Annotated in this window: 185 protein-coding genes, 4 tRNA genes and 2 pseudogenes (1 of these 191 running past the window's edge); 95 read left to right on the plus strand and 96 right to left on the minus strand. The window is 67.4% G+C overall.

The window, feature by feature from the left end:
* Both MAY35_RS08625 and MAY35_RS08630 read right to left on the minus strand, forming a co-directional pair.
* On the minus strand, positions 1 to 241 hold the start of the coding sequence (locus tag MAY35_RS08625) for a TMEM165/GDT1 family protein (RefSeq protein WP_238420738.1). It extends 452 nt beyond the left edge of the window; only the first 241 of its 693 coding nucleotides appear in the window; the start codon lies at positions 239 to 241; its stop codon lies off the left edge, out of view.
* Positions 242 to 380: 139 nt separating this feature from the next.
* Positions 381 to 902: a peptidase gene (locus tag MAY35_RS08630; RefSeq protein ID WP_238420740.1), complete on the minus strand. Its 522-nt coding sequence runs from the start codon at positions 900 to 902 to the stop codon at positions 381 to 383.
* Between the two features lie 236 nt (positions 903 to 1,138).
* On the opposite strand from MAY35_RS08630, the gene MAY35_RS08635 reads away from it, so the two are divergent.
* Positions 1,139 to 3,259 carry an ABC transporter ATP-binding protein gene (locus tag MAY35_RS08635; RefSeq protein ID WP_238421034.1) on the plus strand — a complete coding sequence of 707 codons (2,121 nt, stop codon included), beginning with the start codon at positions 1,139 to 1,141 and terminating at the stop codon, positions 3,257 to 3,259.
* Entirely contained in the window at positions 3,256 to 4,008 is a 753-nt protein-coding gene (locus MAY35_RS08640; protein ID WP_238420742.1) for an energy-coupling factor transporter transmembrane protein EcfT, read from the plus strand. The genes MAY35_RS08635 and MAY35_RS08640 overlap by 4 nt, the downstream gene beginning before the upstream one ends.
* Positions 4,009 to 4,090: 82 nt before the next feature.
* Here MAY35_RS08640 and MAY35_RS08645 read toward each other — a convergent pair whose 3' ends face one another.
* Positions 4,091 to 4,720: a superoxide dismutase gene (locus tag MAY35_RS08645; protein WP_238420744.1), complete on the minus strand. Its 630-nt coding sequence runs from the start codon at positions 4,718 to 4,720 to the stop codon at positions 4,091 to 4,093.
* Positions 4,721 to 4,912: 192 nt separating this feature from the next.
* The gene (locus MAY35_RS08650) at positions 4,913 to 5,065 is read right to left on the minus strand and encodes a hypothetical protein (RefSeq protein ID WP_238420746.1); all 153 of its coding nucleotides are present in this window, start codon (positions 5,063 to 5,065) and stop codon (positions 4,913 to 4,915) included.
* 198 nt (positions 5,066 to 5,263) lie between these two features.
* On the opposite strand from MAY35_RS08650, the gene msrA reads away from it, so the two are divergent.
* Positions 5,264 to 5,977 (plus strand): peptide-methionine (S)-S-oxide reductase MsrA, encoded by a 714-nt coding sequence (gene msrA / locus MAY35_RS08655; protein WP_238420748.1) that lies wholly within the window; start codon positions 5,264 to 5,266, stop codon positions 5,975 to 5,977.
* 51 nt (positions 5,978 to 6,028) lie between these two features.
* The gene (locus tag MAY35_RS08660) at positions 6,029 to 7,102 is read left to right on the plus strand and encodes a winged helix DNA-binding domain-containing protein (RefSeq protein ID WP_238420751.1); all 1,074 of its coding nucleotides are present in this window, start codon (positions 6,029 to 6,031) and stop codon (positions 7,100 to 7,102) included.
* 14 nt (positions 7,103 to 7,116) lie between these two features.
* On the opposite strand, the gene MAY35_RS08665 is transcribed toward MAY35_RS08660, so the two are convergent.
* Complete coding sequence (locus tag MAY35_RS08665; protein WP_238420753.1) at positions 7,117 to 7,863, minus strand: VOC family protein; 747 nt, start codon at positions 7,861 to 7,863, stop codon at positions 7,117 to 7,119.
* Positions 7,864 to 7,959: 96 nt separating this feature from the next.
* Here MAY35_RS08665 and MAY35_RS08670 point away from each other — a divergent pair, with 96 nt between their 5' ends.
* From MAY35_RS08670 to MAY35_RS08690, 5 genes are all read left to right on the plus strand, one after another.
* Entirely contained in the window at positions 7,960 to 8,823 is an 864-nt protein-coding gene (locus tag MAY35_RS08670) for a S49 family peptidase (protein WP_238420755.1), read from the plus strand.
* A 397-nt stretch (positions 8,824 to 9,220) separates the two neighbouring features.
* Entirely contained in the window at positions 9,221 to 9,571 is a 351-nt protein-coding gene (locus MAY35_RS08675) for a rhodanese-like domain-containing protein (RefSeq protein WP_238421036.1), read from the plus strand.
* Positions 9,572 to 9,657: 86 nt separating this feature from the next.
* Positions 9,658 to 10,593, plus strand: coding sequence for a DUF4328 domain-containing protein (locus MAY35_RS08680; protein ID WP_238420757.1), 936 nt, complete (start codon positions 9,658 to 9,660; stop codon positions 10,591 to 10,593).
* Complete coding sequence (locus tag MAY35_RS08685) at positions 10,590 to 11,399, plus strand: glycerophosphodiester phosphodiesterase family protein (protein ID WP_238420759.1); 810 nt, start codon at positions 10,590 to 10,592, stop codon at positions 11,397 to 11,399. The genes MAY35_RS08680 and MAY35_RS08685 overlap by 4 nt, the downstream gene beginning before the upstream one ends.
* Before the next feature lie 69 nt (positions 11,400 to 11,468).
* Entirely contained in the window at positions 11,469 to 12,392 is a 924-nt protein-coding gene (locus MAY35_RS08690; RefSeq protein ID WP_238420761.1) for a DUF5926 family protein, read from the plus strand.
* Positions 12,393 to 12,555: 163 nt separating this feature from the next.
* Here the strand turns inward: MAY35_RS08690 and MAY35_RS08695 are convergent, their stop codons facing one another.
* Positions 12,556 to 13,092 carry a ferritin gene (locus MAY35_RS08695; protein WP_238420763.1) on the minus strand — a complete coding sequence of 179 codons (537 nt, stop codon included), beginning with the start codon at positions 13,090 to 13,092 and terminating at the stop codon, positions 12,556 to 12,558.
* 85 nt (positions 13,093 to 13,177) lie between these two features.
* A complete protein-coding gene (locus MAY35_RS08700; protein ID WP_245403847.1) occupies positions 13,178 to 14,104 on the minus strand; it encodes an LCP family protein in 927 nt (308 codons plus the stop codon).
* Between the two features lie 574 nt (positions 14,105 to 14,678).
* Between MAY35_RS08700 and MAY35_RS08705 the strand changes: the two genes are divergently transcribed.
* Positions 14,679 to 16,037 (plus strand): APC family permease, encoded by a 1,359-nt coding sequence (locus tag MAY35_RS08705; RefSeq protein WP_238420765.1) that lies wholly within the window; start codon positions 14,679 to 14,681, stop codon positions 16,035 to 16,037.
* Between the two features lie 88 nt (positions 16,038 to 16,125).
* On the opposite strand, the gene MAY35_RS08710 is transcribed toward MAY35_RS08705, so the two are convergent.
* The 4 genes from MAY35_RS08710 to MAY35_RS08725 form a co-directional block, all read right to left on the minus strand.
* Positions 16,126 to 16,731 carry a cold-shock protein gene (locus MAY35_RS08710; RefSeq protein WP_238420767.1) on the minus strand — a complete coding sequence of 202 codons (606 nt, stop codon included), beginning with the start codon at positions 16,729 to 16,731 and terminating at the stop codon, positions 16,126 to 16,128.
* A gap of 234 nt (positions 16,732 to 16,965) precedes the next feature.
* On the minus strand, positions 16,966 to 18,210 hold the full coding sequence (locus MAY35_RS08715) for an oxygenase MpaB family protein (protein WP_238420769.1): 1,245 nt from the start codon (positions 18,208 to 18,210) through the stop codon (positions 16,966 to 16,968).
* 220 nt (positions 18,211 to 18,430) lie between these two features.
* Positions 18,431 to 19,228: a CPBP family intramembrane glutamic endopeptidase gene (locus MAY35_RS08720; RefSeq protein ID WP_238420771.1), complete on the minus strand. Its 798-nt coding sequence runs from the start codon at positions 19,226 to 19,228 to the stop codon at positions 18,431 to 18,433.
* A 75-nt stretch (positions 19,229 to 19,303) separates the two neighbouring features.
* The gene (locus MAY35_RS08725) at positions 19,304 to 20,056 is read right to left on the minus strand and encodes a DUF2470 domain-containing protein (RefSeq protein ID WP_238420773.1); all 753 of its coding nucleotides are present in this window, start codon (positions 20,054 to 20,056) and stop codon (positions 19,304 to 19,306) included.
* Positions 20,057 to 20,201: 145 nt separating this feature from the next.
* Here MAY35_RS08725 and pheA point away from each other — a divergent pair, with 145 nt between their 5' ends.
* Both pheA and MAY35_RS08735 read left to right on the plus strand, forming a co-directional pair.
* Positions 20,202 to 21,173 (plus strand): prephenate dehydratase, encoded by a 972-nt coding sequence (gene pheA, locus MAY35_RS08730; RefSeq protein WP_238420775.1) that lies wholly within the window; start codon positions 20,202 to 20,204, stop codon positions 21,171 to 21,173.
* Positions 21,173 to 21,832 (plus strand): histidine phosphatase family protein, encoded by a 660-nt coding sequence (locus MAY35_RS08735; RefSeq protein ID WP_238420777.1) that lies wholly within the window; start codon positions 21,173 to 21,175, stop codon positions 21,830 to 21,832. The genes pheA and MAY35_RS08735 overlap by 1 nt, the downstream gene beginning before the upstream one ends.
* 14 nt (positions 21,833 to 21,846) lie before the next feature.
* Here the strand turns inward: MAY35_RS08735 and MAY35_RS08740 are convergent, their stop codons facing one another.
* From MAY35_RS08740 to MAY35_RS08755, 4 genes are all read right to left on the minus strand, one after another.
* A complete protein-coding gene (locus MAY35_RS08740) occupies positions 21,847 to 22,347 on the minus strand; it encodes a hemerythrin domain-containing protein (protein ID WP_238420779.1) in 501 nt (166 codons plus the stop codon).
* Between the two features lie 131 nt (positions 22,348 to 22,478).
* Positions 22,479 to 22,829 carry a metallopeptidase family protein gene (locus tag MAY35_RS08745; protein ID WP_238420781.1) on the minus strand — a complete coding sequence of 117 codons (351 nt, stop codon included), beginning with the start codon at positions 22,827 to 22,829 and terminating at the stop codon, positions 22,479 to 22,481.
* 4 nt (positions 22,830 to 22,833) lie between these two features.
* On the minus strand, positions 22,834 to 24,042 hold the full coding sequence (locus MAY35_RS08750) for a septum formation family protein (RefSeq protein WP_238420783.1): 1,209 nt from the start codon (positions 24,040 to 24,042) through the stop codon (positions 22,834 to 22,836).
* A gap of 53 nt (positions 24,043 to 24,095) precedes the next feature.
* Complete coding sequence (locus MAY35_RS08755) at positions 24,096 to 24,821, minus strand: PaaX family transcriptional regulator C-terminal domain-containing protein (protein WP_238421040.1); 726 nt, start codon at positions 24,819 to 24,821, stop codon at positions 24,096 to 24,098.
* Between the two features lie 141 nt (positions 24,822 to 24,962).
* Here MAY35_RS08755 and MAY35_RS08760 point away from each other — a divergent pair, with 141 nt between their 5' ends.
* Together MAY35_RS08760 and MAY35_RS08765 are read left to right on the plus strand one after the other, a co-directional pair.
* Complete coding sequence (locus MAY35_RS08760) at positions 24,963 to 26,612, plus strand: acyl-CoA dehydrogenase family protein (RefSeq protein WP_238420785.1); 1,650 nt, start codon at positions 24,963 to 24,965, stop codon at positions 26,610 to 26,612.
* Positions 26,605 to 27,657 carry a crotonase/enoyl-CoA hydratase family protein gene (locus MAY35_RS08765; RefSeq protein ID WP_238420787.1) on the plus strand — a complete coding sequence of 351 codons (1,053 nt, stop codon included), beginning with the start codon at positions 26,605 to 26,607 and terminating at the stop codon, positions 27,655 to 27,657. The genes MAY35_RS08760 and MAY35_RS08765 overlap by 8 nt, the downstream gene beginning before the upstream one ends.
* 20 nt (positions 27,658 to 27,677) lie before the next feature.
* On the opposite strand, the gene MAY35_RS08770 is transcribed toward MAY35_RS08765, so the two are convergent.
* Positions 27,678 to 28,649 carry a cation diffusion facilitator family transporter gene (locus tag MAY35_RS08770; RefSeq protein ID WP_238420789.1) on the minus strand — a complete coding sequence of 324 codons (972 nt, stop codon included), beginning with the start codon at positions 28,647 to 28,649 and terminating at the stop codon, positions 27,678 to 27,680.
* Between the two features lie 63 nt (positions 28,650 to 28,712).
* Here MAY35_RS08770 and MAY35_RS08775 point away from each other — a divergent pair, with 63 nt between their 5' ends.
* The 4 genes from MAY35_RS08775 (at position 28,713) to MAY35_RS08790 (ending at position 31,893) form a co-directional block, all read left to right on the plus strand.
* A complete protein-coding gene (locus MAY35_RS08775; RefSeq protein ID WP_238420792.1) occupies positions 28,713 to 29,138 on the plus strand; it encodes an ankyrin repeat domain-containing protein in 426 nt (141 codons plus the stop codon).
* Between the two features lie 66 nt (positions 29,139 to 29,204).
* Positions 29,205 to 30,464, plus strand: a complete 1,260-nt coding sequence (gene serS / locus MAY35_RS08780) for a serine--tRNA ligase (protein ID WP_238420794.1) — start codon at positions 29,205 to 29,207, stop codon at positions 30,462 to 30,464.
* 14 nt (positions 30,465 to 30,478) lie between these two features.
* Complete coding sequence (locus tag MAY35_RS08785; RefSeq protein ID WP_238420796.1) at positions 30,479 to 31,414, plus strand: EamA/RhaT family transporter; 936 nt, start codon at positions 30,479 to 30,481, stop codon at positions 31,412 to 31,414.
* A gap of 92 nt (positions 31,415 to 31,506) precedes the next feature.
* Positions 31,507 to 31,893: a DUF6544 family protein gene (locus MAY35_RS08790; protein WP_238420798.1), complete on the plus strand. Its 387-nt coding sequence runs from the start codon at positions 31,507 to 31,509 to the stop codon at positions 31,891 to 31,893.
* A 118-nt stretch (positions 31,894 to 32,011) separates the two neighbouring features.
* Here the strand turns inward: MAY35_RS08790 and MAY35_RS08795 are convergent, their stop codons facing one another.
* Positions 32,012 to 32,587, minus strand: coding sequence for a TetR/AcrR family transcriptional regulator (locus tag MAY35_RS08795; RefSeq protein ID WP_238420799.1), 576 nt, complete (start codon positions 32,585 to 32,587; stop codon positions 32,012 to 32,014).
* 74 nt (positions 32,588 to 32,661) lie between these two features.
* Between MAY35_RS08795 and MAY35_RS08800 the strand changes: the two genes are divergently transcribed.
* Positions 32,662 to 33,087: a VOC family protein gene (locus tag MAY35_RS08800; RefSeq protein WP_238420801.1), complete on the plus strand. Its 426-nt coding sequence runs from the start codon at positions 32,662 to 32,664 to the stop codon at positions 33,085 to 33,087.
* 37 nt (positions 33,088 to 33,124) lie between these two features.
* Here MAY35_RS08800 and MAY35_RS08805 read toward each other — a convergent pair whose 3' ends face one another.
* Complete coding sequence (locus tag MAY35_RS08805; protein WP_238421042.1) at positions 33,125 to 34,642, minus strand: HNH endonuclease signature motif containing protein; 1,518 nt, start codon at positions 34,640 to 34,642, stop codon at positions 33,125 to 33,127.
* A 229-nt stretch (positions 34,643 to 34,871) separates the two neighbouring features.
* Between MAY35_RS08805 and MAY35_RS08810 the strand changes: the two genes are divergently transcribed.
* From MAY35_RS08810 to MAY35_RS08820, 3 genes are all read left to right on the plus strand, one after another.
* Entirely contained in the window at positions 34,872 to 35,756 is an 885-nt protein-coding gene (locus MAY35_RS08810) for a hypothetical protein (RefSeq protein WP_238420803.1), read from the plus strand.
* Positions 35,757 to 35,824: 68 nt separating this feature from the next.
* Complete coding sequence (locus MAY35_RS08815; protein WP_238420805.1) at positions 35,825 to 37,078, plus strand: lipase family protein; 1,254 nt, start codon at positions 35,825 to 35,827, stop codon at positions 37,076 to 37,078.
* Between the two features lie 31 nt (positions 37,079 to 37,109).
* Positions 37,110 to 37,616 carry a GNAT family N-acetyltransferase gene (locus tag MAY35_RS08820; protein WP_238420807.1) on the plus strand — a complete coding sequence of 169 codons (507 nt, stop codon included), beginning with the start codon at positions 37,110 to 37,112 and terminating at the stop codon, positions 37,614 to 37,616.
* 84 nt (positions 37,617 to 37,700) lie between these two features.
* Here MAY35_RS08820 and MAY35_RS08825 read toward each other — a convergent pair whose 3' ends face one another.
* The 5 genes from MAY35_RS08825 to MAY35_RS08845 form a co-directional block, all read right to left on the minus strand.
* On the minus strand, positions 37,701 to 37,913 hold the full coding sequence (locus MAY35_RS08825; protein ID WP_238420809.1) for a hypothetical protein: 213 nt from the start codon (positions 37,911 to 37,913) through the stop codon (positions 37,701 to 37,703).
* A gap of 278 nt (positions 37,914 to 38,191) precedes the next feature.
* Positions 38,192 to 39,619, minus strand: coding sequence for a lipase family protein (locus tag MAY35_RS08830; protein WP_238420811.1), 1,428 nt, complete (start codon positions 39,617 to 39,619; stop codon positions 38,192 to 38,194).
* An 89-nt stretch (positions 39,620 to 39,708) separates the two neighbouring features.
* Positions 39,709 to 40,323, minus strand: a complete 615-nt coding sequence (locus MAY35_RS08835; protein WP_238420813.1) for a TetR/AcrR family transcriptional regulator — start codon at positions 40,321 to 40,323, stop codon at positions 39,709 to 39,711.
* Between the two features lie 19 nt (positions 40,324 to 40,342).
* A complete protein-coding gene (locus MAY35_RS08840; protein ID WP_238420815.1) occupies positions 40,343 to 41,947 on the minus strand; it encodes a Rieske 2Fe-2S domain-containing protein in 1,605 nt (534 codons plus the stop codon).
* Between the two features lie 156 nt (positions 41,948 to 42,103).
* Positions 42,104 to 42,847, minus strand: a complete 744-nt coding sequence (locus tag MAY35_RS08845) for a nuclear transport factor 2 family protein (RefSeq protein ID WP_238420817.1) — start codon at positions 42,845 to 42,847, stop codon at positions 42,104 to 42,106.
* Positions 42,848 to 42,916: 69 nt separating this feature from the next.
* On the opposite strand from MAY35_RS08845, the gene MAY35_RS08850 reads away from it, so the two are divergent.
* From MAY35_RS08850 to MAY35_RS08865, 4 genes are all read left to right on the plus strand, one after another.
* On the plus strand, positions 42,917 to 43,531 hold the full coding sequence (locus tag MAY35_RS08850) for a TetR/AcrR family transcriptional regulator (protein ID WP_238420819.1): 615 nt from the start codon (positions 42,917 to 42,919) through the stop codon (positions 43,529 to 43,531).
* Between the two features lie 10 nt (positions 43,532 to 43,541).
* Complete coding sequence (locus tag MAY35_RS08855; protein ID WP_238420821.1) at positions 43,542 to 44,312, plus strand: 1-acyl-sn-glycerol-3-phosphate acyltransferase; 771 nt, start codon at positions 43,542 to 43,544, stop codon at positions 44,310 to 44,312.
* A gap of 71 nt (positions 44,313 to 44,383) precedes the next feature.
* Positions 44,384 to 45,220, plus strand: coding sequence for a 1-acyl-sn-glycerol-3-phosphate acyltransferase (locus MAY35_RS08860; RefSeq protein ID WP_238420823.1), 837 nt, complete (start codon positions 44,384 to 44,386; stop codon positions 45,218 to 45,220).
* Positions 45,217 to 46,056 (plus strand): HAD family hydrolase, encoded by an 840-nt coding sequence (locus tag MAY35_RS08865; RefSeq protein ID WP_238420825.1) that lies wholly within the window; start codon positions 45,217 to 45,219, stop codon positions 46,054 to 46,056. The genes MAY35_RS08860 and MAY35_RS08865 overlap by 4 nt, the downstream gene beginning before the upstream one ends.
* Positions 46,057 to 46,155: 99 nt before the next feature.
* Here MAY35_RS08865 and MAY35_RS08870 read toward each other — a convergent pair whose 3' ends face one another.
* On the minus strand, positions 46,156 to 47,916 hold the full coding sequence (locus MAY35_RS08870) for an N-acetylmuramoyl-L-alanine amidase (RefSeq protein WP_238420828.1): 1,761 nt from the start codon (positions 47,914 to 47,916) through the stop codon (positions 46,156 to 46,158).
* Between the two features lie 508 nt (positions 47,917 to 48,424).
* Here MAY35_RS08870 and MAY35_RS08875 point away from each other — a divergent pair.
* The gene (locus tag MAY35_RS08875; RefSeq protein WP_238420830.1) at positions 48,425 to 50,008 is read left to right on the plus strand and encodes a SpoIID/LytB domain-containing protein; all 1,584 of its coding nucleotides are present in this window, start codon (positions 48,425 to 48,427) and stop codon (positions 50,006 to 50,008) included.
* A gap of 4 nt (positions 50,009 to 50,012) precedes the next feature.
* Here the strand turns inward: MAY35_RS08875 and MAY35_RS08880 are convergent, their stop codons facing one another.
* The 5 genes from MAY35_RS08880 to MAY35_RS08900 form a co-directional block, all read right to left on the minus strand.
* On the minus strand, positions 50,013 to 50,696 hold the full coding sequence (locus MAY35_RS08880; RefSeq protein WP_238420832.1) for a GAF and ANTAR domain-containing protein: 684 nt from the start codon (positions 50,694 to 50,696) through the stop codon (positions 50,013 to 50,015).
* Positions 50,697 to 50,786: 90 nt separating this feature from the next.
* Positions 50,787 to 51,446, minus strand: coding sequence for a class I SAM-dependent methyltransferase (locus MAY35_RS08885; protein WP_238420835.1), 660 nt, complete (start codon positions 51,444 to 51,446; stop codon positions 50,787 to 50,789).
* A 105-nt stretch (positions 51,447 to 51,551) separates the two neighbouring features.
* Entirely contained in the window at positions 51,552 to 52,334 is a 783-nt protein-coding gene (locus MAY35_RS08890; RefSeq protein ID WP_238420837.1) for a PIG-L deacetylase family protein, read from the minus strand.
* Positions 52,331 to 53,281 (minus strand): acyl-CoA dehydrogenase family protein, encoded by a 951-nt coding sequence (locus MAY35_RS08895; RefSeq protein ID WP_238420839.1) that lies wholly within the window; start codon positions 53,279 to 53,281, stop codon positions 52,331 to 52,333. The genes MAY35_RS08890 and MAY35_RS08895 overlap by 4 nt, the downstream gene beginning before the upstream one ends.
* The gene (locus tag MAY35_RS08900; RefSeq protein WP_238420841.1) at positions 53,278 to 54,081 is read right to left on the minus strand and encodes a glycosyltransferase family 2 protein; all 804 of its coding nucleotides are present in this window, start codon (positions 54,079 to 54,081) and stop codon (positions 53,278 to 53,280) included. The genes MAY35_RS08895 and MAY35_RS08900 overlap by 4 nt, the downstream gene beginning before the upstream one ends.
* Before the next feature lie 135 nt (positions 54,082 to 54,216).
* Between MAY35_RS08900 and glf the strand changes: the two genes are divergently transcribed.
* The 13 genes from glf to MAY35_RS08965 all read left to right on the plus strand — a co-directional run bounded on the left by glf (position 54,217) and on the right by MAY35_RS08965 (position 76,617).
* Complete coding sequence (gene glf, locus MAY35_RS08905) at positions 54,217 to 55,425, plus strand: UDP-galactopyranose mutase (protein WP_238420843.1); 1,209 nt, start codon at positions 54,217 to 54,219, stop codon at positions 55,423 to 55,425.
* The gene (locus MAY35_RS08910) at positions 55,426 to 57,369 is read left to right on the plus strand and encodes a glycosyltransferase (RefSeq protein WP_238420845.1); all 1,944 of its coding nucleotides are present in this window, start codon (positions 55,426 to 55,428) and stop codon (positions 57,367 to 57,369) included.
* A complete protein-coding gene (locus MAY35_RS08915) occupies positions 57,350 to 58,108 on the plus strand; it encodes a phosphatase PAP2 family protein (RefSeq protein ID WP_238420847.1) in 759 nt (252 codons plus the stop codon). Before MAY35_RS08910 ends, MAY35_RS08915 begins: the two co-directional genes overlap by 20 nt.
* On the plus strand, positions 58,105 to 59,025 hold the full coding sequence (locus MAY35_RS08920; RefSeq protein ID WP_238420849.1) for a decaprenyl-phosphate phosphoribosyltransferase: 921 nt from the start codon (positions 58,105 to 58,107) through the stop codon (positions 59,023 to 59,025). Before MAY35_RS08915 ends, MAY35_RS08920 begins: the two co-directional genes overlap by 4 nt.
* Positions 59,012 to 61,099: a flagellar motor control protein ZomB gene (gene zomB, locus MAY35_RS08925; RefSeq protein ID WP_238420851.1), complete on the plus strand. Its 2,088-nt coding sequence runs from the start codon at positions 59,012 to 59,014 to the stop codon at positions 61,097 to 61,099. Before MAY35_RS08920 ends, zomB begins: the two co-directional genes overlap by 14 nt.
* Positions 61,100 to 61,471: 372 nt before the next feature.
* A complete protein-coding gene (locus MAY35_RS08930) occupies positions 61,472 to 62,461 on the plus strand; it encodes an alpha/beta hydrolase family protein (protein ID WP_238420853.1) in 990 nt (329 codons plus the stop codon).
* Positions 62,462 to 62,858: 397 nt separating this feature from the next.
* On the plus strand, positions 62,859 to 64,382 hold the full coding sequence (locus tag MAY35_RS08935; RefSeq protein WP_374237934.1) for an alpha/beta hydrolase-fold protein: 1,524 nt from the start codon (positions 62,859 to 62,861) through the stop codon (positions 64,380 to 64,382).
* A 296-nt stretch (positions 64,383 to 64,678) separates the two neighbouring features.
* A complete protein-coding gene (locus MAY35_RS08940; RefSeq protein WP_238420856.1) occupies positions 64,679 to 65,215 on the plus strand; it encodes a DUF732 domain-containing protein in 537 nt (178 codons plus the stop codon).
* A 1-nt stretch (position 65,216) separates the two neighbouring features.
* Positions 65,217 to 66,230 carry a cutinase family protein gene (locus MAY35_RS08945; RefSeq protein WP_238420858.1) on the plus strand — a complete coding sequence of 338 codons (1,014 nt, stop codon included), beginning with the start codon at positions 65,217 to 65,219 and terminating at the stop codon, positions 66,228 to 66,230.
* Positions 66,231 to 66,449: 219 nt separating this feature from the next.
* Positions 66,450 to 67,460: an LLM class F420-dependent oxidoreductase gene (locus tag MAY35_RS08950; protein ID WP_238420860.1), complete on the plus strand. Its 1,011-nt coding sequence runs from the start codon at positions 66,450 to 66,452 to the stop codon at positions 67,458 to 67,460.
* Positions 67,461 to 67,720: 260 nt separating this feature from the next.
* On the plus strand, positions 67,721 to 69,622 hold the full coding sequence (gene fadD32, locus MAY35_RS08955) for a long-chain-fatty-acid--AMP ligase FadD32 (RefSeq protein ID WP_238420861.1): 1,902 nt from the start codon (positions 67,721 to 67,723) through the stop codon (positions 69,620 to 69,622).
* A gap of 117 nt (positions 69,623 to 69,739) precedes the next feature.
* Positions 69,740 to 75,055, plus strand: a complete 5,316-nt coding sequence (pks13, locus tag MAY35_RS08960) for a polyketide synthase Pks13 (protein WP_238420864.1) — start codon at positions 69,740 to 69,742, stop codon at positions 75,053 to 75,055.
* Positions 75,056 to 75,066: 11 nt separating this feature from the next.
* Entirely contained in the window at positions 75,067 to 76,617 is a 1,551-nt protein-coding gene (locus MAY35_RS08965) for an acyl-CoA carboxylase subunit beta (RefSeq protein ID WP_238420866.1), read from the plus strand.
* A gap of 103 nt (positions 76,618 to 76,720) precedes the next feature.
* Here the strand turns inward: MAY35_RS08965 and MAY35_RS08970 are convergent, their stop codons facing one another.
* The 7 genes from MAY35_RS08970 to MAY35_RS09000 form a co-directional block, all read right to left on the minus strand.
* The gene (locus tag MAY35_RS08970; protein WP_374237935.1) at positions 76,721 to 80,098 is read right to left on the minus strand and encodes an arabinosyltransferase domain-containing protein; all 3,378 of its coding nucleotides are present in this window, start codon (positions 80,096 to 80,098) and stop codon (positions 76,721 to 76,723) included.
* A complete protein-coding gene (locus MAY35_RS08975) occupies positions 80,091 to 83,477 on the minus strand; it encodes an arabinosyltransferase domain-containing protein (RefSeq protein ID WP_238420868.1) in 3,387 nt (1,128 codons plus the stop codon). Before MAY35_RS08975 ends, MAY35_RS08970 begins: the two co-directional genes overlap by 8 nt.
* A 110-nt stretch (positions 83,478 to 83,587) precedes the next feature.
* Entirely contained in the window at positions 83,588 to 84,796 is a 1,209-nt protein-coding gene (locus tag MAY35_RS08980) for a DICT sensory domain-containing protein (protein WP_238420870.1), read from the minus strand.
* Between the two features lie 343 nt (positions 84,797 to 85,139).
* Complete coding sequence (locus MAY35_RS08985) at positions 85,140 to 85,679, minus strand: Dps family protein (protein WP_004018737.1); 540 nt, start codon at positions 85,677 to 85,679, stop codon at positions 85,140 to 85,142.
* A gap of 177 nt (positions 85,680 to 85,856) precedes the next feature.
* A complete protein-coding gene (locus MAY35_RS08990) occupies positions 85,857 to 89,216 on the minus strand; it encodes an arabinosyltransferase domain-containing protein (RefSeq protein ID WP_238420872.1) in 3,360 nt (1,119 codons plus the stop codon).
* The gene (locus MAY35_RS08995; protein WP_238420874.1) at positions 89,209 to 92,574 is read right to left on the minus strand and encodes an arabinosyltransferase domain-containing protein; all 3,366 of its coding nucleotides are present in this window, start codon (positions 92,572 to 92,574) and stop codon (positions 89,209 to 89,211) included. The genes MAY35_RS08990 and MAY35_RS08995 overlap by 8 nt, the downstream gene beginning before the upstream one ends.
* 65 nt (positions 92,575 to 92,639) lie before the next feature.
* Positions 92,640 to 96,011, minus strand: a complete 3,372-nt coding sequence (locus MAY35_RS09000; protein WP_238420875.1) for an arabinosyltransferase domain-containing protein — start codon at positions 96,009 to 96,011, stop codon at positions 92,640 to 92,642.
* Positions 96,012 to 96,145: 134 nt separating this feature from the next.
* Here MAY35_RS09000 and aroQ point away from each other — a divergent pair, with 134 nt between their 5' ends.
* The gene (gene aroQ / locus MAY35_RS09005; RefSeq protein WP_238420877.1) at positions 96,146 to 96,604 is read left to right on the plus strand and encodes a type II 3-dehydroquinate dehydratase; all 459 of its coding nucleotides are present in this window, start codon (positions 96,146 to 96,148) and stop codon (positions 96,602 to 96,604) included.
* A 163-nt stretch (positions 96,605 to 96,767) separates the two neighbouring features.
* Here aroQ and MAY35_RS09010 read toward each other — a convergent pair whose 3' ends face one another.
* Positions 96,768 to 97,340, minus strand: a complete 573-nt coding sequence (locus MAY35_RS09010; protein ID WP_238420879.1) for a TetR/AcrR family transcriptional regulator — start codon at positions 97,338 to 97,340, stop codon at positions 96,768 to 96,770.
* A gap of 141 nt (positions 97,341 to 97,481) precedes the next feature.
* Here MAY35_RS09010 and MAY35_RS09015 point away from each other — a divergent pair, with 141 nt between their 5' ends.
* The 3 genes from MAY35_RS09015 (at position 97,482) to MAY35_RS09025 (ending at position 99,291) form a co-directional block, all read left to right on the plus strand.
* Complete coding sequence (locus MAY35_RS09015) at positions 97,482 to 98,378, plus strand: oxygenase MpaB family protein (RefSeq protein WP_238421049.1); 897 nt, start codon at positions 97,482 to 97,484, stop codon at positions 98,376 to 98,378.
* Positions 98,379 to 98,498: 120 nt separating this feature from the next.
* Positions 98,499 to 98,981, plus strand: a complete 483-nt coding sequence (locus MAY35_RS09020) for an SRPBCC domain-containing protein (RefSeq protein WP_238420881.1) — start codon at positions 98,499 to 98,501, stop codon at positions 98,979 to 98,981.
* Positions 98,974 to 99,291: a metalloregulator ArsR/SmtB family transcription factor gene (locus MAY35_RS09025; protein WP_238420884.1), complete on the plus strand. Its 318-nt coding sequence runs from the start codon at positions 98,974 to 98,976 to the stop codon at positions 99,289 to 99,291. The genes MAY35_RS09020 and MAY35_RS09025 overlap by 8 nt, the downstream gene beginning before the upstream one ends.
* A 244-nt stretch (positions 99,292 to 99,535) precedes the next feature.
* On the opposite strand, the gene MAY35_RS09030 is transcribed toward MAY35_RS09025, so the two are convergent.
* Entirely contained in the window at positions 99,536 to 102,112 is a 2,577-nt protein-coding gene (locus tag MAY35_RS09030; RefSeq protein ID WP_374237936.1) for an AMP-binding protein, read from the minus strand.
* Positions 102,113 to 102,353: 241 nt separating this feature from the next.
* Between MAY35_RS09030 and MAY35_RS09035 the strand changes: the two genes are divergently transcribed.
* On the plus strand, positions 102,354 to 103,034 hold the full coding sequence (locus MAY35_RS09035) for a nitroreductase (RefSeq protein WP_238420888.1): 681 nt from the start codon (positions 102,354 to 102,356) through the stop codon (positions 103,032 to 103,034).
* A 25-nt stretch (positions 103,035 to 103,059) separates the two neighbouring features.
* Here the strand turns inward: MAY35_RS09035 and MAY35_RS09040 are convergent, their stop codons facing one another.
* The 4 genes from MAY35_RS09040 to MAY35_RS09055 all read right to left on the minus strand — a co-directional run bounded on the left by MAY35_RS09040 (position 103,060) and on the right by MAY35_RS09055 (position 108,115).
* Positions 103,060 to 103,839, minus strand: a complete 780-nt coding sequence (locus tag MAY35_RS09040) for an MBL fold metallo-hydrolase (protein WP_238420890.1) — start codon at positions 103,837 to 103,839, stop codon at positions 103,060 to 103,062.
* A gap of 5 nt (positions 103,840 to 103,844) precedes the next feature.
* A complete protein-coding gene (locus MAY35_RS09045) occupies positions 103,845 to 105,851 on the minus strand; it encodes a galactan 5-O-arabinofuranosyltransferase (protein ID WP_281063117.1) in 2,007 nt (668 codons plus the stop codon).
* Between the two features lie 12 nt (positions 105,852 to 105,863).
* Positions 105,864 to 106,625, minus strand: a complete 762-nt coding sequence (locus MAY35_RS09050) for a decaprenylphospho-beta-D-erythro-pentofuranosid-2-ulose 2-reductase (protein WP_238420892.1) — start codon at positions 106,623 to 106,625, stop codon at positions 105,864 to 105,866.
* A 65-nt stretch (positions 106,626 to 106,690) separates the two neighbouring features.
* Positions 106,691 to 108,115, minus strand: coding sequence for an FAD-binding oxidoreductase (locus tag MAY35_RS09055; RefSeq protein ID WP_238420895.1), 1,425 nt, complete (start codon positions 108,113 to 108,115; stop codon positions 106,691 to 106,693).
* A gap of 152 nt (positions 108,116 to 108,267) precedes the next feature.
* On the opposite strand from MAY35_RS09055, the gene MAY35_RS09060 reads away from it, so the two are divergent.
* The gene (locus MAY35_RS09060) at positions 108,268 to 109,191 is read left to right on the plus strand and encodes a diiron oxygenase (RefSeq protein ID WP_238420897.1); all 924 of its coding nucleotides are present in this window, start codon (positions 108,268 to 108,270) and stop codon (positions 109,189 to 109,191) included.
* Between the two features lie 16 nt (positions 109,192 to 109,207).
* Here the strand turns inward: MAY35_RS09060 and eutC are convergent, their stop codons facing one another.
* The 4 genes from eutC to MAY35_RS09080 form a co-directional block, all read right to left on the minus strand.
* Positions 109,208 to 110,008: an ethanolamine ammonia-lyase subunit EutC gene (eutC, locus tag MAY35_RS09065; protein WP_238420898.1), complete on the minus strand. Its 801-nt coding sequence runs from the start codon at positions 110,006 to 110,008 to the stop codon at positions 109,208 to 109,210.
* Positions 110,005 to 111,414 (minus strand): ethanolamine ammonia-lyase subunit EutB, encoded by a 1,410-nt coding sequence (locus MAY35_RS09070; protein ID WP_238420900.1) that lies wholly within the window; start codon positions 111,412 to 111,414, stop codon positions 110,005 to 110,007. Before MAY35_RS09070 ends, eutC begins: the two co-directional genes overlap by 4 nt.
* On the minus strand, positions 111,411 to 112,853 hold the full coding sequence (gene eat, locus MAY35_RS09075) for an ethanolamine permease (protein WP_238420902.1): 1,443 nt from the start codon (positions 112,851 to 112,853) through the stop codon (positions 111,411 to 111,413). The genes MAY35_RS09070 and eat overlap by 4 nt, the downstream gene beginning before the upstream one ends.
* 223 nt (positions 112,854 to 113,076) lie before the next feature.
* On the minus strand, positions 113,077 to 113,703 hold the full coding sequence (locus tag MAY35_RS09080) for a TetR/AcrR family transcriptional regulator (RefSeq protein WP_238420905.1): 627 nt from the start codon (positions 113,701 to 113,703) through the stop codon (positions 113,077 to 113,079).
* 187 nt (positions 113,704 to 113,890) lie between these two features.
* On the opposite strand from MAY35_RS09080, the gene MAY35_RS09085 reads away from it, so the two are divergent.
* The 5 genes from MAY35_RS09085 to MAY35_RS23365 are packed head-to-tail and all read left to right on the plus strand — an operon-like array spanning position 113,891 to position 118,652.
* Complete coding sequence (locus MAY35_RS09085; protein WP_238420907.1) at positions 113,891 to 114,811, plus strand: ABC transporter substrate-binding protein; 921 nt, start codon at positions 113,891 to 113,893, stop codon at positions 114,809 to 114,811.
* On the plus strand, positions 114,811 to 115,872 hold the full coding sequence (locus tag MAY35_RS09090) for an iron ABC transporter permease (protein ID WP_238420909.1): 1,062 nt from the start codon (positions 114,811 to 114,813) through the stop codon (positions 115,870 to 115,872). Before MAY35_RS09085 ends, MAY35_RS09090 begins: the two co-directional genes overlap by 1 nt.
* Positions 115,869 to 116,924: an iron chelate uptake ABC transporter family permease subunit gene (locus tag MAY35_RS09095; RefSeq protein ID WP_238420911.1), complete on the plus strand. Its 1,056-nt coding sequence runs from the start codon at positions 115,869 to 115,871 to the stop codon at positions 116,922 to 116,924. The genes MAY35_RS09090 and MAY35_RS09095 overlap by 4 nt, the downstream gene beginning before the upstream one ends.
* A gap of 40 nt (positions 116,925 to 116,964) precedes the next feature.
* On the plus strand, positions 116,965 to 117,789 hold the full coding sequence (locus tag MAY35_RS09100; RefSeq protein WP_238421053.1) for an ABC transporter ATP-binding protein: 825 nt from the start codon (positions 116,965 to 116,967) through the stop codon (positions 117,787 to 117,789).
* Positions 117,790 to 117,836: 47 nt separating this feature from the next.
* Positions 117,837 to 118,652, plus strand: coding sequence for a siderophore-interacting protein (locus tag MAY35_RS23365; RefSeq protein WP_238420913.1), 816 nt, complete (start codon positions 117,837 to 117,839; stop codon positions 118,650 to 118,652).
* A 42-nt stretch (positions 118,653 to 118,694) separates the two neighbouring features.
* Here MAY35_RS23365 and MAY35_RS09110 read toward each other — a convergent pair whose 3' ends face one another.
* From MAY35_RS09110 to MAY35_RS09120, 3 genes are all read right to left on the minus strand, one after another.
* Positions 118,695 to 119,255 carry a peroxidase-related enzyme gene (locus MAY35_RS09110; protein WP_238420915.1) on the minus strand — a complete coding sequence of 187 codons (561 nt, stop codon included), beginning with the start codon at positions 119,253 to 119,255 and terminating at the stop codon, positions 118,695 to 118,697.
* A 214-nt stretch (positions 119,256 to 119,469) separates the two neighbouring features.
* Positions 119,470 to 119,883, minus strand: a complete 414-nt coding sequence (locus MAY35_RS09115; protein ID WP_238420918.1) for a DUF5313 domain-containing protein — start codon at positions 119,881 to 119,883, stop codon at positions 119,470 to 119,472.
* Between the two features lie 166 nt (positions 119,884 to 120,049).
* Positions 120,050 to 120,547 carry a MarR family winged helix-turn-helix transcriptional regulator gene (locus tag MAY35_RS09120; protein WP_238420920.1) on the minus strand — a complete coding sequence of 166 codons (498 nt, stop codon included), beginning with the start codon at positions 120,545 to 120,547 and terminating at the stop codon, positions 120,050 to 120,052.
* Positions 120,548 to 120,757: 210 nt separating this feature from the next.
* Here MAY35_RS09120 and MAY35_RS09125 point away from each other — a divergent pair, with 210 nt between their 5' ends.
* The 5 genes and pseudogenes from MAY35_RS09125 (at position 120,758) to MAY35_RS09145 (ending at position 125,769) form a co-directional block, all read left to right on the plus strand.
* Positions 120,758 to 121,198 (plus strand): MmpS family transport accessory protein, encoded by a 441-nt coding sequence (locus tag MAY35_RS09125; protein ID WP_238420922.1) that lies wholly within the window; start codon positions 120,758 to 120,760, stop codon positions 121,196 to 121,198.
* Between the two features lie 108 nt (positions 121,199 to 121,306).
* Positions 121,307 to 124,175, plus strand: a pseudogene (locus MAY35_RS09130) (RND family transporter).
* Positions 124,176 to 124,212: 37 nt separating this feature from the next.
* Complete coding sequence (locus tag MAY35_RS09135; protein WP_238420924.1) at positions 124,213 to 124,446, plus strand: hypothetical protein; 234 nt, start codon at positions 124,213 to 124,215, stop codon at positions 124,444 to 124,446.
* A gap of 83 nt (positions 124,447 to 124,529) precedes the next feature.
* Positions 124,530 to 124,847, plus strand: coding sequence for a PIN domain-containing protein (locus tag MAY35_RS09140; RefSeq protein WP_238420926.1), 318 nt, complete (start codon positions 124,530 to 124,532; stop codon positions 124,845 to 124,847).
* 22 nt (positions 124,848 to 124,869) lie between these two features.
* Entirely contained in the window at positions 124,870 to 125,769 is a 900-nt protein-coding gene (locus MAY35_RS09145; protein WP_238420928.1) for an arginase family protein, read from the plus strand.
* 101 nt (positions 125,770 to 125,870) lie between these two features.
* Here MAY35_RS09145 and MAY35_RS09150 read toward each other — a convergent pair whose 3' ends face one another.
* Both MAY35_RS09150 and MAY35_RS09155 read right to left on the minus strand, forming a co-directional pair.
* On the minus strand, positions 125,871 to 126,935 hold the full coding sequence (locus MAY35_RS09150) for an LLM class flavin-dependent oxidoreductase (RefSeq protein WP_238420930.1): 1,065 nt from the start codon (positions 126,933 to 126,935) through the stop codon (positions 125,871 to 125,873).
* 1 nt (position 126,936) lies between these two features.
* On the minus strand, positions 126,937 to 128,235 hold the full coding sequence (locus tag MAY35_RS09155) for an O-acetylhomoserine aminocarboxypropyltransferase/cysteine synthase family protein (protein WP_238420932.1): 1,299 nt from the start codon (positions 128,233 to 128,235) through the stop codon (positions 126,937 to 126,939).
* Between the two features lie 173 nt (positions 128,236 to 128,408).
* On the opposite strand from MAY35_RS09155, the gene MAY35_RS09160 reads away from it, so the two are divergent.
* The 9 genes from MAY35_RS09160 (at position 128,409) to MAY35_RS09200 (ending at position 138,442) form a co-directional block, all read left to right on the plus strand.
* Positions 128,409 to 129,107, plus strand: coding sequence for an alpha/beta hydrolase (locus MAY35_RS09160; RefSeq protein WP_238420934.1), 699 nt, complete (start codon positions 128,409 to 128,411; stop codon positions 129,105 to 129,107).
* A gap of 47 nt (positions 129,108 to 129,154) precedes the next feature.
* Positions 129,155 to 130,519 carry an aminotransferase class I/II-fold pyridoxal phosphate-dependent enzyme gene (locus MAY35_RS09165; protein WP_238420936.1) on the plus strand — a complete coding sequence of 455 codons (1,365 nt, stop codon included), beginning with the start codon at positions 129,155 to 129,157 and terminating at the stop codon, positions 130,517 to 130,519.
* A 145-nt stretch (positions 130,520 to 130,664) separates the two neighbouring features.
* Positions 130,665 to 132,053: an LLM class flavin-dependent oxidoreductase gene (locus MAY35_RS09170; protein ID WP_238420938.1), complete on the plus strand. Its 1,389-nt coding sequence runs from the start codon at positions 130,665 to 130,667 to the stop codon at positions 132,051 to 132,053.
* Between the two features lie 57 nt (positions 132,054 to 132,110).
* Positions 132,111 to 133,649 carry an ABC transporter substrate-binding protein gene (locus MAY35_RS09175; RefSeq protein WP_238420940.1) on the plus strand — a complete coding sequence of 513 codons (1,539 nt, stop codon included), beginning with the start codon at positions 132,111 to 132,113 and terminating at the stop codon, positions 133,647 to 133,649.
* A gap of 52 nt (positions 133,650 to 133,701) precedes the next feature.
* On the plus strand, positions 133,702 to 134,739 hold the full coding sequence (locus MAY35_RS09180; protein WP_238420942.1) for an LLM class flavin-dependent oxidoreductase: 1,038 nt from the start codon (positions 133,702 to 133,704) through the stop codon (positions 134,737 to 134,739).
* Between the two features lie 22 nt (positions 134,740 to 134,761).
* Complete coding sequence (locus MAY35_RS09185) at positions 134,762 to 135,817, plus strand: ABC transporter permease (protein ID WP_238420944.1); 1,056 nt, start codon at positions 134,762 to 134,764, stop codon at positions 135,815 to 135,817.
* A 42-nt stretch (positions 135,818 to 135,859) separates the two neighbouring features.
* Entirely contained in the window at positions 135,860 to 136,699 is an 840-nt protein-coding gene (locus MAY35_RS09190; protein ID WP_238420946.1) for an ABC transporter permease, read from the plus strand.
* 5 nt (positions 136,700 to 136,704) lie between these two features.
* The gene (locus tag MAY35_RS09195; protein WP_238420948.1) at positions 136,705 to 137,592 is read left to right on the plus strand and encodes an ABC transporter ATP-binding protein; all 888 of its coding nucleotides are present in this window, start codon (positions 136,705 to 136,707) and stop codon (positions 137,590 to 137,592) included.
* Positions 137,585 to 138,442: an ABC transporter ATP-binding protein gene (locus MAY35_RS09200; RefSeq protein WP_238420950.1), complete on the plus strand. Its 858-nt coding sequence runs from the start codon at positions 137,585 to 137,587 to the stop codon at positions 138,440 to 138,442. The genes MAY35_RS09195 and MAY35_RS09200 overlap by 8 nt, the downstream gene beginning before the upstream one ends.
* Here MAY35_RS09200 and MAY35_RS09205 read toward each other — a convergent pair.
* Positions 138,439 to 140,013 (minus strand): NAD(P)/FAD-dependent oxidoreductase, encoded by a 1,575-nt coding sequence (locus MAY35_RS09205; protein ID WP_238420952.1) that lies wholly within the window; start codon positions 140,011 to 140,013, stop codon positions 138,439 to 138,441. The genes MAY35_RS09200 and MAY35_RS09205 overlap by 4 nt on opposite strands.
* A gap of 61 nt (positions 140,014 to 140,074) precedes the next feature.
* On the opposite strand from MAY35_RS09205, the gene MAY35_RS09210 reads away from it, so the two are divergent.
* The gene (locus MAY35_RS09210) at positions 140,075 to 140,905 is read left to right on the plus strand and encodes an aldo/keto reductase (RefSeq protein WP_238420954.1); all 831 of its coding nucleotides are present in this window, start codon (positions 140,075 to 140,077) and stop codon (positions 140,903 to 140,905) included.
* A 153-nt stretch (positions 140,906 to 141,058) separates the two neighbouring features.
* On the opposite strand, the gene MAY35_RS09215 is transcribed toward MAY35_RS09210, so the two are convergent.
* The 5 genes from MAY35_RS09215 to MAY35_RS09235 all read right to left on the minus strand — a co-directional run bounded on the left by MAY35_RS09215 (position 141,059) and on the right by MAY35_RS09235 (position 147,995).
* On the minus strand, positions 141,059 to 141,571 hold the full coding sequence (locus MAY35_RS09215) for a GtrA family protein (RefSeq protein WP_238420957.1): 513 nt from the start codon (positions 141,569 to 141,571) through the stop codon (positions 141,059 to 141,061).
* 228 nt (positions 141,572 to 141,799) lie between these two features.
* On the minus strand, positions 141,800 to 144,427 hold the full coding sequence (locus tag MAY35_RS09220) for a dipeptide ABC transporter ATP-binding protein (protein WP_238420959.1): 2,628 nt from the start codon (positions 144,425 to 144,427) through the stop codon (positions 141,800 to 141,802).
* Positions 144,424 to 145,389, minus strand: a complete 966-nt coding sequence (locus tag MAY35_RS09225; protein ID WP_004021820.1) for an ABC transporter permease — start codon at positions 145,387 to 145,389, stop codon at positions 144,424 to 144,426. Before MAY35_RS09225 ends, MAY35_RS09220 begins: the two co-directional genes overlap by 4 nt.
* A 1-nt stretch (position 145,390) precedes the next feature.
* Complete coding sequence (locus tag MAY35_RS09230) at positions 145,391 to 146,965, minus strand: ABC transporter substrate-binding protein (RefSeq protein WP_238420961.1); 1,575 nt, start codon at positions 146,963 to 146,965, stop codon at positions 145,391 to 145,393.
* A gap of 151 nt (positions 146,966 to 147,116) precedes the next feature.
* Positions 147,117 to 147,995, minus strand: coding sequence for a TIGR03619 family F420-dependent LLM class oxidoreductase (locus MAY35_RS09235; protein WP_238420963.1), 879 nt, complete (start codon positions 147,993 to 147,995; stop codon positions 147,117 to 147,119).
* Positions 147,996 to 148,138: 143 nt separating this feature from the next.
* On the opposite strand from MAY35_RS09235, the gene MAY35_RS09240 reads away from it, so the two are divergent.
* Together MAY35_RS09240 and MAY35_RS09245 are read left to right on the plus strand one after the other, a co-directional pair.
* Positions 148,139 to 148,777 carry a TetR/AcrR family transcriptional regulator gene (locus MAY35_RS09240; RefSeq protein WP_281063118.1) on the plus strand — a complete coding sequence of 213 codons (639 nt, stop codon included), beginning with the start codon at positions 148,139 to 148,141 and terminating at the stop codon, positions 148,775 to 148,777.
* 2 nt (positions 148,778 to 148,779) lie between these two features.
* Positions 148,780 to 150,033 carry a glycosyltransferase gene (locus tag MAY35_RS09245; protein WP_238420968.1) on the plus strand — a complete coding sequence of 418 codons (1,254 nt, stop codon included), beginning with the start codon at positions 148,780 to 148,782 and terminating at the stop codon, positions 150,031 to 150,033.
* On the opposite strand, the gene MAY35_RS09250 is transcribed toward MAY35_RS09245, so the two are convergent.
* Positions 150,030 to 150,503 carry a helix-turn-helix domain-containing protein gene (locus tag MAY35_RS09250; RefSeq protein WP_238420970.1) on the minus strand — a complete coding sequence of 158 codons (474 nt, stop codon included), beginning with the start codon at positions 150,501 to 150,503 and terminating at the stop codon, positions 150,030 to 150,032. The genes MAY35_RS09245 and MAY35_RS09250 overlap by 4 nt on opposite strands.
* 54 nt (positions 150,504 to 150,557) lie before the next feature.
* On the opposite strand from MAY35_RS09250, the gene MAY35_RS09255 reads away from it, so the two are divergent.
* Together MAY35_RS09255 and MAY35_RS09260 are read left to right on the plus strand one after the other, a co-directional pair.
* Complete coding sequence (locus MAY35_RS09255; RefSeq protein ID WP_238421055.1) at positions 150,558 to 151,385, plus strand: acyl-CoA thioesterase II; 828 nt, start codon at positions 150,558 to 150,560, stop codon at positions 151,383 to 151,385.
* Complete coding sequence (locus MAY35_RS09260) at positions 151,382 to 152,788, plus strand: DHA2 family efflux MFS transporter permease subunit (protein WP_238420972.1); 1,407 nt, start codon at positions 151,382 to 151,384, stop codon at positions 152,786 to 152,788. The genes MAY35_RS09255 and MAY35_RS09260 overlap by 4 nt, the downstream gene beginning before the upstream one ends.
* A gap of 233 nt (positions 152,789 to 153,021) precedes the next feature.
* Here the strand turns inward: MAY35_RS09260 and MAY35_RS09265 are convergent, their stop codons facing one another.
* The 4 genes from MAY35_RS09265 to MAY35_RS09280 all read right to left on the minus strand — a co-directional run bounded on the left by MAY35_RS09265 (position 153,022) and on the right by MAY35_RS09280 (position 156,337).
* Positions 153,022 to 153,942, minus strand: coding sequence for a glycosyltransferase (locus MAY35_RS09265; RefSeq protein WP_238420975.1), 921 nt, complete (start codon positions 153,940 to 153,942; stop codon positions 153,022 to 153,024).
* On the minus strand, positions 153,939 to 154,778 hold the full coding sequence (locus MAY35_RS09270; RefSeq protein WP_238420977.1) for an ABC transporter ATP-binding protein: 840 nt from the start codon (positions 154,776 to 154,778) through the stop codon (positions 153,939 to 153,941). The genes MAY35_RS09265 and MAY35_RS09270 overlap by 4 nt, the downstream gene beginning before the upstream one ends.
* Positions 154,779 to 154,791: 13 nt before the next feature.
* Positions 154,792 to 155,655, minus strand: coding sequence for an ABC transporter permease (locus MAY35_RS09275; protein ID WP_238420979.1), 864 nt, complete (start codon positions 155,653 to 155,655; stop codon positions 154,792 to 154,794).
* A gap of 127 nt (positions 155,656 to 155,782) precedes the next feature.
* Positions 155,783 to 156,337, minus strand: coding sequence for a bacterial proteasome activator family protein (locus MAY35_RS09280; protein WP_238420980.1), 555 nt, complete (start codon positions 156,335 to 156,337; stop codon positions 155,783 to 155,785).
* Between the two features lie 60 nt (positions 156,338 to 156,397).
* Between MAY35_RS09280 and MAY35_RS09285 the strand changes: the two genes are divergently transcribed.
* Complete coding sequence (locus tag MAY35_RS09285; RefSeq protein ID WP_238420981.1) at positions 156,398 to 157,594, plus strand: cysteine desulfurase-like protein; 1,197 nt, start codon at positions 156,398 to 156,400, stop codon at positions 157,592 to 157,594.
* A gap of 119 nt (positions 157,595 to 157,713) precedes the next feature.
* On the plus strand, positions 157,714 to 158,166 hold the full coding sequence (locus tag MAY35_RS09290) for a MarR family winged helix-turn-helix transcriptional regulator (RefSeq protein WP_238420982.1): 453 nt from the start codon (positions 157,714 to 157,716) through the stop codon (positions 158,164 to 158,166).
* A gap of 6 nt (positions 158,167 to 158,172) precedes the next feature.
* On the opposite strand, the gene MAY35_RS09295 is transcribed toward MAY35_RS09290, so the two are convergent.
* On the minus strand, positions 158,173 to 159,144 hold the full coding sequence (locus MAY35_RS09295) for an NAD(P)H-quinone oxidoreductase (RefSeq protein WP_238420983.1): 972 nt from the start codon (positions 159,142 to 159,144) through the stop codon (positions 158,173 to 158,175).
* A 77-nt stretch (positions 159,145 to 159,221) separates the two neighbouring features.
* Between MAY35_RS09295 and MAY35_RS09300 the strand changes: the two genes are divergently transcribed.
* Together MAY35_RS09300 and MAY35_RS09305 are read left to right on the plus strand one after the other, a co-directional pair.
* A tRNA-Ser gene (locus MAY35_RS09300) sits at positions 159,222 to 159,309 on the plus strand.
* Between the two features lie 103 nt (positions 159,310 to 159,412).
* Positions 159,413 to 160,285 (plus strand): exodeoxyribonuclease III, encoded by an 873-nt coding sequence (locus tag MAY35_RS09305; RefSeq protein WP_238420984.1) that lies wholly within the window; start codon positions 159,413 to 159,415, stop codon positions 160,283 to 160,285.
* A gap of 152 nt (positions 160,286 to 160,437) precedes the next feature.
* Here MAY35_RS09305 and MAY35_RS09310 read toward each other — a convergent pair whose 3' ends face one another.
* From MAY35_RS09310 to MAY35_RS09320, 3 genes are all read right to left on the minus strand, one after another.
* A complete protein-coding gene (locus tag MAY35_RS09310; RefSeq protein WP_238420985.1) occupies positions 160,438 to 161,238 on the minus strand; it encodes an ABC transporter permease subunit in 801 nt (266 codons plus the stop codon).
* The gene (locus MAY35_RS09315) at positions 161,235 to 162,188 is read right to left on the minus strand and encodes an ABC transporter ATP-binding protein (protein WP_238420986.1); all 954 of its coding nucleotides are present in this window, start codon (positions 162,186 to 162,188) and stop codon (positions 161,235 to 161,237) included. Before MAY35_RS09315 ends, MAY35_RS09310 begins: the two co-directional genes overlap by 4 nt.
* Before the next feature lie 122 nt (positions 162,189 to 162,310).
* Positions 162,311 to 163,399: a magnesium transporter CorA family protein gene (locus tag MAY35_RS09320; protein WP_238420987.1), complete on the minus strand. Its 1,089-nt coding sequence runs from the start codon at positions 163,397 to 163,399 to the stop codon at positions 162,311 to 162,313.
* A gap of 152 nt (positions 163,400 to 163,551) precedes the next feature.
* On the opposite strand from MAY35_RS09320, the gene MAY35_RS09325 reads away from it, so the two are divergent.
* A complete protein-coding gene (locus MAY35_RS09325) occupies positions 163,552 to 164,805 on the plus strand; it encodes a hypothetical protein (RefSeq protein ID WP_238420988.1) in 1,254 nt (417 codons plus the stop codon).
* Here the strand turns inward: MAY35_RS09325 and MAY35_RS09330 are convergent.
* Positions 164,779 to 165,234 carry a thioesterase family protein gene (locus tag MAY35_RS09330; RefSeq protein WP_238420989.1) on the minus strand — a complete coding sequence of 152 codons (456 nt, stop codon included), beginning with the start codon at positions 165,232 to 165,234 and terminating at the stop codon, positions 164,779 to 164,781. The genes MAY35_RS09325 and MAY35_RS09330 overlap by 27 nt on opposite strands.
* A 291-nt stretch (positions 165,235 to 165,525) precedes the next feature.
* On the opposite strand from MAY35_RS09330, the gene MAY35_RS09335 reads away from it, so the two are divergent.
* Positions 165,526 to 166,503 carry an alpha/beta hydrolase family protein gene (locus tag MAY35_RS09335; RefSeq protein WP_238420990.1) on the plus strand — a complete coding sequence of 326 codons (978 nt, stop codon included), beginning with the start codon at positions 165,526 to 165,528 and terminating at the stop codon, positions 166,501 to 166,503.
* Positions 166,504 to 166,517: 14 nt separating this feature from the next.
* Here MAY35_RS09335 and hisC read toward each other — a convergent pair whose 3' ends face one another.
* A complete protein-coding gene (gene hisC / locus MAY35_RS09340) occupies positions 166,518 to 167,585 on the minus strand; it encodes a histidinol-phosphate transaminase (RefSeq protein WP_238420991.1) in 1,068 nt (355 codons plus the stop codon).
* A gap of 118 nt (positions 167,586 to 167,703) precedes the next feature.
* Here hisC and MAY35_RS09345 point away from each other — a divergent pair.
* Both MAY35_RS09345 and MAY35_RS09350 read left to right on the plus strand, forming a co-directional pair.
* Positions 167,704 to 167,795 (plus strand) — tRNA-Ser (locus MAY35_RS09345).
* A gap of 55 nt (positions 167,796 to 167,850) precedes the next feature.
* Positions 167,851 to 167,923: transfer RNA gene (locus MAY35_RS09350), tRNA-Arg, on the plus strand.
* A 69-nt stretch (positions 167,924 to 167,992) separates the two neighbouring features.
* On the opposite strand, the gene helR is transcribed toward MAY35_RS09350, so the two are convergent.
* The gene (helR, locus tag MAY35_RS09355; RefSeq protein WP_238420992.1) at positions 167,993 to 170,194 is read right to left on the minus strand and encodes an RNA polymerase recycling motor ATPase HelR; all 2,202 of its coding nucleotides are present in this window, start codon (positions 170,192 to 170,194) and stop codon (positions 167,993 to 167,995) included.
* 639 nt (positions 170,195 to 170,833) lie between these two features.
* Between helR and MAY35_RS09360 the strand changes: the two genes are divergently transcribed.
* Both MAY35_RS09360 and MAY35_RS09365 read left to right on the plus strand, forming a co-directional pair.
* A complete protein-coding gene (locus tag MAY35_RS09360; RefSeq protein ID WP_238420993.1) occupies positions 170,834 to 171,628 on the plus strand; it encodes a hypothetical protein in 795 nt (264 codons plus the stop codon).
* Positions 171,629 to 171,788: 160 nt separating this feature from the next.
* Entirely contained in the window at positions 171,789 to 172,343 is a 555-nt protein-coding gene (locus MAY35_RS09365; RefSeq protein WP_238421057.1) for a putative glycolipid-binding domain-containing protein, read from the plus strand.
* Positions 172,344 to 172,354: 11 nt separating this feature from the next.
* Here the strand turns inward: MAY35_RS09365 and MAY35_RS09370 are convergent, their stop codons facing one another.
* Positions 172,355 to 173,329 carry a prephenate dehydrogenase gene (locus MAY35_RS09370; protein WP_238420994.1) on the minus strand — a complete coding sequence of 325 codons (975 nt, stop codon included), beginning with the start codon at positions 173,327 to 173,329 and terminating at the stop codon, positions 172,355 to 172,357.
* A gap of 78 nt (positions 173,330 to 173,407) precedes the next feature.
* Here MAY35_RS09370 and MAY35_RS09375 point away from each other — a divergent pair, with 78 nt between their 5' ends.
* The 6 genes from MAY35_RS09375 to MAY35_RS09400 all read left to right on the plus strand — a co-directional run bounded on the left by MAY35_RS09375 (position 173,408) and on the right by MAY35_RS09400 (position 176,515).
* Positions 173,408 to 173,950, plus strand: a complete 543-nt coding sequence (locus MAY35_RS09375; protein WP_238420995.1) for a tRNA adenosine deaminase-associated protein — start codon at positions 173,408 to 173,410, stop codon at positions 173,948 to 173,950.
* Positions 173,951 to 173,973: 23 nt separating this feature from the next.
* Positions 173,974 to 174,438 carry a nucleoside deaminase gene (locus tag MAY35_RS09380; protein ID WP_238420996.1) on the plus strand — a complete coding sequence of 155 codons (465 nt, stop codon included), beginning with the start codon at positions 173,974 to 173,976 and terminating at the stop codon, positions 174,436 to 174,438.
* Positions 174,439 to 174,561: 123 nt separating this feature from the next.
* Entirely contained in the window at positions 174,562 to 174,831 is a 270-nt protein-coding gene (locus tag MAY35_RS09385) for a hypothetical protein (RefSeq protein WP_238420997.1), read from the plus strand.
* A 151-nt stretch (positions 174,832 to 174,982) separates the two neighbouring features.
* On the plus strand, positions 174,983 to 175,192 hold the full coding sequence (locus MAY35_RS09390) for a CsbD family protein (protein WP_238420998.1): 210 nt from the start codon (positions 174,983 to 174,985) through the stop codon (positions 175,190 to 175,192).
* Between the two features lie 77 nt (positions 175,193 to 175,269).
* Positions 175,270 to 175,360: transfer RNA gene (locus MAY35_RS09395), tRNA-Ser, on the plus strand.
* Positions 175,361 to 175,873: 513 nt separating this feature from the next.
* Entirely contained in the window at positions 175,874 to 176,515 is a 642-nt protein-coding gene (locus MAY35_RS09400) for a DUF3558 family protein (RefSeq protein WP_238420999.1), read from the plus strand.
* Positions 176,516 to 177,113: 598 nt separating this feature from the next.
* On the opposite strand, the gene MAY35_RS09405 is transcribed toward MAY35_RS09400, so the two are convergent.
* Positions 177,114 to 177,788, minus strand: a complete 675-nt coding sequence (locus MAY35_RS09405) for an MspA family porin (protein ID WP_238421000.1) — start codon at positions 177,786 to 177,788, stop codon at positions 177,114 to 177,116.
* A 61-nt stretch (positions 177,789 to 177,849) separates the two neighbouring features.
* The gene (locus MAY35_RS09410; protein ID WP_238421001.1) at positions 177,850 to 178,518 is read right to left on the minus strand and encodes an MspA family porin; all 669 of its coding nucleotides are present in this window, start codon (positions 178,516 to 178,518) and stop codon (positions 177,850 to 177,852) included.
* A 288-nt stretch (positions 178,519 to 178,806) separates the two neighbouring features.
* Here MAY35_RS09410 and MAY35_RS09415 point away from each other — a divergent pair, with 288 nt between their 5' ends.
* Positions 178,807 to 179,607, plus strand: coding sequence for an AMP-binding protein (locus tag MAY35_RS09415; protein WP_238421002.1), 801 nt, complete (start codon positions 178,807 to 178,809; stop codon positions 179,605 to 179,607).
* On the opposite strand, the gene MAY35_RS09420 is transcribed toward MAY35_RS09415, so the two are convergent.
* On the minus strand, positions 179,512 to 181,017 hold the full coding sequence (locus MAY35_RS09420; RefSeq protein WP_238421003.1) for a sigma factor-like helix-turn-helix DNA-binding protein: 1,506 nt from the start codon (positions 181,015 to 181,017) through the stop codon (positions 179,512 to 179,514). The two genes, MAY35_RS09415 and MAY35_RS09420, sit on opposite strands and share 96 nt — an antisense overlap.
* A 244-nt stretch (positions 181,018 to 181,261) precedes the next feature.
* Between MAY35_RS09420 and MAY35_RS09425 the strand changes: the two genes are divergently transcribed.
* From MAY35_RS09425 to MAY35_RS09440, 4 genes are all read left to right on the plus strand, one after another.
* Positions 181,262 to 182,755: a class I adenylate-forming enzyme family protein gene (locus MAY35_RS09425; protein ID WP_238421004.1), complete on the plus strand. Its 1,494-nt coding sequence runs from the start codon at positions 181,262 to 181,264 to the stop codon at positions 182,753 to 182,755.
* 149 nt (positions 182,756 to 182,904) lie between these two features.
* Positions 182,905 to 184,767: a DUF3556 domain-containing protein gene (locus MAY35_RS09430; RefSeq protein ID WP_238421005.1), complete on the plus strand. Its 1,863-nt coding sequence runs from the start codon at positions 182,905 to 182,907 to the stop codon at positions 184,765 to 184,767.
* The gene (locus MAY35_RS09435) at positions 184,764 to 186,185 is read left to right on the plus strand and encodes an NAD(P)/FAD-dependent oxidoreductase (protein WP_238421006.1); all 1,422 of its coding nucleotides are present in this window, start codon (positions 184,764 to 184,766) and stop codon (positions 186,183 to 186,185) included. The genes MAY35_RS09430 and MAY35_RS09435 overlap by 4 nt, the downstream gene beginning before the upstream one ends.
* Entirely contained in the window at positions 186,182 to 187,489 is a 1,308-nt protein-coding gene (locus tag MAY35_RS09440; RefSeq protein WP_238421007.1) for a CdaR family transcriptional regulator, read from the plus strand. Before MAY35_RS09435 ends, MAY35_RS09440 begins: the two co-directional genes overlap by 4 nt.
* A 38-nt stretch (positions 187,490 to 187,527) precedes the next feature.
* On the opposite strand, the gene MAY35_RS09445 is transcribed toward MAY35_RS09440, so the two are convergent.
* From MAY35_RS09445 to MAY35_RS09455, 3 genes are all read right to left on the minus strand, one after another.
* Entirely contained in the window at positions 187,528 to 189,264 is a 1,737-nt protein-coding gene (locus MAY35_RS09445; RefSeq protein WP_238421008.1) for a SulP family inorganic anion transporter, read from the minus strand.
* Positions 189,265 to 189,307: 43 nt separating this feature from the next.
* The gene (locus MAY35_RS09450) at positions 189,308 to 189,787 is read right to left on the minus strand and encodes a hypothetical protein (protein ID WP_238421009.1); all 480 of its coding nucleotides are present in this window, start codon (positions 189,785 to 189,787) and stop codon (positions 189,308 to 189,310) included.
* Positions 189,788 to 189,888: 101 nt separating this feature from the next.
* A complete protein-coding gene (locus tag MAY35_RS09455; protein ID WP_238421010.1) occupies positions 189,889 to 190,464 on the minus strand; it encodes a TetR/AcrR family transcriptional regulator in 576 nt (191 codons plus the stop codon).
* Positions 190,465 to 190,500: 36 nt separating this feature from the next.
* On the opposite strand from MAY35_RS09455, the gene MAY35_RS09460 reads away from it, so the two are divergent.
* Complete coding sequence (locus MAY35_RS09460) at positions 190,501 to 191,460, plus strand: DMT family transporter (RefSeq protein ID WP_238421011.1); 960 nt, start codon at positions 190,501 to 190,503, stop codon at positions 191,458 to 191,460.
* 41 nt (positions 191,461 to 191,501) lie between these two features.
* Here the strand turns inward: MAY35_RS09460 and MAY35_RS09465 are convergent, their stop codons facing one another.
* Entirely contained in the window at positions 191,502 to 193,268 is a 1,767-nt protein-coding gene (locus MAY35_RS09465) for a DUF3556 domain-containing protein (protein ID WP_238421012.1), read from the minus strand.
* Positions 193,269 to 193,329: 61 nt separating this feature from the next.
* Positions 193,330 to 194,301: a hypothetical protein gene (locus MAY35_RS09470; protein ID WP_238421013.1), complete on the minus strand. Its 972-nt coding sequence runs from the start codon at positions 194,299 to 194,301 to the stop codon at positions 193,330 to 193,332.
* Between the two features lie 126 nt (positions 194,302 to 194,427).
* Here MAY35_RS09470 and MAY35_RS09475 point away from each other — a divergent pair, with 126 nt between their 5' ends.
* Positions 194,428 to 195,348, plus strand: coding sequence for a hypothetical protein (locus MAY35_RS09475; RefSeq protein WP_238421014.1), 921 nt, complete (start codon positions 194,428 to 194,430; stop codon positions 195,346 to 195,348).
* 24 nt (positions 195,349 to 195,372) lie between these two features.
* Here the strand turns inward: MAY35_RS09475 and MAY35_RS09480 are convergent, their stop codons facing one another.
* From MAY35_RS09480 to MAY35_RS09500, 4 genes are all read right to left on the minus strand, one after another.
* Positions 195,373 to 196,098: a GNAT family N-acetyltransferase gene (locus MAY35_RS09480; RefSeq protein ID WP_238421015.1), complete on the minus strand. Its 726-nt coding sequence runs from the start codon at positions 196,096 to 196,098 to the stop codon at positions 195,373 to 195,375.
* A gap of 27 nt (positions 196,099 to 196,125) precedes the next feature.
* On the minus strand, positions 196,126 to 196,548 hold the full coding sequence (locus MAY35_RS09485; RefSeq protein ID WP_238421016.1) for a DUF3761 domain-containing protein: 423 nt from the start codon (positions 196,546 to 196,548) through the stop codon (positions 196,126 to 196,128).
* Positions 196,549 to 196,676: 128 nt separating this feature from the next.
* Positions 196,677 to 197,195, minus strand: a complete 519-nt coding sequence (locus tag MAY35_RS09490) for an OsmC family protein (RefSeq protein WP_238421017.1) — start codon at positions 197,193 to 197,195, stop codon at positions 196,677 to 196,679.
* Positions 197,196 to 198,887: 1,692 nt separating this feature from the next.
* Positions 198,888 to 199,112 carry an amphi-Trp domain-containing protein gene (locus MAY35_RS09500; protein WP_238421018.1) on the minus strand — a complete coding sequence of 75 codons (225 nt, stop codon included), beginning with the start codon at positions 199,110 to 199,112 and terminating at the stop codon, positions 198,888 to 198,890.
* A 123-nt stretch (positions 199,113 to 199,235) separates the two neighbouring features.
* On the opposite strand from MAY35_RS09500, the gene MAY35_RS09505 reads away from it, so the two are divergent.
* The gene (locus MAY35_RS09505) at positions 199,236 to 200,834 is read left to right on the plus strand and encodes an alkaline phosphatase (RefSeq protein WP_238421019.1); all 1,599 of its coding nucleotides are present in this window, start codon (positions 199,236 to 199,238) and stop codon (positions 200,832 to 200,834) included.
* Positions 200,835 to 200,898: 64 nt separating this feature from the next.
* Here MAY35_RS09505 and MAY35_RS09510 read toward each other — a convergent pair whose 3' ends face one another.
* From MAY35_RS09510 to MAY35_RS09530, 5 genes are all read right to left on the minus strand, one after another.
* Positions 200,899 to 202,671 (minus strand): penicillin-binding transpeptidase domain-containing protein, encoded by a 1,773-nt coding sequence (locus tag MAY35_RS09510; RefSeq protein WP_238421020.1) that lies wholly within the window; start codon positions 202,669 to 202,671, stop codon positions 200,899 to 200,901.
* An 81-nt stretch (positions 202,672 to 202,752) separates the two neighbouring features.
* Positions 202,753 to 203,697 (minus strand): serine hydrolase, encoded by a 945-nt coding sequence (locus tag MAY35_RS09515; RefSeq protein ID WP_238421021.1) that lies wholly within the window; start codon positions 203,695 to 203,697, stop codon positions 202,753 to 202,755.
* The gene (locus tag MAY35_RS09520; RefSeq protein WP_238421022.1) at positions 203,694 to 204,572 is read right to left on the minus strand and encodes a LysR family transcriptional regulator; all 879 of its coding nucleotides are present in this window, start codon (positions 204,570 to 204,572) and stop codon (positions 203,694 to 203,696) included. The genes MAY35_RS09515 and MAY35_RS09520 overlap by 4 nt, the downstream gene beginning before the upstream one ends.
* Before the next feature lie 56 nt (positions 204,573 to 204,628).
* Complete coding sequence (locus tag MAY35_RS09525; RefSeq protein ID WP_238421023.1) at positions 204,629 to 204,916, minus strand: hypothetical protein; 288 nt, start codon at positions 204,914 to 204,916, stop codon at positions 204,629 to 204,631.
* Positions 204,917 to 204,925: 9 nt separating this feature from the next.
* Positions 204,926 to 205,465 carry an LpqN/LpqT family lipoprotein gene (locus tag MAY35_RS09530; protein ID WP_238421024.1) on the minus strand — a complete coding sequence of 180 codons (540 nt, stop codon included), beginning with the start codon at positions 205,463 to 205,465 and terminating at the stop codon, positions 204,926 to 204,928.
* A 290-nt stretch (positions 205,466 to 205,755) separates the two neighbouring features.
* Here MAY35_RS09530 and MAY35_RS09535 point away from each other — a divergent pair.
* Positions 205,756 to 207,005, plus strand: a pseudogene (locus MAY35_RS09535) (DUF222 domain-containing protein).
* Between the two features lie 150 nt (positions 207,006 to 207,155).
* Here the strand turns inward: MAY35_RS09535 and nuoN are convergent.
* The 9 genes from nuoN to nuoF form a co-directional block, all read right to left on the minus strand.
* Positions 207,156 to 208,916: an NADH-quinone oxidoreductase subunit NuoN gene (gene nuoN, locus MAY35_RS09540; protein ID WP_238421025.1), complete on the minus strand. Its 1,761-nt coding sequence runs from the start codon at positions 208,914 to 208,916 to the stop codon at positions 207,156 to 207,158.
* Positions 208,913 to 210,538, minus strand: coding sequence for an NADH-quinone oxidoreductase subunit M (locus tag MAY35_RS09545; RefSeq protein ID WP_238421026.1), 1,626 nt, complete (start codon positions 210,536 to 210,538; stop codon positions 208,913 to 208,915). The genes nuoN and MAY35_RS09545 overlap by 4 nt, the downstream gene beginning before the upstream one ends.
* A complete protein-coding gene (gene nuoL, locus MAY35_RS09550) occupies positions 210,535 to 212,448 on the minus strand; it encodes an NADH-quinone oxidoreductase subunit L (protein WP_238421027.1) in 1,914 nt (637 codons plus the stop codon). The genes MAY35_RS09545 and nuoL overlap by 4 nt, the downstream gene beginning before the upstream one ends.
* A 10-nt stretch (positions 212,449 to 212,458) precedes the next feature.
* The gene (nuoK, locus tag MAY35_RS09555; RefSeq protein ID WP_074852089.1) at positions 212,459 to 212,758 is read right to left on the minus strand and encodes an NADH-quinone oxidoreductase subunit NuoK; all 300 of its coding nucleotides are present in this window, start codon (positions 212,756 to 212,758) and stop codon (positions 212,459 to 212,461) included.
* Entirely contained in the window at positions 212,755 to 213,546 is a 792-nt protein-coding gene (locus MAY35_RS09560; protein WP_238421028.1) for an NADH-quinone oxidoreductase subunit J, read from the minus strand. The genes nuoK and MAY35_RS09560 overlap by 4 nt, the downstream gene beginning before the upstream one ends.
* Positions 213,543 to 214,112 (minus strand): NADH-quinone oxidoreductase subunit NuoI, encoded by a 570-nt coding sequence (gene nuoI, locus MAY35_RS09565; protein WP_238421029.1) that lies wholly within the window; start codon positions 214,110 to 214,112, stop codon positions 213,543 to 213,545. The genes MAY35_RS09560 and nuoI overlap by 4 nt, the downstream gene beginning before the upstream one ends.
* Positions 214,105 to 215,412 (minus strand): NADH-quinone oxidoreductase subunit NuoH, encoded by a 1,308-nt coding sequence (nuoH, locus tag MAY35_RS09570; RefSeq protein WP_238421030.1) that lies wholly within the window; start codon positions 215,410 to 215,412, stop codon positions 214,105 to 214,107. The genes nuoI and nuoH overlap by 8 nt, the downstream gene beginning before the upstream one ends.
* Entirely contained in the window at positions 215,409 to 217,811 is a 2,403-nt protein-coding gene (locus tag MAY35_RS09575) for an NADH-quinone oxidoreductase subunit G (protein WP_238421031.1), read from the minus strand. The genes nuoH and MAY35_RS09575 overlap by 4 nt, the downstream gene beginning before the upstream one ends.
* Positions 217,808 to 219,106: NADH-quinone oxidoreductase subunit NuoF (gene nuoF, locus MAY35_RS09580; protein ID WP_238421032.1), on the minus strand; the 1,299-nt coding region annotated here is incomplete at its 5' end. The genes nuoF and MAY35_RS09575, both read right to left, overlap by 4 nt.

The following is a 219,106-nucleotide window of genomic DNA, read 5'->3' on the forward strand; positions in this document are numbered from 1 at the left end:
GCCCGAAGACCAGCATCGCGAGGCCACCGAGGATCGAGAGCAACGCGGTGGGTATCGACATCCCGAGAAAGTGGCCGAAGAAGACCGATACGGCGTGGACGGCGGTCGTGGCCACGGTGATCGCGAGGAGAACGACCCACCACCGGTAGCGCAGCGCATAGGTCATCGCCATCAACTGCGACTTGTCGCCGAGTTCGGCGACGAAGATGACGCCGAAGCTGAGCAGGAGGGCGGTGAACACGATCGCCAGGTTAGTGAGACCTAACCCCGAAGTTCAACTCCGGGCAGACCCGTATCTTCGCAGGTAGGGAGGGCAAATCAGATTGTTCGGGTACCCGTATCAGAACTGTTCGGGCGGCCGTGGAGGGCCGTCGCAGCTCCTATGCGACGAGGAGCATGGCGAGGACCGCGGTGTCGGGATCGGCATTCGGGTCTATGCCCACCTGGTTGCGGAGGTTCACCACGGTGCCGTCGGCCTCCGCCTCGGCCCATCCCGCGCGGTGTTCCAGTCCCAGCTCGGGCAGGCCGGGCAACAGGACACAGCCCGATGCCACCTGCGAGCACTCGGGCAACGACGGCCGGGTCTGTGACGGCGGGTGCAGCATCACGAGCGCCGGCGGATTGTTGAGGAACCGCCCGGCCTCGACGAAGCTGTCGTCGACGACGTTGCCGATCGCGACCATCATCCCCACGGTGTCGGCGTCGCTGCGCTCGGGCCGTTCCTCGACCACGCCGAAGATCGTCGTCGTCGGCAGGATTCCGGGGCGGCAGGCGATCCGTACCGAGCCGACGAGCGTCTGTGTCCATTCGAGAGTCGACTCGGGCCACCGACCCGAGATGAGGATTCCGTTCAGCGTGCCGTCGTGCTGGAACGGGGTGAGGCCGATCGGGACCGACTGCATGTTGCCCTCCTCCGATCCGGGTGGGGGACCTGCGGTTTCGCGAACAGGCCCGAAGCCCGACCCGGTGAGAAAAGAATCCACCCGGCACGTGACGCCGACAACTCGAATCACCGTGTTGTGATGGTTCTTTAACATGCGAACGACCGACGACGGCGTCGAGCGTGGGCTGGGGGAGTCGAGTCGGGCGGCACACCAGGCACACTGGACCGGTGAAGAACTCGCCCGCGCTGCGGCCCATGGAGTTCGCGTCCGTCGCGATCTTCGGCGGCCTGACCGTCGCCGCGGTGGTCATCGCGTCGGTCATCCCGCTCGCCCAGGCGGCCGGATTGCTGGCACCGGTCCCGCTCGCACTCATCGCCGCCCGGACGCGACCCCGCGCTCTCGTCACCGCCACGGTCGCGACCACCGCCGTCGCGTTCGCCATGGCCGGGACCGGCGCGATGGCGACCGTCCTGGGTTCGGCCCTGGTCGGCGGTCTCGTCGGGGACATCAAGCGTCGCGGCCGGGGAGCGGGCGCTCTCGTGATCGCCACCCTCGTCGCGTCCCCGCTGATCGGCGGCATCTCGGTTCTGGTGCTGCTCGTACTGGTCCCGTTGCGCACGCTCACGATCGAGGCGATGACCAACTCCATCCACGGCGTCGCGAAGTGGTTTCACGGTTGGGGCCCGACCGGTGGGATCGCCGACGCGCTCGACGCGATGGGCCGCAGCATCGCCTCGCACTGGTGGGTGTGGGTCTGGGTCTCGGGCACCGTCGGCACCGTGATCTCGCTGCTGGCGGCCTGGTGGATCCTCGGGTCGGTGATCGCCCGACTGCGCGATGTACCGAGCGAGGACACCCTCGACGCGCAACGCCCGGGCGGCGCCGACGACTTCGCTCCCGCGGCTGGAGATGCGGTGGCGCCGCTGCCCCTGGTGGCCGAAGGCATCGGCTTCGCCTACTCGGCGGGGGCGCGGCCCGTGCTCCACGACATCGACCTGCGGATCGACCGCGGCGAGTTCGTCGCGGTGGTCGGGGCCAACGGTTCGGGCAAGTCGACGCTCGCCAAGATCCTCGCCGGGCGCGCTCCGACGACCGGCTCGGTGCACCGGCCCGGCCTTCCGGGACTCGGGGTCCACGGAGGCACCGCACTGGTCCTGCAGCGTCCCGAGATCCAGATGCTGGGTTCCCGGGTCGCGGATGACGTCGTGTGGGGACTCCCGCCGGGCGTCGACGTCGATGTGGATGCACTCCTCGACGAGGTCGGCCTGGCGGGCCTGGGTGACCGGGAGACCACCGATCTCTCGGGTGGCCAGCAACAGCGGTTGGCGATCGCGGGAGCGCTGGCCCGGGAGCCGCAGCTGCTGATCGCCGACGAGGTGACGTCGATGGTCGATCCGGACGGGCGTGGCCAGTTGCTCGCCCTCCTCGCCGCTCTGCCGGCCCGACGCGGGATCGCCGTCGTACTCATCACCCACCGCGGCAGCGAGGCCGCAGCGGCCGACCGTGTCATCCATCTCGACGCCGGCCGACTCGTCCCCCATCCCCCCGAATGGATGCCGGGCCCGTCCGCCGAACTCGACGGTGCCGGCGACCCGCGGGCATCGAGTCCTGCGAACGGCAGGGCGGAGACCGCGGGGATCGGCGGTCCACTGCTCGTGCTCGATCAGGTCGGTTACGCCCATCTACCGGGGTCGCCCTGGGAGGTCGTTGCTCTCGAGGGCATCTCGCTGACCGTGTACCGCGGTGAGGGACTGCTGATCGTCGGTGGGAACGGGTCGGGCAAGACGACGCTGGCGTGGATCATGGCGGGACTCCTGCGACCCGGGACCGGAACGTGTCACCTGTTGGGGGTGTCCGGAAAGATCACTCCGGCAGCAGGATTCGACGCCGGTGAACCTGTGACCGACCATGTCGGCGCCGTCGGACTGGGATTCCAGCACGCGCGCCTGCAGTTGCAGAAGGTCACCGTCGCCGACGAGATCATGGCGGCCGGCGGCGAAAAGGTCGGTACCGCCGAGGTGGCGCGCGTGCTCGAACTCGTGGGGCTGCCGCGCCAGATGGCCGCCACCAAGGTCGACGCGCTGTCCGGCGGGCAGATGCGGCGGGTCGTGCTCGCCGGTCTCATCGCCCGCAACCCCGACATGCTCGTCCTCGACGAACCGCTGGCCGGTCTCGACCCGCCCGCCCGCGACGAGATCGTCGCACTGCTGGCCCGACTCCGTGCCGGCGGCATGACCATCGTGATCATCTCGCACGACTTCGAATCCCTGGATTCGGTGTGCACCAGGCGCGTCCGCCTGGTGGACGGTCGGTTGCTGCCGGATTCGCATCAGCCGATCGACGAGGCTCCGAGATGGGAAGGGGGCGTCCGATGACGATGCGCACCGTTCCGCTCCGGCAGGTGCCGGGCGACTCGTTCGTGCACCGGCTCTGGGCCGGAACCAAACTGGTGATCGTGCTGATACTCGGCATCATGACCTGGGTGCTGCCGTCCTGGCCGGCCCTGGGCATGGTTGCCGCGGTGGTGGTGCTGACCGCGCTGCTCGCCGGAATCCCGTTGGGCGCCATCCCACGTCCGCCGTGGTGGTTCTGGGGACTGATCGGGATCGGTGTCGCGGTCAATGTCTCGTTCGCCGGCCTGCCCGGCGCGTTGGTGTTCCTGCGTGCGATCACACTGGCACTGGTCCTGGTCGCGAGTTCGATCCTCGTCATCTGGACGACGCCCATGGCCGACGTGGCCCCGGCGCTGGCGCGGCTGATGCGCCCGCTGCGGTGGCTGCGTCTGCCCGTCGACGAGTGGGCGGTGGCGATCGCCTTGTGCCTCAGGGGTCTTCCGCTCCTGATCGAAGAACTCCGCATGTTGCGGGCGGCCCACCGCCTGCGTCCCACGGCCCGGGGTCGCAGCGATCATCCGTCGGCCGAGATGGGGATCATGGATCTCATCACCGCGGCGATGTCGTCGGCATTACGACGCAGCGCGGAGATGTCCGAGGCGATCACCGCGCGCGGCGGAACCGGACGACTGACCGCCCGCCCCGCCGGACCCGGACGCGCGGATGCCCTGGCGCTCGTCGTGATCGTGCTGGCATGCGCGGTGGCGATCGTGGTGACCCTGGTGCTCTGAGGACGCGTCGAGACATCGAGACAACGAACGGCGCCGGTCACTCGAAAGTGACCGGCGCCGTTGGCTGTTCGGTGACGTCCGCTCAGGCGGGGACGACCAGGCCGCTGCCCTGGCTCTTCGCGCGGGCGAGACGCTCGCCGGCGTCGGCCCAGTTCACGACGTTCCACCAGGCCTTGACGTAGTCCGGCTTGACGTTCTGGTAGTCGAGGTAGAAGGCGTGCTCCCACATGTCCAGCATCACGACCGGGATGATCGCGGCCGGGATGTTCCCGCTCTGGTCGGTGAGCTGCAGGATGACCAGCTTGCCGCCGATCGTGTCGTAGCCCAGGATCGCCCAGCCCGAACCCTGCAGAGTGGTTGCGGCAGCGGTGAAGTGGGCCTTGAACTTGTCGAAGCCACCGAACTGCTCGGTGATGGCGGCCGCTAGGTCGCCGTCGGGCTCGCCGCCACCGTTGGGCGACAGGTTCTTCCAGAAGATGGAGTGGTTGGTGTGACCACCCAGGTGGAACGACAGGGTTGCGGAGAGTCCGTAGACCTTGCCGGCGATGCTGTCGTCGTCGCGGGCTGCGGCCAGCTTCTCCAGGGTGTCGTTGGCGCCCTTGACGTAGGTGGCGTGGTGCTTGCTGTGGTGGAGCTCCATGATCCTGCCGGAGATGTGCGGTTCCAGTGCCGCGTAGTCGTAATCGAGATCCGGCAAGGTGTATTCAGCCACGATGTTCCTCTCTGAGGTGCTGCTCGTTTTCCCTGTCCACGCGCGGAACCGGCTGCTGTGCCGGGCCGCGCGGATACTTCCACCCTTCCGCAGAGCATGGGTGATTGCAACAATCCGGACGCAGAAAACATCAAGTGCGGTTGAGATATCGAAGCGGCACAAGGGGTCGCGCGCGGAGGACGGCGCGGGGCTTCAGATCAGTGTGAGCGCAAGGATGACGACGAGCAGGGCGAAGATGCTCACCGCGATGGTGCGACAGCTTTTCGCCACGTCGTAGTTGACGCGCGGGGCGGTGCGGGACGGCTGCAGGGCCCCGCGCAGGTCTCCGGTCGCGTGCGTCGCCATCGTCGCCTCTCGTTGCCGGTCAGGACCCACCCCGTCTTCGGACCCTACCGTCGTTCGCAACGTAGTGACCGGTATCACACCAGCCGGGATGTGACCGCCATCATAAACAGACTGGAACGATTGACTCAACTCGTGTCAGACCACCACCCGGGATTCGACGCCGGTCTCGGCGCGGGGTGACGCGCGTAGACTCGGCTCATGTCTTGGCTCGACCAGCTCTTCTCCGGCAGCTCGCGCAAGCAGGAACTCATCGCAGCCGACGCGGCACTACCCGGCCGGCCCGGCGAGATCACGATCCCCGGCACGCACCTGGTGCTGGGCACGCCCATGCGCGGACGGCCGGAGGCCGACGGGTCGTACGCCGACGGGGGTATCGGGCGGTTCGAGGACGGTCTCGCGGCCGTCATCCTGGCCGGCGGTTGCTTCTGGGGCATCGAGGAGATCTTCTGGCAGGTCCCCGGTGTGCACACCACCGCCGTCGGATACGCGGGTGGGTTCACGCCGAACCCGACCTACGAGGAGACGTGCACCGCCCGTACCGGACACACGGAATCGACGCTCGTCGTATTTGATCCCGCCGTCATCGACCTCGAAGGCATCCTCAAGATCTTCTGGGAGTCGCACGACCCGACGCAGGAGATGCGTCAGGGCAACGACATCGGCACCCAGTACCGATCGGCTGTGTACACGCTGTCCGACGACGATGCCGCGGTGGTACGCCAAACGGCTGCGACGTTCCAGACCGCGCTCGATGCGGCTGGGCAGGGCGCGATCGCCACCGAGATCGCGCCACTCGCCGAAGCCGGGGACGGCCGGTTCTACTACGCCGAAGACCACCACCAGCAGTACCTCGCCAAGCATCCACACGGATATCGCTGCCACGCCGCGACCGGCGTCGGTTATCCCGGCTGACGTGACCTCGCCGACGCTGCGCGCGGGACGCGGGCGACGCCGGGTGTCGCCGTGAGCGAGGCGATCACGCTCCGACAGTGGAACCGGACACTCCTCCAACGGCAGCACCTTCTCGCCCGGGTCGACGAGGACGCCATCGAGGTGCTCGACCGCTGCGTCGGGATGCAGTCGCAGGACCCGCGGGCGGCGTTCTTCGGGTTATGGTCGCGGATAGCGGATTTCGAGCCCGCGGAGCTCGATGAGTTGATGATCGATCGCGAGGTCGTGCGCATCGCACTCCTTCGTTCCACGGTGTTCCTCCTCGACGCCGAGGACGCGCGCTGGATTCGCCCGCTGGCGGGGCCGATCTTGCAGCGCGAACTCGACCAGGCATACATACCTCGGCTGACGTCGGCCGATCCGTCGCGAGTGCTCGACGACGCCGCCGGCCTCCTCGCGGGCCGCGAGGTCACCGGCGCTCAGCTCGGAAAGGAACTGGCCGTACGACATCCCGGGGAGAACCCGTCCACCCTGACCGGCATCGCGCGATGTGGGTTGCCGCTGGTCCAGGTGCCGCCGCGAGGTCTGTGGCGAGGCCACGGCAGCCCCACCTACCGTCTCTTCGACGAGTGGGTCGGGCCGGGTGAACCCGCTGTGGTCGACGACGACGCGCGTGCGGATCTGATCCGGTTGTATCTCCGGGGATTCGGGCCGACGACTGTCAAGGCCATCCAGATGTGGTCCGGGCTCACCCGGTTGCGGCCGCTCGTCGAGAAGATGGAGGCCGACTGGGAGCTCGTGCGATTGACCGGCCCCCACGGAGAGGTGCTCTTCGACCTCGACGGATTGCCGGTCGCCGACCCCGATCTCCCGGCACCGGTACGTCTGGTCGCTCCGTTCGACCATGTGATCGGTGCGCAGGCCGACCGAATCCGCGTGGCCGAACCGGAGATGTATCGGCGCACCGTGACCCCGAACGGCAGGTCGCCCGGATTCGTGTTCATCGATGGGTTCCTCAGTGGTACCTGGCATCTGGGGGACGACGAGGCGCCCCGGGTGGAATTCCTGCGTCCCGTGAGCGACGCCGAGCGTCGAGAGGTCGACGCGGAGGTCGAGCGTCTACGCGACTTCCTGGCGTGCACCTGATCGGTGCGCGGCCCTCAGTCGCCGGTGCGCGGATTGCGTGCGGTGATGCAGTAGAGCATGCCGACCGGGTCGGCCATGACCGTCCAGTGCGGGAAGTGCTCGACCACCGTCGCACCCCACCCCTCGTGGCGCGCGACCTCGTCGGCCACCGAGTTGGTGGCGAGATCGAGGTGGGCTCGGGCGGGCTCGTCGTCGACGCCATCCTGCTTGCGCTGCAAGAGGATTCCGAGGGTCACCGACGGGTCGCGGCGCAGGCCGACCAGCTCGGGATGTCCACGTTGCGTCGCCGGAGTGTCGAGTAGCTCGGTCCAGAAGGCGACTTCGGCGTCGAAGGCGCGGTGCGGGACGTCGATGCACAACTGGTCCACGATGCTGATCGCACCGCCGGGGAACCGGATGGGTCGTGAGCGCCCTGATTCGCCGGTCCAGGGGACGAGGCAGAAGACGAAACCGGCCGGCGAGGCGAGTGTGAGGTGGGTGCCGGCATCGCGGACCGATGTCGCCCCCAGCGCCAGCGCCTCGGCAGCTGCGACGCCCGGGTCGGGGGTGTGGATGTCGAGGTGAATCCCGCCGGGCCCGTCGGCGATGCGCTGGACGCGGAGATGCGCGTCGCCGTTGAAGGGTTCGAGTGAGGCGAACTCCCGGTGGTCCCCGCGCGGCGGGGACACGGTGCTGCCCGCGATCGCACGCCAGAAGGTCACCTCGCTACCGAAGACGTCGGCGGGGAAATCGAGGAATGCGCTGAGCCACCTCACCTGCACCCGGCAGAGTCTACGGTGCGCGAACGGCTCGAAGGTCCACCGCGCGACACCGATCGCCCGAAACCGACGGTCGGTGTGCGTCGTTAGACTCGGTGAATGACTGCAGGAGTGCTGGGTGCGATGGGCAAGAAGTTCGCGAGATCGCGTGCCGAGCAGGTTGCGGTGGTCCGTCTCGACGGCCCGATCGGCATGGCCGGGATGGGCAGGCCCGGGGTCAACACCGAGTCCGTCGAACCCGTTCTGAAAAAGGCCTTCGCCACCGAACGGCTCCGTGCCGTCGTCGTCGTCATCAATTCGCCGGGCGGTTCCCCCGCGCAGTCCGAGTACATCGCCGAACGCATCCGACAGCTCTCCGCCGAGAAGGGGGTGCCGGTCCTCGCCTTCTGCGAGGACGTCGCGGCCTCCGGGGGCTACTGGATCGCCTGCGCCGCCGACGAGATCTTCGCGGCGCACACCTCGATAGTCGGGTCCATCGGAGTCGTGTCGTCGGGGTTCGGCTTCTCGGCGGTGCTCGATCGGTTCGGTGTTCAGCGGCGGCTCTACGCGACCGGGGACAACAAGGCTCGTCTGGACACGTTCTCGCCCGAACAGCCCGGAGACGTCGAATGGCTGAAGGGGCTGCAGGGGGAGTTGCACGAGGCGTTCATCGCGTGGGTGCGCCAGCGCCGCGGGAAGAAGCTCGTCGCGAGTGACGAGGACCTCTTCAACGGCGACGTGTGGATCGGGCGCCGGGCAGCCGAACTCGGGATCGTCGACGGCATCGGCGTGATGCGCTCGGTGGTGGCCGAGAGGTATCCGGACGCCGAGATCACCATCGTGGACACCCCGAGGCCGCTGCTGATGCGGCTGGTCGGCAATCAGACGTCGGTGGCGGGAGTCGCGGAGAGCGTCACGTCGGGCGTGCTGACCGCACTCGATCACGCGCCGGCCATGCGAACCGCGCTTCTCCACCGTCGCTGAGCCCGTTAGCAGACCTGTTTCGGGAGTTTCCCCAAGGGGTTTGTCCCCACGTTATCCACAGATGTTCTTCTGTGAAGTGGAACTACACGGGATTCGGACGACTGCACTGTCGTGAATTATTTACGCGCACATCGGGCCAAACCCGTGACGGCTGTCACATCGTTCGGGCCACTGGCCAGCGTTTTTCCACAATTCCACAGTCTCATCCCCAACTTGACGGTCAGATCCCGTGCGTCGGACATTTGTCCAGCGCGGGCATGTGGATAAGTTTATGTAGACCGACATAGCGGAGCTGACGGGGTTGTCCACATCCCGCCCGTGAGCGGCGCCGCATGGTGCGTCGTGCACACGCGCCACCGCACCGGCCCATGTCTGTGCCACCATGGAAATCGTGACCATGGGCGACATCACGCAGGTGCCGGTGACCGATCTGCCGAACGACTTCACCGGGAAGACCGATGCGGTCATGCTCGACGTCCGCGAAGACGACGAATGGGCGGCCGGGCACATCCGCGGCGCCGTCCACATCCCCCTCGCGGAGGTCCCGGGCCGGATCGACGAACTCGATCCAGACCGCGACCTGTACGTGGTGTGCCACTCGAGCGGCCGGTCGATGCGCGTCCTGCAGTACTTGTCGAACGTCGGTTACGACGGGATCTGCGTACGCGGCGGGATGCTGGCCTGGCAGGAGCACGGAAAGCCCGTCGAGTACGGCTCGTCGGGGCCCGAGGGCGACGCCCCGCGATGATCGACCTGTGTCCGCGGTGCCGCATCCAGGCGCCGCATCGTCCCGGACGCGAGCGCTGCCCCCGATGCGGTGGCCCGCTCAGCGTCGTGGACGACACCGGCCGGACGTCGGCCGCGCAGGTGGGTCAGGTACCGGCGCACGGCCCGGGACGCCCACGGCCGACACCGCCCCCCGGACGCGGTGCGGCTCCGGCACATACCGGCGGGCTCTACCGCAGCCGTGACGTGCGGTGGATCGCGCGGCGTCCACCCGAGGCGATACCCGCCCGACGCGGCTCCGCGGGCTACCGGGGGCCCCGTCTCATCCCGAGATACGTGTACATACCCGCCTGGGGACTCCACGACGAACCGTCCGACCCGGCGGAGGCGCACCGGCAGCTCGACGCGTCCCGCGCCCGCCTGGTGCTCGCGTTGATGGTCGTCGGCACCGCACTCGCGGTGTCGGCGGCGGTGCATCTCGTCCGCTACATCCTGCTCGTCGTCAACAGGGACGCTCCGCTGCCCGAGTGGCTGATCGTGGCCTCGGATTGGCTGACGATCTTCTCCGGGGTCGTCGCGTTCCTCGGATTCGTCCTGGCCACTTGGGCGTTCATGCGCTGGGTGCTGGATCTGCGTGCCGACACCTACGAGTCGGCCGGGCTGATCGACCCGCGCCGACCAGGGTGGGTCGCGGCACTCGCGGGGGTTCCCGTTGTCAACCTCATCGGCGCGCCCTTGGTGCTGAAAGAGGTCGCCGCTGCTCGGGACGGCGGTGCCGACAACGCACTCGTGGACAGGCGGCTCCGCAAGCTGTGGGTTGCATGGCTCCTGGTGAATCTGACCGCCGCACTCGCCATCGTGGCCCGGCTCGTCGCCTGGCGGTCCGAGTCGTTGCAGACCGGAGCGAACGCCCTGACCATGGTCATCGTGAGCGCGGCGGTCTCCGCCGCATTCGCGTTCTGGATGGCACGCCGGATACGGATGTTGTTCGATGCCGCTGCGGCGGTCCCGGTCCCGACGAGACGGTGGGTGGCAGTCGGATGAGCGCAGGCGCGAACACGGGCGCGGCCGAGAAGGTCTCGCGATCGGGTAAGCCCGCGGTGGTCGCGCACCGAGGGGCCTCGGGCGACTGCCCCGAACACACTCTCGCGGCCTACGAACTCGCCCTCGCCCAGGGGGCGGACGGACTCGAGTGCGACGTACGGCTCACCGCCGACCACGAACTCGTGTGCGTTCACGACCGGACCATCGACCGCACATCGGACGGCACGGGCATCGTCAGCGAGATGACGCTCGACCAGCTGCGCGAACTCGACTTCGGCAGCTGGCACGCCGCCGGCGGACCGGCGTCGATCCTCACGCTGCGCGAACTGCTGACGCTGACCCTGGACTGGCGTCGGCCGGTCCGCTTGTTCATCGAGACCAAACACCCGGTGCGCTTCGGCAGCCTCGTCGAGCAGAAGCTCCTCGAGATCCTGCACGAGTTCGGGGTGGCCACCCCGCCGTCGGCCGATCACAGTCGTGCAGTGGTCATCTCGTTCTCGTCCGCGGGGGTGTGGCGGATTCGGCGCCACGCTCCGATGCTGCCGACCATCCTGCTCGGGGACACCGCGCGCGTCCTCGGTGGCGGTGCGGCGACGGCGGTCGGGGCCACGGGCATCGGGCCCTCGGTGATGACGCTGCGCCAGTACCCGGATCTCGTGGACCGCGCGGCGGCGGCCGGTCGTGTCACCTACTGCTGGACGGTCGACGAACTCGTCGACGTGCAACTCTGCGCAGACCTCGGCGTCCGATGGGTCGCCACCAACCACCCGGCCAAGGTGCGCGACTGGCTGGTCACCGTCGACTGACCCTCGACCGACCGCTTCCCACCCGCACGACCTGTCAGCTGCCCCGTGCCCACATGAGAGAGTGGATGAATGGGCAAGAAGAGCAAGCGGGGTAGCGGACCACGTCCGGGAAGCAATCGAGCCGAGCGGGTGGCCGCACGCAAGGCGCGTCAGGCCGCGGCCCTCGCGCCGCCACCACGCCCCTTCGCGGGACTGGCGTCCGAGTGCGACTTCGTCGCATTGCGCACTTTCGTCGCCTCGGCGACCGCGCGGCTGGAACTCGCCGAGCCCGCCGATAGTCGGAACGAGGTCTCGATCGTCACCATCCTCCCCGGGGCGGTGCCGGCACTGGCACGCGAAGCCGATGGCGCCACAGAGGGTTTCGTGGGATTGCAGACGGACCCCGACCGCTCGGCACTCACCGTCGAGCTGGCGGCGGCCGTCGCGTGGGCCGCGCACGCCGACGCGGGCAGCGAGTTCGATCTCGACTCCGCCGACGAGGCCCCCACTCTCGACGAAGTGCTGAATACCGATGCGACGCTGGACATCACGGTGCACCAGGACTTCGGTTGGTGGTTCGTGGAGGGCACCGACGTGCCGCCGGAGATCGCCGCGATGTTCGAGCGCGCCAACGAGTCGGTGTTGCCGACGGCGCGGCTCGTCGTCGACAGCGGAGCCGGGGCGCCCTGGTGGGTCGATGCGGGAGAACGTGCTCACCTGCGATGGATCCGACCCGAACCCGAGGACGACCTCATGTCGGCGATGGCGCGTCTGCATGCCGCGGGTCGGCTGACGATGGGTGAGGGGTCACGGTTCGCCGGATCGTTCCGCACTCATGGCCTGCTGGTCCCCGTGTTCGATCTCGACAACGAGATGCACCACGAGGAGTGGTACGCCGGTCTCAATCAGCTTGATCAGTACCTCGGCGAGGCGCTCGCGGACACCTCGCCCCTGACCATCGACCAGCGGAGCTCGCGCGACGGCATCCGTGGCCGCCAGGTCACGCTGCGCTGATCATCAATTTCCTGAGGTGGGAGGAGTGCGCGACCACTACGCCCCCTGAGGTGCGAGGAGCGAAAGCGACGAGCCTCGAAGGGCAGGGCGAGATCGTACTCGCCGGCCCTTCGAGGCTCGCTTCGCTCGCACCTCAGGGTGCGGAGTACGACAGTGGCTACCGTCAGATGTTGCCGCCGGCGGCCGGGGGAGCGGTGGCGTCAGAGGTCTTGTCGCCGTTGAACTCCCGTTCGACGAAGTTCTCCAGGTCGAACAGGTTGCCGTTGCAACGCTCGGCGATCGTCTGCAGCGTCGTCATCGTGGCGACCTCTTCGACCTGCTCCTTGAGGAACCACTGCACGAACTGCTCGCCGAGGTAGTCGCCGGTGTCGCGGGCCGACTTTGCGAGGTCTACGACCTGCTGCGTGACCGTCTTCTCTTGTGCCAGAGCGAGATCGATCGGTGCGCGGTAGCTCTCGAACCGATTGTTCGGCGCCGGGATGCCCGGGATCTCGACCTCCATGTCGCGGTCGAGGAAGTACTGCACGATCATCATCGCGTGATTGCGCTCCTCGACTGCCTGGCGGTAGAAGAGCTTTGCCAGCTGCGGCATGTCGTTGTTGTCGAAATAGGTGGCGACCGCGATGTACTGCTGCGAGGCGTAGAACTCGTTGCTGATCTGGTCGTGCAGGAGCTGATGGAACTTGGTGTGTTCGGTCATGCGCCCCATCGTAGGGATCAAAAATGGCCTGTACCAGCAAGTTCAGGCTTACTAAGGCAAGTCTCGCCTGCGTTTGGCAACCCTTCTACGGCTTGCCCCCGGCGTCGACGAGGAGGCCGTCGGGAATCGGTTGACCAGCGCGGAGGAGGGCGAAGAACTCTTCGGTCTGCTCGTTGACCGGCAGCGCCAGACCCTCGTCGGTGAACGTGCTCTCACCGGCGGGCGTCGTCGTGGTGATGGGGTCACGCAGGGCGAACATGAGGGACGCCAGATTCCAGATGTGATCTCGCTCATCGACGGTGAGGGCGTCGATCGCGCCGCCGATGAAACCGAAGAGGCGGAACGGGTTCAGCAGCACCGTCGGACTGGTTGCGCGAGACACCAGCGCGGCGAGGAACTTTCGCTGATTGATGACGCGCTCGAGGTCCGCGCGCGGGAAGGCGCGCGTCCGCACGAGTCCGAGGGCCTCCCGGCCGTTGAGGCGATGGCAGCCCTTGGCCAGCCGCAGGCCCGCCTTGGGGTCGTTGAGCGGCTGGTCGATGCACATGTCGACGCCGCCCACCGAGTCGACCAGGGTGTCGAATCCGCCGAACCCGATCTCGGCGTAGTGGTCGATACGTATGCCGGTGAGATTCTCGACCGTCCGCACCAGGAGTGCGGGCCCGCCGATGCTGAACGACGCGTTGATCTTCAGGCTGCCCTGTCCGGGGACCTCGACATAGAGGTCGCGCGGGATACTCACCACGACGGCTCTGCCACCGCCCGGCGGATTGTGGACGAGCATGATCGTGTCCGTTCGCGAGCCGTCGGCGTCTCCGGTGGCCAGATCGCGACGCTGTTCGTCGGTCAGGTCCGACCGTGAATCCGTGCCGACGATCAGCCAGTTGGTCCCGGGAGTGTCCGACGGGCGTCCCGCATAGGCGGGTAGCGCGTCGATGCGGTCGAGTTTCGAGTCGTAATAGAAGAGCAGCCCGATGCTTCCGAGGACGACGACGAGCAGCAGGATCATCATGATCTTTCCGACACGCACCGCGCGGCCGCCCTTGGGCCTCGGCCGGCGAGGCGATCGCGGCGGTCGCGTGGGTCGCGGCGGCGCGGACGGTGGCCCTGGTGGACGGCCCTGATCGCGCCGATCGTTCCGCACCGGCCCGCGGGACCGGTCGCCCGCCGGGATCGGTTCGGGTTTCTGAGTGGGTGCGTAACCCCCGGCGGCACCGGCACCGGCACCGGCCGCCGGGTTCGGTCGTGGGCCGGGCGCGCCCTGCTGGGGTCCTCGTCCGGGGACCGGGCCGCGTGCGGGGATCCGCGGCATCGCCTGGGGGTGGGGGGACGGTCCGCCCGCGGCCGGCGGCGGTCGGTGGCCGGCTGCTCCGGGTACCTGTCCCGGGCGCGGTGGTGGGCCCGCAGGGCGCCCGGGCGGCATCGGCGGGCCGGGGCGAGGACGCCGGATCATCGGCGGGTCCTGCTCGTTCATCCCATCAAATGTACGCATGGGAGGTCGTCCCGGACGTCGGCCGGAGGGATGTGCCGAGGATCGCGCGGCCGGCCAGGTCTCGTTTTCGGTCGAACGGGGTACAGAAGGCGCCATGACCGACAAGCAGGTCGCCGAGACGGGCGACACCGCGGACGACCGCGAGACCACTCCGCTGCGCCGTGCCATCACCGGCAAATTGCTCTTCCTGTTCATCCTCGGTGATGTCCTCGGCGCCGGGATCTACGCGCTGGTGGGAGAGGTGGCCGGCGAGGTCGGCGGTGCGATCTGGGTTCCGCTGGCCCTTGCCCTGGCGATGGCCATGCTGACCGCGGCGTCATACGCCGAGCTCGTCACGAAGTATCCGCGGGCCGGAGGTGCCGCGGTGTTCGCACGACGGGCGTACGGCCATCCGCTGGTCTCGTTCCTCGTCGGCTTCTGCATGCTGGCCGCCGGGGTGACGAGCGCAGCTGGCCTGGCCCTCGCCTTCGCGGGGGACTATCTGCAGGTCTTCCTCGACGTGCCGACGACGCTGGCCGCCCTCGTGTTCCTCGTCGTGATCGCAGCACTCAACGCGCGCGGGATCACCGAGTCCCTGCGCGCCAACGTGGTGATGACCGTGGTGGAGGTCTCGGGCCTCGTGCTGATCATCGTCCTGGCCGGGATCGTGCTCGGACGCGGCGACGGCGAGCCGCATCGTGTCATCGAGTTCACCGAGGACACCACCCCGGCCCTCGCGGTGCTGGGCGCCGCGCTGCTCGCCTACTACTCGTTCGTCGGCTTCGAGACCTCGGCCAACATGGCCGAGGAGGTCCGCGACGTCCGACGCGTCTACCCGAAGGCGCTGTTCGGCGCGCTGCTCACCGCCGGTGTCGTCTACGTACTGGTGGGGCTCGCGGTGTCCGTGGTGGCGCCGCCGGAGCGTCTCGTCGAGTCGTCGGGTCCGCTCCTCGAGGTGGTCTCGATCGCCGACGTCGGGGTTCCGGACAAGCTGTTCTCGCTCATCGCGCTGATCGCCGTCGCCAACGGAGCCCTCCTCACGATGATCATGGCGTCGCGGTTGACCTTCGGGATGTCGCGCGAGGGACTGTTGCCGGCGACCCTCGGCCGCGTGCTGCCCGGTCGGCAGACCCCGTGGGCGGCCATCCTCGCGACCACCGCGGTCGCCATGGTGCTGTCGGCGACCGGGACCGTCGCCGCGCTCGCCGAGACCGTCGTGCTGCTGTTGTTGTTCGTGTTCATCAGCACCAACGTCGCTGTGCTGGTTCTGCGTCGGGACCGCACGGACACCGACCACTTCCGGGCCCCGACCATCGTGCCGGTGCTCGCGGTCGGCACGTGCATCGTCCTCATGACCCAGCAGAGCGCGACCACATGGCTGCGCGCCGGCATCCTCATCGCCGTCGGGCTGGCCCTTTACCTGCTGGCGCGCGCCACCGGTTCGGGCGGCAAGACGGCGCCCCGCGAGGACTGATCGGGGACCACGATCCGGTTGCGGTTGTTCCCGGTATCCGGGAACAACCGCAACGCGATCGGCAGGCGCCTCGACGACACCCGGCGGCTCATCGAGCCCGTATGTTGTTGGCGCGGAACGGGTATCCATCCTGGCCCGGGGCCTCGTACTGGAACTCGACGGGTTGCCCGTGAGCGAGCGTGCGATAACCGGCGCCGACGATCGCACTGAAGTGCGCCCACGCGCCGCCGGGGGTGGCCTCGGAGTCGAGCACGCCCCAGCCCTCCTCGTCGCGCCAGAACCGCACGGTGCCAGAGGTGTTGGGCCGCAGTGAGGTCTCCGGTGGCGTCACGTCCGCATCGTCGACGATCGTTTCCTCGATGGTCGTGAGCCCATCGGGGCCGGGTGAGCCGACACTGTGCCAGAGCGCACCCCGGTAGGCCCCCCGCGGCATCGCCGGCGCGGACGACTGGGATGGCCACACCGCCAAAGCGACGTAACGGCAGCCCTTCTCGCGCGGAGAGGCGATCGCGTGGTCGAATTCGACGGCGGTTCCCGGACGTAACCCCGGCCGGAACATCCCGTCCAGGTCGACAACGGCGCGCAACCGGACGACGGAGGACTCCACGTAGACCGTTCCCGACAGCGTCGATGACTCGATGACGCCCCAGCCTGCGTCGTGGTGCCATTCGCGGATCGTCCCGGTGTCGGTCATCGCACCACCGTAGGTGGAGGGAGCATTCCACGAAACCGAATATCCACGGCGCGGACCGGAATTTGCGCGACGGGGCCGGATTGCGGCGGGTGGAATGCGGTCGCACGCGACTTGATTCCGTCCGTGCGACCTCGATCGAAGTCGCGTCGACGAACCGAAGTCGCGTGCGACCTCAATTCGGGGGGCGGAGGCAGTGAGCGGGGGGCTCGGGAGTCGAGGGTGGGTCCGCGACCCTCAGCGCTCCGCGAGCGACCCGATCTCCGGTGCGTCCGGACCGAAGTGGCGGTACAGCGCGCGACGGCGGGCACGAGCGCCCATCCATTCGAGGTAGCGGGGACCTGCAGGGGTGCGTGCGATCAGTTGGTAGGTGATCGCGTTGCGAGCCCAGGCGAGACCGAAAGCCCAAGGGAGAGTGGGTCGTAGGCCGAGATCGCGCATGCCGCGAACGCCCAGGAATCCCTGCAGCATGCTGAGCAGTCGCGCGCGGGTGTAGTGGGCCGACAGTCCGGGCAGCCGGCGGTAGTGCAGTTTCCGCTGCGCGTCGACGATGGCGGTGGTCAGTGCGGCGCCGGCGTCGGTGACGTCGTGCTGGGCGAGCAGGACCGCGTAACTCAGCTGATGCTGGTCGCGTTCGGCGTCGAAGAGCCAGTCCTCGTCGACGCCGATGAGCCATCCGACGTACTTCCAGAGATGCATGAGGGCACGCGATTCGTCGCGGCTGACGGGAACGCCGAGAGCTCGGACTCCCATCATGAGGGCGCCGCTGAAGAGGTTCAGGGTCGCGGCGAGGTCGGACTGGTTGATCGGCAGGCCCCACTGCTCGACGTCCCAGCGGCCGTTGTGCTCGTAGCGTTCGTTGACCAGCGCATGCATGAGGCGGACATGTACGGTGAGCCGCCAACCCTCGCCGGTCCGGTGCATCCCGCCCGGTTCGCCGACGGCGATCGCCCAGGTCTGTGTCTCGCCGAGGCGCCGGATCACCGTGTTGCCGGTCAGGCCGCCGGTCGCCACGAGCAGGTCCGCAGGTCCGCCGAACCGGTAGCCGCCGATGAGCGACAGCTGGAGGAGGACGTCGTTGGCGTTCTGCCCGAAGCGGCGATAGACGGCGGCACCCCGCTCGCACAGTTCGGGGTCGACCCAGTCGGGAGTGTCCTCGACCATCGCGAAGAATTCACGCAGCACCGCGGGTGCGTCCGCCGGCATGTCCCCGGACAGTGCGCTCTCGAACTGCCGCATGGTGACCCGACCCGCGGAGTCGCGGGGCAGGCGCATCGCACGCACGAGAGCGGCGGCCGGCTCGTCACGCGTGAGGTAGCGGCGTCCGAGATCGGCGAGCTCGGCTTCGGACGGCTCGCGGAGCCGGTTGTAGACCTTCAACATCTTGCCGATCCGGCGGCCGCGAGCCTCGGCGGCGCGGTGTCGCCGGGGGACTGGCGGATGGTCGGCCCGAGCCCGGCCGGTGTGCGCATCGACGGTCATGAGACGAATCTATCGAATCATCTCACGGTGTCAACGGGTTGGACTGGGTGCACGGTCGACGGGAAAGGGCGCACGGTCGACGGGAACCAGCGCACGGTCGACGGGAACCAGCGCACGGTCGACGGAAATTGACGCACGCTCGACGGGAAAGGGCGCACGGTCGACGGAAATTGACGCACGGTCGACGGAAAGGACGCACGGTCGACGGGTGCGTGGCCGCTCAGCCGACCCAGGACAGATGGTCGCGCAGCAGCGCGTACCCGATGAAGGCGACGACGTCGATCACCGCATGGGCGACCACGAGCGGCCAGGCACGGCCGGTGACCTGGTAATACCGTCCGTAGACGACGCCCATGACCAGGTTGCCGACCCCGGCCCCGAACCCCTGGTAGAGGTGATACCCGCCGCGCAGGATCGCGCTCGACGCCAGTGCCTTGCCGTCGGACACGCCCAGTTGCCGCAGGCGCGTGATGAAGTACGCGACGACGACGATCTCCTCGGCGGCGGCGTTGCCGATCGCAATGAGGATCAAGACCGGCCACTCCCACCACGTGTCGGCCTGGCTCGGCACGAGGCTCGCGTTGAGACCCAGGGCCCGCGCCACCGCGACGAGCACCAGACCGGGAAGTCCGATGATCGCCGCGAGGACCAGTCCGGCGGGGATGTCGCGGCGCGGTGTCCAGCGACCGAGCCCGACCTTGCGCAATCCGAGTCCGCTCCGCCACAGGAGGTAGACGCCGAGCGATGCGATCGCGAACAGCCGGAGCCCGGACATCACCTGCCGAATCGCGTCGATGAGGTCGAGATCCGAGCGACTGGGGTTGAGCGCGACGGTCTGCTGCCCGATCCCGCCCGCGAGTTCGGCCTCGAGGAGCGCGAGCGCCGCCGACAGCGCGGAGAAGGCGAACGTCAGGACCCCGACGATGATCAGTTCGACGACGATGCCTCGTCGTTCGATGCGGTCGGTCACGACCGGGATGCCGTGGGGCGGCGGTTTCAGGTACTCGCGCAGGGCCATGCGGGCCAGCCTAGGACCCCGCGATCGGTAGCGATAATGCGCAGATGACGCGCATTGTCGCTACGAAATCCCCGGTCAGTCGGGCATCGAGTTGAGGAACGGGCAACCCGCCAGATTGCGAAGTGCGCGCGACAGTTCGAAGACGTCGGAGACCGGCCGCGCGAACGGCAGGCGGACGTCGGAGTCGCCCTCGAGGCCTTCGATGCGGAACCGGATGCCGAAGCGGTCGAGACCCAGCGGTCGAACCCGGCCGCGACGAAGGTTCTCGGGCAGCTTGCGCACGAGTTGGCCGACGATGTCGGCGTGATCGGAGTCGAGGTGCTCGAGCCAACTGCCCTCGTGTTCCCAGAACGGGTCGGGATCGGCGTCGGCGAGTTCGGTGGCCGAGACCGATGCCGCGCCGTCGGACGACGCGATGACCGCGGTGTCGACCTGCAGCCGCAGCATCGACGCACCGTGACCGATGTCGAGAAGGCCGTCGTCGGGATGTTCGGCGGCGATCTCGATGGCGAGGTCGCGCTCGAGGTCCCGCGGGACCGCGTGCAGCGTGCCGTTCAGCCAGATCACCGAACGGACGCGTTCCCGCAGGTCGATGGGCGCCCAGTCGGTCACCTCGAGCATCGCCGGGACTCCCTCGGCGTCGTCGACGGCCCGCATGGCGTCTCCGGAGGTGGGCACGAGCACGAAGGCCTGCGACTCGAAGAGATGGACGACGTCGACCGGTGTCGCGTCGGCACCTTCGACGGCCAGGATCGCGGACCCGACCCGACGACATGCCGTCTGGATCATCTCGGCATCCGTCGGGCGGTCGGTCGTCGTTTTCGTCATGACTGTCTCTCCGGTCGGCGTCACGGGGACGCGTGCTGTTGAAAGGTAACCCTAACCTAAATTCTCTGGGTGCAGGCGTCAACGGGGAAAGTGTGGGCGCGCAACCGCCCATCCGAGGCCGTGCAGCGATGTCCACTAGGCTCGGGTGGTGCCTGTGATCGCGTACTTCGGACCCCCCGGAACCTTCACCGAGATGGCACTCGATGCGATCCTCGACGCGCACGATCCGACTCACGGCGGCCCAGACCTGTCGGGGACCGTCGACCGGGTCCCCGCACAGAGTCCCGCCGCGACCATCGAGATGATCCGAAGAGGCGAAGCCGACTTCGGGTGCGTGCCGATCGAGAGTTCGCTGGAGGGTTCGGTTCCCGCGACCATGGACGCGCTCGTACCCCCCGCTGCGGACGGGCCCGCCGGTCGGGTGCAGGCATTCGCCGAGACGGTTCTCGACATCTCGTTCACCATCGCCGCGGCCGAACCCGTCGAAGCCGCCGACGTCCGCACGATCGCCGCCTACCCGGTCGCCTCGGCCCAGGTGCGGCAACGGGTCGGTGAACTCTTCCCGAACGCCCGGTTCGTCACCTCGGGTTCCAATGCCGCAGCAGCGCAAGATGTTGCGGCCGGGAAGGCCGACGCGGCGGTCACCACCGGGCTCGCGGCCAGATTGTCCGAACTCGTCGTCCTCGCCGACGGCGTCACCGACGCCCGGGATGCGACCACGCGGTTCCTCCTGGTGGGCCGGCCCGGAATCCCGACGCCGAGTACCGGCGCCGACCGGACCTCGGTCATCCTCGATCTGTCCAACGAACCGGGTAGCCTGATGGCGGCGATGAACGAGTTCGCCTCACGCGGAATCGATCTCACCAGGATCGAGTCCCGCCCGCAGCGCGACGAGGCGCAAGGTCGCAGCATCGCGGGCCGGTACCGGTTCTTCCTCGACGCCGTCGGCCACATCGACGACGCCGCGGTCGCCGAAGCCCTTGCCGCACTGCATCGTCGATGCGAGCGGGTGGTGTTCCTCGGGTCGTGGCCCGCGGTGCGGACCACCGGAGCGGCTCCACCCGATCACACCGAATCCCTTGTCTGGGTCGAGTCGATGCGTCGAGGAGGTATCTGATGGCACGCCTGCACCTGGTCCGCCACGGCGAGACCACCGCCAACGTGATGCGTAGGCTCGACACCGCCCTGCCCGGCGCCGCACTGACCGATTTCGGTGCGCGCCAAGGTGTTCGATTCGGACTCGAGCACGCCCTCGAACAACCCGCTGTGCTGCTCAGCTCACGCGCCCTCCGGGCCCGGCAGACGGCCGAATTGATCGGCTCGGTCTGGGACGTCGAGACCGCCGCGGTCGACGGCGTGCACGAGGTCCAGGCCGGGGACCTCGAGGATCACACCGACCGTGAATCCTACGAGGTGTTCCACGGCATCATGCAGCGCTGGCACGACGGCGACCTCGACGCTCGTATCCCCGGCGGCGAATCGCTGGCGATGGTCTACGACCGTTACCTGCCGACGGTCGAGGATCTCGCCGACATGTATCTGACCGGGCCGGACCAGCGAGATGTCTACCTGGTGAGCCACGGCGCGGCCATTCGGCTGATCGCGGCGCGGTTGTCCGGCATCGACTCCCGCTTCGCGGCCGCCACCCACCTCGGCAACACCGGTTCCATCGAACTCGAATACGCAGACGGAGTGTGGGTGTGCCGGAGGTGGGGGGCGAAGTCGGCGCCGTTCGAGGTCGTCGACGAGCCGTTGGTCGACGAGCCGATGGGTTGAGGTCGGAGGCGCGGTCACTTGATGATCGCGTCGACCGTCTTCTTCAACGCCGAAGGTTGCGACGGGCGGCGGGGCGCCTTCTCCCTACGACGCAGCATCTCCTCACCGATCGCCTGAAGTTCCTTGCGGCCGAGCGCTTCCCGCACCTTGGGGAACCACTCGTCCTCTTCTTCTTCGATATGGTGTTCGACGTTCTCGATCAGGACCGTGGTCTTGGCGTCGAAGCGCTCGGCATCCGGGCTGAGTGCGGCGAGTTCGACGACGAGGACGTCGGCAACATGGTGCTCCTCGTACGACTCGAGGATGTCGTCCTCGAGGTCCGGGACGCGTTTGCGGATCTCCGGGTACATCACCTCGTTCTCGATGTAGGTGTGCACCGTCAGGGCCTCGATGATCTTGTCGACGATCTTGCCCTTGGTCTTGGTGGCGTTGGGTCCCTGCGACTTGAAGTCGCGGAACAGTTTGCGGATCTCCTTGTGGTCGTCCCTGAGGATGACGATGGCGTCTGAGGACATGGACGTACTCCTGAGATAGAGGGGCTGCTCGATCTGCACTCCCTCATACCGCGTTCGGGTCCCGCTCAAACATCGGGCGACGGCGCCGACATCCACCCTTCGGCGAGCCGGGCGACCCGCTGACGTGCGGCTCAGCCCCAACCGTTGGCGTGCAGCCAGTCGTCGTCGATGCCGAAGTGGTGCGCGATCTCGTGGACGACGGTGACCGCGACCTCGTGCACGACCTCGTCGCGGGAATGGCACATCGCGAGGAGCGGGGTGCGGTAGATGGTGATGGTGTCGGGCAGGTAGCCACCGTAGTCGTGGTCGCGCATCGTCAGTGCGACACCGTGATACAGCCCGAGGATCTGCGGCTCGTCGGGATTGAACGGCTCGACCAGGATCACCACGTTGTCGATGGCGTCGGTCAGTTCCGACGGGATGGTGTCCAGCGCGTCGGAGACCAGCCCGTCGAACTCGTCGTCGGACATCGTCACGGCCATCGGGTCAGCCCGCCGGCGCCGGGACCTCGTCGGGGTTCGGCGCGATCCCCGGCGGCAACGGAACGGGAGTCGGGAGCGCGCGGCCGGGCGGTGCCTCCGGCGGCGCCACCGGGGCTCGACCGTTGATCAGCAACGCCCCACCCTTGGCGTCCCCGACGATGGTCGCGAAACCGCGGCGTTTGTCGGGAAGGCCCAGATAGCAGACGACCTTTCGGCTGCCCGCGAGCCAGCTGGGTTCGCTCAGCACCGACCACTGGACGTTGAGGGTGGTGGCGTCGAGGGCCTTCTTGCCGCCGACGAAACGTTCGGCCTGCACGGGGCAGATCGAGCCGAGGTAGTTGTTCTGGGCACCGGTGGCGGGCCACGGCTTGTTCGACATCCGGTCGCCGAAGCGGGCCGACATGTCGACGATGCCGGTCGTCTGGAACGCATGCGGCTCAGCGCAGTTCACTGCGAAACCGGTGGGGGCGCGGGTCTCGGGGTCGATGCCGACACACGTGCCCTCGGGCCAGACGAACGACTGGTTCTGATCGGCGACGCGGCCGGAGAACTGCGCGGGCTGCCCGTCGGCGCCGTTCTCCTGGACACCGCAGCGCAATTGCCGCGCGCCCTTGTCCCATTGCGCCTGTGAGGGGTACATCATGCCGACCGCGAAGCGTCCCTGCGGGTCGAGACGGCCCTGGAGATACTGGTCGACGATGACGGGGCACTGCTCGTCGCGGATCGTCGCGAATCGCTCCGCACCGGGCCACGGCGCGTCCTCACCGAACTCGGCGCCCGGGACCAGAGCGGTGTCCACGCCGCCGGCCACCTCGAACCGGTGCTTCTGCTCGCAACCGACCTTCAGGGGCTGACCCGGGTTGCCGGCCGGCCAGTCCAGGCAGTCGCCGGACACCGATTTGGTGAAGGCGTTGTCGGTGAGACGCTCGCCCTCGCCGATGTCACTGCCGCCGACGCTGCCGCTGTCGTCGAAGACGCCCATCGCAAAAGCGATACCGCCTGCGACGAGGGCTCCGACGACGATCGCGGCGAGGACCACGTACACCGGGTTGCGGACCGGGCGCCCGGGCCGCCGGCGTGTTGCCGACGCGGAGTCGTCGAGTGTCGCCGACGCGGAGTCGTCTGGCGTCGTCGCGGCCGGTGACCACTGGTCGTCGGCTGCGTGGCCGTCCGTTGGGTCGGGGCGAGTTGGGTCGGGGTCGGGCGCGTTCATCGGGATCCATCATGCCTGGCCGGGTCGGCCGGGCACAGTCCCCGGTTGCGTCGTCACGCCGGTTCGGAGGCGAGCAGGCGCGCGGCGAGTCCGGTGAGTTCTGCCCGGAACTCCTCGTACCCGGCTCGCAGGCGGTCGCCCGGCCACCCCGGCGGCAGGAGGTCGGCCGGCAGGAGCGGGTCGCGGAGGATGTGGCGTACCACGGCCGCCGCGACCTCGAAACGGTCGGCGACGGTGGGCGCGGCAGCCAGCGCCAGGAGCAACTCCTCGGCCGATTCGGCCCACGACGCCGGTGCGAACAGGCGGCCGACGAGCTCCGCGGGCGGTTCGTCGGGGACGGCGCGAAACATGCTCAGGCGTCGTCGTGTCCCGGGTGCAAAGTCGACGTCCAGGTTCGCCGGCCGGGACCAGACGCCCTCCCTGAGCTCGCCGAACCTGGCGCGGAGGAGCGCGTCGCGGAGCCCCGCCCGGTCGGACGAGGTATCCGAACCCACGGTGACGACGGCGAGATCCCACCGACCGTCCCAGTCGCGCGTGGCCGGGTGCAGGGCGTCGTCTTGTCGGCGCTGCCGTTCGACGAGGCGCGGTGACAGGCGGTAGAGGTCGTCGGCACGTTCGAGGTCGCCCGCCGCCACGAGTCGGGTGAGCGCCACCCGGACCGTGGATTGGCGAACGCCGAGTTCGGTGGTCAGCGCCAGGATCCGCCGCACCGGGGCCTCGGGCCGGTCCATCCCCAACAGGCCGCTGAGGATGACCGATCGCGCCGTCAGTCGGGGGATGTCCACGGGTGCGCCGGCCACCCTCCGATGCTAGCCAGGGTTCCGGGGCGCCGGCGACGACGACGGGTATTACACAATGCAAGCGAATGATGAAGAAGTGTAATACCGTGACGAGGACACCCCACCGGAGAAAGGCCCGGCATGCCCACACACGCCGTCACCAATCAGGTCCCGGAACTCGTCGACCACGACGTGGCCGACCATCCCGCGATCACCGAAGCCGTGCACCGGGCGGGTGCCGACCACATGCTCGAGGAGTTGCACCGGATCGGCCGACTGGCCGGCGGCGCGGAGGCGATGCGATGGGGCGACCTCGCCGAAGCCCATCCGCCGGAGCTCCGAACGCACGACCGATACGGGAACCGCATCGACGAGGTCGAGTACGACGCGGCCTATCACCACCTGATGCGAACGGGCATGGGCTTCGGGCTGGGCGGCGCCGCATGGGCGGACCCGAGTCCCACCGCGCATTTCGAACGAGCCGCGAAGTCGAGCGTGTGGGGGCAGGTCGATGCCGGGCACGGCTGCCCGTTGTCGATGACCTACGGTGTCGTCCCCGCACTGCGGGCGAACCCGGAGATCGCGAAGTCCTATGAGCCGCTGCTGATCTCGTCGGTCTACGATCCGGGTTTGCGGGCGCCGCTCTCGAAGGCGGGTCTGACGGCAGGCATGTCCATGACCGAGAAACAGGGTGGTTCCGACGTTCGCGCGAATGCGACGACAGCGGTTCCGCAGCGGGACGGAACGTACCGGATCACCGGGCACAAGTGGTTCACCTCGGCGCCCATGAGCGATGTCTTCCTCGTCCTGGCCCAGGCTCCCGGTGGCCTGTCCTGCTTCTTCGTCCCCCGGGTCCTGCCCGACGGGAGCCGGAACACCTTCCTGCTCCAGCGACTGAAAGCAAAGCTGGGCAACCACTCCAACGCCAGCAGCGAGGTGGAGTACGACGACACCGTGGCGTGGCTCGTGGGTGACGAAGGACGCGGCGTGCCGACGATCATCGAGATGGTCAACATGACCCGCCTCGACTGCACGCTCGGATCCGCGACGAGCATGCGCGCCGGGGTGGCCCAGGCGGCCCACCACGCGAGCCATCGAACCGCGTTCGGCGCGACACTCGTCGATCAACCCCTGATGCGCAACGTTCTCGCCGACCTGGCGGTCGAATCCGAAGGCGCGACGATGGTCGCGCTGTGGCTTGCCGAGCTCACGGACAAGGCCGCGGCGGGCGATGACCGAGCCGACTCGCTGCGACGGATCGCGTTGGCGATCAGCAAGTATCACGTGTGCAAGCGGGCCCCCGCCCACGCCGCCGAGGCGCTGGAGTGCCTGGGCGGCAACGGATACGTGGAGGAGTCCCGTATGCCGCGGTTGTATCGAGAAGCGCCGCTCATGTCGATCTGGGAGGGTTCGGGCAACGTCGCGGCGCTGGATGTGTTGCGCGCCATGGCCAGACAGCCGGAGACACTGACGGTCCTCCTCGACGAGATCGAACATGCGGCGGGCGCCGATCGGCGCTTCGATTCCGCGGTGTCCGACCTGCGACGCGGCCTCGCCGACCTGGAGGACTTGCAGTACCGCGCCCGTCGGGTGGTCGGCTCGATGGCGCAGCTGCTACAGGCCTCGCTGCTGGTGCGACACGGCCACCCGGCGGTCGCCGACGCGTTCGTCGCCGGTCGGCTGGGCAACGATCGGAACGATGTCTACGGCACCCTGCCCCGCGGTGTGGACACCGCGGCGATCATCGAACGCGCGACTCCGAAGACGGCGGAGGCGCACGCGCATGGGTGAGCCGGAGCCCGGGCCGGGGACCCGTCCGGCGCAATGGCGCGACGATCTTCGCCGCGGCGACGATTCGCTGTTCGACGGACGCTCGGCGACCGGGCCCGACGTCGACTACCGGACCCTCACCTATGAGGTCACCGGACGGATCGCCCGCATCACGTTCAACCGTCCCGATCAGGGCAACGCGATCACGGTCGACACACCCGTCGAACTGGCCCACGCGGTGGAACGGGCGGATCTCGACCCCGACGTCCACGTGATGGTCGTGTCCGGCCGCGGCAAGGGTTTCTGCGGCGGATACGACCTGTCGATCTTCGCCGAGAACGGGGGCGATCCGTCGACGGCCGTCGACTCCCCGACGGGCACCGTCCCCGGCTCACGAACCGGCACCGTTCTCGATCCGGTGGTCCAGGCGCGCAACCACGATCCAGCAGGCACGTGGGACCCGATGGTCGACTACGCGATGATGAGCAGGTTCAACCGCGGCTTCTCGTCCCTGCTCCACGCCGACAAACCGACCGTGGCCAAGCTGCACGGGTTCGCCGTGGCCGGTGGCACCGACATCGCGCTGTATGCCGACCAGATCATCTGCGCCGACGACACCAAGATCGGTTACCCGCCGACGCGGGTGTGGGGCATCCCCGCGGCCGGGATGTGGGCGCACCGGCTCGGCGATCAACGGGCGAAACGCCTTCTGTTCACCGGAGATTGCCTCTCCGGAAGGCAGGCTCACGAGTGGGGCCTCGCCGTCGACGCGCCGCCCGCGGAGGAACTCGACGAGCGGACCGAGGAGCTGCTCGAACGGATCTCCCGCGTTCCGGTCAACCAACTCATGATGGCCAAGCTCGCGATGAACAGTGCCCTCTTCGCTCAGGGCGTGGCCAATTCGGGCATGATCAGCACCGTCTTCGACGGCATCTCGCGACACACGCGGGAGGGTTACGCCTTCCAGCAGCGCGCCGCGACAGTCGGGTTCCGTGAGGCGGTGCGCGAACGCGACGAGATCAACGGCGACTGGAAGCGGGGACGATCCGAACCCCTCGACGGGTGACGTCCGGTGATCGCAGACGGCTAGCGGGATTCGGGCACGAGGTCGGCGTCATCCGGTGCGGAGAGCGTCAGCACCGCTTCGGCGATCCGCGGGTCCCGTTCCAGCTCGGTTTCGAGGGCACGTAGCGAGACCGCGACCGAGGACTCGACCTCGTCGCCGGTGAAATCGACCGCGGCGACGAGGAACAGCTGCACCGGGCCGGTGTATTCGACGTGTAGGTAGGTCACGCGGTCGATGTTGCTGTGCGAGAGCAACTCTCGTAGAACGTGCTGCCGGGCGGTCTCGTCGACGGCCTGACCGAGCAGGAAACGCCGGTTCTGGTTGATCAAGACGATGGCAACGACCCCCAGCAGGATGCCGACCAGGATGGACCCGAGCGCGTCGTAGGTCGCCGACCCGGTGACTTGATGCAGCAGCACGCCGACGAAGGCGATCGCGAGACCGATCAGAGCCGCCGCGTCCTCGGCGAACACGGCGCGCAGCGTCGGGTCCGAGGTGCGGAAGACCTGGCGGAGGAGGCCGATCCGGCGCTTCTCGGCGCCTCGTCGCGCCTGCTGGTAAGACCGCACGAACGAGAGGCCCTCGAGGATGGCCGCGACCCCGAGGACGGCGTAGGCCACTGCGTAGTCGGTGGCCGGCTCCGGCGAGATCAGTTCGGTGATCCCGTGTTGTACCGATACCGCGGCGCCGACTGCGAACAATCCGAACGCGGCGAACATCGACCAGATGTATGCCTCGCGACCGTACCCCTGCGGGTGATGGGTGTCGCGAGGCCTGCGCGCGCGCCGCTCGGCGATCAGCAGCAGGATCTCGTTGCCTGTGTCGGCCCACGAGTGAGCCGCTTCGGCGACGAGAGACGCCGAACCGGTGAGCATCGCCGCCCCGGTCTTGGCCACCGCGATCAGCAGGTTGGCGAAGAAGGCGATGATTACCGTCAGAAAGCTCTCACTGGGGCCACCGGATTCACCCTGCGGTTCGGTCGGGGAGGACACCGCACCAACTCTGGCACGTTCCGGCGTCGGCCGGGTGCGTGAACGGTCCCTAGACTCGCGCGAGTGGAGCACCCCGCCGACAAATCCTCACCGACTCCGGACTCGACCCCGCCGCCGAGCCCGGAGGTCGTCGAACTGGCCGGCCGACTGTTCGACATGGCGCGGTCCGGCGACACCGCCGCCCTGAGCGGGTACCTCGACGCCGGTGTTCCGGCGGATCTGCGGAACCAGTCCGGTGATTCGCTGCTCATGCTCGCCGCCTATCACGGGCACGCGCCCGCGGTCGAGATACTGCTCGAGCACGGCGCCGACGCCGACCTCGCCAACGACAAGGGACAGACGCCACTCGCCGGAGCGGTGTTCAAGGGTTTCGACGACGTCGTCCGACTCCTCGTCGACGCGGGTGCCGACCCGTATGGCGGGACTCCGTCGGCCGACGCCGCCGCGTCCATGTTCGGGCGTGCGGACCTGCAACGGTTGTGGAGCTGATCGGCCGGGCTCGGCCGAGGTGGCGTGATCCGGTCGACACGTCGTCCTCAAGTAGGGTTTGAAGGCGTGATCGACCTGAAGATTGTTCGCGACAACCCCGATCTGGTCCGGGACTCACAGCGCACCCGCGGCGAGGACCCGGCCCTGGTGGACGCCCTGCTCGACGCCGACGCGGCTCGGCGGGCCGCCATCGTCGATGCGGACGCACTGCGATCCGAACAGAAGGCCCTCGGCAAACAGGTCGGCAAGGCGCAGGGAGACGAGAAGCAGGCGCTCCTGGCCAAGGGCAAGGAGCTCGCCGAGCAGGTCAAGGCCGCGGTCGCCCGCCAGTCCGAGGCCGACGAGGCCGCGGCCAAGGCCCACCGCGCGATCTCCAACATCGTCGCCGACGGTGCACCCGCGGGCGGCGAGGACGATTACGTGGTCCTCGAGCACGTCGGCGAACCCCGCGAGATCGAGAACCCGCGGGATCACCTCGAGATCGGCGAGGCACTCGGTCTGCTCGACATGGAACGCGGCGCGAAGGTCTCCGGTTCGCGGTTCTACTTCCTCACCGGCCTCGGCGCCCAGCTGCAGCTCGCCCTGCTCAACATGGCCGCGGCGAAGGCGACCGCCAACGGTTTCACGCTGATGATCCCGCCGGTGCTGGTGCGCCCGGAGGTCATGGAGGGCACCGGCTTCCTCGGCGCGCACGCGGACGAGGTCTACCACCTCGACAAGGACGACGATCTGTATCTGGTGGGCACCTCCGAGGTGCCGCTGGCCGGCTACCACATGGACGAGATCCTCGACCTGTCCGACGGCCCGAAGCGGTACGCCGGGTGGTCGACCTGCTTCCGACGCGAGGCAGGCAGCTACGGCAAGGACACCCGCGGCATCATCCGCGTGCACCAGTTCGACAAGATCGAGGGCTTCATCTACTGCCGCCCCGAGGACGCCGAGGCGGAGCATCAGCGCCTGCTCGGGTGGGAGAAGGACATGCTCGCCGCCATCGATGTGCCCTACCGGGTGATCGACGTGGCCGGGGGCGACCTCGGATCGTCGGCGTCCCGCAAATACGACTGCGAGGCATGGGTTCCGACGCAGGGCACCTATCGCGAGCTGACCTCGACGTCGAACTGCACCACCTTCCAGGCGCGTCGGCTCTCGATCCGTTACCGCGACGAGAACGGTAAGCCGCAGACCGCCGCGACCCTCAACGGCACACTCGCGACGACCCGCTGGCTGGTCGCGATCCTGGAGAACCATCAGCAGCCCGACGGCTCGGTGCGGTTGCCCGACGAACTCGCCCGGTTCGTCGGCACCGATGTGCTGACCTCGCGGTGAACTGAGCGCGCGTCGTGACCTCCGGCATCGTCATCGCCGTGATCGGTTCGTTGGCGTTCGCCGCCGCGGCGGTTCTCCAGGCGCTGGGCGCCGAGCAGGTCGCCCAGCGTGCGGCCGTCCGCGAGGAACGACGCCGATCGGCATCGGCCCACCCGTCGTTGCGTTCGACAGCGGCCACCATGCTCACGGTGCCGTTCCTCGTCGGGTTCGTGTTCGACATCATCGGTTTCGTGGCGACGATCGCGTCGGCGCGGTTGATACCGCTGTTCTTGTCGCAGACGATCATCTCCGCGCGCCTCGTGGCCACCGCCCTCCTCGCCATGGTGGTCCTCAAGGTCGGACTCACACTGCGCGACTGGATCTCGGGCGGGGTCGTCGTGCTGTCGCTGGTGCTGCTCGCGGTGTCGGCGGGACGCGAGGGGGTCGAGCACACGGACTGGATGCACTGGGCTGTCCTGATCGCGGGTCCGGCGCTCATCGCCCTGGGAGTGATCGTGATGCGGCGGTTGCGGAAACACATCGCCGCGGTGACCGGCTTGATCGCCGGCGCCGTGTTCGGTGTGATGGCCGTGGCGTCACGCATCGTCGACGGACTCGACCCGCTCGACCTGCCTGTCCTGTTCACCGATCCGGCGCTGTATGCGTTGCTGCTCAGCGGAATCGGCGGCTTCTACCTGTTCACGGTGGCGCTGCAGACCGGATCGGTCAACGGTGCGGCGGCAGCGCTCGTCGTGGGCCAGACGGTGTTGCCGGGTGCGGTGGGTATCGCGTTCCTCGGCGATGTCACCCGCGCCGGGTGGGGACCCGTCGCGATCATCGCGTTCGCCGCCGCGGTTCTCGGCGGAGTCGTGCTCGCGTCCTCGGGTGCGGTGACGGCGGTCGAGACCGCCGACGCGACCAATGCGCCTCGCGGATACGGCCATTCGCCGCGGGAGAGCGAGCGACGATGACTGTGGGCACGACGTGACGCCGGCGAGGGTGCCGGGCGCTGCGCGTGCGGTGGCGTCTGCCTGGCACGATCTGGAAGCAGTTCGCGGAAGCAATGGCGTTTTTCGATCCCGAACTCTGTGCCGAGCTTCCCGCCCCGGCACGACGGTGGCTGTGCGCGTCCCTCGCGACCGGCACACCCCTGGCCCGACGAGTCCGGATCACGATGACCGGGTCGATCAATCTCCGTGCGTGGCGACCCTTCCGGGCCGAACAGTTGATCGTCCCCGGACACGGATTCATCTGGGCTGCCCGCACCCGGGTGGGCGGGTTGCCGGTCAGCGGATTCGACCGTTTCACCGGCACCGAGGGTGAGATGCGGTGGAAGATGGCCGGGCTCATTCGACGGCATCACGATCCCGACGCACTGGGTCGCACGATGGGAAGAACGCTCAGGTGCAGGGAGTTCGGAGTTCTTCCGCGCCGACGTCGTGCGTGCTGAGTTCGGCTAGAGTCCCGACCGATGAACCTCGTTTCGACTGCTGGACCTCGATCGAAGTCCAGCAGTCGAGTCGAGGTTCATCGGTGGGCTCACCGGGTGACGGCCGGGTGTCCGCGTCTCACATGATCGCGGCGAGGACCCGGTCGAGGGCCCGATGTGTGCGCTCGCGAGCTGTGGCGTCGTCGGGATGCCGGGCGAGCCACAGGGCGGCCTCGTTCATCGCGCCCGACAGCTGTGCGGTGAGGGCGTCGACGAGGTCGTCGTCGATTCCGATCGCGGCGATCGCCTCACGCAGGTGCACAACGGAATTCGTCTCGTCGAGTCGTCGCCACTCCTCCCACCCGATGACCGACGGACCGTCGATCAGCAGGATCCGGGCGGCCGGGCCCCTGGTGATGGCGTCGACGAAGGCGTGCGACCCGGCGACCAGCTGGGCGGCGGCGTCGGCACCGGCCTGTTCCGCGGCTGCGACAACGGCGCTCCCGACGTCGTTCTGCTGCTCCTCAGCGACAGCGGCGAAAAGCGCCTTCTTGTTCCGGTAGTGGTGGTACACCGCTCCGCGGGTCACTCCGGCGGACTCGGCGACGTCGTCGAGGGACACCGCGGTGAAGCCGCGCTCGGCGAACTGTCGCGTGGCGGTGGCGAGGATGGTGCGAGCGGTCTCGGCAGCGGCTTCGGCAGAGGCGCGAGGCATGGACACTTCCTTTACGTACGCAGCGTATGTATAGTCCGATTCATACAAACGCATCGTACGTAAAGGAGAAGTCCATGCCAGTGACCAGCGTCTATCCCGTTCTCATGACCGATGACGTCGCCGCCACGTCTGCCTTCTATCGGGAGGTACTTGGCTTCGAGGTCACCTTTGATGCCGACTGGTACGTCAGCCTGCGGACCGGCGCCTTCGAGTTGGCGATCGTCGATGCGTCGCACCCGACGATCCCGGAAGGTTTCGGTCGGCGGTCCCAGGGGCTGCTGATCAACATCGAGGTCGATGACGTCGACGAGTTGTACGGGCGTTTGACCTCCGAGCAGGGACTGCATCCGGTGCTGGAACTGCGCAACGAGGACTTCGGGCAGCGGCACTTCATCGTCGAGGGGCCTGATCGAGTGCTGGTCGACTGCATCCAACCGATTGCGGCCGGTGAGGAGTACGCGGACGCATATGTGACGGACGCGGTGGCGGCCGGTTCGTGACCCCAGCTCCCCGAGCATGACTCCTGTTGTACGACAGTCACAGTGCGATGAGCAGCTCGGCGAGGCGTCTTTCGACGGGTGAGAGGGTGGCCGTGGTGTGCTGGTGTACGACTTGGCGGATGTCGAGGCGTGGGGTGTCGCCGGACCTGCTCGGCCCGTGAATCTCGTTGCGCACGTTGTTCAGATGTGTGGCCAACCGTTTGGGTATGTCGGGCCGGCGGTTGATGTATTCGGGGTTGGGTGGTGCACCAGGTTCTGGGTTGAGTCGCCATGCGCAGCGGCCTTCGTCGGGTCCGGAGCGCACGATGCGGGTGGTGTACTGGCCGGGGTTGGTGCCGACCATCCGATTGTGTCTGGGGCAGGCGGGTGCGAGGTCGTCGATGTCAGTGAGACCACCGTCGGCCCAGTCCTGGTGGGCGTGGTGCAATTCGACCTGGGTGGCGGGTTGATCGCAGCCGGGGGCCGAGCACACCTCACCGTCGGGGCGGGCGAAAGAGGCCAGGCGCTGCCCGCGGGTGGCCAGACGTCTGCCACGGCCGAAGTGCAAGGGCACGGCGGTGGAGTTCTTGAAGATCGCCAGCCAGGGTTGGGCGTCGGCGGCGAGGTCGATGACGTCGGCGATGGGGAGCAGGGTGCCGGTCGCGGTGGTGGCGAGCCCGGCTTCGCGGATCAGGTCGTCGAGGTCGGCTTTGATGATCAGCTGCACCGGCAGCCCGCGATGCGTCTTGCCGAGGAACCCGTCGTCGAAAACGGCCTTCAGCAGGGCGTCCAACGCGTCGTGGTTGATCTGCGCAGGGGTGCGAGTGTCACGCTCGGCTGCGACGGCCAGCGCCTCGGGATCGGCGTTGTCGAAAGAGCCTGTCGGAGAGATGGGGTCGTCGGGGTTGTTCATGCCGGGTTTGGCCCACACGGCCAGCATCATCGACAGGTGTGCAGCGAGTTCGGGGGTGAGGGTGCCGGACAGTTTTGCCGTCCCATCGGCACGTTGGCGTCCGATCCACAGGTTGCGACGCCGTTGGCGGTCGGTGTCGTCGGCCAGGGTGCCGTCGGGGTCGAGGTGGGCGAGCAACCGTGAGCCGAGTTGGGTGATCTCGGCCGGGGGATGTTCGACGGCGATCTCGGCCATCTGTCGTTCGGCGGCGACCTTCACATCGTGGGCAACCGCCATCGGGATGCGGTCGAGGACGTCGATGACGGCCTCGACGTGAGCAGAACCGACGGCACCGTGAGCGAAAGCCGCTGCGAGTGTGGGGTGTTGGGGTTCGAGTCGCTCGCCGTTGAGGCAGGTGAGGGCGGCGGTCGCGGTCAGATGCTTGCGTCGTCGCGTCGGGTTCGAGACGCGCAGATGATGGGTCATGAAGGAGGTGAGGGTGCGGGTCCCGGTCTTGCGAGGGAGGTCGCGGGCCTCGGCTTCGGCGATCTGCCGGTCCCCGGCAAATGTGGTTCGTGCGATGGCGCGCTCGGTGCCCGCGGCGACCTCGATCAACTCGGCATCGGTACACGCCGACAGGTCCACGGTCTGCAGTTCGTCGAGAAGGCGATGCAACTCCCACATGAGTTCGACAGGTCGGGGTGAGCAAGTGTCGGCGTCAGGAGCTGAACCATCGAGCACGATGACCGTCACCCCCAGCGATCTAGTCGAATTCACGTTCGACTATACGTCGAAATCGGCTGTCGCGCAACCATATCCATGGTCCGGAAACTACGGCTTTCCTGTCGGCGGTCTATGGTAAGAGTACGGCGATGAGCCGACGCGACGGCCGGATCAGGGCTACTGTTCGACCATGCTGATCGGGATTCTCGCGGCGGTGTTCGCGGCGCTGGCGTATGGCACCGCGTCTGTGCTGCAGGCACGGGGCGCGCAGAGTGTGGACACGGGCGCGGCTCCGGATGAGGCGCCGTCGTTACGGTCCACCATCACCGCGATGTTGACGGTCGCGTTCATCGCCGGAATGGCGCTGGACGGTATCGGATTCATCGGCAACATGGTGGCCGCGAGGATGATCCCGTTGTTCCTGGCTCAGCCGATCGTCAGTGCGAACCTGGTGGTCACGGTGGTGCTCGCCACGCTCTTCCTGAATGCGCGACTGTCGCGACGCGACTGGATCGCGATCGGGGTGGTCGTGATGTCGCTCATCCTGCTGGGTGTCGCGGCGGGTGACGAGGGCCGCGAACACGAATGGTGGTTGCACTGGGCGGTTCTCGTGGTCGGCATCGTGATCCTCGGCGTGGGTGCTGCGGTGTTGCCGCGCATGCACAGTCGCGTGGCCGTCCTGGCCGGCCTGTCCGGCGGTGTGCTGTTCGGCGTCCTCGCCGTCGCGGTTCGGATCCTCGACGGGCTCGACCCCTTCGACCTCGGTGAGATGCTCACCGACCCGGCCCTGTACGCGATCGTGCTGTGCGGGCCGGGCGGTTTTTACATGTTCACCGTCGCGCTGCAGAAGGGCGCGGTGAGCGCGGCGTCGGCGTCGCTGGTCGTCGGCGAGACGATCGTGCCGGGTGTGATCGGCATCCTGGTGCTCGGCGACACCACTCGACCGGGGTGGGGTGTGGTCGCCGTGATCGCGTTCATCGCGGCCGTGGTCGGGGCGGTGGTGGTGGCGATGTCGCCGGTGGTCGAGGCGGTCGAGCGTGCGGGCGAGGCCCCGGTACCCGACCCCACGCCGTGACGTCCGGTCCGTGCCGAGTCCGCATGAAATCACCTGTGGACCGCCCGTACCGGGCATCATTACCGGTCATGCGCCCCCTCTTCCGCAGCATCGTCACCCTGACCGCGGTCCTCGGGGCCGCGGCCTCGGTCTCGGTCCTCGCCCCCTCTGCTCCGGCGGCACCGAGCCCCACGCCGGTGGCCGCACCCTCACAGTTGCCGTCGGAGGACCCGTTCTACGACGCGCCGGCGGGTTTCGAATCGCGTTCACCGGGGAGCGCGCTGCGCACGCGTCAGGTCGGGTTGGGTTGGCGCGGAACCGATGTGCCGATCACCGCGACGCAGATCCTCTACCGCACGACCGATGAGTTCGGCGGTCCGGCATCGACGGTCACCACGGTGATCTCCCCGCCCGGTGCTCGCGCCGGGACCCCTCGGCGCGTCATCTCCTATCACTCCTTCTACGACGCGCTGGGCTCGCAGTGCGACCCGTCGTACACACTGCGCGGCGGAAACGCGAAAGAGGCGCCGATCGACATCACCCTGATCTCCGGGTTGCTCGCCGCCGGGTACACCGTCGCCGCGCCCGACTACGAGGGCAAGGGCCTGCGCTGGACGATGGCGCGAGAATCCGGATACGCGGCCCTCGACGGCGTCCGCGCCGCGCTCGGTCACCTGCGCGCTCCCGCCCGCACGCCGGTCGGACTCTTCGGCTACTCCGGCGGTTCGGTTCCCACCGGCTTCGGAGCCGAACTCGCCCCCCGCTATGCGCCGGAGTTGAACATCGTGGGCGCCGCGGCCGGAGGCGTGCTGGTGAACCCGGCGAACAATCTCGGATACGTGAACGGCAGCGAGAACTGGGCGGGTGTGATCCCGGCGCTCATGGCGGTCTACGCCGAGACCTACCGCATCGATCTGCGGCCCTACCTCTCGCTGAAGGGCACACAGGTACTCCGTCAGGTCGCAGGAGAGTGCATCGAAGCGTTCGCCGACAAGTACCCGGGCCTCACCGACCATCAGCTCCTCGTGCCCTCGGTGAGTGGTCTGCTCGCTGTTCCCGGTGTGCGGCAGGCGATCTCACAGAACGTGATGGGGACGCTGGGAAAACCGCGAACCCCGATGATGCTGGGCGTCGGCAACTCCGACGGCACCGGTGACGGCGTGATGCTGACCGCGGACGTCGCCCGGCTCGCCGGGTCGTACTGCGCACGGGGTGTGCCCACCACCTTCTCCGAGTATCGGGGGGCGAACCACACGCGGGCCTTCATCCCGTGGAGCGCAGAGGCCCTGGGTTTCCTCGACCGTCGCTTCACCGGGCAGCCGGCGCAGGGATGTGGCCGGTGATCACCAACGCATCACACGTGCGAGCCGAGCCGTGAATTCGTGGGTGACCCGAGCCGAACGGGGCGGTGATGCGACCGTCATCCGCGAGTTGCTGACGGCGGCATTTCCGACCGCCGACGAGGCGCGCTTCGTGGACGACCTGCGTGCCGATCCGAACGCATGGATGGACGGACTGTCCATCGTCACGGAGTCCGATGGGCAGATCGTGGGATACGCCCTGTCCACGCGGTGCCATGTCGACGAGGAACCGGCTCTGACGCTCGGCCCCTGCGCGGTGTGGCCGTCGCGTCAACGTACGGGTGTGGGGTCGGCGGCGATCCGGGCCGGACTCGAGGCGGCGCGTCGACTCGGCGAGAACCTGGTCCTGGTACTCGGTCACGCCGAGTACTACCCGAGGTTCGGTTTCGAGAGGGCTTCGCGTTTCGGGATCCGCGCGCCGTTCGATGTTCCCGACGAGGCGATGATGGCCCTCGCGCTCGACGACAGCCGGCCGGTCCCGAGCGGGACGATCGTCTACCCTCCTGCGTTCGGGGTCTGAGGTCCACCTGGCGGAGAAGTTCTCCGCCAGAGACATGCGCGCGCCCCGGGAGATGTACTCCCGGGGCGCGGCGCGTGTGCAGTGTCAGTCGGCGTCGGCGGACGGGCTCTGGTTGGTGCCACCGTCCGAGACCTCGAAGTTCTTCCACTCGCCGTTGTCGTGCACCTGCATGACCGTGCCCAGGCTGTCGTCGGGTGCGGCGACGGTCTTGAACCAGTCGTAAGCACCGGTCGCGTCGTCGAACTCTTTCTCCTCGACGACGTTTTCGCTGGAATCCACGACGCGGTACTGAGCCATGTTCTTCTCCTCACGGTCGATGTGTATGGCGTCCGGTCCGGTGCCACCCGGCCCGAAAGCCTTGACGCCATAATATGAATCGGATCGCGCTGGGCGCCCTGACGTTCACCCGTCGACGTCTGATTGTGTCTGCGGGCAACGGGCCGGTAACGATCGTTTCGGGCAGGTTGTCCCACCACTTCGGGTGAGTACCCACATTCGCGGGAGCCGACACATGCGCCGCAAGGCGAGGAATGTCTACTGTTTCGTTGTACCGGCTCGCGGTCGGTGATCGGCCGTCACGGCACGCGCGGAGGGTTTCCGAGCTGCTGGTTGATCGCGAGTGCGAGGTTGTTGCCCACGAGATTGACGAACGCCCGCCACGTCGTCGGATCGAGTGCCATCGAACCCTGATCGGTCGTGGTGCAACCGGCGGGCGCGGACTTGCCGTCGAGGCGATCCCGCAACCATACGATGGCCGGCGCGAAGCCTTCGACGGCGAGCGTGATGTGCTCGCTGAAGTGGTCGCGAACATACTTCACTCTCGCGGCGTCGTCCGCACAGTAGGTACGTACCAGTTCGTTGACCGGGCCCACGGGGGCGATCCAGTCCGGATTCGACTGGTAGATGAACATGGGGAACCGGGGCGTGGTCTTGCCCATGTTCAACTCGCCCAGGACCTTTCGGGGCGTGGGGTAGTCGAGAGGATCTCCTGGAAGATTCACCAGTCCCTTGATGTCGACGAATGGGGCGAGCGCCGCCTGGTATGTCAGGCACAGCGGGTTCTTGGTCGCGAACAGCGCCCTTCCGAGCGGGTTCATGTGGCGCGCGAGAAAGGACTCCAGTTCCTGGTATTCGCGGCTGACCCCGATGATCCCGGCCATGATGAGACCCGATGCGGCGTTCCGGTCGGCGAGGTCCACGAGAGCGCGGATGTTCGCCGGCACGCCGCCTTCGGCCGCCCCCACGATCGGGAGTTCCGGTGCGTAACCCGAGTGCAACTCGGCGGCCCAGCCGGTGGCGATGGCGCCGCCGGAATAGCCCATCAAGCCCACGCGCAGATCGTCTTTGAGCCCCAGCGGAGCGAAGTTCCGGGCACCCCGGATTCCGTCGAGGGTGATGCGACCCGCGAGCGGCCCTGCGGCGAAGGCGGATTCGGGGCCCTGGTGGTCGGGGATGACGACCGACCAGCCGGCGCCGACCAGCGAGGTGATCTGCAGGATCTCCAGGCTGGAGTCGGCCGAGCCGGTGAGCTGGCCCGGAATCGAACCCTGCTGCAGTGCGTACGACGGCGCGCAGTACATCGCGGTGGAATCCTCCGCAGACTGCCACGAGACCAGTTTCGAGGGACCGGACTTCGCCGGTCCCTTGGGTTTGAGCAGTGTCGCCACGGCCGGGATTGGCTCGCCCCGGGTGTTGGTCGACCGGTAGGAGATCTGCCAGGCGTCGACGTTGACCGGAATCACCGAGAGAGCCGCCACGTGTACGCGTCGCGCGCTGATGAGGTCACCGGGCTTCTTCGCCGCGACCACTGCTGGAGGAGGCAGGTAGAAGTCCGGGTCGAACTCGGGGATCGCCGGCGGCACCGGGAACGGTAGCGGCGGTGCGACCGGTACGGCGGACACGCCGCCCGCGCCGATCACGGTCCCGCTCAAGACGGCCGCGACCGTCACCACGGTCAGCAGCCGACGACAGCGCTGCGCCCAGAACCCGTTCCATCCCCGCATGGCACCTCCCGATAAGTGAGACGCCCGTGTCTCACACTTCGGCAGAACCTACACGCGTGTGTTCCAGAACACAACGGGTGGGTGGGAGGTCAGAGTCGTGCGAACGCGAGCAGGATGTCGGACAGAACAGCGACGACATCGTCGATCCTTGCCGGATCGGCTGTCTCGCTCCACCGGTGGACAAGCCCGGTCAGCGCTCCGACGAAGGCGATGGCGAGGTCGCGCTGACGTTGTGTGGGCGGGCGGTCGGCGAAGTCCGCCATTGCGCCCACGAAGAACCCGACCCACTCCTCGCGGCCGTCGAGGCGATGCTGCTCGACGCGCGGACTGACGCCGACGATCTGTACGAAGGAGACCGAGGCGCGTCGAGGATCGGTGCCCACCGAACTCATGTAGGCGCGCATCGCGGCAGTCGACAGATCCCGGAGATCACGAGATGGGCAGGCCGCCAACGCTTCCGCAACGGCGACGCGAGCGGCGCCCTGCACGGAGTCATACAACGCGACGAGGAGTTCTTCACGATCGGTGAACTCGGCGTAGAACTGCCGTCGCGACAATCCGGCCACCCGACAGATCGACGTCACCGACGACTTCGCGTAACCAGGGTCCGTGAACTCCACGAGTGCGGCGTCGAGGAAACGCTGACGTCGCTCGGCGGCACGGTCGCTGACCGAACGGCCGCCGTACGTGCGTTCGGTGGTCACGTCTGCACGATCCGATGGACTAGGAGTCGAGTTTGCTCGCGCGGAGCTCGTGTCCCTTCGATGTCAGGCATCGACCCGTCGACAGATCCCACTGCCAGCCATGGAGATTGCAGGTCAGCTTCTCGCCTTCGATCACCCCGAACTTGCCGAGGTCGGCCTTGAGGTGCGGGCAGCGACGCTGGATCTCCCAGCCGTCCTTGGTGATCGACGCCGAGTCGTCGTGCGCCTCGGCGAACCACCCGTCCGCGTAGGCGATCCGCTCGTCGGTGAGGCATTTGAAGAAGGTGTAGAGGAACTCGTTGTAGCCGCCGATACGCCACGTGGTGAACCGCGTCGACAAGAAGATCGTGTTCACCCAGTCGGGCTCGTCGTCACGCAGAACGGTTCGCACGAGCTCGGTGGCGATGCGGAAGCCGTAACGGTACTTGCCTTCTCCCTCCTTCGGCTCGCGGACGATGCGGTTGGGGAAGTCGAGGACCACGGTCTCGGTGGTGTCGCCGGCCGGTCCGCCGCCCGGGGTCATGACCAGGCCCACGGGGTAGCCGATGCCGTCGCAGATGAGGTCCGACTGTCGCATGATCGGTTCGAAGAGGTCCCGCAGCGCCGGGAGCAGCGGCTCGCCCTCGGCGGGTGCCCACGACGCCTTCTCGGCGGCGATGACCGGCGCGAACTTCTCCTTCATGCGCTCGAGGTAGGCGCGCTTGTTCTCGCCGAACACGTCGGCGGGCGCATACGGGTGGGTGACCTCGTTGAGGGCCGGGCCGGTGAAGTCCGCGACCGAACCCGACACCATCATCAGACCGCGGTGTTTCTCGCCGTCGTCGGTGCCGTGGATGCGCATCTGCTCCAGGAACGTCTCCTGGTCGGGGAAGATCGATGTCGTGTCGGCGTTCTCACCCGAGCCGAAGTCGTTGAGGTAGAACAGATCCTCGTCGAGGAACATCGGCGGCCCGGCCGACGGGACCACCCAGGTCGCGCCGACCTGCTCGATGTACGAACGCGCACGGTCCATTCCGCGCTGACGCTTCTGAGATGCGAAGTTGGCCTTCGACTTACGAGGGATGTCGTAGACCATCGGATACCAGATGGCACCCGAGTACTGCAGTAGGTGGACGTCGACGTGTCCGAACGCCTCGTCGACGACGTCGAGGTCGATGGGCCGGGCGTCGTTCATGTTGAAGCAGACGGTCTCGCCGTCGGACACGACCAGGCCGCTGTCTCCGATCGGCCCGTCGGCGGGCGCACGCAGCGCGATGATCATGACGTCGAGCGAACCCTTGTCGTTGCTGACGGTCGTCTTCACCGAGTCGGTCGTCTCGACGAACTTGGTGAAGCCGAGCCGCTCCAGTTCACGGCGCAGATCCGGCACCGGATAGTCGGGGAGCAGGACGGTGGCGTCCTTGTTCACGTTGTCCCGCAGGTTGCGCTCGTCGAAGTGATCGCGATGCAGGTGGGAGACGTACAGGTAGTCGCAGTCCCCGAGCGACTTCCAGTCGAGTTCGGAGTTGTCGGGAAAGGGCACCCAGGAGGCGAAGTACGTCGGGTTGACCCAGGGGTCGCAGAGGATCGATCCGGCGGTGGTCTGGATGTGGAAACCGGCATGACCGATGCTGGTGATCTGCACGAAGGGGGCCTTTCATGTGTGCGCGGGGCTGCGCGGCAGTGCACTACAGGCCTCCAGGGTATCGACACGCGGACGAGCCCCGCGTGGGCCATGAGTCCTCACCGGGTGTCGTGGTGACGATCCTCACGAACCACGCGGGGCGATCGGCCTGCTCGGTCAGCCCGCGATACGGCGCACCGCGTTGCGCGCCAAGACCGGCAGCTTCGACGCCGCGAACAGGCTCCGGATGAGCTTGCTGTCGTCGCGCGGCATGAGGCCTGCGCGCTGGACGGCGTCGATGAAGTCGTAGAGGGTCTCGCCCTCTTCCATCAGGCCGTCGGCGTTGAAGTGATAGCGGTCGACGGCGGGCGCCTGGATGAATCGCCCGTCCCCGTAGATGGTGGGCGCCGTCTCGTCGTACGGGTACATCCGGAGGGGGCCGCTGAAGTGGCCGCTGCCGATGTACCGGATGACGGTGCGCACGGTGCCGTCGGGCTGCACATCGATGTAGACCTGGTCGGGCAGCGGGTCGTAGCGCCAGTCGGGGATGGCGTCGAAGAACGCGAAGTTGTAGGTGACGAAGTCGTCGATGCCGACGATCGTGCGGCCGAAGGTCGTGACGTCGGTGTAGCGGAGGTCCTTCGCATAGAGCTCGTCGTTGATGCTCATGTCGCGTACCAGGAAGCTCCACCAGTACTTCTTGGCCCAGGTCATGATCCACGTCAGGTCGGTGTCGTGGGCATTGCCGAGGTGCGTGAGCTTCTTGTCGAACATGTCGAACCAGTCGCGGGTGGACTGCTGCAACTCGGGTTCGGAGATGGCCCGGACCGGGACGCCGCGATTGGCCTTCAGGTACTCGGGGGCGGGTTTGGCGAGGCGAGGGGTGGAAAGAGCTTCTTGGAACGCTTCTTCACTGAACATGAAGCAGATGCTTCATGTTGAATCAGGTGATGTCAATGGGTGCGCCGGGAAAGATGCGACGATGAACGGATGACTTCGGGCAGGCTCTGGCGCGGACAGACGCTCGCCGATCGGTCCGACGAGCGGCGCGAACAGATGCTGGTGGTCGCCGAGGGACTGCTCGGCACGGGTGGCGCAGCCGCTGTGACGATGCGGGCGGTCGTTCGCGAGGCCAATCTCAGTCCGCGCTATTTCTACGAGAGTTTCGAGTCGCGGGAGCAGCTGATCACCGCGGTGTACGACCGGGTTACCCGAGAACTGCTCGCCCACGTGACCGCCGGAGGCCGTGCGGAGGACAGCCGGGACGGGGTGCGGTCATTGCTCGAGGCGTGCCGCGACTTCTTCGAAGCCGACCCCGGTCGTGCGCGGATACTGTTGCGCGAGCCGCTGGCCGACGACGTCCTGCGCGCACACCGGGCGGCGATCGTCCCGGGCTTCGTCGAAGCCGTGCTGACGCTGGTCGCCGATCGTCGGTCGATGCCGCCGGCGCGACTCGCGGTCGTCTCCTCGGCACTCGCCGGCGCGCTCACGGTCCTGTATCTGGACTACGTCGACGGGCGGTTGGAGCTCACGTCCGCCCAACTGGCCGATGCCGCCGTCGACCTCGTGTTCGCCATCGTCGGGGTCGGTGGGGGCGATCGCTAAGCTCTCTGCCATGGAACCCGTCTACGACGCCGTCATCACCACTGCCCGCCTGCTGTGGCTGGCCGAGGGACTGAAGTTCAAGGTCTCAGGTGTCGAACATGTGCCGGCCGAGGGGCCGGGGGTCGTCGCCATCAACCACACCGGATACCTCGACTTCACCTACGCGGGCATCCCCGCGTTCCTGCAGGGCAGGCGCAAGGTGCGGTTCATGGCGAAGAAAGAGGTCTTCGACAACAAGGTGTCGGGTCCGATCATGCGGTCGCTCAAGCACATTCCGGTCGACCGTGGGCAGGGCGCGGAGAGCTACCGGGCTGCGGTCGACTACCTCAAGCGCGGTGAACTCGTCGGCGTCTATCCCGAGGCGACCATCAGCCGCAGCTTCGAGCTGAAGACCTTCAAGTCCGGGGCGGCGCGCATGGCCCTGGAATCCGGGGCCCCGATCGTCCCCACCGTGATCTGGGGTGCCCAACGGGTCTGGACCAAGGGCCATCCCAAGCGACTCGGCCGGACCGGGTACCCGATCTCCATCGGGGTGTGCGAGCCGATCGCACCCACCGGCGACGCCGATGCGCTGACGGCGAAACTGCACGAGGTGATGAGCGCCAAGCTGCTCGAACTGCAAGACGGTTACGGCGAGCACCCGAAGGGCGAGTTCTGGGTTCCCGCCCGACTGGGTGGCTCGGCGCCGACGCTCGAGGAAGCGAACCGCATGGACGCCGAGGAGCAGGCCGAGCGTGCCGCCAGGCGTGAACGTCGGGAGGACGATCCCGGCGTGATCTGACGGTCGGTCGGTCGACCGTCGTCGGTCGTCGGCCGGAGATGTCCGTCGTGCCCCGCCGGTAATCTTGATCCATGAACCGCAGGGGGCACGCACACCGGGAGCCGGTGTATCGCGTCCTGGAGGTCATCGCGAACGGGCTCGTCCGCGCGCAGGCTCTCGACCTGCACTTCACCGGCATCGACAACATCCCGGACTCGGGTGGCGCGGTCCTGTGTGTGAACCACACGGGATATCTCGACTTCCTGCCCCTCGCGCTCGGCGTCCAGCGTGCGGGTCGCAGGACCCGGTTTCTGATCAAGTCCGAGGTCATGGACGTGGCGATCATGCGCTTCCTCGTCAACCACACGAAGACCGTGCCGGTCGACCGTTCGCGCGGCGCCGACGCGTACCGGGCGGCGCTCGGCCGGCTGCGCGACGGGCACATCGTCGCCGTCTATCCGGAGGCGACGATCAGTCGCAGCTTCGAACTCAAGGACTTCAAGAGCGGTGCGGTCCGGATGGCCGCCGAGGCGGGTGTCCCGATCGTGCCGGCCATCGTGTGGGGAGCGCATCGGCAGTGGACCAAGGGGGGTCGGCGTGACATCGGTCGCAGCAGACTCCCGGTTCACGTCCGGTTCGGAATGCCGTTCACCCCCGGTCCCGAGGAGACACCCGAGCGTGAGACGCTGAGGCTCCGCGACACCATGGCCGCCATGCTCTTGGAGGTGCAGGACGCCTATGGTGTCCATCCGCCCGGCGAGTTCTGGGTCCCGTCTCGACTGGGGGGCTCGGCGCCGACACCGCAGGAGGCCGCGGTGATCGAGGCCGACGAAGCACTTCGCAAAGCGGAGGCGCGGGCACAGCGGGCCGCCGAGAAGTCCCGGGGAGCCGCCGAGAGAGCTCGGTCGAGAGGAAGCAGACGCAGATGACATTCGGTCCACCCACACTCATCGCCAGCGACGTGGACGGAACCCTCATCGACGACGACAACCGCGTCTCCGCGCGGACGTTGTCGGTGCTGGCCGCAGCGCGCGCCGCCGGTGTGGAGTTCGTGCTGGCGACCGGGCGCCCACCGCGCTGGATCGCCGAGATCACCGACCAGTTCGCCGGCACCGACGCCTTCGTCCGATATGCGGTGTGCGCCAACGGCGCCATCCTCTACGACGCCGAGCACGACCGCGTCCTCTGGTCGGCGAACCTCGAGCCCGATGTCCTGCTGAAGCTGGGCGAGATCGCCTACCAGCAGATCCCGGGGTGCGGCATCGCGGCGGAGCGTGCGGGGCAGTCGGCCAACGACGCGGCCACGGCTCCCTTCGTCGCCAGCGCGGGATACGAACACGCCTGGCTGAACCCCGACCACGTCGAGGTCGGCGACGACGAGGTGTTCGGCCACCCGGCGGTGAAACTGCTCGTCCGCAAACCCGGTATGGCCAGCGACGAGATGGCCGAGCGTCTGGCGCCGATGGTCGGCGACCTCGCCCAGGTCACGTTCTCCACCGACAACGGACTCATCGAGTTGTCGGTGCCCGGCACCCACAAGGCCTCGGGGCTCGAGCGCCTCGCCGACCTCGCCGGACTCCCGGCCGACGCCGTGATCACGTTCGGAGACATGCCCAACGACGTCGAGATGCTCACGTGGGCCGGTCACGGTGTCGCCATGGGGCACGGACACCCGGCCGCTCTCGACGCCGCGGACGAGGTCACGGTCGGGAACAACGACGACGGCGTCGCCCGTGTTCTCGAACGTTGGTTCCCGGTCGGTTGATCCCGCAGTAGGCCCACACCGGGCTCAGACACATCGCCACCCCCGTTCGGATGTGCCGGCTCTGGCCGGCGATCTTCTCGGAGGTGGCGATGTGGCGTCTCAGGCCGCAGGCGGCACGGGCGCGGGTGCGCCCGGTTCGCCGGGCGGTGCGGGTGCACCGGGTGCCGGTGCTCCGGGTTCGGCCGGCGGTGGTGCGGGTGCCGCGGGGTCGGCCGGGGGAGCCGGTTCGGGCGCGGGTGCCGCGCCCCCGGCCAGTGCCCGGATCTGGGTGAGGGCGGCATAGCCGAACACGCCCGGGCAGCTGGTGCTGTTGTAGTCGCGGTGCCCGGCGATCATCGGGAGATTCGACTGCGTTCCGGCCGCGAACTTGCTGCCGGCGAAGCCTTCCGACGTCAGCGTCGCGGTGCCTGCCGGGTTCAGTCCGGCCTTGCCGAGGCGCCAGCGCAGGAAGCGGCCGGTCGCCGACACCATGGCCGCGGTCGGCGGAACCTCCTCGAGGTTGCCGATCATCGACACGCCCACCGTGTCCTTGTTGAAGCCGCCGGTGTGGGTGCCCTCGACGTTGCGGTCCAGGCCGCCGAACGCGCCTTCGAAGATCTGCCCGTATTTGTCGATGAGCACGTTGTAGCCGATGTCGCACCAGTTCAGGCTGCGCGCGTGATAGGCGTAGATGCCGCGGACGATCTCGACCGACTGTTGCGGGGTGTAATCGTTGCTCCCGGCGGTGTGGTGCACGATCGCACCCCGCATCTGCGGCGAGTACACCGGCTGCGAGCACCGGATCGATTCGTCGGCACCCCATTGCTGGCGCGCCACCACCTGCGGGCCGCCGGTCAGCGGGGTGAGCAGGGACGAGCCCAGCGAGAGCAGGCTCTCCGGGCTGATGAGCGTGGCCTTGAGGGCATTGAACGCCGTGGTGGCGAGGGTGGTGACCACCTTGCTCGCGGTGCCCACAGCGAGCTGGGCGAGATCGCCGCCCTGGGTCTGGGCGGCGGGGATCGCCAGCCCGTCCTTGCTGGCGGCCACCTGGACCTCGCGTGCGTCACCCACCCACACGGGTTCGGTGCCGACGGGGTTCTCGGCACTGACCTTCGCACCGCGTGAGATCTGCTCGAGTGCGGTCCACGGGCCCCACTTGCCGTCGGGGTTCTTCGCGCGCAGTCTGAGGTCGACGTCGGCGGGCCGGTCCCAGGTGAACGCCACCATCTTGATCGGGGCGTCGCGCACGATGTGCGTGACCGCGGCCCCGACCTCGCGGCCGTCGGCCATGGTCGGGATGGTCGGCGTCGACGATGTGCTCGTCGAGGCGCCCGGCCGGCGGGGCGACGGGGCGCGCGTCGGGGCGTCGGATGTGGGTGATGCTTCCGGTCCAGAGGTTTCCGGTCCAGAGGTTTCCGGTCCAGACGTTTCCGGTACCGACGAGTCCCGTGCGGGTGACTCGGTGGTCGGCGACCCTGATCGCGGCGCCCTCGATTCTGATGACTCCGATCCCGACGTCTCCAGTCCCGACGTCCCGGGCGCGCCTGATCTCGGCGAGCCGGAGGTCGTCGAGGGATCGCCGTTTCCGCCGGGTACGAGACCGCGGGGGAGCGGGACGGTCAGGTCGGGGAGCGGGAACGCATTCGGATCGATGGGCGGGAGCGACACACCGGCAGCCGCGAGTCCCGATGAGGCGACGTCGACGATGGCGGCCGGCAGCTCCCGCAACGGCACCTGCTCGATCTCGGTGTTGGCGACCTTCTGCTTGTTGTCCACGAGCTGGGGATCGTTCGTGCTCGCGACGACCACGAACGGCGTGGCGACGACCGCGGCGGCGATGGCCGCGAGCGCGATCGAGTGTTTCGGTCTGGGGTAACGCACTCAGGTCTCCTCGCAGGTTGGTCGGACCGCGTCCGGGTGGGTGCGGGGCGTGTCGGGGTCCGGTCAGCCGTGGAAATCGATCGTGGCGATCGACGCAGCCCGAGCCGCCGAAGCGGCATCGAGCGTGTTTCGGTACGGCGGTCATCGTCACCGCATGGCGACCGTGGAAAGAGCGGCACACGCCGCAATCCGGTAACTCGTGATGCTCTTGTTATCGAAGGGGCGAGAGTGACGTCTGTGGCTACTGAGCATCCCATTGGGCCCGGCAGCCGTATGACATCGGAGTCGGAAGCCGGACACAAAGTCATACGGATCGCAGGAGCCTCCGTGGTCGAACCGAGGTCACGACCGAGGGGGCAACTCGTGACTCGGTTGTGATCCCCTCGGGTTGTTGATCGGTCGCCCACTTCACTAGGGTCACTTAAGTCCCAATCGTCACATCAGTCACAAGCGTTACGGGCGTCGTAGAGAGAGCGGCGGTCGAGGCTGGTGTCGTCGCGACCGAAGGATGTGTTCAGCAGTGACCAGAGTCCGACCCACACGGCGTCTGCCGAAATGGACGGCGAGCGTCGCGCGGCCCGCACGGGCCCGCAACCGCGCGTTGACCTGGGCCGCGGCCGGGCTTGCGCCCGCACTGCTCGCCGGTGGCCTCGCTGTCGCGAGTTCATCGAATTCGACCCCCGAGGTCGAACTTTCGGTCGGGTCGACGGTGACGCTGATCGGGCACGGTCATGGCCACGGCCGCGGAATGGGGCAATGGGGAGCGTACGGCTACGCCCGCAAGGGCTGGACGGCACAGCAGATCCTGCGCCACTACTACGGTGGCACCACCGCGGGGAAGGTGGACAGGCCCGAGATCATCGTGGCCCTCACGGGTCAGAACTCGGTGAATGTGCACGCGGACGCCGGCATGCGAGTCGGTGGTCAGACAGTGGCTCCCGGACAGGCGGTCAGCCTGTCCGGGGGCACAGCAACGATCCTCAGCGGGTGCGGCGGCGGTGCGGTGCGATCGGTACCCGCCACGTTCGTCGAACCACTCAGCATGGCCCCCAACCGACCTGCCGGTGAGTTCCTCAAATTCTGCGGATCCAACAAGGCCTACCGGGGTGCGCTCGGCCTCGAAGGTGGTCGCGTCGTCAACCGCATCCACGTCGACGACTACGTCAAGGGCGTCATCCCGCGCGAGAGTCTGCCCGCCTGGGGCGATTCCGGCGGTGCGGCAGCGCTGCAGGCGCAGGCCGTGGCGGCCCGAACCTATGCGCTGGCGGCCATCGCCGGCGGCAAGAAGATCGACGACACCCAGAATTCTCAGGTCTACGGCGGGGTTGCGGGCGAGGACCGGCGGACCAACGCCGCGGCCGACGCCACCGGTGGCCAGATCCTGCTGCAGAACGGACAACCCGCCTTCACCGAGTTCTCCGCATCGACCGGCGGCTTCACCGCAGGCGGGCGGTTCCCCGCGGTGATCGACGAGGGCGACACCGTGTCGCCCAACCACAACTGGACCGCGACCGTCAGCGCCGGCAGCATCGGCTCCGCGTTCGGCGTCGGTGCCCTGCAGCGGTTCGAGGTCATCGAGGCCAACGGCCTGGGCGCCGAGCACGGTCGCGCGATCAAGGTGCGCGCAGTGGGCTCGGCCGGTACCCGTGAGGTCACCGGCGAAGAAGCACGCACGAAGCTGCAGCTCAAGTCGTCGTGGTTCTCCGTCCAGGGTCAGCCGGCCCCCCCGCGGATCGTCAAGCCGCCCACCGGTCCGGCGTCGCCCGGCGGCGGTGGGATCGACTTCGGCAGCCTCAACCAGCTCGCCGAGCAACTCGTGCCCGGATCGTCGAAGATCCTGGACATGGCGACATCGGCGATGAACGGACGGTTCGCCGACCTGGGTGGGATCACCGGCCCCCTCGGGCAGGCACTCGGCGTGCCTGCACTGACGCCGGACGCCGCCGGGGTCACCCAGCTGTTCGAGAAAGGGATGATGTTCTTCACCCCTGCGACCGGACCCCGCGTCCTCGTCGGCAAGGCACTCGAGCGGTATCAGGACCGCGGCGGCATGCCCGTGCTCGGTTTCCCCAAGCGCGACGCCTTCCGCTGAGACGTCAGACCTCCGGTCCCGCCTCCACGATCTGGGCGGCGACGTCGACGAGTTTGGTGTTGGTGTCCTGTGACAGCCGGGCGAGCAGTGCGAACGCCTCGGCCGCGTCGAGGCGATAGCGTTCCATGATCATGCCCTTGGCCTGACCGATGATGTCGCGGGTCCCGAGCGCGGCACGGAGCTGCTGCTTCTCCTTGACCGCCCCGAATGCGGTCGCCGCGTGCGCGGCGAACAGCTCACCCAGCAGCAACGCCTCGTCGGTGAACGCATGTGTCTCGGTGCTGTGGAGGTTCAGCGCGGCGGAGTCGTCGCCGTCGATGTAGAGGTAGAAGCACGCCATCGAGCGAATGCCCAGGGCCGAGGCCGACGCGGCGAAAGCCGGCCAGCGCGACTCCTCGGTCATGTCGTCGATGCAGACGGTCGAGACGCCGACCGCTGCTCGCAGACAGGGTCCCTCGCCGAGTTCGCGCTGCAGCCGGTCGGCCTCGCCGCCGAGGTCGCCCACCATCACGGGAGTCTCGACGGTGTTGTCGGTGACGAGGGTCACCGTGGCGTACTCCGCCCCGGGAACCGCATCCACCGCGAACTTGATCATCGAGCGAAGTGCCGCTTCGGTGTCGTCGCTCTCCTTGCGCATCTCACCTGCGATGCGCGTCATCTGCGCACCGAAATCCGCCAGCTCGGTCACTCCTGCCTCCTCATGAGACGTGGTTCGGCGCCTTGGCCGGAGTGACAGCAAAGGGGCTGACGTCGAACACACCCGTTGTCAGACGTCCCATTATGCCGTACGGTGTGCGGCACCGGAAGCGACCAATCCTTCTCGTTGCGCAACCGATCCGGTCGGTGACGAAGTCATCACGTCGAGGCAGAAGTCGGTGTCCGAGTAGGTCGCCGACAGGTGCAACGCCGAAGAGCGCAATGCGTCGTGCACGTCATCACCGGTCCGCGGGTACTCCTCGACCCGCCACCTCCAGTGCACCGCGACCACCTCGCCGGTCGGTGTCAGCGACTCCGGTAGGCGTGCGATCAGTTCGTCGAGGTCGGTGTCGTCGAGGTAGTACAGGACCTCGCTGAGGACGATCAGGTCGAACCGGCCCGACGGCCAGTCGGAGACGATGTCGCCGACGCGCACGTCGACCGAGTCGTGGCCGTCGAGTCGCCTCCGCGCGAGTTCCACCGCACGTGGGCTGACATCGGTGCAGAGCAGATGGTCGGCGCGCGTGGCCAACTCGGCGCTCAGCACGCCGATCGAGCAGCCGGGCTCGAACACCGATCCGTACCGTGGGGAACTCAGCGCCGCGAGGGTCAGGGCGTACTTCCGTTGCTCGTACCAGCGCGAGGTGAAGCCCCATGGGTCGTCACTGCTGCCATACATGTCGTGAAAGTAGCTGTCGGGGAGTGATTTTCGATCACCGCCAGCGGTGCCGTCGTCGGTCATGTCCTTGCCCGTCCTGTCCTCGCCGGTCCTGTTGTCGCCCCGTCGTGTTGTCGCCCGTAGGTCGTCACCGGCATCGTCTGTCTCGCGCCGCCTCGGGTGCCCCGTTCACACGAAGACGAACTCCCGATCGCGGAGCAACCGGTCGAGAATGTGCGGACCGAGAACGGCGGCGTCCTCGGGTGCCGATGACAGCGGGCGGATCTGGGTCTCGAAGGCCCGCACCGCCGCGCGTTTGGCCACGGCGATGTCGTCGTCGAGGACGCGGGTGCGCAGCCTGTGCCAGGGGATGTCCGGATCGTCGGGAGTTGCCCAGTGCCACATCCAGATCGGATACATCCAGACCGGGACGCCGCGTCGATCGGCGATGCGGCGCGCGCACCGTCCGACGGCCTCGTGGTCGGGATGACCGTCGTGCGCCCAGACCGCCAGCAGCGCGGTCGGGGTCTCGGGCTCCTCGGTGATCACCGCGTCGACGATGGCCTCGATCTCGTCTTCGTGGGCCGACAGGGTGCCGTCGCCGAGCCCGCACCATCGGGTGGGGCCGATGCCCAGCGTCGACGTGGCGGCGTCGACTTCGGCGTGGCGCCGGACGGCCAGCTCGGCCGGTGACAGCGTCGGCGAACCGGGATGCGACGCCGAGCCGTCGGAGAGGCAGAGCGCGACGACGTCGACACCCCGTCGGTGGGCGGACGCCATCACCCCGCCGACGCCGAGGATCTCGTCGTCGGGGTGGGCGGCCAGGACGATCAGCCGCCGGACGTCCGGCTCGAAGTCGGGCCACGGCCCCCGCACGGCGAACCACCGCTGCCACTCCGACTCCGGGGTTCCCTCCGACGATGTCGGGGTCGTCCCGAAGCGGTCCGTCGAGGAGATGTCGCCGGTCGTCATGACGTCTCCGGTCCCGGGCCGGGTATCCGACCCCCGGTCAGTCCGCCCAGGACCGCGAGATCACGGTCGGCGTGGGACTGCCGGATGTAGACGGCGAGGTCGGCGACAGCCTGGGCGTGATCGGGATCGGCGGCGAGCGGGCCGGGGCCCAACGCACGCCCGACCCGATCGATCACCGCGGTGGCGACCTGTTCGACGGACCAGCGCACCGCGAAGGCGAGACGTTTCGACGGCGCCGTCGGATCGGCGTCGATGTCATGTGCCGCGGCCTGCAGGTGCGCCCATCCGGCCGCGAGGTGGGCGTCGACCGCGCCCGCGTGCATCCGCAGCAACGCGTCGTCGGAGCGCTGGGCCGCGCGGTAGAGCGGTGCCGCGACCTTGCGCGCCCCGCCGAACCAGCAGGCCGCGACCCCGATCCCGCCGTGCCAGAAGCCCGGCCGGTCGAGGTAGGCGCCGGGTTCGCCGATCGGGTCGGCCGGTACGGCGTCGAACGACACGGTCCCGGTGTCGGAGCCATGCATCCCGGTGTTGACCCACCCGGTGCTGTCCGCGGACACCCCGGTGTGTCCCAGATCGACGGCGAACAGCCGGTCGCCGCCCTCGGTGTGCGCGGTGATCAGCGCATGGGTGCACGACGTCGCCCCCGAGCACCATTCCTTGATCCCGCTCAGTTCCCAGCCACCCGCAGCGGACCGGGCGTCCACTCGGGTGTCGCGGGCCTGGGCGGCCCACACGCCCCAGAACTCGCCCGGGGCGGTCCCGCCGCCGCAGATCTCCGCGAGGATGGCGTCGGCGTCGGCGTGCGCCTCGACGAGGCGGCCCGTGCTGATGTCGTCGGAGCATGCGCGGACGAGAGCGGCGAACCGGTCGAGGGTGCGGCCGCCGCCGGGTCGGGGGAGCGCCCAGGACGGATCGGCGACGATGGCCCGGGCCCGCGCGGGCGTCATCCGGTGGCCGCCTCGGGTTGGTCGTCGGCCAGGTCCCGCAGGTAGCTCGCGAACCCGTACCGGGTGCGTCCCTCCCGCCGGGTCGACGTGCGAACCGGGACCTGGGCGCCCCTTTCGATCGGCGCACCCGCGGCGCGCAGGCGATCGACGAGATCGACGTCCTCGTCCGCGTCGAGCTCGGCGAACCCGCCGACGGCGCGGTACGTCGAGGCCCGGACGCCGAGGTTGGCACCGTGGACGTGACCGTGTCCGGGACTCGCGTCGTACTCCCGCAGGTACTTCTCGCCGGTCCCCGGCGGCCACCCGTCGAACCCGTCCGGGGTGACGGTGCCCACGTACGCGTCCGCGCCGGCATTCGCGGCCGCCAGGTGTTCGACGAGCCAGTCCCGGGGGACCGTCGAATCGGCGTCGGTGGTCGCGAACCACGTGGTGTGCGACTCCGCGGCCGTGGGGGCGGCTGCGTCGAAGCCGGCTCGACGCGCCGCCCCGACGCATCGCACGTCGACGACGACGGTCGAGACATCCGCCGTGAGCATCGTTGCGGAATCGTCGTCGCACGCGTCGAGCACCACGACCACCTGCACCGGGATCGCCACCGCCGCCGTAGCGGCGCCGAGAGCGTCGAGGCATGCGGGGAGGTGCTCGGCCTCGTTGTGGACGGGGACCACGACGACGATGCGCGCGACCGCAGGGTGCGGCGATGGTGTCTGCTCCCGGAGGAGCCCTGGAGCCTGCGGAGGGGCGTCACGAAGGGCAGCCGATGCCCGGTCGTCGGACGGTCGTACGAACAGCGGCGTCACGCAAACCCCGAACTACTCACAGGACAAGGCACGGGCCCGGGGACTACAGGCCGACGATCGAAACATTACCCGGCTCCTGTGCCAGGCCACGTGGCTCGGAGATTCCTCAGGGAGGGTCCGTTACCCTGAGGACCCGTGGCAACCAGTAGCTCCTTTGACCTGATCGTCGTCGGCTCCGGATTCTTCGGCCTGACCGTCGCCGAACGGGCCGCGACGCAGCTGGGCAAACGGGTCCTCGTACTCGATCGACGCGACCATCTCGGCGGCAACGCGTACTCCGAGGCCGAACCGACGACCGGCATCGAGATCCACAAGTACGGCGCCCACCTGTTCCACACCTCCAACGAGAGGGTGTGGGAGTACGTCAACCAGTTCACCGACTTCACCGACTACCAGCACCGCGTGTTCGCGCTGCACAACGGGCAGGCCTACCAGTTCCCCATGGGGCTCGGACTCGTCAGCCAGTTCTTCGGCCGGTACTTCAGCCCCGACGAGGCCCGGAAGCTCATCGCCGAGCAGGCGAGCGAGATCGACACGGCGGAGGCGCGCAACCTCGAAGAGAAGGCGATCAGCCTGATCGGCCGCCCGCTCTACGAGGCGTTCATCAAGCACTACACCGCCAAGCAGTGGCAGACCGATCCCAAGGAACTGCCCGCGGGCAACATCACGCGCCTACCGGTCCGCTACACCTTCGACAACCGGTACTTCAACGACACCCACGAGGGGTTGCCGGTCGACGGATACACCGCGTGGCTGGAGAACATGGCCGCCGACGAGCGCATCGAGGTGCGACTGTCCACCGACTGGTTCGACGTGCGCGAGCAGTTGCGCGCCGACAACCCCGGCGCCCCGGTCGTCTACACCGGGCCGCTCGACCGCTACTTCAATTACTCCGCGGGTCGTCTCGGTTGGCGGACACTGGATTTCGAGACAGAGGTGCTCGACACCGGTGACTTCCAGGGCACCCCGGTGATGAACTACAACGACGCCGACGTCCCCTTCACACGGATCCACGAGTTCCGGCACTTCCACCCGGAGCGTGCCTCGTATCCCGATGACAAGACCGTCATCATGCGGGAATTCAGCCGCTTCGCCGAGAACGACGACGAGCCGTACTACCCGATCAACACGCCCGAGGACCGGGCCATGCTCACCGCGTACCGGGAGCTCGCACGGGCCGAGACCGCCGAGTCCGACGTGCTTTTCGGCGGACGTCTCGGCACCTATCAGTACCTCGACATGCACATGGCGATCGCGAGCGCGCTCACCATGTTCGACAACACCCTGGCGCCGCATCTGAGCGACGGTGCGCCGTTGGTGGCCGACCCCGCAGGAGCCGAATAGATGACGGTGACTCCCGTGAACCAGTCCGACATCCCCGACGCAGGCACCGGGCCGTCGAAGGCAAAATCCCTTCTGCAGCGGGTGATCTTCCCGCGGGCGGGTGAGCCGCTCGACGTGCGTTCGCTCTACCTGGAGGAGTCGGAGAGCAACAACCGTCGTGCGCACGCGCCGAGCCGGACGTCGGTGCTCCTCGGCGCCGAATCCGAGGTGAGCTTCGAGACCTACTTCAACGCGTTCGCCGCGGCCTACTGGCGGCGCTGGAGCATCCTCGACTCGGTGGTGCTGCGCGTCGAGGTGATCGGCACATGTCGTGTCGACCTGTATCGCTCGAAGATCGACGGGTCGCGCATCGGGATCGGCGGCGATCTCGTCGACACCGATGAAACCGGCCGCGGCGTGGTCGAATTCGAACTCGACCTGGGTCCCTTCGAAGACGGCGGCTGGATCTGGTTCGACGTCACCACCGACACCGACACCGAGATCGTCTCGGCTGGTTGGTATGCGCCCATCGACGCACCGACGCCCGATGAGGAGACCAAGCGCGTCACGGTCGGTATCCCGACCTTCAACCGCCCGACCGATGCTGTGAACGCGCTGGCCGCGTTGACCTCCGACCCGATGGTCGACGAGGTCATCGACGCGGTGATGATGCCCGACCAGGGCACCAAGAAGGTCGTCGACGAGCCCGGTTACGTCGAGGCCGCCGCGGCGCTCGGCGACCGGTTGCGCATCTTCGACCAGGGCAACCTGGGCGGCTCGGGTGGCTACGCGCGCATCATGTACGAGGCGCTGCGGCTCACCGACTCGCCGTACGTGCTGTACATGGACGACGACATCGCCATCGAGCCCGACTCGATCCTGCGCGCGCTGGCCATGTCGCGATTCGCCAAGTCCCCTATGCTCGTCGGCGGACAGATGCTCAACCTGCAGGACCGCAGTCACCTGCACTGCATGGGCGAGGTCATCCGTCGGGACAACTTCATGTGGACCGCCGCCCCGTTCGTCGAGTACGACCACAACTTCTCCAAGCACCCACTGCGCGACCGTGAGAACTCGAAGAACCTGCACCGGCGGATCGACGTCGAGGGCAACGGCTGGTGGATGTGCATGATCCCGCGCGACTGTGCGGAGCAGGTCGGCCTGCCGATGCCGCTGTTCATCAAGTGGGACGACTGGGAATTCGCGCTGCGGGCCGCCAAGGCCGGGTACCCGACGGCCACCGTGCCGGGAATCGCGATCTGGCACATGGCCTGGAGTGACAAGGACGACGCCATCGACTGGCAGGCGTACTTCCATCTGCGCAACCGCCTGGTCGTGGCCTCCATCCATCACGACGGTCCGATCAAGGGCATCGTGCGGTCGATGACCAAGGCGACCGCGAAACACCTGCTCTGCCTGGAGTATTCGACGGTCGCGATCCAGAACGAGGCGATCCGCGACTTCCTCGCCGGACCCGATCACATCCGCAGCCTGCTGCCGACCGCGCTGCCCAAGATCGCCCAGATGCGCAAGCAGTACCCGGACGCCGTGGTCCTGCCGTCGGCCACCGAGCTGCCCCGGACATCCGGTGAGGCAACGCATCTCGGCTCGTCGATCCCGCTGAACCCGGTGAGCAAGATCAAAGCGCTGACCGCGTCGGTGCTCAACAACGCGCGGCCCGCCGACCCTCGGCACCACGAGGTGCCGCAGGCCAACTTCCCGCCCATCGAGGCGAGGTGGTTCTCGCTCGGTCGCGTCGACGGGGTCACCGTGACCACCGCCGACGGACGCGGCGTCGTCTACCGGCAGCGCGACCGCGAGAAGATGATCGAACTGGCACGCGAGCACTTCGCCCTCGTGAAGGAACTGCAGGCGAAGTTCCCGGAGATGAAGCGGCAGTATCGGTCCGCGCATCAGGATCTGACGTCGAAAGAGAGCTGGGCGGGTGTCTTCGGAATCGAGTAATCCGTTGGACGATGTCGCGGAGACGGGCCGGGTCCCGGCCGACGACATCCCACGCCCTCTGTCGGGTGAGGAAAAGGCCCTGGTCGCCATCCAGGCGGGCGTAGGCGCGCGTCCGGGTGTGCGTTCGGCGGCACGCGGACTGTCGCACGTCGGCGAGCATGCGCTCGGCTGGCTCGCGATCTCCGGCGCCGGCTGGGCAGTGGCCCGCCGCCGCGGTGACGTGCGCGCACAACAGCGCTGGCTCGAGGCCGGAGTCGGAGCCTTCGGGGCACACGCCGCATCGGTTGTCATCAAGCGGATCGTCCGACGTCCCCGTCCCGCCCATCCCGCGGTCGCGATCGGCGTGTCGACCCCCAGCAAGCTGAGCTTCCCGTCGTCGCACGCCACCTCGACGACCGCCGCCGCCATCCTCATCGGCCGCGCGGCCGGCTGGGACCCGAAGGTGCTGCCGGCCGTCCTGGTGCCGCCGATGCTCCTGTCCCGGCTCGTGCTCGGTGTGCACTACCCGAGCGATGTCACCGCGGGGGCGGCGATCGGTGCCGCGAGCGCAGCCGCCGTCATCGTGGGCGATAAGGTGCTGCTCGAACCCACCCGGAAAGACCCGGCATCCGGACGTGCCCGTCGCGCGGCGCGCGTCCTGGCCCGGCTCGGCCTCACGGCCGCGGTGCCCGGCGGTCCGCTGCGTCTTGCCGCGTCCCCCGTCATCGCGCGGGTGACACGACACAGGGAGAGTGCATGAGCGAGGAGCCGATCGAGCACGGAAAGGTCCTCGGACCGCCGAAGAACCTCGGCACCGGGCTGATCAAGGCCGTCCGTCCGCGGCAGTGGGTCAAGAACGTCCTGGTCCTCGCCGCGCCGCTGGCCGCGGGCAACATCACCGAGGTCTCCGTGCTGCGCGACGCCGGGATCGCGTTCGTCGCCTTCTGCCTCGCGGCGTCGAGCATCTACCTGGTCAACGACGCCATGGATGTCGAGTCCGATCGCAACCACCCCACCAAGCGGTTCCGCCCGATCGCCGCAGGCGTCGTCCCGGTGACACTGGCCTACATCCTGGCGGTGGTGCTGCTGGCCGGGTCGATCGGTATCGCGTTCCTGGCGAACTGGCAGACCGCCGTCGTCATCGCGATCTACCTGGTGATCCAGCTCGGCTACTGCTTCGGCCTGAAGAACCAGGCCGTGATCGACATCTGCATCGTCTCGTCGGGCTTCCTGCTGCGTGCCGTGGCCGGTGGCGTCGCCGCCGAGATCGTGCTGTCGCAATGGTTCCTGCTCGTGATGGCCTTCGGCTCGCTGTTCATGGCCGCGGGCAAGCGGTATGCCGAACTGCAACTGGCCGAACGCACCGGCGCGAAGATCCGCAAGGCCCTCGAGTACTACACGACGACCTACCTGCGCTTCGTGTGGACGCTGTCGGCCACCGCCGTCGTGATCTTCTACGGCCTGTGGGCCTTCGACAAGGGTTCCGACCACGACACGAACGTCGCCTACGCCATCTCGATGGTGCCGTTCACGGTCGCGATCCTGCGGTACGCGGTCGATGTCGACGGCGGCGCCGCAGGCGAACCCGAGGAGATCGCGCTCGGCGACCGAGTCCTGCAACTGCTCGCCGTCGCCTGGTTAGTATGCGTGGGTGTCGCGGTCTATGCAGTCAACTGATGGGTCGCCATCCCGGCTCCGCTCGCCGAAACTCCGGCACAACAAACTGGCGGCGGCCAGCTTCCTGATCGGCGCCGTGGCCGTCACGACCTTCTTCGCGATCGGTGCGTGGCAGCGTCGGTGGATCGCCGACGACGGCCTCATCGTCCTCCGAACACTGCGTAATCTCTTCGCAGGCAACGGCCCGGTCTTCAACGCGGGCGAGCGGGTCGAGGCCAACACCTCGACCGCCTGGACCTACCTGTTGTGGTTCTGGGCGTGGATCACCGACGGTCAGCTCGAGTACGTCGCGCTCTGGGTGGCGCTGGTGTGCTCGGTGGCCGCGATCCCGATCGCGATGTACGGCAGCGCCCGCCTGTTCGGCACCCGGATCGGCGGTGTCACCGGCGACGGGTGGACGCTGCTCCTGCCGTTCGGCGCCATCGTGTACATCGCCCTCCCACCGGCACGGGACTTCGCGACCAGCGGGTTGGAGAACGGACTCTGCATCCTCTGGGCGGCGCTGCTGTGGTGTCAGCTCGTCGCATGGTCGCGGCGGGGCCCGCACCCGGGCCGCGGCGGCGCGGCGGCGACCCTCGTGCTCGCCTTCACCGCCGGACTGGCGCCGCTGGTGCGCCCCGAGCTGACGGTGCTCGGCGGACTGGTCCTGCTCCTGGTCTTCTTCGCCCCACTCGGATGGAAGATGCGGATCGGCGTGGTCGTGGTCGCGGCCGCATTGCCCGTCGGATACCAGATCTTCCGCATGGGCTATTACGCACTCCTGGTGCCGAACCCGGCCGTCGCCAAGGACGCGAGCGGCGCGAAGTGGGAACAGGGTTTCGCCTACCTCACCAACCTCTTCGGGCCCTACGTGCTGGTTCTTCCGCTCGTCCTGGCCGCGCTGGCGGGGGTACTGCTCATCGTCGGCGGACGTCTCCGGGCGGACACCGTCCCGACCACGCCGGTGGGCGAGGACGCGACCGGCGAGGACGCGCAGACCCCGGCGCCGTCGTGGCGGGCGCGACTCGGAACATGGCCGGGTCGGCTGCAGTCGCCGGCCGCGGTCGTCACCGTGGTGGTACTCGCCGGCATCGTGCTGATCGTCTACTGGATGCGTCAGGGCGGCGACTTCATGCACGGTCGAGTCCTGCTGGTCCCGCTGTTCGTCACGCTGCTACCCCTCATGGTCGTCCCGCTCACCGTTCCGGCCCGCGTCGGTGCGGCCTTCCGCCGCCGGGCGTCCCGGGACGCGGACTCGGTCATCGCCGACGACGTGGCCGAGCCATCGACCGCCGTGGCCGATGACGCTGCGGCACAACCGGATCGACGTCGGACGCGCGCCCAGCTGATCGGCGCGGTGGCCATGGCCGGCATGTGGGTGACCGTGGTGGTGTGGGCCGTCACCACCCACGGCAACGTCCTGCCCAACGCCGGCATCGACATCGGCCGCAGCGGGATCGTCGACGAACGTCGCTTCTACGTCACCAACATGGGCAACGAGAACCCGGTGACCGCCGAGGATTACCTCGACTACCCGCGGATGAGCGCGATGGTGGAGAAGATCGACAAGTACCACAAGGACGGTGGCGTCATCTTGCCGTCGTTCAACTACGACGAGTGGTACGTCGCGCAGCTGCCTCCCGTGATGCCCAAGGGGGCACAGCGGCAGGTGACGGTCTACTTCCTCAATCTCGGTATGACGAGCATGAACGCGCCGCTCGACGTGCGCGTGATCGATCAGATGGGTCTGGCGTATCCGCTCGCCGCGCACACCGAACGCCTCGAGGACGGCCGGATCGGGCACGACAAGATCCTGCCGAGCGAGTGGGTGGTCGCCGAGGCCGGCGCCTTCCCGCGCCGGCCCGTCCTGCCCGGTTACCTCGACGAGGACCTCGTCCGGCAGGCGCAGGTCGCCCTGCAGTGCCCCGAGACGCGGGACCGGTTCGCCTCGTTCGAGGGACCGTGGTCGTTCGAGCGGTTCAAGCACAACCTGCGACAGTCGTTCACCTTCACCGACTACCGCATTCAGCGTGAACCCGAGTACGAGATCGCGCGCTGCGGGTTGGAGATGCCGCCTCCGGTCAATCCGGAGTAGCGACCGACCGCGTTGCACAGGACTCCAAGAAAACCCCGAGAAAACGCCCGGCCGAACCTGTGGAGTTGCCACGCAACATCTCGGATCGGTAACGTCCGGAGCAGTGCGGCCGATAAGTCGGTCGTGACCAAGGTGTTCTGAAGTGCCGGAACGTCTCGGTGACGGGGGTTGTGATCGCAATCACATGGTTTGTCACGTCCGGGGGCATCGAATAGGCTCGCCGACGGTGAATCGCATGCGAGATCGACTCGTGGACCGTCGTCGCTCCGCGCAATGCGCCGGGGGACGAGATATGTGTGACGCACAAAGGACCGGTTGACGTAGGGAACCGCGAAGTTCCCGATCGATCGGCTGAAGAGGGAGATTCTGTACATGCGTGAAGCTGCCACCCAGGCGTCCAAGCCTGCGCGCAACCGGATGGGTAACCGGTTCATCGCCGCATTCATCGCCTTGCTGACAGTTGTCGGACTCACCGGCGTGGTGGCCGGTCAGGCCAACGCCCGCATCGGTGGGACCCAGGTCGGCAAGCAGGAGTTCTGGGTCAACGGCTGCGGTATGCCGAACGTCAAGGTCCGCGCCTGGAAGAAGCCCGGCAACTACAAGACCGTCATCCTCCTCGACGGCATGCGCGCCCAGTACGACTACAGCGGCTGGGAGATCAACACCAACGTCCAGGAGATGGTGAAGTCCGGCGTCAACGTCGTCGAGCCCATCGGTGGACCGGCCAGCTTCTACACGGACTGGGATGCCCCCAGCAACTTCAACGCGCAGCCCTACCGCTACCGCTGGAACTGCGTCATCACCAACACGCTGATCAAGGAACTCGATCGTCGCGGCTACCGCGTCGGTGCGTCGAAGCGCTACGCGGTCATGGGCCTGTCGATGGGCGGCAACGCGGCCCTCGTGATCGGTGCGCAGAACCGCCAGCACTTCGACCGCGCGGGTTCGCTGTCGGGTTACAACTTCTTGAGCGCGCCCGGTATGCGTACCGCGCTGCGTCTGGCGATGCTCGACGTCGACCCGAAGCCGTGGAACATCGACGCCATGTGGGGCCCGCCGTGGAGCATCCGCTGGTTCCAGAACGATCCCTTCTGGAACATCGGCCTGATGCGCGGCATGAAGGTCTTCGTCGGCTCGGGTAACGGTCTGTTCGGTCGCTACAACGCGCTGCCCAACGTGTTCGACGACCTGTTCAAGGGCTCTACGCTGGAACTCCTCGCATTCACACAGTCGAAGGCCTTCGAGGCCTCCGCCTTCGTGCAGGGTGTCCCGGTCATGACCTACTACGCCAACGGCACCCACGCGTGGGGCTACTGGCAGGACATGGTCTGGAACGCCAAGAACCGCGGGTTCTTCCGCTGATCTGACACCGCCGGTCCTCGCCGGCCTCACGACGCCCCGCCCGGGATTTTCGGGCGGGGCGTCGTCGTGTCGGACCCCCGACGCCCACCGCTCCCGAAAAACGCCCCTGAAAACCGCCCTCCAGCGAGGTGCCGCCGCCCATGAGACGTCCGGGCCCCGCTGGAGGGCGGTTTTCAGGGGCGGCTTCGCGGGGGCGGGTCCGGACGCGTCCGGTCCCACAGATATCAACTGCCACACAAATCACACGTGTCACAGCGTGGCGTGCGGACAGTGTGCCCCTCGGCCGTGTAAGAAACTCCTGAGGCGTTTGGTAACGATGATGCGTGTGTGACTGATGGGGAATCAGTCGCAGCGCGACCTGCGTCAGTGAACAGGGGCGAAGGAGTTCTGGAGCGTGATGCGGCGAAACAGTGGTGAAGACCCGACCGGTACCCGGTCTCGGGGTGCCCGTCCGGCGGGTGCTCGGTCGGTGGCTCGCGGTCCGGGCGGTGCGAAGAGGCCGGGCGTGCTCGCGGTCCTCGCGGTCGCGATCCTGACGGTGACCGGGATCGTGATCGGGCAGGGGCTGGCCGGCGCCGAACCCGCTCCCGCGCCGGCCGCCCCGGCGTCTCCTGCTGCCCCCGGCGCCCCGGCGCCCGCGCCGCCGAGTTCACGTGCCCCGGTCGCGCCGGCCTCCATCCCGGCCGCACAGCCGGCGAAGGTGACCAACACCTACTGGTACACCGATCGCCGGGTGGCCCTGTGGGTCTACTCGCCTGCCATGAACACCAACATCCAGGTCCAGATCCTCCTCGCGCGCGACTGGCACTCGAAGCCCAAGGACAAGTTCCCGCAGCTGACGATGCTCGACGGCCTGCGGGCGCAGGACGATCAGAGCGGCTGGATCATCAACACCAAGATCGTCGACTTCTACAAGGACAAGAACGTCAACGTCATCCTCCCCATCGGTGGCGAGTCGAGCTTCTACACCGACTGGAAGGAACCCGACCGCGGCAAGAACTACAAGTGGGAGACGTTCCTCATGCGGGAGCTGCCGCCCATCCTCGAGAACGACTGGCGGTCGACAGACGTCCGCGGCATCGAGGGTCTGTCGATGGGCGGGTCCGCGGCGATGATGCTCGCGGCGCGCAACCCCGGTTTCTACAAGTTCGCGGCGTCGTTCTCCGGCATCCTGCAGCTCAGTTCCTTCGGGATGCCGCAGGCGATCCAGTTCGCCGTGCGCGACGGCGGTGGCTACGACTCGATGAAGATGTTCGGTCCGCCCACCGATCCGGCGTGGAAGGAACACGACCCCTACCTGCTCGTCGACAAACTGCAGGGGACGAGCCTCTATGTCTCGTCGGGCAACGGCATGGTCGGACCCCACGACAAACCGTCCGACATCCCGATGCTCGCCACGAACTACTCCGGCGTCGGGCTCGAGATGCTCAGCCGCGTGACGTCACAACAGTTCGCGATCCAGTTGAATCGCAAGGGGATTCCCGGACAGGCCAACTACCGGCCGTCGGGTACCCACACCTGGCCCTACTGGGAGTTCGAGATGATGCAGGCCTGGCCACAGGCCGCGGCGGCGCTCGGTCTGTCCCGCGATCAGGTGGCGTGCCGCGTGGACAACGCGTTCCGCAAGGCCTGGGAAGCCAACAAGGCCACGCTCGGCGGCTGCCTGACGCCGTCGTACGCCGTAGCCGGCGGCAAGGCGCAGGACTTCGCCGGCGGCCGGATGTTCACCGGGCCCAAGGGCCCGAAGATCGTCACCGGTGCCATCGGCGGCGCCTATGTGGCGGCAGGCGGACCGGCGGGACGGTTGGGCAAGCCGGTCTCCGACGAGCTGCCGACACGCGACGGCAAGGGCCGGGTGAACTACTTCGAGCGCGGCCGCATCACGTGGACCGCCAAAGAGGGAACCAAAGTCCTGAAGTGACGTCACCGGGACCCATGGCCGCGGTGATCCGGGTGTCGGGGGTGCGATCCGCGCCCCCGAAACTCGGGCGGACGTGTGCGCGTCCTGAAACTTCGCTGAGGAATCGGCACGTTTCCGCAGGTCGTGCAGGTGCGGCGGCCGAAAGGGCGTGTGGTGGACGGTAGCCTGACGTGGTGTGCGATGCAGGGTGCCCCTGCGTCGCGGCCGGCCTCAGGTCGGACGTGTGAAGCCTCGACGGGGAACTACTCGACGGCGGGGCGGGAATCTCGACCCGAAAGGTTCGGCAGGAAGTGGCGATGACAACGAAGTGTGTTCGGCTGGTGCTGGCCGCGTCGGGCCTCGCTCTCGCGCTCGGTTCGGTGGCGGGTTGCGCCGACGACTCGACGGCGAGTGCGCCCATCACCAACAACCCGGTCACCACCACCTCGCTCTACTCGGCCGCCGAGTCGTCGTCGAGCACGCCGGGGACCCCGTCCGCGGAGACCACCACCACCGCACCGGGCGGGACCTCGTCGCTGCCGGACACCGCGCCCAACCCGAGCACCAAGGTGCCGGCCAGTTTCCCGGGCCCCAGTGGAGCGCCGCTCGACGACAAGGCGCGCGCCTACCTGGCCGCGCTCAAGCAGCAGAACGTCACGTTCATGGGTGACAACGACAACTCCGTTGCCCTCACGATGGCGAAGTATGTGTGCGGCGCGAAGCAGAAGGGGACGGATCCGAGCATGGTGAAGGCCTTCGTGACCGCTTCGGTCGGACCGGGCGCCGAGAATGTCGACGATGCGAACGTGAAGGCCGACAAGGTCATTCGCGCGGCAGAACAGCACTACTGCTGACGTGGCGGCCCGTCGCTCGGCCGCGGACCGCACCCGCAAGGGTCCCGTCCGCCGGATCGGTAGGTTCACCCTGCTCCTGCTCGCACTCGCGGTCATCGCGATCGTGCTCATCGTCGTGCTCGTCCTGGTGTGGCTCGCGCCCGGGCCCCCGCCGATCGGTCCCGGCGGCCCGTCGACGACACCCCCGCCGAAGGAGCGTCCCGACGCCCAGTCGGCGGACTGTCCCGACGTTCTGACCGTCGTCATCCCCGGCACGTGGGAGTCGAGTGCCCGCGACGATCCGTACTCGCCGTCGGCGAACCCGAACTCGCTGATGCTGCGTGTCTCGCGTGCGTTGTCGAACGACTTCGACTCCTCGCGCAGCGAGATCTACACGGTTCCCTACACCGCCCAGTTCCGGAATCCGACCAACCTCGGCGATCGTCAGACCGACTACAACGTGTCCCGCACCCAGGGGTACAAGCGTGCGGCGGGCAAGATCATCTCGACCAACGAGAGCTGTCCGCTCACCCGGTACGTCATCATGGGCTTCAGTCAGGGCGCGGTCATCGCGGGCGACCTGGCGAGCAACATCGGCAACGGCCGCGGTGTTCTCGAAGACGGCGATCAGGACCTCGTTCTCGGCGTCGGACTCATCGCCGACGGGCGTCGTCAGCCGGGCGAGCAGAACGACGTCGCGCCGAGCCCGGACGGGGTCGGCGCGGAGATCGCGCTCGGCGGGATGGGCAACCTCGTCCCCGGGATCACGATGACCGGACCGCGCGACGGCGGTTTCGGTGACCTCCGCGATCGCGTGCAATCGATCTGCGCGCCTGGCGATCTCATCTGTGACTCGCCGACGATCACCAATCCGCTCGTCGCGGTGTCCAAGCTGGCGAACGCGGCGTCGAACCCCGTCCACGCGATGTACGCGACCACGCGGTACTGGGAGAACGACGGGCAGACCGCGACCCAGTGGATGTACGACTGGTCCAAGGACCTGATCGACGGCGCGCCCCGGCCCGCTCACAACTGACCGGACGTCTCGTCGGATACCGCCGGCCGGACACCCCCGACCGCCGTCCGATGGGGACGCCGAACTAACCGGCCGGTAACCTCGTCCGCGGCATGCGCCGATCCGTTTGGTGGTGCCGTCACGCTGCATTAACGTGTTGGGCTGGCCCGAGGTACCCCCCCGGGCGACGCCGGCGACGTACGCGGCCTGCGGGACCCGGATCACGACGAGAGGACAGCGATGACGCAACCCCCGAGCGATGCGGGTGGCACTTCGTCCGGCTTGCGCAAGTTCCGGTTCGGTGCGGGTGGCGAGGGCAACAAGGACGAGGGCGGCGCGCGCAAGTTCATCAAGCTCGCGCAGACCGCCGAAGAGTACGGCTACGACACCTTCGCGGTGCCCGATCACCTCGGCAACCAGGTGGGCCCCATCGCGGCCCTGGGTGCGCTGACGCAGGCCACCAGCACGATCCGGCTGGCCACCTCGGTGCTCGCGAACGGCTGGCGTCATCCCGCCCTGCTCGCCAAAGAGGCCACGACCATCGACGTGTTGAGCAAGGGCCGGCTCGAACTGGGCATCGGCGCCGGGTGGATGAAGGAAGAGTTCGACAAGGCGGGCATCGAGTTCGAGTCGCCGGGTGTCCGCATCCGTCGCCTCGACGAGGCCCTGACCATCCTCGACGGCCTCATGCGCGGCGAGACCGTGGACTTCGACGGCGAGTTCTACCAGATCAACGGGCTGGAGGGCAGCCCTCGACCCCGGCAGGGCCCGCGCCCGCCGATCGCGGTCGGCGGCGGCGGACCCAAGATGCTCGCGCTGGCCGCGAAGCACGCCGACATCATCTCGGTCGCTCCGGGGACGACCCTCGACGGCAAGATGAAGCTGTCGGACATGACCATCGAGAAGACCGCCGAGCGGGTCGACCGTATCCGGGAGGCCGCGGGCGACAGGTTCGACGAGATCGAACTGAACTGGACCATCGCGGTCATCGTGATCACCGACGACCGGGTGGCGACCGCGGAGATGGCGCTGCAGGCGCTGGAGCAGGGCTATCCGCCCAACATCGCGCTCGACGCGGAGTTCACCGTCGACGACGTGCTGACATCGCCCTACCTGGCGATCGGTACCTTCGACGAGATCGCCGAGCAGATCCGGGAGGTGCGACGCCGCACCAGCATGTCCTACGTCGGGGTCTTCCCGACGCAGATGGATGCGTTCGCGCCTGTGCTGGCGCAGCTGAAGGGGGAGTAGGATGGCCGACGGTCTCGCGTGTGAACACCGAGGTGACGGGTCGGTGAACCCGCAGGTGCGCGTCGACGGGCGACGTGCGCTTTTCCGTAGTTGAGCAGAACGAACGCGAGTATTTCGTTGGGTAACTGGACGTGCGCTACCGTATCCCGCGGTCGGCACAGGACGTGGACGGCAGGACTGCTGGGTGGTGTCGCCGAAGGGACCTCAACAGCGGACCGCGCTCGCGTGGGGGAGTCCACGAGGGGCCACAGGAGTAATGAATGCTGAGTACTGAACTCGAAGACTTCCTCGACGAGACGGGGAACATCGCTTTCACCGAGGAAGCGACGCTGGTCGACTACGTCGAGCAGAACGTTCGCGAGCAGGCCGACACGCTGGCCTACCGCTTCATCGACTACAGCCGCGAACGCGACGGCGAACCGCAGGACCTGACCTGGTCGCAGTTCGGCAAGCGACTCCGTGCCGTCGCAGCACGTCTGCAACAGGTGACGAAGCCGGGCGACCGGGTCGCCATCCTGGCGCCGCAGTCGCTCGAGTACGTCATCGGGTTCTTCGCCGCGCTGTACGCGAGCAACGTCGCGGTGCCCCTGTTCTCGCCCGACGAGCCCGGTCACACCGACCGCCTGCACGCCGTCCTCGGCGACTGCAAGCCCACGGCGATCCTCACCTCCACCAAGTCCGCCGAGGCCGTGCGCGACTTCTTCGCGCCGCTGCCGGCCAAGGAGCGTCCGCGCGTCATCGCCGTCGACGCCGTGCCCGATTCGGTCGGTTCGAGCTGGGTCGCACCGGTCGCCGGTCAGGACCACAACATCGACACCGTGGCCTACCTGCAGTACACCTCGGGGTCGACGCGCGTCCCGGCCGGTGTGGAGATCACCTACCAGGCGGTCGCCGCCAACGTGCTGCAGATCTCCGACACCATCGGGATCGACCGCAAGGCCCGCGGCGTCACCTGGCTGCCGATGTTCCACGACATGGGCCTGCTGACCGTGATCCTGCCCGCGCTCGGCGGCCGCTACATCACCATCATGAGCCCGCAGGCGTTCGTGCGCCGCCCCGGCCGCTGGATCAGGGAGCTCGCCGCCGCGGCCGACGGCGCGGAGACCTTCGCCGCCGCCCCCAACTTCGCCTTCGAGCACGCCGCCGCGCGCGGCCTGCCGAAGGAGGGCGAAGAGCTCGACCTGTCGAACGTGATCGGTCTGATCAACGGCTCCGAGCCGGTGACCGTCAGCTCGATGAAGAAGTTCAACGAGGCGTTCAGCCCGTACGGCCTGCCGAAGACGGCGATCAAGCCCTGCTACGGCATGGCCGAGGCGACGCTGTTCGTGTCGGCGACGCAGCGCGAGAACGAGGCGAAGGTCGTCTATGTCGACCGCGACGACCTCAACGCGGGACGGTTCACCCTCGTCGACGCCGATGCACCCAACGCGGTCGCCCAGGTGTCGTGCGGTCAGGTGGCCGTCAGCCAGTGGGCCACGATCGTCGACGCCGAGACCGCAACCGAACAGCCCGACGGTCATGTCGGGGAGATCTGGCTGCACGGGCTCAACATCGGCGCGGGGTACTGGAACAAGCCCGAGGAGACCGAGGAGACGTTCCGCAACAAGCTGGTCAACCCGTTGTCGGCGGACAGCCACTCCGAGGGTGCGCCGGCCGACGCGATGTGGATGCGCACCGGCGACTTCGGGGTGTGGCTCGACGGCGAGCTCTACATCACCGGCCGCGTCAAGGACCTCGTGATCGTCGACGGCCGCAACCACTACCCGCAGGACCTCGAGTACAGCGCGCAGGAGGCCAGCAACGCGTTGCGTCCCGGCTTCGTCGCGGCGTTCTCGGTACCGGCCAACCAGTTGCCGGCCGAGGTGTTCGAGTTCGCCGGCAGCGGGATCAAGCCCGACGCCGACGACGCCTCGGAGCAGTTGGTCATCGTCGCCGAGCGCGGGCCGGGCCGCAAGGCCGACCCGCAGGAGGTCGCCGACACCGTCCGCGCCGCCATCGCCCAGCGTCACGGCGTCATGTCCCGCGACGTCCTCCTCGTCCCGGCCGGATCGATCCCGCGCACGTCGTCGGGCAAGATCGCGCGCCGTGCGACGCGTGCCGCCTACATCGACGGCAGCCTTCGCGGCGGCTACAAGCAGACGGCGTTCCCGGACACGGAGTAGCGACCGGAAGAACCGGGGCGGGGGAGAGTGCGCCGAGTTGCCGCGCCCGCGCTCCCGGCGGGCTCATAATGCACCCGGCACCAGTTCAGGTGCCCCTAGATCAGTAGTCTGGAAGCGATGTCTGAACTGAATACCGACGAGCCGCGCAACGACGATCTCCCGGCCGTCGGGACCGACGGCGAGACCGTGGGTGATCTCACGGTCGACCAGCTGCGTGACTGGCTACGCGACTGGGTCTCCCAGGCGACCGGGCTGCCCGTGGAGCAGATCGCCGTCGACCGGCCGATGGAGGAGCTCGGACTCTCCTCGCGCGATGCGGTGGCCCTGGCCGCCGACGTCGAGGACAAGACGGGCGTCATCCTGACGGCGACGGTGGTCTACAACCACCCGACGATCGCCACGCTCGCGCAGCGGATCATCGAGGGCGATCCCGACGAGGGCGTCGACGGTGACGCCGAGACCTTCTGGCGGCGCGACCGCAGCGCCGACGACGACATCGCGATCGTCGGCCTGTCCACGCGCTTCCCCAAGTCGGGCTCCACCCCGGAGTCGACGTGGGAGGCACTGATCGCCGGTGTCGACGGTGTCTCGGATCTGCCCGACGACCGGTGGAGCGAGTTCCGTTCCGACCCCCGGCTCGTGGAGATCCTCGAGTCGGCGAACACCAAGGGCGGCTACCTCGACGACGTCCGCACCTTCGACGCCGACTTCTTCCAGATGAGTCCGCGCGAGGTCGAGATGGTCGACCCGCAGCAGCGCCTCGCGCTCGAGCTGACGTGGGAGGCGCTCGAGCACGCCCACATCCCGCCGAGCGACCTCAAGGGCGCACCGGTGGGTGTCTTCATCGGGTCGTCGACCAACGACTACCAGCTGCTGGCGACCCTCGGGCTCAGCGAGGGTGCCGAGGACACGGCTGCCTATGCGCTGACCGGGACCTCGACGGCGATCGTCGCCAACCGGGTGTCCTACTTCTACGACTTCCGCGGCCCCTCGATCGCGCTGGACACCGCGTGCTCGTCGTCGTTGGTGGCCGTCCACCAGGCCGTCCGCAGCCTGCGCACCGGCGAGTCCGACATCGCGCTCGCCGGCGGCGTCAACATGATCATCAACCCCGCGGCGACCCTCGGGTTCGACAAGATCGGCGCTCAGGCCGCCGACGGGCACGTGAAGGCGTTCTCGGCCGACGCGGACGGGTTCATCCGTGCCGAGGGCGGCGGTCTGTTCGTCCTGAAGCGGATGTCCGATGCGCGCCGCGACGGCGACGACGTCCTGGCCGTCATCGCCGGGTCGGCCGTCAACAGCGATGGCCGGTCCAACGGTCTGCCCGCGCCGAACCCCGAGGCGCAGGTCGACGTGCTGCGCGATGCCTACGCCGACGCCGCGATCGACCCGCGCACCGTCGACTACGTGGAAGCGCACGGCACCGGGACCATCCTCGGTGACCCGATCGAGGCCGACGCTCTCGGCCGCGTGGTGGGTCGTGGGCGACTCCCCGGCTCGCCGATGCTGCTCGGATCGGTCAAGACCAACTACGGCCACATGGAATCCGCGGCAGGCGCGGGCGCGCTGGCCAAGGTCGTGCTCGCGATGCAGCACGGCACCATCCCGGCGTCGTTGAACTACAGCGGGCCCAACCCGTACATCCAGTTCGACGCCAACAACCTGAAGGTGATCCCGGAGGCCACCGAATGGCCGCGCTACTCCGGCCATGCCGTCGCCGGTGTCTCCGGATTCGGTTTCGGTGGCACGAACGCCCATGTCGTGGTGCGCGAGGTGCGGCCCGACGACCTCGAACCGGCGTCCGGGCCGGCCGGTGACGCGAGCGCGTCCGAGTTGCCCGCATCGGCGTCGCTCGGCGACGAACCCGATCTCGACGACGACGATGTCTACCTCACCGAGGCCGAGCGCGCCGTGCTCGCCGCGCAGGCGAAGAACATCGATCCGGTGATCGAGGAGACCGCGCCGGATTCGGCCGCCGGCTTCGCGCCGTGCGCGGTCGAGGGTTCGATTGTGCCGCTGGTGATTTCCGGCTTCCTACCGTCGCGTCGGCGAAAGACCGCCGCGGACCTGCTCGAGTGGCTGGAGTCCGAGGCGGGACGGTCGACGCCGCTCGCCGACATCGGCCGGTCGCTGGCACACCGCAACCATGGTCGTTCACGCGCCGTCGTCATGGCGCGCACGCTCGACGACGCGATCACCGGCGTCCGGGCGGTGGCCGAGGGCAAGAGCAATCCGCTTGTCTACTCGTCGGATTCGCCCGATGCCGCCTCCGCCGTCTGGCTGCTGTCGGGTTTCGGTTCGCAGCACCGCAAGATGGCCAAGCAGCTCTACACCGAGAATCCGATCTTCGCCAAGTACGTCGACCGCGTCGACGAGTTGGTCCAGAACGAGCTCGGGTACTCGATCGCGGAGATGTTCGTCGACGACGAGCAGACCTACGGCATCGAACAGAGCCAGGTCGGCATCTACACGATCCAGGTCGCGCTCGCCGACACCCTGCGTCACCACGGCGCCGAACCCGGTGTGCTCGTGCCGCATTCGATGGGTGAGGCCTCGGCCGCGTACATCAGTGGCGGGTTGTCGCTCGAGGATGCGACGCGTGTCATCTGCCAGCGTTCGCGGCTGATGGGCGAGGGCGAGTCGATGCTGCAGGGCGACGACATCCGTCTCATGGCGCTCGTCGAGTACAGCGCCGACGACATCAACGACGTCCTCGTCGACTACCCCGACCTCGAGATCTGCGTCTATGCCGCTCCGACCCACACCGTCATCGGAGGTCCGGAGTCGCAGGTCGACGCGATCGTCGAGCGTGCCGAGGCCGAGGGCAAGCTCGGGCGCAAGCTGGCCACCAAGGGTGCCAGCCACACGTCGCAGATGGACCCGCTCCTCGGCGAACTCGCCTACGAGCTCACCGGCATCACGCCGCTGCGTCCCACGACCGGTTTCTACAGCTCGGTCGACCGCGAGGTCTTCTACCGGGCCGGTCACGAGCCGGTCCACACCATCGAGTACTTCACCAAGGGTCTGCGCCACAGCGTGTGGTTCAGCCAGGCGATCGCGAAGTCGGTGGAGAACGGCCACCGCACCTTCCTGGAGCTGTCGCCGAACCCGGCCGTCCTGATCTCCGTTGCGGCCGTGACCTTCTCGGCCGGTCTCCACGACGCCGAGCTCATCGAGACGCTGCGTCGCAAGGAGGACGAGAGCTACGGCCTCGTCAACGCCCTGCTGAAGCTGTACGTGCACGGCCATCCGGTCGACGTCGCGTCGCTGTTCGGTACCGGCGACTACGCAGCCATCCCGCGGACCCGGTTCGAGCGCAAGGAGTTCTGGCTCACCGCCAAGATCTCGTCGGGTGGCTCGGCGGGGACGGTCCCCGGGTCGCACGTCGCGCTCCCCGACGGCCGTCATGCCTGGGAGGTCAACGCCGCGGCGGTGACCGATCCGCGTGAACTCGTGCGGGCCGCGGCGGCGCAGGTGCTGACCAATGCCGGCGTGGGTGCCTCGGTCGCGCACGGTGAGATCCCGGACTCGGGAACCCTCACGACGACGCTCAGCCCGCACCCCGGCGGCGCCGCGGTGACCGTGCACGCGAAGGCGGACAAGAACTTCCGCTTGCTGTTCGAGGCCGCGGTGACGGGCGATCTCGACGACGCGGCCGGTGCGGTCACGCAGGCACCTGCCGCGGAGAAACCCTCGGGCGCCGAGGTGTTCGCCGACGACACGGTGGTCGTCGAGGACGACGTCGTGGACGACATCGGCAACCGTTGGAGTCCCGAATCCGGTGAGACCGTGGGTGATCGGCTCGCGATCATCGTCGGTGAATCCATGGGTTACGACCCCGAGGACCTGCCGCGCGAGATCCCGCTCATCGAGCTGGGTCTCGACTCGCTGATGGCGGTGCGGATCAAGAACCGCGTCGAGTACGAGTTCGACATCCCCCAGCTCCAGCTGCAGGCGATGCGGCAGGCCAATCTCGCCGACGTGCAGAAGTTCGTGGAGTTCGCGGTCACGCATCGCGACCAGCTCGACGACCTCGCGCAGAACGCCACCGCGGGCGGTGAACTCGACACAGCGGCACTCAACGCCTACATCGACGAGCAGAACGCCAAGGGCGGCGACTCGGCGGCCCCCGCGCCGGCAGATCAGTCCGATGAGACCGGCGAGCAGTCGCCGGAGCCGAAGCGGCACATCGCCGAGGACCTGGCCGACGTCGAGAAGGCGGTCGCGAACTCGCCCGAACCCGAGATGCCGGCCAATGAGGCGACGGCTCCCGCCGCAGCCCCGAAGCCCGCGACCGACATCACGTCGCAGCGGGCCGTGGCCGAGGCCGCGGGTTCTGATGTGCCGCCCCGCGATGCGGCCGAGCGTCTGACCTTCGGCACCTACGCGGTCGTGACCAAGAAGTCCGCGGGCGGCATCTTCAACAAGTTGCCGGTCCTGTCCGAAGACGTGGCGCAGCAGCTCACCGATCGGCTCAACGAGCGCACGGGCGGCGACATCGACGTCGAGGACATCCTGGACTCGGAGACGATCGAGGAGATGTCGAGCTACGTGCGCGACCACCTCGACGCCGGGGCGTCGACCGACGGGTTCCTGCGCTACCTGCGCCTGGTTCCCGAGGGCAAGAAGGTCTATGACCCCGCCGCCGGCGATCCCACCCCGATCCTGCTGTTCCACCCGGCGGGCGGCAACACCTCGTCCTACGAGGCGCTGCTCAAGCGGCTCCCCGAGAGTCAGCCGGTGATCGGTTTCGACCGCGGGGTCGAGGGGTCGATCGAAGACCGTGTGCGCGAATACATCCCGCGCCTGCGCGAGTTGCAGCCACACGGCCCGTACGTCGTCGTCGGTTGGTCCTTCGGCGGCGCGCTGGCCTACGGCGTCGCACAGATCCTCCGCGAAGCCGGCGAGGAGGTCGCCTTCGTCGGCCTCATCGACGTGGTGCGGCCCCGCGAGGACATGACCGAGACCCCCGACACCAAGCGGGCCCGTCTCGAGCGCTGGAAAGAGTTCGCGATCCGCAACTACGACCTCGATCCCGATGTGCCGATCCCCATGGACCGGCTCGTCGAGGCCGACGACGAGGGGCAGTTCGCGATCATCATGGAGATGATGTCGATGTCGGGCACCAAGATCCCCGGCGGCATCATCGAGCACCAGCGGACGTCGTTCATCGAGAACCGTGTGCTGAGCAGCATCGCGCCCGAGCCCTACGACGGCAAGGTCGTCCTGTACCGCGCCGACAGGATGCACGCGGGCGCAGTCGAACTCGAGCCGCAGTGGGCCGAGATCGACGAGGACGGCCGGTGGGGCGAGGTCGTCGACGACCTGGAGATCATCCACATCGGCGGCGATCACCTCTCGATCGTCGACGAGCCGTACATCGCCAAGATCGGTGCGGATCTCGCCGACCGGGTCGCCCGGCTGGGGAAGTAGAAAGAAGGACCGTGACTGACACCACCGCAGGCAAGCTCGCCGACCTCCGCCAGAAGCTGGAGGCAGCTCGCGAACCGGGAGGGGAGAAGGCGCTCGCGAAGCGCGCCGCGAAGGGAATCTGTTCTCCGCGTGAGCGTTTGAACATGCTCTTCGATCCCGGCACCTTCGTCGAGATCGGTGCCCTCGCCAAGATGCCCGGCGCTGCGGAGAGCGGTTACGGCGACGGCGTGGTCACCGGCCACGGCCTCGTGCACGGCCGCCCGGTCGCCGCGTTCTCCCACGACCAGACCGTCTTCGGCGGCACCGTGGGAGAGATGTTCGGCCGCAAGGTCGCGTCGCTCATGGAGTGGGCCGGCCGGATCGGTTGCCCGATGGTCGGTATCAACGACTCGGCCGGCGCCCGTATCCAGGACGCGGTCACCTCGTTGGCCTGGTACGCCGAGATGGGACGCCGCAACGACCTGCTGTCGGGTCTCGCCCCGCAGGTGTCGGTGATCCTCGGCAAGTGTGCAGGCGGCGCGGTGTACACCCCCGCCAACACCGACATCCTGGTCGCGGTCGAGGACAAGTCGTACATGTTCGTCACCGGACCCGATGTCCTCAAGCAGGTCAACGGCGAGGAGATCTCCGCCGAGGACCTCGGCAGCGCGCACAACCAGGCCCGGTGGGGCAACATCCATCACGTCGCCCCCGACGAGAAGGCGGCATTCGACTGGGTGCGCGAGTACCTGCAGTACATGCCGTCGAGCGCCTACGAGCGTCCGCCGGTGATCAATCCGGGCCTCGAGCCGGAGATCACCGAGTCGGACCTGTCGCTCAACGACTTCATGCCCGACAACGACAATGCCGGGTACGACATGCACGACATCATCATCAAGCTCTTCGACGACGGCGCCTTCCACGAGGTCGGAGAGCTGTTCGCGCCCAACATCATCACCGGGTACGCGCGCGTCGACGGCCGTTCGGTGGGTGTGGTGGCCAATCAGCCGAGCGTGATGTCGGGTGTGCTCGACACCGACTCGTCGGAGAAGGCCACGCGGTTCGTGCGTATCTGCAACGCCTTCAGCATCCCGCTCGTGTTCCTGGTGGACACCCCGGGAATCCTCCCCGGTCTCGCCGAGGAGCAGAAGGGCACCATCCGCCGCTCCGGTCGGTTCCTGTACGCCTATGTCGAGGCCGACGTCCCCAAGGTGACCGTGGTGCTGCGCAAGGCCTATGGCGGCGCGTACGCGGTCATGGGCAGCAAGCACCTGGGCGCCGACATCAACTTCGCCTGGCCCACGGCGAAGATCGCGGTCATGGGCGCCGAGTCGGCCGCAGCCGTGCTGACCCGCCGTCAGACCGAAGGCCTTTCGGCCGCCGAGGCCGACAAGGTGCGTCGTGAGTTCATCGACTTCTACAACACGATGATGGCCACCCCGTACCTGGCCGCCGAGCGCGGATACGTCGACGCGGTCATCGAACCGGCCCAGACCCGGTTGCAGCTCCGCAAGGCGCTGGCGCAGCTGCGCGACAAGGAGGTCCTCAAGACCCCGCGCAAGCACTTCCTCATGCCGATCTAGATCGGCCAGGGGCAGACCCACCTCGAATGGACAGACGCACCGCCCGAAAGGCGGTGCGTCTGTCCATCTCTGGTGGGTGTGGCCACGCGCGCGACGCGCGTCGTCAGTTCTTGACCGCCCGCATGGGCCCAGGGGTCCAGAGCCCGTTGTGGGTGTCGGTGGTGATCGTCAGCTCGGCGTCGGTCTGCGGCAGGATCGGCGTGAGACCCTGGAGCATGCCCCAGTCCTTCGCCCAGTCGTTGCGCAGGTACGAGGGGTAGACGCGCGGCCGCAGTTCGTTCTCGATGATCCCGAGCGGACCCCCGGAGTCGCCGGCCATCCAGCGCTGGGAGTTCACCCGCTCGCCCTCACGGTCCGGGGAGATCCGCCATTCCGGCGTCTCGAGCACCCCGTACTTGACCTGGGCGGGCCGCTGACACGGGAAGGCCAGCCCGGCCTCCCAGTCGATGAGGACCGGATCCTCACTGCCCACCAGGGAATCGAGGGTCACCATCGAGGTCACCCGCGGCGGGGTCAGTGCGAGCCACTGGTCCCGCTGCGTCGAGGTGTCCTCGGCGAGCACGCGCACGACCGTCGCGCCGGGCGGCGCCTGATCCAGTGGGAACCGCAGGTTGCGCCACTCCGGTGCGCCGCCGATGTCGAGCGGCGTCATCTGGCCGGCGGGTGTCACCGCACCATCGGGCCCGACACGTCCGAACTGCAGGCGCACACGCTGACCGGGCCGCACGACGGCCAGGTCGTCGATGTACTCGACCTGACCGGCCACCGACATCGTGACCAGCGGCTGCGCGTCGGTCCGGTTCGCGGGCAGCTGATACCAGTCGGAGGTCAGCCTGCCGGTGCCGGTGGGCGAGTTGTAGGTACCGAGAACAGGCGTCTCGCCGGGGGACAGTCCGAACGGCAGCTTCACCGTCGAGCCGTTGACGCCGGCCTGCGATGTCTGTCCGCCGCTGGTGTCGCTCGACCCGGTGGCGGTCTCGGCGTCCGAGCCGCTGCTGTCGTCGGTCGGATCGGTCTGCGTGCGGTCGACCTCCGCGGTCGAGGTTCCCGTCGACGAGTTCCCCCCCGACTCCTCCTCGGTCTCCTCGGACAGGTCCGAGGCGACACCGTTGGGATCGAACCCGACCATTCCCATGCCGGCGAGCGCCGATCCCGGTGACAGATTGTCCTGACCGGCAACACGTGCGGGCGCCAGCAGCCCGGTGGTGGGGTCGCTCTCCACCAGCACGGCGTCGGCCAGGGCGCACGGCTGACCCTGCAGTGCGTTCACGTTGGAACTCAGCCATGACCACGAGTTGCGTTGCGTCCAGTCCGCTTTGGCGAACGACACGAGCGTGAACAGCAGCATGATGGTCGATACGACGATGATCGACGGGCTGCGAAGGCGGGTGAAGACCGAATGCGACGCACCCGCGCGGACCGCGTCGTCGACGTAGTCGTCACGGAAGTGTTGCCACAGACCCAGGATCGTCAAGGCCACCGCGACGGCCAGGATGCCCGTCCACAGCGGTATTCCCTTGACGTCGGGAACGGCGTCGCGCCATGGGATTCCGTAACTCCCGACGTACCACCACTGATTGCGTCCGGAGAACGCCAGGGCCAGCACATAGGCGCACGCGGCGGCGAACAGCGTCCGATTGCGCCTGCGCCGCATGATGGTCCGGTCGGCACACGCGGTGGCGACGGCGGCGAGCGCACCGCCGATGGCGGCGTACACACCGAGCTGGTGAGTCCACTTGGTCGGCAGGAAGGCCATCAGAACCACAGAACCGGCGACCATGGCGACGAGCCGCCACGTCGGTCCGGTGGCGATCCCGGGCAGCCGGCGCCGGTTGAGGAGCATGACCACGACCAGGATGAAGCACGTGAACACGATGAGAATCCCGAAGCGACGGGCGATGCCGCCGTCGGCGGTCGGGTTCATCAGCATGTAGTAGCGCATCGGCTCTTCCCACCACTTGTTGGTGGGACCGACCTGCCCGTTCACCGACACCGCCTCGAGGATCGGCGCGAGCGGTTGGTCGGCGAAGATCTCGAACATCACCGCCAGCCCGGCGGCCAGGATCGGCAGGAGCAGCGGCCACAGCCCATCGCGTCTGCGGCGCACCGCCAACCGCTTGATCAGCGGACGGATACCGGCGACGAGGGCTATCGCCGCGATCACACCCGTGGGGTGGATGGTCAGCGTGAACGCGGCCGAGATGATGCCCACCGTCAGCGGGAAGAAGCGACCCGTGGCGATCGCGCGTTCGACACAGACCCAGGTGAACAGCGCCCCCAGCGCGATGAGCGGTTCGACGCGCAGCCCGTTGTTGTAGGGCATCCAGGCGGCGAGGAAGACCAGTGCGGCGGCCCACATCGCCGGGGTCGACTCGCGAACCGCCCGACCGAGACGCGGGATGGCCGCCCTGCTGATCAACCACCACGACGCCAACGCGAACATGAAGGGCAGCAGGCGCAACCACGGTGTGGCGGTGCTGATCTCCATCCACGCCGACAGATAGTGGTAGTGCCAGCCGAACGGATCCTGCGGGACGCCGAAGTAGCGGTAGTAGTTGTCCAGATAGCCTGCCTCGGAGGCGATTCGCCCAACCGTCACCTGATAGCCGTCATCGGCCGTGTTGCCGCCGACGAACAACCAGATCAGCAGTACGAGGGCGACGACGCCGTCGACCGGACGTACCCGCCACCAACCGGCGGGGAAGAGCTTGTGATGCCCGCGCGCGTCGCGGGCATCGAGTACCGCGAGCGCGATGAGCGACAGCAGGGTCGAGGCCACGCCGAGCACCAGCAGCCAGAACTTGAGAGTGGTGGGCGTGGAGACGAATCGGGTGTCGATGGTCGACCGGAACGACAATCCGTCGGTGCTGACATTCGCCGGCAGGCTCGAGTAGACCCCGATGATCTGCGGACGCGCGTTGGGATCCTTCAGGTCGAAGGCGTGCAGGACGCCCTCGCCGTCGGGTGCCCCCTGGATCGACCCACGGGTGCCGTCGGTGTCGGCCTCGACGACGATCCGGCAGTCCGGTGAGGCCTGGGCGGCGGCACGGGGAGTGTTGAGCAGCACCACGTTTCGCTGCACGACCTGCAGCGAGTCGGATGTCGCGCGAACGAAGAGACCCACCTTGCTCGCCTCGGCGCCCCCTTCGGGCACCGTCGACAGCAGGACGCCACCCGATGCCGGCAGTGCGGCCCCGAGTGCGCAGGGGACGCTGACGTCCATCGACACCGGCACGAACGAGACGTTCGGTGCCGCGACGTTCGCCACCGAACCCTGCTGCGGCCACGACAGTTCGGCCTTGGTGTAGTCGACCGGCAGGAACGGGCTCAGCAGGGCGACCAGGATGCCGACGACACCCGCAGCCATCGCGACGATGCGCGCGGTGCCGGCGTGGCGTTCGGCGAAGCTCCCCGGCGAGGCCTGGCCCTCGCGATCTCGAACGGTGTCACTGCCGTGCACGGCATCACTGGTGTCAGTCATCTTCGGGCACCACCCTGATCGGGCCGGGTCGGGACCATCCCCATGTGGTCTCGTCACCGGTCATCACGTCCGCCGGCCGGGCCTGCGGCACCAGCGGGTTGAGTCGCTGTAGGTTGCCCCACTCGCGATACCAGTCGTTGTCGAGGTATGTGGCCATCGTCGACGGCCGGGTCAGCGCCTCCACCGTCGACAGGAGTCCGCCGTCCTCGGCGGCCATCCAGGTCTTGGACTGCGAGTTGGCGATCCACGACTCCGGGAGAATCCGCCAGTCCGGGATGTCGAAGACACCCGCGTGCGCGGTCATCGGTCGTTGGCATGGGAACACTGCGCCGGCGGCGAAGTCGATGAGGACGGGATCAGTGGAGCCGACCACGTCCTGCAGGGTCTCGAGCACCGGCGCGCGCGGCGGTGTGACGGCGAGCCACTGGTCGGGGTCGAGGTTGTTGTCCCGCGCGACGATGCGCATCGTGGTCGCGTCGGCGGGCACGCGGTCCATGGGGATGCGGAGGTTGCGCCACGGGCGGTTCGTGCGTTCGGCGTCGATCGGGATGGCCGGTGCTCCGACCTGGACGAACTCCGATTCGCCTGCGCCACCGCGGACTTCGCGGCCGAACTGGACTTCGAGGGACTGTCCGAAGATCGGGACCCCGTCCCGGTCGAGACTGAACACGGCACCGGCGGCGGTGATGACGATCAGCGGCGACGAGTCGCGCGCCGGGAGGCGGTACCAGCCGGTCGTGAGAGTCGCCTGGCCGGTGGATGTCTCGTTGCTGCCCAGCACCGGAGTCGTGGCCGGGTCGAGGCCGAAGGGGAGGGCGGCGGTGCTGCCGTTGACGCCGCGGGGCCCCGTACCGCCGGTCGTGCCGGGATTGGAGCCGTAGACGATGAAGGTCTTCGACAGGTCGGCCGAGGTGTTCATCGCGCCCGGCTTCTGCGCGCCGGCCTGCGGTGTGAGATCGGCTCGCACGCCTTCCGGGGTGAAGCCGACGGACTCGCCCTCGAGCGTGTCCGACGCCGATCCGCCGTTCGCGGGCGCGAGCATTCCCTGATTCGGATCCGGTTCGACGAGAACGGAATCGGCCATCGCGCAGGTGTTGCCGCGCGCCGCGTCCAAGTTGGCCGACAGCATCGTGAAGGTGTCCGTACGACCGGCCGCCGCCTTGGCGAAGACCGCGAGCTCGCACACGACGATGAGCACGGCGATCACCGCGATGGGTGCGGACGCGACACCGATCCGCCACCCGGCGGGGGCTTGGCCCCGGTCGTGCGCGAGGCCGGTCTCGTCGACGAAGTCCATGCGCAGGTGTTGCCAGATCGCGAACACGAGGGCGACGACCGCGAGCGCGAGGAGAACCGTCGACACCTGTAGACCGGCGATCACCGGCGCCTTGTCGAACCACGCGATGCCGAAGTTGTAGGGCCACGGCCACGCGTTCTTGCCGGCCGCTGCGGCTGCACAGGCCACCAGCAGGCCCGCGACGAGGATCGACAGGTTGCGCAGCGTCCGTCGTGCGGCCTGCCCGATGGCCACGCAGGCCACGGCCGCCAGTGCCGCACCGAGTCCCGCGAAGATGCCGAACTGGATCGTCCACTTGGTCGGCGTGAACGACAGCAGCAGGATCGTCAAGAGCGAGGCACCCAGCACCCGCCACAGCGCGCCGGGGTCGAGTCCGTCGATCCGCTTGCGCCGCAGCATGATGGCCAGGACCACGAACATCGAGACGGCGAACAGCAACACCGGGATACGCCGTGCCAGTGCGCCATCGGTGGTGTTGACCGCCAGGAAGTAGTACCGGAGCAGCTCTTGGTACCACGCGAGTGTCGGGCCGACCGAGTACCGGACCCGGAGCGCTTCGAACACCGTGGCCAGGGTCTGATCGCGGAAGACGATGATCACCACCAGGGCGAGGCCTGCGGTGAGAGGGGCGAGCAGGGGCAGCACCCCGTCCTCGGTGCGGCGCCGGATAAGGATGCGCATCATCGGCCGCGCACCGGCGATCAGCAGCGCGACGGCGACGATCCCGTGCGGGGCGAGTGCCAGGGTGAGCGCGGCGGTGAATGCGGCGAGCACCGCGGGGAGCATCCGCCGGGTCGACACCGTGACCTCCACGGCCCACCAGGTCAGGAGCGTTCCGAGGACGATGATGCCCTCGCTGCGCAGGCCCGAGGCCATCGGCAGCCAGAACGCGAGGAAGACCGCGGCGGCGGTGAGCATCGCCCACTGTGACCGTCGGAGGGCGCCGCCCAGGCGGGGCAACAGCACCCGGCTCAGGATGAACCAGGCGGCCAGTCCCGCGAGCAGCGACGGCAGACGCATCCACAGGCCGGTCGTCGAGATCGTCGACCAGTAGGCGAGGAAGCTGTAGTACCAGTCGAACGGCGCCTCGGGGATGCCGTAGAAGCGGTAGTAGTCGGCGAGATACCCGGCGTCGGCGGCATTGCGACCCATGTTGAGGATGTAGCCGTCGTCGGGAGAGCCGGCGCCCAGGAACTGCCAGATCACCAGCGTCAACGTGACGCCGATGTCGGTGGGGCCGGGGCGAAGCACCGTGCGCCACCGCAGCCGACGGCCGACCCGGCGGTGATAACCGTGGATCCGGTCGAGCCGTCCGACCGCCACGAGAGCGACGATGGCCGCGATGACGCCGACGATCATCACGATCCACTTGAGTGCGGTGGGCGATGAGTCGAACCGGTCGTCGATCTCGATCCGGACGTCGAGGCCGGGGGCCGGACGCACCTGTTCGGTCGTCAGGTCGGTGAAGATCCCTGCGATCTGCGGATTCGACGCCGGCTCGGCGCGTCCGACGTCGCCGCCGCCTGCTGCGGCCGGTCCCGGCGCCAGGCCGGCGAACTGCGCGCCGGTGACCGCCGCGTCGGAGAAGATGCGCAACTCGGTACAACCGGTGAGCGCGTCACGCGGGGCCGAGGCGAGGGTCTTGTTGCGGTTGGTGACGGTGACGCCTGCGGCGTCGGCGACGACGAACAGGCCGGTGTCGCGCGCTTTCGATGCGGCTGCGGGCATCGTCGACAGGACGACGGTGGTCGCGTCGTCGGGGGTGGCGGCCAGTACGCGGCACGGGATGGAGATCGCGACGTCGCGGGCGGTCTGCGCGACCAGGGGGGCCGTGACCGACGCCGATGAGCCGGCCGCCTGCTGCTGCGGCCACGTGATCGCCGCGGTGGACGTGCTGACCGGGAGGAAAGGGGTCAGAATCCCGGCCGCGACGGCGACGAGACCGGCGACCGCGGCCACGAGGGCGACGGTGCGGGATCGGGGTCCGCCGGGCGCGCGCTGCGCAGCGGCTTCGGCGGTGGTGTCGGCGTTGCCAGCGGACACTTCAGGCGACTTCGGCACAGGCGCATCGTAGTCAGGCATGCTGTGACAAACCCAAATCCCCTGACAGCCCAAATCCCCTGACCGGATCTCGTAGCAGCAATGCGCGCCATGTGCGCGTTGCCGCTACGGAACGTCGCACCCGAGTGGGATCAGGCGAAGCGCATCAGGATCGAGTGGACGGCCTGGGTGACGGTCATGCGGTCGTAGGTCTGCACGAACTCGAAGGTGCGCTCGAGATCGGGGCCCGCATCGTGCTGGTCCCGGGCGGAGAGCAGGGCCGCGAAGTGCGGGCCGAGGACCGCGACATTCCACTCGTTGATGAGATCGTCGGACTCGTCGAGCGGGGCCCGGTGGACGTTGCCGTCGCGCACGTCGGGCAGCCCGACGCCGTACACCCCGGCGAGGCCGGTCTTGTCCGACATCTCGCGCCAGCGGGTGGCGGTGCGCTCGGTGAAGTGCTCGGCGAACTGGAAGGTACCGAGGACGATCGCGGCGCCTCCGATCGCGGCCTGCTCTTCGAGTGCCTTGCTCATCTCGATGAGGAGGCGCTTGTTGCCCAGGCGGGGGGCGATCGAGGTGGAGGCGATCCGGTACGGCGTCGACTTGTCGGGGCCGGGGGTGGTCCAGACCGGCATGTCCGGCAGGGGCACGACGGCGCGGCTGGCCAGCACCGCCGGATCGGTCACGGCCGGGTAGAGGTCGCCGATGCCGAATGCGGCGCCCATGGTCTGGGCGGTGATGCGGCGGGCCTCGTCGTCGACGCCCTCGGCGATCACGACGGCGTGACTGCGCTCGGTGTGCGCGGCCAGGGCATGCGCGAGGTGGGCGGCGTCGATTCCGGTGTGCGGGGCCAGGAGTTCGGAACCGGTGATGATGATGTCGGGTTCGACGAGGGAGAGCAGTGTCGCCGCGTGTTCGCTGCGGACCAGGCCGTCGACGCAGATGATCTTCCCGGCCGCGCGGGCTCGGGCGACCCTGGCGAGGGTGCGTTGCGGACTGCGCTCGACGGCGTCGGGGAGGATCACCATGACGTGGCGTTCCAAGGTGCGCGCGGTCTCGTCGTCGAGGTTGTCGATGAGATCGAGGTCGAGAGAGACCAGGAGCGGCAGGATCTTGGCGAGCGACTGCGCTCGCGGTGAGGTGGCCATCTGGCGCTTGCGCTCGTCGAGGACCGGATGTTCTTCGACGAGCCGGGCTGCGCGCTTGAGCGCTGCCGCGGTGGCGAGACGGGTCCCGGCGGGCCCACGGAGCTGCAGTTCGACGGCGGCGAGAGCGCCGTCGGACAGCCGGCATACCGGCGCGAACTGCATGTGGAGCTCCAGATCGTCGAACAGGGTGAATGATCGCGCCTCGGACACACGTGCCTCCCCGTCGGGAGCGAAAGCCCCGATCGATCTGATGGACGCGCTTGCTTCACATCCTGCTCACACGGCATTACGCCTGTGGCCAGCGTAACAAACTCCGGTGTCCGGACATGGTGCAGCAGCCGCCGGTCCCTGAGGTACCAAGCGGCTCAACGCTGTTCAGATGTGTCCTCTGCGCGAGGGGCGGGTGGTGAGGGCGGTGGCGTCTCCGCGGGGTAGTAGGGGTGGAAGAGGTGTTACCGCGGTCGCGACCAAGCGGGGCGGGAGGTCGCGACCGCGGTTCCGGGGCGGGTCAGGGGGTGTGGCGACCCGCTACTCGGTTCTGAGGGGTGCCGGGTCAGCGGGCGGCGTCGGCTGCTTCCTTCTCCCCGCTGGCACCTGCGTGGGTCAGCTCACCGGTGTAGCTCTCCAGGTGAGCGCGGACGAACCACTGGAACTTCTCGAGTTCGGCGGTCTGTCCGATGAGGATGTCCTCTGTGATGGGGTCGATGTCGCCGATCTTCGAGATCCCGTCGCGATGCGAGGTGATGAAGCCGTCGTAGACCAGGTCGAGGGCGCCCAGATGAGCCTGTGCGGTGTCGCGTCCGATGGAGTAGTCGCTCCACGAGCGGTCCTGCTCGATGGCCTTGGCGGTGCCCTTGGGCGACGCGCCGAGGGTGGCGATGCGCTCGGCGATGGTGTCGGCGTATCCGCGGACGAGCTCGACCTGCGGGTCGATCATCTCGTGGACGCCGATGAAGTTGGCGCCGACGACGTTCCAGTGGATGTGCTTGAGGGTGAGGTGCAGGTCGTTCAGCGCGCTGAGACGCTCCTGCAGGATGCCGGCGACCTCGTCGGCGGCTTCATTGCTGAGTCCTGGTGCGGTGAATTTCGGCATACTTCGACGCTAGGCCCGCTGCGCCGGGGTGACGAGGACGTAGGGGCATGAGTGACGGAACCGAGACGGCAGGTCACAGTGCGGTAACGAACGCCTGCCGAGGTGTTTGCCACGCCGACCCGCGGGAACCGTAACCGCAGGTCGGCGTGGGTGCACTCGTATGTGCCGAATCGTTGCTCAGTATCCGCTCGACCGCATCGGAGCGGGGTCGTAGAGCCCGGAACGCCGAGCTGTTCCGAGGTCGAGTTCGGCCGGCGGTGCCGGGATGATCTCGGTGAAACGCTGCAGCCCGCCCCAGTCCCGGCCCCAGTTGTTGCGCAGATACGTCGGCAGCAGTGTCGGACGCAGCATGGCCTCGGTGATCCCGAGCGGCCCGCCGGCGGTCCCCGACATCCACGTCTGGCTGTTCTTCCGGGTGGCCTCGGCGTCGGGCATGATCCGCCACTGCGGTACCTCGAGGACGCCGTTGCGGACCTTCATCGGCTGCTGACACGGGAACACCATGCCGGGCAGCCAGTCGATGAAGACCGGATCGGTCTGACCGACCACGTCGTTCAGGGTGGCCAGCGTGCTCACGCGCGGCGGCGTCACCGCCACCCACTCCGACGGCGCTGCCGCGGTGTCTGCGACCAGGACCCGGACCACCGTCGCCCGGGGCGGTGCGTCGGCGAGCGGGAAACGCAGGTTGCGCCAGGTCGGGGTCTCGCCGATGTCGATCGGAGACATCTGGCCCACCGGCGTCACGCGACCGTCCGCGCCGGTCCGGCCGAACTGGACGGTGACCTTCTGGCCCGCATGGACCACTCCGATCCCGTCGACGGCCTCCACCGATCCCGCGACCGCCATGGTCAGCAGCGGCGCGTCATCGGAGCGTTCGGGCAACTGATACCAGTCCGACGTCAGCGATCCCGTACCCGACGGTGAGCCGTAACTGCCCAGCACCGGGGTGACCGCGGGGTCGAGTCCGAACGGCAGACGGACCGTCGATCCGTTGATCCCGCGAGCGCCCTGCCCGCCTTCGGTACCGCCCTGTGCCGACGAGCTGTCACCGGATTCGTCTGCGCCCGCACCGGTCTGGGCGCTGTTCTGCGCGCCGGAGGTACTCGACGACTCGGTGCTCTCGGTCGCGTCGACGGACAGCTTGTCCGGAACGCCGTTGGGTGTGAACCCGGTGTCGTCCGTGCCGGCGAGCGCGGCCGCGAGACCGGGAGCGGGCCTGCCGTCGACGGCGGCGGGCCGCAGGAGTCCGGCAGTGGGGTCGGCTTCGACGAGGACGTCGTTGGCCAGGCCGCACGAGTTGCCGGTCAGCGCGCGTGCGTTGGACTTCATCCACGACCACGAATCGCGTTGTTCATAGGCGCCTTTCGCGAAGGACGCGACCATGAACACCACCATCAGGCCCGAGATGACCGGCAGCGGTGAGAACTTCAGCTTCGAATACCACTTGTCGCTCCCGCGGGTGCGGGTCTGCTCGTCGACGAAGTCGTCGCGGAAGTGGAACCACAGCCCGGCCAGCGCGGTGGCCACGGCGGCGACGAGGATCAGCCAGGCGATCGTGATGCCACCCACCGTGGGCGGGCGGTCCCACCAGGGCACGCCGTAGCTGCCGACGAACCACCATCCGTTGGTGCCGGCGAACGAGATCCCGGTGATGGCGAGTACGGCCGCGGCGAAGAAGCTGCGATTGCGCCGGGAACGCAGCACCGCCGGTGCCATCATGGCCCCGGCCGCGGCGGCGAGACCCGCCGCGATGCCGGCGTACACGCCGAAATGGTGGGTCCACTTGGTCGGGGTGAACGCGATGAAGAACATGGTGCCGAGGGTGACCGCGACGAGTCGCCAGATCGGTGCTCGCGCAATGCCGTTCGGGTGTTCGCGCCGCAGGAGTCGGAAGAGTACGACGAACAGGCACAGGATCATCGCCAGGACGCCGAAGCGTCGTGCGAGCGTGCCGTCGGCGGTGGGCAGGATCAGGTAGTAGTACCGGATCGGCTCCTGCCACCACTCGAGTGTCGGGCCCACATCGGAGGCCACCTTGTTCCCCGCGATGAGCGGTGCGAGCGGTTGATCGGCGAAGATCTGGAACAGTACGGCGGTGCCCGCGGCCAGGATCGGCGCCAGCATCGGCAGCAGGCCGTCACGCGACCGCCGTGAGACCAGTGTCTTCACGATCGGGCGGATGCCGGCGAGCAGGGCGGCGACTGCCATCAGGCCGCCGGGAGCGAGTGCGAGGGTGAACGCTGCCGTCACGACCGCGATGGCGTAGGGCAGCAGGCGGCGGGTGGCGATGGCTCGCTCGACGCAGCACCAGGTCAGCAGGGCGCCCACGGCCTCCGCGGGCTCCGGGCGTAGACCGTTGTTGAACGGGAGCCAGATCGCGAGGAAGACGAACGCGGCCGACCACACCGCGGGGGTGCTGTGCCGGACCGTCCGACCCAGACGCGGGATCACCTCGCGGCTGATCAGCCACCAGCCGAGCAGTCCGAGCAGGAACGCCGGTAGTCGCATGAACGGTGCGGCGACGCTGATCTCGGTCATCGCCGAGATCACCTGGAAGTGCCAGCCGAACGGGTCCTGGGGCACGCCGAAGTAGCGGAAGTAGTTGTCGGCGTATCCGGCGTCGCCGGTGATCCGTCCGACGGTGAAGTTGTACCCGTCGTCGGAGGTGTTGGCCCCGGCGAACCACCAGAAGGCGAGGATCGCGAACACCGCGACGTCGGGCGGTCGGATCGTGAACCATCCGGCGGGCAGGAATCGCTTGTGGCTGCGACCGTCCCGGCGATCGAGCAGACCCAGAGCGATCAGCGACACGATCGTCATGACGATCCCCAGGACGATCGCGGCGAGCTTGAGCGCCGTCGGTGTGGAGACATAACGCGTATCGATGGTCGCCCGCAGCGACAGGCCGTTCTGCGAGACGTCACCGGGGAGGTCGCTGTAGACGCCGACGATCTGCGGGCGCATCTCATGGTCGGGCAGGGAGAAGCTATAGGTGCCACCGGAGTCCGCGGTCGGCTCGGGCAAACCCTCGAAGCGGCCGCTGACGCCCTCGCCGTCGGCATGCAGAACGATGCGGCACTCCGGGTTCGACTGCACGGCAGCCCGGTCGGCGCTCAGGAGCGCGACGTTGCGGTCGGTCAGGGTGACGCTGTCGGCGGTGGCGCGCACGAACAGACCGCGGGCTCCCGCGTCCTGGCCGCCCTCCGGCGTCGTCGACAGCAGGACGCCGCCCGAGGAGGGCAGGCGTGCGGCGAGCGTGCACGGGACCGACATGTCCATGTCGATCGGCACGAACGAGACCAGTGGTGCGGCCACATCGGAGACGTCTGAACCCTGGGGCCAGCGGAGTTCCGCGGTCGACTGGTCGACGGGGAGCAGCGGGGTGAGGATCGCCAGCAGGAAGCCGAGGAGACCGGTGATCGTCGCGACGACCTTGGGTGCGGGCCGGCGCGACGCGGGCTTCGTCGCCTGCTCTGCGGTGCGAACGGCCGCCGCGCCGGTGTTCTCGCTCGCGTCGGCGTTGTGGGACTCACTCATCGGATTGGGGCTCCACCCTGATCGAGCCGGTCCGTGACCAGCCCCATTGCGTCGTCTCTGCCGTGTCGATCCGTGCGCCGGGTGCCCCCGGCGCCAGCGGGGTCAGCCGTTCCAGCGCGCCCCAGTCCCGGACCCAGTCGTCCCTCAGATACGTCGACACCGCCTGCGCCGACGTCGTCGCCTCCGAAATCCCCAGCAGACCGCCGTCGACGCCGGCCTGCCAGGTCTTGGACTGCGAGTTGGTCAACGGGTAGTCGCCGAGAATGCGCCACTGCGGCACCTGCGCGACGCCGTGGGAGATGCCCAGCGGGCGTTGGCACGGGAAGTGCGCGGCCACCCCGAAGTCGACGAGGGTGGGCGCCGTCGAGCCGACGACCTCCTGGAGGGTCTGCATCCGGGGGGCTCGCGGCGGGGTGATCCCGATGAACTGCTTGTCGCCGAGGTTGTTGTCCTGCAACGACAGTCGCATCACCGTCGCCCGGGGCGGTGCGGCGGCCATCGGGACGCGCATGTTCCGCCACGGCATGTTGAGGATGACCGGTCCGGGATCGATGGGCAGGACGTCGGGGCCGGCCTGCTCGAAGGAGCCGTCGGGTCCCGGACGCCCGAACTGCACGACCAGCTTCTGCCCGAAGTTGCGTACCCCGAAGGTGTCGACGGTGGACACCGCACCCGCGGTGCTGAACACGAGCAGCGGTGACGCGGCGCGGTCGGCGGGTAGGTCGTACCAACCGGTCGTCAGACGCGCCTCGCCCGGGTATCCGTAGCTGCCCAGGACCGGGGTGGTGGCGGGGTCGAGACCGAAGGGCAGCTTGACGTTCGACCCGTTGACGGTCTCCGGGCCACGGCCTCCGGTGGTTCCGGCGCCGAGTCCGCCGGTGATCGCGAAGGGCCGGGCCATGCTCGCCGAGACGTTCATCTGACCGGGGCGCTGGCTGCCGGGCTCGGGTTGCAGGTCGTCGGGAATGCCGTTGGGCGAGAAGCCCACCGGGTCCTGTCCGCGGAGTGCGTCGCCGATGCTCGTACCCCCGGCAGGCGTCAGCATGCCCGCGTTGGGGTCCGGTTCCACGAGGACGTCGTCGGCGAGCCCGCAGCTGCCGCCGCGCATGGTGTCGAGGTTCTCGGCCAGCGCGGTCGACGCCGGATGCCGGGTGACGGCCGCCTTCACGAAGAGCAACAACTCGACCACGACGAGCAGACCGGCGATGATCGCGAGCGGGGACGAGGCGAGGAAGAGCCTGCGGCGATCGGCCCGGGTTTCGCCGGGGCCGGTGTCGACGTGTGCGAGACCGCGATTGGTCACGTAGTCCAGGCGCAGGTGTTGCCACACCGCGAAGGCGGCGGCGATCACGGCGAGGATGAGGAACAGGGTCGAGGCCTGGAAGCCGGCGATCACCGGGGCCCGGTCGAACCACGAGATGCCGTACTCGTAGAGGAAGGGCCACGAGTTGTACCCGGCCATGGCCGCGGCCATCGCGAACAGCAGGCCGGACACGAAGACCGTCAGGTTGCGGGCCGAGCGTGCGGCCGACTGGGCGACCGCGACCGTCGCCGCCGCGGTGATCGCCGCGGCCAGTCCCGCGAGCACACCGAACTGGATGGTCCACTTGGTCGGGGTGAACGCGAACAGCAGGAGGGTGACCCCGACCGCGCCGACGAGACGCCACACCGGTCCCGGATCGACGCCGCGAATCCGCGTGCGGCGCAGCATGACCGCGACGGTCACGAACAGTCCGGCGAGGAGCAGCAACAGCGGGACGCGCCTGGTGAGTGCGCCGTCGTCGGTCGTCACGGAGATGAAGTAGTAGCGCAGGAACTCCTGATGCCAGGAGATGACCGGGCCGATCGTGTAGCGCATCTTGATCGCCTCGAGGACCGTCGCGAGGGTCTGGTCGCGGAACACCACGACCAGCACGACCATCCCGGCGGCGGCGATGGGTGCGACGAGTGCCGCCGTCGCCGTCCAGGGCGATCCGCCGAGCCGATTCCGGCGATCGATGAGGACGTGCAGCAACGAGCGGGCCGCCACCAGCAGGATGGCCACACCGATCACGCCGTGCGGGGCGAGGGCGAGGGTGAACCCGGCGAGCAGTGCGGCGAGTGCGGCGGGCACCAATCGCCTTGTGGCGATGGCATTCTCGGCGGCCCACCAGGTGAGCACCGAGCCGAGAACGATGATGCCCTCGCTGCGCAGCCCGCTGCAGAACGGCAGCCAGAACGCGGTGAAGGTCATCGCGGCGGCCCACGTCGCCCACGAGCTGCGGCGTACGGCCGGCCCCAGGCGGGGCAACAGCACGCGGCTGAGGACGAACCACGACGCCAGTCCGGCGAGGAGCGGGGGGATGTGCATCCACAGAAGAGACGGCGACACCGACGACCACGTCGCGAGGAAGCTGTAGTACCAGTCGAACGGTGCTTCGGGGATGCCGTAGAAGCGGTAGTAGTTGGCCAGGTAGCCGAACCCGTCGGCGGTGCGGCCCATGTTGAGGATGTAACCGTCGTCGGGCGATCCGGCGCCGAGGAGGTTCCAGACGATCAGGATGGCGGTGACGACGAGGTCGGTGGACCGGGGCTTGAGGGAGTGCCACCACGCCCGGCCCCGCGTACCGATGCGGCGGTGGTACCCGCCGCGATGGTCGAGGACACCGAGTGCGATGACGGCGACGATCACCGCGACCACGCCCAGCGCCATCACGATGATCTTCAGGATCGACGGTGAGGACTCATAGCGGTTGTCGATGCTCACCCGCACCTGCATGCCCGCGGCCGCGGCGGCCCTGGCCTGCTCGGGGTCGAGGTTGCTGAAGATGCCGTCGACCTGAGGTCGACGATCGGGGTCCAGTGTCGTCGGCTCGCCGAGGCCCACGAAGTGTGCCCCCGGTCCGGTGGGTGCGGAGAAGATGCGCAGTTCGCGGCAGCGGGTCAGATCGGCGCGGGGTGCGGTGGCGGCGACGGAGTTGCGGAATGTGACCGTGACGGCCGCGTCGCTGGAGGTGACCCAGAGGGCTGATGACTTGGACTTCGGTGCGTTGGTGGGCATGGTCGCCAGCACCACCCCGGTGGGTGCGGCGGCCAGCGTCGCGCACGGGATACGGGCATCGAGGGTCTGTGGTGTCTGGGCGATCAGGGGGGCCATCACCGACGACGTGTCGGTCCCGAGATCCTGGCCCGCGGGCCAGTCGAAGGACGCGTCGACGGCCTTGACCGGAAGCAGCGGAGTGAGCGCGCAGAGCACGATGCCGAGGAGGCCGGCCACGACGGCCACCAGTCGGACGGTGCCCGTCGCGATCCCGGTCGACGCTCCCGACGACGAAGGCCCGGCGGAATCTTCGGCAGAGGTCGGGGCTGTCACAGGCACGGTGCCTCATCGTAAGCGACGGGTGTCGGGTCACCTAGCGCCCACCCCGCACCCCTGCTCCGCCCTCAGTGCCGCAGCGGCGCGGGACTCCACAACCCGCTGCGGGTCCGGGTGCCCTCCTCGATCTCGGCGAGGGTGTCGACGCCGCCGTACGGTTCGTAGCGTTCGAGAGCGCCCCAGTCACGACCGATGTCGGCCATCAGATATGTCGGCAGCGCCGTCGCCTCCTGGGAGACCTCGATCCAGCCGAGCGGGCCGCCACCGAAGCTGTTCTGCCAGGCCGAGACCGCGGCCGCGAGGTCCGATCCCGGTTTGATGCGCCACTTCGGGATCTCGGCGACACCGACGTCGTGGGTGAACGGCCGCTGGCACGGGAACGCGAGGCCCGAGGTCCAGTCGACGTGCACCGGATCGGTGTTGCCGACCACGTCCTGCAACGTGTCCATCTGTGGGACGCGCGGCGGGGTGAGCACGATGAAGCGATCCTCGGCGAGGTTGTCGTCGGTGGCGACGATCCGCACCGCGGTGGTGTCCGAGGGCAGTTCGTCGGTGTTGTAGCGCAGGTTGCGCCATGCCGGCCGCGGTCCCGGGTCGATGAGCTCGGTCTCGCCTGCGGCCTCGAGGTCCCCGTCGCGGGTGTCCGGTCGTAGCGGCTGGGCGGTGTATTCGAGCATCACGTTCGGGTTGTCGTACTCGCCGGCGACCGACATCGTCAGCAGCGGACGGTCGCGCCAGTCCGACGGGAGGGCGTACCACCCGGAGGTGAGCCGCGCCGGGACCTGGTCGAGTTTGGAGTAGCTGCCCATGACGGGGGTCGTGGCGGGATCGAGGAAGAAGGGCAGGGCTGCGGTGCTGCCGTTGACGCCGGGCTCGGCGATCTCACCGCCGCCGGTGCCGCCCGGGTTGGAGTTCACCATGTCCGGATCGGCCCAGACATTCCCCGACAGGACGCCCAGCGATCCCTCGCTCGCGGTCGAGGCCAGGTCGGTGGGGACGCCGTTGGGGGAGAAGCCGGAGGTGGCGGGTGCGGTCCCGGGAGCAGGCGGCGGACCGCCGAGCGGATTGTCCAGCGTGGCGTCGACGGGTCGGAGCATGTCGCGGTTGGGATCGGATTCCACCCAGACCTTGTCCGCCATCCCGCAGGGCTTGCCCGCGACGGCCGCCAGGTTGGACCTCGGCACCGAGAACGACGAACTCTGGTGGATACCCGCGAAGATCGCGGTGACGATCTGGAACACGACGACCGCCATGGCCAGGTAGGCGAGCGGGGCCGCGGCCATCGACGCGAACAAGCGCCGGTACCAGCGCGGATGCGAGGCGCCGGTGGCGGTGTCGTCGACGAGGTGAGGGTGTGGGTCGGTGCCGGTGAACGGTTCGCGGAAGTGGAACCAGAGTGCGACGAGCAGCAGGGCCAGCGCCGCGTAGAGCAGCACGCTGCCGAGCATGATGCCGCCGATCTTGACCTGCTCGACGCCCCACGGCATACCCCACGCCGAGTAGTAGTAATACGAGTTGGGGGCGGTGAACGCCAGGCCTCCGATGAAGAGGACGAGCGCACAGAACAGGGTCCGGTTACGTCGCGAGTGCATCGACTGCTGACTCGCGGCGATGGCGGCGATGGCCGCCAGCGCGGCCGCGATACCCGCGAAGACACCGAAGTGATGCGTCCACTTGGTCGGCGTGAACATGAGGAAGACCAGCGAGGCGAAGGTGATCGCCACGATCCGGCGGGTCGGGCCGATGGCCGTACCGGGAATCCGGTTCTTGCGGATGAGGACCGCCGCGGACACCACCAGGCCCAGGATCATCGCCAGGACCGCGAAACGGCGGGCGATCGACCCGTCGGCCGAGAACGCGAACAGCGCCGAGTAGCGACCGATCTCGTTGTACCAGCTCATCGACGGCCCGAGCGCGGACTTCATGCTCGACGCCTCGACGAAGGACCGCAGCGTGAGGTTCGAGAACACCACGAAGACGACGAACGTGCCCGCCGCGAGGATCGGCGCGATGAGCGCGACGAACGACCACCGCAACGAACCGCCCGAGGTTTCCGCGACGACACGGGCGCGCTTGATCAGCGCCATGATCATCGGACGTGCGCCGGAGATCAGTGCGGCCACGGCGAGGAGCCCGGTGGGTCCCGCGGCGATGCTGAAGGCGCCGACCAGACAGGCCACCGCGGCCGGGAGCATGCGACCGGTGGCGATCGCGCGTTCCACCGAGCACCAGGTCAGCAGCGCGCCGAGGCAGATGATCGGCTCGGGACGCAGACCGTTGTTGAAGGGGAACCAACACGCGAGGAAGGTGAAGGCCGCCGTCCACGCGACCATCGGGCGGGTCAGGGCCGCGCGCCCGAGTCGGGGCAACACTTCGTGACTCACGATGAGCCACACGAGGATTCCGCACAGCAGGGCGGGTATACGCATCCACGGGCTCGCCACCGAGACGTGGCTGAGCAGTCCGAAGACCTGGTAGTACCAGCCGAACGGCGCCTCGGGAGCCCCGTACCAGCGGAAGTAGTTGGCCGTGTAGTCGCTGTCCTGCGCGACGCGCGACATCGTCAGCAGGTATCCGTCGTCGGACGTGTTGGGTCCGATCATGTGCCACAGCACGAGGGCTCCGATCACCACGTAGTCGCGGGCGTTCAACCGCCACCAGCGGGCGGGGAAGATGCGTCGGTGGCGTCGCCCGTCGGTGGCGTCGAGCGCGGCCAGTGCGGCCAGGGACAGCAGGGTCGAGGCGACGCCGACGATGACGACGAGCCACTTGGAGATCGTCGGGGCGGTGTTGTAGCGCGAGTCGACGGTGACGTGGGCGTCGAGACCGGCGATGTCGGCGGCCGGACCGGTCAGGTCGGTGAACAGTCCGGTCACCTGTGGACGCTGGTCGGGCCAGTACTTGAAGGCCTCTTTGTCCTCGGTCGTGCCGGCGAGCGTTTCGTCCTCGCCCTCGTCGTTCTTGACGCCGCTGGTCATCCCGACGAACTCGGCGGTCACCGCGTCGGAGTCGGCGTGTACGACGATCTCCCGGCACCCCTGGTCGCGGATGTCCTGCAGGGTCGCCGACACCAGCGGGACGTTGCGGATGACGACTTCGACGCCCTGCCGGTCGGCGGGCGCGTCGGGGGCGCCGGTCTTGCGGATGAACAGGCCGCGTTCGCCCGACTTCTCCGCCTGTTTGGGGGTGGTCGACAGCAGGACCGATCCGCCCGGCGGCAGGTCGTCGACGGCGCTGCACGGGATCGTCACGTCGAGGTCGACCGGCATGTAACCGATCAGCGGCGCGGCGACCGAACCGATCTGTCCGTTCTGCGGCCAGTCGATCTCGGCGGTCTTCTGCTGGACCGGCATGAGGGGGGTCGCGAGCGCGAGCAGGAACCCGAGCAGGCCGGTGACGATGGCGACGATCCTCGCTCGTCGAACGGTCTGCGCTGGCACAAAGAGAGATGGTAGCCCTTGGGCCGTCTCGCCCCGGTCGGTGGCGCTACCGGCGCGATCACGCGTGTCCGCCTCCGTCGGCGTCCGCGTCGACGAGCGCCGACTGCCAGGTCAGGGCCAGTAAGGTGAAGCCCATGTCCGATGCCGCCGCACCCGAGCCCTTGCCGATCCTGCTGCTCAACGGGCCCAATCTGAACACGTTGGGCACCCGCGAGCCCGCGGTCTATGGTTCGGACACCCTCGCCGACGTCGTCGATCTCGCGGAGCGCACGGCCGCCGAACTCGGCTACGGGCTGCGTGCTGCGCAGACCAACCACGAGGGTCAGATGCTCGACTGGATCCACGAATCCGTGGGGGAGATCAGCGGCATCGTCATCAATCCCGGCGGGTGGACCCACACCTCGGTCGCGCTCGTCGACGCGCTGGTCGTCCCGGGAGTCCCGGTGATGGAGGTGCACATCAGCAACGTGCACAAGCGCGAGGCCTTCCGGCACCACTCCTACGTGTCATCGATCGCGGCCGGGGTCATCGCCGGGTACGGAATCCGTGGTTACGAGTTCGCGATCCGACGACTCGTGGAGCTCGTGGGCTGACCCCGCGCCCTGTCGACTGTGCGCCGATTCCCGTCGACTGGGCGCCGATTCCCGTCGACTGGGCGCCGATTCCCGTCGACTGTGCGTCGTTCTTCGTCGACTGGGCGTCGATTCCCGTCGACTGTGCGCGTTGCGATCGCGCCGGAGACCTAGGCGCGTCGAGTCATGGTGACTCGACGGATGATTCGAGAGCGCGCTCGAGGATCGTGCGGAAGCCCTTGACCAGTGCCTGGTGGGAATGCAGCGTGCCGCTCTCGAAGCCGATCAGCAGATACATTGCCGCGGTGGCGAACTCCTCGGCTTCGTCGCGATCGTGGAGCACCTCCTCGTAGGTGGCCGCGATGATGTCGCGACGCTCGCGGTCCACGGTGTGCTGGATGGCGAGCACTTCGGGGTCGTGCGCGGCCCACACCCGGATCGCGGCTTCGGTCGTGTGCGGTAGCCGTAGGCCGATGTCGGTCAGGGCGTCGAGGCGCTCGCGTGGATCGGTGATGTCACGAGCCCCGGCGATCAGCCGCTGGCTCTGCTCGTCGCGCCAGTACCGGATGAGGGCGGATCGGTACTCTGCCCAGTTGCCGAACGCGTGGTAGAAGCTCCCGGTGGTCGTCCCGGTCGCCTCGCAGATGGCCGCCAGTTTCAAGCCGGCGTGACCGTGGTCGGTGAGGATTGCCAGCCCGGCGTCGAGATAACGCCGTTGGGTGTACTCCGACGGTTTCGCCTTCTTGCCGGGGGCCATCGGTCCAGTGTGCTGCACGAATGTCGAGGTCGGCGCCCCGGGGTCCGTGCTCCCGCAGCACCGCGGACGCACCGAGTGTGACTCCTTGCACATTTCTATAAGTCGACTTACAGTGACGTGGCACTCACTGAGGAGGATGTGATGGGCAAGGCGACCCGCAACCAGGGACTCGATCCGCAGACGCAGTTCCACGAGATCTACCGAAATCTGTCGACCTTCGACTTTCCGTGGGACATCAATCAAGCGCTGAGCTTCGCGCTGTTCCGCACGTACGCGGTGCCGAGCATCGGTCGGCTGCTCGACGAGACGCGCGCATTCACGGTCGACACGCAGAAGCGTTACGACGACACCTCGCTCCTGTTGGAGGTGCCGCTCCTGGACGGCTTCGACAGCAGCCGCGGGAAGTCGGCGATCCGACGGATCAACCAGATGCACCGGATGTACGACATCAGCAACGACGACATGCGGTACGTCCTGTCGACATTCGTGGTCGTCCCGAAGCGCTGGATCGACGACTACGGCTGGCGGACCCTGACCGACGACGAGGTGATCGCGTCGGTGAACTACTACCGCACCCTCGGGCGGCACATGGGGATCAAGGAGATCCCCGAGGACTACCGCGGCTTCGAGACCCTGATGGATGCCTACGAGCGCGAGCATTTCGCATTCGACGACGGTGGTCGCCGTGTCGCCGATGCCACCAAAAGCCTGCTCGCCTCGTTCTATCCCAGGCCGCTCGCGCCGGTGATCGACGTCTTCAGTCGATCGCTGATGGATGACGCGTTGCTCGAGTCGTTCCGCTACCGCCGACCTGGACGTGTCGCGCGGTTGTTGTCGATCGGTGGACTCAAGGCGCGTGGCCGACTGGTGGCTTCCCTGCCGGCCCGTCGCACGCCGCAGCACGTGTCGGAGATGCCGCGAATCCGCAGCTATCCGAACGGCTTCGACGTCGAGAAGCTCGGCACGTTCGCCGGTGGCTGCCCGGTTCGCCACCTCCCGGCCGAGCCTGCCCGGCAAGCCGCTCCGGCCGGGGGCTAGGGCCCGATCTCGTCTCTGCGCATCTACGGAGAAGGCAGTTCTGTTGCTCCGGACCGTTGCGGCGGGACGCTATTAGTGCAACCATTGGGTTGCAGTAATAACCGCAGCGAGGGAGCATCGATGAGTGAGAACACGCAAGCGAGCAACGTGACCGATTCGGTCGCAGCCGATTTCGACCGTATCGAGCGCGAGATCGCGATCGATGCACCAGCGGAGAGGGTGTGGTCGCTGATCAGTGAGCCGGGGTGGTTCATCAACGACAAGGTGATCACCGACCATCGGATCGACCGCGACGGAGACCTGTCGACCGTCCACGACCCGGTTCACGGCGCCTTCACCTTCCGCACCGTCGAACTCGACGAGCCGCGTTACGCCGCTTTCCGCTGGCTCGCCGACGCCGCTGACCCGCAGTCGGATTCGACGCTGGTCGAGTTCTGGATCACGCCGGCGGACTCCGGCGTCCTCCTCAGGGTCGTGGAGTCGGGTTTCGCGTCTCTGCCCGGAACAGATGTCGAACGACGCGCACGGTTCGACGGCAACAACGAGGGCTGGACCATCGAACTCGAGTTGGCGCGAACGCATCTCGGCGGTGTCCGTGCCTGACGTCGTCCCGGTCGAGATCTTCGCCGCGTTGTCCGACGAGAGCCGGTGGGAGATCCTGACGAAACTGGGTTCCGAGCCGGCGTCGGCGTCGGGTCTCGCCGCCGAACTCCCGATCAGCAGGCAGGCGATCGCCAAGCACCTCGCGGTCCTCACCGCGGCGGGGCTCGTGACGTCGTCCCGGGCCGGCCGGGAGATCCGCTACGAGGCTGTCGGTGCTGAGCTGTCCCGCATCGCAAGGCAACTCGAGACGATCGCACGCGGATGGGATCGCCGCCTGGCGGCCATCAAGTCGCGGGCCGAAGAGGTGTGAGGACCCCAGGCGAAACCCTCCGATCCCTGAGGTGTGAGGAGCGTAAGGGAGACCCCGATCCCTGAGGTGTGAGGAGCGCAAGCGAAGAGCCACGAAGGGTTCGCGCCCTTCGAGGCTCGCTTCGCTCGCACCTCAGGGGGCGGAGGCGGGTTCGCGCCCTTCGAGGCTCGCTTCGCTCGCACCTCAGGGGGCGGAGGCGGGGCGCACCTCAGGGAGCGCGTCAAGCTTTCCCCTCAGACCGCGACTACCGCTCGATCGACCCCAGCACGTCGTCGATGGCGCGGGCGGTGTCCGCGGCGTGTGGGGCGCGGATCATCGAGATGTGGTCGCCGCCGACGTCGCGGACGGTGACCTCGCCCGACGTCATCCGATGCCACAGGCCGGGATCGTCGGGGTTGGTCCGGGCGCGGATGACCGCCACTGCGCCGTCGTAGGCGCGCGGCCGGTATCGCCGGATCATGCGAGTACCCAACCGGAAGAACACGACCCACTGCACCGGCGTCGACAGTCGGATGACACCCGCGGTCTGGACCAGCACGGCCAGCACCGCTTCTTGGATCATGCGTTGCGGTAGCGGAGCGGTCGCCGGCTTCTCGTCGTCACCGCTGCGGTCGGGAAGCTGGTTCCCCTCGGCGGCCGTGCGTCGGGAACTGAGTCGTGCGACGACGCCGACCCTGTCTCCGCGCACACGGCGCGCAAGTGCCGCGTCGAACAGCGAGTCGAGCACGATGACCGGACCGCACTGCTCGCCGGCCGCGGTCAGCTGGGCGGCAACCTCCATCGCGACGAACCCGCCGAGGGAGTATCCGCCGATCTGGTAGGGCCCATGCGGTTGGACCGACCGGATGTCGGTGATCGCGCGGCGCGCTGCGGCGCGTACGGAATGATCTGCACGAGCCCGCTTCTCGACACCACGAGACTGGATTCCGTACACCGGTCGGTCGGTGGCGAGTGCGCGCACGATCGGTGTGAGACTCGTGGCGAGGCTTCCGGCACCGGCAATCAGGAACAGCGGGGTGCCGGTGCCCTTGCGCAGCGGGATCAGCGTTGCGCCGGTCGAGGACCTCGCCCGCTCTTTCGCAGCCGACTCGATGCTCTGCGCGAACGAGGCGATGGTCGGCGACTCCGCGAGCGTCGCGGTGTTGACGTCCAACTGCAGGTGATGCTGGATCTCCGCGAGCATCTTCGCGGCGGCCAGCGAGTCGCCGCCCAGCTCCACGAAGTCCTCGTTGCGGCCGATGGTCTCCAATCCGAGGATGTCGCACCAGAACTGGTGCAAGGCCAACTCCGTCATCCCGCGTGGCGGCTCGTGATCCGGCCGCGGGGGTGGCGGGGGCAGTGCCGCCCGGTCCACCTTGCCGCGCTCGTTACGCGGAAGCGCGGTCACGACGACGATGTCGCGGGGAATCATCCAGGGAGTCAACGACTTCGCGAGCTCGCGACGGATCTCTGCCGGTGACGGTGACCACTTCTCGGGGTCGACCGCGACGTGCGCCGTCAGCCGCCCCTCGTCCCGGTTCGCGGTGACCACGGCGTCGGTCGTCCACGTCAGGGCGCGGATGGCGGCCTCCACCTCGAGTGGCTCGACCAGGTAGCCGCGGATCTTGATCGCATCGTCACCACGACCCAGCAGGACGAGCTCACCGTTGTCGTTCATGCGTCCCAGATCGCCGGTGCGATAACGGGTTCGACCGTCGGGCAGGGTCTCGAAGCGGGTGGCGGTCGTCGCCGGATCGGCGTGATAGCCCGACGCGACGTGCCCGGACTCGACCACCACCTCGCCCGTCGCCCCTGCGGGTAGGTCGACGCCGTTGTCGTCGACGATCCGCACGAGCTTGTCCGACGCCGGGTAACCGACCGGGATCGCCCCGTCCTCGACCTGCCGGTCCGGCGGGAAGAGGTTGAACGCGAGGTTGCCGACCTCCGAGGCGCCGGCCCAGCAACAGAAAACCGCGTCGGGTGCAAGAGTGTTGCGGGCAAGAAGCACATCGCCGCGGTGGGTCGGTTCACCGCAGGTGGAAAGCAGTCGCAGGCTGCCGATGGCGTCGTCGGCCGTGAGTTCCCGTGCCCACGAACGCAACAGCGATGGGGTGCAGTGTGCGGTGGTCACGCCCTCGTCGACGAGCCAGTCGCGGAGCCCGGTGGTGGTGCGGCGGCGGACATCCCACAGCAGCATGGTCGCTCCGTTGAGGAGACTCATCGCCATCGCGTCGAGGCCGCCGCCGAAACTGAGGGGAAGCAGAACCGCCGCGCGGTCGTCGGGACCGAGGCCCATGAACCGCCGGCCGTCGCGGGCGTGATTGACCGGCATCTTCTGGGACAGCACGACACCCTTCGGGGTCCCGGTGGAGCCCGAGGTGAACAGGAGCACGGCCGGGTCGTCGGGACCGGGACCGGTCGCGCGGCCCGTCGCGACTTCGACGGTCGACGCGCCGCGGTCCGCGGTGTCCACGAGGCGCGCGTCGGAGAGCCGGAGAACGGTTTCGCGCCGGTCGTCGGGCAGGAACGGGTCGAGGAGGACGAGCGGACGCCCCGAACACAGGACGGCGAGCATGGCGACCACCGAATCGATGTCGGATTCGATGTCCACGGCCAGTGGGCAGTTCACCGGCGTGGTGGCGACGATCTCCCGAGCGAGGTACTCCACTCGAGAAGCGGCCTCCGCGAAGGTGATCGACTGCTCCGGCGTGCGGATTGCGAGCGCGTCACCGCGGCTCGCGGCAATGGCTCGCCACCGGGCGGCGACGGTGGTCGTCTCGTCGGCATCAGATGCGCCGGGCGTGGGAGACAGACTGGTATCCAGGCAGTTGTCGCTGGTCATGTCCTCGAACTTCCCCATGTGACGGGAGTGTTTACGGTCATGGGCGGGCCGCGGTGCTCGACCCCGGGCGACGATGCCACGCCGTGCGGAACTCGGCCCCTCCCCCGGTCCCGTCAGCTTCTCAGGTAAACCTACCCTTTGTACGATCGATCGGCACGGTCGGAGGTGCGGAACGTGGCGGGGGTAACACCTGTGCTCAGTAAGGTGGAGCCGTTCGGTCCGCGTGCGAGGAGAGAATGACGTGCAGTTCGACGATGTGATCATGGGGCGTCGGAGTATCCGCGGGTTCAAGCCCGACCCTGTCCCGCGAGAACTGATCGAGGAGATCCTCGCCCTCGCCATGCGCGCCCCGTCGTCGATGAACACCCAGCCCTGGAACTTCCACGTCATCACCGGCGAGCCACTGGACCGCATCCGTGCGGGCAACACCGAGCGCAATCTGGCCGGCGTGCCGCATTCGCGCGAGTTCCGCACGGGAGCCGAGCGCTTCACGGGCCCGCATCGGGACCGCCAGGTCCAGGTGGCCAAGCAGCTGTTCGGCGCGATGGGCATCGCTCGCGAGGACACCGAGATGCGCCACGACTGGGTACTGCGCGGGTTCCGGCAGTTCGACGCCCCGGTCTGCGTGATCGTGACCTACGACCGAATCCTGGACGGCAGCGACGACACACCATTCGACTGTGGCGCGGTGTCCACCGCGCTGGTCAACGCCGCCTGGTCCCGCGGCCTCGGTGCCGTCATCAACAGCCAGGGCATCATGCAGTCACCGGTGGTGAGGGAGCATGCGGGGATCCCGGACGACCAGGTCATCATGAAGAGCATCGCGCTGGGCTGGCCGGACGAGACGTTCCCCGCCAATTCCGTGGTCTCCGAACGCAAGTCGGTCGACGAGGCCCCCACGTTCGTCGGCTTCGGGGATTAGCGGTCCCGCGACCGCGCCGCACAGATCAGCGTGCCAGCGCCTCGCGCGCTGCGGCGGCCACGCTGCCTCGATGGATCGGACCGTGCCCGGGCAACAGGATGTCGGCGTCGAGATCGGTGAACCGTTCCACACTGCGACGTGCGGTGGGCTCGTCGTGTTGGAAGAGGGAGGGAATGCACTGCGGCCCGGTGAATCGCGACAATTCATGGTCGCTGACCAGGGCGTCCCCCGAGACCAGGGCTCGTCCTCCGGCGACGAGGTAGGCGCTGTGACCGTCGGTGTGGCCGGGGCTGGACACGGGAACCGGCGCTCCGGGGAGGTCGAGCGGCTCGTGCCGATCGGCGGGGAACGACGACGCCTCGGCGAGTCCCGAGCGATCGAGGACCCCGAGCGGAACGGTTTTCATGAGCCACGACCACAACCGGGGATTCACCGCCTGCGGTGCGAGATTCAGAGCATTGGCCTGCTGGAGGTGCCGACGCAACGCGTGATCCACCTCGACGTGATCCATGTACACGTCGAAGCCGAACCGCGCCTGTAGTCGGGCGAGGCCGCCGACATGGTCGACGTGGGCGTGGGTGAGCAGCGCGCCGCGAATGTCCTCGGCTGAGCGTCCGATTCGCTCGATGGACTCGATGACCTGGTCGGCCTGGCCGGGGTATCCGCCGTCGATGAGGGTCAGCTGCCCATGCTGTTCGAGCAGGACCCAGTTCACGACGTCGGTGTGCACGAAATGCGTTGTCGACGACTCGGCCTCGATGCTCGAGATCGTCATCGGGCGGGTGCGGCCGAAGGGTAGGCGCATCGGCGTCACCTCCGGACGACGAGGACGAACGGGCCGACCTCGGTGACCTGGAAACGCGGGTCGTCGAAGACCGTCGGATCGAAGGTGACGGTGTATCGCTTCACGTTCGGGTCGTTCGGGTAGACGTCCTCGGCGAGCCGCAGGGTGTAACCGTCAGCGCTGTAACGGAAGAGGAACACATTCGGCGGTGTCCACGGTGACCGGTCGAGCGCGTCGACGAGTTGGTCGGCGTTCTCGGTCTCCGCCCAGCGGGCGATGGCGGCTGCGCGCTTGTCGAATTCGGCGAGCGGGTTCGCGTAGTGGGAGGTCAGTCCCTGGAAGCCCCAGTAGGGGTAGATCGAGAGGAAGCCGAAGTCGGCGGTGAGGACGACGTTGTCGGTGCGCGTCTTGCCGGTTTGTTCTCGGATCAGCTTGTCGAGCTCACCGAAGTACGATTCCGCACCGGCCGGACGGGCATCGGCGCGCTCGCCATAACCGTCGGTGTCGGTGTAGGCCGTGGTGATCTCGGTGGCGAGATGACCCGGGATGCCCTGTGCCATCGCAATCGCGGACAGGACCGCGAGCGCACCCACGACCACGCGTACGTCGCCCAGGCGGCGGACCGCCCAGTGCGCGATGTCGACGACGCCCAGGACGCCGGCCGTGCTGAGCGCCGCGACCAGGATGGGCTCTAGACGGAACGACAGCAGCGTGGACCCCAGCGCGGTCATCAGCATCGACAGCAAGCAGAACACGTACACCGTGACGACCACAGCGCCCATGGCGACAGCGACCGTCCGCGTCCGGAACCGCAGCAGGATCCAGATGAGGCCGATCATCGTGATCGCGCCCAGCAGGTTCAGTCCGAACATCGGTAGCGGCAGGACCGAACCGCGTTCCGGCAGATAGTGTTCGGCCGTCCCGCCGCTGGCGGGGGTGTTGGTGATCCGGGCCCAGAGGTACGGTGCCCAGACGAGCAGGGCGATCAGGCCGGAGATGACCCCGACAGCGACGAGCCGACCGAGGACGGCCACCGAGACGGCACGTCGCCGAGACCTCACGGTGGCGGGCAGGGTGGCCTTGTTGCCCGCAGCAAACCAACCCTGCAGGACGAAATAGCCCGCCAGGACGATGGCGGTGAGAGCGAAGAGTCCGGTGTACAGGGTGTAGGTCGCGGCGGAGATCCCCAGGAACACACCCGAAGCCACGACTGCAGGCCAGCTGGTGGAGCCGCGTAACGGCCCGGCCGGGCCCTCGGCGGCGCGTGTCCGGCCCCGGAGCGCATACGTCAGCGTGATCAGCATCGGCGTACCGACCAGCACCAGGATTGCGGCATACGGTTCCGGCGAGGCGTAGAGGAGGGTGACGGTCGTGACCGCGAGACCAAGGGCCACACCGCGATCGGCGCCGAACATGCGGATGAAGAGGACGACACCCACGGCCGCGGCCACCGCCATCGACAGGATCGCCCAGGATTTGTACGCCTCCCACCCGGGCTGCCCGAGGAGGTTGGCGAATCGGCCGCCCCACCAGAACCATCCGGCCGGATAGTACGGCGGCAGGTCGGTGTAGGTCATGTCCGCCAGATGCGGGCTCGACGTCATCCGTGTCAGGTACTCGGTGCGGAACTCCTGGTCGACCGACAACCCGAAGAGGTAAAGACGTGTTGCGCCCAAGGGCATCCCGATGGTCACCGTGACGAACCCGGACATCGCGGCCGCCGACAGTACCGGTACCAGCAGGCGGCCTTTTCCGTACCGGTAGAGCAATGCGGCCACCACCAGGATGGCGATGGCCAGCACCTGCCCGGCGGTCGTGAGCGACCGGGTGACGTTCGAGGAGTTGAACGCCGGCCAGTCGACGGTGCCGATCGCCGTCAGTCCCGCCATCGACACGACGCCACCGACCACCACGGCGACGACCAATCCCAGTGCCGTACGCGCGTATCCGGCCCTCGTTCCGGGCCGGCCCTGGTTGTCGTCGTCGGTCGTTGCTGTGGCGTCGGAGCTGTCAGTGGTGGCGGGATGCGTCATCGTCGACAGGCGTCAGATCGGCAGCTTGCGGAAGACCGGCCGCGGGATGTGGCGGAGCACCATCATGATGTAGCGGAACGGGCCGGGGACCCAGACGATCTCCTTGCCCTTGGTGGCCGCGGCGACCGCGAGGCGGCCCACGTCTTCCTTGTCGACCGTGAGCGGAGCTTCCTTGACATGCGCCGACAACCGGGTGCGGACCTGGCCCGGTCGGATGACGAGCACGCGAGCGCCGAAGGGACGCAGGGCCTCTCCGAGGCCGAGGTAGAAGCCGTCGAGGCCGGCCTTGGTCGAGCCGTAGACGAAGTTGCTGCGACGGACGCGCTCACCGGCGACCGAACTCATCGCGATGATCTGGCCGTGACCCTGGGCCTTCATCTTCTCGCCGAGCAGGACGCCGACCGAAACGGCGGCGGTGTAGTTGATCTCGGCCTCGGCGACCGCGAGGCCGTGATCCTGCCACGCCTGCTCGTCGTCGCCCTGGATACCGAAGGCGACGATGGCGACGTCGACGTCACCATCGGCGAAGGCCTTGTCGATGACGGCGCGGTGGGTATCGGTGGCGCGGGCGTCGAAATCGATCTGGGTGACCTCGGTGGCGCCGGCGTCCTTGGCCGTCTGGACGGCGGCCGCGGCGGTCGGGTCGCCCGGCAGGGTGGCGAGGATGACCCGGGCCGGTCCTTTGCTCAGGTACTCGGCGGTGATGGCGAGCCCGATCTCGGAGCTACCGCCCAGGACCAGGATGGATTGGGGGACGCCCACGGCGTTCATCATGTGTGTACTCGCTTTCGGTGACGTGCAGGTCGGGTGCGCACGGATGCGTCGGAAAGGGCTGGAGCTCAGGCGAGTTCGAGTCGGCGGCCCATGTCCGACATGAACACCCGATTGGGGTCCACGCGACGCCGCGTCGCGATCCACTTGTCGATCTCGGGGTACATCGCGTGGAAGCTCTCCGCGGAGGTGCGTGAGTCCTTGGCGGTGTAGAGGCGGCCGCCCATCGCCATGACACGACGGTCGAGGTCGTTGAGGAACTCGGCGAGACCGGCCTTGACCGGGAAGTCGAGGCACACGTTCCAGCCTTTGAACGGGAAGCTCAAGGGTGCCCGGTTGCCCTCGCCGAACAGCTTGATGACGTTGAGGAAGCTGACGTGGCCGGACGCCTGGATGTGTTCGATGAGCGCGGTGAACTCGCCCTCGTTGCCCGTCGGCACGATGAACTGGTACTGGCAGAAGCCGCCGCCACGACCGTAGGCGTTGTTCCAGTCACCGAAGACGTCGAGCATGTGATAGAACTGCGCCAAATTCTTGACCTTGCCCTCGCTGGGCGGGCCGATTCGGTAGTACGCCTCGCCGACCGCGGAGAAGCTGAGCTTGTTGGCCAGCCCGCGCGGAAAGATGTCGGGGAATCGTACGAGTGGTTTGTTGTTGAACGACAGCGGATTGTCGCGGTACTTCTCCGGGAGTTCGTCCACGCGAGCGAGATTGCCGCGCGAGAACGTGCCTCGTCCGAGCTTGGGGGGCGCGCTGATGGTGTCGAACCATCCCGACGCGTACTCGTATCCGTCCTCGAAGCCGTCTTGCAGGTGGAGGTCCAGGGTTTCCTGCAGCGACCCGGTGCGCGCGGTGTCGGCGATGAAGTACGCACTCTCGGTGCGCTTCATCTGGATTCGCGCACGCAACACGATGCCGGTCAGGCCGATGCCGCCGACCGTCGCCCAGAAGAGTTCGCCGTCGGGATCGTCGCTCGAGCCGCCGGGGGTCAGCGTCAGGATGCGCCCGTCGGCGACCAGCAGCTGCATCTCGACCACGTGGTTGCCGAAGCTGCCCTGGCTGTGGTGGTTCTTGCCGTGGATGTCGTGGGCGATCGCGCCGCCGACGGTGACCTGGCGGGTTCCCGGGAGGACCGGCACCCACAGGCCGTGGGGGAGCGCGGCCTGCATGAGGGCGTCCAGGGAGACACCGGCGTCGACGTCGACCGTCGCCGACTCGTCGTCGATCGCGTAGATCCGCGTGAGCGGTGTCATGTCGATCGTGAGTCCGCCGCTGTTCTGGCCCGACTCGTTGTACGACCGGCCGAGGCCTCGCGCGATGACGCCGCGCTTGAGGTAGTCGGGCTTGTCCGCGTTGTCGTCGGCGACCCTCGCCACCGCCTCGGCGATGACCTCGGGGTATGGCGTGGACAGGACGTGACCCTCGATCGGGGTGGTGCGAGACCAGCCCACCAGCTTGCGGGTGGTGATCGGCAACAACTCTTCAGTAGACATCGCTAGAGAGGGTACCCGGGTCGGCCTGCCGCACGGACCGTCCGGCCACACGAGTCAGTCGCCACCACGCAACGCACCATTGACGAATGGCACGATCCGTGGTGGCATGCATCACAAGAGGTTGAGCACGCGCGCAGGGCGAGGAGTCCGACATGGAAGCACTCAGAGATCTGGTTCGCGACGAAGCCAGCCGGTCCGACGACGGTGTCGACGAGGTGTCCGAGCGACTGCTGCTGTCCGCGGCGCGGCTGTCGCGCAATGCGCTGACCGAGATCGACTGGGATGCGCCGCTGGATCCGGGCAAGTACGGCTGCAGCCCGGAATGGTCGACGCTGTACGGCACCGCGTACTGGGACGAGATGAGCGAACAGCAGCGGATCGCCCTCACCCGGCACGAGACCGCGTCGATCATGAGCATCGGCATCTGGTTCGAGATGATGCTGCAGGCGATGGTCATCCGTGACCAGTATCTCGGGAACTACCACCGCCCGGAGTTCCAGTTCGCGCTGACCGAGGTCGCCGACGAGTGCCGGCACTCGCTGATGTTCGCCAAGACCTCACACAAGCTGACCGGGACCAGCTACACGCCACATCCGCGCCTGGGCCGCTTCGGCAAGGTGTTCATGAGGGTGGCGGGCAGCGAGGTCGCGTACGCCGGAATCCTGGCCGCCGAGGAGGTGCTCGACGTGCTGCAGCGCGGGTGCATGCGCGACGAGCGCGTGCTGCCGCTCGTGCGCACGGTGAACGAGATCCACGTCCTGGAGGAGTCGCGGCACATGCGTTTCGCCCGCGAGGAGGTCCGCCAGTCGATGCGGCAGGCGAACTGGGCGCGTCGGCAGTTCAGTGCGGTCCTCACCGCGATGGCCGTGTCGTACATCCTCGTGAGCCTCGTCAGACCGAAGGCCTACGCCGACGCCGGCCTGGACCACCGCCGCGCGGTGGGGGAGATGCGACGCAACCACCATTTCCAGTCGATGGTCCGCTCGGGTTGCGCGCACCTGATGGCGTTTCTCGACGACGTCGGTCTGCTGACCCGCCCCGCGGCGCGCATCTACCGCAAGGTGCACATGCTCTGACGTGCGACGACAGCGTCTACTCGATGACGTCCGCGGTCTCACCGGCGTGCTCCAGAACACCCGCACCGCTTTCGGTGAGCTGGGCGCGTGAGGTGTCCTTGAGTGCGACTCCCGATCGTCCGAGCTTGCGGGCGCCCTCGACGAGGGCTGCGGTGATGGCGGCCGCGGTCGTGTAATCGAGACCGTCGGGCGGATGGATGTTGGAGATGCAGTTCCGGTCGGCATCGCTGCGCCCCGGTCGGGGGAGGTGGGTGAGGTAGATCCCCAGACTGTCCGCGACCGACAGGCCGGGACGTTCGCCGATGATCACGATGATCGTCTGCGCGCCGAGGGCTTCGCCGATGTGATCACCCAGGGCGACCCGGGCCTGGGTGGCGATCACCGGGGGCGCGATCGAGAACCGTGCGCCCAACTCGTCGATGAGCGCCGCGAGCAGTCCGCGTCCGTGGTCGACGAGCGCGCGCGGCGACAGGCCGTCGGCGAGCACGATCGCGAGGTCCGAGCCGGTCGCGGGCAGATGTGAGAGGTCGTCGGGCTGCCGTCCGAGGTCGGGTCGTCGCAGATACTCACCGCGCGACCCGGCTCTACTGGAGACGTGCAACGCCGGCTCGATGTCGACGTCGCTGATCTGCTCGGTGAGAGCGGCGACGTCGAGTGGTTCGTGAACGGCATCGCGGGCGGCGGAGTGGGCGGCCTTGAACTCGAGCACCCGCCGCGACGGGAGCGAGTTCCCCGCCCGGCCGAGTCCGATGCGCGCCTGTGTGGTCTGTCGCAACTCGGCCCAGGGGTCCTGCGCCGGTCGGGAGTCGGCGTTCATCGGGCCACGGTCAGTGATCGCAGGGGTGAGGTGTCCAGATCGACGGGCAGGATGCGTCCGTCGGGGTCGACCATGCCGAGCCCGGCGAGCCAGGTCTCGAACTCCGGGGCAGGGCGAAGGCCCAAAGCGCGGCGTACATACAGCGCGTCGTGGAACGACAGGCTCTGGTAGCCGAGCATGACATCATCGGCGCCCGGGACCGCGATGACGAAGGCGGCCCCGGCAACGCCGAGAAGGGTCAGCAGAGTGTCCATGTCGTCCTGGTCGGCTTCGGCGTGATTGGTGTAGCAGACGTCCACGCCCATGGGGAGGCCGAGGATCTTGCCGCAGAAGTGGTCCTCGAGGCCGGCTCGGATGATCTGCTTTCCGTCATAGAGGTATTCGGGCCCGATGAATCCGACGACCGTGTTGACGAGCAGGGGTTCGAGGACACGGGCCACTGCGTAGGCGCGCGCCTCCAGGGTCTGCTGATCGACGGGTTTGCCGCCGGTCCCCAGGTGAGCGTTCGCGGAGAGCGCAGACCCCTGCCCGGTTTCGAGATACATGAGATTGTCGCCAACCGTGCCGCGATGCAGCGACCGCGCGGCCTCGTTGGCCTCCCGCAGGATGGAGATGTCGATCCCGAAGCTGCTGTTGGCCTTCTCGGTTCCGGCGATCGACTGGAACACGAGGTCGACCGGCACGCCTTGGTCGATCATCTCGATCGTGGTGGTGACGTGGGACAGCACGCAGGACTGCATCGGAATTTCAAAGCGCTGCCGTATGTCGTCGAGCAGGTGCAGCAGGTCGGAGGTGGCGTGAGGTGAGTCGGTTGCCGGATTGATCCCGATGACCGCGTCCCCGCACCCCATCAGCAGTCCGTCCAGGGTTGCTGCGGCGATGCCGCGGGGATCGTCGGTGGGGTGGTTGGGCTGTAGGCGGGTGGAGATGCGCCCGGGCAGTCCGACGGTCGTGCGGAATGCTGCGGAGACCGTTGCTGCTGACGCGGCCAGGATCAAGTCCTGATTGCGCATGATCTTCGACACCGCGGCAACCATCTCTGGTGTCAGTCCCGGTGCCACCCGGGCGATTCGAGCGGCGCTGTCCTTCCGGACCGCGGTTTCCAGGAACCAGTCTCGAAGGCCGCCGACGGTGAGGTGTGCGACCGCCTGGAACGCGCGGCGGTCGTGGGTGTCGATGATCAGTCTGGTGACTTCGTCTGTCTCGTAGGGAACGACGGGATCGTCGAGGAAGGTCGTCAGCGGGAGGTCGGCGAGTTGCCATGCCGCAGCTGCACGTTCGGCATCGGACTCGGCGGCGCACCCGGCGAGTTCGTCGCCGGAGCGACGGGGGGTGGCCTTGGCCATCAGGTCGACCAGCCCGTCGAATGTGTATGTCGTGCCCGAGATCGTCTGGGTGTAGCTCATCGGAGATCCTCCTCGGCTTCGGCGAGGGCGGCGAACTCCTCATCAGGAGAGTTGGCCACCAGGTGATGGCGGCTGTACAGCGCGAAGTACAGCATGAACAAGGCGAACACGCCGAGGCAGCACAACGCTGCCACCACGTCGACCAGGAACGTCGCGATGACGGCGATCATCGCGACGATGAGCGCGAAGCCGGTTGTGATGACGCCACCGGGGGTGCGGTAGGGGCGGTTCATGTCGGGTTCCCGCCGCCGCAGGATGATGTGACTGACCATCATCAGCACGTAGCTCGAGGCCGCGCCGAAAACGGCCATGTTCAGCAGCAGGTCACCTTTCCCGGTCAGCGACAGCAGGAAACCGATGATGCCGGGCACGATCAGCGCCAGTGTCGGCGCCTTGCGCTTGTTGGTCACCGACAACACGGGCGGCAGATAGCCTGCGCGCGAGAGCGCGAACAACTGTCGCGAGTATGCGTAGATGATCGAGAAGAAGCTCGCGATCAGTCCGGCCAGCCCGATGTAGTTGACCACCTTGGCCATCGACGAATCCCCGAGTGCCTCGACGAGCGGATTGCCCGACTCCGACATCGGCCCTGCGCCGCCCGCGCCGGTGGTCAGGAACAGCACGGTCACGCAGGTGACGAGCAGAACACTGATAGCGGCGATGATGCCCCGCGGCACGTTGCGTTCGGGATCGGCGGCCTCCTCGGCTGCCAGCGGCACGCCCTCGATGGCCAGGAAGAACCAGATCGCGAACGGAATCGCCGCCCAGATGCCGAGATAGCCGAACGGCAAGAACGATGACGCCCCGGCTGCGTCGGTCGGTGCGATGTCGGTGAGATTGCCGACCTCGAAGTGCCCGATCGCGGTGATCGCGAAGATCACCAGGCCGATCAGCGCAATCGCGGTGATCGCGAACATCACCTTCAACGCCTCACCGGCGCCCGACAGGTGAATCCCGATGAAGATCGCATAGACGGCCAGATAGACCCACCAACCGTCGGTGATCCCGAACAGGTTCAACGATTCGACGTAGGCGCCGATGAACGTGGCAATCGCGGCCGGCGCGATCGAGTATTCGATCAAAATCGCTGTGCCCGTGGCGAACCCGCCCCATGGACCGAGGGCACGGCGCGCGAACGTGTAACCGCCACCTGCCGCGGGAAGAGCCGAGGACAGTTCTGCCATGCCCAGCACCAGGCACAGATACATGGCCGCGATCACCACCGCGGCGATCGCGAGCCCGCCGAAACCACCTTGTGCCAGGCCGAAATTCCAACCCGAATAGTCGCCCGAGACCACGTAACTCACGCCCAGGCCGGCGAGCAGCAACCACCCTGCGGTCCCGCCCTTGAGCTGGCGTCTTGCCAGATAGTCCGGAGACTCCGAATGGCTGTCCGCACCCCCGGCGTGGTGCGCACTCGCCGAATCGTCGATGGCCACGATGGCCTCCCTTGTGCTCAGGGGCCAGCCACTCGGTGCTCCGGGCAACACTGGTCCAAGAAAATGTGACGCCCGACACTAAGTCGAGCAACGTTGCAACCGAGTTGGCCAGGTTGATCACCTACCCGACCGGCCAGTCGACCGGCCTGCTCACCCATCCTGCGGCGCGGTTCGGCACCAGGGCCCACCTGCTCTGGCGGTCCGGGGTCGACGACCGCTGGGATCAGGAATCGTGCTGCGGGGGAGTGATGATCGCGGCGTTGACCAACGACAGCAGGTCCTCGACCCCGGTGCCGTCGGGCAGTTGGGTGGCGAAGTCGGTTTCCAGCGAGGCCAGCCCGTGCGCCATCGCGAAGGTGGCGATCGCGATGAGATTCCCGGGCACTCCGCCGCCCCAGCCGTCATCTGCGGCGTCGGAGACGGTGCGCATGTGGAGTTCCCACGCCCGTGCACGGGCCGCGACCAGCTCCGGTGCCTTGTTGTCGACCAGGCGTGAACCCAACATCAGGCCGACCGCGGCGCGGTGGTCGCGGGCGAACCGGACATAGACCTGGCCCAGAGTTGCCACAGCCTCTCCGAGCGGCGCGCTGTCGGACAGCTGTTCGAGCGCGCGGGTGTGCTCGGCGTGCAGGGTGTCGAACCCCTGCACGGCCACCGCCGTGAACAGTGCACGACGATCGGCGAAGTGGTGGGCCACCGACTGATGGGTGATTCCCACGCGGCGAGCGATGGCGCGGAGGCTCGCCTTCTCCGGACCGGCCTCGTCGAGCTCGGCGACCGCAGCGACGAGCAGCGCCTCCCGGATCTCGGGCGTGGTCCGGCGTCGGATCGGGCAAGCCGGCTTCTGCATGCTCGCGATTATGTCCCACCGGTGGGTGTGAGTCGGCGGACTCGAGGTCGATGGGGTGTATGTGCTCGAGGCACGCCTCGTACCCCTCACGTCCGCCACGGCCCCTTAGGTTAGGATGCGCTAACTGGCAGGTCGGGGTTGTCCGGTGCCGCTCTCGGCAGCGCCGATTCGTGAAAGGGCTTGTTGCATGCGTGCGTCCGGAATTCGACGTGGAGTGGTGTTCGCGGCGGCGATCGTCGTGGGATTGGCGGGGTGCTCGTCTCAGTCGGACGGCGAGAACGATTCGGCTGCCGGTGGCGGAACACAGAGTGTGGAGCATGCTCGCGGTACGGCAGACGTCCCGACGAATCCGCAGCGGGTCGTCGTGCTCGAGCCCGTGGAACTCGATACCGCGGTCGCGCTCGGGGTGACGCCGGTGGGCGCCGCGGTGGCCAGCAACGTGGCGGGCATCCCGAAGTACCTGGGCGTCACTGGGGTGGAGCCGGTCGGAACGGTGCCGGAACCCGATCTGGAATCCATCGCCGCCTTGAAGCCGGACCTGATCCTGGGTACCGAGTCTCGTCATTCCAAGCTGTATGACCAGCTCGAGTCGATCGCGCCGACGGTCTTCATGGCGTCGCAGGCGGACCCCTGGCAGGAGAACGTCCTCCTGGTCGGGCAAGCGTTGGGCCGCAAGGACAAAGCGCAAGAGATGCTGAACGGCTTCAATGAGCGGTGCGCCCAGATCAAGGACACCTATGACGTCGAGGGCGAGACAGCGAATCTGATCCGGCCTCGCGACGAGACGACACTGAGCCTGTACGGACCGACCAGCTTCGCCGGCGGGACCCTGCAGTGTGTGGGGTACACGATCCCCGATCGTGAATGGGAAGACGGTCTGCAGGCCGACATCTCGCCGGAGAACATCCGGCAGGCGATCGCCGACGACGTGTTCATCACGACGAGCGATGTCGACGACCCGTCGACGATCCCTGCTGCCATCACCCAGAACCGGGCTGCGTTTCCTTCGGTGACATTGGTGGACACCAGCTACTGGATCTCGGGAGTCGGGCTCAAGGGCGGCGCACTTGTTCTCGACGACATCGAGCGGTTCCTCCAGAAACCCTGATGTCCTTGATCGACGCACCTGCCGGCACCGGCAGCGAGCCCGCGGTGTCCGACCGGACGCTGCGGGCCTTGCGCGCGCCTGTCGGCCTGGTGGGCGTGGCGCTGCTTCTCATTGTCGCGGTGGCGATGTCGCTGATGATCGGGTCGAACTCGATCACGCCGGCAGCGGTGCTCGAGGTTCTCCGGGGTGGTGGTTCGCCCGAGGCGCGGTACGTGGTCATGGAGCTGCGGATTCCGCGTACGGCCGTCGGCCTGGTGGTGGGGGCCGCACTCGGCGCCGCCGGAGCGTTGATCCAGGCGTTCACCCGTAATCCCCTCGCCGACCCGGGAATTCTGGGAGTCAACGCGAGCGCTGCGTTCGCGGTTGCGGTCGGGGTGGCGTTCTTCGGGCTGCAGAGCATTCTCACCTCGGTCTGGCTGGCGCTTCTGGGGGCGCTGGTGGTCACGGTCGCGGTGTACGTCATCGGCTCGTCGGGCCGGGGTTCGGCCGACCCGGTGCGCCTCACCTTGGCCGGTGTGGCGTTGGGCGCGGTGTTCTCCGGCATGACCACGGGTATGACGCTGAGCGATCCGGATGCCTTCGAGCACATGCGGTCGTGGAACGCCGGCTCGCTGGTCGGCCGCGGGCTGGACGTGTTGGCCCCGACCGTGCCGCTTGTCGCGATCGCCTTGCTCGCGGCGTTCGCGATGGCCGCCGGGTTGAATGCGCTTGCGCTGGGCGAGGATGTGGCCCGGGCGCAGGGGGCCAACGTGGTCGCCCTCCGGATCGGTGTCATCGCGTCGGTGACGGTTCTGGCGGGGACCGCGACCGCGCTCGCCGGACCGATCGCATTCGTGGGACTGATGGTTCCGCATGTGGCGCGATGGCTGTTCGGGGTGGACCAGCGCAGAATTCTGGCCGCATCGGTGGTCCTGGCGCCGGTGCTCGTTCTGTTCTCCGACGTGCTGGGGCGAATCCTCATCTCGCCGGCGGAGATCCCGGTCGGTATCGTCACGGCGTTCGTCGGGGCCCCGGTACTGATCGTGCTGGTTCGTCGGCAGAAAGCGAGCACGCTGTCATGACCGGCACCGGGTTGATCGACGTCGGTTACCGCAGGCGGGTGATCGGCATCGGTCCGTACGCAGTGCCGGTGCGGACGCGCAGCGTGGGCGTGGGTGTCGGCCTCGGTCTCGCCGTCTTCGTCCTCGGTGTCGTCGCGCTCGGGCTGGGGACCTATCCGCTGTCACCGCTCGCCGTCGTCGACACCCTGCTGGGCGGGGGCGACGCGCTCGATCGCACCGTGGTCTTCGAATGGCGACTGGCGCGCACCGTCGCCGCGATCGTTCTCGGCGCATTGCTGGCCGTGGCCGGTGCGATCTTCCAGACGGTGACCCGAAACCCGTTGGCCAGTCCGGACATTCTGGGTCTGTCCAACGGGGCGTTCACCGGCATGCTGCTGACCGTGGTGGTGTTCTCGGCGAGCTGGTCGCAGATGACAGCAGGAGCGGTGGTCGGCGGTGTCGTGACCGCTGCACTGATCTGGATGCTCGCCTACAAGGGCGGATTGCAGGGCTTCCGGCTCATCGTCACCGGCATCGGGGTGGCGGCGATGCTGGCGTCCCTCAACACGTGGATGCTCCTGGAGGTCGAGCTGGACACCGCGATGTTCGCCTCGGCCTGGGGCGCGGGAAGCCTGAACGGTGTCACGGCAACGCCTTTGATCGGCGCTGTGGCCGTGGCGATCGTCCCGGTGGTGGTGCTGGCGGTCCTGACGCCGCGGCTGCGGCAACTCGACCTCGGTGACGATGTCGCCGCGGCCACCGGTGCCCGCCCCGCCCTCGTCCGCACAGTGGTACTGCTCAGCGCGGTCACGCTCGTGTCCGCGGCGACCGCGGTGATCGGGCCGGTCGCCTTCATCGCCCTCGCGGCACCGCAGATCGCACGGCGGCTGTCCGCGACTCCGTATCTGTCCCTGACGGTGTCGGCCCTCGTGGGGGCGCTGTTGCTGCTGGCGTCGGATGTGATCGCCCAGCACGTCCTGCCCGTGACGCTGCCCGTCGGTGTGGTCACCGTATCGGTGGGGGGCGTGTATCTCGTTGTCGTCATCATCCAGGAGATCCGTCGCCGTGCCTGATCATCACCCAACCGCACCCGGCAACCCGACCGGGGTATCGATGGAGAAAGCCGTGCGGCTGCGGGCCGACGACGTGACTCTCGGTTACGACGGCAAGGCCATCATCGCCGGGCTGAGTGCGTCGATCCCGGACCGGTCGTTCACCGTGATCATCGGACCGAACGCGTGTGGCAAATCCACACTTCTCCGTGGCCTGTCACGGCTTCTCGCGCCCACGTCCGGGCAGGTGATCCTCGACGGCAAGGCGATCTCCAGCCGACCGGCAAAAGACGTGGCGCGGCGACTCGGTCTGCTCCCGCAGTCCGCGATCGCGCCGGACGGGATCACGGTCGCCGATCTCGTTGCGCGGGGACGATACCCGCACCAGGGTCTGCTGCGACAGTGGAGCAGCGCCGACGAGGGTGCGGTCCTCGACGCGCTCAGGGCAACGGGGACTGTCGATCTCGCGCCACGACGCGTCGACGAGCTCTCCGGCGGGCAACGCCAACGCATCTGGGTGGCCATGGTGCTGGCGCAGGAGACCGATCTCCTGCTGCTGGATGAGCCGACGACGTTTCTCGACATCGCCCACCAGGTCGAACTCATGGAACTGTTCGCACACCTCAATCGTCAGGGGCGCACCATCATCGCGGTCCTGCACGACCTGAATCACGCAGCCCGTTACGCCGACCACATCATCGCCATGCGCGACGGCGAGATCCTCGCGGCCGGCACGCCGTCGGAGGTGGTCACCAGCGACCGGGTAGAGCAGATCTACGATCTGCCCAACGTCGTGATCGCCGACCCCATCACCGGTGGGCCCCTCGTCGTACCACGACCGATGCCGGTCGGATCGATCCAGCACGAGGAGGCAGCAGTACAGTGACGCAGTCGATCCAATCCACCCGGCCGTGGGAGTACAGTGCCTTCCCGGTGACAGTCGCAGGATCACAACGGATCTCGCCGAACTTCATCCGCGTCACCCTGTTCGACGCGGCGTTGCGGAATTTTGCTCCCTGGGGCCTCGACCAACGCATCAAGCTCGTCCTGCCCATGGCGGATGGCACCGAACCCGACTTCGGACTCCTCGGGGACCCGACCCCGCATCCGAAGCAGTGGTACACCCGTTGGAAGGAGCTCCCGGCGGACCGCAGGAACGAGCTGCGGACGTATACGCCGTCGGCGATTCGCCCCGACCGGGGTGAGATCGACGTCGACGTGTTCGTTCACGAACCGGCCGGGCCGGCCTCGCGGTGGGCCCTGACCTGTTCGGTCGGCGACCGACTTGTGATCACCGGTCCGGACGTCCGGGTCGGGCACACCGGCTACGGGATCCACTACCAACCGCCCCGCCCGCCCGAACGGCTACTTCTGATCGGTGACGAATCCGCGATGCCGGCCATCGCCAACATCGTCGCCGCCACCCCGCTCACCACGCGCACCGATGTGTTGCTCGAACTCGCCGACCCGCTCGACGACATCGTCGGCGCGGGTCACCCGCACGCTCGGATACAGCACGTCACCCGCGGGCCCGACACGGGCAGGAGGCTCGAAGAAGCGGTGCGGGACTGGGGCGCCCGGCATGCCGAAGGCTTCCGGGACGCACTCCCCGCCGCCTATGCCTGGATCGCCGGTGAGGCAGCCACGACGACCCGGATTCGCCGGTACCTCACCCACGAACTCGGCATGGACAAGAACCACGTCGCGTTCCTGGGTTACTGGAAACTCGGTGGGCCGCTGGTCGGGTGAGGGGCGGGGTCGGGAATCAGACTGTCTCGCCGCCCCTCCGAGTCACCGTCCCATGGAGTAGAACTCGTCGTTGGGTGCGACCGCCGTCAGATGTGCGAGACGGTTGGATGCGGCGAAGAACGCCGTGATCGCACCGATGTCCCAGATCTCGTCGTCGGTGAGCCCTGCGGACCGAGCCCGGGCCATGTCACTGTCCGCGAACAGTTCTGGTGTCCTGGTGAGGGCGAGGCTCAGATCGACGATCGCGCGCTGCCGATCGTCCAGGATCGTGCCCGCCGGGTTGGTTGCGACATGATCGGACAGGTGTGAGTCCTTGGACCGCACACGCAGAATGGCGCCGTGGGCGACGACGCAGTAGATGCAGCGGTTCGCTCCGGACGAGGCGACGACGACCAGCTCGCGTTCGGCTTTCGACAGCGGGCCGGGTTGGTCCATCAGGACGTCGTGGTAGTCGAGAAAGGCTCGCAACTCGTTCGGGCGGTGACCCAGTGCGCGAAAGATGTTGGGTACGAAGCCCGACTTCACCGCGATGGGCTCGATGCGTTCTCGGAGGTCGGGTGGCAGGTCGGCAAGTTCGGTCATCGGGAACCGACTCGTACTCATGGGAGCGCCTTTCGTCGCGGGGCGGACTCGGTTCAGTCCGCTACTGACCCGCGACCGTCACGACACATCCATCGGAGGACCCGGATTCACCGGTCGCGAGAGGTCAATGATCGCGCCGGGGAGGCACCACCGACCACCCCCTGAAGGAGGGGACGCGGTGCTCATGCCGGTCGCAGTTCGACGCGGGTGCGTCGAACTGCGACCGCCGGACGGGTCAGCGAGACTGTCCGCGGTATTTCCGGTAGTACTCGTCGTACATGTCGGAGTTCCGCTCGCGTTCGAGCTTGTTGATGAGCTCGGGGTCGAGCCCGTGTTGCACGAGTCGGTAGCGGCGGTACACGCGGTTGAGCGCGATCGAGAAGAACAGGTACGACAGCAGGATCGGCATGGTCATCGTGATCCGGACACCCAGCGGTCCTGGCACGAACAGCATGGGTAGCACCAGCAGGACGCACGGTATCGCCCATCGGACGACCATCCTCACCGATGCTCGCGGGCCGGCCAGGTCATGGCTCACCCACTCGATCATCGAGTGCGGCAACCGGCCGCCGTAGGCGTACTTGACGTACTGTCGTGCGCTCGGCGTGACCCGCTGCCGGGTCGTCGTGGGAGCCATCAGTGTCGCCATCGGGTGTCCGCCTTCTACGAGTTGTCCAAGCGCTGTCGGCGTGACGGGTCGACAAGTGGTCCTCCGCGTCGCGCCACACTCTTCAACATACTTAGTGCCCTAAGTATTGCGCCACTAATTGTGAGACGTCACGCAGGTTCGGGGAACGGATGCGACGACGTCGGGTTCAGGACTCGAGTGCGCCTGCCGCTAGCGCGGCAGCGTTGATCCTGCTCAGGACGTCACGCAACTCCTCGAGCTCCGAGATGTCGGTCCCCAGCCTGGCGACGACTGCAGGCGGCACGGCGAGGGCCTTGTCTCGCAATCGGCGGCCCTCCTCGGTGAGGCGAACCTCCATCGTGCGCTCGTCGCCCTGTCGGCGGGCGCGGTCGATCAGTCCTTGGGCTTCGAGTCGCTTGAGCATCGGTGACAGCGTCGCCGAATCCAGCTGGAGCCTCTCGGCGATGACCTTCACCGAGGGGGCCGTGTGATCCCCGCCCGGACGTCGATCGTGGTCCCACAACGACAGCATCACCAGATACTGCGGGTGGGTGAGTCCCAGGGGTTCGAGGACGGGCCGATACACCGCCAGGACCGCGCGGTTCGCGACGGCAAGGGCAAAGCAGACCTGCCGCTCGAGACTCAGGGAGTCGTTGCCGTCGTCGGCATCTGCGTCGGCACCCATGGGGTCACAGTACCGTCGCCCGGCGATCGGCGATCTCGGGAACCGCCTGCCCCGAGCAGGTGGCCGAACCCGGCCCGATCGCGCGCCACGGCGACAACCTTGCCAACGCGCGATGTCATATATAGAGTCCCTGCCACTGGCAGGCTGAGTGCTTGACGGGCGGAACATTCGAGTCGCCCCACCTCGAAGCCTCACGTCGATGGGGGTCCGATGAAGAAGTCCGATGCACGAGGTCGCTCGTGGTGGATCGTTCTGGTGGTCATCGCCGTGATGGCGGTGTCGGCGTTCTACGTGGGCAAACTGCGTTTGAGTGAGATCCCGGACCGGGCGATCGGGCACTCGCCGGCGGTGCCGCAGGCGGGCGCCGTGCGGGACAAGTCGATCGAGTACGAGGTGACCGGTCAGGCGGGTGCGTCGGCTCGCGTGTCCTATATCGAGCCTGGCGGGCGGGTCGTCGACGACAGGGTGTCCGTTCCGTGGCGGGTGGTGCTCCGAACGCGGGAACTGACGACGTCTGCCGGTGTCCTGACGCAATCGTCCGGCGGTGCGGTGTCATGTGCGGTGCGGGTCAACGGATTCGAGCGTGCGCGCCAAGCCGGTTCGGGTACCGGCGGCAGCACGGTCGCCAACTGTCTGGTCCCGGTGGCGTAGGTGCGGGGGACAACGGGGGAGCAGCACATGATGGACACGCACGGGCGGTTCGCCCGACTACGACTGGGGCTCGTCTCCGAGATCCGCCGTCCCGTCCGGACGGAGGTGATGCGCGACCACCGCGCGAGCCGTCCCCGGTTGGCGCGGTTCCTGTATGCCTGTTCGATCCCGGTCATCGTCATCTGGCTGCTCATCGCGGGTGGTCTCAACATCGTTGTGCCGCAGCTGGAATCGACGGTCACCGAACACGCGCAGTCCTTCCTGCCCGACGAGGCGTCGTCGGTGCAGGCCCTGGTCAAGATGGGCGAGTACTTCGGCGGCGGGGGCAGCAACAACTTCGTCTACGTCCTCATGGAGGGTGACGAACCGCTGGGACCGGAAGCCCGCACCTACTACAACGAACTCCTGGCCGAGTTGACCGCGGACACCGAACACGTGAACTCCGCGATGGACCTGTGGTCGAATCCCGATCTCGCCCCGGCCGCGCAGAGCTCCGACGGTCATGTCGCCTATGTGCTGGTCAACCTCGCCGGCAACATGGGCACGGCGCTGGCCATGGAGTCGACCCAGTCCGCGCGCGACACGATCGCGGCATCGACGCCGCCACCCGGCGTCGACGTGCACATCACCGGGCCGTCGGCCGTCGTCAACGACGAGATGGTGGCCATCAACGACTCGATCATTCTCCTGGTGTCGGTGTGCGCGTTGCTGGTCGGCGCCGTGCTACTCCTCGTCTACCGATCCGTGGTCACTGCGATGGTCCCGCTGTTGGGCGTGGGACTGGCGTTGGCGGTGGCCCGCGCGACCATCTCCTTCCTGGCCGAGAACGAGGTCATCAAGGTGTCGATCTTCGCTGCGGCGCTGTCGGCGGTGATCGTCCTGGGGGCGGGCACCAACTACGGGATCTTCCTGGTGGGCCGCTATCAAGAGGCCCGGCGGAAGGGGCGCGACCCGGAGGACGCCTATTACGACGCGCTGGCCGGTGTGCAGCACATCGTCGTCGCGTCGGCGCTGACCGTCGCGGGTGCGATGGCCTGCCTGGCCGCCACCCGACTCGCCATGTTCAGTACGTCGGGATTGCCCTGCACCATAGCGATTCTCATCACTCTGGCCGCTGCGCTCACGCTCGGGCCCGCGGTACTCGCGGTCGCGACTCGACTGGGTTTCGTGGAGCCGCGGGAGTCGGCGTCACCGCGCCGCTGGCGTCGGATCGGGACCACGGTCGCACGCTGGCCGGGCCCGGTACTCGCGGCCGCACTCGCAGTCCTCGCGGTCATGATCATCCCGCTGTCGATGTACGCGCCGAGCTACAACGAACGCCGCGCGCAGCCGGCGGACTCTCCCGCGAACGTGGGATTCGCTGCCGCAGATCGACATCTGGCGCCCAACATCATGGCGCCGAGTGTGCTCATCGTCGAATCAGACCACGACATGCGCAATTCGGCAGATCTGATCGCGCTCGCGCAGATGACCGACGCGGTCGCCTCGATCGACGGTGTGAACGCGGTGCAGGGAATCACCCGCCCCCTCGGGCAGACTATCGACCAGGGAACCCTCACCTCGCAGGCGGGTTACATCGGCAACCGCTTCGGACAGATGACATCGCTTCTGCGAGATCGGATCACCGATCTCGATGCGATCGGCGCAACTGTCGACCGTCTGGACACAGCCATCGACGGCGTCGACGCCGCGCTGCGGCAAGGGGCGGCCGGCGCGGGGTCGCTGTCCGACGCCACCACGCAACTGCAGCAGACCAGCGACTCGACGCTGGCCAAGGTCGACGAACTCTCGGCTGGGATCGCACCGATGCGGGCTCGTCAGGTCGATCCCCCAGTGCGGGGATGTCGCCGCGTGCCGCACCGCGCTGACCGGCTTGTCGGTGCTCGATGACGTTCCCGCACTGCGGGAATCGGTCCGGGGTCTCGTGAGTGGCACCCGGTCCCTGAGCGGCGCATTGCCCACCGCTGCCGAGCAGATCCCGACCTTGCGCGCCACGGTCACACAGATCCGCGAACTGATCGGGCCGTTGCGCACCACCCTGGGGGCACTTCTCCCGCAGGTGGGCGAGATCACCGACTTCCTCGACGAGGTCAGTGGCGCCTACTCGGCGGGCAGCCCCGCCGCCGGCGGCTTCTTCCTGCCCAGCCAGGCGTTGGAGAGCCCGCTCTTCCAGAGCGGCATCCCGTACTACTTCTCCGATGACGGCAAGGCGACACGGATGATCGTCACCCCACAGCGCGAGGGCTTCAGCCGCGACGCAATGGACGTCAGCGCGGAGGTGATCCCCACCTCGCTGGCGGCGATCAAGAACACGTCGCTGGCCGGATCCACGGTCAGCATCGGCGGTCCCGGCGGCACACTGCTGAACATCGAGTCGTTCGCGCACGAGGATTTCATCGCCATCGTCGTCGCAGCCTTCGCCTTCGTGTTCTGCGTGGTCCTCTTCCTGCTGCGTAGTCTGGTTGCCGCGCTCGCCGTGATCGGGACCGTCGGCCTGTCGTACCTGTCGGCAATGGGGGTGTCGGTGTTCCTGTGGCAGGGCATCATCGGCAATCCACTGCACTGGTCGGTCGCACCGATCGCGTTCACCTTCCTGGTGGCCGTCGGCGCCGACTACAACATGTTGCTGGTCAGCCGCTTCCGGGAGGAGTACGGGGCCGGCGGCGGTACGGGACTGATCCGCGCGATGGTCGGGACGGGAAGTGTTGTCACGCAGGCAGGTCTGACGTTCGGTATCACGATGCTCGCCATGCTTGCCAGCTACGCCCACAACGTCGCCCAGATCGGCACGACCGTCGCCATCGGACTCCTGATCGACACTCTCATCGTGCGGACCCTGGTCATGCCCGCGATCGCCCGACTGTCCGGCCGGTGGTTCTGGTGGCCGACGCCGTTCGTGTCGTTACCGACGCGGCGGCCCCGTCTGGAGCCCGACCGCGACGTGCGGACGAGGACGACTGTCGCGCAACAGCTCTGACGGCCGTTCGGATCCGGTCCGCCACTGCACCGGTTCGATGCGTAGCGAGCTGATGTGGCCGTCGGCGTCGACCGTGAACCGGTTGGCCAGATCCACCCTGCCGCCGGGAAAGTCACCTTCGATGCGCTGTATCGCGATGATGGCGTCGCCATCACGCGCGACGCGCATGAGCGTCGCCGTGTACGTGAATGTCGCGGCGACCGCCGTACGCCAGGAGGCGATCGCGGCTCCGCTCAGGGGCCTCGAGATCGCGTGGCCGGTCGACGAGTGACCCCGGCGGCGACGGGCTGCGGGTTTCACGGCCTCCCTCGAGGGGCACGCAGTGGACACAACCCGACGACAGGAGCCCGGCGCATGAGTCACAAGCCCCCGAAGGACGTCCAGGAAGCAGCCCAGCGCGCGGTCCGATGGATCGACGACGGCAAGGCCGGGAAGGGGTTCACCGACACCGGCCGTCACCGGGCCCACCAGTTGGCCGAGGGCAAGGACGTCGACGACGAGCAGATTCGCAAGATGTGCAACTACTTCTCCCGCCACGAGGTGGACAAGGACGCCACCGGGTTCAGCAACGGCGAGGACGGTTTTCCCTCGGCCGGACGTGTGGCCTGGGATGCATGGGGTGGCGACCCCGGACGCCGATGGGCGAACTCGCAGAAGATCGAGGGGGAGTGACCCAGGACGCCAGGAGAACTCGGTGAAGATCACGGTGTTGGGGGCGCCGAGTAGTGCCGGTGCCTACTGCGTGGGCGTCGAACGTGCGCCCACCGCATTGCGGGATGCCGGCCTCGTCGAGCAGCTGGCTGCCACCGGCGCGGATGTCGTCGATGCGGGGGATCTGACGACCCGGTTGTGGTTTCCCGACCGGGAGAGCCCGTTCGCGCAGAACCTGGGTGAGGAGACAGATGCACTCGAGGAGCTCTCCGCAGCTGCTGCCGGCTTGCTCGCAGCGGGGCAGCGTCTGCTCGTGCTCGGCGGCAGCTGCACGGCTGCGGTCGGGATGTGCGCCGCGATGGCGTTGTCCGGAGAGCGGCCCCGCATCGTCTACGTGGACCGGCATCTCGATCTCAACACCCCGCGCTCGACGGCCGAGGGTTCGCTGAGCTGGATGGGCATGGCGCACGCGTTGGCCGTCGATGGGGCGGCGCCGGAGTTGGTCGGCCTCATCGACCGCACGCCGATGCTGCACCCATCGGACCTGGTCTACCTCGGAGTGGATGTGACTCGGGAGACCACTCAATGGGAACGCGATCAGGTTGCCGAGCTCGGGCTCGCGATCGTCGATCAGCGAACGCTCTGCGACGACCCCGGAGATGCGGCCCGCACCGCCCGCAGCACTCTCGCCCCCGGTCCGTTCGTGGTGCACCTCGACGTCGACGTGCTCGACTTCTTGGACGCGCCGATCGCCGAGAACGTGAACGGACGCAACAGCGGCCCGACCATCGCGATCCTCGAACAGGCCCTGATCACGCTGCTGCGAGACCCTGGGTGTCGGGGGATGTCGATCGGGCAGCTGGACCCCGCGCACGCGGCGGCGGATCGAACCGCGATACCAAGGCTCGTGTCGGCGCTCGTGTCGGCACTGACCTTCGTCTGAGCGACCCGAGAATCGGCTCGCTGCGGCCGGCTCTGTCTGACTCGACGCGGACAGATGTCGTCACGCTCGTTCGTTGGGTCAGGAACGAGAACCCCCGACGATCAGACCGCGATCACCTCGGACCTGACCTCCGGAACGAGAGGAAACACCTGCGTCGCGATGCGTTCGAGTTCTTCATGGGCCGGTGAGCACTGGATCAGCAAGAGGGTGAGGCCGGCGTCCTGATAGGCGCGGATCTTGTCCGCGACGATCTCGGGGGTGCCCACCAGTTCTGGCCGGAGACCGCGGGTGCCGACCGAGTACTCGCGCCTGGTGAGCTCCACGTCGAGTTCGGAGTTGCGCGCGAACTCCTCGAACGATGCGTACCCCGGTGAGTGCGGGTCGACCGTGGTGATGCGGTCGAGTTCGGCTCGGGCCTGCGCCTCGGTGTCGCGGACGATCACATAGGCCGACATCCCGAACTCGGCCATGTCGCGCCCGTGAATCCGCTGCGACCGGTTGTTCATGTCGGCGATCTTGGCGCGCACCTCGTCGACCGTACCGCCGTGCAGCACATAGGAATCGGCGAAGCTGGCAATAGACTCGCGGCCGCCCTCGCTCTCTCCACCGGCGAAGATCGGTGGCTGGGCGACGGGTTTCGGCGACAGGATCGAGTTGTGGACCGAGAAGTGTTCACCCGTGTAGGAGAACGGGGTGTCGTTCCACAACCCCCGGAGGATGTCGACGAACTCCTCAGCTTGCCGATAGCGCTCGTCATGTCGGGTGAAGGCGCCACCGTACTGCTTCGCCTCTTCTTCCCACCATGCCGCAACGACGTTGAGAGCGAAGCGCGCGGAGTCCGGAGACGTACCAGCGATGTCGGTGATGGTCGCGGACTCCTTCGCGGTCACAGCCGGTAGGTGGAATCCGGCTCGCACCGCGGTCATCACCCGAAGCTGCTCGGTGACGGCGAGAATCGCCGACGACAGCGACCACGCTTCCAGGCTCGGGGCTTCGATTCCCTTCCGGTCGTTCAGATACAGCTCGGGGACGAGCGTCGTGTGAAAGCCGAGACGATCAGCGAGCTGGGAGAGTCGTTTCACGTACTCCCACGTGGCCGGCATGGCCTCGTCGCCGACGTTGCGCAGGAAGCCACCGTAGATCGGGGTCCAGTATCCGAAATCCATGTCAATCCTTCGTGATCGTGTCGAGAGATGAGCGCAGGTCGTCGATCAGGTCGTCCGGGCTCTCGAGACCGATCGAGAGTCGAACCGTGCTCCTGGTGAAGCCGACGGACGCGAGGCGCTCATCGTCGAAGTGGCTGTGCGTGGTGGTGGCCGGGTGCACCACGAGCGAACGGACATCTCCGATGTTCGCGACGATGGAGAACACCTGCAGGGAGTCGATGAACTTCTCCACGTCGCTCTCATCGCCGGCGAGGTCGAAGGAGAACACCGAACCGGCGCCGCGCGGCAAATACCGTTGCGCCGCAACGTGCCAGGGATTGCCGGGGAGGCCGGGATGGTGGACCTGCACGACAGCGGGGTGCGAGTCGAGAAAGCGCGCGACGGTCGCAGCGGTCGACACCTGCCGCTCCAGGCGCAGGTCCAGCGTGTCCAGGCCCTGGAGAAGCTGGAAGGAGTTGAACGGTGACAGAGCGGGTCCGAGGTCGTGGACGAGCTTGGTCTTCGCGTAGACGAGGAACGCGCTGCGGTCGCGACCGAACGCGTCCCACAGAATCAGATCGCCGATGCGCGGATAGGGTTCGGTGAACTGAGGCCACCGTTGCGGCTCGGCCCCGAAGTCGAAGGTGCCCAGGTCGACGACCACTCCGCCCAGCGAGGTGCCGTGGCCTCCGATGAACTTCGTCGCCGAGTACACCGCGATGTCGGCGCCGAACTCTTTCGGCCGCAGTAGATACGGGGTGGCGATGGTGTTGTCCACCACCAGCGGAACCCCGACCTCGTGAGCGATCCGTGCCACCGCCTCGACATCGAGGACCGACGCAACCGGGTTGCCGATGGTCTCGGCGAAGAAGGCACGGGTCTGCGGTCGGGCCGCGGCGCGCCATCCGTCGAGGTCGTCCTGGTCGACCAGGGTCACCTCGATTCCGAAGTCCGCGAATGTGTCGGTCAAGAGATCGACGGTACCGCCGTATAACTGGCGGGCAGCGACGATGTGCTGGCCGGTCTTGGCGAGCGTGAGCAGAGCGACGGCGACCGCCGACTGCCCGGACGCGGTCGCGAGGGCTGCGACGCCGTCGTCGAGGTCGGCGATGCGTTGCTCGAAGACCGTCTGGGTCGGATTGCCGGTGCGACTGTAGAGGTTTCCCGTTCGGCGTAGCGAGAAGATGTCGCGCGCCTGCGCGAAGTTCCCGAAATCATAGGCAACCGATTGGTAGATCGGCGGGATCGCGGTGTTCTGCGCGGTGCCCGGCGTATAGCCCGAGCGAACCTGTCGGGTCGCGAACCCTGGGGACTGGGGCATGGGTCAGTTCGTTCCTTCGCTGCGTCGGAGATGTGTTCGAAACAAAACACCGAATGTTCGCCGAACACACCACTTCTGCTCTGGGTGAGCGAATCAGTTGTTCGTCCGATGCTCCGTCGGTCAGGGTTGCGGTCATCATCAGCAAACCGAGATCGACCGGAACGAGGGACACCGTGAGCACCGATTGGCTGGAGCCCGACGCCGCCGCACGAGGGTCGGTGGTCGTCGTCACCGGACGCGGCGAGCGTGCGGACGTGTACCGACGGTTCGCGCGTCGGATCGCGTTCGATGGTTACCGCGTCGCGATCGTGGACAACGTGCCGAAGTCGGTCGTCCGTGCCGTCACGTCGGCGCCCGGTCCTGGGCCCCTCGTCGTGGTCGGATCGGACAGTGGTGCGGTCACCGCTGTCGAGATCGCGCCTGAGTATCCAGCCGTCGTGGGCGTCGTGCTGGCAGGATTGCTCGTGGACGGCCCCCCAGCCGTTGCCGGGGAGTGGGACGAGGAGCTCGACGCAAGGTCGGCGTGTCCGGTCCATCGCGGTGTGTTGGCATCACCTGGGGCGATCGAGCGCGGAGCGCTGCAGGACTCGGCGCCCGGCGCGACCCCCGCTGCCCTGGCACGCGTGCACACTCCGGTCCTGCTCATACACGGTGAAGCAGACAGGGTGAGCCCGGTCGAGCCGGTCCTCGCGGCGTCGACCGTTCTTCCCGACGTGCGTCTCACGCTGGTACGCGGCGGGCGCCACGACATCCTCAACGACGTCACTCACCGCAGTGTCGCCGCGGAGATCGTTCAGTTCCTGGAACGGTTGCGGGCGCCCGGGAGCGTCGACCTGCTCCGCCGAGACCCGGCCAGAACCCTTGCGTCGTAGTCCACGCCGTCACGAGAACACGGATCACACGTGAGCGGAGGAGTGAGGTGACGGTGGCGGCGGACCCGGCGATCGTGGATCCGTCCTGGCTGTTGACGAGAGTCGCCGACCGCGGCAGCGAGCTGGCCGATGCGGTCGCCGACCTCGTTCACTCCGGCGAGCTCCCGCCGGGGTCCAGGCTGCCGACCGTCCGTGCGCTCGCGAAGGCGGGTGACCTGAGCGTGGGTTCGATACTCCACGCCTGGGGGAAACTGCAAGAACAGGGGATCGTCCAGACCAGGCGCCGTGGCGGCACGGTCGTACTCCCTCCCGAGGACAGCGTTCCCGAGCGCGGTCTGCGCGAGTGGCGAGGCGTCGACCTCGCGCAGAACGCCCCTGACCTCGCCCTCCAACCGTCGTTGGCCGACGCGCTGGTCTCGAGTCTCGGCGCCGAGACCCTCAACGTTTTCGGTCGCGAGATCATGACCGAGCGGTTGCGAACTGCGGCGCTGTCGACCTGGCCGTTCGAACCGCAGGCCTGGGCCACTGCCGGCGGCGGTACGGAGGCATTGCTTCTCGCCATCGAGGCCGCGGCCCCGGCGGGAGCCACGATCGCCGTGGATGAACCCCTCGGGCCGGGAGTGTTGGACACGATCCGCGATCTTGGACTGAACGCGATCGGTGTCCGTGCCGACCATTGCGGGCCCCGCGCGGACGATCTCGACAATGCATTTCGGGCGGGCGCGACCGGCTTCGTCTTTCAGCCGGGTGCCCCGTTCGGCGTCGACCACATCGTCACGGACGACCGTGTCGCCGAGCTCGCTCGAGTTCTCGAGCGGCACCCCGCAGTATGGATCATCGAGGACGATTCGATCGGTCCGCTCGAACCGGAGCCGCTGCCGTCTCTGGGGGCCGACTTCCCGGATCGTGTCGTACGAATCCGAAGCTACTGCAAGGCTTACGGAATCGACGTCCGGACGTCGGTGCTCGGCGGGTCGCGACATCTGATCGACGCCGCGATGAAGAAGCGCAGCCACGGCGTCGGTTCCAACAGCAGGATTCTGCAGAACGCTCTGGCCTTCCTGATCGAGAGCGCAGACGCTGATCGGGTCGTCGCCAGAGCGCGCGAGCGTTACGCCGCCAGGCGTGCCCTGTTGCTGGATGCGTTGCGCGAGCGGGGTATCGAGGCTCACGCCGGCCCGCGGAGTCTGGTGGTGTGGGTGTCTGTGGACGACGAAACCGCAGGGCTCGTTGCTCTTGCCCGGCAGGGCATTTCGGTCGGATCGGGGTCTCGGTCATTCGTCTGCGCCCGTGAACGCCACATGCTGCGGATCTCGGCGACCCAACTTCCCGACGACGCTGAAAGTATCCGCCGGCTCGCCGATCTCGTTGCGGTGGCCATGACGGAATCATCTCGCGAGTTCTTCGACTGACCGGTTTGTTCGAGAATCTGAACAACATTCTCAATGTGTTCGGAGCAGGCGGAATTTAATATTCCGTGATCAACGAATCGCTGAATACGCTGTGAGACAGACCTTGTGGGTGTATGAACCCGTAGCCTGATGAAGGAGCATGACCATGTCGAGACGTCAGCTGAAGCTGGGCGCGGTTCTCACCCCCACCGGAGGTCCGGGGCACCCGTACACGTGGCTCGATCCCGAAATACCGGGTGATGCGAGCGTCGACATCGACTGGTACATCGAGTACGCACGCCTCGCCGAAGAGGCCAAATTCGACCTGGTCTTCATCGTCGACAGCCAGTTCATCACCGCCGACTCCCCACCGCACTACCTGAACCGGTTGGAGCCCCTGACACTGCTCTCCGCTCTTGCGGTCTCCACCAACAACATCGGGCTGGTCGGAACCCTCACCACGTCCTACAACCAACCGTTCAACGTCGCCCGCCGCTTCGCATCACTGGATCTGATCAGCCGAGGGCGTGCCGGATGGAACGTGGTCACGAGCGGTGACGGCGGCACCGCCGGCAATTACGGACTGGACGAACACTACGACTACGCCACCCGATACGGACGCGCCGCCGAACACCTCGAGGTCGTCCAGGCTCTGTGGGACTCGTATGAAGACGACGCGTTCGTCCGGGACCGGGCCACCAAACGTTTCCTCAACCCGGAGAAGCTGCACACGCTCAACCACCGCGGTGAGTACTTTTCGGTGACGGGCCCGCTCAACATCTCCCGGTCTCCGCAAGGACAACCGGTGATCTTCCAGGCCGGCGATTCCGATCAGGGGCGTGACCTCGGCGCCCGATTCGGTCAGGGGATATTCACGCATGCACCGAGTTTCGAGGCCGGGGCGGCGTTCTATGCCGACATCAAGTCCCGCGCGGCCGCCTATGGCCGGTCACCCGACGAGCTCGTCATCCTCCCCGGTGTGTCCGTCTTCGTCGGCGACACCGACGACGATGCGCGTGAGATCGAGCGCGAGACCCAGCTGTCCGACAACGACTTCCAGCGCTCCCTCCGAGAGTTGGGTCGCCCCTTCGGCTGGCACGACTTCAGCCGATACGACCTGGACGCACCCTTCCCGACGGAAGCGCTCGTCGACGCCGAGCGCAGCTTCTACACCCAGGCCAAGAAGATCACCGAACTCGCCTCGTCGAACGGCTTCACACTGCGGCAGACGGTCGAGACACTGAACGCGCCCAAGAAGTCCCCGTTCACGGGTGGCGCCGAGACCGTGGCGAACGAACTGCAGCGCTGGCTCGACGGGCGTGCGCTGGACGGCATCAACATCCACATCGGTCACCCGGCGCAGTTCCGGCGCTTCGTCGACGAGGTTCTGCCGATCCTCCGCGAGCGGGGTGTGGTCCGGGACGAGTACGACCACGACACCCTGCGCGGCAACCTGGGCCTGCCGTTCATCGAGAACCGTTATACCCGTGCACGATCCGAGGAGTTTTCGGAATCGCCCCGCAGCGATTCCGCCGCGATTCCCGCATCGGTCTGAACCCCTGTCGTCCAGCACCCCACGCCTACGAACACCTCACCCAACGAAAGCCATCCGATGAAGATCTCGCGCCGCCGCAAGGCGCTCGTAGCACTGCTCGCCGTCTCCCTTCTGGCGCTCGCGGGTTGTGGGTCGCCGACCGGCGCCTCCGCCGGCAACGTCGTCAAATGGGGACAATCCGGCCCGCCGCCGGGCGACTGGGACCCCATCGTCACCGGTGCCACCGGCGCCACCGTCAACCTGACGCCCATCTACGAACCCTTGCTGACCCAGGACGAGAACGGAAATCCCGCACCGGCTCTCGCGGAGAGTTGGAAGTACAACGCGGACGGGACCGCGGTGACGTTCACGCTGCGTCCGGGATTGACCTTCCACGACGGCAGTCCGGTGAACGCGGAAGCGGTGAAGTACTACATCGACCGTGCGATCAACCAGGAGAACAGCGCGCTCGCGGGGTCGTACCGCAACATCGAGAACGTGGTCGTGGACGACGACCTGAACTTCACCGTCAATCTGAAGAGCGTCGACTACCAGATCCCGTATCTGTTCAGCATCCGCGCCGGACTCATCACGAGCAAGGTGGCCAGTGAGAACGACGCCGAGGCCCTCAACACCCGCAATCCGGTCGGCGCCGGCCCGTTCAAAGTCGTCGAACTCGTCCCCGAGTCGCACATCATCCTCGAGAAGTTCCAGGACTACTGGGATGCCGACAACATCAAGATCGACCGCATGGAGATCCGATTCGGCAACGACGCCACGAGCCTCGTCTCCTCGTCGCAGACCGGCGTCTACAACCTCGTCACCCTCGACCCGACCCAGATCCAACGAGCTCGCGATGCCGGTCTCGACATCGTCCGGGACATCTCCAAGAACTGGGTGGTCCAGTTCCTCAGCGTCAATCGCAGTCTCGAGCCGTTCGACGACCCGCGTGTGGTGGAGGCGTTCCGCTCGGCGATCGACTCACAGGAGTTCGTCGACAAGGTGACCGTCGGCGAAGGGCAGGTCGCACACCAGCTGTTGCCCAAGGGGCATCCGCTGTACGCCGAGGAACTCGAGGGCGCGTTCCAGTACGACCCCGAGAAGGCGAAGAGCCTGCTCGCGGCGGCGGGTTACCCCGGTGGTCTGGACATCACGCTGGATGCGTATCCGGGTTCCACCGACGCTCAGCTCGAACTGATCCAAGCGCAACTCGCCGCGATCGGGGTGCGCGTCACCATCAACAAGAATCCGAACTGGTCGAAGGGTTACTTCGGCAAGACCCAGGCGCTGGCCTCCTACGGATATGTGGGTCGCAACTCACAGGCGCAGACGTTGACCGAACACTACGACGTCGACGGGGTACTCAACCTGAGTTCGCCGTACTCTCCCGGTGCATTCCAGTCGGCCCTCACCGCGATGCGTGCAACGCCGATCGATGCCCCCGACTACCTGGACAAGGCGCGCGCGGCCTCGGTCGCCGGGTTCCTCGAAGGTTCCACGATCCCGCTCTATGCATCGGCCACCACGTGGGCGACGTCGTCGGGCCTGTCGTCGAACTTCGACAACCGCGAGGGGTTCCTCAACTGGCGCGGCATCACCGTCGGCGCGAACAGTTGATCGACTCCGCCCGCCATCGCTCGACACGACCATCTCAGACCTAGGACATCCCATGTCTCTGCTCCCTGTTCGCCCGGGCCTCGCCCTGTTCGAGGTGCCTCTCACCGAGACAGATGCCGCTACGGGGTACGACGTCCTGCTCACCAACGCCGTGCAGGCAGAAGCCCTGGGTTATCAGACGTACTGGGTGGCGGAAGGCCGATTCTCCAACATCGGTCTCCCGTCCTCGCTGGTCCTTCTCAGCGCGCTGTCGCAGCGCACGCACCGGTTGCGCCTCGGTACCGCGGTCATTCCGCTGGCGTTCGATCATCCTCTGCGCCTTGCTGAGTCGGCGTCGGTCGTCAACACGCTGAGCGGCGACCGGCTCGAACTCGGTGTCGGCAAGGGCAACGGTGGCGGGTTCTCCACGGCCGCGTACAACGTGTACGAACTGGACGAGGCGCAGCGCGAGGAGTTGTATCGGGACGCGCTCGCGCGGTTGCGGGACGCGTTCCAGCTCGAGCATGTCTCAGACGGGCAGGCGTTCGGCTTCTACCCGCCCGCGGGCCATCTACCGCAACGACTCTGGCAGGCGACCTCGAAACCGGACACCGCACGAGACATCGGGCGAACGGGCGATGGACTGCAACTCCATCGGTTTGCTCAGGGCGGACCCACCGGCGAGGTGCAGGCACTCCTCGTCGAGGCATATGTGAGCGAGCTTCCGTCTGAGCGCACGCCGCGGATCGGGGTGTCCCGGTCGGTGCTACCTGCCGAGAGCAAGAAGGACGCGAGACGTCTGTTCGCCGACTACCTGGAGCGCAACCCGACGGCACTGCCGTGGGCCACTCCCGGCACGTCGGTCGCAGATCTCATGCGCGACTTCTACATCCTGCACGGCACCCCTGAGGAGATCGTCGCCGAGCTCGCCGCGGACTCGGCGGCCAATGCGGCGACCGACTATCTCTTCAGCGTGCCGTTGGGCCTGTCCGATCGCCACTATCGCAACAGCCTGGCGGTGATCGCCGAGGTCATCCATCCCCAGCTGCCGGCGACACCGTACTCCGAACCCGGCCTGGCGCAGGCGGCCGCGCCAGTCGCGGTCAGCTGAACCAGCTCACCCAGGAGAAGTCATGGTCATCACACCGGTGAGCGAGCCTCGCAACCGAGAACCCCTAGCCTCGACGCCCAGCAGTGCCGGGCCACGGCGTCGGCGCTCGCGAGCCTCCACCGCGCGACGTGTCGGCGTCACGCTTCTGCGCTCGATCGGGATCTTCATACCGGTCTTCATCATCGCGACGTTCATCACCTTCTCGCTGCAGGCGGTCAGCGGCCTGTCCCCCGCCTATCTGCAGGCGGGGGACAACGCCACGCCCGAACTCGTCGCCCAGATCGAGCGCGAATGGGGACTCGACCGTCCCTTCCTGATCCAGTATTTCGACTGGTTCGGTGCGGTCCTGCGGGGCGACCTCGGCAACAGCTGGCACAACGGTTTTCCGGTGTCGGAGATCCTCTTCGACCGAGCACTCATCAGTCTTTCGATCGCCGGCTTGGCCCTCGTCATCGGAGTGGTGGTGGGTCTCGCTCTCGGCGGCTTGGCGGCGTCTCGCCCGACATCGCTTCTCGACCGGTCGATCACCGCATTCTCCACCCTGATCTCCACGATGCCGCCGTTCATCGTGGGCATCCTTCTCGTGTCGATCTTCGCTGTCGGTCTCGGATGGTTCCCCGCTGCCGGTTACACCCCGATGGCCGATGGGTTCGGTTCCTGGCTCTGGTTCGCCACCCTGCCCGCGATCGCATTGAGCGTCGACACCGTTGCCGAGGTCGCGCGTCAGACACGGGTCGGCCTCGTCGACGCCTACGACCAGAATTACATTGTCGGCGCACAGGTTCGAGGGCTCGGATCTCGCCGCATCTTCTTCGTCCACGCGCTGCGGAACGGTATCGGTCCGACGCTGGCGCTACTCGGCCTCAAGTTTCCCGCCCTGCTCGGCGGAGCGGTCGTGACCGAGGCCATTTTCGGTATCGCGGGCTACGGCCGATTCGCGGCCGACGCGGCACAGCGGGGCGACGTGCCCGCGGTCCAGGGCGTCCTCGTCATCTCGATCGTGTTGGTGGTCGGATTCAACCTGATCGTCAACATCCTGTTGAACCGGCTCGTACCCGCGTCGACGAGAGGTCTCTGACATGTCCGCGACATCTGGGCGGTCCGCAGCGGCCGCATTGCCTTGGTCGTCATCGGTTTCGCCTTCTTCCTCGTCGCTTTCGGACCACTACTGGCGCCGTACGACCCGTTGGCGGGCTCGCCGGACATCCTGGCCGGACCGTCGGCTCAGCATTGGTTCGGTACGGACTACCTCGGTCGTGACACCCTCAGCCGGCTGCTGGCCGGAACCCCGTTGAGCCTGCTCAGTGCCGTCGAGGTCGCGGTGATAGGGCTCGTGATCGGGGCTGTTCCCGGCGTTCTGTCTGTGTACTCCGGCCGCCTGTTCGAATGGTCGACTCTCCGTCTCGTCGACACCCTCGTCGCCCTGCCGTTCCTGGTCTTCGCCGTTGCGGTCACGGCGCTGCTCGGTAACGCCGTCACTCAGGCGATGATCGTCGTCGGCGTGCTCACCGCGCCCGCCTTCTACCGGGTCGCCCGCGCCGCGACCCTCGCGGTGGCCCATTCCCAGTACGTCGAAGCAGCCCGGATCGCCGGCGCGGATGTGTCCTGGATCGTCCGCAAACACGTCGTCAAGAAGGTCCTGCCGGCCGTCGCCGTGGTGTTCGCGAGCATGCTCGGCGTCGGACTCATCACGGTTGCGGCACTGAGCTTCCTCGGCATCGGCGTCCAACCGCCTGCTCCGACGTGGGGTGGAATGCTCGCGTCGGACCTGGGCTACCTCACGTTCCGTCCATATGCCCCGTTGATCCCGGCAATCCCCATCATCGCCGTCGTCTGGGCGTTCAACGTCCTGGCCGACGTCATCCGCGATGTCCGGGGCGTCTCCGGCCGTCGGTTGCTCACACGTACGCCCCGCCGGGACGAGACCACCGCACCATCCGCCACCACACAGGGAGCCTGACCGCGATGACGTTTCACACGACTCTCGCCCAGCCAGTCACGGCCGAAACCGCCTCCGAGACAGTCGGTCACCCGCCCGCGGAGACGATCCTGCGTGTCGACGGGCTCCGAATCGCCGATCTCGTCAGCGGTTCGACACTCGTCGACGGGGTCGACTTCGAACTCCGGCGGGGAGAGACCCTCGGCATCGTCGGGGAGTCCGGAAGTGGGAAGTCGATCAGTCTCAGAGCGGTACTCGGTCTTTTGCCGACGGGGTTGACGATCACCGGGGGAACCATCGAGCTGTTTGGCGAGGACACATCCGGCCACCGCGCCTCGGACTGGAATCGGTTGCGGGGCAGTGGCATCACCGCGGTGTTTCAGGACCCGGGGTCGTACCTGAATCCGTCCCTCCCCATCGGACGGCAGATCGTCGAAGTTCTGCGGGTCAAGCGTGGACTCGGACGTCGGGCGGCCGGCAACCGGGCGCTCGAGCTTCTCGGCGAGGTGCGAATCCGAGAGCCTGAGTGGGTTTCTCGGCAATATCCCCATGAACTCTCGGGCGGGATGTTGCAGCGGGTCGCCCTCGCCATCGCGATCTCCCTCGAACCCCGCATCTTGATCGCCGACGAGGCGACGACCGCCCTCGACGTGACCGTCCAGGCCGAGGTGCTCGATCTGATCGCCGATCTCGTCGAGCGTCATGACCTGTCGCTCATCGTGGTTTCCCACGACCTCGCGGTGGTGTCCCAGGTCGCCGACCAGGTGATCGTGTTCCGCGATGGTGTCGTCGTCGACCGCGGTCCCACTTCCCACGTGCTGCACCGCCCGACTCACGACTACACGCGGCTGCTCGTCGACGAGCACGAGCGCTACGGCATCGGCCGCTACACGGAGGACGTCGCACATGTCTGAGCCGAGACCGCTTCTCGACGTCCGTGACCTCAGGGTCGCCTACGGTCGCGGACATCGTCGCCGGCAGGTGCTCCGCGACGTCAGCTTCAGAATCGCGCCCGGCGAGGCTCTGGGTCTGGTGGGTGAGACCGGGTCGGGCAAGTCGACCATCGCGCGCGCTGTCCTCGGTCTCATCGAGGTCGACGACGGGGAAGTCCGCATCGACGGCGCCGAGGTGACGTCATTCGATCGCGCGCGCTGGCGGGCGTTTCGCCGCGAGGGGGTCGTGCAGTACGTGTTCCAGGACCCGCTGCGGAGCCTCGATCCGGAACGGACCATCGCACAGTCCCTCGCCGAACCCCTCGAGATCAGCGGCCGGTACCGGCGCGATGAGATCGAGGCCAAGGTCGAGGCGAGGCTCGGGAGTGTCTCGCTCGAAACGGACGTCCTCGGCAGGTTTCCTGCCGAGATCTCCGGCGGTCAACGTCAGCGAGTCGCGGTCGCCCGGGCCCTCATCACCGATCCGCGGTTGGTCATCCTCGACGAGCCGGTGAGCGCGCTGGATTCGGCGAATCGCGTGAACGTGATCGAGATCCTCGCTTCGCTTCGCGACGCGGGCACCACCATGTTGTTCATCTCCCATGACCTCGGATCGGTCGCGGGGGTGACGGACCGCCTTCTCGTTCTCTATCGCGGGTCGATCGTCGAAGACGGCGCCACCGGCGAGGTGCTCCGCCGGCCTGAGCACCCGTACAGTCGGCTGCTCGTCAAGTCCGCGCCGACCCTGCGGGGTGGGGCCACCGATCGCCTCGAGCGCGAACAACTCCGGCGGTTGGTCGCCGAGCATGACGACGCTGTCCGACAGGCCTAATGCGCCAGTCCCAACGCGTCCGCCCCCAGCACCGCGGCAGCGGCATTGCGACCGGGGATGCCGCTGACCCCGCCGCCGCGTCGCGCGCCCGCACCGCACAGCAGCACCCGCGGATGTGGGGTCTCCACACCCCAGGTGCCCACCTCGGCGGCCGTCTCGGCCCACGGCCACCGCAGCGCACCGTGGAAGATGTGGCCGCCGGGGAGACCGAGGGTCTCCTCGAGGTCTTGCGGCGTCTTCACCTCGATGCACGGGCGACCGTCGAGATCATGGGCGATGACCGACTGGATCGGTTCGCCGAGTACCGCGTTGAGGGACGCGAAGGTCGCGCCGACCGCGTGGTCGACGGCGCCCGGCTCATCGAACACCTCCGGCGGCATGTGCAGGCCGAACAACGTCAGCGTGTGTCGCCCGGTGAGTTCCGGACCGAGGATCGACGGGTCGGAGAGCGTGTGGCAGTAGATCTCGCACGGCGGTAGCGCGGGCACCTCGCCTCGGGACGCCTGACGCCAAGCCGCGTGCAGCTGCGATGCGGACTCGTTGATGTGGAAGGTCCCGGAGAAGGCCGCGTGGGGTGACACCGCGTCGTCGCGCAGACGCGGCAGCCGGTCGAGCAGGAGATTGATCTTGAGCTGTGACCCGCGCGCCTCGGTGTCGCAGGGGATCGGTGTGCCGTCGAGGACGGTGTTGAACACCTGTGGCGCGCACGCGGCGTAGATCATCGACCCGCGGACGGTTCCGGATTCGATCTCGACGGTCCCGTCGACCGGATCGATGCCGGTGATGGTGACGCCGGTCCGGATCTCGGCACCGGCCGACGTCGCCGCCTGGTAGAGCGCGCCCGACACCGCACCCATCCCGCCGACGGGCACGTCCCAGTCCCCGGAACCGCCGCCGATCACGTGGTAAAGGAAGCAGACGTTCTGGTGCAGGCCCGGATCGTCGAGGTCGGCGAAGGTGCCGATGAGCCCGTCGGTGGCCGCGATCCCGCGAACCAGGTCGTCGTCGAAGTACTGCCCGAGCATGGTGCCGAGCGGCAGTGTGGTGAGCGCCTCCCACAGTTCGGCGGTCGACGTATCGGTACCGACGACCAGTTCGTGCATCTCGGCGGCGGTGCGCAGCGGTTGCGTCATGGTCGGGAAGACCCGTTCGGCGACCGCGGACACCCTGCGATAGAACGACTGCCACGCGGGAAAACCGAGGTCTGAGCCGGTGACCCGCCGGAACGACGCGGCCGTCGCAGCGTCGTCCAGGTTGTCGACGAGGATCCCTCGCCCCGGATCCGTCGGCAGCGGCGTATACGACGAGTAGCGCCGTCGGATGAGCTCGATGTCGAGGTCGAGATCGGCGATGATCTCGCGCGGCATCAACGACACCAGGTAGGAGTACCTGGACAGTCGCGCCGACAGCCCGGGAAACGGCGTCGCCGAGACGGACGCCCCGCCGACGTGGTCGGCCTTCTCGAGCACGAGCACGCGGCGTCCGGCACGGGCGAGGTAGGCCGCGGTGGTCAGCCCGTTGTGCCCGGCGCCGACCACGATGTCGTCGTACGACAAGTCTTCGGTGCCCATCCGCCCAGCGTTCCAGATCGACCGGCGGCGCAGGACGCGGTTGTCGACATATCCTGATGCGGTGGACGTCCCCTCGGTCGAGCTCAGCAACGGCACCGCGATCCCCATGGTGGGGCTCGGCACCTACAACATGCTCGGCAGGCCGTGCGTCAGCGCGGTCGGGTCGGCCATCAAGGCCGGCTATCGGCTGCTCGACACCGCCCCGCGCTACAGCAATGAACTCAGCGTCGGCATGGGGCTTCACGGTGCCGGCGTCCCCCGCGACGAGCTGGTCGTGCAGACGAAACTCGGGGGTGGCGACCAGGGCTTCGACGAGGCGATCAATGCTGCCAAGGAGAGTGCGCGACGCCTCGGGGTGGCCCACATCGACGTCTACCTCATCCACTGGCCGTGCCCGAGCCTCGGTCGCACCGTCGACTCGTGGAAGGCCCTGCTGACGCTGGCCGACGAGGGATATGTCCGCACGCCCGGCGTCTCGAACTTCAAGCAGCACCACCTACAGATGCTGTTCGACGAGACGGGGCGGTGGCCGGTGCTCAACCAGATCCAGTGCTCGCCGGTCCTGCCGCGCACCGAACTGCGAGAGTTCATGGCCGAGAAAGGTATTCACGCGCAGGCGTGGCATCCGACGGGTCGCAAGGAGGGGCTGCTCGCCGATCCGGTCATCCTCCGCATCGCACGTAAGTACGGCAAGTCACCCACGCAGATCGCGTTGCGGTGGTCAGTGCAACACGGGATCAGCGTCGTCCCCAAGTCGTCGCACACGGGTAGGCAGCTCGAGAACGCCGACCTGTTCGACTTCGCGCTCGACGATGCCGATCTCGCGGATCTCGCCACCCTCGACCGCGGCGAACGCGCCGCCCGCGACTCCGACGTCGACGAGGAGTTCTGACTCGCCCGTCGACTGTGCGTCCGTTTCCGTCGACCGTGCGTCCGTTTTCGTCGACTGTGCGTCGCCATCCGTCGACCGTGCGTCGACTTTCGTCGACCGTGCAGCAAACCTCGTTGACTGGGCGGCAAATCTCGTCGACTGTGCGTTCTCGGATCAGCGGATCTTGAAGATGACCATCCGCTGGACGACGAAGTTGATGACCGTTGCCGTGCCTTGGGCGACGACGTAGGCCGCGAAGCTGTACAGCAGTGTCTCCTGCCATGCATGCGACAGGGCCGTGTAGATGCCGACGTTGACGAAGTAGGTCACCACGTAGAGGGCGACGACCGACGCGAACCGCGCCATGCTCGGCTCAGCTCTGAACGTCCATCGACGATTCAGCAGGTACGCGACCGTGGTGCCCAGGATGAACCCCGCGGACTTGGCCGGCCAGAACGGCAGGTCCAGGCCGTATTGCAAGAGGATCGTCAACCCGAAGTCCAGGAGCCCGGAGAACCCGCCGGTGATGACGAAGCGAATGAGCTGGGTCTTCAGGCTGACATTCGTCGATGCCTCTTCGTCGTCGAGCGGGAGCTCGATCGGCATCGGCGCATGCCGCGTGGCGAAGTCCTCGTGGCTCGGGTCTTCGTCATCGCGGACGTGGTCACCAGGGTCGGGTCGAGACACGCTGACACCCTAGCCGACAAGGTCCTGGCAACCGTCCCGACGGGCGTGTGGTGGGGTTCGGGCGCCCAGTCGACGGATATAGACGCACAGTCGACGGGATCGGACGCCCAGTCGACGGAAACAGGCGCCCAGTCGACGGGATCGGACGCCCAGTCGACGAAATCGGACGCACGGTCGACGAGATCGGACGCACGGTCGACGGAAAACGACGCACGGTCGACGGGGTCGTCAGGCCCGCTGGGGCACCTCGGGTGGGATGGCCGCCAACAGCTTGCGGGTGTAATCGGTCGCCGGGTCGTGCAGGATTTCCGACGCCGGCCCGCTCTCGACGACCTTGCCCTCCTGCATCACCGCGACGGTGTCGCTGATCTGCTCCACGACGGCGAGGTCGTGCGCGATGAACAGGTAGGTGAGGTTCTTCTCGCGCTGCAGCTCGGCGAGCAGGTCCAGCACGCTGGCCTGCACGGAGACATCGAGCGACGCGGTCGACTCGTCGAGGATCAGGATCTCCGGGTCCGAGGCCAGCGCACGCGCGATGCTCACCCGCTGCCGCTGTCCGCCGGACATCTCGTGCGGATAGCGGTCGAGGAACGACGCGTCCAGGCTGACGTCGGCGAGCAGCTGCTCGGCGCGTTGCCGCGTCCCGTTGCGGCTGTCGGCCAGGTCGTGCGTCCGCAATGGTTCGGCGATCGACGCGGCCACGGTCATGCGCGGGTCGAGTGATGCAGCCGGGTCTTGGAAGACCATCGCGACCCGACGCCGGAGCAGGGCCTCGTCGGACCCACCGACTCCGACGGCCTCCACCTCGTGGCCGTCGACGCTGACGGTCACGCTTCCCCGCACCGTCGTCCCCTGGGCGGAGGTGATGAGACCGGTGACGACACCGGCGATCGTCGACTTACCCGAACCGGATTCGCCGACGATGCCGAGCGTCCGACCGCGGTCGACCTGCAGGTCCACACCGTCGACGGCGTGCACCACCTGGCGTCCCGACGGTCCGCGGACCACGTAGTCGACGCCCAACCCCGTGACACGTAACAGGGGGTCGGCATCGATCTGCTTCTCGAGGGCCGGGGCGTCGCCGCGCTCCGCGACCTTGCTCAGCAGCGGACGCGAATCGAGCAGCGTGCGAGTGTAATCGTCCTGCGGATCGTCGAACAGCGTTGAGACGTCGCTGCTCTCGACGATCCGCCCCTCGCGCATGACCATCACGCGGTCGGCGATCCGACCGATGACGCCGAGGTCGTGGCTGATCCACAGGACCGCCATTCCTCGGTCGCGCTGGAGTTCGGCGACGAGGTCGATGATCTGTGCCTGCGTGGTGACATCGAGTGCGGTGGTGGCCTCGTCGGCGATGAGCAGTTCGGGATCGCAGGCCAGTGCGATCGCGATCATCACGCGCTGTCGTTGGCCGCCGGACAGCTGGTGTGGGTAGGCGCGCAGACGGCTCTCGGGATCGGGGAGGTTCACGTCGCGTAGTAGCTTCAACGCGCGTTCCCGTGCCTGGGCACGTGTGAGGCCCAGGTGGCGTCGTGGTCCCTCGGTGAGTTGTTGCTCGACGGTGAGGAGGGGATTGAGGCTCGACGACGGGTCCTGGAAGACGAATCCGACGCGCGAACCGTGCAGTGCCCGAAGTCTTGCCGGTGTGGCGCCGACGATCTCGGTGTCACCGAGAACCGCCGATCCATGGACATAGGCGCTCGGCGCGTCGAACAGTCCGGTCGCCGACAGGACGCTCAGCGACTTGCCCGATCCGCTCTCCCCGACGATGCCGAGCGTTTCACCCGGTGCGACGGAGAAGCTGATGCCGTGCACGATCTCTCGCGGGCCGACACCGACGACGAGATCCTCGACGCGCAGGACCGAACCGTCGGATTCGCGGCGCTCCGCGGTCGAGGGTCTTGTCACCGTCGGCGACTTGCGCTCGTGTCCCCGGTTGCGCAGCAGCGTGCGCTGACGCGGGTCGAGTACGTCGCGGACGCCGTCACCGATGAGGTTGAACGCGAAGACCGTCACCAGGATGGCCAGACCGGGAAAGACGCCCATCCACCAGGCGGTGGTGATGAAACCCTGTGCGTCGAAGAGCATCCGGCCCCACGACGGGTCGGGCGGTTGAACACCGAGGCCGAGGAACGACAGTGCCGCCTCCGACAGGATGGCGAACGCCAGCGAGATCGAGGTCTGGACGATGACCGGTCCGGAGATGTTCGGCAGCACATGGCGTGCCAGGATCGCCGGCGTCCGCACACCCATCGTGCGTGCCGCCTGGACGTACTGGGTCTGCCTCACCCGCAACGTGTCCGCCCGGGCGACGCGGGCGAAGATCGGTATGTACACGACGCCGATCGCGATCATCGCCGAGGTGACGCCTGGCCCCAGGACGGCGACGATGGCCAGCGCCAACAGCAGGACCGGGAACGAGAACACGACGTCGACGATGCGCATGAGCGCCGTGTCGAGGACACCACCCGCGAAACCCGCGACCATGCCGAGGATCACGCCGACCGTGAGGGAGATGGCGACCGCGATGACCGCCACCCGCATGCTCACCGATGCGGCGAGCACGACCCGCGAGAAGACGTCGCGCCCCAGGTCGTCGGTGCCGAACAGGTGCGACCAGCTCGGCGCCTGCAGCGCATTCGGGACGTCGATCTCGTTGGCGCCGTACGGAGCGATGAGTGGACCGAACACCGCACAGACCAGCACCACCGCGATGATGACGAGCCCGATCACCGATGTGCGATTGCGCAACAGCAGGCGCCAGGCCGAGTCGGTCGGCGCGCCGGAGCTCGATGCCCCGGTGGCCGACTCGTCGGCGGTGCCCGGCTCGGGAGGATCGGGTGAGGTGAGGGTCATGACAGTCGGATCCTGGGATCGATGACGGCGTAGAGGATGTCGACGACGAGGTTGACGACCAGGAAGATCACCGCGATGAGCAGGATCGCGCCCTGCAGGACCGGGTAATCACGGGCGGCGACGGAGTCGTAGACCAGCAGGCCCAGCCCGGGCCAGGCAAACACGACCTCGACGACGATGACACCGCCCAGCAGGCCGGCGAACTGGATACCGGAGATCGTCAGGACGGGTACGAGCGCGTTGCGGCCGACGTGGTCGAGCATGACCTTTCTGGTGCTCAGACCCTTGGACTCCGCGGTGGTGACGAACTGCGCGTTGACCACGTCGAGCACGGACGAACGGACGTACCGGGTCATGATCGCCCCCGTGACCACCCCGACCGTGATCGCCGGGAGCACAAGGTGTTCGAGCCACCCGAGCGGGTCGTCGGCGAACGGTTGATACCCGGCGGAGGGCAGCCAACCGAGCGCGGTGGAGAACAGCCCGATCAGCAGGATGCCCATCCAGAAGTCGGGCACGGAGATCCCGAACTGACTCACGACGCGAATCACGTTGTCGGCCATACGTCCTTCGCGCAGTGCGGCCCAGAACCCCAGCGGGACGGCGATGAGCAACGCGACGACGATCGCCGCGGTCGCCAGTGTAATGGTGGCGGGGAGCCTTTCGAACAGCATCGTCGTCACCGGTTCGCTGTTGCGGAAGCTGACTCCGAGATCGCCGGTGAAGGCGTTTCCGACGTAGTTGACCAGTTGTGTGGCCAGCGGCTGGTCGAGACCGGACGCGCTGCGCAGTGCCTCATACGATTCCGGGGTGTAGCGGGTGCCCAGGGCGATGCGCACCGGATCGCCGGGAACGATCTGCATCAGGAAGAACACCGCGACGATCACGCCGAGAAGCACTGCGACCGTGTAGAGCAGTCGCACGAGGATGAAACGCAGCAGCGGTGATTGCAGGGCGGTCATCTCAGCTCCTCTCCAACCGGGCGTTGCGGAACCGGATGGCCTTGTCCGGGCGGACGACGTACCCCTGCAGCTGGGTCACGAAGGCCTGCGTCGACGACGGGTTGTAGAGGTAGAGATAGCTGACGTCGTCGGCGATGATGCTCGCGGCGTCGGCATATGTCTGCTTTCGCGTCTCGACGTCGAGTTCGGTTCGGCCGCGATCCAACAGCGCGTCGACCTCGGGGTTCGAGTACTTCTGGGAGTTCGAGGTGCCCTCGGAATGATGTTGGGCGTAGTAGAAGTCGTCCGGGTCGATGTTGCCCAGCCAGCCGAGCAGCAGAGCGTCGAAGTCGCCTGCCGCCTGACGGTCGAGCCACGCACCGAAGTCGAGCTGTTCGATCTTGACCGTGATGCCCACGTCCTCCAGGTTCGAGGCGATCACCTGTGCCGCGGTCACCGTCTCGGGATATTCGGTGGTGACCATCAGCCGCATGTCGAGGCCGCGGATTCCGGCCTGACGCAACAGCTCTTTCGACTTCGCGACCGCGGCGTCGCGATCGAGGCCCGCGGTGTAACGGTCATAGGCGGCGAACCAGGGACTGGTCGACGGAATGGCGAGCTGGTTCGGTGTCGCGGTCCCGTAGCCGACGACCTGGGCGATCGAGTCGCGATCGAGTGCGTAGGCGACGGCTTGTCGGACCCGGGTGTCCCCGAACGGTTCGGCGTCGAAGTTCATCGTGACGTACCAGTAGTCGTTGGCGACCACGGTGCCCACGTCGAGTGTGTCGTCGCGGCGCAGGATGCTCAGCTGCTGAGCGGGAATGGCATCGGTCCAGTCGATCTCGCCGGAACGCAGTGCCGACACCGCGGTGGTTCCCTGCGAGATGAAGCTGAAGTGGACGCCGTCGACGGCGGGTGCGCCACCCCAGTAGTCGGGGTTGGCCGCGAGGACGATCGAGGCGCCCGGAGAGCGGGAGACGAAGCGGAACGGACCTGTTCCCACGGGCGTGGTGGCGATCTCGCCGGATTCGACATTTCGCCGGTTCACGATGGCCAGGCCTTTGAACCCGCCGATGCTGGTGAGGAGATTGGGCGTGGGAGCGGTGACGGTGAACCTGACCCGGCGTTCGTCGAGCGCGGTGATCGAAGCGATGGCATCGAGTTTGTATGCGTTAGAGAGCTCTTCGTCGATGATCCGACGGAAGGAGTATTCGACGTCGGCCGCGGTGAGCGGGTCGCCGTTGTGGAACGTGACCCCGTCGCGCAGGGTGAAGTCCCAGTTCAACCCGTCGGCGTCGACCACCCAGCTCTCGGCCAGGGCAGGCCGCATCTGCAGCTTCTCGTCGGGCTCGACGAGGGTGTCGAAGACGTTCTCGAGAACTTCGAACGTGAAGTAGGAACTCGATTTCTGCGGATCGAGCTGATCGGGCTCACCCGCGATGGCTGCCTTGATCGTGTTGGCGGTGTCCGATGATCCACCACCGCATGCGGCCAGGAGTGACGCGCCGAGGATCGTCGTGCCCGCGACACCGGCGACCCGGAAGAATCCGCGCCTGCTCAGCGACGACGACATCGACCCCGCGGCCGAATCGGTCATCGCTGTCCTCCCGCCCGAGGTGTTCACTCACCGGGTTGTGCGCACTTGTCCGTTCGTGCAGTCTGCCCCAGGGTGTGGGGTGGTGCAACAACGGTGGCGGCGGCGCGTCGGGTCCATGCGGTGCGTCGAGTCCGGTGGGCGGACTCCGATTTCAGCCGTTCACTTTGGCGATCACGTTGTCGGCGTACCAGTTCAGGTGATCGATCTTGGTCTGCAGCGGCTCGGTGTCCTCGCCCATCACGTAGGGGAGTCGGAAACCGACGATCACGTCGGTGATCCCCTTGTCTTCCAGACGTTTACAACCATCGACCGAGTAGGCGTCCATCGAGATGACGTGGATTTCGAAGGGGTCGTTGGTCTTGCCCTCGGCCTTGCGTATCTCGGCGATCCGGTCGAGGAGCGTGTCGAGTTCCTCGGGCGGCCCGCCACCGTGCATCCAGCCGTCACCCCGGATGACCGCACGACGCAGCGCGGCATCGGCATGCCCGCCGACGAGCAGCGGGATGGGCTCGGTGGGTGCGGGGGTCATCTTGATCTTGGGGATGTCATAGAACTCACCGTGGAACTCGAAGTACTCGCCGGTGGTGAGACCGCGGATGATGTCCATGCACTCGTCCATCCGCTTCCCGCGACGCTTGAAGTCCACGCCCATGAAGTCGTAGTCCTCGGGCCAGGGGCTCGTGCCGACACCCATCGCGAACCGGTTGTTCGTCAGATAGGCCACCGAGCTCGCCTGCTTGGCGACCAGCGCCGGCGGCCGGACCGGGAGTTTCACCACGAAGGGTGTGAAACGGATGGTCGAGGTGACCGCACCGAGAGCAGCAGCCTGGATGAACGTCTCGATGAACGCCTTGCCGTCGAGGAACTCGCGGTTGCCGTCGGGGGTGTACGGATACTTCGCGTCCGACTCCTCGGGATAGGCGAGCGAGTCGGGAATGGTGAAACCGGCGTACCCCGCCGACTCCGCGGCCTGCGCGAGCGGCGCGTAGTACGACGGATCGGTCATGGCCTCGGCGAACGTGAACCGCATCATGCTCCTCGGGACGGCAAGTGGAACTGTCCTCACAGTAGAACACGTTCTAGTTCCGTGGCATGGAGTTCGTCATTGTGGCAGGTGGGCGCCGTCCGGACGACACCCTTGCTCCAACTGACCGATCGGTCTAATATCTGTCCATGCGGTCAGGATCAACTACGGGTCGGACGTTTGCCGACGAGGCGAGGCGACGTCAGATCGTGGCGTGTGCCATCGAGTTGATTGCCGAGGTGGGGTACCCGACGGCGTCGCTGGCAAAGATCGCTGAACGCGCCGGAATTGCGAAAAGTGCTGTGCTGTACCATTTTCGTGGCAAAGACGAATTGGTTTCGGCGATCGTCGAAACGGTCTTCGAGGCGTCGGCCACGACAATGATTCCCCGCATCGTCGCGCAGACGAGCGCGACCGACCGTCTGCGCGCCTACATCGAGTCGAACGGCGAGTTCCTGGATGTCCACCGGCAAGAGGCCGTCGCGCTGTACGAGATCTCGGTCAGCTACCGGGACAAACGGGGTCTCCGGTTCGATCAGGCCGTGCAAGCATCCGTTGATGATGCCGGCGTCCCTCCGGAGCTCGCGCTGCTCGATCCGTTGTCCATCCTCGGCGACGGAATCCGAGACGGCGAATTCGACGCCACCGCAGCACCGGCGGTGGTGAAGAGCATCGTCCGCTCTTCTCTTGACGGCGTGGTCCGCGAACTGGCGCGTGACAGTGACTACGACGTCCTCGGTCACACGTCGGCACTGGCCTCGATCATCATCTCAGCGATCGGAAGATGACCATGAGCACACGAATCACCATCCTGGCTTTCGGCACGCGGGGGGACGTCGGGCCCATGACCGGTCTGGCGGCGGGACTCGCGGAACACCTGGGCGCGACAGTGGCGATCGCCGCGCAGCGTCCCTACGAATCGATGATCACCGGGTCCGGGTTCGAGTACCGACATCTCCCGCGAGACACCGAGGCCGATACTCGTGCGTCGACGTACGGACAGGCCATGGTCGACGGGCGCCGACTCAAACCCTCCAAGGAGGCGCTCGAGGGTATGCGCGAGGATCTCCGCGGCGTCGGCGAGGCGATGGCCGTTGCCGCTGAGGACGCCGACTTGATTCTCTGTGGCGGCCCGGTCGGCACGATGCTCGGTTGGCACGTTGCCGAAGCAAGCGGGCGGCCGAGTGCCGCGGTGGTCCTACAACCGTCGTATCCCACCGGGAACTTTGCGCCACCGCCACTCGGCACACGTTCATACGGTCGCTGGGGAAACCGTGTGGCGTGGAATCTGGCCGCCGCCGGTGAGAAGTTCTTCGCGCCTTTGATCGGTGACCTCCGTCGGACCCTGGGTCTGCCCGCTCAGTCAGTCGGCGCTCGTCGGCGCCTGCAACGACGCTGGACCCAGCTGTGTGGGTTCAGCAGTCACGTTGTGCCGACTCCGCGTGATTGGCCGGATCATGTGCACACGACCGGATACTGGTGGCCTGTGGACAGTTCCGCCGCGAAGCCTTCCGCCGAGCTACTCGACTTCCTCGACGACGGTCCTCCACCGGTATTCGTCGGCCTCGGCAGTACAGCCATCAGCAACGGGGAAGAAATCAGTAGGATCGTCGCGGACGCGCTGCGCCACACCGGTCGAAGGGGTGTCCTACAGCGCGGGTGGGCTCGACTGGATGGTGGCAACGACACCACAACACTGCACACCATCGATGATGTGTCCCATGCGTGGCTCTTTCCGCGGACTGCCGGGGTGGTACACCACTGTGGAGCGGGGACCACTGCCTCGGCATTGCGATCGGCAACCCCCTCTATCGCCTTGCCCGGGATCATAGATCAGCCGTTCTGGGCTCACCGTCTCCGGCAACTGGGGTGTTCCCCCCGCCCGATTCCGCGCAGCACACTGACCGCCGGGCAGCTCAACGAAGCGATCACCGAAGCGGTCGACGATGGCCGATACCGCCACGCTGCGACCGAGCTCTCGGCCAAGCTGTCCTCCGAGGACGGGCCGCTGGCCGCGGCCCGGGTGGTGGAAGCTTTGCTCTAGCGCAGAGCCTTCAGCGGATTGGCTGCCGTCGCGCCGGGGCCGGCGTGCACGCGGAGGTCGCCGACGGCGATGTGCTCGCCGCACGCCGAGCACGTCGGTTCCACGGTCATCGTCTGCCCGCACGAATGGGTCGACACCACCGGCGCACCGTCTTCCGCGGTCCACTTGTCGCCCCACTGACGCAGCGCGGCCAGGACGGTCCAAAGGTCGCGCCCCTTCTCGGTCAGGCGGTAGTCGTAGCGCACCGGGTTGTCTTGATACGGCTCCTTGGTCAGGACGCCGTGCTCCACGAGGGTGTCCAGTCGCTGGGTGAGGACATTGCGGGCGATGCCGAGGTGTGACGAGAAGTCGTCGAACCGTGTCACCCCGAACATCGCATCCCGAACGATGAGCAGCGTCCACCATTCTCCGACGATCTCCAGTGTCTGGGCGATCGAGCAGTTCATCTCGGCGAACGAGGCGCGGCGCATGAGATCCAGACTAGTGGGTTGCGTGATGCAACTCAACCTGCTTGCATGAGTTGCGTGAAGCAACTCAGCAGGCTAAGCACCGTCGGCGACGGATTGTTGGACAGTTTCGGGGCGATTCCCGTGGGTGGGGGTCGTTGGTCGGCGACCATCGACCCCTCATGGTGGGGATGGTCGGGTCCGCACGGCGGTGCGATCGCGGCGCTGGCCGTCCGGGTCGGTGCCGATGCGGCGCCAGATGCATCGGTGCGCGCTCTCGATCTGCGATTCGTTGGCAAGCCACACGGCGGGGAGTTGCTACTGACGCCGTCGGTGCGGGAGGTCGGCCGGTATACCCGGATCGTCGATGTCACGGTCACGCAGGCCGATGTCGAGATCGCGACGGCGTCGGTCACCGCCGGGCACGTCGGCGAAACCGATCCCGCAGATGTGGTCGACCGGGTCTCAGGCGTGCCTGGTCCGGAAGGGTTGGCCGCGTTCATGATTCCGCCCGAGATCGTGGCGATGGGTGCGCAACTGGACCTGCGGCCGGTCGACGGCCCGCTCCCGCTCACCGGCGCGAGCGAGTCGTGGATGCGCGCCTGGATCACCACTCGCACCCCGATGGGCGTCGATGCCGCCTACCTCGCACTGCTCGCAGACTGTCTGCCGCCCGCGGTGTTCCCGACTCTGACTGCGCCCCTCGCACTTCCGACGGTCGCCTTCTCCATGCACGTGACCGCCCCGTTGGACGATCCGACACCGGCGCCGGTTCTCGTGGACACGCGTAACACGTCGACGTCCGGTGGATGGTCGGTGGACGACACCTCGCTGCGCGACCGCAACGGCCGACTCCTGGCCTCCGCACGCCAGAGTCGTCGCGTTCTGGGGTGGCCGACCCGATGACCGCCACCAGCACCGGAACTTCCACCCCGGCCACACTTCACGAGCGTCCGGGCATCGTCCTGCTCATCTTGTCCGGGGCCGCGTTCATGGCCAGCCTCGACGTGTTCATCGTGAACGTGGCCTTCGACGACATCGGTGCCGACTTCGCCGACGCGACGCTGTCGCAGATGTCGTGGATCCTCAACGCCTACGCCATTCTGTATGCCGCACTGCTGGTTCCGGCCGGGCGGATCGTCGACCGGTACGGTCGCAAGGGTGGATTCCTACTCGGTCTGGCGATCTTCACCGTCGCGAGTGCCGCATGTGCTGCAGCGCAGGGGGTGTGGTGGCTGGTGGCATTCCGGGCGCTGCAGGCGCTCGGCGCGGCGATCCTGACCCCGGCGAGTCTGGGGCTGGTGGTCTCGACGATCCCGCCGGAGCGCCGCGCCCGGTCGGTCCGCATCTGGGCCGCCACCGGGGCACTCGCCGCGGCGTTCGGGCCCGCTGTCGGCGGACTGCTGGTCGAGGCGTCGTGGCGCTGGGTCTTCCTGGTCAACGTGCCTGTCGGCCTGGCGGCAATCGTTGCCGGAGCGATCGTGCTGGCCCGTCCCCGGAACGACTCGGTCAGCGGCTTTCCGGATGCACTGGGTGCGACGCTGCTCGTCGTGTCGGTCGGTGCGCTCACGCTCGGCCTGGTCCAGGGAAGTGAGTGGGGCTGGTCGGACTTCCGGATCACCGGGGCATGGGTGATCGCCGTGGTGGCCCTGATCGGGTTCATCGTCAGTTCGATGCACCACGACGAACCGGTCATCGCGCCGGCTCTGCTCCGGGTCCGGGCGTTCTCCGTCGCCAACGTGACGATGCTCCTGTTCTCGATCCCGTTTGCCGGCGCACTGCTCGCGAATATCCTGTGGCTGCAGCAGGTCTGGGGTTTCTCGCCGATCGCGACGGGACTCGCGGTGTCGACCGGACCGCTGACGGTCCCGATCTTCGCGGCCGTCTCCCATCGTCTGAGCGCACGCGTGCCGGTCGGTGTGCTCGTCGCAATCGGGTGCGCATTGTTCGGACTCGGCATCGTGCTCGTCGCCCTGTCGGTCGACGCCACACCCGATTTCGCATCGGAGATACTGCCGGGGTGGCTGATCGGTGGCGTGGGAGTGGGATTCGCGTTGCCGTCGATCCTGTCGTCGGCGACCGCCGACCTACCCGCTGATCAGGCGGCGACGGGGAGCGCGGTGGTGAACATGAGCCGCCAGATCGGCATGTCCCTCGGCGTCAGCATGCTGGTCGCGATCATCGGTACGTCGGTCGTGTACACAGACGTGCACCAGTCGTTCGTGACCGCGTGGTGGGTTCTCGCGGGAATCGCTGCGCTGGGGGCTGTTTCAGCGTTGGGGATGACCCCGCGGCATGGTGCTCCCTGATCCGAAAGAAGCGCCCCCTCTGCTCCCTGAGGTGGCCGGACCCATTGCTCCCTGAGGTGCGAGGAGCGCAAGCGACGAGCCTCGAAGGGGCTTGGTGACGTGCCTTGCGAGACCCTTCGTGGCTCGCTTCGCTCGCACCTCAGGGAGCGCGGGCGGGCTCGCTTCGCTCGCACCTCAGGGAGCGCGGGCGGGCGGGTTCGTCTCACCTCAGGGAGCGGTGCAGGACCAAACGCTCAGGGCCGCGTGAACCGTTCCCGGCGACCGAGGCCGCGAAGTCGTACCCACTCGGCGAATCCCTTCGGATCGCGTTGCTGCACAAGGAAGAACCATCCGAACCGGGCGTACTCCTGGGGCAGCAGCTTCCGGAGCCCGGGCTGGCTCATCAGATAACCGCGGTTGCGATACGTGAAGAACCGCTTGGTCTCGTTGTCGGGATACTGGGTGTGCATGCGACCGCCGAGAATCGGGCGGAACTCCGCCGACCCGTCCGGGTGCAGGTAGCCCGCGCGCAGGCACGTGCCGAAGCGCACACCCGATCGCACCAGACGACGGTGCACCTCGACCTCGTCGCCGCGGAAGAACAGCCGCAAGTCTGGGACACCCACCTGCTCGAGGCACCGTGCGGAGAACAATGCACCGTTGAACAGCGACGCGATGCCCGGCAACAAGTCATCGTCTTGGGTCTCACCGTCGGCAAACAACTCCGACCGCTTCCGCCGCCACACGAGCCCACGACGCAGCGGGAAGGCGAGCGTGTCCGGGTCGTCGAGGTTGGCGACCACCGGCGACACCTCGTCGAGGTCATGCCGTGCGGCGCAGTCAAGCAGCGTCGAGAGCACCGTGGGTCCGTCGGGGCGCCCGTCGTCGTCGGCGCACCAGACCCAGTCGGCGCCGAGAGCGAGGGCGTGCAGCATGCCGAGGGCGAAGCCGCCGGCGCCGCCGAGGTTGCGCTGCGAACCCAGGTACGTCGTCGGAACCGGCTGTGCGGCAACCAGTGCGGCCACCGCAGGCTCGTCGGCGTTGTCGACGACGATCAAGTGGTCGACGGGCCGGTCCTGTCCCGACACCACGGCGAGCGACTCCGCCAGCAGCTCGACGCGACGGTGGGTGACCACCACCGCGACCACCTTGTGGCCGGGGGTGCCGTCGGTCACTCCGGCTTCCCCTGCGCGTCGGACTTCTCGATGTCGGCGATCACTTTCCGGACATGCGCCGCGGCGTCGGGTCCCTCGTATGCACCGACGACCTCTTCGATGCCGCCTTCCATCCGGACCTGACCGTGGTCGATCCACAGGGCGCGGTCGCACAGCTGGGCCAAGAACTCGTTGGAATGGCTGGCGAACACCAGGATTCCCGACCGTTCGACGAGCGCCTGGAGTCGGCCACGTGCCTTGCGCATGAAGTCCGCGTCGACCGCGCCGATGCCCTCGTCGAGGATGAGGATCTCGGGGTCGATGGAGGTCACCACGCCGAGCGCGATACGCACGCGCATGCCGGTCGAGTAGGTGCGCAGCGGCATCTGCAGGTAGTCGCCGAGCTCGGTGAACTCCGCGATGTCGTCGATCTTCTTGAGCATCTCCTTGCGGGTCATGCCCAGGAACATGCCGCGGATGATGATGTTCTCGTATCCGGAGATCTCCGGATCCATACCCACACCGAGGTCGAAGACCGGTGCGACCCGGCCCTGGACGCGACACGCCCCGCGGGTCGGTTCGTAGATGCCGGAGAGCAGGCGCAACAGCGTCGACTTGCCCGCGCCGTTGTGCCCGACGAGACCGACACGGTCACCGTGCTTCAGGTGCAGGTTGATGTCCTTGAGCGCCTCGACGACCACCACGTTCGACTCGGTCGAGCCGATCACGCCGCCGGCCGCGCCGATCACCGACTTCTTCAGCGAGCGCGTCTTGGCGTCGAAGATGGGGAAGTCGACACACGCGTCCCAGGTGTCGACCCGGACCCGATCGTCGACGGGGTTGCTGTTCTTGGCCATCTCGATTCCGTCCCTACACCCAGTACGCCACGCGGGCCCGGTAGTTGCGCATCACCAGCATCGCCAGCACCCAGCCGACGGCGGTGCAGCCCAGGACGACGGCCCAGTGATAGAACTCCACCGGCTCACCCAGCAGCGGCCCACGTGCGATCTCCAGGTAATGGAACATCGGGTTCAGCTCGACGAGCTTCAGCCGCGACGACGTCTCGCCCGTCGAAGTGCCCAGGCTCTGAGTGGTCCAGATGATCGGCGTCATGAAGAACACCAGCTGCACCACCGTGGTCAACAACTGACCGATGTCGCGGAATCGCGTCGACAGGATGCCGAAGACGATGGTGACCCAGATCGAGTTCAGCACGTAGAGCACGAGCGCCGGAACGATCAGCGTCACCGTCCAATTGAGTGGCGGCGGGAAGATCAGGAACAGGATCACGATGATGACGACGTTGTGCGCGAAGATGATCAGCGCTCGCCACACGACCCGGTAGACGTGCACACTCACCGGGGCCGGGAGCTGCTTGATCAGGCCCTCGTTCTTCGAGAAGACCTCAGCACCCTCGAGGATCGAGCTCGAGATGAAGTTCCAGAAGATGAAACCGAGTGCGACGTAGGGCAGGAACACCTTGATGTCCATGCCGAAGAGTTCGCCATAGAGCAGGCCCATGGCGATCGCGGTCACACCGGTCGCGATGACGATCCACAGCGGGCCCAGGACCGAACGGCGATAACGCTGCTTGATGTCCTGCCAACCGAGGTGGAACCACAGCTCGCGGCTTGCGAAACCGTCGCCGAGGTCCTTGACCGCGCGGGCGAAGCTGCGCGAATCAGAACCCTCTGGACGCGCGGGGATCGCGTCGTCGTCTAGTACCGCTGACACGAGGAGTCAGCGTACCCGTCGGCTCTTCTGCTGGTTGAGCCGGTGACGAGCGAGGCGGCCCCGACCGGCTGGGCAGGTGACCAGCCGGTCGGGAAGCCGGGTGTAAGCCACCCGACGCGTCCCGAAGTCAGAGGTACTGCCCGGTGCTGTGACCCGGTCCGCCACCGGCGGCGGGCATGCCCGGCGGCAGCGCCCCCTGGCGCATCTGCTCGAGCTGGGCACGCGCGGCCATCTGCTGGGCGAAGAGCGCGGTCTGGATGCCGTGGAAGAGTCCCTCGAGCCAACCGACGAGCTGTGCCTGCGCGATCCGCAGCTCGGCATCCGACGGCGTCGCCTCGTCGGAGAAGGGCAGAGCCAGCCGTTCCAGTTCTTCACGCAGTTCCGGGGCGAGGCCGTCCTCGAGCTCGCGGACCGACGACTGGTGGATCTCCCGCAACCGGTTGCGCGACGCCTCGTCGAGCGGAGCGGCCCGCACTTCCTCGAGCAGCTGCTTGATCATGGTGCCGATGCGCATGACCTTCGCGGGCTGTTCCACCATGTCCGCGACGCTCGTCGAGTCCGACGCGTCGTCGCCGGACTGCGGTTCCGCGCCGGCGCCGACGACGATGACGTTCTCGGAGTCACCGGCCGTGCCGAATGGTCCAGGGGTCGAGCCGGGTCCTTGGGTGCCTTCGATAGCCATGGGCTCCATTGTGCCCGGACACCGCAAAAGCGCCGATGGCCGACGTCTATCCTCGTGCCCATGGCTTTCGAGGTCGCCTATGTGCGTGGATTGATTCCATCGCTCGGCGACGGCTGGATCCACCTCGACCCCCAGGCCGGGATGCAGGTCCCCGATTCGGTCGCGACCGCGGTGACCACCAGTTTTCGGCATCTGGCGGCTGCGCCCGGCGGGGTGTACCCGGCGGCGCGTGCGAGTGCCGAGGTGGCGGACGGTGCGCGGCGGGCGATCGCCGATCTGGTGGGCGGGGACGCTGCGGGTGTTGCCCTCGGGCCCTCGCGCTACGCGTTGCTGTCGTCGTTGGCCGAGGCGCTGGCGCCGCACGCATGGCTGCGCGGCGACGTGGTGGTGACGCGGCAGGACGACGAACCGAACATCGTGCCCTGGCTGCGGGCCGCCGACCGTTATGGCGGACGTGTCCGCTGGGCCGAGGTCGACGTCGAGACCGGTGAGCTGCCGGCCTGGCAGTTCGGGGACCTGATCACCCCGGACACCGAGGTCGTCGCGGTGACCCTCGCGTCGTCGACGACGGGTGCCATCACCGACATCAGTGAGATCGCGCCGCTCGCGCGTGCGGCCGGAGCGCTGCTCGTCGTCGACGCCACCAATGCCGCGCCCTACCTCAGCCTGGACATCCACGACCTGGGCGCCGACGTCCTGGTGGTGTCGGCCGAACGGTGGGGTGGTCCGAGGATGGCGGCGATGGCTTTCCGCGAACCCCACCTGATCGACCGGTTGAAGCTGATGTCGATGGACCCCGGCGCCAGGGGGCCGGCGCGGCTCGAGCCGGAACCCCACCAGGGTGCGCTGCTGGCCGGGCTGGTGGCCTCGGTGGAGCACCTGGCAGGTCTCGACGAACACGGGATCGGCAAGCGGCGCCGGCGCCTGGTCACGTCCATGGATGGCGTCTACGAATACCTCCAGCGGCTCACCTACTACCTCGTGACCACGCTGTCGCAGCTCAACCATGTGAACCTCGTCGGCACCGAGGAGTCCCGCGTGCCGCTGGCGAGCTTCACCGTCGAGTCGGTCGGCGCGGACAAGGTGGTCCGCCGGCTTGCCGACAACGGTGTCTGCGCGCTCGCGGACGTACCGAACCGTGCGCTCGCGCGGATGGGAGCGCCCGACTTCGGCGGGGCGGTGACGGTCGGGCTCGCCCCGTATTCGACCCCCTACGAAGTCGACCACCTCGTGCGCACCCTGGGGTCCCTGGCCTGAAAATCATGCCGAATCGGACGCCCGGGATTCACGATGGTGTTGTTTGAGTTCACGACAATGTATGTTGTCGTGCTGTGTCGGCAAATCTTCTCGATGGTCCAGAAAAGGGCCCACCCCGCTTGCTCACAGTCGCGGAAGCCGAAAGCTGGCTGAACCTCGTCGATGGCGGATGGGCGCTCTTCGCGCGCGTCAACGACGAATTCGGCAAACGCGGTCTCTCCGTCGCGGACCTACGCATCCTCGAGGCGGTCTGCCGCGCCCGGCAGCCAGGCGTCAGCGAGGTCGCCGACGCCGTCCACATGCGGGTGAGCACCGTGTCGCGCATGATCGCCCGACTCAGCAACGACGGCGACATCCAGCGCCTCGAGTCGAAGGCCGACGGGCGGCATCGGCTCGTACGTCTCACCGATCAGGGCCGGCGCACCCTCGCGGACCACGTGAGCGTGCGCGATCGGGTGATCCGGCAGTTCGTGGTCGACGCGATGAGCCCGGACGAGTTCGCCGCGCTCGGTGTTGCGTTTCGCAAGATCCGCGCGGCGGTCGACGCCGCGGATCCGCCTGTCGCCGACTGACCGCGCTCAGTGCTCGACGCCCAGCAGCACCTTCCCGACGACGTCTCCGCTGTTGAGGTGATCATGTGCGGCCGCGGCGTCGGCCAGCGGGAACACGCGGTCGACGACGGGCACGACCGTCCCGGCCTCGATCAGCGGCCAGGTCCGGGTCAGCGTCGACGCGACGACCTCGGCCTTGCCACCCGGACCGTGCACGGGCCGCGCACGCAGCGTCGTGCCCATCACGGAGAGTCGCTTGCTCAGCAGATGTCCGAGGTTGATCTCGGTCTTGGTACCGCCCTGCATGCCGATGATGACGAGTCGCCCATCGGTGCGCAGCGCCTTGAGATTGGACTTCAGGTACTTGGCCCCGATGATGTCGAGGATCACGTCCGCGCCGCCGGCGTCGCTGATGACCTCGGCGAAGTCCTGTTTCGAATAGTCGATGAGGATGTCGGCGCCGAACTCGCGGCAGCGTTCGAGTTTTTCCGGGGTGCGCGCGGTCACCGCGACGCGTGCGCCCATGGCGTTCGCGATCTGGGTGGCATGCGTGCCGATACCGCTGGACCCGCCGTGGATGAGCAGGAGTTCGCCGGTGGTGAGGTGTGCGGTGTCGAAGATGTTCGACGACACGGTGCACGCGACCTCGGGAAGCGCCGCCGCCGACACGAGGTCGACGCCCTTCGGGACCGCGAGCAGCTGCTCCGCCGGCACGGCGACCTTGTCGGCGTACCCGCCGCCGGCCAGGAGAGCGCACACCTCGTCGCCCTCGGACCACCCGGAGACACCGTCGCCGAGCGCGGATATGCGCCCCGACACCTCGAGGCCGAGGGTCTCCGACGCCCCCGGCGGAGGCGGATAGTTTCCCGCGCGCTGCAGGATGTCCGCGCGGTTCACACCGGCGGCGACCACGTCGATCACCACCTCACCGGCAGCGGGGGTCGGGTCGGGCACATCGGAGAGGGACAGATTCTCGGATTCGACGACGATGGCTTTCACCCGTTCGATGGTGTCACAGCTCGCGCGCGTGCCTCCGGGAGTCCGACGCGCGTTCGCTGTGTACCCTTGCTCGTCAGGGAAGCGTGGCAGAGCGGCCGAATGCACTCGCCTTGAAAGCGAGCGTGGGTAAAACCACCGGGGGTTCAAATCCCTCCGCTTCCGCCAGAAACCCTCACCTGTTTCCGGGTGGGGGCTTTTTCGTGAGACGACTGACCCGCCGGCGCCGACCCGGCCTGGACGGGCCCGAGACCCTGAAAGGCAGAGGAAGATGGACTCCGGCGGATTCACCGTTGCGTCGTTCAACGTCAACGGGATTCGGGCCGCGCGTCGTCGTGGCTTCGACGCCTGGCTCGCGGGACGGCAGCCCGACGTGGTCGGACTGCAGGAGTTGCGTTGTGGCGTCGACGATGTCGGGGACTTCGACGGGTATCACGCGTCGTTCGACGTCGGCTCCATCGCGGGACGGAACGGCGTTGCGGTGCTGACCCGGAGCGAACCGGCTGCGGTGCGCACGTGGGTGACACATCCGCCGAAGGCCCGCGGATTGCCCGCCTTCGCCCACGAGGGCCGTTACATCGAGGTCGACCTCTCCGATCGGCCGCTGACCGTCGCCAACATCTATCTTCCCAAGGGCGGGCTCCCCGCCGAGTTGCAGCGCCTCGGCTCGTCCCGCGATCCCCTCGATGGTGGCGCCAAACACGCACGCAAGCAACGCTTCCTGGCCGGGTTCACTCGTGAGCTGGCGCGCAACCGGCTCGCCGCGCGCCAGGCGGGCCGGGAGTTCCTTCTGCTCGGCGACCTCAACGTCGCTCACCTCGAACACGACGTCACCAACTGGCGCGCGGCCCGCAAGATGGAAGGCTTCCTGCCGGAGGAACGCGCCTGGTTCGGCGAGATCACCGGCCCGCGTCGACTGGTCGACGTCGTCCGGGCGCTCCACGGCGACCGTCCCGGGCCGCTCACCTGGTGGAGCTGGGCGGGCGAGTCCTTCGTCAAGGACGTCGGGTGGCGCATCGATCACCAGCTGGCCACACCCGCATTGGCCAAGCGGGCGCGCGTGGTGGCCGTCGACAAGGAGCCGACGCCCGACGCCCGGCTGTCCGACCACGCCCCGCTGGTCGTCGAGTACGCCGACCTGTGACGGCGCACGGCGCCTCGCGGGTGACCCGCGCTCCAACTCCCGCGGCCCCGCTTCCGTTCCGCTGTTCAGATCCGATCAGCGGGACGGGAGCGCGACCGCGCGAGGGAAACAGCGACGCGGGAAGCCTGCAAACACAGCGTCGGACAACCAGCTCAGGCGATGTCCCGCCGAAACGTCGTGTACCGGCCGATGATCGCGAAGGCCGCGATGTAGACGAGCATGACCACCGCGCCGGCCCACTGCGGGAGCAGGTCGTCGCTGCCACCGCCCATGGTCGCGAAGAAGCTCGACCCGACGAGGGCGTCGGCTGCGGAACCGGGGAGGAACTTCGACACCGACGATGTCACGTCGAACGACGCCAACGCGATGCGGGCAACCGGTTCGACGAGCTGGGTGAAAGCCAGCAAGATGACGATCGCCGCAACCTGATTCGACACCAGTGAACCGAAGGCGACACCCATCGCGGTCCACAACACCATCACCAGCATCGACAGCACGATGACCTCGAGGGTCGCACTGTCGCCGAGGAAAGCGCCGTCGCCGACGCCGGCCAGGATCGGGGCCGCCGTCGCGACGACCGCGAGCGTGCCCAGCACGCCATACAGCAACCCCATCGGGATACCGGCGATCAGCTTGGCCGTCAACAGGATTCCGCGTCGCGGCTCGACCAGGAGACTCGCGGTGATCGTCTTGTGCCGGAACTCGCCGGTGACCGCCAGACTTCCGATGACGAGGGCGAAGACGTACCCGATCGGGCTGGTGAGCGCGTAGACCGATCGCGCCAGGTCGCCGCCGACGAGCGCGGTCGGTTGCTCGATGGCGTCCTCCGTGGTCATCGAGAATGCCAGCGCCGCACCGATGAAGCCCAGGTACGCGACCATCGCGATGAGCAGCACCCACCACATCCGCGTCGACGTGAACTTGCGGTACTCCGCGATCAGTGCGGCCCTCATCGGACATCTCCCGTCGCCGGCCCGGCCGGGGGTGGCCCCGCGAAAGAACTCGTCGGCGCGTCCGACGACCGGGTCAGGTGCAGGAACACCGCTTCGAGATCGGCGCCCACGTCGGCGAGTTGATGGAGTTCGACGCCCGCGGTGAACGCCGCGGCACCGACGGTTGCCGCGGTGACACCGTGAACGCGGAACCCGTCGTGGGTGTCCTCCATCCGCCAACCCCGCTCACCGGCAAGTGCGGCAAAGGATGCGCGCGCCGGAGTGCGCACGGCGACTACATGTTCGGCCAGCGCCTCGAAGTCGGCCAGCGTCGACGCCCGCACCAGCTTGCCGTTACCGATCACGACGACGTCGTCGACGGTGCTCCTGACCTCCGCGAGCACGTGGCTGGACACCAGCACCGTCCGTCCCTCGCGTGCGAGTGAACGCAGCAGGCCGCGCAGCCACACGATGCCCTGCGGGTCGAGGCCGTTGGCCGGCTCGTCGAGCAGGATGATCCCGGGGTCGCCGAGCAGGGCGGTCGCCAGGCCGAGGCGCTGTCGCATACCCATCGAGTAGCCGCCGACGCGCCGGTCGGCGGCCTGCGACAGGCCGACGAACTCGAGAACCTCCCGACACCTCGACGTCGGCACCCCGACCTGCGGGGCCAGCGCCTTCAGGTGTCCGAGGCCGGTCCGCCCGGGGTGGAAGCTCGACGCCTCCAATGCCGCGCCGACCTGTTGGGCGGGTTGCGGGATCTGCCGGAACGGCCGGTCGCCGATCAGTGCGCGCCCGGCCGTGGGCTCCACCAGTCCCAGCAGCATGCGCAGCGTCGTGGTCTTGCCCGACCCGTTCGGTCCGAGGAATCCGGTGACCCGGCCGGGCGCGACCGTGAACGACAGGTCGTCGACCGCGGTGAGGCCGCCGAACCTCTTGGTGAGTCCGTCGATCGTGATGGCGGGGAACTCCATCGGTGCCTTCCGTCGGTGATGTGCGCACTCACGCTACCAATGTCGGCCGGTGCCTTCCGGAGATCGACGGCGCAGCATCGGACACGTTGCAGCGCAGTGTGTCTCGGACGACTCGCGTGTCGTCAGAGCCAGTCTCGCTTGCGGAACGAAACATATAGCCCCACAACCAGGATGAGGATCAGAGTGCCGCTGGTGACGAAACCGGCCGTCTTCTCGAAACCGGGGAACGGCACGTTCTGTCCGTAGAAACCGGTGATGGCCGTCGGGACGGCGATGATGGCCGCCCAGGCGGTGAGCTTCTTCATGACCGTGTTCAGCCGTGCATCCGCGAGGGTCAGGTTGGTCTCGAAGACGGTGGTGATCATGTCCCGCAACGATTCCGTCCATTCCGAGGCGCGCAAGGCGTGGTCGTAGAGGTCGGAGAAGTGGGGGTCGAGTTCGGGTGGGGCGTGGTTGTCGAACCGGCGCCGCTGGATTCCCGCGATGACCTCGCGCATCGGCAGGACCACCCGGCGCAGCACGACGAGGTCCTTGCGGAGGTCGTACGTGCGGCGCTGGAGTTCGCGGCCGGGGATGCGTTCGTCGAACAGCAGTGCCTCGAGATCCTCGATCTCGTCGTCGAGGCGCTGCACGGCGTCGAAGTGCCCGTCGACGACGACGTCGAGCAGGCCGTGCACCAGCGATCCGATCCCGTACTGCATCGCACCACTGTCCGACCAGCGTCGGACCACCTCGTCCATGTCCACCGCCGACGTCAGCCGGACGGTGATGAGCGCGTTGCGCTTGACGAAGATCGAGATGCGGTGCAGGTCGAACATCCGCGCGCGGCCATGTCCGGAGGCGCGGAACTCGGTGCCTTTCGACGACGCGTCGTCGTTGTCCTCGTCGTCATCGGAGTCGTCGTCATCGTGGAGCGCGACCGCGTAGACCATGACGAAGGTGTGTCCGGAGTAGGTCACCGTCTTGACACGCTCGGCCGCCGCGACGGTGTCCTCCATCGCGAAGGAGTCGAGCTCGAGCTCGGCGGCGAGCCGCGAGAGGGTCTCATGCGACGGGCATTCGACGTCGGCCCAGATCAAGGTGTCCTCTTTCTCGAGGCACGTCGAGATCGACTCCAGGTCGAACCCGTCCACCGGCTCGCCGTTCTCCCAGATCTGGCCACGCACTCGCTCGACGCCGCAGGGTTCCGACGAGTCGGTGGGCACTGTCATGTGGTCATCGTGACACCACCCCCGGTGATTCCGCAGGTACGACAGGCGACGACATCTCGGCCGCACCGGGCAGGTGCACGCCGCGGGTAGCATCGATATCGGTGTCCGCTGACCGGTCGGGGCACCGATTCTCCAGGTAAGGCGGCGGTGGCATGGTCGACAACAGCGTGGGTGGGCACCGGATGATGCCTGCCCGCACGAGCGAGCAGATCCGCGAATGGTGCGATCGATCGGCGATCCCGGGCGAACGCCGCGAGCTGTCCGACACCGCGGCACTCCTCATCGCATCCGGCTACCTCACGCCGGGCGGACGCGCCATCGTCGTGCGTCGTATCTCCACCGGGCGGCCCATGCCGTCGATGTCGGCGGGCTTCGGTGACCTACGACGACTCCAGCGGGCGATCGTCCAGATCGAGCACCAGCTGTCGAATCCGATGGTCCCGAGCGTGGTCGCGGCGGTGATGCGCAATCGGCTCAACGGCCTGCACCGGCGCCGGGAGGACGCACGCAAGCAGATCGTGGCCGCGAAGGGCGTGTTCGCGTCGGGCACCCGGGCGATCCGTCGCGAGCGACGGGAGAACGTCTACCTCGAGATCGAGGAGCGCGAGCGTCTGTTCGCGGGCCTGCTGTGCACCCCGACACCCAACGTGAACGCCTCGAGCTACGTCCGAAGGGCCGGTACCGCGGCCTTCGACCGGATCGCCGGGATGGTCGGACAGGTGGCATCGAAGTCGGGCAACACCCAGGCGGGGCAGTGGGCCGACCAGTTCCTCTCGGGCACACGGTCGGTGGGCGGCCAGGGCGGTGAGTCCCCGGCGGGCGTCCCACGCAACGCGAATTTCGTGGACGGTTACGAGACGCTGCTGTACATCACCGGGCATTACTACGACCGCATCCTCGACAACCCGGCCTGGCGGTCGGATCACTTCGAGGTCCAGCGCACCCAGGTGAATCTGCATGCCGAGGTCGCCGAGATCGCCGCCGACGTCATCGCTTTGCGCGCAGTGCGCATCGACCTCGACCGCGCCAAGCGCAACGGCGGCTTCGACCGCACCTTCGCCGCACAGATCGACAAGCGCGAGACCACGTTGCGGCCGGTGTGGACCGAACTCATCGATCGCGTACAGGCACTCAACGAGGTCGCGCACGTGGTCGAGTCGGCTGCGGTGGAACTCCAGGTCTTGTCGGAGTACAACAAGGCGGCGACGATCGACGACCGCATCGACGCACTGATCGCGCGGTCGGGCGACCGGGAGATCTCGGTCGACAACGCCAAGCGGCTCACCGAACAGGTCCGCAGTGGCGAAGAGCAGCTGCGGATTTACCGGGATGTGTTGCAGGGCAACATCGCCCGTATTTCCCCCGCTGTCCCGCGTGAGCTACCCGCTCGTTACGAGCCTTCGTGACCAGCTGCTGAGGTAGGTCTTCTCGTCGGGGCTCAGGCGGCGCAGGGTGTGCTTCTCGATGTCGACCACGGCCATCTGGGTGCTCGCCACGCAGGCCGGGCGACTCCCGGGATCTCTGCCGGCACCACGGATCTCGTAGCCGATGGTGAAGTCGACCGAGCGGAACCTCTTGATCCACATGCCGATTCGCAACGGCGAGTCCTCGTGGCGCAGCTGCGCCTGATATCGGATGTCGACGTGGACGATCATCGCACTGGTGATGAGCGGTGCGTAGGCTTCGCCGGCGCTGAGCAACCACGCGATCCGCGCCTCCTCCATCAGGGTCACCATCCGGGCGTGGTTGATGTGGCCGAAGGCGTCCATGTCCGACCATCGAACCCCGACCTCCGCGACGAAGGCGAAGTCCGACGACCCCAGTCTCTCGCTCATCGACGCTCCTCCCGGGCGATCGTTCGGTCGGGTCGATGCTGGTCAGGCCGGTTGTGGACGGGATTCCCGCGGTGGGGCTGAACGGATGATGAACAGTGCATGTCGACTTTCGTTCGGCGACACGGAGCGGTGCGCGGTGTCGCAGTCGTGACCTTCCACTCCGGTGGGTGCCGGGTAGTCTGGGAGTCTAGATGTCCGCGTCGGACCCATCGGTCGGCGCGGACTTGCACGTGGTGACACGACGAGGTCCGGGTGCACTCGGGGGGCACCGCCGGTGAGGGAGTTGGCAACATGTCGAGGCGATTGATCGCGGGTCTGGTGTGCCTGCTGGTGGGAGCGTTGGCGTCCCCTGCATTCGCCGACGCCGCACCCAAGCAGGTCGCTCGGATCGCCAAGGCCGAGAAGCTGAGCTCACTGCGCACCGACATCTGGGTCTTCTCCCCGGCGATGAACGAACGCATCAAGCTGTCGGTCCTCACCCCGGTCGGCGGTTCGACGCCGCGTTCGACGGTCTACATGCTCGACGGTGCCGGCGCCGACGGCGAGGTCAGCGACTGGATCACCAAGGGGCGGGCGGGCCGCTTCTTCGCCGACAAGAACGTCAACGTCGTGCTCCCCACCGGCGGCAAGGGCACCTTCTACACCGACTGGCAGAAGAAGGACGCGGCGCTCGGCAAACCGATGTGGGAGACGTTCCTCAGCAAGGAACTCCCACCGCTCATCGACGCGAAGTTCAACGGAAACGGCCGCAACGCGGTCATCGGATTGTCGATGGGCGGGCAGGCGGCCTTCTCGCTCGCCATCCGCCACCCCGAGCTGTACACCGGCGTCGCATCGCTCAGCGGGTGCCCACCGGTGTCGGGTCCGCTCAACGAGGCATACGTCCGCACGACCGTCGGCCGCGACGGCGGCGACGCGACCAACATGTGGGGCCCGTTCGGCTCCGCCGGATGGCGCGCGCACGATCCGAGCCTGCATCTCGACCGGCTGCGGGGGAAGAACATCTTCATCGCCGCCGGCTCCGGCGCGGTCGGCCCACTCGATCTGAGGCGACAGATCGAACCCGAGGAGGGTCCGCGGGAGGTGGTGACGGCGTCGTCATCGGCGCTCGAACTCGGGGCCTACCGCTGCTCGCTCGAGTTCGCGATCACTCTGCGCGCCGCCGGGGTGCCGTACACGGACGGTTTCCGTCTCATCGGCACCCACACCTGGGCCTACTGGGAGCGCGACCTCGAGGTGCTCTGGCCGACCATCGGCCGGGGACTGTAGACCGGCCGTAACGCTCAGCTCCGGGGGCCGGCCCAGCTCTCCGCGAACCGCAGGAATGCGTCGTCCTCTTCGGCATGCGTGATGGTCACCCGGACGCCGTCGCCGTCGAACGGACGGACCACGACCCCGGCGTCGACACACGCGCGGGCGAAGTCCATCGTCGCGACACCGAGGTCGAGCCACACGAAGTTGGCCTGCGAATCCGGGACCCGGTAACCGGCGGCCCGCAGACGGTCGGTGACGCGGGCGCGTTCGGCGACGACGGCTTCGGTGCGGGCGAGCAGTTCGTCGCCTGCCTCGAGGCTGGCCAGGGCAGCGGCCTGCGCGACGCTGCTGACCGAGAACGGGACATGCACCTTGCCGAGCGCGGTGATGACCTCGGGGTCGGCGACCGCGTACCCGACGCGCAGACCCGCGAGACCGTAGGCCTTGGAAAAGGTCCGCAGGATCACCAGATTGGGGAACTCACGGCGCAGTTCCAAAGCGTTGTAGGCCTGGTTCGACGGCAGCCGCAGGTATTCGAAGTACGCCTCGTCGAGGGCGACGACGATGTCGGACGGCACACGGGTGAGGAAGTCGCGCAGATCATCGGCCTCGACGACGGTGCCCGTCGGGTTGTTGGGGTTGCACACGAAGATCAGCCGGGTGCGGTCGGTGACGGCGTCGGCCATCGCGCGGAGGTCGTAGGTGAGGTCGCCGGTGAGGGGCACCTGGACTGGCGTCGCGCCGGCGACGCGGGTGGCGAGGGGGTAGGTCTCGAAAGACCGCCAGCCGAAGACGACCTCGTCACCGGGACCGCTGGTGATGAGAATCAGGTTCTGGCACAGGATGACCGAGCCGCAGCCCACCTGCACCTCGTCTTCGGTGACGCCGAGTTCCTTGGCGAGGGCGGCGGTGAGCGCGACCATCCCGTTGTCGGGGTAGCGGTTGACCGCGGCAGCGGCGGCGCCGATGGCGTGCAGCACGCTGGGCAGCGGGCGCTCGGTCACTTCGTTGCTCGCGAGTTTCACGGCCCCCGGAAACGTCTTGCCCGGTACATACACGGGAAGGTCGTCCAGATCGGGGCGGATTCGCAAGCTCACCCGACCAATGTAGGCCCCGGTCCACAACGGGCAAAAAGTGGCTCTGACCAAACGGTTTGCTAGTCAGCGCGCGGGGTGTGTAACCTTTCGACTCGGTAGTTCGGAAGGACTCCGCCGAGGAGGCGTGCCAGAGCGGCCGAATGGGACTCACTGCTAATGAGTTGTCTCGCTAAAACGGGACCGGAGGTTCAAATCCTCTCGCCTCCGCCAGCCGTAGTCGGCCGACCGCGGTACAACTGAACAGCACGACACAACTGAACAGCACGCGCCCGTAGCTCAACGGATAGAGCATCTGACTACGGATCAGAAGGTTTGGGGTTCGAATCCCTACGGGCGCACTCGCAGAAGCCCGCCACCGGTTCACGGTGGCGGGCTTCTCCGTTCGGCGCTTCCCGCAGCTCCGTGAGCTACGTGTCGAGGATCACCAGCTGTTGGGTCGCGCGCGTCATCGACACATACCGATCCACCGCGCCCTCGATACCGGCCCCGAACGAGTCCGGGTCGACGAGGACGACGAGATCGAACTCGAGACCCTTCGCGAGAGTCGGTGTCAGCGACCGCACCCGGTCGGTGGCGGCGAAGCCTGGTTCGCCGATGACGCAGGCCGTCCCCTCGGGGTGGGTCGCCGTCCACTCGTGGACGATGTCGTCGAGTTCGGAGCGTCGGCGGTGGGTGACCGGGATTCCGGTGCTCCGCACCGATGTCGGGACATTGGCGTCCGGGAGTGCAGCGCGGATGACGGGTGCCGCCGCATCCATGATCTCCTCGGGCGTCCGGTAGTTGATGGTCAGGCCGGCCATGGTGACGTCGTCGAAGCCGACTCGCCGCAGCCGCTCCGCCCAGCTCTCGACGAACCCGCGTCGTGCCTGGGCACGGTCGCCGACCACGGTGAAGCTCTTCGACGGGCAGCGGCTCAGCAGCATCTGCCACTGGGCATCGGTCAGTTCCTGGGCCTCGTCGACGATGACGTGCGCGTACGGGCCGGCGAGACGATCGGTGTCGGTCGGGTCGTCGATCGTCCCGTCGCCGAGATTGTCGCGGAGGTTCTCGTGCCGGAGCATCGACATCACGCCCTCGCCGTCGTCGTGGACCTCGGCGGCGATCAGATCCTCCACCACCTGGTCGATCCGCTCGCGCCCGGCGTCGAGCTCGGCCTGCCGGGTGCGGCGCAGTGCTGGTGCCTCCGGGTCGCCGATCCGCTGCCGCGCGGCGTCGAGGAGGGGGAGGTCGGCGTCGGTCCACGCGGCGGGATCCGTGCGCTGCAATGCCGCGGTCTCGGCGGGTGTCAGCCACGGCGCGCACATGCGCAGGTAGGCGGGCACCGACCACAGGTCGCCGACGATCTCGGCGGCGTCGAGTATCGGCCACGCGCGGGAGAACGCCGTCATGAGGTCGACGTTCGCCGCAAGGGCCCGCCGCAGCGGACCATACGGAACGTCGTCGTCATGCCGGTCGGCGATGATCGACACCAGTTCCTCCCACACCTCGTCGCGAGCGTCGTTGTGCGGTGTGCCGCGTTCCGGGGCGTCGAAGGCGTCGGCCCAGTCGGTGGCCGTGAGAGTGATTTCCGCCCAGGGGGTTTCGACACGGAACGACGTGGTGGGCGGTTGCTCGTAGAACCTGACCGCGGGCTCGATGGCACTCACCATTCGTGCCGACGACTTCAGCTGCGCCACTTCGTCGTCCACCTCGGGCACGGCGCGAGCACCTTCGACGACCAGGTCGACGAGGGTGCAGGTCTGCACACTCTCCTCGCCGAGGCTCGGCAGTACGTCGGCGACATAGGCCAGATACGGTCGGTGCGGTCCGACGACGAGCAGTCCGCCGCGGTTGCCGGCGAGTCGCGGGTCGGCGTAGACGAGGTAGGCCGCACGATGCAGCGCGACCACAGTCTTTCCCGTGCCGGGCCCTCCGTCGACGACGAGCACGCCGTGCGACCCGGCGCGGATGATCGCATCCTGGTCGGTGGCGATGGTGCCCAATACATCCCGCATCCGCGGTGATCGGCTGGCACCCAGGTCGGCGATGAAGGCCGACTGGTCGTCGAGTGCCGCATGCCGGGCGAGGACCGCCGGATCGTCGACGAACACCTCGTCCCAGTAGTCGGTGATCCGACCGTGGGTCCAGCGGTAGCGGCGTCGACTGACGAGTCCCATCGGGTCGCGGTGGGTCGCGGCGAAGAACGGTGCGGCGAGCGGTGTCCGCCAGTCGATGAGCAAGGTCTCGCCGTGCGCATCGGTGAGACCGAGCCGTCCGACGTAGACGGGTTCCCCGTCGTCGCCGTTGTCGCTGTCGTTGTCGCCCACCAGTCGGCCCAGGCACACGTCGAGTCGGAACCGGCGCAGGGTGCGGATACGTGAACTCAGCTGATGGATCTCCATGTCGCGGTCGACAGCTCGCCGGCCCTTGCCGCCGGCGGAGCGGCGCAGCTCGTCGAGTCTGCTCTCCGCGTGGGCGAGCGAGAGTCGGAGATTGGCGGCGATGGAAGCGAAATGCGCTGTGTCGTCGGCGATGAGGTCGGGGTCGTTCTTGGCGATCAGATGCTCGGGCAGGTCGAAGACCCGGTCGGTCTGTGAGATCGGAGCCGAAGAGGGGTTCGGAGTGGGCATCGAGGACGGCACAGATGAAGCTCCGTATCGGCAGGCGGCAAGGGACTCTCGGCAGGTGAGACAGCGATTCTGCACCGGTCAGGGGGTCTTGCGGCAAGCCCCCGTCCAGGGCTTATGGTGAAAGGGGATCAAAGAGCGTCACTCGCAGGTGAACCGGACCCTCATGTCACTTGTCCCGTTGCACGGCCGAGGTATTGCGGGCGGCGGTGCGGTATGTGAAAGTACTTTCAGTTCACGACTGTGAACTTCGATCGGTGGGGCCTTGTCAGGGGGCTGCCGCCCCCGTGTATCGGGGGTGGGGCGGCAGCGCGGCCACGCGGGACCCGTGGGCCGATGATTCCGACTCTTCGTTTCGTGAAGTCGTTGCTGTGCAACAGGTCTCGGAGTACTAAGTCGGATCCACCCTCAGCTGGCCGTCGCCCGGTCGTCGGCCGTCCTCGCTGCGCGTCATTCATCTGACCGGTTCGTGTGGGCGTCCGATCGCCGCGGTCCTGCGGGTTCACCGTCGTGCGTCGGAGCGGTCCGTGCGACGCGCCGTAAGGTCGATGAGGAGGACTGACGACGCAGCAGCCCGCCGGGACGTACCCCGGGGCTTCCGACGTCGTCGACGACGACAGAGATCTCGACCGGAGGCCGACGATGGGACAGCCGTACGGCGGGCCGAACCCGGGCGTCAACGAACCGCGGCGCACTGACGGGCCGACCCGCGGCGCGCAGGGATACGCCGGCGGCCCGTCCGACCCCTACGCACAGCCGGAATCGTCACGGCTGTATCCGCCGCTCGGCTACGCCGCCGACGGCACGCCGATGTTCCGTCCCGGCCAGCCGACGAACACCGAGCTGAACGCCGCCGAGCGCGCGGAACGTGCCGAGCAGCACCGCGCGGCCGCTACCGCGCGTGAGGCCGAGGCATCGAGCGGTCGTTCCACCTCGGGGATGCCCAAGGTGTCCACCGCGACACTGATGCTGTCGCTCGGGATGGTCGTCCTGGTCGTGATCGCGGTGCTCGGGTTCGCCGGACTTCGTGAGTCGGAACCGGACGAGGCCGTCGCCGATCCGCCCCTCATCACCGACACGATGCCGATCCCGCGCACCTTCGAACCGCCGAGCCTGACCCCGCAGGACCCGGGAGGCAACCTTCCGGGCGGGCCCGGGGAGCGGATCGATCCGCAGAACAAACCGGTGACATACGACGTCACGATCGATGGGCAGGCGACGATCCTCTACGTCGACGACGCGGGGTTGCGCTCGGATTTCGCGCCGCGGAACCCGTGGACCGTTCAGTTCACCGGGGGAGTCAACCCGTTGCGTCTGCTCGTGATCGCGGGTACGGGCAGCACCGTGAGTTGCTCCATCACGGTCGACGGTGAGGTGGTCGTGGAAGACACGGTGACCCCTACGTCGTCTCGTCGAACGGCGTCCTGCATTGCCTGATGTTCGGCGCGTCGTCACCTCGGATTCGGCGTGTCACCGAGGTGACCTGCTCGTCCGATGTGTGATCGGCGGCCCGGCTCGCTACCTTGGTCACGTGAGTTCTCCGCAATCAGCCCCCGACAGCGGGCAGACCTCCGCCGCCAACGACGAGTTCAAGACGATGCTCACGTGGCGTGGCGAAGACACCGACCGACTCGAGCAGGTCCGCCTGGTCGTGTCCGGGACCCGTCTCAAGGCGTACGGCCGGATCATCGCTGCCGCGACCGCCGACCATGAGGCGTTCTCGGCGTCGTACGAGTTGCAGACCACCGATGCCGGTGTCGTCAAACGCCTGACGGTGCACCTGGTCCGCGCGGACGGGGAGACCCAGTTCGGCATCACCCGTGACGACGAGGGCACGTGGTTGATCCGGCGCCCGGACGGGGAGACCACCCGCTCGGACTTCGGCGGTGCGCAGGACGTCGAGCTCGCCCTGTCGCCCATGTTCAATGCGCTGCCGATCCGACGCGGTGATGTGTCGGCCTCGTCGAGCAAGGCCGTCGAGGTCCCCGTCGCCTACATGTACCTGCCGAGTGGCGAGGTGAAGCCGGCGACGATGTCATACACCGCGGTCAAGGACGGTTTCGAGGTGGTGTCGCCGCTCGCGACCACCACCATCACCGTCGACGACAACGGTGTCGTCCTCGACTACCCGGGTCTCGCGCGCCGGGTCTGAGGGCGCTGACCTCAGCCCACCCACACCCGGCCCTGGTGGGCCTGACGACGCAGTTCTTGCTGCCAGCCGTCGTCGCCGACGGCGACGCCCGAGATCACCTCGGCGGTGCCGGAATGCAACTGCTCGTAGGCTGACCGCGCGCGGTGCCCGTCGTCGATGAGTACCTCGACGGTTCCGGAATCTCGTAGTTCGTCGCGTGCGGCGACGAGTCGGTCGATGGTCTCGCTGAGGACGTTGAGCACGGCGATGCCGTTCGCCTCGATCATCGCGCGCTGCAGATCGGGTGCGGTACCGGCGACCCGGGTGCCGTCGCGGAAGCTGCCGGCCGCCAGGCGCAGTGCGAGACCGCTCTCGCCGGCGCCGACCGCGGCGGTCACCGCTGCGGTGAGGTGGGGCAGGTGCGAGATGGCGGCTGCGGCGCGGTCATGGGCGTCGGGCGCGACGGGAACCACCCGCGATCCGACCGCCACCGCCAGCGATGCGACCGGCAGCCAGTCCTCCGCGCGGGTCTCATCGGTCGTGGTCACCGCCCACATCGCACCGTCGAAGAGCGTGGCGTCGGTCGCCGACCATCCCGAGCGGTTCGTCCCCGTCATCGGATGTCCGCCGACGTACCGGCCGTTCGGGTGCAGCCGCGCGATGATGCGTTGGACTTCCTGCTTGACGCTGATGACGTCGGTGAGCAGGACGCTCGGCGAGTGCTCGGCGATGGCGGACACGAGTGGTTCGATCGTCGTCACGGGGGTCGCGAGCACCAGCAGTGCGTCCGATTCGGCTGCACGCGCAAGTGTGGCAACGAGATTCGACGACGCGTCGTACCCGTCCCGGGTGGCGGCGTCGACGGTCGCATCGGATCGGTTGTACCCGAACGCTTCGTGCCCGGCGTCGTGCAGCGCGCGCAGCAGCGACCCGCCGATCAGGCCGAGACCCAGCACGCACACCGGTTTCGCGAGGACGGGGGAGTCGGATGACGGGTCGGCAGTCACCCTGACACGTTCCCACACCGGTCGGGACCGGTGAACCGGGACTTGGGAGTACAGGTGATAGGGGCTACGGTTTGCTGCATGGCCGGTGCCGGAATTGGGAAGTCGGGGTCGAACGCGCAGGACGCGGACGACGACATCGACGGTTTTGCCGTGGCGGTGGTCCGCGACGAGGGCGGGTGGAAGGTCTCGGCGATGAAGCCGTCCGCCCTGACCGATCTCGAAGACGCCGAAACGCAATTGCGTGAGCTGCGTTCGGCCGGCGCAGTGTTCGGCCTGCTCGACGTCGATGACGAGTTCTTCGTCATCATCCGTCCCGCGCCGTCGGGCGCGCACCTGTTGCTGTCCGACGCGACCGCCTCCGTGGACTACGACATCGCCGTCGACGTCCTCGACGCGCTGAACGTCGAGGTGCCCGACATCGACCCGGACGAACTCGATCAGATCGACCCGTGGGAAGAGGGCGACCTCGGCGTGCTCGCCGATCTGGGTCTGCCCGACGCGGTCATGAGCATCATCGTCGGGGACACCGATCTGTACGCCGATGAGCAGCTCGGGATGATCGCGGCCCGACTGGGCTTCGCGGACGAGCTGGGCAAGGTCCTCGACTCGCTCGGTCACTGACCGGGTACGTCGCCGACCACGCGATGAATGCGCGCCGCTGGGAGCCGATGATCCTCTCCGCGCTCGATGCGGCGACGCTCTCCGGGTCCGACGACGTCCCCATCGGGGCTGTCGTGTTCGACCCCGAGGGTGTCGAGCTCGCCCGTGCGGCCAACCGTCGGGAAGCCGACGGGGACCCGACCGCCCATGCCGAGTTGTTGGCCCTGCGCGCCGCGGCCCTCGCCTTCGGCGACGGCTGGCGACTGCCGGGCTGCACGATCGCGGTCACCGTCGAGCCGTGCACGATGTGCGCCGGGGCCATCACGCTGGCCAGGGTGGAGACCCTCGTGTTCGGTGCCTGGGAGCCCAAGACGGGTGCTGTGGGCTCGCTGTGGGACGTGGTGCGCGATCCCCGGCTCTCGCATCGACCGCAGGTGAAGGGCGGCGTGCTCGAGGACGAGTGCCGCGCCCTCATGGTCGACTTCTTCGCGAAACGCCGCTCACCCTGACCTGGGCGCCCTCGGGGTCGGTGGCGCCGAAGATCGGTGACATCTCAGGGTCGTGACCGATGGTCGGCGTCGGGCGGCTCTGGCAGATTGGAGGCGAGAGTCCCCGACCTGCGAGGAGCAGTCATGACCGAACCCGCCGACAAGGTGAGCGCCGCCTTCGACACCGCCAAGACCAAGATCAACGAGTTCGCCGAGAGCGGCAAGGTGCAGGAAGCTCTGGGCACCGCCCGCGACAAGATCGACGAGTTCGTGGAGAGCAAGCAGGTTCAGGAGGCCCTCGGCACCGCCAAGGACAAGCTGAACGAGCTCGCCGAGAACGACAAGGTCCAAGAAGCGTTCAGCACGGCCAAGGACAAGATCAACGAGGTGTCCCAGAAGTTCAACAGCCGCTGACCTGCGGTTCTGCAGACCTGCATGGTCCTGTGGCACGGTGGGAATCAGGAGTCAGCTCCTGAGCGGCGGCGGTGGCGTCGAGCCATGGCGCGACGAACGTCGCCGAGTTCTTCCACTCGGCCGGTAGGCCGAACCCTATCGAGGAGGCTTCATGGGAACCACTGACGACGCACAGAACAAGGCCGAAGAGCTGAAGGGCCGCGGCAAGGAAGCCGCCGGCAGCCTCACCGACAACCAGGACCTCAAGAACGAGGGCAAGGGCGACCAGGCGCAGGCCCAGGGCAAGCAGAAGATCGCCGACGCCGCCGACGCCGTCAAGGGCAAGGTCGACGACGTCAAGAACAAGCTGACCGGCCACTAGAGCCTCGCTGCACCCGATCCGGCCACTCTGACCAGGCAATTTAAGCCTGACCGACTGACTGCGGTACAGTCTTCGGCGGTGGCGTGTCCGAGCGGCCGAAGGTGCAGCACTCGAAATGCTGTGTGCGGTAACCCCGTACCGAGGGTTCAAATCCCTCCGCCACCGCCAGAGAATGGGCCTCCCGTCTTCGCAGACGGGAGGCCATTCTCGTATCTGGACTCCGCCCGCCGATTCACAGCAAGCGCGCAGCCGGAGACGACCGGTACTCGACGGGTTAGTCTGTTCCCCGGTGTGGCTGGGGAGCCACCACGAGCGCGCGAGGGGGAGCAGTGACCGCACCGTACCCGGACCAATCGCTACCGGGCCCGACTTCGGCGCCGATCCCACCCGCGCGGGGCTACGTCCTGAGGTCGGAGCAGGCCCAATGGGAACGTCGTGCAGCTGTGGCGGGGGATGCGGCGGCGGAGTTGCGCATGGCTCGCGATGCCCTCAGGGGCGTCCTCCGCTCCAACGTCTTCGGGGATTGTGTGGAAGGAGACACAGTTTATGTGGGGCTCCGCGGCGCCCTAGATTCGCTCTCGACGCGACTGTTGCATCAGCAGAACGCCGCGGAATTGGTAGCTCGTCAGTGCGAGCGTGCGGGCGACGAAATCGCGCGAATAGATAATGGTCAGACTTTCGATGGGTAGCCTCAAAACGGCGGCTATCGGCTTCTTCTTCGCCGTCGTCTCAGCTGGCACCCTTGCGTGCGGGGTTTCGGGTCAGCCGGAGCCGACCAGTGATTCCAGCGAGACGCAGAGTGCTGAAGTAGCCATTCGCCAGACGGACGCCAGTGGGCGTCGGTTGCCGTTTACGACGACATTTCCGGATCGCTGGAACGTGAACAACGACGAAACAGAGTATGAACCGTGTACGGGTCTACAAGAGGAGACCCTTAAAAGAAACGGAATCGTCGCTCGTAGCGTGAGGGATGCCGCACTCTCAAACTTTCAGACACTACGTGGCTGTCAGTGGGACCTCGTCGATGGGCAGCACGCAGTAGCTTTTCAGTTCGTCGGTGATCTATCACGCGATGTGCGTGATTTGAAAGACTACAAACGCGAGAATGACTACGGCGTCTGGTATCCGGACTTGGTGATCGATGGTCGTCAGGTTGCGGTCAATGCAACTGACAACGTCAGGTGCGAGGCATTGGTTGTATCAAACCATGCACTCGTAACAACGGGCTTCGATATCAGTTATGTGGGCGGCCCTGATATAGAGCAAGTTTGTGCCCGCGCGATCCGGTTACTACGCGAATCGATTTTGGGAATTCCGAAGTAGATAGTCAGGCTAGCGGGCTCTGTTAGATCGCCTATTCAACACGAAACCGCTGGCCACGCCCAAGGCGTGACCAGCGGCTGTTGTCTGAGGTTCCCTTCGACCCGTCACCCCTCGCTGGAGGGCCGCGGGGGCAACCCCATTTAGTGCAGGTGACCGGCCCAATTGCAGACTTCCAGACCTCATTTCGTCAAAGCGACCTCGATCGAAGTCGCGTCGACGAAATGACGTCTGGAAGTCTGCGCGTTGGTCGAGCGCGCGGTCGTAGACATGACACGCGCCGGCGGTTCTGGCTCAGGGGGTGCGGATACGCGTCCGGCGCGGACGGTTGTCCTCGAAGACCTTGGACCTAAGAGCCCGGAGTCCCGAAGGCCCCCGCATCAATAGGGCTCCGACTGCAACCTCCTCACAACACACAACCACTGGCCACGCCAAAGGCGTGACCAGTGGTTGTTGTGAGAGGGTCGATACGACCCGTCACCCCTGGCTGGAGGGTTCCCCGGGTAACGCTTCGAGTGCAGCGCCTCCAATCACGTTGCGATTCCACCCGGAATCCGGGAAAAACCACAACGCGATCGAACCGCCCAACTGCGGATTGCCGTCAGCCGAGGCTGAAGGGCTTGCCCCACAGGGTGACGCTCTGTGTCGCGCGCTCGGTGGAGATGCTGATCTTCGCGTAGGACCGCGCCTGGGCGTAGCCCGCGCAGCCGTTCACCATCATCGTCTCGTTGGTGTAGGCGAGAGTGCCCTTGCCGCCGGTGAAGCTGATCGACGACGAGTGTCCCGCGGCGCCGAAGGCGTCCTTGTACTCGCGATCGTTGATCACGTAGTTGGCTGCCTGGCCGGGGCCGATGGTCACCCCGGCGCCGGTCTCGGCGGTGACGGTGGCGCTCTGCAGGTCGTACTGCGGAGCGGAGCCGCCGCCCTTGGTGGTGGAATTGCCGCCCAGGGTGAGCTGGCAACCGACGACGTAACCGGCGGCGACGCCGAGCTGCGCGGTCGGATCCGAGCTCGACACCACGTACTTGCCTGACACCCAGGCATTTCGGTGCAGAGGGGTGCCGCCCATCGACGGGTTCACGCGCGCGGACTCGTTGGAGCGGGTGATGGTGACGGTCGTGCCGTCGGCAATCTTCTTTGTCAGTGTCTGCCCTGGCAGCTTGGTGGTCGTGTCGGCGTCGGCGGTGGCGCCGACCGTCAGGGGGAACAGTGTCGCGCAAGCGACGGCGGTTCCGGTGAGGGCAGCGCGTCGGAGTCGTTGTCCGGAGATGGTCATGAGAGCCTCGATTCAGCGAATGTAATTGTGATGCAACGGTTGTGGGAAGTCGACGGCGACATCAGCCGATGGAGAACGGCTTGCCGTAGAGATTCACCTTCTGATGCACCTCGCCGGTCGTCTCGATGGTGGTGAACGCGCGAGCTTGCGCATACCCGCCACAGTTCTGGACGTCGATCTGGGCGTCGTCGTAACCGAGGTGGTAGGTGCCGGGCTTCTCGATGTTCTTGCTGGTCAGCACCACGAATGTGACGTCACCGGCAGCCAGGGGGACGGTCAGGCTGCCCGACACCGTCGGCGCGGTGGGGGTGATCGTTCCGGACAGCCCGCCTTGCAGGCCCTTGATGTTCACCTGGCATCCGACGATGTAACCGGTCGACAGCGTCGCGGCCGCTCCGTTGGTGGCCGTGCCGTTGCTGCCGGGCATCGTGGTCTCACCGGCGGCGCCGGCGCTGGGTCCGGCCTTGGCGGGCTTCAGATGCGGTGCGTACAGGGTGATCTGACCGCTGACCCAGGTCGTTCGCGCCACGCCGTTGGCGGCCATCGACGCCGAGACTCGTGCGCTCTCGTCGGACCGGACGATACGGATGCCCTCGCCGGTCGCGGTGCCGTCCGGAAGCCGGACGAACGCGTCCGCGCCGGCCGACGCGGCGCCCGCGAGCAGTGCGGCGGACACCGAGCCGCCGATGAGTGCGGACAATCCGACGGCCCGCATGGTTCGTTGTGTCATCTAATGCTCTCCTCGTGTCATTGACGTTCAGAAACGGGTTGTCGCAATCGCGTCGGGACTCATCGCAGGGGGATGACCTGTCAGCTGCGGCAGGGGGGATCGTAGGTGAACGTACCCTAAGTAATAGATGAGTGAAAAACTATGTAGGCACTGGACACCGGGCGCCTGGTAAAGGTAGCCTAACCTCCGCAAGGCGAGGGCTCATGCTGGCGCGAGTTGGCGGAGTCGCTCGCGAGTTGTCCGAGCTCGGCTGCACTGCAACCGGACTCGCTGCACGTTCGGGGATGTGTGAGTCAGACGTCGGCTTCGTGTTCGCTGCTGAGCGCCGCCCACGACACCCACGGCGCGCTACCGGCGGTGCACGCCGGTGACGCCGTCATCGATTTCGAACGGTTCTACGAGTCCGTGGAATGGATGGCCGAGCAACTGGCCTCCTGCGGGGTCACCGCGGGGAGTCGGGTGGGTCTCGCGATCCGCACGGGCTGGGAGTTCGTGCTCGCCTGGCATTCGCTGCTGGAAGCCGACGCTGTCACGGTTCCGATCGCTCTACGTCCGCAGTGCGAACCGGCCGATCCGGGCGACATCGCGTTCGTGCTCGCTCATGTCGATCAGTGCGTCGACGTCGAGGATCTGATCGAAGCCACTGCGCCCGAGCATCACTGTCGCCAGATGTACCGCGTCGCCGACGACTTCGTCCTCGCTGCGCTCGGGGCGTCCGAGGTGCTTCGGAACGAGGGTGGCCTCGACGCCGACCTCGAATCCGGATCACCCTCCACCGCTGGTCAACTCATCGCCGAGGCAGAGTGGATGGCCGAGGACGACGACGGATTGCGTCGGGGTGCCCGTGTGCGACTCGAAGGTGATCTCGGCACCCGCGAGACGATGGTCCGGATTCTCGCGTGCGCGTCGGCCGGCGCGTGCGTGGCGGTCGACGCACCCTTCGGGGTCCCCGACTGGGGTGCCCCGCCGCTCTATGACCGGGTGCTGGAGGCCTCAGTGCAGCGCGGAGACGACCCGGTCGGCGAGGTCGGTCTCGCGACGACTGACGAGGAGGTCGATAATTCGGTCGGTAGTGGAATCCGTTGGTAACCAGAGCGATTCCGCGAGTATTCGGGTGAGTCGGGGCCTGGCGACGCGTTCCGGACGCCGCCCCAGCCGAGTCAGGATGGCGGAGGTGGGTGACGCCCCGGAGTGCTCGGCTCGCCGAACGGCGAAGGTGTCCGGTCCGAAGTCGAGGAACACCGCCGCCCCCGCGGTGAGTTCGAGTGCGTCGATGAACCGCTTGATCGAACCCGACCGGGCCTGAACCGACGCCCACGTGAAAGTCTGTGGTCCCAGCGGGGTCTCGAGGCTGATCGGTGTGCCGGGGCCGATGCCGAGGACGCCGGCGAGAGCACTGGGGATATTGAATCCTGTTCCGCGACATTGCGCGGGCGTGATCGTCGTGGCCCAGTGCACGGCGTCGTCCTCGCGGTACAGACCGCGGGTCCGTCCGGGGGTCCGCCGGGGCCGATGCGGCCGCTCACGTCGGGTGACCACGCCACCGCGGATCTGGAATTCGCCCGCCCCGGCGTACGCGCGGATCGTGGCCTCGCTGACGTCGTGACGACCGCGGATCGTCGCGATGATGTCGTCGAGGGGCACGGCCCCGTCGCGGTCGGAGAGAATCGCATCGATCTGCAGATGGACCGACTCGTATCGGGGAAGGCCCCACTCGGCGAGGCCGTAGCGGGTGCGGTCGGTCTTGACGATACGCGCGTCAGATGTGAAGGCGTTTCGAATACTGTTGTGGGCACGTGGGATCGCCGACGTCGCGTCGACGATCTCGTCGAAGGTCAACGGCGTGCCGCGTATCGACAGCGCCGCGACGATGATCTCACCGGTCGTCGACCGGATGGCGACAGCGTGGTCGTCGAGTAGTTCGTATCCCACCCTCCGCAACCACCGCGCGGTCGAATCTGGGGACAGGCCGAGGTGATCCGCGATGGTGACGACGGGAGCCACCTCGCCGGGGCGCGCCGCCGCCGACACAGCCGACTTCGTGAACTCGGCGACCGAGCGCAAGCTGCCCCTGATGATCCAGTTCTCGCTCGTCCGCAGGCCCGACGCCGCGGCCACCACCCGCCAGCACGGGGCTTCGACGTCGCCCACCGGTATCCCGGCGAGCGTCGAGTCCGCCATGAGTGCAGCGGCGTCCGCGACCGGAGCGGCCCGGCGGTTGATCATCGCCCACAGCTCGGAGAGAGCCGGGTCCGCGTCGATCAACGCGGCCAGGCGATGTCGTGTGGAGCGATCGATCTGGGTGACCCGCTCGCGGGACAGCCCGAGGAGGTCAGCGACCTCCGACTGCGTGCGAGGGTTGGCAGCGTAGATGCGCTCGGTCAGCACCAGCCGCTCCTGGTCGGACAGTCCGGCGTCGAAGGCGGCGATCGCGTCGAGCGCGCGCCTGTCGTCCGGCGACCGTCTCGTCGAAACGGGTCCGTTGGCATGCGCGGTCATGGGTGGTGCTTTCTCAGCAGGTCTGGTGACGGCGGTACAACGATGCCGTCTCGGGTTCGGGAACGCTCGCGAGGGCCTGGGCGGAGCACCCCACAGGCTACCGGGACGCCACGCACGTAGTGCTTGACCGGACCGACGGCGTCCGCTGTCGGATTATCCCCCGAGCACAAAGGTCGGGAGGAAGTCTGGCCTCCGCGACCGTTTCCGTCCGGCCCTCACTTTCATAGTGTTCTGGATCACATCGATGACGACGATCTTGGAGGCAAGCCCGGTGACCAGCACGTACTTCGCATGGGACCTGACCCATCGCGCCGACGCCCCGTGTGTTCGCGATGACGAGGTCGCCCTGGACTACGCCGGTTTCGCACGGCGCGTCGAGGGTGTCGCCGAACAACTGAGCCGTGGTGGCGTTCGAGCCGGGGACGTCGTGGCGACCTTTCTGCCCAACCGGATCGAACTGCTGGTCACTCTGATGGCGGCATGGCGGATCGGTGCGGTCGCCACTCCGGTCAACCCGGCATTCACCCTCGAGGAAGCCGAGTATCAGCTGGCGGATGCGGGAGCACGGGTCGTCATCGGCACCCGCGCAGCAGAACTGGGGTTCGGCCGTGCCCGGTTCGACGTGGAGGAGTTGGCGGCGGCGCCGAGCGCGAACTGGCGAGGCTCGAGGTCACCGGCCGGCGACGACGACGCCTTGCTCATCTACACTTCCGGCTCCACCGGCAGACCCAAGGGTGTCCGGTTGTCGCACGACAACCTGCACTACATGGCTACGACGATGGTCACCCATTTCGGTCTCACCGCGGCCGACCATGCCCTCCTGGTGCTGCCGCTGTTCCACGTGAACGCCATCTGCGTGAGCTTCCTGGCGCCGATGCTCGCGGGCGGACAGCTGAGCATCACCGGAAAATTCTCGCCGTCACGGTTCTTCGACGACGTCGCACGCCTGGCCCCGACATACTTTTCCGCCGTACCGACCATTTACGCGCTTCTCGTGTCGCAGGACGGTCTGACGGCCGAGGCCACCCGGTCTCTCCGGTTTGCGGTCTGCGGGGCCGCACCGATCTCGAAAGAGCTGCTCGATCGGGTCGAGGGCGCCTTCGGGATACCTGTCGTCGAGGGCTACGGCCTGACCGAGGGCACCTGTGCGTCGGCCTGTAATCCGGTTGCCGGAATACGCAAACTCGGGACGGTGGGCCCCGCGCTCCCGGGTCAACGGATCTCCATCGTCGACGAACAGGGCACCGAGGTGCCCACCGGTGAGATCGGTGAAGTCGTCATCAGTGGGCCGAACGTCATGCGCGGCTACCTGAACCGACCGGAGGCAACCGCGTCGGCCATCGTCGACGGCCGGCTGCGCACCGGCGATGTGGGCCGCCTCGACGAGGACGGATACCTCACCCTCGTGGACCGCATCAAGGACATGATCATCCGCGGCGGGGAGAACATCTACCCCAAGGAGATCGAGAACGCACTCGCGACGCATCCCGACGTGCTCGAGTGCGCGGTCGTGGGCGCACCCGACGAACTCTACGGCGAGTTGCCCGTCGCGTTCGTCGTCGCCTACCCAGACCGTGGTGTCGACGCGGAGGAGCTGGCCGGTCACCTCGCCGGACGGCTGGCAAAGATCAAGCAGCCGAGCACAATCCACGTCGTGGACCAACTGCCGCGCAATCCGGTCGGGAAGATCGACAAACCGGCGCTGCGGTCCGGCCTCCGCAGTCCGCAACCCATCTGACCCCCAGATTCGGCCCGATCCCGGCGTCCCGCTGCGGACGCCGAGCCGGAGACCCGCGCGCCGAGACCGTCGATGCCGGTCCCACCCACACCACAACCGACACAGCCACACCACGACCGAGACAATCACACGACAAGGAGTGTGCACCAATGGGACTCACCCAACCCGACTTCCCCCAAGTCGACCCGGAGACATTTCTCCAGCGGCCGTTCTTCGATCGGATCCGCGTACTGGGAGCACACTGGGCCGATCACGGCTTCGGCACGCCGAAGATGGTCCACCTGATCTATCTGATGAAGGTCTTCGTCTTCTACGGCGGTGTCGGGATCGTGCTCGCGACGCTGACGTCCGGACTCAGCCCGCTGCATGTGACCGAGTGGTGGAACCAGCCGATCGTCTATCAGAAGCTGGTCTTGTGGACCGTGCTTGTGGAGGTCATGGGCATCGGAGGGTCCTGGGGTCCGCTGGCCGGGCATTTCAAACCGATGACCGGCGGTTTCCTGTACTGGCTGCGGCCACAGACGATCCGGCTCCCACCGTGGCCCGGCAAGGTGCCCTTCACCAAGGGTGACTCCCGCACCGCGTTCGACACCGCGGTCTATGCACTCATCCTCGCGAATCTTGTTGTCGCGATCGCACTCCCGGGTATCGCGTCGAACTCGCTGGACTCGGTGGTGGCAGACAACCAGGGACTGGTGAACCCCGTTCTGATGTACCCGCTCATCGCGCTGTTCGTCGTGATCGGCCTGCGAGACAAGGTCATCTTCATCGCGGCTCGCTCCGAGCAGTACCTCCCGGCGATGATCTTCTTCGGCTTCCTGCCCTTCGTCGACATGATCCTTGCTCTCAAACTGCTCATCGTGTCGGTGTGGGTCGGTGCTGGTATCTCCAAGCTGGGGCACCACTTCTCGATGGTGATCCCACCGATGCTGTCGAACACCCCGTGGCTGCCGAGCAAGAAGATCAAGCGGGCACACTATCGCGACTTCCCCGAGGACATGCGGCCGTCGAAGCTGGCCGGCGGCGTCGGGCACGTCCTGGGCACCATCGTCGAGGTCGTCACCCCACTGGTCTTGCTGTTCTCGACGAGCAAATCGCTCACCGTGGCCGCGGTCGTCCTCATGGTGTGCTTCCACTTCTTCATCCTGTCGACGTTCCCACTGGCCGTTCCGCTCGAATGGAACCTGCTCTTCGCGTACGCCTCGGTGTTCCTGTTCCTCGGATTTCCGGCCTGGGACGGTTACGCGCTGTCCGACACGTCGATGCCGTGGGCGTTGGTGCTGATCGCCGCCGCGCTCTGCTTCTTCCCCGTGCTCGGCAACCTCCGTCCGGACCTGGTCTCGTTCCTCCCGTCGATGCGCCAGTACGCGGGGAACTGGGCGTCGGCCACGTGGGCTTTCGCACCCGGTGCCGAGGAGAAGCTCGACCAGCACGTCGTGCGGCCCGCGAAGAACACCCGCACCCAGCTCCTCGCCTCGTACCCGGCCGAGGTGGCCGATGTCGTGATGCACCAGTTGCTGGCCTGGCGTTCGATGCACAGCCAGGGGCGCGCGCTCTACTCGCTGATGATCCGTCATCTCGGATCCGACATCGACACCTACACGCTGCGGGAGGCGGAGTTCTCGTGTAACTCGCTGGTGGCCTTCAACTTCGGTGACGGGCATCTCCATGACGAGCGTCTCATCGCAGCGCTTCAGAAGCGGTGCGGCTTCGCGCCGGGCGAGTTCACGGTGGCCTGGATCGAGTCCCAGCCGATCCATCGGGGCACGCAGCGGTTCAAGGTGATCGATGCGGCGCTGGGCGTCATCGAGACCGGAACCTACCGGGTGGTCGACGCGGTGAACGAGCAGCCGTGGCTGCCCAACGGCCCCATCCCGTTCCAGGTCGACTGGACTCTCGACGTTGACGCTCGCCGCGCGGTCACCGATCCTGAGGTGGTGCATGAACCGCAGATGCGCTCCGATGACCGCAGCGCGACACCGGTCCCGCTGACCGATCAGGCGCCGCAGTGACCACAGCTGTCGTGGTCGGCGGCGGGCCCAACGGGCTCGCCGCCGCTCTGCACCTGGCGCGCAACGGTGTCGACGTGCAGGTCCTGGAGGCGGCCGAGGATGTCGGTGGTGGGGCCCGGTCGGGCGAACTGACGGTACCGGGCGTCATCCACGACCACTGTTCAGCCTTTCATCCGCTGGGCGTGGGATCGCCGTTCTGGGCGGAGGTCGGTCTCGAGCGGTACGGGCTGGTGTGGAAGTGGCCCGACGCCGACTGCGCACACCCGCTCGATTCCGGCGACGCCGGACTGTTGTTCCGGTCGATCGGTGCCACCGCGGCGGGACTGGGCGCCGACGGATCGCGCTGGCAGACGATGTTCGGTGATCTGGCCGAGCACTTCGACGATCTCGGCGACGATCTGCTCCGCCCGATTGTGCACATGCCCGGTCACCCGATTCGCCTCGCATCGTTCGGCCCGCGAGCCATCCTGCCGGCCACCGTGCTCGCGCGTTGGTTCCGTACCGAGCGTGGCCGCGCGCTGTACGGCGGGATTGCGGCACACCTGTTCTCTCGGTTGGACCGTCCGCTCACCGCGTCACTCGGGCTCATGATCGCCGCGAGCGGGCACCGCTACGGATGGCCGGTGGCCGAGGGCGGTTCCGGAGCGATCACCGCTGCGATCGTCGGTGCACTGCGGGATTCGGGCGGCAAGATCGAGACCGGTGTCCGGGTGAGTTCGCGTGCCGACCTGCCGCGAGCGGACATCACGCTGCTGGACCTGTCTCCGGCGCAGGTGCTCTCGATCTTCGGCGACGAGATGCCGGCTCGAATTCGCCGTTCCTACCGGCGTTATCGAATCGGGTCGTCGGCGTACAAGGTCGACTTCGCGATCGACGGGGACATCCCGTGGTCGAATCCGGAATGCCTGCGCGCCGGGACAGTGCACCTCGGCGGGAGTTTCGCGGAGATCGCCCACACCGAACGACAGCGAGCGGCCGGCGTGATGGTCCCACGGCCGTTCGTCCTGCTCGGTCAGCAGTACATCGCCGATCCCGGTCGCAGTGCTGGTGGCATCAATCCGATCTACGCCTACGCGCACGTCCCTCGTGGTTTCGACGGTGATGCCACCGAGCAGATCGTTGCGCAGATAGAGAGGTTCGCACCGGGATTCCGCGACCGGATCGTGGCGACGACCAGCACGGGCACCGAACAACTCCACACGTCGAACGCCAACTTCGCGGGTGGGGACATCATCGGCGGAGCGAACGACGGCCTGCAGATGGTCCTGCGACCCCGTGCAGCGCTCGACCCGTACGCAATTGGCGTACCGGGCGTCTACATCTGTTCTCAGGCCAGTCCGCCCGGTGCCGGTATCCACGGGTTGTGTGGGTATCACGCCGCCGAGTCGGCATTGCGGTACGCACGGTCGCGACGATGACCGCCTCGCGATCGTCGCGTGCGCTGTGGACAGCGGGCAACGCCGCGCGCGACCGACTGGCCGGAGTGCCCGCGGCGGCCGGGTCCGAACTGCTCGAGCAGGCGGCCGTGATCGCGAAGACATTGCAGGAGAACGTGTCCGACATCGTCTCCGAGTTGAGTGCCATGATGGCCCGGGAGATCGATCAGCTCGACACCGATCCCAAGCTCGTGGAGTTGCTCGAGGCGAGCGTGCACGGCAACGTCTCGACGATCATCCACGTGCTGGCAAACGACATTCCGATCGAACACCTGCAACCGACCACCGCCGCAGTAGAATACGCGCTGCGTCTGGCGCAACGGGACGTGCCGTCGAACTCGCTCGTGCGTGCCTACCACCTGGGGCAGAACAGCGTGATGCGTGAATGTTATTCCCTGGTCGAGGATCTGGACCTCGACGCCGGACAATCGATGGCGTTGACCCGGCACATCTCCGATGTGTTGTCTGGTTACATCGATTGGATCTCCTTGTACGTGTTCGAGGCGTACGAGGATGAACGCCGACGGTGGCTCGGCGTCGAGGGCAACGTGCAATCAGCGGCCATCCACTCTTTCCTCGACAGCGCCGAACCCGATGAGCGGGCCTTCGAGTCCGAGACCGGTTACGCGCTCGACCGACGGCACCTCGCGCTCATCCTCTGGTCATCCGATGATGAACCCCGCGAACTGGTCGCGCTCACCCGTACGGCCCGTGAAACCGGTACCAGGCTGGGCGGGGGCGCCCCGCCGATCGTCACCGCGATCGACCGGTCGACGGTCTGGGCCTGGATTCCGTTGGTCGGACGAGACATCACCGACGACTCATCAGTGGTCGCCGTGCGCTCGACCGTGCCGGCAGGGATCCGAGTCGCGGTGGGACTGCCCGCATCCGGGGCACGAGGATTTCGGCGAACTCACGAGCAGGCACGCGCCGCCTACTCGGTGGCGACCATGCCGGGTGGCGCGGCGGATCGGGTGATCGGATTCGGAGACCGGGGTGTGGCCGTGGTGTCCCTGCTGGCGCAGAACCTCGAGTCGACCCGGGCGTGGGTCGACGAAGTCCTCCGCGGGCTCGCCGAGGACGCCCCGAACGCGAACATGCTGCGAGAGACACTGTCCGTGTACTTCGCCACCAGAGAGAGCCACCTCCACACCGCCGAACGGCTCAACCTCCACCGCAATACGGTGAAGTATCGCGTCGGCAAGGCGCTCGCCGAGGTCCCGGCGGACCTCGACCGGCTGGATCTCGCTCTGGCGCTGACGGTGCGCGAATTCCTCGGCCGGTGATCTTCGCGTGTTGAGCGTCGACGCCCGATGTCGCGGTGTCAGGCCCCGTCGTCCTGCTTCTCGATGTCGCGGCGCAGGGTGCCGGTGATCTCGTCGATCTTCGCACCGGTCGTCGGTGCGAACCGGGAATCGTCGAACCGCGGCTTCCCGTCGATGCGGAGGTCGTAGCGCCGAAGTTGATCGCGCACCGGGTCTTTCATCTCCGCCAGGATGAGGGTGATCCCGTGCAGACGAAGGTAGTCGTCGAGCTCGACGAGCTCGTCCACGGCGGTGGCGTCGATGTCGACGATGGGTTCCGCCGCGACGATCACGGTGTGCACCCGCCTCCCAGCCGATCGCGCCTCTTTGACCTTGCCGCGGACGAAGTCGTCGAAGATGCCGCCGTTGGCGAAGAACAGTGCGGCGTCGAAGCGGACGATGAGTACTCCCTCGATTCGCTCGGCCGCGGGGTATCGGGTGACGTCGTGGTAACCGCGGAGGCCGGGCACCCGACCCAGCTCGGTCCGATAGGGGCGCCAGGCGAGGTTCACGAAGGCGATGAACGACAATCCGATCGCGATCAGGATGCCCTCCAGGACACCGATGAGCGCGACGCCCAGGAACGCCGCCACCGACAGCGCGCCCTCGATCCAGTTGGCGCGGAACAATTTCACGACCCCGGAGATGTCGATGAGCGAGATCGCCGCGGCGATGACCACGGCGGCCAGTGCGGCCGACGGCAGATAGGCGGTCACCCCCGGGGCGGCGAAGATGAAGACGATGATCAGCAGCGCACCGACGACCGCGGCCAGCTGGGTTTTGGCCCCGGCCTGTTCGGCGACCGGTGTGCGTGACGACGATGCCGAGATGGCGAAGCCGCTGAGGAATCCGGTGGCGATGTTGGCGGTTCCGATGGCCGACATTTCCTGGCTGCCGTCGACGGTGTCACCGGCACGCGCCGCGAATGTTCTTGACAACACGCTGGTGTCGGCGAAGGCGATCAGCGCGATGCCCACCGCCGGGCCGATCAGGCTGATCACGTCGTCGACGGTGATCCCCTCCAGCGACGGTGACGGCAGGCCACGCGGCATCGCGCCGACGACCGGTAGATCGTCAGACCATCCGAAGGTCGCGACGACCGCGATCGCACCCACGACGGCGATCAAGACACCGGGAATCGCCCTGCGCCACAGACGCAACGCGAAGATGGTGACCAGACAGGTGACGCCGATGCTCGACGCCAGTGCTTCGGTCTCGCCCGCGCCGATCGCGGTGACGATGCCCGTCGCCTCCTCGAGCACGGAATCCCCGTCGACGCTGAAACCCAACAGCTTCGGCAGCTGACTCAGGATGACGACCAGGGCAATCCCGTTCAGATAGCCGATGCGAATCGGTTTGGACAGCAGGTCGGTGACGAACCCGAGCTTCAGCAGGCCGCCGACCGCCAGGACCAGCCCGACCTCGATGGCGAGTACGCCTGCGAGCGCGACACGTTCGGCGTCGAAGGCGGCCAACGGGATGATCGATGCGGCGATGATCGGTGCCAGCGAAGAATCGGGACCGAGCACGAGAATGCGTGAGGGACCCACAACCGCATAGACGAGCAAGGGGATGACCGTCGCGTACAGGCCGGTCACCGGTGGAAGGCCGGCGACTTCGGCATACCCCATACCTGCCGGGATCAGCAACGCCGTCAGCACCATCCCGGCGACGAGGTCCCCCTTGAGCCACGACCTCTCGTAGGAGCGGAGCACGCCCCACCCTGGGAGAAGCCGTGACACCGCACCCGGTCGCATGCCGCGATTATGGTCCCTGCCCGCCGGGTTCGTCCGCGATCGCTCAGGTTGTGGCGACCGTGGGCGCCTCCCGTCCGGGCAAGGGTGCCGGGAACTGCTGCACGGAAGACAGGGCGAGGGCGATCGTGCCCGTCACGACGAGATGCGCCGGGAGCTCGGCGTGCAGAGTTCTTCGATGCCGGGAGAGGTCGACGACGGTGATGTCGGCCATCGTCGCGCCGGCGAGGTGTGTGCCCGGGAAGGCCACGTCCAGCAGAGACGAATGCAGCGGCAGCGAGGCGTCGACGTGCAACACCGCGCGCCCGTTGGCGACGGTGACCGAGGTGAGTCGGGTGACCAGCGTCGGGAACCACACCGAGGTCGGGCACAGCGACTGGCACACCGGCAGGCCGTCGTCGTCGAGGTAGAAGGCGATTCGACGATGCAACGATTCTTCGCGCAGCGAGATGTCCCCGGCGATCACATCCGAGCCGGTGGCGCGCAGAGATGATCCCCAGATCTGACTGTCGAACGTTCTGGTCACGGTGATCCTTCGGAGGGAGGGCAATTGGTCGAACAGTGTCACCGGACCAGATCTACTCCGCAACACGTTGTAGCGGAACACGATAACGCGTTAAGAGATCATCAAATCGCGTCGGCGAGCACGCGGAGCGCCAGATCGCGGGCGATGTCGAAAGCCTCCGGCTCCACACCGAGGCCGGCGCTCACAAGGGCGCCCTCATGCAGGATCAGCAGTCGCCGGGCCACTTCTCGCGGGGCTGTGGTGGCGTCGGCGATGGCGGTCAGCAGCTCGAGCAGCTCCTTCTTCTGTCCCACGATGATGGGATATGCGGGATGCGTCGGATCGCTGATCTCGGCGTGCGCGTTGATCATTGCGCACCCCTTGTGACCACGTTCGGCGGCCCAGTCGCGCGTGGCGTCGAACACGGCCGCGAGTTGCGCTGCCGGTTGGCTCGACGCTGCGTCGAGTCGCGACTGTAGGAACGCGTGCCATGCCGTGTTCCGTGCCCGCAGGTATTCGACGACCAGTTGTTCCTTGGAACCGAACCGGTCGTAGAGCGTGCGCTTGGTGACCCCGGCTTCTGCGGCGATGGTGTCCACGCCGACCGCATGGATTCCGCGCTCGTAGAACAACCCGGAGGCGGCGTCCAGGATCTGGCGGGCCTTCGGTGTCCATTCCACTTCGTGAGTCGTCGTCACCTGACAAATACTACACCGATCTGTAAAGTCACCCACATGCGTACTTCACCGATCGGTATACCTGCCCGATGGCTGACCTTCGCGATGTCCGCGGTGTTCGTCCTGTGCTGGTCGTCGGGGTTCATCGGCGCCAAGCTGGGGGCCGACCAGGCGCCGGTTCTGACGATCCTGATGTGGCGGTTTCTGGCCATCGCGGCCGTGCTCGGAGCGGCGCTGTGGGTGCTGTCGCGCCGTCGACGACTGCCGCCGATGTCGTGGCGGCAGTTCGGGTTACAGCTGGTGATCGGAGTGTTGTCGCAGTGCGGGTACACCGTGACCGTGTACTGGGCGATCTCTCTCGGGGTCAGCACGGGCACCACCGCACTCATCGACGGGGTGCAACCATTGGTGGTCGCCGCGCTGGCCGGCCCGATTCTCGGCGCGGTGACGCGCGGTCGCCAATGGTGGGGTCTGATGGTCGGTGCCGCTGGGGTCGTGCTGGTCACGTGGGCGGACGCCTCGTCGTCGGAGGGCGCGCCTTGGTGGGCCTACCTGGTACCGCTGGTGGGGATGGCAAGTCTGGTGGTGGCGACCTTCCTGGAGCGACGCGTCATCGACGCACCCGCACCGACTGTCATCCTCGCCATCCACTGCGGGGCGTCGGCGGTGATCTTCACGGTTGCAGGCGTTGTCGCCGGAGTCGCGGTGCCCCCGATGGCCGGCACGTTCTGGGTGGCGATCGCATGGCTGACCATTCTGTCCACCCTCGGTGGTTATGGGTTGTACTGGGTGCTGCTCCGACGATCGGGGGTGACCTCAGTCAACACCCTGATGTTCTTGATGCCGCCGGTGACCGCACTGTGGGGAGCCGCCATGTACGACGAACCGTTCACCTGGACAACGGCTCTCGGGCTGGCGATGGCGTGTGGGGCCACGTGGGTGGTCAATTGCGGGGCGGCCGAGCGGCCGGCGGACGGAGGGATGGCGGCGAAGGAGGTGGCCGGAGTTGCGCGGTGAGGTCTCGGGTGACGTTGGAACCGTTGCGGCAGTGTGGTCCGCTAATCGGACGAGACTGCCCCATCTGTCATCCCCGGGATCGCGCCGTCGTCCCGCCACGTCACCGTGACCGGCACCTGGTCGTCCCATGGCTGTCTTGTGACAAGGTCGGCGACGCGCACGTATCCGCGCTCGAATTCGCCGACCGCCGGATCGACGAGGCGGTACTCCTGCGTTTGACGGTGAATCGGCTGAGCGTCGAGCAAGACGATCCGAACCTCACCGGGCTCGAATCGGCAACGCCGCTGGAGTGATTCGATGAGTTGTTCGTTCGACAGGTGGCCGTCGCCGAAATTCCACCCCATCGCCGTGCTGCAGATCCGTTCGCCGTCGGTGAGCACATAGTGCTCCTCAGGGGTGCCCGCCATCGCACGATGCGCCAGCGTGAACAGCGCCCGTCCGTGACTGTTGAAGGACCGGAACGCATAACCCATGTACAGCGGGATCTGAGCGGCTTCGGGACTCCCGTAGAACCGTTCGAGTTGGGCGGCCGGCATCGATGCGATGGCCACGATCCCCTTCTCGATCTTCGCCGAGGCGGACGGCTTGATGCACCACAACCCGGTGTCCCAGTTGCCCGCGTAGTACCGCATGCCCGGTAGGAACGACACCTTGCGCGGGACCAGGTTGCCGACGACGACCGTCGCGACGGACACCGCGAAAAGAACTAGTGGCCAGGGCGATTGGAGGTCCTCGAGTCCGATTCCCGGGTGCCCGACGAAGAGCGCGAGGATGCCGAACATCATGAAGACGTTCCACTCGAGCGGCACCCCCATGGGGATCGACGACAGGATGCCGAAGTGGAAGATGAGCATGATCGCCGCCGCGATCGCGGTGACCCAACCGCCGTGCGAGAAGAACAAGACCAGAGGAACGAGTCCTTCGATGGCGGTGGAGAAGTGGGCGATCCAGCGCGAGCGTCGGCCGGGCCGGAGGTCGTCGGGGAAGTTCTCGAAGAACTTGCGCTTGATCTTCGGCGATCTCCAGATGGGATTGTTCGACATCATCGTGGCGATGACGAACGGGAAGTGCTTGTTCAACTTCGACGTCGCGGCGCCCAGCCAGATGCACAGGAAGATCAGTTTGGCGGCGATGATCATGTCGACGCCGCTGAACAGGAATGTCACGGTGAGTGCGCCGTACACCTCCCCGCGGGCTGCGAGGAACACCGTCTTGTCCCGCAGGCCGATCGCGGCCAGCAGGCCGAGGATGGTCCAGATCTGCCAGACCGGCAGTACCCCGACCGAGGTGCCGAGCTCGGGGATCGCGCCGGTGCCCGAACTGAACAGCGCGACTGCGATGACGACGAGAAGCGCGCCGTACAGCGCGACGTCGACGGGACTGCGACTGTCCCCGGCGGTCAGCGGGATACGCGGCCACGGTGGTTGCCGAATGGTCTTCGGGCGCAACCAGTACAGGATCGACCCCAGGGGCGGGAAGAACCGGTTGTTCAGCGGGCCGAAACCGCAGCCGAGCCCCACGACCTCGAACAGCATCGTGTACAGCACGACCTTCTGGAAGACGATCGGCTCGTTGTACCAGGCGGTGACGTCGAAGATGCCGTCGACGCCGGGCGTGCTGACGACCACCGCCCAGCCGATGAGGATGTAGGCGAGGATCTTGCCGACGTAGAACAGGTGCAGGGCGACCGGCGTCCCGAACCCCACTTCGGCCCAGTGTCGAGCCATCGGGCGGATCTTCTCCGCCCGACTGCCCTGACTCCAGGTTGCGAAGTCGATGTCCGGGGTGGCCTGTTTCAGGAATCCCATCGCCGCAGAACCTAGCAAACCAAGTGCTTGCTTGGTGGGTATTCGCTGATCCGGTCGGGTCTCACGGCCCCACGACGTGAGGCTTCGGGGGGTCGAAGCTCGCGTTGTCCGGGAGTGGATGCTCGCCCCGCTCCTCGCCGATCTCCCGAACCGTCTTCAACCCGGACAGCTTGGACTCGCCTCGGCGGGCGAGCGAATCGTCGTACCACTCGAACCAGGGATAACCGTGCTGCTGGTATTCGGTGATGGTCGGCGGTCGATGGTGTGGGTCGGTTCCCGTCAGCGCCTGCCAGTCGGCGCTGTTGACGATGCGCAGGGTGGCCGCTGAAGTGGCGTCGGTGTTCCAGTTCTTCTGCGGTTCGATCGGCGTCGCAATCGACTGCGTGATCGACCCGCCGGCGCCCATACCCATCGACCACGCGCTTGCGGGAGCCGGCACGATGCCCAGTGCGTCGAAGCTCGTGAGCTGTTGCGGGGCGGCACGTCGAGTGGCGACGCGCTTTCTCCACTTCGACGCTCGGAGCGGAGTCACCTGGATGCGGACTGCACCGTCGTCGGCGCCTGCGAGTTGCTCCGCTGCGGTGTACCCGGACCCGAGGGGCATCGCGACGAACTGGCGGACGGTCTTGTCATCGACGCGAAAACCGTCGAGCCACGGTTGCTCGGGAACCTCGAAGTAGTCCTCGGTCTCGAAGTCGACCTCGTCGGCGAAGTCCTCACCGGTCACCGCATTGACTCCGCCCATCGACATGCGGACGAGGAAGGGGTAACCGCTCGGTGAGGAGAACCGAAACCATGCGGCCTCCGCCTGCCACATGGGCAGCAGGGCGTCGGTGGCGGACCATCCGAGGGCATCGTGCCGGACGCTGTCGGCACCCGTGAGGTGGAACAGGCCCAACCCCGGAGGCAGGCCGTAGGTCGTGTCGTCGTCGGGAACGCGCAGTGTGCGATGCACGGTGACGAGCAGGCGGGCATCGGCGTGGACGTCGGGAAACGCGAAGTCGAGCTGGTGATCGGCGAGGGTGGGGGACATCGGTGGACCTCCGCGGCAGGTGGGTTGTGGAGTCGAGGGTAGGCACCGGTTCCCGACAACTTCGAGTGCCCGCTGACCTGCACAGGAAACGACCACCGTCTGTGCGAGGCGTGGTCTACTGGATGAATGGTGTACGTCGTGATTGCCGTCTTCGTGGTGGTCATGGCGGTGGCGCTCGTCGTGCTCCTGGGCATGGCGATCGGGGCGTTCACGGCGATGTTCGGCGGCATGCGCGAGGCCTTCCGGCGTCGACGATCCGCCGACGCGAGCCACGATGTCGCCGTCGCCCCTGTGCCTGGGTCGTCCGACGTCCCCGCACCCGATCTGCTGGGCGGCCTCGTCGACGCGATGCGTCTGGCGCAGGGTCGGCGGTGGGCCGCGTGTCAGGCGATTCAGGAACGGCTCGACGCGGATACCGCTCCCACGGACGAATCGACTGCCGCGCGGGAGTTCGTGCGACTCGCAACGGATCTGTGGCTCGGCGAGCGGGGTGACCACCCGTTGGACCCCGCCGACGTCGATCGGCTGCGCAACGATCAGGTGGGACAGATCGCATGGACAGCCGGCGTGGTCGCAGACCGGGTCAGTGGACATCCGGCGTGGGAGCTCGACTTCTTCGACAGGCACTCCGTGCGGGTCGACCTCGTCGGAGAGGTCACCTCGATCACCACCGCGGCAGCGGGACTCCGCGACCAATTGGCCATTCTCGGTGATGCGCCGAAGGGGGACCTCGGTGCCGACGCGGACGTGGTCGCGACGTTCGCCGAGAAGTCGACGCTGTTGTCCGGACGCCTCGACGGTCTCGTGCGGCGTCTGGAGGCCTTCGCCGACTACGAACGGATCGTTCATCGCATCCAGCTGCGGCAGGACAAGCAGGCCTGGCTTGACCGGGTCAGTGAAATAAATGAGTTCGAGCACGTCGTGAGCGCCGAGTGGGATCGCGCGGAAGGCGATCGCGTGCGTGACCTGGCCGACGAATCCGACGTCCTGGCATCGATCTATCTCGACGAGATTGCGCCGCTGGCGAAGTCGCTGGAGAGCAACTGAATTCGTCTACGTAAGACCCGGCTCTCAGTGCGGAGCGACGACGATCTGGAACCGAACCGGCTTGCGCACAGCGAAACCGAGCTGCTCGTACAGGCGTATTGCGCCGACGTTCTCGGCGTCGGCGTGGAGGATCGGGGTGTTGCCGCAATCTCGGATACCTTGTGCGAGAGCGAGTACGAGCCGCGACGCCAAGCCGTGACCGCGAAAGTCCGGATCGGTGCAGACGGCGCTGATCTCGGTGTGCCCCGGAATGCTCAGCCTCTCTCCGCCCATGGCGATGAGCCGCCCGTCACGGCGGATACCCAGATATGTACCCATCTCGATGGTGCGCGGGCGGAACGGACCGGGCCTGGTGCGTCGAACCAGGTCGCTCATCTCCGGCACGTCTGCGGCCGTCAGTCGCACGGCCTCGTCGTCCGCCCCGACGTCGACACCTGCATCGATCATCTGCACACCGGCGCGGTCCATCGTCGTGTCCCAGTCGGCGGGAGGAGCGTCGGCGACGACGAAGGAGAACAGGGAACCGCCCGGTCCGACGAGATCCGCGGCGTCTCTCCAGTCACGAGCCGTCGGCTCATTCGGAAGGGCAGCAACCGGGCAGACGTCGGGGTCGTACCGCAGTGCGGCACCGCGGCGCTGCGCAAAGTGTGCGTGCGGTCCCGTCAGCGCGGCCAGAGCGGGGTTGTCGAGCACTGCGTGAACGGAGACTTCCTGCTCCGGTAAAGACTCGTCGAGGCTACGGTCGACCACACGGCGACAGTACTCGCAGTGACTGAGTCAGCTGCTGCTGCCGAACAGCAGCGCGCCCAGGAAGGCTGCGCCGATCACCGAACTGCCGACCACTGCGCTGCCGACTCCCAGGTCCGAGCTGCCACCGTCGTCGCTGCCGCTGGTGCCGGCGGTTCCGGAATCATCGGCGATGCCGCCGTGTCGGGAGCACGCGCCCTGTCGAGTCTCGGCGTGGCTGTAGGTGCCGTCCTTGCATCGGATGCCAGTCGGTGAGCTGTCCGGGCCGGGTGTGCAGCGTCCGTCTGAGTTGCGGTAGTTCCCCGAACCGCAGCTGTAGTCCACCTGGTGGAGGGCTGGGTCGGCATGCGCGGGCGCACCGAGGCCCGCAGCTCCTCCTACGACGAGTCCGAAGGACAGAGCAAGGATTGCGGCGAAATTCATCAACAGCCGCCGCACAGTCATCTTCCGCATCAGGGCATCTTCGACGACGCGCGGCCACTGACGATAGCTAATCGAGCGCATTCGTCACGAATCCTTCGTTCGAAGGACAAGGCCCGGGCAGCTTCCGTGGCCGGCGCCGTCGTACCACCGCGGTGAGCTCAGCTCGCGATGATCTCCACCGGCACCGCGCTCGCGAGGGTGTGCCCGACCGGCGAACTCGCCTTGACCTTCGCGTGCAGCTCGTCGAGCTTCTCGCGCGGGGCGTCGGACTCGATGGTCACCTTGGCGGTGATGGAACTGAATCCGGCGTGGCCCTCGCTGAGCCCGAGGAAGACGTGCAGGTCGACGTCGCCCTTCAGGTCGATGCGCAGGTCTTTGAGCTCGATGCCTGCGAGTGTCGCGTTTGCGGCGTAACCGACTGCGAGGCAGTTGCCGAGAGCGCCGAGGAGTTGTTCAACCGGGTTCGGCGCGGCGTCGCCTCCACCGAGGGCTGCGGGCTCGTCCGATGCCAAGGGTGAGAAGGTGCGGACCCGGGCCTCTGATGCGAATGCGCCATTCCACTGGACGTGCGCTGCCCACGTCGTCTGCGCTTTCGTCGCATCTGCCCGGATGGCCTCGACGAGCTGCCCCACGGCAGCGATATCGACGTCGTTGAGGCGGGTGGCGGTCTCGGTCATGGTGCTCCTTCGCGCAGTTCGATTGCGGTCGAAGCTAACCGGCACCGCCGAGTACGACGATGTTCTGCATCACGGTGAGCCGAACACTTGGAACTGGTCGCGAAGAGGATCATCCTGCGCGATCGGCGGGGGATCCTAGATTGGGGGATACGTTCAACTACCGTGGATCTCGCGACATCGCTCGACACTGTGCGTCTCGAGGCACTCGGTCCACTCCCGCTGCCCATCGGCCCAGGGATGGGTGGGTTCCTGGCCGGAGTCCAGTCGCCACTGATAGTTGTCACAAACGATCGAGTTTCCGGCGGCATCTGTAGCGGTGCGTCCGATATCTGCGCCGATACAACGATCTCCTGGGGACGGTCCGACAGGTGTCGTCGGCAGGCCCGGATTCGGCGCGACGCCTGCAGAGCGGGACCAGACCGCACCGTCGGTGCCTGCCAGTCGTGAGCAAAAGGCAACGGCGCCATCCGAGAACTGCGCCGTTGCTCCGCGCGGACCGCACTCCGCGCCCTCGGCGACGACGGGCACTGCGGGGGTAGGGACTATCGAGGGGGCGGCGGTCGTCAGCACGGCGGAACGAGACGGTGATGGCGCCGGCGCGACGCTGACGCTCGAGAACGTCGTTGATGTGACGGCGCTACTTGCACTGGATTCGACCGTCGCAGAACGATCGGTTGCGCATCCTGTCATCACGAGGAGCGCCACTCCTACCGCCACTAGAGGGTGAACGGCGCGTTTGACATCGGTCAACACGGATTGGGCTCACCGATCTTCACTGCGGAGAGAACCGCCTCACCTTCGGTGAAAGGGGTTCCGGGGCTGGGGGTTTGACCGACGACAATCCAGTTGCTGTCGACCATCTGTGATCTCCCACGACCTGTGGCATCTTCACTACGCGAGAAGAAGACCCCAGCCGATTGGATCGCATTCTGTGCAGCTTGCAAGTTCATACATACGACGTTCGGCATGATCGATACCTCATTGACGGCGGACGGAGTGGCCCCGGTGGTGCGCGGGGGAGTAGGCGAAGGTTGGGGCGGTGTCGTCAACTCGGTTGTTGTGAACGGCGCGTCTGCTACAGCCGACTGGGTGGGCGTCGGCGATTCGGTTCGCTGGTCCGAGGAACTGCACGCGGCGCCGCCCGCGAGTACTGCAACGAGCCCAATGGTCAGTGAGAGGTGTCGAGCGCGCATGGTTCCCCGATTCTGTAGTGTCCACAAACTGCAAAGGCCGAACTTAGGACGACGCAGGTCGCGTGCGCTGCCGGTCTGTCCGATTTGGTTTGTTCAGACGAATGGGCTTGCAGCCCGAATCCTGAAGATCGACAGTGGCGACGGCAACGTGGGACCAAACGAATCGCGCCGTGCGGATCGGGCACCGTGGCCTCTGACCGCCAGACTTCAATTCGACCGATAGACCTCGATCGAGGTCTGCCGGTCGAGACGAAGTCTGGGGGTCACGTCTGGCCGGCTCTACGCCGCGGCAACGTGCGGCCGATCCGCTGCCGGTGGCGGAGGCAGGCCGCCTTCGCAGTCGCCGCTTGGCGGCTGAAGCGCATCGATTGCCTATTGCGAACAGAGCCGACCGAGAGCTTGGCGCCGACCGGTTCCTGACGCGCCGGCCCGGTTTGCTCGGACGCGGACGACGAAACCCGGCGCCGGTGGGAGTTGCCTCGGCGCCGACATCAGCTGTTCACCAGGTGATCTCGATCCCCAACTCGGATTCTTCGACGCCACGCTCGATCTCGACCTTGAGCTTGACCCGCGGCGGGATGTCGACGCGGACGGTCTTGTTGTTCTCCACGAACGACACCTCGTTGTGGCGCGCGATGGCGTCCGCGAGTTCGTGGAGTCGCTGCGCGGCTTCTTCGCGAGTCAGTTCGGACTTGGTCTTGTGTTCGAAGAGTTCGTCTCCCATCTGTCCATCTGAGCCCAAGCGCATCAAGCGGTCAAGGGTCATTGGTCTGCACTGCGGGGTGCGACACCGAGACGTCACCCGTACTTCACCGTCGCGTGGAGTTGGTGCGCGAGGGTGGCCCGCATGACCGCAACCAACGGATTTCGCGACGTCTCCCGCCGAACGATCCTGCGCGCTGCCGGCGCTGGTGCACTTCTGGTTCCGCTCGGAGCCTCGGTTGCGGCGTGCGGATCGTCGAACTCGACACCGTCGTCGACGAGTCTGATCCGGAACCGGCCGGTGCTGACACACGGAGTGGCGACGGGCGAGATGACGAGCGGCGGGGCCTTGGTGTGGGCGCGGTCCGACCGCCCGGCGACGATGATCGTCGAGACGGCGTCGAACGAATCCTTCGGTAACGCACGCACATTGCGGGGTCCGCAACTGACGCCCGCCTCCGACGGCACCGGCCGCTTGCGGGTGGCCGGACTCGAACCAGGGAAGACCGTGCACTATCGCGTCACTCTCGAAGGCGAGGACGGCGCGCTCGGCGAACCGGTGACCGGCACGTTCACCACCGCCCCGGTGCGCGACGACGACATCAGATTCCAGTGGTCGGGTGACGTGGTGGGCCAGGGATGGGGGATCAATCCCGACATGGGCGGCATGACCATCTTCTCCACCATGGCCGACCGGAACCCGCAGTTCTTCATCCATTCCGGCGACGCCATCTACGCCGACAATCCCGTCGAGCCCACACAGGAGCAGAACGACGGCAAGATCTACCGGAGCGTCACCAGCCCGGCGAAAGAGCAAGTGGCACAGACGGTTGACCAATTTCGAGGTAACTACGCCTACAACCTCACCGACGAGCACTTCCGACGTTTCGTGGGGTCGGTTCCCCAACTGGTGCAGTGGGACGACCACGAGGTCGTCAACAACTGGTTCCCCGGTGAGAGTCTCGCCGGCCAGGGACGCGAGGGTTATACCGAGATGAGCGTCGACGTGTTGGCACGCAACGGGCGTCAGGCATGGCAGGAGTGGCAACCCGTCGAGATCGGTGCGGCGGACCGGGTGTACCGCAAGGTGTCCTACGGGCCGCTCCTCGACGTCTTCATACTCGACATGCGGAGTTTCAAGGACCCCAATCCCGATGCCTGGTCCAGGAACAACGTCGACGGGTTGCTGGGCGCCGCACAGACGCAGTGGCTCATCGACGGGCTCAACGCTTCGCGTGCGACGTGGAAGGTCGTTGCCAACGACCTGCCGCTGAGCATCGTTGTCGGGGACAAGAACACGACACCGCCGAACGGGCCGAAGGCGATGGAGGCCGTGGCGCAGGGGGACAACGGTGATCCGCTGGGTCGGGAGATCGCGTTCGGACGGATTCTGTCGGAGACCAAGCAGGTCCAGAACGTGGTCTTCCTGACAGCGGATGTCCACTACACGGCAGCGATCTCGTACGAGCCGGACCGTGCCGGCTTCGAGGACTTTGCCCCGTTCTGGGAGTTCGTCGCCGGACCGCTGCACGCGGGCGCGTTCCCCGAGAGCCCACTGGACGGGACATTCGGCGCGACGTACGAATTCGTCCACGCGCCCACCGAATCCAACGTGTCACCGGCGGAGGGCTTTCAGCACTTCGGTGAGGTGTCCATCGACGGGAGAACCAAGGTGTTCAGGGTGGAGCTCGTCGACGCGTCGGGAAAGACGTTGTACAGCAAGGACCTGGAACCCGCGGGGTGACCCGGCGAGTACGGAGCCAGGGGTGTGCGTCGACGTCTCGGTGCACATCCTGTTGCTGGAAGGGCTAATTCGTCAACGGCCGCAGGAACTCTCCGGTCACCTCGACCGCCGGCGCCGACGATCCGCCTCCGACGACCAATGTCGCGAAAGCCAGGTCGCCGACGATACCGGCGAACCATCCGTGCGGGTTCTTGTTGTCACCGTACTCGGCGGTCCCGGTCTTCCCTCCGAGGCCCGGTATGTCGCGCAGTGTGGTCGCGGTCCCCCGGGTGACGGTGTCACGCATCATGCTCCGGATCGCACGCACGACGTCGTCGGGGATCTGTTGCGGTTGTACGTCACCGGTGGTGCGCTGACCTGCGACGAGGGACGGGGTGACGGTCTCTCCCCGTGCCAGGCTCGCCTCTGCCAGTGCGAGACCGAAGGGGCTCACCGTCACGGTTCCCTGACCGATGCCGTTCTCGACGCGCAGCGCGGGGGTGTCGGCGCGGGGCACCGAGCCGGTGACGGTCGTCAGGCCCGGGATCGCGTAGTCGGCGCCGATGCCGAAGCGGCGAGCCATCGTGGTCAGGGCGTCGTCGGACAAGGTGTTGGCGAGCGCACCCATCGTGGTGTTGCAGGACCGGGCGAAGGCGGTGGGCAGGGTCGTCGTCCCGAGGTCGAAGTCGTTCTCATTGGGGATCGTACGTCCTTCGATGGTTGCCCGGCCGGGGCATCGGACCTGCGAGGTCGGTTGCACGGCGTCGGCGTCGAGTGCCGCCGCGGTCGTGATCGTCTTGAAGGTCGAACCAGGCGGGTACAGGCCGGACAGCGACACCGACCCCGACCTGTCCGCAGCGGTGTTCTGTGCGACAGCGACGATCCCACCGGTCGAGGGTTCGATCGCGACGATCATCGCCGGACGTCGTTCGCCGTCGACGGCTAGCTGGGCGCGGGACTGGATGTCTCGGTCGAGAGTGGTTCGTACGGGCGGCGTCGTGCCGGGTTGCGCGGAGTCGACGAGGTGCGTGGGTGTCCCCTCCGCGTCGACGATCTGGAACGACCACCCCGCCGTGGCGTCGATTGTTCTCCGCCACATGTCGTCGAGGCCGTCCATCGCGGGAGAATGCAGCGCCTTGGTCGCGCTGAGCAGCGCACCTTGCTCGGTGAGCGAAACTCCCGGGATCTCGTCCACAGACCGCTTGACGCGTGCGAGATCGGACTCACGGAGTCGGATGACTGTCTGCTGTGATGCGTTGTTGCCGTCGAAGTTTCCGCGGATTCCGGCGGCGTTCATTCCCGGTTCGACCGGGCGTAGTGCGCGTGCGAGCGTCTCGGCGGAATCGAGTCGGGCGCGCTGCAAGTTGACCAGGGTCACCGGTTGCCAGGTCATGAGCGGTCGATCGTTGGTGTCGAGGACGGGGGTGCGATAGGCCCGGTCGTCGCTGTAGGAGAAGGTGTCGCCGTTGCGGAACTGTCGATGGAGCACCGTCGGTTGCCATTGGAGGCGCCACCCCGAATCCGTCTCGGCGAGAACGACAGAGGTCTGGTAATTGACAGTCCGGTCACGGATCTGCCATCGGTGATCGAGGGTGCCGCTCACCTTCTTGTCGTCGACGAGTTCCCCCGTCACCGTGAGCTTGGGCGTCGCACCCATGCCGTCGAACATCGATGAGATGGCGGCCCGAGCCGCGACCGGATCGCTGGTGAGCGCGGCGGCGGCATCCGCGTCACCCTTCTGTAGTGATGCGGCGAAAGATCGCAGGGTGTCCTCCGGTGACTCCGAGGACAGGAAGCATCCCGACACCGTCCCTACGATCACCGCACACACGCACATCAGTGCCCACCATCGACGCATGCTTCGAGCCAACTCGTGGGGTCGCCCAGATGCAAAGATGCGACGCGCGATCGTCCGATAGCGATTCGCTATCGTGCCAGTTCACCGGCCACTGCTCGCCGAGTCATCGGGCATGCGGAGTTCGGTCACCACCGCTCGCGCCACCAGGCCGATCGCCCGGTCGACCTCGGGGAGCGCGATCTCTGACCTGGCGCTCATCGTGAACACCGCAACCGCGACGGGGAGTTCACCCGGGAACTCGATGACGCCGATCTCGTTGCGAATGGCGACGAGGGTTCCTGTCTTGCCTGCGACGTCGACCCGCCGGAACGGGAACCCCGACGCGAGTCGCGACGTGAAAACCTGTTGTCGCATCGTCTGTCGGATGAACGCACACGACGCCGGCGACGCCGCGCGGTCGGTCCAGACCGCATCCAGTAGTGACGTGCATTCACGTGGCGTGGCCGAACTCGAGTAGGCGGCGTCGTACGCGCTCACCGACACGTCGGAATCCGGATCGGCCAGTGCGGCGAATGCCTCTGCGACCGTGCTGGTTCCGGTCTCGCGCTGCAGGCGTTCGTGCAGTTCGGCCACGCCGCCGACGATCCGGGTGTGTGTCAGACCGAGAGCGGCGAGGTCGTCGTGGATCTGCTGTAGTCCGATGTGAGTGAGGATCACGTCAGCGGCGACGTTGTCGGACACCGTCATCATCGACGTCGCGAGGTCGCGCCAGGAGATCGTCACCGGGTCGGTGAAGAGGCCGAGTCCGGTCGGGCCCTGCGCCCATCGGGTGGGATCGACGGTGAGCGACGACGCGAGATCGATATCGCCGCGATCGGCCTTGCGGCACAACGAGATCAGGACCACCAGCTTGTACACGGACGCGAGTACGACGGGGGCATCGGCGTCGAAACAGTACTCGACGGAGGCGGATCCGATCGTGCGCGCATGGAGCCAACCGGCGCAGCCGGCATCGTTGAACAACTCGCTGACGGTGTGGTCGAGGTCATCTCGTGCGGCGTCGGGAAGTGAACCCGCCCCGCTCACGACGCCTTGCCGATCTTGTAGAGCGCCGCGGTCACGACCTCCGCGATCTCGCCCAAGGCGGCTTCGCGGTACACCACCCGCAGGCGCAGTGCGGTCGCGTCCCGGCCCATCGACACACTGCGAACCGCGTCGACCGAGGCGAGGACCCCCGGTTCGGCGGTCAGCGCGAAGGCGCGACCGGCGGCGACCGCGGCAAGTACCTGATCGGACGAGGAGGCGGGGAGCACATGCGGGTCGAGGCCGGCTTCGCGCAGTCTGTCGATGAGCTGGTCATGGGCGGGAGGGTTGAACGAGCGTGGCGCGTGGCAGAAGTCGAGTCCGGCCAGCTGACGGAGGCGAGGGCGCTCGGCGGTCGTGACCGGGTGGGACGCCGGAACGACGACGGTGCGTCGCACGACAACTACGGGCCCGGCGATCAGGGACCCGGTGACACAGGGTGCCTCGACGACGGCGAGATCGAGTGAGCCGGCAGACACCTGATCGATGAGGCTCACCGTCGACGCGCTCGCCATCTCCTGTCCCGAGGACACTCGCGCGATACGTTGCGCCAGAGTGGCGGTGAGCGTCGCTCCCACGAGAGACACCGCGCCCCAACGAAGTACCTCGCTGCGATCGCGGAGGCGTCGCGCTTCTCCCTGGAACCGCGCGGCATCGTCGATGAGGAGTCGCGCGCGGGGAAGCAGTTCCCGCCCGGCGTCGGTCAGCTCCGCGCCGCGCGTCGTCCGCCGGATCAGTAGGACCCCGAGGTGCTTCTCCAGCCGACGAAGCCCCTGGGACACCGGAGGCTGGGTCATCTCCAGGCGGGCCGCCGCCTCGCCGAAGTGACCCTCCTCGGCCACGGCGACGAAGAACCGCAAGTGCCTGATGAGATCCACGAGTATCAGGATGGCATGGTGGGGGCACCCGTGACGCTGACGTGCGTCACCACCGGTCACTCGTAAAACTCGCCCTTGGGCAGGCGGGGTCGCGCGGTGGGGGGCCAATCGCCTTCGCTCGCGACGGTCCAGTTGGCGGGGAATGTGGTGAAATCCATCCACCGGCCGTGGCCGAGGTACAGCGAGAACAGTTCCTCGTCGGGAAAGTTGCCCAGTCGGACGTAGAGTGACTGATCTACGAATTGGCCCACATACCAGGATCGATCGTCGGGGTCCGGTTCGAAGTGGACCGGGGTGCACATCGCTTGTTCGAGGTCTTCGACGACTGATTTCCGGGTAACCATCTCATTTTCTCAATCGTCTAGTCGAGTAGAAACCACGGCGTCGCTGAGCGTGGATCTGGCGACGGCACTGTCGGACGCGGTGGTTCCACTGCACTGCAGCAGATACACGACGTTCGCTCGCTGGTAGATCACGTGCTTGTGCACCAGGAACCGGCGATCGCCTGTTGTACCCGCATAGTGACCTGCCTGAACGCTCCCGCCGCGTGTCCGGTTGTCGATGGGATAGCGGTCTGCGCGTGTTTCGGTCCAGTCAGTGAGTCGTCGGAGGTCGGCGAACGCGTGGTCGAGGAGGTCGTTGACGTCGACGGTCGAGTCGACGATGAATCGGGTCAATGCAACGGTGATGTTGTTCCGGTGGTCGGTCCCACCAGGACCTGTTCCGATGAACAGGTCCAACAGGCCGCGGTGTGCCGCGTCTGGGTCTCGAACGTAGGCGGCATGGTCGAGATCGATGTGAATCGTGCCGGCTACCGAGCGTGGATCGGTCACACGCGCGTGCGACACCGCCATGCGGTGCAGTCGGTCGCTGAGGGTCCACGCGAGAGTCATGACCGGTGTGAATCTGAACTGGCGCATAGGCGGCGTTCGATGACAACCATGAGGTTCAGGATGGCATGCGTCGGTAGGGGCTGCCAGATGTCCCCGTCCGGGTTCGTGAATTCACGAGATTCAGGACGAGTGTGGTGTGCGCATTTCAGTCACAATCCGTGACTGGTGGTGCGAAACAGTATCCGAGTGGCCGAAATGAGGTCGCACCGACGAAATGAAGTCTGGGAGTGCGTTCTCGGAGATGTTGTCTCGCAGTTGATTTGCCGCGAATGAGAGTGGCATTCGCCAGAATGTTCGAGTACTTTGGAGTCATGCCCGATCTCACAGCCCTCCTCGACGCGATCATCGATGCCGAGCCCCCTTTGGACGATCCCGAGGGGCGCGCCGAGTTGGAGACGATGCGGTTGATGCGCAATGCGCTCGACCATCAGATCGTGACGCGCGCTGCGCAACTCGACCGACTGCGTGTGGCGGAGCGGAGCCACTCGACTCTGCGGCGGTTGTTGATGGACATGGGTTTCCCGCCTGCGGCCGCGTCACGGATCGTTCGAATCGTCGCCCGGGTGTCCGCGTTGGACGTCGTCAAGGGGCATGCTGCGGACGGGCGGTTGTCGACCGAGATCGTCGATGCCATCGTCCGAGGCATCAACCACATCGAAAGCGTTGCTGCGTAGGGATTTCCGACGAAGAGATGGTGGCGTTCGAAGGTGAGCTGGTGGCCCAGGCGCTGTCAGGCGCATCCCCCGCGGAGGTTCTGATGAGGGCGCGAGCGCTCGGACACGTGGTCTCGAGCACCACGGGAGGGGTTTCGGCCGCCGAAGACCGCTCGCTCAGCAGTGTGCAGCACACCGTGACCGATGACGGGCGCGTGGAAATCCATGCCGACGTCACTCAGGTGGTCGGGGAGAAGTTCATGACCATGCTCGACGAACGTTCGACTCCACGTCCGGAACCGGACGGCGCCAACGATCGACGCTCGGCCGCACAACGACGCGCCGACGCCTTCGAGCTGATCCTCGACCAAGCCGCACTGGGAGCCTCCGTGAACACGGCAGGTGCGCCCCGCACCCAGCTGATTCTGACCATCCCGGCGGAGACCAGAGATCTGGGTGCGTTGCCGTGGACGGGCACCATCACCGACGCCACCGCCCGGATGCTCGCGTGCGACGGCACCCTGACCGAGGTCGTCATCGATGGCGCAACGGTGCCTCTGCAGATGGGACACGAGAAGCGGATCTTCCCGTCGCACCTACGCAAGGCGGTTGTGATCCGGGATTCGTGCTGCGTCAAATGCGGAACGCCACCGTCACATACGCAGGTACACCACATCGTGCACTGGGCCGACGGCGGCGAGACGTCCCTGCACAACGGGTGTCTGCTGTGTCAAAGGTGTCATACCCAGGTGCACCACAACGGATGGGATGTGGTGATGGGATTCGACCGGCATCCCTGGCTCATCCCGCCAGTCGAGATCGATCCACGGCGCCGACCGTTACCCGCCTACAACCGGCGCACCATGCGGCTCGACGACGCGGCCTGACCGGCGGCTGCATAGAACATTGCGGCAGTCTGCATCGCATTCCGGACACAACTGCCGCAGTGAGACCAGCGGTCCCCAGATGAGGGTTCGTGCGCGACCTCTGACAACTCCACAGTGTGACCGCCCAGCCCCGGCGATGCTTCCGCACGATCACGTCAAGAACGCGGCCGCAGAATCGGCGAGGTCGAGCAGGGGCTGGGGAAAGATGCCGAGCACCGCGGTGATCAGGGTGCAGAGTGCGATCCCCGACGTCGTCAGCACGCTGGGTCTGACGACGTGGGGTGCCGCCTCGACAGGGACGTCGTCGAAGAACATGGCGACGATGATCTTGATGTAGACGTAGGCGGCAATGGCGCTGCTGACGACACCCACCACGACCAGCACGCCACCACCGGCGCCGGCGGCCGCGGCGAAGACGTCGAACTTGGCGATGAAACCACTGGTCAACGGGATTCCGGCAAAGGAGAGGAGGTACACCGCGAACATCGCACCGACCAGTGGGTAGCGGCGTCCCAGCCCCGACCACTGGGTCAGGTCGGTGGCCTCACGACCGGACAGGTGCGGGTTGCGCACAGGGGTCGCGGTGCCCTGGACGGCGGCTCTACGCGCGGATGTCGCTGCATCCGTGTCGGGTTCGCGGATGACGGCCACCGTGGCGAATGCGCCGAGAGTGGTGAATGCGTAGGCGGCGAGGTAGAACAGCGTCGCGCCGAGACCGGCGTCGTCGAATGCGATCAGTCCGAGCAGGATGAAGCCGGCGTGGGCGATCGACGAGTAGGCGAGCATTCGCTTGATGTCGTTCTGCGTCACGGCCATGACCGAGGCGATCACCATGGAGGCGATCGCGACCGCCCACAGGGCGGGTTCCCACTGGTCGCGCAGGGCGCCGAAACCGACGTAGAAGACTCGCAACAACGCACCGAACGCCGCGACCTTGGTGGCTGCGGCCATGAACGCCGTCACCGGTGTCGGAGCGCCCTGGTAGACATCGGGAATCCACGAATGGAACGGCACCGCACCGACCTTGAACAGCAGCCCGACCGCCAGGAGGGCCAGACCGATGAGGGCCAATGTGGTGTCGCCGCCGGTGTCGGTGACTGTGGTGAGCGATGCACCGATGGTCGACAGGTTCAACGAGCCCGAGGCGCCATAGACGAAGGCTGCTCCGAACAAGAAGAAGGCCGAGGAGAACGCCCCCAGGAGAAAATACTTGAGGGACGCTTCCTGCGAGATGAGACGTCGACGCCGAGCCAACCCGCACAGCAGGTACAGCGGCAGCGAGAACACCTCCAGCGCAACGAACATCGTCAACAGATCGCCGCAGGCGGGGAACAGCATCATCCCGCCGACCGCGAGCAGGGAAAGAGGGAACACCTCGGTGGTCACCGCGCCGGCGCGCGTCGCCTCGAACTCGGCGTCGGTGTTGGGAACCGAGGCGCCCGACGGTGTGAACATGTCGGCGTCGATACCGCCGCCGTTCACGGTGCGGGTAGACGGTTCGTCTCCACCACCCGCCCCGGCCAGCGTCCGCATGGTGACCGGTGCGACGACCCGCTCGAGCCGGCGTTCGGCCATGAACCCGACAGCGACGACGGCCACGACGAGGAGCAGACCTTGGAGGTAGAGCGTCGGGCGATCCAGGACCACCGCTCCCGACATGGCGACCTGACCGTTCGCACCGTCCTCGGTCTGTGCGATTGCCACGGTCACCAGTGCGGCGAATGCGACGACGAGTGCGCCCAGTGAAAGCGTCAGCTGCAACGGGTAGCGCAACCGACGAGGGGCGAACGCCTCGACGAGCACCCCGACGACCCCGGCGCCGAAGACGATGAGCATCGGTGACAGCGCGGCATATTCGACGCTGGGCGTCTCGATCGCCGCCAGAAGTGTTGTGCCGCCGGTCGAGTTCATCGATGTCCCTCCGCTTCCGCGCTGGTGTCCTCGGGGACCGGGCGCACCGATGGTTCGGGCTCGGTGACGCCGACCGTGGTCAACGTGCTCTGCACGGCGGGGTCGATCAGATCGATCATCGGCTTCGGGTAGACGCCGAGCGCGAGGAGCAAGGCGATCAGCGGCGCGACGACGGCCAGCTCACGGCCGGCGAGATCGCGCATCGACGACGACCGGACGTCCGCCAGCTTCGGTGGACCGCCCATCATCCGCTGGTATGTCCACAGGATGTAGATCGCCGACAGCACGAGCGCAGAACACGCGAGAACCGCCGCCACCGGATAGCGGGTGAAAGTGCCGATGAGCACCAGGAACTCGCTGATGAACGGGGCGAGACCGGGCAGCGACAAGGTGGCCAGGCCCGCGACGAGGAAGGTGCCGGCCAGGACAGGTGCGACCTTCTGGACCCCGCCGTAGTCGGCGATCAGTCGGCTGCCCCGCCTCGACACGAGGAAGCCCGCGATGAGGAACAGTGCCGCCGTGGAGATCCCGTGGTTGACCATGTACAGCGCCGACCCGGTCTGGCCCTGATCGGTGAGGACGAAGATGCCGAGGATGATGAATCCGAAGTGAGAGATCGACGTATAGGCGATCAGCCGCATGACGTCGGTCTGTCCGATCGCGAGGACCGCGCCGTAGACGATGCTGACCACGGCGAGTGCGCAGATGAACGGTGCGAAGTACCGGGACGCGTCGGGGAACAGCTGCAGGCAGAAGCGGAGCATCGCGAAGGTGCCGACCTTGTCGATCACGGCCATCATGAGGACCGCGGATGCCGGCGTCGCGGCAACGGCCGCATCGGGAAGCCACGAATGCAACGGCCACAGCGGGGCCTTGACCGCGAACGCGAACATGAACCCGAGGAACAACAACTTGGCCAGCCCGGTCGAGTCGTCGATCTGCCCGCTGGACACGGCGGCGACGATGTCGGTCAATGCGAAGGTCCCGCCCCCGTCGGCACCCACGCCGTTCTGTGCGGTCACCACGTACAGTCCGATCACCGCCGCCAGCAGCAACAGACCGCCGAAGAGGTTGTACAACAGGAACTTCACCGCCGCACCGGACCGGTTGGGTCCGGTGCCGAAGCCACCGATGAGGAAGTACATCGGGATCAGCATGGCCTCGAAGAAGATGTAGAACAGCAACACGTCGAGCGCGACGAAACTCATCAGCACCATCGCCTCGGTCGCGAGGAACAGCGCCAGGTAGATGTGCGGACCCTTCTGCGCGCGGCCACCCGAATCGTCGAGTGAGCCGGACGGATCCGCATCCCGCCAGCCGGCGAGCAGCAGCAAGGGCAGGAGCGCCGAGGTCAGCAGGATCAGGACGAGTCCGATCCCGTCCAGGCCGAGCGCGTACCGGGTGCCCAGCGCGGGAATCCAGCTGACGTCCTCGACGAACTGGTAGCGATCGCCGCCCGGATCGAAGCCGACGGTGATCCCGACGGCGACGACGAGGACGCCCACCGACACCGCGAACGCGAACCACTTGGCCGCCGCGACCCTCGTCGCGGGAATCGCCAGCACCAGCGCCGAACCGATCGCGGGAGTCAGCCACAGGACGGTGAGCCAGGGGACGTTCACAGGACATTCACCGCCATCACCAGTGCGACGATCACAGTGGTTCCCGCGAACATCGACAGCGCGTAGGACCGGACGTACCCGTTCTGCCAGTTCCGTATTCGACGAGACGTGCCGGTCACCGCATCGCCGACCCCGCTCGTCAGCCCGTCCACGCCGTCGGATTCCACGGTGACGAGGCCCGCGGTGATCCGTTGACCGGGACGCATCAGCAGTTCCTCGTTGAGGGCATCGCCGTACAGGTCGCGCCGGGCGGCGACGGTGAGGGCCGAGACATCGTCGGGGGCCACGACGGGCACCGGGCGCGTTGCGTACTGCCGGTAGGCGATCGCGACCCCAATGGCCACCGCGACCAGGATGATCGCGGTCATCGCCCAGACGGGGAGCAGGTGGTGTTCGGTGTGTTCGCCGACGACGGGTTCGAGCCAGTGCTCCAACGACCCGCCGATCGCGAGGAGCCCACCCGAGGCGACCGAACCGAGGGCGATGAGGATCATCGGACCGGTCATGACCTTCGGTGCCTCGTGCGGGTGGGGTGCGGGAGCGTCGGAGCCGTCGTGCCAGCGCTTCTCGCCGAAGAAGGTGAGCAGCATGACGCGGGTCATGTAGAAGGCGGTGATCCCGGCGCCGAGAAGCGCTGCGCCGCCGAGGAGAAGACCCTTGGCCCCGCCGGCGCCGAACGCGGCCTCGATGATGTGGTCCTTCGAGTAGAAGCCGGCGAACGGCGGCACGCCGATGATCGCGAGGTAGCCGACCCCGAATGTGACGAACGTGATCGGCATCAACGTGCGCAGTCCGCCGTAGCGGCGCATGTCCGTCTCGTCGTTCATCCCGTGCATCACCGAGCCCGCACCGAGGAACAGGCCCGCCTTGAAGAAGCCGTGGGTCAGCAGATGGAGGATCGCGAAGGCGTAACCGGCGGGACCGAGGCCGGCGGCGAGCACCATGTACCCGATCTGGCTCATCGTCGACGCGGCGAGGGCCTTCTTGATGTCGTCCTTCGCGCACCCGATGACGGCGCCGAACAACAGTGTCACCGCGCCGACGACGACAACGCCGACCTGGGCGGCGGGCGCCAGGTCGAAGATGGGGCCCGACCGGACGATCAGGTAGACACCCGCGGTCACCATCGTCGCGGCGTGGATGAGCGCCGACACCGGGGTGGGGCCCTCCATCGCATCCCCGAGCCACGACTGCAGCGGCACCTGCGCGGACTTGCCGCACGCCGCCAGCAGCAGCATGAATCCCAGTGCGGTGAGGGTGGTCTCGCCGACCTGAGACGCCCCGTCGAAGACCGCGGTGAACGAGACCGCGCCGAACGTGGCGAACATGATCATCAGTGCCACCGCGAGCCCGATGTCGCCGACCCGGTTGACGACGAACGCCTTCTTCGCGGCCGTCGCGGCAGACGGTTTGTGCTGCCAGAAGCCGATGAGCAGGTACGACGCGAGGCCCACGCCCTCCCAGCCCAGGTAGAGGCCGAGATAGTTGTCGGCGAGAACCAGGACGAGCATCGCGGCGAGGAACAGGTTGAGGTAGGCGAAGAATCGACGGCGGTCCGGGTCGTCGGTCATGTAACCGATGGAGTAGACGTGGATCAGGGATCCGACGCCGGTGATCAGCAGGACGAAACACATGGACAGCTGGTCGAGGCGAAAACCGAAGTCCACCTGGAGCTCTCCGACGGGTATCCAGCTGAAGAGGATGTCGTCGACCCCGCGGCCTTCGGCCGGCCGGGACACCATCCCGGCGAACATGAGCAGTCCGACGGCAAAGGAGGCGACTGCCAGTGCGGTGCCGAGCAGGTGGCCCCAGCGATCGGTGGCACGACCGCCGAGGAGGAGGATCACGGCGCCGAGCAGGGGCAGTGCGGGAATCGTCCAGAGCAGTGACGCGGTCAGTTCGGCGTTCACCAATCCTCCTCTACCGCTTCAGCAGATCCGCGTCGTCGACCGACGCCGAGCGGCGCGATCGGAAGATGGTCATGATGATCGCCAGTCCCACCACGACCTCGGCGGCGGCGACGACCATCGTGAAGAAGGCGATCACCTGACCGTCGAAGGACTGGTTCAACCGCGCGAAGGTCACGAACGCGAGATTCGCCGCGTTGAGCATCAGTTCGATGCACATGAACACGACGATGGCGTTGCGTCGCAGCAGGACCCCGGCAGCACCGATGGTGAACAGGAGCGCGGAGAGGTAGAGGTAGTTCTCGGGATTCATGAGTCGTCGCCCGACTGGTTCCGCGGCCGACGGCGCAGGGTCCGCGCGGCCAGGATCGCGTTCACCGACAGGTCCGACGGGGAGCCGTCGGGCAGCCGCGCCGGGACGTCGACCGCGTTGTGCCTCGCGTAGACACCGGGCGTCGGCAGCGGGGTCAGGTTGACGCCGCTGCGGAAACGGGCCTGCGACAGCTCTTTCTGCGTGAGGCGCGGGCCGAACCGTTCGCGGTGCGCGAGGACCATGGCGCCGAGTGTCGCGGCGATGAGAAGCGCGCCGGTCAGTTCGAAGGCCCACAGGTATCGCACGAAGATCAGCTCGGCGATGGCCTCCACACTGGAATCGCTGCCGGCGGCCAGCGTTCCCGGCGCGGTCGCGCCGGTCACGACTCCGACGGTGGCGCTGCCGATCCCGGCGATGAGCAGCACACCGAACCCGATGCCGATGAGCGCGGCGGAGAGTCGTTGTCCGCGCAGGGTCTCGATCAGCGAATCCGACGAGTCGACACCGATCAGCATGATGACGAAGAGGAACAGCATCATCACCGCGCCGGTGTACACCACCACCTGGACGACACCGAGGAACAGGGCGCCCTGCGCGACGTAGAAGACCGCCAGGATGATCATCGTCGTCGCGAGGAAGATGGCGGAGTACACGGCCTTGGTCGCGAAGACGACGCCGAGTGCCCCCGCGACGGCCACGGCGCCCAGAATCCAGAACTGGACGGCCTCGCCGGTGGAGGTGCGCGCCACCTCGTCGGCGAGCAAGGTGACGACGGGGGCCGGGGTCATGACCGCGACTCCCGGAGGCCCTCGCGCAGAGTCGGTGTCGGCAACGGTGTCACGCGTCCGTCGGCGCCCACCTCGCCGCGGTAGTAATTCTCTTCCGTGGAGCCGGGCGCCATGTCGTGCGGTGGTTGTGCGGCACCGGGGGAAAGCGGCGCCAGCAAGCGGTCCTTCTCGTAGATGAGGTCGGCGCGGTTGTCGTCGGCGAGCTCGTAGTCGTTGGTCATCGTGAGTGCCCGGGTGGGGCACGCCTCGATACACAGCCCGCAGCCGATGCAGCGCAGATAGTTGATCTGGTAGACGCGGCCGTACCGTTCGCCCGGCGAATAGCGTTCTTCGGGCGTGTTGTCGGCGCCCTCGACGTAGATCGCGTCGGCCGGGCACGCCCAGGCGCAGAGCTCACAGCCGATGCACTTCTCGAGCCCGTCCGGGTGCCGATTCAGTTGATGGCGACCGTGATAACGCGGAGCGGTGGGGCGCTTCTCCTCGGGGTACTGCTCGGTGATGGTGGGTGTGAACATGCCGCCGAAGGTGACGCGGAGGCCGCTCACCGGTTTGAGGAAGTCAGGCATCGGTGGTCTCCCTGCTCGGGGTCGATTCGTGATCCGTACCGGTGCGGATGACCTGTCCCGGCATCGGCGGGACGGGGAAGCCGCCGGCCATGGGGTCGAAGTCGACGGGCGTCGCGGGGTCGGCCGGGTCGTCGTCGTTCAGGTCGGGGACCCGCATCAGATGCCAGATCGAGAACGCGATCAACCCGGTGACCACCAACCCGGCACCTGCCGACACCAGGGCGCGGAGCAGATCGGCATCCTCACCGACGATCGATGCCCGGATGATCGCCACCACCATCACCCACGTCAGGGAGATGGGGATGAGGACCTTCCAGCCGAGGTTCATGAACTGGTCGTACCGCAGACGCGGGAGGCTGGTCCGCAACCAGATGAACACGAACAGGAACACCCAGACCTTCAGGGTGAACCACAGCACGGGCCACCAACCGGAGTTGGCCCAGTCGAAGGCACTCAACGGTGGCGGTGCCTGCCACCCACCCAAGAACAGTGTGGTGGCCAGTGCGGAGACGGTGACCATGTTGATGTACTCGGCGAGCATGAACATCGCGAACTTCAGCGACGAGTACTCGGTGTGGAAGCCGCCGACCAGCTCGCCCTCGGCCTCGGGGAGGTCGAACGGCGCGCGGTTGGTCTCGCCGACCATCGAGATCGCGTAGATGACGAACGACGGCAGGAGCAACAGTACGTACCAGTGGTGCTCTTGGGCGGCAACGATTCCCGATGTCGACATCGTGCCGGCGTCGAGGAACACCGCAGCAAAGGTGAGACCCATGGCGATCTCGTATGAGATCACCTGGGCGGTCGAGCGCAGCCCGCCGAGGAGCGGGTACGTCGATCCCGACGACCACCCGGCGAGCACGATGCCGTACACACCCACCGAGGTCACGGCGAGGACATAGAGCACGCCAACGGGAAGATCGGTGAGCTGCAACGGCGTCTGGTGTCCGAAGACCGACACCATCGGTCCGAACGGGATCACGGCGAAGGCCATCACCGCGGGGACGACGGCGATGATCGGTGCGAGCAGGTAGATCACCTTGTCGACCCCCGACGGGATGATCCCTTCCTTGAGCGCGAGCTTCACGCCGTCGGCCAGGCTCTGCAGGATTCCGCGCGGTCCGACGCGATTGGGTCCGAGACGGGACTGCATGCGCGCCATGATCTTGCGTTCGAGCAGGATTGCCACGAGCGGGTTGACCACCAGAAAGGCGAACACCGCAATGGCTTTCGCGATGATGAGCCAGAGGGGGTCGGTGCCGAAGTCGTCCAGGGTGGGGTAGTCGATGGCGAGGGTCATGCGACACCTCCGCCGGATGCGAGGGCGACGATGTGGCCGGCCTGCGCTCGCAGAGCCGCATGCACGTGGGACCCCGCCGAGTGCAGCGGCAACCACACGACGCGGTCCGGCATGTCGGTGACCTCCACCGGCAACGTGATCGAGCCGTGGGCGGTGCTGACCCGAAGCCGGGTCGCCGCGGCGACCGGGACGATGCCGGCCTCGGCGGCAGTCGCGGCCGACAACCGAGCCACGGGACGACGCCCGGTCCCGGCGAGTTGGGGCTCGCCGTCCTGCAACCGGCCGTCGTCGAGCAACATGTGCCAGCTCGCCAGTACCGCCTGCCCCGGGGCCGGCTCGGGCATACGGGCCGGCATCTGCGTGACGGGGCGACGGTTGCCCGTCCAGGCCCCGATCTGTCGCAGCTCGGTGTGGATGGTCTGCATGGTGTCGCAACGCAGTTCGACACCCATCTGCCGGGCGACCGCGTCGAGGACCCGGTGATCGGGCAGGTGGCCGCTCGCGGTGAGCGCGGCGGTGAATGGGCGTGGGCGTCCCTCCCAGTCGACGAAGGTGCCGTCCTTCTCCGCGACCGCGGCCACCGGGAACACGACGTCCGCGTGGGCGGTCACCGAGCTGTGACGCTGCTCGAGCGCGACGACGAACGGCGCCGCGGCCACTGCCTCGGCCGCGGCGGTCGGGTCGGGGAGGTCGTCGACGTCGACACCTGCGACGACGAGCGCGAGTCCGTGACGGCGGGCGGCGTCGACGATGCCGGCGGTGTCGCGTCCCGGTCGTGCGTCGAGCGGGGTGTTCCAGATCTGCTCGACCGCGGTGCGCGCTGCGGCGTCATCCACCGGGCGCCCGCCGGGCAGGAGGTGGGGTAGCGCTCCGACCTCGAGTGCTCCTCGCTCGCCCGCGCGCCGTGGAATCCAGGCGAGACGCGCCCCGGTGCGGTCGGCCAGTGCCGCGGCGGCGGCCGGTGCGCCCGGGCTCGTCGCGAGGCGTTCGCCGACGATGATCACCGACCCGGGAGATGCGAGTTGTCCGGCGATCTCGTCTGAGCCGAGCACCTGCGCCTCGGTACCCGGCACGGCGGGGACGAGGCGGGCGTCGAGTTTGGCCGCGCCACGGCTCAGCAACGGGGCGACGGTGACGACCCGCTGACCCGACGATCGCACCGCGCGCCGCAGGCGGAGGAAGACGATCGGCGACTCCTCCTCGGGTTCGAAACCCACCAGCAGCACCGCGGGCGCAGCGGACAGGTCGTCGTACGTCGTGACGAGACCCCGACCGGCGACCTGGGCGGCCAGGAAGTCGGCTTCTTCCGCACTGTGTGCGCGGGCGCGGAAGTCGATGTCGTTGGTGTGCAGCGCCGTCCGCGCGAAACGAGAGTACGCGTAGGCGTCCTCGACGGTCAGTCGGCCGCCGGTGAGCACGCCCACGTTGCCGAACGCCGACGAGAGGCCCTCGGCGGCGACCCGGATGGCATCCGCCCAGGACGCCTCGTGCAGTTCGCCGTGACGGTCGCGGACGAGCGGAGAGGTGAGCCGGTCATCCGCCGTGGTGTAGGCGAAGGCCCAGCGCCCCTTGTCGCAGTTCCACTCGGCGTTGACCTCGGGATCGTCACCGGCGAGTCGTCGGAGCACCTTGCCGCGTCGATGGTCGGTGCGCTGTGCACATCCGCTCGCACAGTGTTCGCAGACGCTAGGTGTGGACACCAGGTCGAAAGGTCGTGCGCGGAAACGGTATTGCGCGCCGGTCAGCGCGCCGACCGGACAGATCTGCACGGTGTTGCCGGAGAAGTAGGAATCGAACGGCTCGTCGGCGTAGATGCTCACCTGCTGCAACGCACCGCGGTCGGCGAGTTCGATGAGCGGGTCCCCGGCGACCTGGGTGGAGAATCGCGTGCACCGGGCGCACAGGACGCAGCGTTCCCGGTCGAGCAGCACCTCCGACGACAGCGGCACGGGTTTGGTGAAGGTGCGCTTGACCCCGTCGAACCGGGACTCGCTGCGGCCGGTCGACATCGCCTGGTTCTGTAGCGGGCACTCACCGCCCTTGTCGCACACCGGGCAGTCGAGTGGATGGTTGATGAGGAGCAGCTCCATCACCCCGCGCTGGGCGTCGGCGGCGATCTCGGAACTGAGCTGGGTGCGGACCACCATCCCCTCGGTCGCCACTGTCGTACACGACGCGAGGGGCTTGCGTTGCCCCTCCACCTCGACGAGGCATTGCCGACAGGCGCCGACCGGGTCGAGCAGCGGGTGGTCGCAGAAGCGGGGGATCGTGACACCGATCTGCTCGGCGGCGCGGATCACCAACGTGCCCTTCGGCACTCGCACCGTCCGTCCGTCGATGGTGAGCCCGACCAGGTTCTCGGCCGCGGTGGCCGGGTCGTTGCCGTGGGTGAGGGTCATCGTGCACCTCCCGACCAGACGGTCGACGCGGAGTGGTCGAACGGGCACCCGTGGTCGAGGTGAGCGAGGTACTCGTCGCGGAAGTACTTCAGCGACGACACGATCGGGCTGCCGGCACCGTCGCCGAGAGCGCAGAACGACTTGCCGACAACACTGTTGGTGACGTCGGCGAGGGTGTCGAGGTCGGCCTCGGTCCCACCGTCGTGTTCGAGACGGTGCAGGAGCTGCGCCAACCAGTAGGTGCCCTCTCGGCACGGGGTGCACTTGCCGCACGACTCGTGTTCGTAGAACTCCGTCCAGCGCAGCACCGCGCCGATGACGCACGTCGTCTCGTCGAAGATCTGAAGTGCCTTGGTGCCCAGCATCGACCCGGCTGCGCCGACGCCCTCGTAGTCGAGCGGGACGTCGAGGTGTTCGGGGGTGAGGATCGGCGTCGACGACCCGCCCGGCGTCCAGAACTTGAGTTGGTGACCGGCACGGACACCGCCGGCGCGTTCGAGCAACTGACGCAGCGTGATCCCGAGCGGCGCTTCGTACTGACCGGGGTGCGTGACGTGCCCGGACAACGAGTACAGCGTGAAACCGGGCGATTTCTCCGAACCCATCGACCGGAACCAGTCGACGCCGTTGCGGACGATCGGCGGGACGCTGGCGATGGATTCGACGTTGTTGACCACCGTGGGGCTTGCGTACAGGCCGGCGACCGCGGGGAACGGCGGACGGAGTCGTGGCTGCCCGCGGCGGCCCTCGAGCGAGTCGAGCAGCGCGGTCTCCTCGCCGCAGATGTAGGCACCGGCGCCGGCGTGGACGACGAGGTCGAGATCGAATCCGGAACCGAGGATGTCGGCGCCCAGATAACCTGCGGCGTAGGCCTCGTCGACTGCTGTCCGTACCCGGCGGAGCACGGAGGCGACCTCACCGCGGAGGTAGATGAACGCGTGGTGCGCCCGGATCGCGTAGGCCGCGATGATGATTCCCTCGACCAGCGAATGCGGCGATGCCAGCATCAGCGGCATGTCCTTGCACGTACCCGGTTCGGACTCGTCGGCGTTCACGACGAGGTAGTGGGGGACACTCGTATCCCCTTGGGGGATGAAGGACCACTTCATACCCACCGGAAACCCTGCGCCGCCGCGGCCCCGGAGCCCGGAGGCCTTGATCATGTCGATGACACCGTCGGGCGGGGTGTCCAGCGCGATACGCAGGGCGCGATACCCGTTGTGTCGCAAGTAGTTGTCGAGCGTCCACGATTCGGCCTCGTGCCAGTGCCGGGAGAGGACGGGGGTGTCGGGGGG

The sequence above is a fragment of the Gordonia sp. 'Campus' genome (assembly GCF_022206305.1).
GTDB lineage: Bacteria > Actinomycetota > Actinomycetes > Mycobacteriales > Mycobacteriaceae > Gordonia.

Excerpts from the sequence above, each read along its gene's own strand:
- MAY35_RS09380 (WP_238420996.1), top strand. The coding sequence starts at position 173,974 with ATGAATGCGCGCCGCTGGGAGCCGATGATCCTCTCCGCGCTCGATGCG.
- MAY35_RS09125 (WP_238420922.1), top strand. The coding sequence starts at position 120,758 with ATGAAGAAGTCCGATGCACGAGGTCGCTCGTGGTGGATCGTTCTGGTG.
- MAY35_RS08685 (WP_238420759.1), top strand. The coding sequence starts at position 10,590 with ATGAGCGCAGGCGCGAACACGGGCGCGGCCGAGAAGGTCTCGCGATCG.
- MAY35_RS08715 (WP_238420769.1), bottom strand. The coding sequence starts at position 18,210 with ATGACCGTCGATGCGCACACCGGCCGGGCTCGGGCCGACCATCCGCCA.
- MAY35_RS09365 (WP_238421057.1), top strand. The coding sequence starts at position 171,789 with ATGCTCACGTGGCGTGGCGAAGACACCGACCGACTCGAGCAGGTCCGC.
- MAY35_RS08750 (WP_238420783.1), bottom strand. The coding sequence starts at position 24,042 with ATGAACGCGCCCGACCCCGACCCAACTCGCCCCGACCCAACGGACGGC.
- MAY35_RS09560 (WP_238421028.1), bottom strand. The coding sequence starts at position 213,546 with ATGACCCCGGCCCCCGTCGTCACCTTGCTCGCCGACGAGGTGGCGCGC.
- MAY35_RS09460 (WP_238421011.1), top strand. The coding sequence starts at position 190,501 with ATGCGTACTTCACCGATCGGTATACCTGCCCGATGGCTGACCTTCGCG.
- MAY35_RS09045 (WP_281063117.1), bottom strand. The coding sequence starts at position 105,851 with ATGACGCATCCCGCCACCACTGACAGCTCCGACGCCACAGCAACGACC.
- MAY35_RS08885 (WP_238420835.1), bottom strand. The coding sequence starts at position 51,446 with ATGACCGACGACGGCACCGCTGGCGGTGATCGAAAATCACTCCCCGAC.
- MAY35_RS08720 (WP_238420771.1), bottom strand. The coding sequence starts at position 19,228 with ATGGCCCTGCGCGAGTACCTGAAACCGCCGCCCCACGGCATCCCGGTC.
- MAY35_RS09440 (WP_238421007.1), top strand. The coding sequence starts at position 186,182 with ATGACCGCCTCGCGATCGTCGCGTGCGCTGTGGACAGCGGGCAACGCC.
- MAY35_RS09490 (WP_238421017.1), bottom strand. The coding sequence starts at position 197,195 with ATGACCGAGACCGCCACCCGCCTCAACGACGTCGATATCGCTGCCGTG.
- nuoI (WP_238421029.1), bottom strand. The coding sequence starts at position 214,112 with ATGCCTGACTTCCTCAAACCGGTGAGCGGCCTCCGCGTCACCTTCGGC.
- MAY35_RS08890 (WP_238420837.1), bottom strand. The coding sequence starts at position 52,334 with ATGACGACCGGCGACATCTCCTCGACGGACCGCTTCGGGACGACCCCG.
- zomB (WP_238420851.1), top strand. The coding sequence starts at position 59,012 with ATGCAGTCAACTGATGGGTCGCCATCCCGGCTCCGCTCGCCGAAACTC.
- MAY35_RS09575 (WP_238421031.1), bottom strand. The coding sequence starts at position 217,811 with ATGACCCTCACCCACGGCAACGACCCGGCCACCGCGGCCGAGAACCTG.
- MAY35_RS09330 (WP_238420989.1), bottom strand. The coding sequence starts at position 165,234 with ATGAGCGAGAGACTGGGGTCGTCGGACTTCGCCTTCGTCGCGGAGGTC.
- MAY35_RS08935 (WP_374237934.1), top strand. The coding sequence starts at position 62,859 with ATGCGGCGAAACAGTGGTGAAGACCCGACCGGTACCCGGTCTCGGGGT.
- MAY35_RS09195 (WP_238420948.1), top strand. The coding sequence starts at position 136,705 with ATGACGTTTCACACGACTCTCGCCCAGCCAGTCACGGCCGAAACCGCC.
- MAY35_RS09470 (WP_238421013.1), bottom strand. The coding sequence starts at position 194,301 with ATGTCCCCCACCCTCGCCGATCACCAGCTCGACTTCGCGTTTCCCGAC.
- MAY35_RS08920 (WP_238420849.1), top strand. The coding sequence starts at position 58,105 with ATGAGCGAGGAGCCGATCGAGCACGGAAAGGTCCTCGGACCGCCGAAG.
- MAY35_RS08635 (WP_238421034.1), top strand. The coding sequence starts at position 1,139 with ATGGAGTTCGCGTCCGTCGCGATCTTCGGCGGCCTGACCGTCGCCGCG.
- MAY35_RS09020 (WP_238420881.1), top strand. The coding sequence starts at position 98,499 with ATGAGTGAGAACACGCAAGCGAGCAACGTGACCGATTCGGTCGCAGCC.
- MAY35_RS09050 (WP_238420892.1), bottom strand. The coding sequence starts at position 106,625 with ATGATGAACGCCGTGGGCGTCCCCCAATCCATCCTGGTCCTGGGCGGT.
- MAY35_RS08830 (WP_238420811.1), bottom strand. The coding sequence starts at position 39,619 with ATGCGGGGATGGAACGGGTTCTGGGCGCAGCGCTGTCGTCGGCTGCTG.
- MAY35_RS09135 (WP_238420924.1), top strand. The coding sequence starts at position 124,213 with ATGCGTAGCGAGCTGATGTGGCCGTCGGCGTCGACCGTGAACCGGTTG.
- MAY35_RS08760 (WP_238420785.1), top strand. The coding sequence starts at position 24,963 with ATGCCCACACACGCCGTCACCAATCAGGTCCCGGAACTCGTCGACCAC.
- MAY35_RS09335 (WP_238420990.1), top strand. The coding sequence starts at position 165,526 with ATGTCGAGGCGATTGATCGCGGGTCTGGTGTGCCTGCTGGTGGGAGCG.
- MAY35_RS09315 (WP_238420986.1), bottom strand. The coding sequence starts at position 162,188 with ATGGAGTTCCCCGCCATCACGATCGACGGACTCACCAAGAGGTTCGGC.
- MAY35_RS08815 (WP_238420805.1), top strand. The coding sequence starts at position 35,825 with ATGCGCCCCCTCTTCCGCAGCATCGTCACCCTGACCGCGGTCCTCGGG.
- MAY35_RS09030 (WP_374237936.1), bottom strand. The coding sequence starts at position 102,112 with ATGACCAGCGACAACTGCCTGGATACCAGTCTGTCTCCCACGCCCGGC.
- MAY35_RS09530 (WP_238421024.1), bottom strand. The coding sequence starts at position 205,465 with ATGACTCTCGCGTGGACCCTCAGCGACCGACTGCACCGCATGGCGGTG.
- MAY35_RS09320 (WP_238420987.1), bottom strand. The coding sequence starts at position 163,399 with ATGACAGTGCCCACCGACTCGTCGGAACCCTGCGGCGTCGAGCGAGTG.
- MAY35_RS09385 (WP_238420997.1), top strand. The coding sequence starts at position 174,562 with ATGACCGAACCCGCCGACAAGGTGAGCGCCGCCTTCGACACCGCCAAG.
- MAY35_RS09500 (WP_238421018.1), bottom strand. The coding sequence starts at position 199,112 with ATGGGAGACGAACTCTTCGAACACAAGACCAAGTCCGAACTGACTCGC.
- MAY35_RS08805 (WP_238421042.1), bottom strand. The coding sequence starts at position 34,642 with ATGTGGGAGTTGCATCGCCTTCTCGACGAACTGCAGACCGTGGACCTG.
- MAY35_RS08675 (WP_238421036.1), top strand. The coding sequence starts at position 9,221 with ATGGGCGACATCACGCAGGTGCCGGTGACCGATCTGCCGAACGACTTC.
- MAY35_RS09090 (WP_238420909.1), top strand. The coding sequence starts at position 114,811 with ATGTCCTTGATCGACGCACCTGCCGGCACCGGCAGCGAGCCCGCGGTG.
- fadD32 (WP_238420861.1), top strand. The coding sequence starts at position 67,721 with ATGCTGAGTACTGAACTCGAAGACTTCCTCGACGAGACGGGGAACATC.
- MAY35_RS09140 (WP_238420926.1), top strand. The coding sequence starts at position 124,530 with ATGAGTCACAAGCCCCCGAAGGACGTCCAGGAAGCAGCCCAGCGCGCG.
- MAY35_RS08855 (WP_238420821.1), top strand. The coding sequence starts at position 43,542 with ATGGAACCCGTCTACGACGCCGTCATCACCACTGCCCGCCTGCTGTGG.
- helR (WP_238420992.1), bottom strand. The coding sequence starts at position 170,194 with ATGCCCACTCCGAACCCCTCTTCGGCTCCGATCTCACAGACCGACCGG.
- MAY35_RS09155 (WP_238420932.1), bottom strand. The coding sequence starts at position 128,235 with ATGCCCCAGTCCCCAGGGTTCGCGACCCGACAGGTTCGCTCGGGCTAT.
- MAY35_RS08630 (WP_238420740.1), bottom strand. The coding sequence starts at position 902 with ATGCAGTCGGTCCCGATCGGCCTCACCCCGTTCCAGCACGACGGCACG.
- MAY35_RS09180 (WP_238420942.1), top strand. The coding sequence starts at position 133,702 with ATGTCTCTGCTCCCTGTTCGCCCGGGCCTCGCCCTGTTCGAGGTGCCT.
- MAY35_RS08670 (WP_238420755.1), top strand. The coding sequence starts at position 7,960 with ATGACTGCAGGAGTGCTGGGTGCGATGGGCAAGAAGTTCGCGAGATCG.
- MAY35_RS08865 (WP_238420825.1), top strand. The coding sequence starts at position 45,217 with ATGACATTCGGTCCACCCACACTCATCGCCAGCGACGTGGACGGAACC.
- MAY35_RS09040 (WP_238420890.1), bottom strand. The coding sequence starts at position 103,839 with ATGCGCCTACCCTTCGGCCGCACCCGCCCGATGACGATCTCGAGCATC.
- MAY35_RS09085 (WP_238420907.1), top strand. The coding sequence starts at position 113,891 with ATGCGTGCGTCCGGAATTCGACGTGGAGTGGTGTTCGCGGCGGCGATC.
- MAY35_RS09425 (WP_238421004.1), top strand. The coding sequence starts at position 181,262 with ATGACGACGATCTTGGAGGCAAGCCCGGTGACCAGCACGTACTTCGCA.
- MAY35_RS09175 (WP_238420940.1), top strand. The coding sequence starts at position 132,111 with ATGAAGATCTCGCGCCGCCGCAAGGCGCTCGTAGCACTGCTCGCCGTC.
- MAY35_RS09080 (WP_238420905.1), bottom strand. The coding sequence starts at position 113,703 with ATGCAGAAGCCGGCTTGCCCGATCCGACGCCGGACCACGCCCGAGATC.
- MAY35_RS08765 (WP_238420787.1), top strand. The coding sequence starts at position 26,605 with ATGGGTGAGCCGGAGCCCGGGCCGGGGACCCGTCCGGCGCAATGGCGC.
- MAY35_RS09525 (WP_238421023.1), bottom strand. The coding sequence starts at position 204,916 with ATGGTTACCCGGAAATCAGTCGTCGAAGACCTCGAACAAGCGATGTGC.
- MAY35_RS09245 (WP_238420968.1), top strand. The coding sequence starts at position 148,780 with ATGAGCACACGAATCACCATCCTGGCTTTCGGCACGCGGGGGGACGTC.
- MAY35_RS09220 (WP_238420959.1), bottom strand. The coding sequence starts at position 144,427 with ATGACCCTCACCTCACCCGATCCTCCCGAGCCGGGCACCGCCGACGAG.
- MAY35_RS08795 (WP_238420799.1), bottom strand. The coding sequence starts at position 32,587 with ATGCCTCGCGCCTCTGCCGAAGCCGCTGCCGAGACCGCTCGCACCATC.
- MAY35_RS08975 (WP_238420868.1), bottom strand. The coding sequence starts at position 83,477 with ATGCCTGACTACGATGCGCCTGTGCCGAAGTCGCCTGAAGTGTCCGCT.
- MAY35_RS08740 (WP_238420779.1), bottom strand. The coding sequence starts at position 22,347 with ATGTCCTCAGACGCCATCGTCATCCTCAGGGACGACCACAAGGAGATC.
- MAY35_RS09200 (WP_238420950.1), top strand. The coding sequence starts at position 137,585 with ATGTCTGAGCCGAGACCGCTTCTCGACGTCCGTGACCTCAGGGTCGCC.
- MAY35_RS09205 (WP_238420952.1), bottom strand. The coding sequence starts at position 140,013 with ATGGGCACCGAAGACTTGTCGTACGACGACATCGTGGTCGGCGCCGGG.
- nuoH (WP_238421030.1), bottom strand. The coding sequence starts at position 215,412 with ATGACCCTCGCCATCGACTACCCCACCCTGGACGACTTCGGCACCGAC.
- nuoK (WP_074852089.1), bottom strand. The coding sequence starts at position 212,758 with ATGAATCCCGAGAACTACCTCTACCTCTCCGCGCTCCTGTTCACCATC.
- MAY35_RS08800 (WP_238420801.1), top strand. The coding sequence starts at position 32,662 with ATGCCAGTGACCAGCGTCTATCCCGTTCTCATGACCGATGACGTCGCC.
- MAY35_RS09115 (WP_238420918.1), bottom strand. The coding sequence starts at position 119,883 with ATGGCGACACTGATGGCTCCCACGACGACCCGGCAGCGGGTCACGCCG.
- eutC (WP_238420898.1), bottom strand. The coding sequence starts at position 110,008 with ATGAACGCCGACTCCCGACCGGCGCAGGACCCCTGGGCCGAGTTGCGA.
- MAY35_RS08860 (WP_238420823.1), top strand. The coding sequence starts at position 44,384 with ATGAACCGCAGGGGGCACGCACACCGGGAGCCGGTGTATCGCGTCCTG.
- MAY35_RS09505 (WP_238421019.1), top strand. The coding sequence starts at position 199,236 with ATGACCGCAACCAACGGATTTCGCGACGTCTCCCGCCGAACGATCCTG.
- MAY35_RS08970 (WP_374237935.1), bottom strand. The coding sequence starts at position 80,098 with ATGACTGACACCAGTGATGCCGTGCACGGCAGTGACACCGTTCGAGAT.
- MAY35_RS09270 (WP_238420977.1), bottom strand. The coding sequence starts at position 154,778 with ATGGCCAAGAACAGCAACCCCGTCGACGATCGGGTCCGGGTCGACACC.
- MAY35_RS08700 (WP_245403847.1), bottom strand. The coding sequence starts at position 14,104 with ATGATGATCCTGCTGCTCGTCGTCGTCCTCGGAAGCATCGGGCTGCTC.
- MAY35_RS09095 (WP_238420911.1), top strand. The coding sequence starts at position 115,869 with ATGACCGGCACCGGGTTGATCGACGTCGGTTACCGCAGGCGGGTGATC.
- MAY35_RS09485 (WP_238421016.1), bottom strand. The coding sequence starts at position 196,548 with ATGCGGAAGATGACTGTGCGGCGGCTGTTGATGAATTTCGCCGCAATC.
- MAY35_RS09010 (WP_238420879.1), bottom strand. The coding sequence starts at position 97,340 with ATGGCCCCCGGCAAGAAGGCGAAACCGTCGGAGTACACCCAACGGCGT.
- MAY35_RS09070 (WP_238420900.1), bottom strand. The coding sequence starts at position 111,414 with ATGAGCTACACCCAGACGATCTCGGGCACGACATACACATTCGACGGG.
- MAY35_RS09240 (WP_281063118.1), top strand. The coding sequence starts at position 148,139 with ATGCGGTCAGGATCAACTACGGGTCGGACGTTTGCCGACGAGGCGAGG.
- MAY35_RS09510 (WP_238421020.1), bottom strand. The coding sequence starts at position 202,671 with ATGCGTCGATGGTGGGCACTGATGTGCGTGTGTGCGGTGATCGTAGGG.
- MAY35_RS08940 (WP_238420856.1), top strand. The coding sequence starts at position 64,679 with ATGACAACGAAGTGTGTTCGGCTGGTGCTGGCCGCGTCGGGCCTCGCT.
- MAY35_RS09410 (WP_238421001.1), bottom strand. The coding sequence starts at position 178,518 with ATGACACAACGAACCATGCGGGCCGTCGGATTGTCCGCACTCATCGGC.
- MAY35_RS09430 (WP_238421005.1), top strand. The coding sequence starts at position 182,905 with ATGGGACTCACCCAACCCGACTTCCCCCAAGTCGACCCGGAGACATTT.
- nuoN (WP_238421025.1), bottom strand. The coding sequence starts at position 208,916 with ATGAACTCGACCGGCGGCACAACACTTCTGGCGGCGATCGAGACGCCC.
- MAY35_RS09420 (WP_238421003.1), bottom strand. The coding sequence starts at position 181,017 with ATGACCGCGCATGCCAACGGACCCGTTTCGACGAGACGGTCGCCGGAC.
- MAY35_RS09110 (WP_238420915.1), bottom strand. The coding sequence starts at position 119,255 with ATGAGTACGAGTCGGTTCCCGATGACCGAACTTGCCGACCTGCCACCC.
- MAY35_RS09120 (WP_238420920.1), bottom strand. The coding sequence starts at position 120,547 with ATGGGTGCCGACGCAGATGCCGACGACGGCAACGACTCCCTGAGTCTC.
- MAY35_RS09250 (WP_238420970.1), bottom strand. The coding sequence starts at position 150,503 with ATGCGCCGCGCCTCGTTCGCCGAGATGAACTGCTCGATCGCCCAGACA.
- MAY35_RS08850 (WP_238420819.1), top strand. The coding sequence starts at position 42,917 with ATGACTTCGGGCAGGCTCTGGCGCGGACAGACGCTCGCCGATCGGTCC.
- MAY35_RS09305 (WP_238420984.1), top strand. The coding sequence starts at position 159,413 with ATGGACTCCGGCGGATTCACCGTTGCGTCGTTCAACGTCAACGGGATT.
- MAY35_RS09285 (WP_238420981.1), top strand. The coding sequence starts at position 156,398 with ATGGCTTTCGAGGTCGCCTATGTGCGTGGATTGATTCCATCGCTCGGC.
- MAY35_RS09230 (WP_238420961.1), bottom strand. The coding sequence starts at position 146,965 with ATGACCGATTCGGCCGCGGGGTCGATGTCGTCGTCGCTGAGCAGGCGC.
- MAY35_RS08810 (WP_238420803.1), top strand. The coding sequence starts at position 34,872 with ATGCTGATCGGGATTCTCGCGGCGGTGTTCGCGGCGCTGGCGTATGGC.
- MAY35_RS08690 (WP_238420761.1), top strand. The coding sequence starts at position 11,469 with ATGGGCAAGAAGAGCAAGCGGGGTAGCGGACCACGTCCGGGAAGCAAT.
- MAY35_RS08825 (WP_238420809.1), bottom strand. The coding sequence starts at position 37,913 with ATGGCTCAGTACCGCGTCGTGGATTCCAGCGAAAACGTCGTCGAGGAG.
- MAY35_RS08705 (WP_238420765.1), top strand. The coding sequence starts at position 14,679 with ATGACCGACAAGCAGGTCGCCGAGACGGGCGACACCGCGGACGACCGC.
- MAY35_RS09150 (WP_238420930.1), bottom strand. The coding sequence starts at position 126,935 with ATGGATTTCGGATACTGGACCCCGATCTACGGTGGCTTCCTGCGCAAC.
- MAY35_RS09280 (WP_238420980.1), bottom strand. The coding sequence starts at position 156,337 with ATGGCTATCGAAGGCACCCAAGGACCCGGCTCGACCCCTGGACCATTC.
- MAY35_RS08640 (WP_238420742.1), top strand. The coding sequence starts at position 3,256 with ATGACGATGCGCACCGTTCCGCTCCGGCAGGTGCCGGGCGACTCGTTC.
- MAY35_RS08895 (WP_238420839.1), bottom strand. The coding sequence starts at position 53,281 with ATGACGCCCGCGCGGGCCCGGGCCATCGTCGCCGATCCGTCCTGGGCG.
- MAY35_RS08990 (WP_238420872.1), bottom strand. The coding sequence starts at position 89,216 with ATGAGTGAGTCCCACAACGCCGACGCGAGCGAGAACACCGGCGCGGCG.
- MAY35_RS09400 (WP_238420999.1), top strand. The coding sequence starts at position 175,874 with ATGGGTAGCCTCAAAACGGCGGCTATCGGCTTCTTCTTCGCCGTCGTC.
- MAY35_RS09060 (WP_238420897.1), top strand. The coding sequence starts at position 108,268 with ATGGAAGCACTCAGAGATCTGGTTCGCGACGAAGCCAGCCGGTCCGAC.
- MAY35_RS08790 (WP_238420798.1), top strand. The coding sequence starts at position 31,507 with ATGGCGTTTTTCGATCCCGAACTCTGTGCCGAGCTTCCCGCCCCGGCA.
- MAY35_RS08950 (WP_238420860.1), top strand. The coding sequence starts at position 66,450 with ATGACGCAACCCCCGAGCGATGCGGGTGGCACTTCGTCCGGCTTGCGC.
- MAY35_RS09310 (WP_238420985.1), bottom strand. The coding sequence starts at position 161,238 with ATGAGGGCCGCACTGATCGCGGAGTACCGCAAGTTCACGTCGACGCGG.
- MAY35_RS09465 (WP_238421012.1), bottom strand. The coding sequence starts at position 193,268 with ATGGGATTCCTGAAACAGGCCACCCCGGACATCGACTTCGCAACCTGG.
- MAY35_RS09055 (WP_238420895.1), bottom strand. The coding sequence starts at position 108,115 with ATGTCTACTGAAGAGTTGTTGCCGATCACCACCCGCAAGCTGGTGGGC.
- MAY35_RS09360 (WP_238420993.1), top strand. The coding sequence starts at position 170,834 with ATGGGACAGCCGTACGGCGGGCCGAACCCGGGCGTCAACGAACCGCGG.
- pks13 (WP_238420864.1), top strand. The coding sequence starts at position 69,740 with ATGTCTGAACTGAATACCGACGAGCCGCGCAACGACGATCTCCCGGCC.
- MAY35_RS09445 (WP_238421008.1), bottom strand. The coding sequence starts at position 189,264 with ATGCGACCGGGTGCGGTGTCACGGCTTCTCCCAGGGTGGGGCGTGCTC.
- MAY35_RS09405 (WP_238421000.1), bottom strand. The coding sequence starts at position 177,788 with ATGACCATCTCCGGACAACGACTCCGACGCGCTGCCCTCACCGGAACC.
- MAY35_RS09170 (WP_238420938.1), top strand. The coding sequence starts at position 130,665 with ATGTCGAGACGTCAGCTGAAGCTGGGCGCGGTTCTCACCCCCACCGGA.
- MAY35_RS08985 (WP_004018737.1), bottom strand. The coding sequence starts at position 85,679 with ATGCCGAAATTCACCGCACCAGGACTCAGCAATGAAGCCGCCGACGAG.
- aroQ (WP_238420877.1), top strand. The coding sequence starts at position 96,146 with ATGTCCGATGCCGCCGCACCCGAGCCCTTGCCGATCCTGCTGCTCAAC.
- MAY35_RS08710 (WP_238420767.1), bottom strand. The coding sequence starts at position 16,731 with ATGACCGACACCGGGACGATCCGCGAATGGCACCACGACGCAGGCTGG.
- MAY35_RS09225 (WP_004021820.1), bottom strand. The coding sequence starts at position 145,389 with ATGACCGCCCTGCAATCACCGCTGCTGCGTTTCATCCTCGTGCGACTG.
- MAY35_RS08875 (WP_238420830.1), top strand. The coding sequence starts at position 48,425 with ATGTGTTCAGCAGTGACCAGAGTCCGACCCACACGGCGTCTGCCGAAA.
- MAY35_RS08930 (WP_238420853.1), top strand. The coding sequence starts at position 61,472 with ATGCGTGAAGCTGCCACCCAGGCGTCCAAGCCTGCGCGCAACCGGATG.
- msrA (WP_238420748.1), top strand. The coding sequence starts at position 5,264 with ATGTCTTGGCTCGACCAGCTCTTCTCCGGCAGCTCGCGCAAGCAGGAA.
- MAY35_RS08650 (WP_238420746.1), bottom strand. The coding sequence starts at position 5,065 with ATGGCGACGCACGCGACCGGAGACCTGCGCGGGGCCCTGCAGCCGTCC.
- MAY35_RS08695 (WP_238420763.1), bottom strand. The coding sequence starts at position 13,092 with ATGACCGAACACACCAAGTTCCATCAGCTCCTGCACGACCAGATCAGC.
- MAY35_RS09235 (WP_238420963.1), bottom strand. The coding sequence starts at position 147,995 with ATGCGGTTCACGTTCGCCGAGGCCATGACCGATCCGTCGTACTACGCG.
- MAY35_RS08725 (WP_238420773.1), bottom strand. The coding sequence starts at position 20,056 with ATGACGAAAACGACGACCGACCGCCCGACGGATGCCGAGATGATCCAG.
- MAY35_RS09375 (WP_238420995.1), top strand. The coding sequence starts at position 173,408 with ATGGCCGGTGCCGGAATTGGGAAGTCGGGGTCGAACGCGCAGGACGCG.
- MAY35_RS08735 (WP_238420777.1), top strand. The coding sequence starts at position 21,173 with ATGGCACGCCTGCACCTGGTCCGCCACGGCGAGACCACCGCCAACGTG.
- MAY35_RS08910 (WP_238420845.1), top strand. The coding sequence starts at position 55,426 with ATGACGGTGACTCCCGTGAACCAGTCCGACATCCCCGACGCAGGCACC.
- MAY35_RS09325 (WP_238420988.1), top strand. The coding sequence starts at position 163,552 with ATGGTCGACAACAGCGTGGGTGGGCACCGGATGATGCCTGCCCGCACG.
- MAY35_RS08745 (WP_238420781.1), bottom strand. The coding sequence starts at position 22,829 with ATGGCCGTGACGATGTCCGACGACGAGTTCGACGGGCTGGTCTCCGAC.
- MAY35_RS09100 (WP_238421053.1), top strand. The coding sequence starts at position 116,965 with ATGGAGAAAGCCGTGCGGCTGCGGGCCGACGACGTGACTCTCGGTTAC.
- MAY35_RS09475 (WP_238421014.1), top strand. The coding sequence starts at position 194,428 with ATGGTGTACGTCGTGATTGCCGTCTTCGTGGTGGTCATGGCGGTGGCG.
- MAY35_RS09260 (WP_238420972.1), top strand. The coding sequence starts at position 151,382 with ATGACCGCCACCAGCACCGGAACTTCCACCCCGGCCACACTTCACGAG.
- MAY35_RS09185 (WP_238420944.1), top strand. The coding sequence starts at position 134,762 with ATGGTCATCACACCGGTGAGCGAGCCTCGCAACCGAGAACCCCTAGCC.
- MAY35_RS09390 (WP_238420998.1), top strand. The coding sequence starts at position 174,983 with ATGGGAACCACTGACGACGCACAGAACAAGGCCGAAGAGCTGAAGGGC.
- MAY35_RS08845 (WP_238420817.1), bottom strand. The coding sequence starts at position 42,847 with ATGTTCAGTGAAGAAGCGTTCCAAGAAGCTCTTTCCACCCCTCGCCTC.
- MAY35_RS09015 (WP_238421049.1), top strand. The coding sequence starts at position 97,482 with ATGGGCAAGGCGACCCGCAACCAGGGACTCGATCCGCAGACGCAGTTC.